This window comes from Rubrivirga sp. S365 (assembly GCF_032248475.1).
GTDB lineage: Bacteria > Bacteroidota > Rhodothermia > Rhodothermales > Rubricoccaceae > Rubrivirga > Rubrivirga litoralis.
The window spans coordinates 3,010,211-3,238,121 of record NZ_JAVTTN010000001.1 but is presented as its reverse complement, the minus strand read 5'-3'; the positions used below and the strand labels follow the sequence as shown (position 1 = coordinate 3,238,121).

At 74.5% G+C, this 227,911-nt stretch carries 192 protein-coding genes, 3 tRNA genes and 3 pseudogenes (2 of these 198 cut by a window edge); 81 read left to right on the top strand and 117 right to left on the bottom strand.

Annotation, left to right across the window (positions count from 1 at the left end):
- From RQM47_RS14125 to RQM47_RS14115, 3 genes are all read right to left on the bottom strand, one after another.
- A protein-coding gene (locus tag RQM47_RS14125; RefSeq protein ID WP_314009350.1) for a GNAT family N-acetyltransferase crosses the window boundary here: on the bottom strand, positions 1-203 show its 5' end (the start). Its footprint begins 982 nt before the window's first position; only the first 203 of its 1,185 coding nucleotides appear in the window; its start codon is at positions 201-203; its stop codon lies off the left edge, out of view.
- A 98-nt stretch (positions 204-301) separates the two neighbouring features.
- Entirely contained in the window at positions 302-1,618 is a 1,317-nt protein-coding gene (locus RQM47_RS14120; protein ID WP_311665209.1) for an aminotransferase class I/II-fold pyridoxal phosphate-dependent enzyme, read from the bottom strand.
- A gap of 221 nt (positions 1,619-1,839) precedes the next feature.
- A complete protein-coding gene (locus RQM47_RS14115) occupies positions 1,840-3,126 on the bottom strand; it encodes a glycosyltransferase family protein (RefSeq protein ID WP_314009349.1) in 1,287 nt (428 codons plus the stop codon).
- Here RQM47_RS14115 and RQM47_RS14110 point away from each other — a divergent pair.
- A complete protein-coding gene (locus RQM47_RS14110; RefSeq protein ID WP_311665207.1) occupies positions 3,107-4,219 on the top strand; it encodes an alkene reductase in 1,113 nt (370 codons plus the stop codon). The two genes, RQM47_RS14115 and RQM47_RS14110, sit on opposite strands and share 20 nt — an antisense overlap.
- Before the next feature lie 202 nt (positions 4,220-4,421).
- On the opposite strand, the gene RQM47_RS14105 is transcribed toward RQM47_RS14110, so the two are convergent.
- On the bottom strand, positions 4,422-4,916 hold the full coding sequence (locus RQM47_RS14105; protein ID WP_311665205.1) for a hypothetical protein: 495 nt from the start codon (positions 4,914-4,916) through the stop codon (positions 4,422-4,424).
- 370 nt (positions 4,917-5,286) lie between these two features.
- Here RQM47_RS14105 and hrcA point away from each other — a divergent pair, with 370 nt between their 5' ends.
- The 4 genes from hrcA (at position 5,287) to RQM47_RS14085 (ending at position 9,070) form a co-directional block, all read left to right on the top strand.
- Positions 5,287-6,363, top strand: a complete 1,077-nt coding sequence (gene hrcA, locus RQM47_RS14100) for a heat-inducible transcriptional repressor HrcA (RefSeq protein WP_311665203.1) — start codon at positions 5,287-5,289, stop codon at positions 6,361-6,363.
- Positions 6,364-6,603: 240 nt separating this feature from the next.
- Complete coding sequence (locus RQM47_RS14095) at positions 6,604-7,203, top strand: nucleotide exchange factor GrpE (protein ID WP_311665201.1); 600 nt, start codon at positions 6,604-6,606, stop codon at positions 7,201-7,203.
- 35 nt (positions 7,204-7,238) lie between these two features.
- On the top strand, positions 7,239-8,411 hold the full coding sequence (gene dnaJ, locus RQM47_RS14090; RefSeq protein ID WP_311665199.1) for a molecular chaperone DnaJ: 1,173 nt from the start codon (positions 7,239-7,241) through the stop codon (positions 8,409-8,411).
- A 113-nt stretch (positions 8,412-8,524) separates the two neighbouring features.
- The gene (locus tag RQM47_RS14085; RefSeq protein ID WP_314009348.1) at positions 8,525-9,070 is read left to right on the top strand and encodes a flavin reductase family protein; all 546 of its coding nucleotides are present in this window, start codon (positions 8,525-8,527) and stop codon (positions 9,068-9,070) included.
- A gap of 456 nt (positions 9,071-9,526) precedes the next feature.
- Here the strand turns inward: RQM47_RS14085 and RQM47_RS14080 are convergent, their stop codons facing one another.
- Both RQM47_RS14080 and RQM47_RS14075 read right to left on the bottom strand, forming a co-directional pair.
- On the bottom strand, positions 9,527-10,324 hold the full coding sequence (locus tag RQM47_RS14080) for a TIGR02757 family protein (RefSeq protein ID WP_311665800.1): 798 nt from the start codon (positions 10,322-10,324) through the stop codon (positions 9,527-9,529).
- Positions 10,325-10,409: 85 nt separating this feature from the next.
- Entirely contained in the window at positions 10,410-10,946 is a 537-nt protein-coding gene (locus RQM47_RS14075; RefSeq protein ID WP_311665798.1) for a DUF4342 domain-containing protein, read from the bottom strand.
- 434 nt (positions 10,947-11,380) lie between these two features.
- Between RQM47_RS14075 and RQM47_RS14070 the strand changes: the two genes are divergently transcribed.
- The 3 genes from RQM47_RS14070 (at position 11,381) to RQM47_RS14060 (ending at position 12,977) form a co-directional block, all read left to right on the top strand.
- Positions 11,381-11,842, top strand: a complete 462-nt coding sequence (locus tag RQM47_RS14070; RefSeq protein WP_311665796.1) for a hypothetical protein — start codon at positions 11,381-11,383, stop codon at positions 11,840-11,842.
- A 124-nt stretch (positions 11,843-11,966) separates the two neighbouring features.
- Positions 11,967-12,377: a hypothetical protein gene (locus RQM47_RS14065; RefSeq protein ID WP_311665794.1), complete on the top strand. Its 411-nt coding sequence runs from the start codon at positions 11,967-11,969 to the stop codon at positions 12,375-12,377.
- A 192-nt stretch (positions 12,378-12,569) separates the two neighbouring features.
- Positions 12,570-12,977 carry a hypothetical protein gene (locus tag RQM47_RS14060; RefSeq protein ID WP_311665792.1) on the top strand — a complete coding sequence of 136 codons (408 nt, stop codon included), beginning with the start codon at positions 12,570-12,572 and terminating at the stop codon, positions 12,975-12,977.
- An 85-nt stretch (positions 12,978-13,062) separates the two neighbouring features.
- Here RQM47_RS14060 and RQM47_RS14055 read toward each other — a convergent pair whose 3' ends face one another.
- On the bottom strand, positions 13,063-13,299 hold the full coding sequence (locus tag RQM47_RS14055) for a hypothetical protein (RefSeq protein WP_311665790.1): 237 nt from the start codon (positions 13,297-13,299) through the stop codon (positions 13,063-13,065).
- Positions 13,300-13,813: 514 nt separating this feature from the next.
- Between RQM47_RS14055 and RQM47_RS14050 the strand changes: the two genes are divergently transcribed.
- Positions 13,814-15,166 carry a type II secretion system F family protein gene (locus RQM47_RS14050; RefSeq protein WP_311665788.1) on the top strand — a complete coding sequence of 451 codons (1,353 nt, stop codon included), beginning with the start codon at positions 13,814-13,816 and terminating at the stop codon, positions 15,164-15,166.
- 13 nt (positions 15,167-15,179) lie between these two features.
- On the top strand, positions 15,180-17,102 hold the full coding sequence (locus RQM47_RS14045) for a GspE/PulE family protein (RefSeq protein WP_311665785.1): 1,923 nt from the start codon (positions 15,180-15,182) through the stop codon (positions 17,100-17,102).
- Positions 17,103-17,389: 287 nt separating this feature from the next.
- Here the strand turns inward: RQM47_RS14045 and RQM47_RS14040 are convergent, their stop codons facing one another.
- Positions 17,390-19,915, bottom strand: a complete 2,526-nt coding sequence (locus RQM47_RS14040; RefSeq protein WP_314009347.1) for a TonB-dependent receptor domain-containing protein — start codon at positions 19,913-19,915, stop codon at positions 17,390-17,392.
- A 266-nt stretch (positions 19,916-20,181) separates the two neighbouring features.
- On the opposite strand from RQM47_RS14040, the gene RQM47_RS14035 reads away from it, so the two are divergent.
- The 3 genes from RQM47_RS14035 to RQM47_RS14025 all read left to right on the top strand — a co-directional run bounded on the left by RQM47_RS14035 (position 20,182) and on the right by RQM47_RS14025 (position 22,964).
- Positions 20,182-20,466 carry a hypothetical protein gene (locus RQM47_RS14035; protein WP_311665781.1) on the top strand — a complete coding sequence of 95 codons (285 nt, stop codon included), beginning with the start codon at positions 20,182-20,184 and terminating at the stop codon, positions 20,464-20,466.
- Positions 20,463-20,795 carry a hypothetical protein gene (locus tag RQM47_RS14030; protein ID WP_311665779.1) on the top strand — a complete coding sequence of 111 codons (333 nt, stop codon included), beginning with the start codon at positions 20,463-20,465 and terminating at the stop codon, positions 20,793-20,795. Before RQM47_RS14035 ends, RQM47_RS14030 begins: the two co-directional genes overlap by 4 nt.
- Before the next feature lie 222 nt (positions 20,796-21,017).
- Complete coding sequence (locus tag RQM47_RS14025; protein ID WP_311665777.1) at positions 21,018-22,964, top strand: tetratricopeptide repeat protein; 1,947 nt, start codon at positions 21,018-21,020, stop codon at positions 22,962-22,964.
- A gap of 132 nt (positions 22,965-23,096) precedes the next feature.
- Here RQM47_RS14025 and RQM47_RS14020 read toward each other — a convergent pair whose 3' ends face one another.
- Positions 23,097-23,285: a CPXCG motif-containing cysteine-rich protein gene (locus RQM47_RS14020; protein WP_311665775.1), complete on the bottom strand. Its 189-nt coding sequence runs from the start codon at positions 23,283-23,285 to the stop codon at positions 23,097-23,099.
- A gap of 36 nt (positions 23,286-23,321) precedes the next feature.
- On the opposite strand from RQM47_RS14020, the gene RQM47_RS14015 reads away from it, so the two are divergent.
- Complete coding sequence (locus RQM47_RS14015) at positions 23,322-24,326, top strand: serine hydrolase (RefSeq protein ID WP_311665773.1); 1,005 nt, start codon at positions 23,322-23,324, stop codon at positions 24,324-24,326.
- 711 nt (positions 24,327-25,037) lie between these two features.
- Here RQM47_RS14015 and RQM47_RS14010 read toward each other — a convergent pair.
- From RQM47_RS14010 to RQM47_RS14005, 3 genes are read right to left on the bottom strand one after another with little or no spacing between them, the layout of a single operon-like run.
- Positions 25,038-26,420, bottom strand: a complete 1,383-nt coding sequence (locus tag RQM47_RS14010; RefSeq protein WP_311665836.1) for a PFL family protein — start codon at positions 26,418-26,420, stop codon at positions 25,038-25,040.
- A gap of 29 nt (positions 26,421-26,449) precedes the next feature.
- A complete protein-coding gene (locus RQM47_RS17485; RefSeq protein ID WP_349256338.1) occupies positions 26,450-26,860 on the bottom strand; it encodes a four helix bundle protein in 411 nt (136 codons plus the stop codon).
- 23 nt (positions 26,861-26,883) lie between these two features.
- A complete protein-coding gene (locus RQM47_RS14005) occupies positions 26,884-27,351 on the bottom strand; it encodes an ACT domain-containing protein (protein WP_311665834.1) in 468 nt (155 codons plus the stop codon).
- Positions 27,352-27,565: 214 nt separating this feature from the next.
- Between RQM47_RS14005 and RQM47_RS14000 the strand changes: the two genes are divergently transcribed.
- Positions 27,566-29,185 carry an FAD-dependent oxidoreductase gene (locus RQM47_RS14000; RefSeq protein ID WP_311665832.1) on the top strand — a complete coding sequence of 540 codons (1,620 nt, stop codon included), beginning with the start codon at positions 27,566-27,568 and terminating at the stop codon, positions 29,183-29,185.
- Between the two features lie 60 nt (positions 29,186-29,245).
- Here RQM47_RS14000 and RQM47_RS13995 read toward each other — a convergent pair whose 3' ends face one another.
- Positions 29,246-29,584 carry a hypothetical protein gene (locus tag RQM47_RS13995; RefSeq protein WP_311665831.1) on the bottom strand — a complete coding sequence of 113 codons (339 nt, stop codon included), beginning with the start codon at positions 29,582-29,584 and terminating at the stop codon, positions 29,246-29,248.
- A gap of 146 nt (positions 29,585-29,730) precedes the next feature.
- Positions 29,731-29,803: transfer RNA gene (locus tag RQM47_RS13990), tRNA-Ala, on the bottom strand.
- 187 nt (positions 29,804-29,990) lie between these two features.
- On the opposite strand from RQM47_RS13990, the gene RQM47_RS13985 reads away from it, so the two are divergent.
- From RQM47_RS13985 to RQM47_RS13970, 5 genes are all read left to right on the top strand, one after another.
- On the top strand, positions 29,991-32,537 hold the full coding sequence (locus tag RQM47_RS13985; protein ID WP_314009346.1) for an aspartate kinase: 2,547 nt from the start codon (positions 29,991-29,993) through the stop codon (positions 32,535-32,537).
- A 92-nt stretch (positions 32,538-32,629) separates the two neighbouring features.
- A complete protein-coding gene (locus tag RQM47_RS17480) occupies positions 32,630-33,007 on the top strand; it encodes a four helix bundle protein (RefSeq protein WP_409945899.1) in 378 nt (125 codons plus the stop codon).
- Positions 33,008-33,042: 35 nt separating this feature from the next.
- A complete protein-coding gene (dapB, locus tag RQM47_RS13980) occupies positions 33,043-33,792 on the top strand; it encodes a 4-hydroxy-tetrahydrodipicolinate reductase (protein WP_314009345.1) in 750 nt (249 codons plus the stop codon).
- 277 nt (positions 33,793-34,069) lie between these two features.
- Entirely contained in the window at positions 34,070-35,020 is a 951-nt protein-coding gene (gene dapA, locus RQM47_RS13975; protein WP_311665825.1) for a 4-hydroxy-tetrahydrodipicolinate synthase, read from the top strand.
- Between the two features lie 103 nt (positions 35,021-35,123).
- A complete protein-coding gene (locus RQM47_RS13970) occupies positions 35,124-35,966 on the top strand; it encodes a 2,3,4,5-tetrahydropyridine-2,6-dicarboxylate N-succinyltransferase (protein ID WP_314009344.1) in 843 nt (280 codons plus the stop codon).
- Between the two features lie 301 nt (positions 35,967-36,267).
- Here the strand turns inward: RQM47_RS13970 and RQM47_RS13965 are convergent, their stop codons facing one another.
- The 3 genes from RQM47_RS13965 to RQM47_RS13955 form a co-directional block, all read right to left on the bottom strand.
- Positions 36,268-37,191 (bottom strand): lipase, encoded by a 924-nt coding sequence (locus RQM47_RS13965; protein WP_314009343.1) that lies wholly within the window; start codon positions 37,189-37,191, stop codon positions 36,268-36,270.
- A gap of 15 nt (positions 37,192-37,206) precedes the next feature.
- Positions 37,207-39,543: a tetratricopeptide repeat protein gene (locus RQM47_RS13960; RefSeq protein WP_314009342.1), complete on the bottom strand. Its 2,337-nt coding sequence runs from the start codon at positions 39,541-39,543 to the stop codon at positions 37,207-37,209.
- Between the two features lie 103 nt (positions 39,544-39,646).
- Positions 39,647-40,276 (bottom strand): SEC59/DGK1/VTE5 family protein, encoded by a 630-nt coding sequence (locus RQM47_RS13955; RefSeq protein ID WP_311665672.1) that lies wholly within the window; start codon positions 40,274-40,276, stop codon positions 39,647-39,649.
- Between the two features lie 159 nt (positions 40,277-40,435).
- On the opposite strand from RQM47_RS13955, the gene RQM47_RS13950 reads away from it, so the two are divergent.
- Positions 40,436-41,296 carry a dienelactone hydrolase family protein gene (locus RQM47_RS13950; protein WP_311665674.1) on the top strand — a complete coding sequence of 287 codons (861 nt, stop codon included), beginning with the start codon at positions 40,436-40,438 and terminating at the stop codon, positions 41,294-41,296.
- A gap of 215 nt (positions 41,297-41,511) precedes the next feature.
- Here the strand turns inward: RQM47_RS13950 and RQM47_RS13945 are convergent, their stop codons facing one another.
- Entirely contained in the window at positions 41,512-43,443 is a 1,932-nt protein-coding gene (locus RQM47_RS13945; protein ID WP_314009341.1) for a DNA methyltransferase, read from the bottom strand.
- 61 nt (positions 43,444-43,504) lie between these two features.
- Positions 43,505-43,603 (bottom strand): annotated as a pseudogene (locus RQM47_RS17475) (DNA methyltransferase); the annotation flags it as partial.
- On the opposite strand from RQM47_RS17475, the gene RQM47_RS13940 reads away from it, so the two are divergent.
- Entirely contained in the window at positions 43,575-43,793 is a 219-nt protein-coding gene (locus RQM47_RS13940; RefSeq protein WP_314009340.1) for a hypothetical protein, read from the top strand. The pseudogene RQM47_RS17475 and the gene RQM47_RS13940 overlap by 29 nt on opposite strands.
- Positions 43,794-44,020: 227 nt before the next feature.
- Here RQM47_RS13940 and RQM47_RS17470 read toward each other — a convergent pair.
- Positions 44,021-44,887 (bottom strand): annotated as a pseudogene (locus RQM47_RS17470) (type IIL restriction-modification enzyme MmeI); the annotation flags it as partial.
- A gap of 205 nt (positions 44,888-45,092) precedes the next feature.
- On the opposite strand from RQM47_RS17470, the gene RQM47_RS13935 reads away from it, so the two are divergent.
- Positions 45,093-45,902: an SDR family NAD(P)-dependent oxidoreductase gene (locus RQM47_RS13935; RefSeq protein ID WP_311665678.1), complete on the top strand. Its 810-nt coding sequence runs from the start codon at positions 45,093-45,095 to the stop codon at positions 45,900-45,902.
- A gap of 152 nt (positions 45,903-46,054) precedes the next feature.
- A complete protein-coding gene (locus RQM47_RS13930) occupies positions 46,055-46,996 on the top strand; it encodes an alpha/beta hydrolase (protein ID WP_311665679.1) in 942 nt (313 codons plus the stop codon).
- Between the two features lie 61 nt (positions 46,997-47,057).
- On the opposite strand, the gene RQM47_RS13925 is transcribed toward RQM47_RS13930, so the two are convergent.
- The 6 genes and pseudogenes from RQM47_RS13925 to RQM47_RS13900 form a co-directional block, all read right to left on the bottom strand.
- Entirely contained in the window at positions 47,058-48,614 is a 1,557-nt protein-coding gene (locus RQM47_RS13925; protein ID WP_311665682.1) for a methylmalonyl-CoA mutase, read from the bottom strand.
- A 124-nt stretch (positions 48,615-48,738) separates the two neighbouring features.
- Positions 48,739-49,317 (bottom strand): annotated as a pseudogene (locus RQM47_RS13920) (IS630 family transposase); the annotation flags it as partial.
- Positions 49,318-49,331: 14 nt separating this feature from the next.
- The gene (locus tag RQM47_RS13915) at positions 49,332-49,718 is read right to left on the bottom strand and encodes a transposase (RefSeq protein WP_311665684.1); all 387 of its coding nucleotides are present in this window, start codon (positions 49,716-49,718) and stop codon (positions 49,332-49,334) included.
- 220 nt (positions 49,719-49,938) lie between these two features.
- Positions 49,939-50,259, bottom strand: a complete 321-nt coding sequence (locus RQM47_RS13910) for a DUF3240 family protein (protein WP_311665687.1) — start codon at positions 50,257-50,259, stop codon at positions 49,939-49,941.
- 87 nt (positions 50,260-50,346) lie between these two features.
- The gene (locus RQM47_RS13905) at positions 50,347-51,306 is read right to left on the bottom strand and encodes a sodium-dependent bicarbonate transport family permease (protein ID WP_311665691.1); all 960 of its coding nucleotides are present in this window, start codon (positions 51,304-51,306) and stop codon (positions 50,347-50,349) included.
- Positions 51,307-51,639: 333 nt separating this feature from the next.
- The gene (locus RQM47_RS13900) at positions 51,640-53,115 is read right to left on the bottom strand and encodes an NADP-dependent isocitrate dehydrogenase (protein ID WP_311665693.1); all 1,476 of its coding nucleotides are present in this window, start codon (positions 53,113-53,115) and stop codon (positions 51,640-51,642) included.
- A 185-nt stretch (positions 53,116-53,300) separates the two neighbouring features.
- On the opposite strand from RQM47_RS13900, the gene RQM47_RS13895 reads away from it, so the two are divergent.
- Positions 53,301-54,707 carry an IS30 family transposase gene (locus RQM47_RS13895; RefSeq protein ID WP_311666072.1) on the top strand — a complete coding sequence of 469 codons (1,407 nt, stop codon included), beginning with the start codon at positions 53,301-53,303 and terminating at the stop codon, positions 54,705-54,707.
- 359 nt (positions 54,708-55,066) lie between these two features.
- On the opposite strand, the gene RQM47_RS13890 is transcribed toward RQM47_RS13895, so the two are convergent.
- The gene (locus RQM47_RS13890; RefSeq protein WP_314009339.1) at positions 55,067-56,149 is read right to left on the bottom strand and encodes a hypothetical protein; all 1,083 of its coding nucleotides are present in this window, start codon (positions 56,147-56,149) and stop codon (positions 55,067-55,069) included.
- 68 nt (positions 56,150-56,217) lie between these two features.
- Positions 56,218-56,967: a carbonic anhydrase family protein gene (locus RQM47_RS13885; protein WP_314009338.1), complete on the bottom strand. Its 750-nt coding sequence runs from the start codon at positions 56,965-56,967 to the stop codon at positions 56,218-56,220.
- 462 nt (positions 56,968-57,429) lie between these two features.
- Here RQM47_RS13885 and RQM47_RS13880 point away from each other — a divergent pair, with 462 nt between their 5' ends.
- Positions 57,430-57,930, top strand: a complete 501-nt coding sequence (locus RQM47_RS13880) for a DinB family protein (protein WP_314009337.1) — start codon at positions 57,430-57,432, stop codon at positions 57,928-57,930.
- A 31-nt stretch (positions 57,931-57,961) separates the two neighbouring features.
- On the opposite strand, the gene RQM47_RS13875 is transcribed toward RQM47_RS13880, so the two are convergent.
- The 3 genes from RQM47_RS13875 to RQM47_RS13865 all read right to left on the bottom strand — a co-directional run bounded on the left by RQM47_RS13875 (position 57,962) and on the right by RQM47_RS13865 (position 60,640).
- The gene (locus RQM47_RS13875) at positions 57,962-58,789 is read right to left on the bottom strand and encodes a sugar phosphate isomerase/epimerase family protein (RefSeq protein WP_311661741.1); all 828 of its coding nucleotides are present in this window, start codon (positions 58,787-58,789) and stop codon (positions 57,962-57,964) included.
- Positions 58,786-59,454 carry a hypothetical protein gene (locus RQM47_RS13870; RefSeq protein WP_311661743.1) on the bottom strand — a complete coding sequence of 223 codons (669 nt, stop codon included), beginning with the start codon at positions 59,452-59,454 and terminating at the stop codon, positions 58,786-58,788. Before RQM47_RS13870 ends, RQM47_RS13875 begins: the two co-directional genes overlap by 4 nt.
- Before the next feature lie 76 nt (positions 59,455-59,530).
- Positions 59,531-60,640: a hypothetical protein gene (locus tag RQM47_RS13865; RefSeq protein ID WP_311661744.1), complete on the bottom strand. Its 1,110-nt coding sequence runs from the start codon at positions 60,638-60,640 to the stop codon at positions 59,531-59,533.
- Positions 60,641-60,857: 217 nt separating this feature from the next.
- Here RQM47_RS13865 and RQM47_RS13860 point away from each other — a divergent pair, with 217 nt between their 5' ends.
- Positions 60,858-62,780: a dynamin family protein gene (locus tag RQM47_RS13860; protein WP_314009336.1), complete on the top strand. Its 1,923-nt coding sequence runs from the start codon at positions 60,858-60,860 to the stop codon at positions 62,778-62,780.
- A 242-nt stretch (positions 62,781-63,022) separates the two neighbouring features.
- Here RQM47_RS13860 and RQM47_RS13855 read toward each other — a convergent pair whose 3' ends face one another.
- The 9 genes from RQM47_RS13855 to RQM47_RS13815 all read right to left on the bottom strand — a co-directional run bounded on the left by RQM47_RS13855 (position 63,023) and on the right by RQM47_RS13815 (position 75,492).
- On the bottom strand, positions 63,023-64,432 hold the full coding sequence (locus tag RQM47_RS13855; protein ID WP_311661747.1) for a type II and III secretion system protein: 1,410 nt from the start codon (positions 64,430-64,432) through the stop codon (positions 63,023-63,025).
- Between the two features lie 98 nt (positions 64,433-64,530).
- Positions 64,531-65,745 carry a hypothetical protein gene (locus RQM47_RS13850; protein ID WP_311661748.1) on the bottom strand — a complete coding sequence of 405 codons (1,215 nt, stop codon included), beginning with the start codon at positions 65,743-65,745 and terminating at the stop codon, positions 64,531-64,533.
- 81 nt (positions 65,746-65,826) lie between these two features.
- Positions 65,827-68,259 (bottom strand): hypothetical protein, encoded by a 2,433-nt coding sequence (locus RQM47_RS13845; protein WP_311661749.1) that lies wholly within the window; start codon positions 68,257-68,259, stop codon positions 65,827-65,829.
- Positions 68,260-68,284: 25 nt separating this feature from the next.
- On the bottom strand, positions 68,285-69,688 hold the full coding sequence (locus tag RQM47_RS13840; RefSeq protein ID WP_311661751.1) for a type IV pilus twitching motility protein PilT: 1,404 nt from the start codon (positions 69,686-69,688) through the stop codon (positions 68,285-68,287).
- A gap of 367 nt (positions 69,689-70,055) precedes the next feature.
- On the bottom strand, positions 70,056-71,351 hold the full coding sequence (locus tag RQM47_RS13835; protein ID WP_311661752.1) for a hypothetical protein: 1,296 nt from the start codon (positions 71,349-71,351) through the stop codon (positions 70,056-70,058).
- Between the two features lie 47 nt (positions 71,352-71,398).
- Entirely contained in the window at positions 71,399-72,121 is a 723-nt protein-coding gene (locus tag RQM47_RS13830; protein WP_311661754.1) for a hypothetical protein, read from the bottom strand.
- A gap of 12 nt (positions 72,122-72,133) precedes the next feature.
- Complete coding sequence (locus tag RQM47_RS13825) at positions 72,134-73,945, bottom strand: hypothetical protein (protein WP_311661755.1); 1,812 nt, start codon at positions 73,943-73,945, stop codon at positions 72,134-72,136.
- Positions 73,946-74,164: 219 nt separating this feature from the next.
- Positions 74,165-74,851: a peroxiredoxin-like family protein gene (locus RQM47_RS13820; RefSeq protein ID WP_311661757.1), complete on the bottom strand. Its 687-nt coding sequence runs from the start codon at positions 74,849-74,851 to the stop codon at positions 74,165-74,167.
- A 317-nt stretch (positions 74,852-75,168) separates the two neighbouring features.
- On the bottom strand, positions 75,169-75,492 hold the full coding sequence (locus RQM47_RS13815; RefSeq protein ID WP_314009335.1) for a hypothetical protein: 324 nt from the start codon (positions 75,490-75,492) through the stop codon (positions 75,169-75,171).
- A gap of 157 nt (positions 75,493-75,649) precedes the next feature.
- On the opposite strand from RQM47_RS13815, the gene RQM47_RS13810 reads away from it, so the two are divergent.
- Positions 75,650-79,165: a methylmalonyl-CoA mutase family protein gene (locus RQM47_RS13810; RefSeq protein ID WP_314009334.1), complete on the top strand. Its 3,516-nt coding sequence runs from the start codon at positions 75,650-75,652 to the stop codon at positions 79,163-79,165.
- 176 nt (positions 79,166-79,341) lie between these two features.
- Here RQM47_RS13810 and RQM47_RS13805 read toward each other — a convergent pair whose 3' ends face one another.
- Positions 79,342-81,657 (bottom strand): S8 family serine peptidase, encoded by a 2,316-nt coding sequence (locus RQM47_RS13805; RefSeq protein ID WP_314009333.1) that lies wholly within the window; start codon positions 81,655-81,657, stop codon positions 79,342-79,344.
- Positions 81,658-82,054: 397 nt separating this feature from the next.
- On the opposite strand from RQM47_RS13805, the gene RQM47_RS13800 reads away from it, so the two are divergent.
- The 5 genes from RQM47_RS13800 (at position 82,055) to RQM47_RS13780 (ending at position 86,353) form a co-directional block, all read left to right on the top strand.
- A complete protein-coding gene (locus RQM47_RS13800) occupies positions 82,055-82,564 on the top strand; it encodes a hypothetical protein (RefSeq protein ID WP_311661764.1) in 510 nt (169 codons plus the stop codon).
- A gap of 61 nt (positions 82,565-82,625) precedes the next feature.
- Positions 82,626-83,912, top strand: coding sequence for a chorismate-binding protein (locus RQM47_RS13795; RefSeq protein WP_314009332.1), 1,287 nt, complete (start codon positions 82,626-82,628; stop codon positions 83,910-83,912).
- Positions 83,909-84,580, top strand: coding sequence for an aminotransferase class IV (locus tag RQM47_RS13790; protein ID WP_314009331.1), 672 nt, complete (start codon positions 83,909-83,911; stop codon positions 84,578-84,580). Before RQM47_RS13795 ends, RQM47_RS13790 begins: the two co-directional genes overlap by 4 nt.
- A gap of 135 nt (positions 84,581-84,715) precedes the next feature.
- A complete protein-coding gene (locus RQM47_RS13785; RefSeq protein ID WP_311661768.1) occupies positions 84,716-85,327 on the top strand; it encodes a DUF937 domain-containing protein in 612 nt (203 codons plus the stop codon).
- Between the two features lie 216 nt (positions 85,328-85,543).
- Positions 85,544-86,353, top strand: a complete 810-nt coding sequence (locus tag RQM47_RS13780; protein WP_314009330.1) for a PPK2 family polyphosphate kinase — start codon at positions 85,544-85,546, stop codon at positions 86,351-86,353.
- Between the two features lie 101 nt (positions 86,354-86,454).
- Here the strand turns inward: RQM47_RS13780 and RQM47_RS13775 are convergent, their stop codons facing one another.
- Together RQM47_RS13775 and RQM47_RS13770 are read right to left on the bottom strand one after the other, a co-directional pair.
- Positions 86,455-86,937 carry a hypothetical protein gene (locus tag RQM47_RS13775; protein WP_311661771.1) on the bottom strand — a complete coding sequence of 161 codons (483 nt, stop codon included), beginning with the start codon at positions 86,935-86,937 and terminating at the stop codon, positions 86,455-86,457.
- A 126-nt stretch (positions 86,938-87,063) separates the two neighbouring features.
- Positions 87,064-87,498, bottom strand: coding sequence for a YkvA family protein (locus tag RQM47_RS13770; RefSeq protein WP_311661773.1), 435 nt, complete (start codon positions 87,496-87,498; stop codon positions 87,064-87,066).
- A 214-nt stretch (positions 87,499-87,712) separates the two neighbouring features.
- Here RQM47_RS13770 and RQM47_RS13765 point away from each other — a divergent pair, with 214 nt between their 5' ends.
- The gene (locus RQM47_RS13765) at positions 87,713-88,906 is read left to right on the top strand and encodes a PQQ-dependent sugar dehydrogenase (RefSeq protein ID WP_311661774.1); all 1,194 of its coding nucleotides are present in this window, start codon (positions 87,713-87,715) and stop codon (positions 88,904-88,906) included.
- A 581-nt stretch (positions 88,907-89,487) separates the two neighbouring features.
- Positions 89,488-89,706 carry a hypothetical protein gene (locus tag RQM47_RS13760; RefSeq protein WP_311661775.1) on the top strand — a complete coding sequence of 73 codons (219 nt, stop codon included), beginning with the start codon at positions 89,488-89,490 and terminating at the stop codon, positions 89,704-89,706.
- 17 nt (positions 89,707-89,723) lie between these two features.
- On the opposite strand, the gene RQM47_RS13755 is transcribed toward RQM47_RS13760, so the two are convergent.
- The 5 genes from RQM47_RS13755 to RQM47_RS13735 form a co-directional block, all read right to left on the bottom strand.
- The gene (locus tag RQM47_RS13755; protein ID WP_314009329.1) at positions 89,724-91,175 is read right to left on the bottom strand and encodes a pitrilysin family protein; all 1,452 of its coding nucleotides are present in this window, start codon (positions 91,173-91,175) and stop codon (positions 89,724-89,726) included.
- A gap of 154 nt (positions 91,176-91,329) precedes the next feature.
- A complete protein-coding gene (locus RQM47_RS13750; RefSeq protein ID WP_314009328.1) occupies positions 91,330-92,817 on the bottom strand; it encodes a pitrilysin family protein in 1,488 nt (495 codons plus the stop codon).
- Between the two features lie 62 nt (positions 92,818-92,879).
- Complete coding sequence (locus RQM47_RS13745; protein WP_311661780.1) at positions 92,880-93,599, bottom strand: DUF2993 domain-containing protein; 720 nt, start codon at positions 93,597-93,599, stop codon at positions 92,880-92,882.
- A gap of 103 nt (positions 93,600-93,702) precedes the next feature.
- Complete coding sequence (locus tag RQM47_RS13740; protein ID WP_311661782.1) at positions 93,703-95,730, bottom strand: AMP-binding protein; 2,028 nt, start codon at positions 95,728-95,730, stop codon at positions 93,703-93,705.
- Between the two features lie 137 nt (positions 95,731-95,867).
- Positions 95,868-96,845 (bottom strand): hypothetical protein, encoded by a 978-nt coding sequence (locus RQM47_RS13735; RefSeq protein WP_311661784.1) that lies wholly within the window; start codon positions 96,843-96,845, stop codon positions 95,868-95,870.
- Between the two features lie 316 nt (positions 96,846-97,161).
- On the opposite strand from RQM47_RS13735, the gene RQM47_RS13730 reads away from it, so the two are divergent.
- Genes RQM47_RS13730 through RQM47_RS13720 form a run of 3 tightly spaced genes read left to right on the top strand, consistent with a single transcriptional unit; the run spans position 97,162 to position 99,407 of the window.
- Positions 97,162-97,890, top strand: a complete 729-nt coding sequence (locus tag RQM47_RS13730) for a hypothetical protein (RefSeq protein WP_314009327.1) — start codon at positions 97,162-97,164, stop codon at positions 97,888-97,890.
- 3 nt (positions 97,891-97,893) lie between these two features.
- Positions 97,894-98,361, top strand: a complete 468-nt coding sequence (locus tag RQM47_RS13725) for a phage holin family protein (RefSeq protein ID WP_311661787.1) — start codon at positions 97,894-97,896, stop codon at positions 98,359-98,361.
- A gap of 23 nt (positions 98,362-98,384) precedes the next feature.
- Positions 98,385-99,407: a DUF3618 domain-containing protein gene (locus tag RQM47_RS13720; protein WP_314009326.1), complete on the top strand. Its 1,023-nt coding sequence runs from the start codon at positions 98,385-98,387 to the stop codon at positions 99,405-99,407.
- A 131-nt stretch (positions 99,408-99,538) separates the two neighbouring features.
- Here the strand turns inward: RQM47_RS13720 and RQM47_RS13715 are convergent, their stop codons facing one another.
- Complete coding sequence (locus RQM47_RS13715; RefSeq protein WP_314009325.1) at positions 99,539-101,092, bottom strand: PP2C family protein-serine/threonine phosphatase; 1,554 nt, start codon at positions 101,090-101,092, stop codon at positions 99,539-99,541.
- A gap of 345 nt (positions 101,093-101,437) precedes the next feature.
- Here RQM47_RS13715 and RQM47_RS13710 point away from each other — a divergent pair, with 345 nt between their 5' ends.
- On the top strand, positions 101,438-101,932 hold the full coding sequence (locus RQM47_RS13710) for a hypothetical protein (RefSeq protein ID WP_311661790.1): 495 nt from the start codon (positions 101,438-101,440) through the stop codon (positions 101,930-101,932).
- A gap of 83 nt (positions 101,933-102,015) precedes the next feature.
- Here the strand turns inward: RQM47_RS13710 and RQM47_RS13705 are convergent, their stop codons facing one another.
- Together RQM47_RS13705 and hppD are read right to left on the bottom strand one after the other, a co-directional pair.
- Complete coding sequence (locus RQM47_RS13705; protein WP_311661791.1) at positions 102,016-103,296, bottom strand: homogentisate 1,2-dioxygenase; 1,281 nt, start codon at positions 103,294-103,296, stop codon at positions 102,016-102,018.
- Positions 103,297-103,394: 98 nt separating this feature from the next.
- On the bottom strand, positions 103,395-104,654 hold the full coding sequence (gene hppD / locus RQM47_RS13700; RefSeq protein WP_314009324.1) for a 4-hydroxyphenylpyruvate dioxygenase: 1,260 nt from the start codon (positions 104,652-104,654) through the stop codon (positions 103,395-103,397).
- Positions 104,655-104,813: 159 nt separating this feature from the next.
- On the opposite strand from hppD, the gene RQM47_RS13695 reads away from it, so the two are divergent.
- The 3 genes from RQM47_RS13695 (at position 104,814) to RQM47_RS13685 (ending at position 106,508) form a co-directional block, all read left to right on the top strand.
- Positions 104,814-105,029, top strand: a complete 216-nt coding sequence (locus tag RQM47_RS13695) for a hypothetical protein (protein WP_311661794.1) — start codon at positions 104,814-104,816, stop codon at positions 105,027-105,029.
- 106 nt (positions 105,030-105,135) lie between these two features.
- Positions 105,136-105,684: a GNAT family N-acetyltransferase gene (locus RQM47_RS13690; protein ID WP_311661795.1), complete on the top strand. Its 549-nt coding sequence runs from the start codon at positions 105,136-105,138 to the stop codon at positions 105,682-105,684.
- 68 nt (positions 105,685-105,752) lie between these two features.
- Positions 105,753-106,508 (top strand): HAD family acid phosphatase, encoded by a 756-nt coding sequence (locus RQM47_RS13685; RefSeq protein ID WP_314009323.1) that lies wholly within the window; start codon positions 105,753-105,755, stop codon positions 106,506-106,508.
- A 51-nt stretch (positions 106,509-106,559) separates the two neighbouring features.
- Here the strand turns inward: RQM47_RS13685 and RQM47_RS13680 are convergent, their stop codons facing one another.
- Positions 106,560-107,912, bottom strand: coding sequence for an alpha/beta hydrolase family protein (locus tag RQM47_RS13680; protein WP_314009322.1), 1,353 nt, complete (start codon positions 107,910-107,912; stop codon positions 106,560-106,562).
- A 277-nt stretch (positions 107,913-108,189) separates the two neighbouring features.
- On the opposite strand from RQM47_RS13680, the gene RQM47_RS13675 reads away from it, so the two are divergent.
- The 3 genes from RQM47_RS13675 to RQM47_RS13665 all read left to right on the top strand — a co-directional run bounded on the left by RQM47_RS13675 (position 108,190) and on the right by RQM47_RS13665 (position 110,542).
- A complete protein-coding gene (locus tag RQM47_RS13675; protein WP_314009321.1) occupies positions 108,190-109,578 on the top strand; it encodes a hypothetical protein in 1,389 nt (462 codons plus the stop codon).
- A 127-nt stretch (positions 109,579-109,705) separates the two neighbouring features.
- The gene (locus tag RQM47_RS13670) at positions 109,706-110,152 is read left to right on the top strand and encodes a hypothetical protein (protein WP_314009320.1); all 447 of its coding nucleotides are present in this window, start codon (positions 109,706-109,708) and stop codon (positions 110,150-110,152) included.
- A gap of 24 nt (positions 110,153-110,176) precedes the next feature.
- Positions 110,177-110,542 (top strand): DUF3140 domain-containing protein, encoded by a 366-nt coding sequence (locus RQM47_RS13665; protein WP_314009319.1) that lies wholly within the window; start codon positions 110,177-110,179, stop codon positions 110,540-110,542.
- Positions 110,543-110,554: 12 nt separating this feature from the next.
- Here the strand turns inward: RQM47_RS13665 and RQM47_RS13660 are convergent, their stop codons facing one another.
- The 3 genes from RQM47_RS13660 to RQM47_RS13650 form a co-directional block, all read right to left on the bottom strand.
- Positions 110,555-111,427, bottom strand: coding sequence for an ion transporter (locus RQM47_RS13660; protein ID WP_314009318.1), 873 nt, complete (start codon positions 111,425-111,427; stop codon positions 110,555-110,557).
- A 59-nt stretch (positions 111,428-111,486) separates the two neighbouring features.
- On the bottom strand, positions 111,487-112,734 hold the full coding sequence (locus tag RQM47_RS13655; RefSeq protein ID WP_314009317.1) for a glycosyltransferase: 1,248 nt from the start codon (positions 112,732-112,734) through the stop codon (positions 111,487-111,489).
- Between the two features lie 124 nt (positions 112,735-112,858).
- Positions 112,859-112,932, bottom strand: a tRNA-Met gene (locus RQM47_RS13650).
- 279 nt (positions 112,933-113,211) lie between these two features.
- Between RQM47_RS13650 and RQM47_RS13645 the strand changes: the two genes are divergently transcribed.
- Complete coding sequence (locus RQM47_RS13645; protein ID WP_314009316.1) at positions 113,212-114,546, top strand: OpgC family protein; 1,335 nt, start codon at positions 113,212-113,214, stop codon at positions 114,544-114,546.
- A 145-nt stretch (positions 114,547-114,691) separates the two neighbouring features.
- Complete coding sequence (locus tag RQM47_RS13640; RefSeq protein ID WP_311661806.1) at positions 114,692-115,879, top strand: DNA polymerase III subunit delta'; 1,188 nt, start codon at positions 114,692-114,694, stop codon at positions 115,877-115,879.
- A gap of 152 nt (positions 115,880-116,031) precedes the next feature.
- Here RQM47_RS13640 and RQM47_RS13635 read toward each other — a convergent pair whose 3' ends face one another.
- Together RQM47_RS13635 and RQM47_RS13630 are read right to left on the bottom strand one after the other, a co-directional pair.
- Complete coding sequence (locus RQM47_RS13635) at positions 116,032-116,904, bottom strand: TraB/GumN family protein (protein WP_314009315.1); 873 nt, start codon at positions 116,902-116,904, stop codon at positions 116,032-116,034.
- Positions 116,905-117,170: 266 nt separating this feature from the next.
- Positions 117,171-117,590: a peptidylprolyl isomerase gene (locus RQM47_RS13630; RefSeq protein WP_314009314.1), complete on the bottom strand. Its 420-nt coding sequence runs from the start codon at positions 117,588-117,590 to the stop codon at positions 117,171-117,173.
- A gap of 128 nt (positions 117,591-117,718) precedes the next feature.
- Here RQM47_RS13630 and RQM47_RS13625 point away from each other — a divergent pair, with 128 nt between their 5' ends.
- Positions 117,719-119,548 carry a M43 family zinc metalloprotease gene (locus RQM47_RS13625; protein ID WP_314009313.1) on the top strand — a complete coding sequence of 610 codons (1,830 nt, stop codon included), beginning with the start codon at positions 117,719-117,721 and terminating at the stop codon, positions 119,546-119,548.
- 175 nt (positions 119,549-119,723) lie between these two features.
- Here the strand turns inward: RQM47_RS13625 and RQM47_RS13620 are convergent, their stop codons facing one another.
- Positions 119,724-121,541 (bottom strand): sodium:solute symporter family protein, encoded by a 1,818-nt coding sequence (locus tag RQM47_RS13620; RefSeq protein WP_311661813.1) that lies wholly within the window; start codon positions 121,539-121,541, stop codon positions 119,724-119,726.
- Between the two features lie 819 nt (positions 121,542-122,360).
- Here RQM47_RS13620 and RQM47_RS13615 point away from each other — a divergent pair.
- On the top strand, positions 122,361-125,501 hold the full coding sequence (locus tag RQM47_RS13615; protein ID WP_311661815.1) for a DNA polymerase I: 3,141 nt from the start codon (positions 122,361-122,363) through the stop codon (positions 125,499-125,501).
- Positions 125,502-125,566: 65 nt separating this feature from the next.
- On the opposite strand, the gene RQM47_RS13610 is transcribed toward RQM47_RS13615, so the two are convergent.
- A complete protein-coding gene (locus RQM47_RS13610) occupies positions 125,567-126,655 on the bottom strand; it encodes a type I restriction endonuclease (RefSeq protein WP_311661933.1) in 1,089 nt (362 codons plus the stop codon).
- 233 nt (positions 126,656-126,888) lie between these two features.
- On the opposite strand from RQM47_RS13610, the gene RQM47_RS13605 reads away from it, so the two are divergent.
- The 4 genes from RQM47_RS13605 (at position 126,889) to RQM47_RS13590 (ending at position 130,953) form a co-directional block, all read left to right on the top strand.
- Positions 126,889-128,259: a pitrilysin family protein gene (locus RQM47_RS13605; protein WP_311661817.1), complete on the top strand. Its 1,371-nt coding sequence runs from the start codon at positions 126,889-126,891 to the stop codon at positions 128,257-128,259.
- Positions 128,260-128,314: 55 nt separating this feature from the next.
- The gene (locus RQM47_RS13600) at positions 128,315-128,782 is read left to right on the top strand and encodes a hypothetical protein (RefSeq protein ID WP_311661819.1); all 468 of its coding nucleotides are present in this window, start codon (positions 128,315-128,317) and stop codon (positions 128,780-128,782) included.
- Positions 128,783-128,994: 212 nt separating this feature from the next.
- On the top strand, positions 128,995-130,293 hold the full coding sequence (locus RQM47_RS13595) for a pitrilysin family protein (RefSeq protein WP_311661821.1): 1,299 nt from the start codon (positions 128,995-128,997) through the stop codon (positions 130,291-130,293).
- A gap of 81 nt (positions 130,294-130,374) precedes the next feature.
- Positions 130,375-130,953 (top strand): hypothetical protein, encoded by a 579-nt coding sequence (locus tag RQM47_RS13590; RefSeq protein WP_311661824.1) that lies wholly within the window; start codon positions 130,375-130,377, stop codon positions 130,951-130,953.
- A gap of 163 nt (positions 130,954-131,116) precedes the next feature.
- Here RQM47_RS13590 and RQM47_RS13585 read toward each other — a convergent pair whose 3' ends face one another.
- The 4 genes from RQM47_RS13585 to RQM47_RS13570 all read right to left on the bottom strand — a co-directional run bounded on the left by RQM47_RS13585 (position 131,117) and on the right by RQM47_RS13570 (position 134,734).
- On the bottom strand, positions 131,117-131,476 hold the full coding sequence (locus tag RQM47_RS13585; protein WP_311661826.1) for a hypothetical protein: 360 nt from the start codon (positions 131,474-131,476) through the stop codon (positions 131,117-131,119).
- A gap of 85 nt (positions 131,477-131,561) precedes the next feature.
- The gene (locus RQM47_RS13580; protein ID WP_314009312.1) at positions 131,562-133,241 is read right to left on the bottom strand and encodes a hypothetical protein; all 1,680 of its coding nucleotides are present in this window, start codon (positions 133,239-133,241) and stop codon (positions 131,562-131,564) included.
- Positions 133,242-133,309: 68 nt separating this feature from the next.
- Entirely contained in the window at positions 133,310-134,092 is a 783-nt protein-coding gene (locus RQM47_RS13575; protein WP_314009311.1) for a PspC domain-containing protein, read from the bottom strand.
- A gap of 54 nt (positions 134,093-134,146) precedes the next feature.
- Entirely contained in the window at positions 134,147-134,734 is a 588-nt protein-coding gene (locus RQM47_RS13570; RefSeq protein WP_314009310.1) for a 5-formyltetrahydrofolate cyclo-ligase, read from the bottom strand.
- Positions 134,735-134,750: 16 nt separating this feature from the next.
- On the opposite strand from RQM47_RS13570, the gene RQM47_RS13565 reads away from it, so the two are divergent.
- A complete protein-coding gene (locus RQM47_RS13565; RefSeq protein WP_311661833.1) occupies positions 134,751-135,146 on the top strand; it encodes a carboxymuconolactone decarboxylase family protein in 396 nt (131 codons plus the stop codon).
- A gap of 94 nt (positions 135,147-135,240) precedes the next feature.
- Here RQM47_RS13565 and RQM47_RS13560 read toward each other — a convergent pair whose 3' ends face one another.
- Positions 135,241-136,485 (bottom strand): tryptophan 2,3-dioxygenase family protein, encoded by a 1,245-nt coding sequence (locus tag RQM47_RS13560; protein WP_314009309.1) that lies wholly within the window; start codon positions 136,483-136,485, stop codon positions 135,241-135,243.
- A 108-nt stretch (positions 136,486-136,593) separates the two neighbouring features.
- On the opposite strand from RQM47_RS13560, the gene RQM47_RS13555 reads away from it, so the two are divergent.
- From RQM47_RS13555 to RQM47_RS13515, 9 genes are all read left to right on the top strand, one after another.
- Positions 136,594-137,649, top strand: a complete 1,056-nt coding sequence (locus RQM47_RS13555; protein WP_311661837.1) for a beta-galactosidase — start codon at positions 136,594-136,596, stop codon at positions 137,647-137,649.
- 613 nt (positions 137,650-138,262) lie between these two features.
- A complete protein-coding gene (gene ffh / locus RQM47_RS13550; RefSeq protein WP_311661839.1) occupies positions 138,263-139,615 on the top strand; it encodes a signal recognition particle protein in 1,353 nt (450 codons plus the stop codon).
- 88 nt (positions 139,616-139,703) lie between these two features.
- Positions 139,704-140,663 (top strand): 30S ribosomal protein S16, encoded by a 960-nt coding sequence (gene rpsP, locus RQM47_RS13545; protein WP_311661841.1) that lies wholly within the window; start codon positions 139,704-139,706, stop codon positions 140,661-140,663.
- 145 nt (positions 140,664-140,808) lie between these two features.
- On the top strand, positions 140,809-141,357 hold the full coding sequence (rimM, locus tag RQM47_RS13540) for a ribosome maturation factor RimM (RefSeq protein ID WP_311661843.1): 549 nt from the start codon (positions 140,809-140,811) through the stop codon (positions 141,355-141,357).
- A gap of 79 nt (positions 141,358-141,436) precedes the next feature.
- The gene (trmD, locus tag RQM47_RS13535; protein WP_311661845.1) at positions 141,437-142,165 is read left to right on the top strand and encodes a tRNA (guanosine(37)-N1)-methyltransferase TrmD; all 729 of its coding nucleotides are present in this window, start codon (positions 141,437-141,439) and stop codon (positions 142,163-142,165) included.
- 105 nt (positions 142,166-142,270) lie between these two features.
- Complete coding sequence (gene rplS, locus RQM47_RS13530) at positions 142,271-142,627, top strand: 50S ribosomal protein L19 (RefSeq protein ID WP_311661847.1); 357 nt, start codon at positions 142,271-142,273, stop codon at positions 142,625-142,627.
- A 76-nt stretch (positions 142,628-142,703) separates the two neighbouring features.
- Positions 142,704-143,480: an MqnA/MqnD/SBP family protein gene (locus tag RQM47_RS13525; protein ID WP_314009308.1), complete on the top strand. Its 777-nt coding sequence runs from the start codon at positions 142,704-142,706 to the stop codon at positions 143,478-143,480.
- Between the two features lie 75 nt (positions 143,481-143,555).
- Positions 143,556-144,011 (top strand): SsrA-binding protein SmpB, encoded by a 456-nt coding sequence (smpB, locus tag RQM47_RS13520; protein ID WP_311661851.1) that lies wholly within the window; start codon positions 143,556-143,558, stop codon positions 144,009-144,011.
- 93 nt (positions 144,012-144,104) lie between these two features.
- Entirely contained in the window at positions 144,105-146,057 is a 1,953-nt protein-coding gene (locus RQM47_RS13515) for a PDZ domain-containing protein (RefSeq protein ID WP_314009307.1), read from the top strand.
- A gap of 19 nt (positions 146,058-146,076) precedes the next feature.
- Here the strand turns inward: RQM47_RS13515 and purE are convergent, their stop codons facing one another.
- The 10 genes from purE to rpiB form a co-directional block, all read right to left on the bottom strand.
- Positions 146,077-146,598 (bottom strand): 5-(carboxyamino)imidazole ribonucleotide mutase, encoded by a 522-nt coding sequence (gene purE, locus RQM47_RS13510; RefSeq protein WP_311661855.1) that lies wholly within the window; start codon positions 146,596-146,598, stop codon positions 146,077-146,079.
- A gap of 96 nt (positions 146,599-146,694) precedes the next feature.
- On the bottom strand, positions 146,695-147,813 hold the full coding sequence (locus tag RQM47_RS13505; protein ID WP_314009306.1) for a 5-(carboxyamino)imidazole ribonucleotide synthase: 1,119 nt from the start codon (positions 147,811-147,813) through the stop codon (positions 146,695-146,697).
- A gap of 160 nt (positions 147,814-147,973) precedes the next feature.
- Positions 147,974-148,804: a pyrroline-5-carboxylate reductase gene (proC, locus tag RQM47_RS13500; protein ID WP_314009305.1), complete on the bottom strand. Its 831-nt coding sequence runs from the start codon at positions 148,802-148,804 to the stop codon at positions 147,974-147,976.
- A 186-nt stretch (positions 148,805-148,990) separates the two neighbouring features.
- On the bottom strand, positions 148,991-150,079 hold the full coding sequence (locus tag RQM47_RS13495) for a beta-ketoacyl-ACP synthase III (protein WP_311661859.1): 1,089 nt from the start codon (positions 150,077-150,079) through the stop codon (positions 148,991-148,993).
- 79 nt (positions 150,080-150,158) lie between these two features.
- Positions 150,159-150,839, bottom strand: a complete 681-nt coding sequence (locus tag RQM47_RS13490) for an alpha/beta fold hydrolase (RefSeq protein WP_314009304.1) — start codon at positions 150,837-150,839, stop codon at positions 150,159-150,161.
- Positions 150,840-151,098: 259 nt separating this feature from the next.
- A complete protein-coding gene (locus RQM47_RS13485; RefSeq protein ID WP_314009303.1) occupies positions 151,099-152,427 on the bottom strand; it encodes an amidohydrolase family protein in 1,329 nt (442 codons plus the stop codon).
- A gap of 135 nt (positions 152,428-152,562) precedes the next feature.
- Positions 152,563-153,921, bottom strand: coding sequence for an amidohydrolase family protein (locus RQM47_RS13480; RefSeq protein WP_314009302.1), 1,359 nt, complete (start codon positions 153,919-153,921; stop codon positions 152,563-152,565).
- Positions 153,922-154,040: 119 nt separating this feature from the next.
- Positions 154,041-155,789, bottom strand: a complete 1,749-nt coding sequence (locus RQM47_RS13475) for an amidohydrolase family protein (protein ID WP_314009301.1) — start codon at positions 155,787-155,789, stop codon at positions 154,041-154,043.
- Positions 155,790-156,199: 410 nt separating this feature from the next.
- Positions 156,200-156,868 (bottom strand): hypothetical protein, encoded by a 669-nt coding sequence (locus RQM47_RS13470; protein WP_314009300.1) that lies wholly within the window; start codon positions 156,866-156,868, stop codon positions 156,200-156,202.
- Positions 156,865-157,551, bottom strand: a complete 687-nt coding sequence (gene rpiB, locus RQM47_RS13465) for a ribose 5-phosphate isomerase B (protein WP_314009299.1) — start codon at positions 157,549-157,551, stop codon at positions 156,865-156,867. The genes RQM47_RS13470 and rpiB overlap by 4 nt, the downstream gene beginning before the upstream one ends.
- A gap of 184 nt (positions 157,552-157,735) precedes the next feature.
- Here rpiB and RQM47_RS13460 point away from each other — a divergent pair, with 184 nt between their 5' ends.
- Entirely contained in the window at positions 157,736-158,137 is a 402-nt protein-coding gene (locus tag RQM47_RS13460; protein ID WP_314009298.1) for a hypothetical protein, read from the top strand.
- 24 nt (positions 158,138-158,161) lie between these two features.
- On the opposite strand, the gene RQM47_RS13455 is transcribed toward RQM47_RS13460, so the two are convergent.
- From RQM47_RS13455 to RQM47_RS13440, 4 genes are all read right to left on the bottom strand, one after another.
- Positions 158,162-159,181 carry a histone deacetylase gene (locus RQM47_RS13455; protein WP_314009297.1) on the bottom strand — a complete coding sequence of 340 codons (1,020 nt, stop codon included), beginning with the start codon at positions 159,179-159,181 and terminating at the stop codon, positions 158,162-158,164.
- Positions 159,182-159,435: 254 nt separating this feature from the next.
- Positions 159,436-160,797: an HD domain-containing protein gene (locus RQM47_RS13450; protein ID WP_314009296.1), complete on the bottom strand. Its 1,362-nt coding sequence runs from the start codon at positions 160,795-160,797 to the stop codon at positions 159,436-159,438.
- 535 nt (positions 160,798-161,332) lie between these two features.
- A complete protein-coding gene (locus RQM47_RS13445) occupies positions 161,333-163,528 on the bottom strand; it encodes a helix-hairpin-helix domain-containing protein (RefSeq protein WP_314009295.1) in 2,196 nt (731 codons plus the stop codon).
- Positions 163,525-164,367, bottom strand: a complete 843-nt coding sequence (locus tag RQM47_RS13440; protein WP_314009294.1) for a hypothetical protein — start codon at positions 164,365-164,367, stop codon at positions 163,525-163,527. Before RQM47_RS13440 ends, RQM47_RS13445 begins: the two co-directional genes overlap by 4 nt.
- A gap of 95 nt (positions 164,368-164,462) precedes the next feature.
- Between RQM47_RS13440 and RQM47_RS13435 the strand changes: the two genes are divergently transcribed.
- A complete protein-coding gene (locus tag RQM47_RS13435; RefSeq protein ID WP_314009293.1) occupies positions 164,463-165,380 on the top strand; it encodes a DUF4835 family protein in 918 nt (305 codons plus the stop codon).
- 59 nt (positions 165,381-165,439) lie between these two features.
- Here RQM47_RS13435 and RQM47_RS13430 read toward each other — a convergent pair whose 3' ends face one another.
- From RQM47_RS13430 to RQM47_RS13415, 4 genes are all read right to left on the bottom strand, one after another.
- Complete coding sequence (locus RQM47_RS13430; protein WP_314009292.1) at positions 165,440-167,512, bottom strand: peptidylprolyl isomerase; 2,073 nt, start codon at positions 167,510-167,512, stop codon at positions 165,440-165,442.
- A gap of 123 nt (positions 167,513-167,635) precedes the next feature.
- A tRNA-Leu gene (locus RQM47_RS13425) sits at positions 167,636-167,719 on the bottom strand.
- A 19-nt stretch (positions 167,720-167,738) separates the two neighbouring features.
- Positions 167,739-168,659 (bottom strand): peptidase, encoded by a 921-nt coding sequence (locus RQM47_RS13420; protein WP_314009291.1) that lies wholly within the window; start codon positions 168,657-168,659, stop codon positions 167,739-167,741.
- Complete coding sequence (locus RQM47_RS13415; RefSeq protein WP_314009438.1) at positions 168,656-169,324, bottom strand: DNA-processing protein DprA; 669 nt, start codon at positions 169,322-169,324, stop codon at positions 168,656-168,658. Before RQM47_RS13415 ends, RQM47_RS13420 begins: the two co-directional genes overlap by 4 nt.
- Before the next feature lie 687 nt (positions 169,325-170,011).
- On the opposite strand from RQM47_RS13415, the gene RQM47_RS13410 reads away from it, so the two are divergent.
- A complete protein-coding gene (locus RQM47_RS13410) occupies positions 170,012-170,608 on the top strand; it encodes a response regulator (protein WP_314009290.1) in 597 nt (198 codons plus the stop codon).
- A 49-nt stretch (positions 170,609-170,657) separates the two neighbouring features.
- Here RQM47_RS13410 and RQM47_RS13405 read toward each other — a convergent pair whose 3' ends face one another.
- The 5 genes from RQM47_RS13405 to RQM47_RS13385 form a co-directional block, all read right to left on the bottom strand.
- Positions 170,658-171,209 (bottom strand): hypothetical protein, encoded by a 552-nt coding sequence (locus RQM47_RS13405; protein ID WP_314009289.1) that lies wholly within the window; start codon positions 171,207-171,209, stop codon positions 170,658-170,660.
- A gap of 112 nt (positions 171,210-171,321) precedes the next feature.
- On the bottom strand, positions 171,322-172,290 hold the full coding sequence (locus RQM47_RS13400) for a threonine aldolase family protein (RefSeq protein ID WP_409945981.1): 969 nt from the start codon (positions 172,288-172,290) through the stop codon (positions 171,322-171,324).
- Positions 172,291-172,447: 157 nt separating this feature from the next.
- A complete protein-coding gene (gene mtgA, locus RQM47_RS13395; RefSeq protein WP_314009287.1) occupies positions 172,448-173,095 on the bottom strand; it encodes a monofunctional biosynthetic peptidoglycan transglycosylase in 648 nt (215 codons plus the stop codon).
- 47 nt (positions 173,096-173,142) lie between these two features.
- Positions 173,143-173,616, bottom strand: coding sequence for a transcription elongation factor GreA (gene greA, locus RQM47_RS13390; protein ID WP_311661895.1), 474 nt, complete (start codon positions 173,614-173,616; stop codon positions 173,143-173,145).
- A 203-nt stretch (positions 173,617-173,819) separates the two neighbouring features.
- The gene (locus RQM47_RS13385) at positions 173,820-174,590 is read right to left on the bottom strand and encodes a C40 family peptidase (RefSeq protein WP_314009286.1); all 771 of its coding nucleotides are present in this window, start codon (positions 174,588-174,590) and stop codon (positions 173,820-173,822) included.
- Positions 174,591-174,927: 337 nt separating this feature from the next.
- Here RQM47_RS13385 and RQM47_RS13380 point away from each other — a divergent pair, with 337 nt between their 5' ends.
- Positions 174,928-175,440 carry a BrxA/BrxB family bacilliredoxin gene (locus RQM47_RS13380; RefSeq protein WP_314009285.1) on the top strand — a complete coding sequence of 171 codons (513 nt, stop codon included), beginning with the start codon at positions 174,928-174,930 and terminating at the stop codon, positions 175,438-175,440.
- Between the two features lie 133 nt (positions 175,441-175,573).
- Here the strand turns inward: RQM47_RS13380 and RQM47_RS13375 are convergent, their stop codons facing one another.
- The 4 genes from RQM47_RS13375 to RQM47_RS13360 form a co-directional block, all read right to left on the bottom strand.
- On the bottom strand, positions 175,574-177,055 hold the full coding sequence (locus RQM47_RS13375; protein WP_314009284.1) for a lipopolysaccharide biosynthesis protein: 1,482 nt from the start codon (positions 177,053-177,055) through the stop codon (positions 175,574-175,576).
- 91 nt (positions 177,056-177,146) lie between these two features.
- On the bottom strand, positions 177,147-178,115 hold the full coding sequence (locus RQM47_RS13370) for a GNAT family N-acetyltransferase (protein ID WP_314009283.1): 969 nt from the start codon (positions 178,113-178,115) through the stop codon (positions 177,147-177,149).
- A 248-nt stretch (positions 178,116-178,363) separates the two neighbouring features.
- Positions 178,364-179,839, bottom strand: coding sequence for an ATP-dependent protease ATPase subunit HslU (gene hslU / locus RQM47_RS13365; protein WP_311661903.1), 1,476 nt, complete (start codon positions 179,837-179,839; stop codon positions 178,364-178,366).
- 273 nt (positions 179,840-180,112) lie between these two features.
- Positions 180,113-181,105, bottom strand: a complete 993-nt coding sequence (locus RQM47_RS13360; protein ID WP_311661905.1) for an NYN domain-containing protein — start codon at positions 181,103-181,105, stop codon at positions 180,113-180,115.
- Between the two features lie 357 nt (positions 181,106-181,462).
- Here RQM47_RS13360 and RQM47_RS13355 point away from each other — a divergent pair, with 357 nt between their 5' ends.
- A complete protein-coding gene (locus RQM47_RS13355) occupies positions 181,463-181,924 on the top strand; it encodes a hypothetical protein (RefSeq protein ID WP_311661907.1) in 462 nt (153 codons plus the stop codon).
- A gap of 70 nt (positions 181,925-181,994) precedes the next feature.
- On the opposite strand, the gene hslV is transcribed toward RQM47_RS13355, so the two are convergent.
- Positions 181,995-182,543 (bottom strand): ATP-dependent protease subunit HslV, encoded by a 549-nt coding sequence (gene hslV / locus RQM47_RS13350; RefSeq protein ID WP_311661909.1) that lies wholly within the window; start codon positions 182,541-182,543, stop codon positions 181,995-181,997.
- Between the two features lie 224 nt (positions 182,544-182,767).
- Here hslV and RQM47_RS13345 point away from each other — a divergent pair, with 224 nt between their 5' ends.
- On the top strand, positions 182,768-184,183 hold the full coding sequence (locus RQM47_RS13345) for an Ig-like domain-containing protein (protein WP_311661911.1): 1,416 nt from the start codon (positions 182,768-182,770) through the stop codon (positions 184,181-184,183).
- Positions 184,184-184,388: 205 nt separating this feature from the next.
- On the opposite strand, the gene RQM47_RS13340 is transcribed toward RQM47_RS13345, so the two are convergent.
- The 8 genes from RQM47_RS13340 to RQM47_RS13305 all read right to left on the bottom strand — a co-directional run bounded on the left by RQM47_RS13340 (position 184,389) and on the right by RQM47_RS13305 (position 192,587).
- Complete coding sequence (locus RQM47_RS13340) at positions 184,389-184,589, bottom strand: hypothetical protein (RefSeq protein WP_311661913.1); 201 nt, start codon at positions 184,587-184,589, stop codon at positions 184,389-184,391.
- A 136-nt stretch (positions 184,590-184,725) separates the two neighbouring features.
- The gene (gene dacB / locus RQM47_RS13335) at positions 184,726-186,219 is read right to left on the bottom strand and encodes a D-alanyl-D-alanine carboxypeptidase/D-alanyl-D-alanine-endopeptidase (RefSeq protein ID WP_314009282.1); all 1,494 of its coding nucleotides are present in this window, start codon (positions 186,217-186,219) and stop codon (positions 184,726-184,728) included.
- Positions 186,220-186,652: 433 nt separating this feature from the next.
- The gene (gene mreC, locus RQM47_RS13330) at positions 186,653-187,555 is read right to left on the bottom strand and encodes a rod shape-determining protein MreC (protein WP_314009281.1); all 903 of its coding nucleotides are present in this window, start codon (positions 187,553-187,555) and stop codon (positions 186,653-186,655) included.
- Positions 187,556-187,679: 124 nt separating this feature from the next.
- The gene (locus tag RQM47_RS13325; protein WP_311661917.1) at positions 187,680-188,693 is read right to left on the bottom strand and encodes a rod shape-determining protein; all 1,014 of its coding nucleotides are present in this window, start codon (positions 188,691-188,693) and stop codon (positions 187,680-187,682) included.
- Between the two features lie 257 nt (positions 188,694-188,950).
- Positions 188,951-190,585 (bottom strand): bifunctional phosphoribosylaminoimidazolecarboxamide formyltransferase/IMP cyclohydrolase, encoded by a 1,635-nt coding sequence (gene purH, locus RQM47_RS13320; protein ID WP_314009280.1) that lies wholly within the window; start codon positions 190,583-190,585, stop codon positions 188,951-188,953.
- 23 nt (positions 190,586-190,608) lie between these two features.
- Entirely contained in the window at positions 190,609-191,292 is a 684-nt protein-coding gene (gene purN / locus RQM47_RS13315; RefSeq protein ID WP_314009279.1) for a phosphoribosylglycinamide formyltransferase, read from the bottom strand.
- Positions 191,293-191,373: 81 nt separating this feature from the next.
- Positions 191,374-191,658 carry a SemiSWEET transporter gene (locus tag RQM47_RS13310; RefSeq protein ID WP_314009278.1) on the bottom strand — a complete coding sequence of 95 codons (285 nt, stop codon included), beginning with the start codon at positions 191,656-191,658 and terminating at the stop codon, positions 191,374-191,376.
- Positions 191,655-192,587 carry an LD-carboxypeptidase gene (locus RQM47_RS13305; protein WP_314009277.1) on the bottom strand — a complete coding sequence of 311 codons (933 nt, stop codon included), beginning with the start codon at positions 192,585-192,587 and terminating at the stop codon, positions 191,655-191,657. The genes RQM47_RS13310 and RQM47_RS13305 overlap by 4 nt, the downstream gene beginning before the upstream one ends.
- A gap of 280 nt (positions 192,588-192,867) precedes the next feature.
- Here RQM47_RS13305 and RQM47_RS13300 point away from each other — a divergent pair, with 280 nt between their 5' ends.
- Both RQM47_RS13300 and RQM47_RS13295 read left to right on the top strand, forming a co-directional pair.
- Positions 192,868-194,487: a hypothetical protein gene (locus tag RQM47_RS13300; protein ID WP_314009276.1), complete on the top strand. Its 1,620-nt coding sequence runs from the start codon at positions 192,868-192,870 to the stop codon at positions 194,485-194,487.
- A 298-nt stretch (positions 194,488-194,785) separates the two neighbouring features.
- Positions 194,786-196,795 carry an FG-GAP-like repeat-containing protein gene (locus RQM47_RS13295; RefSeq protein ID WP_314009275.1) on the top strand — a complete coding sequence of 670 codons (2,010 nt, stop codon included), beginning with the start codon at positions 194,786-194,788 and terminating at the stop codon, positions 196,793-196,795.
- A gap of 18 nt (positions 196,796-196,813) precedes the next feature.
- Here RQM47_RS13295 and RQM47_RS13290 read toward each other — a convergent pair whose 3' ends face one another.
- The 10 genes from RQM47_RS13290 to RQM47_RS13245 all read right to left on the bottom strand — a co-directional run bounded on the left by RQM47_RS13290 (position 196,814) and on the right by RQM47_RS13245 (position 205,347).
- Positions 196,814-197,263: a carboxypeptidase regulatory-like domain-containing protein gene (locus tag RQM47_RS13290; protein ID WP_314009274.1), complete on the bottom strand. Its 450-nt coding sequence runs from the start codon at positions 197,261-197,263 to the stop codon at positions 196,814-196,816.
- 221 nt (positions 197,264-197,484) lie between these two features.
- Positions 197,485-198,708: a magnesium/cobalt transporter CorA gene (corA, locus tag RQM47_RS13285; protein WP_314009273.1), complete on the bottom strand. Its 1,224-nt coding sequence runs from the start codon at positions 198,706-198,708 to the stop codon at positions 197,485-197,487.
- On the bottom strand, positions 198,709-199,113 hold the full coding sequence (locus RQM47_RS13280) for a LapA family protein (RefSeq protein ID WP_314009272.1): 405 nt from the start codon (positions 199,111-199,113) through the stop codon (positions 198,709-198,711). It abuts the gene before it with no gap.
- A 267-nt stretch (positions 199,114-199,380) separates the two neighbouring features.
- Positions 199,381-200,550: a glycosyltransferase gene (locus RQM47_RS13275; RefSeq protein WP_314009271.1), complete on the bottom strand. Its 1,170-nt coding sequence runs from the start codon at positions 200,548-200,550 to the stop codon at positions 199,381-199,383.
- On the bottom strand, positions 200,547-201,221 hold the full coding sequence (locus tag RQM47_RS13270; protein WP_311666048.1) for a hypothetical protein: 675 nt from the start codon (positions 201,219-201,221) through the stop codon (positions 200,547-200,549). The genes RQM47_RS13275 and RQM47_RS13270 overlap by 4 nt, the downstream gene beginning before the upstream one ends.
- Positions 201,222-201,636: 415 nt before the next feature.
- Positions 201,637-202,395 carry a 1-acyl-sn-glycerol-3-phosphate acyltransferase gene (locus RQM47_RS13265; RefSeq protein ID WP_311666039.1) on the bottom strand — a complete coding sequence of 253 codons (759 nt, stop codon included), beginning with the start codon at positions 202,393-202,395 and terminating at the stop codon, positions 201,637-201,639.
- Positions 202,392-203,393 (bottom strand): phytoene/squalene synthase family protein, encoded by a 1,002-nt coding sequence (locus RQM47_RS13260; RefSeq protein WP_311666037.1) that lies wholly within the window; start codon positions 203,391-203,393, stop codon positions 202,392-202,394. Before RQM47_RS13260 ends, RQM47_RS13265 begins: the two co-directional genes overlap by 4 nt.
- Entirely contained in the window at positions 203,390-204,259 is an 870-nt protein-coding gene (gene cruF, locus RQM47_RS13255; RefSeq protein ID WP_311666035.1) for a bisanhydrobacterioruberin hydratase CruF, read from the bottom strand. Before cruF ends, RQM47_RS13260 begins: the two co-directional genes overlap by 4 nt.
- Entirely contained in the window at positions 204,256-204,525 is a 270-nt protein-coding gene (locus RQM47_RS13250) for a hypothetical protein (protein WP_314009270.1), read from the bottom strand. The genes cruF and RQM47_RS13250 overlap by 4 nt, the downstream gene beginning before the upstream one ends.
- A gap of 87 nt (positions 204,526-204,612) precedes the next feature.
- Complete coding sequence (locus tag RQM47_RS13245; RefSeq protein WP_314009269.1) at positions 204,613-205,347, bottom strand: RDD family protein; 735 nt, start codon at positions 205,345-205,347, stop codon at positions 204,613-204,615.
- Positions 205,348-205,487: 140 nt separating this feature from the next.
- On the opposite strand from RQM47_RS13245, the gene RQM47_RS13240 reads away from it, so the two are divergent.
- The 10 genes from RQM47_RS13240 (at position 205,488) to rimK (ending at position 217,822) form a co-directional block, all read left to right on the top strand.
- Positions 205,488-205,766 (top strand): hypothetical protein, encoded by a 279-nt coding sequence (locus RQM47_RS13240; RefSeq protein ID WP_311661494.1) that lies wholly within the window; start codon positions 205,488-205,490, stop codon positions 205,764-205,766.
- Between the two features lie 165 nt (positions 205,767-205,931).
- Positions 205,932-206,963 (top strand): stage II sporulation protein M, encoded by a 1,032-nt coding sequence (locus tag RQM47_RS13235; RefSeq protein WP_311661495.1) that lies wholly within the window; start codon positions 205,932-205,934, stop codon positions 206,961-206,963.
- A complete protein-coding gene (locus tag RQM47_RS13230; RefSeq protein WP_314009268.1) occupies positions 206,960-207,988 on the top strand; it encodes a hypothetical protein in 1,029 nt (342 codons plus the stop codon). Before RQM47_RS13235 ends, RQM47_RS13230 begins: the two co-directional genes overlap by 4 nt.
- Positions 207,985-208,818 carry a DUF4129 domain-containing protein gene (locus RQM47_RS13225; RefSeq protein WP_314009267.1) on the top strand — a complete coding sequence of 278 codons (834 nt, stop codon included), beginning with the start codon at positions 207,985-207,987 and terminating at the stop codon, positions 208,816-208,818. The genes RQM47_RS13230 and RQM47_RS13225 overlap by 4 nt, the downstream gene beginning before the upstream one ends.
- On the top strand, positions 208,815-210,068 hold the full coding sequence (locus RQM47_RS13220) for a DUF4350 domain-containing protein (protein ID WP_314009266.1): 1,254 nt from the start codon (positions 208,815-208,817) through the stop codon (positions 210,066-210,068). The genes RQM47_RS13225 and RQM47_RS13220 overlap by 4 nt, the downstream gene beginning before the upstream one ends.
- 73 nt (positions 210,069-210,141) lie before the next feature.
- A complete protein-coding gene (locus RQM47_RS13215) occupies positions 210,142-211,242 on the top strand; it encodes a MoxR family ATPase (protein ID WP_311661503.1) in 1,101 nt (366 codons plus the stop codon).
- A gap of 251 nt (positions 211,243-211,493) precedes the next feature.
- Positions 211,494-212,774 (top strand): DUF58 domain-containing protein, encoded by a 1,281-nt coding sequence (locus tag RQM47_RS13210; protein ID WP_311661505.1) that lies wholly within the window; start codon positions 211,494-211,496, stop codon positions 212,772-212,774.
- Between the two features lie 610 nt (positions 212,775-213,384).
- Positions 213,385-215,895 (top strand): M4 family metallopeptidase, encoded by a 2,511-nt coding sequence (locus tag RQM47_RS13205; RefSeq protein WP_314009265.1) that lies wholly within the window; start codon positions 213,385-213,387, stop codon positions 215,893-215,895.
- Between the two features lie 450 nt (positions 215,896-216,345).
- Complete coding sequence (locus RQM47_RS13200; RefSeq protein ID WP_311661508.1) at positions 216,346-216,816, top strand: ATP-dependent zinc protease; 471 nt, start codon at positions 216,346-216,348, stop codon at positions 216,814-216,816.
- Positions 216,817-216,925: 109 nt separating this feature from the next.
- Positions 216,926-217,822, top strand: coding sequence for a 30S ribosomal protein S6--L-glutamate ligase (gene rimK / locus RQM47_RS13195; RefSeq protein WP_311661510.1), 897 nt, complete (start codon positions 216,926-216,928; stop codon positions 217,820-217,822).
- A 16-nt stretch (positions 217,823-217,838) separates the two neighbouring features.
- On the opposite strand, the gene RQM47_RS13190 is transcribed toward rimK, so the two are convergent.
- The 7 genes from RQM47_RS13190 to RQM47_RS13160 form a co-directional block, all read right to left on the bottom strand.
- Entirely contained in the window at positions 217,839-218,681 is an 843-nt protein-coding gene (locus tag RQM47_RS13190; protein WP_311661511.1) for a GNAT family N-acetyltransferase, read from the bottom strand.
- Positions 218,682-218,795: 114 nt separating this feature from the next.
- Positions 218,796-219,608 (bottom strand): hypothetical protein, encoded by an 813-nt coding sequence (locus RQM47_RS13185; protein WP_311661513.1) that lies wholly within the window; start codon positions 219,606-219,608, stop codon positions 218,796-218,798.
- A gap of 144 nt (positions 219,609-219,752) precedes the next feature.
- Complete coding sequence (locus RQM47_RS13180) at positions 219,753-222,230, bottom strand: M14 family metallopeptidase (RefSeq protein ID WP_314009264.1); 2,478 nt, start codon at positions 222,228-222,230, stop codon at positions 219,753-219,755.
- Positions 222,231-222,429: 199 nt separating this feature from the next.
- Entirely contained in the window at positions 222,430-223,011 is a 582-nt protein-coding gene (locus RQM47_RS13175; RefSeq protein WP_314009263.1) for a hypothetical protein, read from the bottom strand.
- A 71-nt stretch (positions 223,012-223,082) separates the two neighbouring features.
- A complete protein-coding gene (locus tag RQM47_RS13170) occupies positions 223,083-223,964 on the bottom strand; it encodes a DUF2911 domain-containing protein (protein WP_314009262.1) in 882 nt (293 codons plus the stop codon).
- A gap of 140 nt (positions 223,965-224,104) precedes the next feature.
- On the bottom strand, positions 224,105-224,302 hold the full coding sequence (locus tag RQM47_RS13165) for a hypothetical protein (RefSeq protein ID WP_314009261.1): 198 nt from the start codon (positions 224,300-224,302) through the stop codon (positions 224,105-224,107).
- A 73-nt stretch (positions 224,303-224,375) separates the two neighbouring features.
- Positions 224,376-227,911, bottom strand: the 3' portion of a protein-coding gene (locus RQM47_RS13160) for a choice-of-anchor Q domain-containing protein (protein ID WP_314009260.1). The gene runs 310 nt beyond the window's last position; only the last 3,536 of its 3,846 coding nucleotides appear in the window; its start codon lies beyond the right edge, outside the window; the stop codon is at positions 224,376-224,378.

Genomic DNA, 227,911 nt, shown 5'->3' with positions numbered 1-227,911 from the left:
GGGTTCTTCTTCGGGTCCAGGATCTGCTTCTGGTCGAAGCGCAGCGGCGGGACGAAGTACGGGTCGCCGGCGTAGAGGTCGTACGGGACGTCCAGGAACGCCGCCCGGTCGGCCGGCGAGCGGACGGGCCGGACCGTGACCGGGAGCCCACGCCCGGGCGGGGTGGCGCCAGTCGGGGCGGGGCGTGCGGCGGTCTCGGGCATGGGCGGGGCGGTCTGGGAGCGGACAAGCTAGCGGCGCCGCCCCGCCCTCTGGCCGCCCCGCCCGTGGGGCGCAGGCTGAGCGAGAGGGCTCCCGGCCCCTACGCCCCGCTCGGCGTCATCGCAGGCCCCGGCTTCCCGCCCGGCGCGATGATCCCGTGCTGGAGCCCGACGGTCTCGAAGGCGCTGAGCACGCGGTCGAGCTCCTCGTCGGTGTGCGTGGCCATGTAGCTCGTCCGCATGAGCGACTGGCCCTGCGGGACGGCCGGGGGGACGACGGCGTTGGCGAACACGCCCGCCTCCAGGAGGTCCTTCCAGAACGCGAAGCAGCGGTACATCTCGCCGATCACGACCGGGATGATCGGCGTCTGCGAGGCCCACACGTCGAACCCAAGCGAGCGGAACCCGTCGCGCATGGTGTCCGAGATCTCGGCGAGCCGTTCGAGCCGCTCCGGCTCGGTCTCCAGGATGTCGAGGCACGCGAGGACCGTCGCGACGGCCGACGGCGGCATCGACGCCGAGAACATGTGGGTCGACGCCGTGTGGCGGACGTACTCGATCACGGTCTCGTCGCCGACGGCGAACCCGCCGAGCGACGAGAAGCTTTTCGAGAACGTCCCCGTCGTGAGCGCCACCTCGTCTTCGAGCCCGAACACGGACGCCGAGCCCCGGCCGCCGTCGCCGATCACGCCGACCGCGTGGGCGTCGTCCAGGAACAGGGCGGCCCCGAACTCCTGGGCGAGCCCGACGAGCTCGGGCACGCGGGCGATGGTCCCCGACATCGAGAACACGCCGTCCGTCGCGATCAGCTTGCCGGCGTCCGGGCGCTCGTTCGAGATCCGCTCGAGGAACGTCCGCAGGTGCTCCACGTCGTTGTGCCGGTAGCGGACGGTCTCGGCCGCCGACACCTGCTGCCCGGCCAGGATGCACGCGTGGTTGTCCTTGTCCGAGAAGATGACGTCGCCGCGCCCGGCGAGGGACTGGAGCAGGCCCTGGTTGGTCATGTACCCCGTCGAGAACAGGACGCACGCCTCCTTGCGCATAAACCGGGCGAGCCGCTCCTCAAGCTCCAGGTGAAGGTCGAGCGTTCCGTTGAGGAAGCGGCTCCCGGTGCACCCCGTCCCGTACTTGTCGACGGCCGCCTTGGCCGCCTCGCGCACGCGCGGGTCGTTCGTGAGCCCGAGGTAGTTGTTCGACCCGGCCATGATGACCTCCCGGCCGTTCATGACGGCCCGGCTCCCTTCGGACACCTCGATGGCCCGGAAGTACGGGTAGAGGTCGGCCTCGTTGACCTTCTGGTAATCCCCGCCCGGCTCGAAAAAGCGCTCGACCTTGTCGAAGATCGACGCGGCCGGTCGGTCGGTGGGGTCCGAAGGGGAGCCCGTCGGCTGCTGGCCGAGGAGGTCGGGAACGGTCATGGCACAGCCGGGGGGCGGAGAACCGCAGAAGATACCCGCCGCCCTGCCCGAGCAAGGGTACAGAACGGGTGAAGGGGCGTCCGTCCTACACGGCCAGACCTCCTCCGCCCCGCCCGCCCCGCGCGCGAGGCGCCGTCTGGTGCCGCCGCTGCGGCGCTCCCGCTACGGCCCCCGCCCGCCCACGCTGCCCACGCCAAGGGCGGGGCGGTCGCCCAGCGCTGCTAGGCCACTTCCGGCCGGACCGGCGCCCGCGTCGGGGCAGGGCGGCCCACCCCGCTCACCACGGCCTCGATGGCGTCGGCCGCCCGCTCCCGCCCCGCCCGGCCCTCGGCGGCGGTCTGGGCGGGGCGGCGGAGGCCGGCGGCGCGGTCGAGAAAGACGGCCACGTCCGACGGGCGCGGCGGGCGGCCCACGACGGCCCCGCCCCGCCCCGCGTCGCGGAGCGCGAGCGCGTTGACGACCTGCTCGAAAAAGCCCCGGTTGGGGAGCGCGAGGACGGGCACGCCGAGGTGGAGCGCCTCGCTGAGCAGCGTGAACCCGGCCGTCGCCACGACGGCGCGGGCGGCGCCCAGGTCGGCGAGGAAGCCGGCCCGCGACGGCGGCCGCAGGCGGACGTTGGGCGGGGCGGCCTGCCCTGGGTCCAGCCCGTACACGTCGAACGCGGCGTCGACGGCACCGAGCGTCCGCACGAGCGGCTCCAGCCCGGCCCCCTCGTTGACGTAGACGAGCACGCGGTCGCCGGGCTCGGGCCGGACCGCGAGCACGTCGTCGCGCAGGATGGGCGGCACGAACACGGCCCGCGAGCCCGCGCGGGGCGGGGGGAAAAAGAACGACGGCACGACCACGCCGTCGGGGCGGGGCGGGGCGAGCACGCCGATGCCCAGCCGCGTGCCGACGGCCGAGAGCGCGTGGCGGAGCGGGACGCGCGGCCGGGCCTCGGTCAGCACGAGCTGGTGGCTGAGCGCGACGACCGGGACGCCCAGGCGGCGCGCGGCGCGGGCTACGAACGGCTCGTGGTCCGACACGACGACGTCGGCCTCGACGGACGCCAGCCACGCCTCGGCCTCGGCGATGATCTCGGGGCTCCGCCACGTGAGGTCGAGGTTGGCGCGGGCCGTCGCGAGGTAGCGCACGCGGTTGCCGCGGAGCACCTGGCGGAGCGCAGGGACCCGGTGCACCGGCCCGCCGCCCTCTTGCGCGAGGCGGTCGGCGGCCGGGGCGTCGGCCGCGAACCGGACCCGGTGCCCACGCGCGCGGAGCGCCTCGGCGACGGCGGCGGCGCGCGACGAGTGGCCACGGCCGTGGCCGCAGAGGGCGTAGACGACGAGGGCCAGGGCGGGCGGGGCGGGTGACGCCTCGCCTACCGGGGCGCTCCCCCCGCGTTCCCCGCCTCGCCCCTGGGTGCTCGCCGGAGAGGGCTCATGGGCGGGGCGGCGGCGGAACAGGGACTCGGGCGAATGGTTGTGACGACAAACACCCACCCCGCCCATGCTGCTCTCGCCGTTCACGCTCGGCCCGCTCGAGCTCCCCAATCGGATCGTCTTCGCCCCGCTCACGCGCAGCCGCCACGGCCGCCAAGTCCCGACGGACCTCGCGCCGACGTACTACGCGCAGCGGGCCTCGGCCGGCCTCCTCATCGCCGAGGCCACACAGGTGACGCCGCGCGGCCAGGGCTACCCCGACACGCCCGGCATCTACACCGAGGAGCAAGCCGAGGCGTGGAGCGGCGTGACCGACCTCGTCCACGCCGTCGGCGGGCGGATCGTGCTCCAGCTGTGGCACGTCGGCCGCGTGTCGCACTCGGCGTACCACGACGGCGCGCTGCCTGTGGCGCCGTCGGCGATCCCCGCGAAGGGGAAGGCCATGACGCCGGACTTCCAGATGGTCCCGTTCGAGACGCCCCACGCGCTGACCGAGGACGAGATCGCTGATACGGTCGAGCAGTACCGGCACGGCGCCCGGCTCGCGCGCAGCGCCGGCTTCGACGGGGTCGAGATCCACGCGGCGAACGGCTACCTCATCGAGCAGTTTTTGGGCTCGGACTCGAACCACCGGACCGACGCCTACGGCGGCTCCGTCGAGAATCGGCTCCGGTTCCTCCGCGAGGTGACGGACGTCGTCCTCGCCGAGTGGCCCGCCGACCGCGTCGGCGCGCGGCTGTCGTTCGCGGCCGGCACGAACGGCGTGACCGACGCCGACCCCGAGGAGACGTTCGGGGCCGCGTCGGAGGCGCTCTCCGAGGCCGGCCTCGCCTACCTCCACGGCATCCGCCCGAACGCGGGCATGGGGTCCAAGGGCGGGCTGGGCGACCTCGATGCCATCGCCCTGATGCGCCAGCACTTTAGCGGCGCCGTCATCGCGAACGCCGACTACGACCGCGAGGAGGGTGAGGCGATCCTCCAGGCGGGCACCGCCGACCTCGTCGCCTACGGCCGCCCGTTCCTCGCCAACCCCGACCTCGCCATCCGGTACGCCGCGCAGGAGGCTGGGCTCGACGCGCCCCTCAACGAGCCCAACCCCAGCACGTTCTATGGCGGCGGCGCCGAAGGCTACACGGACTACCCGATCTGGGACGGCCAGCCGGCCGCCGTCGAGGCCTGACCGCCCCGCCCCGCCCGTCAGGGCGGGCGCACGCTAACGAGTCAGCGTCTCGGACGGGTCGGGGTACTCGGTACGGGGTACGCGCGCGTCGAGGTCGGATCGAACCGTACCTCGTACCCGGTACCCCGTACCAGCCCGAAGGGTGCTCTAGCATATGCTCACCCCGCCCCGCCCGCCGAATTGCGCGGGCGGGGCGGCGCCTTTATAGTAACCGCTCGCGCGTGGCCCGCTCGCGAACCGTCCCCCCGACGACGAGCCCGGCGGCGATGAGCACGAGGTTTTTGACGATGTACTGGCCTTCGAGCGTCAGCGCGAACAGGTCGAGCGGCGACGCGAGCGGCCAGATCGAAAAACACACCTCGGGGAGCACGACGAACGGGAGGAACGTGCCCGGCATCTGGAGCGCGAGCAGGAACAGCGCCCCGCGGACGGTCGGCCGGAACAGGAGGAGCACGCCGATCAGCACCTCCCACGCGGCGAGGACCGGGTAGAAGACGTCCGGGTTGACGAAGTAGACCGTGTTGCGGACGAGATCCTCGGCCGGGCTCAGGCCGGGGATCAGCTTGAGCCCGCCGAACCAGATAAACACGACGCCGATGGCGTAGCGGAGCAGGCGGACCCCGTGGCGGCTCATCCAGGCGGCAATGCGCGCGTCGAGGCGGTCGAGGGTCGAGTGCGGGAGGCGGGTGACGTCCACGGCAGTACAGGAGGGTGTGGCGTGTGAACGGGGCGGGGCGGGGCGCTCCGTGACCGGCCGGTCAAGACGGGGCGGGGAGGGGGTGAACTCGGACCGCCCCGCCCTCACACGACGGGGGGGGCACGTCATGCGACCGACGTGCGGCGGAGGCAGGCAGCGGGTGGGGCGGTTCGGGCGAGCCGTGGCGCCACCCCGCTCGCGGCAGCTGCCGCGGCGGAACGGGCGGGGTGGCGTCCGTACTGGCGTCCGTACGCGGCCGCCCCCACAGGGCGGGGCGGCTGAAATCGGTGCGAAGGCTCGCCCCGCCCCGCCCGCGCGCAGACGGGCGCCGCCGCTACCTTCGTTTGTTCCGTCGCCTGCCACCCACGCCGTGCCCCGCCCGAGCGACCCCGCCCGCCCCGCCGGCCCGCTTTCTGAGCGGGAGCAGGACGTGCTGCGCCGCGTCGTCCAGCACTTTATCGGGACCGCCGCGCCGGTCGGCTCGAAGGCGCTCGCCGGCGACGTCGAGCTGTCCAGCGCGTCGATCCGGACGACCATGCGCGACCTGGAGGACGCCGGCTACCTCGGCCACCCCCACACGTCGGCCGGGCGCGTCCCGACCGAGCAGGGCTACCGGCTCTACGTCGACGACCTCCTCGACGTGACGGGCCTGTCGGCGCGCGAGGCCACGCTCCTCCGCGACGGCGTCCGCCGCCGGCTGGGCGACCTCGACGCCATCGCCCGCGACACGTCGCGCCTGCTCGGGCGGCTCAGCCAGCTTTTGGGCGTCGTCCTCACGCCCCAGCTCTCGACCGGCGTCCTCGACCGGCTCGAGGTCGTCCGGCTGTCGTCGTCGCGCGTCCTGTTCGTGCTCGCGCTGCGGGGCGGGCTGGCGCGGACGGTCACGGCCGAGCTCGACGTCGAGGCCGACCCCGCCGCGCTCGACGCCGTGGTGCAGCGCCTGAACGAGCGGCTGGCCGGCTTGACGCTCGCCGAGATCCGCCGGACCGGGGCCGACCGCGTGGGCGACCTCGCGGAGCACGACCGGACGGGCGTGGTCCGCGTCGTGCTCCGCGAGGGGCCGGCCCTGTTCCGCGACGAGACGCCGGGCCAGCGCGCGGCGATCGGCGGCGCGCAGCACCTGGTCTCGCAGCCCGAGTTCAACCGGCCCGAGCTCGTCCGCGACGTGGTCGAGCTGGCCGAGAGCGAGGACGTCGTGGTCCACCTCCTGGAGCGGCCGGCGGCCGTCGACCCGGCCGAGCCCGACGGCGCCGTCGTCCTCATCGGCCGCGAGGTCGAGCGCGGCCGCCCCGGCGGCCCGTCCTACTCCGTCGTGACGGCGCCGTACCGCGTGGGCGGGGCGGTCGGGGCCGTGGCCGTGATCGGCCCGACGCGGATGGACTACGGCCGGGCCATCGTGCTCGTCGAGCACGTGGCCGGCCTGCTCGCCGCCCCGCCCGACGACTGACGCGCGAGGTGGTCGACGCGGTGCCCCCTGAGAATCCCCCAGCCCGGGCTCCGGCGTGGGCGGGGCGGCCGACCGGAGCCTGCCGCACGCGCCCCGAAACCGCCCCGCTTGGCGGCCTGACACGGGGGCGGGGTGGATCTGGAGCCGCCCGCCCGTGGTGAGACCGCCCCGCCCTTTCTCCCCCGTTTCGCCCGTCCTCCTCCGGCCCGGCGCGATCTTTCCCGCCCGGCCGCTCACGCCATGACCGACCGCCCCGCCTCTCCCGACGCCGCGCCCGACGGCGCCGCCCCGCCCCCCGACGCCCCGCCCGCCATGACGGACGACGCCCTGCCCGCCGACGAGGTCGACGAGACCGCCCCCTCCGACGCCGCGACCGACGACGTCGAGGCGCTCCGCGCCGAGGTCTCTGGCCTCCAGGAGAAGCTGCTCCGCCAGACCGCCGAGTACCAGAACTACCGCCGCCGCTCCGAAGGCGACCGCGCCGAGTCCGTCCGCGTGGGCCGGCAGGGCGTGCTGCTCCCCATGCTCGACGTCTACGACGACCTCCGCCGCTCGCTCGACGCCGCCCGGACCGCGGCCGAGTCGGGCGGGGCGGGGGAGACCGGCGCGCTGCTCCAGGGCATCGAGCTGGTCACGAAAAAGTTTACAGACGCCCTCGCCGGTGTCGGCGTTGAGCCCATTGAGGCCGTCGGCCGCCCGTTCTCCGAGGAGGAGCACGAGGCCGTCATGCAGCAGCCGGCGCCCGACGCCGAGTCCGGCACCGTCCTTGCCGAGGTCCAGCCGGGGTACCGCCTCGGGGACCGTGTCCTCCGTCACGCCCGCGTCGTCGTCGCCGAATAGGCGCCGCCCCACCGCCCCCAGATCCCACCCCGCCCGTGCCCGCCGACGCCACCCAACGCGATTTCTACGACGTCCTCGGCGTCGCCCGTACGGCGACGCCGGACGAGATCAAAAAGGCCTATCGGAAGAAGGCCCTCCAGTTCCACCCCGACCGCAACCCCGGCGACGCCGAGGCCGAGTCCTCGTTTAAGGAGGCGGCCGAGGCCTACGAGGTGCTCTCCGACGAGGGCAAGCGCGCCCGCTACGACCGCTTTGGCCGGGCCGGGCTGGGGAACGGCGCCGCGGGCGCGCCGGGCGGGTTCTCCGACATCTCCGACATTTTCTCGGCGTTCTCGGACATCTTCGGGGGCGGCTCCCAGTTCGAGGACGTGTTCGGCCGGAGCGCCGGGCGCCGCCGCAGCCACGGCCGCCCCGGGACCGACCTCCGCGTCCGCCTTGCGCTCACGCTCGAGGAGATCTCCGAGGGCGTCGACCGCCAGCTCACGCTCCGCAAGTTCGTCGCGTGCGACCACTGCGACGGGACGGGCGCCGAGGACAAAGAGGCCGGGTTCCGCACGTGCTCGACGTGCGACGGGGTCGGCGAGGTGCGGCAGGTGTCGACCTCGTTTTTCGGCCAGTTCGTGAACGTCCAGCCGTGCCCGACGTGCCAGGGCGAGGGCCGCGTGATCGTCGACGCGTGCCACGTGTGTGACGGCGAGGGCCGGATCAAGGGCGAGGAGACGGTCGACGTCGAGGTGCCGGCCGGCGTTGCGAGCGGCCACTACCTCCAGATCCGCGGGGCCGGCAACGCCGGCATCCGGGGCGGCGCGCCCGGCGCGCTCCGCGTCGAGATCGACGAGCGTCCGCACGAGCACTTTACGCGCGAGGGGCTGGACGTCCGCTACGACCTCCACCTCTCGTTCCCCGACGCCGCGCTTGGCACCGAGGCGACGGTCCCCACGCTGAAGGGCCGGGCCACGCTCCAGATCGACGCCGGCGTCCAGTCCGGCCGCGTGCTCCGCATGCGCGGGCGCGGCCTCCCCGAAGTCGGCGGCGGCCGCCGCGGCGACCAGATGGTCCGCGTCCTCGTGTGGACGCCGCAGGAGGTGTCGGGCGCTCTTCGCCAGACGCTCGAGCAGCTCCGCAGCGACCCCGACCTCACGCCGAAGCCCGAGGGTTCGGGCCGGCGCGGCTTCTTCGGCCGGGTCAAGGACGCTTTCGTCGGGTAGCGGCGGGCGGGGCGGCCGCCCCGCCCCCACCGGAACGCTCTCGCCCGCGGGCGGGGTGGCCGGGGACCGCCCCGCTCCGCAGAACCGCGCGCGGGGACTCCCGTCAGACGAAGGTGACCACGCCGCCCCCCGCCCCCGCCGACCAGGCCCCCGAGCACCCCGAGGCCGTCGAGGCCACGGGCGAGGCGCTCCGGTCCGTGCTCCGCGACCTCCCCGCCCCCGTCGTCGTCGTCACCGCGCGGACGGCGGACGGGCCGCGCGGGGCGACGATTGGGTCGTTCGTGAGCGTCTCGCTGGACCCGCCGCTCGTCTCGTTCAACGTGACGCACGGGACGCGCCTCCACGACGCGCTCGGCGAAATCGACGTGTGGGCGGTCCACCTGCTGTCGGCGGAGCAGGCCGAGCTCGCGGCCCACTTTGCCGTGCCCGACCTCGACGGCCTCAAGCAGCTCGCGCCGTTCCCGCACTTGAACGTAGCGCCGGGGCCGCCGCTCCTCCGCGGCACGCTCGGCGTCCTCCGGTGCCGCCCCCGCGCCCACGTCGAGGCCGGCGACCACACGGTCTGGATCGCCGAGGTGACGGGCATCGTCGAGGGCGCCGGCTCCGCCCCGCTCCTCTACTACCGCCAGTCCTACCGCGGCGTGGGGGGGGAGGTGTAGGGAAAAGGGAAAAGGGAAAAGGGAAAAGGGAAAAGGGAAAAGGGAAAAGGGAAAAGGCGCGCGTGGGCGGGGTGGCGCGGTTTTGTTCCGCCCCGCCCATTCACACCTGGGCGGGGCGGTGAGGGTTGAGGCCGCCGTCAACTGGAGGCGACGGCAGTCCGCCTCCTGGCCACCCCGAAGAGACGGCGCAGCCAAGAGGGGGTAGGGGTGGTTGTTGGGTGGGCGCGGCGGTCGGAGAAAAGCGCCGCCCCGCCCAACGACAAGCACCCGTAGGGGCGCGGCTCGTCGCGTCCGACGTGGGCGGGGCGGTTGGGTACGCCGCCGCCCCGCCCCGTTCCGATCGGCACCGCCCCGCCCGGACGCCGTCGCCCGACGCCGTTGCATGCACCTCCCGGACAACCACCCCGCCCTCGCGTCCGCGGGCGGGGCGGTCATCTTGCCCGAACCCCGAATCCCCTACCCGATCTCCCCGCCCTCGTAGACGCCCACGCCGAACAAGGCGAAGTCGTAGCGGGCGGGGTCGTCGGCGTCGAACGCGCGGCACGCGGCCGTCAGCTCCTGGACGGCGCGCCAGTCGTCGGCGCGGCGCGTGAGGAGGCCGAGGCGCCGGGCCTGCCGGCCTGTGTGGACATCGAGCGGAATGACGAGCTGGTCCGCCCGCACGCCCGCCCACAGGCCCAGGTCGACCGGGCCGGGCCGCGTCATCCAGCGGGCGTACATGGCCAGCCGCTTGCACGCGCTCCCCGTCGACGGCCGCGCCAGGTGCTTCCGCCGGAGGCCGGCCTCCGGCACGATCGTCAGGAGGGTGTCCGAAAACCGCTGGATGCCCGGGCCGACGTCGGCCGCCCCGCCCATGCCCGACGCGAACAGGGCGCCGAGCGACCCGTACGCCTCCAGGACCGCCCGGAGCGACGTGGTCAGCGCGACGGCGTCGGCCGACGAGAACGTCCGGTGCTTGAACCCGTCGAGCCGCCACGCGTCCCGCCCCGCCCGGAAGTCGCGGACGAAGCGGTGGGGGCGGCCGTCGACTCGCTCGACCCACTCGGCCAGCTTGGACAGGATCGTCGAGCGCCGGCCCCACGCGAGGAGCGCGGCCACGAGCCCGGCGATCTCCTGGTCCGCCGGGTCGTCGAACGCGTGGGGGACCGAGACGGGGTCGTCGGCGATGAACGCGGGCCGCTCGTACCGGAGCACGAGGGCGTCCAGCGTCTCGCGGAGATCGTCGGGGCGGGGCGGGGCGGCAGGCGAGGCCACGGGCAAATCAGAAAGGGCGGGGCGGCTAGAAACGAGCGAGGGCCGCCCCGGAGAGCGGCCCTCGACACACGACGGACGAGACGGCTTACGCGTCGTCGGACGAGCGGCCGACCGTCTTCGAGCCGCCGGAGGCGGACGGCTTGCCGGAGGCGCCGGGCTTACCAGGCGAAGCGGTCTTGTCGGAGGAGGACGTTGTGCCGGACGAAGCTGCCGACGTGCCCGAGGCCGCGGAGCCCGTGGCGGAGCCCGACGGGTGGTTCACGTTCTCGACGGCCTCGCCCGACGCGCCGCCAGCGTCCGTCGTCCGCTCGACGACGATGGTGACGTCGGAGACGAGCGCGGCGAGCGCGCCCACGGCCGAGAGCACGGGGTTGAACAGGAGCGCGGCGGCCCCGGCCCCGACGCCGACCGTCATGGGGATCTCGAGGAGCGTCCGCCCCTCCTTCTGGATCTTGACGTGCTTGACGTTGGCGTCCTCGATGTAGGAGCGGACGGTGTCGACGAGCTCGTTGGAGGCCAGCTTCACCTCCTCGAACGCCTCCTCGGCCTTGTCGCGGGCGGTGTCGGCGAGGCGCGTAGCCTCGGTCTCAAGGGTCTTGTCGTCGTTGGGCGGGGCGGGCATTGGCGGGAGGGGAGAATGGGGGGAGCCCACGGCTGAGGGCGCGCGGGGGTTCCTTCGGGCGCCGCCGAGCGCGGCCGCCCCGCCCACCTCCAGCGCGCGCCGCCCGGCGTCGACCGCCGCCCCGCCCCGGGCGATTCTGCCCGAGTTGTTCCGAAAGGGAACGGCGCCCGCCGCCGCCCCGCCCGGCCCGGCGGTGGGGCGGGGTGGGGCCAACGTGCGGTTAGGGCGCGGAAACCGCATGCGAGGGCGACACCGCCCGCGCTTGAAGGTCGAACCGAGGGCGGGGCGGGGTGGCCGGCCGATCCGGCACGGGGCTCGCAGGGGGGATCGGCCATCAGCGGCGGTCCTGTACGACCGCTCCCCCCGAGGGCTCTCCGCGGGGGCACTCGACTCCCTGGGCGCCCCGCCCTCGCACACAACCCCCCCCCACACTCATGGGACAGCAGCAACTCCTCCTCCTCGTCCTCGGCATCGTCATCGTCGGCCTCGCCGTCGTCGTCGGCATCCAGGCCTTCGGCGAGAACCAGAAGAAGGCCAACTCCGACGCGCTCGTCAACGACGGTGTCCGCATCGCCTCCGATGTTCAGGCGTGGATCCTCAAGCCCGCTGCCTTCGGTGGTGGCGACGGGAATTTTGAGAACCTCGACTTTGGTGACCTCGGCTACACGATGAACACGAACGGCGCGGGGGCGAATGCCTACGGCAACTTGAATGGCGTCTTCAACATGACGGTGGCTCCCGGCGAGCCCGGGACGGGTTCGGCTGTGATCACTGGTTGCAACGCGGACAGCGACAACCTTATCACGATCACCGTCGACGGCACGACCCCTAACAACATCACGACGGTAGTCGCCACCAGCACGGAAGCTTGCCCGGGTGCCGGTGCCGGTGCTTAAGGCGGCATGATTCCACCAGCTGAGCCGCCGCATCTATATGAGGCGGTAAGCCTCGGAGCCCCCCCCGGATCTAGGTCCGGGAGGGGCTCCGCGTTCATGTTTAGATCCTCAGACGCACACTCACTTGGGACAGCAGCAACTCCTCCTCCTCGTCCTCGGCATCGTCATCGTCGGACTGGCCGTCGTCGTCGGCGTTGAGGCGTTCTCCGAGAACCAGAAGAAGGCGAACCTCGACGCGCTCGTAAACGGCGGCGTGCGCATCGCGTCCGACGTCCAGATCTGGAGCCTCAAGCCGTCCGTCTTCGGCGGCCCCGGCGAGGGCGAGGACTGGACCGACGCCACGTTCACGAGGATCGGCTACACCGTCCAGGACGACGGCACCTACGCCACCTCCAGCGGCACGTTCACGCTCGCCGGTGGCGTCCTCACGGCCGAGGGCACGTACCCCGGTAACGCCGTCACGGTCGAAATCACCGGCACGGAGCCCGGTCACGTCGCGACGACGGCCAACTCGGCCGGGGCGCTCGGGAACTAGGGCATCACCCCGCCCGCAGCGGGGGCGGGGCGGACAAACGGCGGGACCATATGCGTGGGCAGCGGCGGGGGCGGGTAGGGTTCGGGATTTGACGCGAGACGTGGGTGCGAGTCCACCCCGCCCCGCCCGCACGGGCTGGCGCGTTTTCCGTCCTCCCGCCGGCTCTCCGGCGCCCCGCCTAGCGTTTCCGTCATGGGACAGCAGCAGCTCCTCCTCCTCGTCATCAGCGTCGTCCTGGTCGGCATCGCCACCGTCGGCGCGTTCACCGTCCTCGAGCGGGGCTACCAGCAGGACGAGGCCGATGGCCTCCTCGACCGCGGCCTCACGATCGCCACGAGCGCAGTCCAGTGGAAGGCGACGATGGACCCGTACAGCGGGGGCAACCAGTCGTACGAGGGGCTGGCCGAGAACGGCCTCGAAACGCTCGCGCTCGGCCCCGAAACCGTGCGCGGCCGGTTTGCCGTCACGGCCGCGTCGGAGCGCACGCTCGAGGTGACGGGCGTGAGCGACCGGCGCCCCGGGATCGGGATCCGCGTCTACGTCCGCGACTACTCTGTGGACTCGAGCCACGTCTCGTTCGACGGCGACATCGTGCTGTAACCCGGGCGGGGCGGCAGATACGGGGTGCCGTCTGTGGGCGGGGCGGTCGTGGGGTGTGGGTGAGACGGGGGACCGCCGGTCGCCCCTACGGGCGGGGCGGATGCGCGGGGTGGAGACGGTCGTCGTGCCACCGCTCGGGGTTCTCGTGGATGTACCGGCGTACGGCCTCCACCTCCCGCTCGGTTCGGACGACGCGGTCCCAATAGCTCCGCTGCCAGACGGCGAGGTTGGGCGCACCGCACTCGCGGCGGACGCGCCGCGTAACGGACGCCTTGAACCCGCCGACGAACGCGCCGAGCGAGCGGGGCCGCGGTCCGACCACCCCGCCCGCGCCCGACAGGGCGCCGTCTCGGCCGTTCCCACTCGTTCTGGACGATCCGCCCCGCCGCACTCAGCCAGGCTTTCCCGCCGTTGATTTCCCCGAAGAGGCGGGCTCGCCTGGCGGTACAGAGGGTCACGAAGTAAGCACCGGGTCCAACGTAGTCGTGAGTGGGCAGGCGGACGGAGCGGCGGGAGCGCATGGGGTCGGGGATTTACGGATAAACCCCGCCCCATCCACAACCTGCCCCCTCGTAGGGGCGACCGGCGGTCGCCCTCCTCGGCGGTCGCCCATGCCGCCGCCCTCGCCACCCCGCCCGACCCGCCGAGACGGACGATGACCGCCCCGCCCACGTGCCCGCCTTTGTGTGTCCGGCGGGCGGGGTGGTGGTGCGCCGCCGGTGGTCCCGCCCGTCGTCGGGGGCGGGGTGGTCGTCGGCGCCCGCGCGCCGCTTAACCCGCCCGCTTGGCCGCCCGATACCTCCGCCGCCCCGCCCCCTTGGGTCCGCCCCACACCTATGGCAGAGTTCCGATTCACCGGCACGTCCGGCAGCGGCCAGACCGTCCAGGGGACGGTCTACGCGCCGAACAAGAAGGCGGCGTCGCAGAAGGTCGAGTCGCTCTCCGAGAAGCACGCGTTCGCCCTCCGCGACCTGGAAGAGCGCATGCTCTTCCGGTACAAGGTCAAACACCCCTCGGGGAAGGAGGTCAAGGGCGAGCAGAAGGCGTACGCCGAGGACGAGATCCGCTCGGCGCTCGAGCGGATGGGGCTCGAAGTCGTGGCCGTGCGCAAGGCGCTCTTCAACTACCAGTCGAAGCCGGCCACCGGCGACGTCATCATGTTCGTGCGGCTGGCCGCCAACCTCCTCATGGAGAAGATGGCGTTCACCGAGGTCATGAACCTGCTCATGGCCGACATCTCGTCGAACTCGCTGAAGGCCGTGCTCCGCGACATCAACTCCGACCTCAAGGGCGGGATGGAGGCGAAGCAGGCGTTCATGAAGCACCAGGACAAGCTGGGCACGTTCACGGCCTACATGCTCGGCGTGGCGTCGACGTCGGGCAACATGGCCGAGATCTACGAGTCGACGGCCCGGTTCCTCGAGCGCAAGGACGAGTTCCGCAAGTCGGTCCGCAGCGCGCTCATCTCGCCGGCCATGACGATCGTCGCCACGATCGGCGTGTTCATCTGGTACGTGTGGTCGATCGTGCCCCAGACGGCCGGGCTCTTCGCCTCCTTCGAGGGCATCGAGCTCCCGCCGCTGACCACGTTCTCGCTCGCCTTCTCCGCGTTCCTCGACGAGTGGATCGGCGTGCTCGCCGTGGTCCTGCTGGCCGTCGTGGTCGGGCTCGTGGCCTACTTCCGATCGCCGAAGGGCCAGTTCATGGCGGCCAAGTACATGATCCGGATCCCGGTCGTGGGGCCGCTCCTGCACAAGCTGAACATCGAGGTCTTTGCCCGCGTGTTCGCCATCCTCTACAGCGGGTCGGGCGAGAACCTCGACGTGATCAAGGTGGCCGCCGAGGCGTGCGGCAACCGCTACATGGAGCACCAGATCAAGACGATCACGATCCCCATGATGATGGGGCAGGGCACCGACCTCGTCAAGGCGATGGACGCGGCCCAGGTGTTCACGCCGATGACGCTCTCGCGCTTCAAGACCGGCGCCGAGACCGGCGCCGTGCGCAAGAGCGCGCAGCAGATGGCCGACTACTACGAGCGCGAGACGACGCTCAAGCTGAAGGCGGCCGTCGAGACCATCCAGACCTTCGTCGGGCTCTTTATCGGCCTCATGGTCGGGTTCCTGACGGTGCTCTCGGCCGAGACCGCCATGATCCGCCCGTCCTCGTCCGACCTCATGGGGATGTAAGCCCCGCGCCCTCATGCCCACGCTCACCTCCCCGTTTTCCCGGCCGTCGGCGCCGGGTTCTGCCGCCCCGCCCCCGCCGAAGGGCACGCCCCCCGGCGCGGGCGGGGCGGTGCCGGCCGTGCAGGGCGCGCAGTACGCCCAGGTCCAGGACCGCGTCGTGCAGGCGCTGCTCCGGCGCGGCGCAGTGTCGGCCGAGGAGGTGACGGCGGCCGAGGCCGCGCGCAAGGCGATCGGTGGGCGGCAGCCGCTCTGGCGCGCGCTCGTCGACGTCGACAGCGTCGACCGCGACCGCGTGTTCGAGCAGGCCGCGGCGACCTACGCCTTCCGTCTGGCGCCGGTGGGGGACCGGCCGCCGGAGGCCGGGTTCGCCAAGACGGTCATCGAGTCGTTCGAGAGCGCGGTCGGCGACAAGCTGGTCGGGCTGGGGTGCGTCCCCTACGCCTACGCCCAGGACCAGCCCTCGGGCGTGCTCAAGCTCGTCTTCGTCACCGAAGACCCGATGCGGCCCGAGCTGCAGCGGGTGATCGACGGGCTCGGGCTCGAAAAGTTCGAGGTGTGCTACGCGCCGGGCGCGGTCGTCGAGGCCGTCATCGCCGAGGCATTCCCGCGCAAGAACGAGTACCTCGAACGGCTCGCCGAGAGCACCGGCCCCGACGTGGACTACGGGGTCTCGTTCGAGAGCGGCGAAAAGACGCTGGTCGACGAGGAGGCGCTGGAGGCCGAGATCTCGCAGTCGGCGCTCCTCAACCTGACCGAGGCCATCCTCATCGAGGGCGTCCGCCTGGGCGCCTCCGACATCCACATCTGGCCCAACGCCCAGCGCAAGACCGAGGTCCACTTTCGCACCGACGGCCGGCTCCAGCACTGGCACACCGAGGACCGCGGCCACCCCGAGGCGCTCCTGGCCGTGTTCAAGGACGCGGCCCTCAACGTCGACCGCTTCGAGCGCGACATGGCCCAGGACGGCTTCATCCAGCGGAAGGTCGACGGCACGCTCATCCGCTACCGCGTCTCGATCCTGCCGATCGCGAACGCCAACCCCGAAGTCCGCGCCGAGAGCATCGTCATCCGAATCCTGGACGACCGGAAGGTGATCACGGACCTGGGCAAGCTGGGGCTCCTGGAGGGTGCGCTGAAGCAGTTCAACAAGGCCATCCGCCAGCCGCACGGGATGGTCATCCTGACCGGCCCGACGGGCTCGGGCAAGTCGACCACGCTGGTCGCGGCGCTCTCGAACGTGGTCACGCCCGAGGTCAACGTGCTGACGGTCGAGGACCCGGTCGAGTACATCATCCCGGGCGTCCGCCAGATCAAGCTCTCGCACAAACTCTCGCTTGAGCAGGCGCTCCGGGCCATCCTCCGCCACGACCCTGACGTGGTCATGGTGGGCGAGATGCGCGACAAGGACACGGCCGAGCTCGCGATCAAGCTGGCCAACACGGGCCACCTCACCTTCAGCACGCTCCACACGAACGACGCGCCGAGCGCGGTCAGCCGGCTCTACAAGATGGGGCTCGAGCCGTTCCTCATCGCCTACGCCATCAACCTCGTCGTGGCCCAGCGCCTCATCCGTACGCTGTGCCCGGCGTGCAAGGAGGTCGAGACGGAGCCCGACGCGCTGCTCCTGGGCGAGCTCGGGTTCACGCCCGAGCAGATCGAGGGCACGACGTTCTACCAGGCGCGCACGAGCGGGGCGTGCCCGACGTGCAAGGGGAAGGGCTACAAGGGCCGCCGGGCCTGCGCCGAGGCCCTCTACTTTACGCCGGCCATCCAGGCGGCGATCGTCGGGGCCGGCGAGGAAGTCAACGAGAACGAGATCCGCGAGATCGCGGAGTCCGAAGGCATGCTCACGCTGGGCGCCTCGGCCCGCGTGCTCGTCGAGCGCGGCGAGGTGTCGGTCGAGGAGATGCTCCGCGTGGCGGGCGGGGAGCACTAGCGGGCAACGGGTGACGGGTGAAGAGTGACGGACGGGGTGGCAAACCAACCGCCCCGCCCGCGCGAGCGTCGGCGCGGCTCCGAACCACAGGGCGGTCTGTATCCGGGCCGGGGCGGAGTCCGCGACCGCCCCGCCCGCACCGCACGGTGGGCGGGGTGGTGCCTGGGGCGGGGTGGTGTCGGTGGCCGCCCCGCCCGTGGCCGCCGCCCCGCCCGTGCGAAGCGAGCGGCGGGCGGGGCGGGGCGCTCCTCTTGCCCGTCACCCGTTGCCCGTCACTCGTCACCCGCTCAGATCCCGAACCCGTCGTCGAGGCCGCCGCCCTGGGGCTGCTGCTGCTGGGGCCGCTGCTGGTTCGAGCCGAACGTGTAGGTGAGCGTGAACGAGGCCTGGCGGATGGACGGGTCGAACGACGAGTCGCGGATGACGGCGCCGTCGTCGGTCACGAACTCGAACTTCGCCAGCCCGAACGGGTCGTTGACGCGGGCGGCCAGCGAGAGCTGCTCCGTGATCCGCTGGTTGAGCCCGAGCGTCGAGAACGCGAACCCCTTGCGCTCGCCGTCGACCGACTGCTGGGGGCCGTTGTAGAACACGAACGCCTGGAGGTCGGTCCCCTCGCGGACCTTGACCTGGAGGCTCGTCCGCGCGTTGTAGGCGAGGGCGTCGACGTTGCGGGTCGACGTGGGGTCCGTCAGGACAGCCTGGTAGAGGCTGCCCGAGACGAACCCGCGGACCGGGCCGAGCTGGCCGAACAGCGTGAGGTCAGCGCCGTAGTTCGTCTGCGAGTCCAGGTTGGAGACCGTGAACACGCTCCTGCCCGTCTCGGGGTCCACGCGGGCGCGCCGCGTGATGGCGTCGGTGGTGTGGCGGAGGAACGGGGTGAGCGTGGCGAAAAACTTGTACTGGAGCGTGAGCTCGTACGAGTCGGTGTATTCGGGCCGGAGCGTCGGGTTGCCGACGCGGACGGACGTGGTGTCGGAGAGGTCCGGGAACGGGTTGAGGAAGAACGTCCGCGGGCGCTCGACGCGGCGCGAGTACGCGCCCTTGACGAGCGTGCCGGGGGCGAGCGCGTACGTCACGAAGGCGCTCGGGAACAGGCTCGTGTAGGTCTGGTCGGTCGGGGCGTCGGGGTCGAAGAAGGTGCTGGCCCCGGGCGGTAGCGGCGTCCTCAGGTCGAAGTTTCGGCGGGCCACCTCGGCGCGGAGCCCGACCTGGACCTGGACCGGCCCGAGCGGGTGGGCGCCCTGGACGTAGCCGGCCAGGATCTGGCGGTCGTAGTCGAACGCGTTCGTCTGGTCGAGGTCCGGGACGAGGCTGCCCATGTCGTCGCCGGACTGCACGTCGCTGTCGCTGGCCACCCACTCCGCGTTGGCCTTCGCGCCGACCTCGAGCTTGAGCGCCCCGACCGGCCGCGTGTAGTCGGCCTGGAACGAGGCCTCGTCGGTCGTCTCGTCGGCCGTCTGGCTCTGGACGCCCGTGAGCACGTCGCCCGTCACGAGGTCGGTGAACAGGCCGAGGTCCTCGTTGTCGAACCGGGTGTAGCGGGTTTCGAGGGCCAGCTCGTGACCGCTCTGCGTGCCGCCGCCGCCGCGCGGTCCGCCCCGCCCGCCCCAGCCGCCGCGGCGCCCGCCGCCGCCCTCGGCCGCCCCGCCCCCGGCGGCGTCGGCGAACTGGCGCCGGAAGACGAGCGCGAGGTCGCCGTTGAGGCCGTCGGTGTCGTTGTCGGTCTCGCGCGTGGTGAGGGCGGGGGCGCCCCCGTTCGTCGTCCGCTCGAACAGCGTGCGCCCGTCCTGGCCGCCCGAGCGGAGCCCGAACGAGCCCTCGGCCGACAGCGTCGTCTTGTCCGCGAGCTCGTACGTGGCCGAGCCGTTGAAAAAGTGGGACGACTCGTCCCGCTCGTTGGCCCCGTCCGAGAGGAGCGCGAAGGAGCCGTCGAGGGCGCGGACGCTCCCGAGGAAGGACGTGGGCCGCTCGTTGTAGCGGTACCCGTACTGGCCGCTGAGGTCCCACTTCCCCTTTTGGTAGGCGAGGTTGGCGCCGGCCTGGCCCGACAACTCGGTCCCGCCGCCCAGCGTGAGCCCGCCCGAGAGCCCGCGGTCCGTCCCCTCGACGAGCACGATGTTGACGATCCCGCCCATGCCGTCGGGCTCATACTTCGCCGACGGGTTCGGGATGACCTCGACGCGCTCGACCTTGTCGGCCGGGATCTGGCGGAGGAGCGCGGCCAGGAACGCGCCGCGCACCGGGACGGGCCGGCCGTCGATCTGGATGACCACGTTCTGGTTGCCGCGGAGCGAGACGTTGCCGTCCGTGTCGACCTCGAGCGAGGGGAGCGTCTGGAGCGTCTCGATGGCGCTCCCGCCGGCCGTCACCGCCTGCTCCTGGACGTTGTAGACGGTCCGGTCCGCCTGCTGCTCGACGAAGTCGCGGCGGGCCGTGACCTCGGCCTCGCCGAGCACCTCGACGCCCGACGCCAGGCGGACCTCGCCCAAGTCCGTCGGCGCGCCGGCCGCCACCTCGACGCCGTCGACGCGCTGCGTCGTGTACCCGATAAAGCTGACGCGGGCTTGGTACCGCCCCGCCCCGACGCCGTCGATGGTCACGCGGCCGTCGGCGTCGGCCGCCCCGCCCGTGACGAACGACGAGTCGGCGGCGCCGTACAGGGCGACGGTCGCCTGCGGCAGCGGCGCGCCCGTCTCGGCGTCGACGACCGTCGCGACGACGGACCCCGCCGGCCGCTCGCCCGGCTGGGCGAGGGCGGGGAGGGCGAGGAGCAGGAGGACCGCGGCGAGGGCGGGGCGTACCGAAGGGGGCATCGGGCGGGGCGGAAAGGGGAGGCCGGCCCAACGGGAGAAGCGGCGGCGAGTTGCGCGGGGCCGGTGCGGATTCGCCGACGGGCGGCCCCTGCCGACCAGCCGCACGCTCGGGTGACGAGCCGCGGGCGGGGCGGTCCGTGCGGGCGGGGCGGCGGGCGGTTTCAGGCGACGTCGCGCCCCGCCCGTGCGGGAAGGGCTAGTGCGTTTGCACCAAGGCGTTCCGGGGGGGGCTCAGCCTACTCTTGAGACGCCCTCCCGACCCGCCCATGCGCGCCCTCGCCCTCGCCCTCCCCCTGGCCCTCGCCGGGTGCCTCCCTTACAGCGTCGGCCAGACGGCCGAGACGGCGCCGGAGGGGACGCTCGTCGTCTCGCAGTCGGCCCAGTTCGTCCCCATCGACAGCCCGTTCGGTGTGAGCGGCGGGTGCGAGGGGGACTGCCCCAGCGACGAGTCCGGCGCGGGCTACATGTCGCTCGACGCCGAGGTCCGGGTCGGTGTCACCGAGCGGTCCGACGTGGGCGTCCGCCTCGTCGGGGGACCGGGATCGGCGTGACCTACAAGAACCGGCTGACGGCCGACGCGGGGCCGGTCGCGGTCGCGGTGTCGGGCGGGGGCGGCGTGCTCAACGCCGGGGGGCACGCCTACGGCGAGGCGACGGTCCTGGTCTCAGGGCGGGGCGGCGGCCTGATCGCCCCGTACGGCGGCCTCCGCGGGTTCGCGACGGTTCCCCTCGGTCCGGACGCCGCGCGCGACGGGCCAACCGTGGGCGGGTTCGGAGGGCTCCGCGTGGGGACGGCCCGGGCCGGCGTGAGCGCCGAGGTGGGCGTGTTCCGGGACCCCTCGGCCTCCGCGACCGCAACGTGGTCGTGGTCCCCTCGGTGACGTTCCACGGGCGGGGCCTGTTCGGGCGGGGGCCGCTCTGGACGCGGCGGTAAGGCGGCTCGTCCCCACCCGCCCCGCCCTCGCAACCACCGACGTCGCACGGGCGACCGCCGGTCGCCCCTACGGCGTCCCGCCCCGCCCTCGCGTTCTGGGGGCGGGGCGGTCGTCTTCCGCTCGCCGTTTGCCGGGACACCGCCACCCCGCCCGCGCGTAGGACCGGCCGTGTCCGCCGCCCCCGACCCCGCCCCGCCCGCCGACGCCGCCCCTAGCGGGCGGGGCGAGACGCTCCTGGAGGCGGCGGCGGCCCACGTCCCCGATCGCCCCGATCTCCTGATCCGCCTGGCCCGCGAGGCCCGCGCGGCGGCCGAGGCCGAGGGCGACGAGCGGACGGCGGCGCAGGCGGAGGGGTACGAGGGGTTCGGGCTCTACCTCACGTCGGACCACGAGGCGGCGCTCGACCACCTGACGCGTGCGCTCGCCGCGCTCGAGCCGCTGGGCGACCTGGCGGGGCGGTCGCTCGTGCTCGGCGCGCTCGCCTCGGTCCACGTCAGCCTCGGCCACTACGACGAGGCCGCCGCGATCGCCCTCGAAAACCTCCGCACGGCCCGCGCGCTGGGCGACCGGGAGCGCGAGGCGTGGGTGCTGACGATCATGGGGAACACCTACGTCGAGCTGGGCCAGCCGGCCGAGGCGACCGAGCGGGGCGAGGCCGCTCTCCGCCTCTTCGCCGACCTCGGCAACGCCGGCGGCCAGGCCCGCGCCCACACCGTCCTGGGCGGGGCGCTCCGCGACCTCGGCCGGTACGACGAGGCCAAGGCCCACCTCGAGGCGGCCCTCCGGCTGGCGACCGAGGAGGGCGCCACGCTGACGGAGGCCCGCGCGCTCGACGACCTGGGCTGGCTCGCGCAGTCGCGCGGCGACCCCGCCGGCTCGCTCGACTTCCACCGCCGCGCGCTCGCGCTCCGCGAGGCCATTGGGAACCGGCAGGCCCAGGCGACGAGCCTCATCCACCTGGGGCGCGCGTACACGGCGCTCGGGCAGGCGGACGAGGCGGTCGGAGTGCTCGAACAGGCCCTTGCCATCGCCGCCGAGACCGGCGCTGAACCCCGAGCGGCGCAGGCCCACGAGGCCCTCGCCGACGCGTACGAGCGGTCGGGCCGCCCCGCCCAGGCCCTCCGCCACCTCCGCGCGTACAGCCGGCTCCGTGAGGCGCTGCTCTCGGCCCAGGCTCGGAGCCGCATCCAGACGCTGGAGGTCCGCGCCGAGGCCGAGCGGGCGCACCAGGACGCCGAGATCGCGCGGCTGCGGACCGAGGAGCTGGGGGCGGCCAACGCCGAGCTGGAGCGGACGCTCGTCGACCTCCGGGCGGCCCAGCGCGGGCTCGTCCAGGCCGAGAAGCTGGCCTCGCTCGGGCGCCTCTCGGCCGGGCTCGCCCACGAGATCCAGAACCCGCTCAACTTCGTCGCCAACTTCGCCGAGCTCAACGCCGAGCTCGCGTCCGAGCTCCGCGCCCGCGTCGACGCCGGCGACCTCGACGGCCTGGGCGACGACCTCGACACGGTCGCCGACAACGCGGCCCGCGTCCGCGACCACGCCCGGCGGGCCGACGGGATCGTCCGGAGCCTCATGGGCCACGTCCGCGACGTGGGCGGCAAGCGCCGGCCGGCCGACCTCCACGAGCTCCTCGAGCAGGCCGTCTCGTCGGTGTTCCGCGACGCCGAGGCCGCGCCGTCGGGCGGGGCGGTCCGCGTCGAGCGCCACTACGCCGACGGGCTCGGCCCGGTCGAGGTGGCGCCGGGCTCGCTCCAGCGCGTGTTCGTGAACCTCCTCGACAACGCCCGCTACGCGCTCGCCCACCGCCCCGCCCCGCCCGACGGAGAGGCCGAGCCGCCCACCGTCACGATCTCGACCGAGCGGTACCCGGGCGGGGTGGAGATCCGCGTGGCCGACAACGGCGTCGGCATCCCGCTCGCCCACTGCGCCCGCGTGTTCGAGCCGTTCTTCACCACGAAGCCGACGGGCCAGGGGACCGGCCTGGGCCTCTCACTCGCCTACGACATCGTGACCGGGGGCCACGGCGGCACGCTCGGCGTCGTCAGCCGCGAGGGCGAGGGGGCCACGTTCACGGTCACGCTGCCGACGGGGGAGGGGGAGGGATGTAGGGAATAGGGACTGGGGAAGAGGGAAAGACAGGGCCGCCCCGCCCCAGCCGCGTTCGGTGGCGACGGGCGGGGCGGCCGTCCTCTTCCTCGTTCCTGTCTCCCCGTTCCCACGTCCCCGCGAGCGCAGCGAACATCCCCCTCACTGCTCGATGCTCCGCGCGTCCAGGCTCGTGACCGACTCGTCGTTGGCCGTGTAGGCGACCTCGATGGGGTTGCAGCACACCTCGCAGTCCTCGACGTAGCGCTGGGCCGGCACCGTGGGGTCGAGGAGCATGGTGATCGGCGCGGCGCAGTACGGGCAGGACAGCTCGACTTCGACCTCGAACATGGGCGGCGTAGGTTGTGGACCCCCGCCTACGCGCCCGTGCCGACCGCCGCTCCGCTCCTCCTGACCGCGTCGTCCCTCGTCGGCGGCGCCCTCGTCCTCGCCGGCTGCGCGGCCGCCCCGCCCCGCCCCGCGCTGGAGTCCGCCCCGGCCCGCTCTGCGCCCGCCCCGCCCTGGCCCGAGGCCCAGCCCGACGCTGGCCTCCAGGCCGCCGTCGAGGTCCTGGTCGACGGGTTCGACGGCGCCGTCGGCGTCTACGTCCGCCACCTCCCGACCGGCCGCGAGGCCGCGCTCCGCACCGACGAACGGTTCCCGACGGCGAGCCTGATCAAGGTGCCCATCCTGGCCACGCTGTTCGACCAGGTCGAGGCCGGCCGGTGGGCGTACGACCAGACGTTCCGCGTCGGGGATGCTCCGCCTTACCCGCACCCCGACGTGGGCCTCGTCGGGCAGCTCCGGCCGGACGCGACGGTCGCGCTCCACCAGCTCATCGAGATGATGCTCTCGGCGTCGGACAACTCGGCGAGCTTCTGGCTCCAGGACCTCGTCGGCGGGGGCGGGGCGGTCAACGACTGGCTCGCCGACCACGGGTTCGAGGCCACGCGCCTCAACAGCCGCACGCCGGGCCGCGAGGACGCCTACGCCGCCTACGGGTGGGGCCAGACGACGCCGCGCGAGATCGCCGCGCTCGTCCAGCGCGTCGTCGAGGGCGGGGCGGTCTCGCCGGCGGCCGACCTCGAGATGCACCGGCTCCTCACGCGGACGTTCTACGACGACGGGGCCGTCGGGGCCGTGCCGCCGGGCGTCCAGGTGGCGAGCAAGCAGGGGTGGGTCGCGGCGTCGCGGGCCGAGGTGGTCTACGTCCACGCGCCGTCCGGCCCGTACGTGGCCGCCGTCCTCACGCGCGACCAGGGCGACACGCGGGACGGGCCGGACAACGCGGGCGCCGTGCTGGTCCGCTCCGTCGCGTGCCTCCTCTGGGACACGTTCGAGCCCGGGCGCCCGTGGGCCGCCCCGCCCGGGTCCGAGCGGTACCGGTTCTGAGGGTACGGGGTACGGGGTACGGGCGCGCCGGTCCGTGGTGCCAGATTCGTTCCGCCCCGCCCCGCCCGGTCCAGGTCTGGGCGGGGTGGCGACAGGCGAGGCCGCCGCCAACTGGAGGGCGGTCCCCCTCCTGGCCACCGCGCAGCGTCGGCGCAGCCAAGAGGGGTAGGACCCAAAGGGCGGACCCAAAGGGCGGACCCAAAGGGCGGACCCAAAGGGCGGACCCAAAGGGCGGACCCAAAGGGCGGACCCAAAGGGCGGACCCAAAGGGCGGACCCAAAGGGCGGACCCAAAGGGCGGACCCAAAGGGCGGACCCAAAGGGCGGACCCAAAGGGCGGACCCAAAGGGCGGGGTGGTGGACGACGCGGGCGGGGCGGTCTGAGAAAGATGCCGCCCCGCCCCCTACCGCCCCGCCCAACGACGGGCAGCCGTAGGGACACGACTCGTCGTGTCCAGGGCGGGCAGACCCAAAGGGCGGGGCGGTTCTGGACGCCGCCGCCCGTAGCCGCCCCGCCCGTGGCGCGGTGAGTTCGTCGGGCGATTGCGGACACCACGCGTGGTGCCCTACGAATCCGCTCTGCCCAGAGGCTGGTGCCCGGCGGCGTTGCACGCAACGCCGCTACGTCGGCCGCCCCGGCGCGGGCGGGGTGGAGCACCTCCGCTGCCCGCTGCCCGCTGCCCGCTGCCCGCTCACGTCTGGGCGGGGCGGCTCAGTTGGTCAGGCTGCGGATGGGCGCCGGGATGCGGCCGCCGCGCCGGGCGAACACGGCGTTCGAGACGTCGGAGACGGGCATGATCGGCGCCCGGCCGAGGAGCCCGCCGTAGTCGGCCCACTCGCCGACGCCCTTGCCGGCGACCGGCAGCAGCCGCACGGCCGTCGTCTTGTCGTTGACCATGCCGATCGCGAACTCGTCGAACAGGATGCCCGCGATGGTCTCGGCCGACGTGTCGCCGGGGACGGCGACCATGTCGAGGCCGACCGAGCAGATCGCGCTCATGGCCTCGAGCTTGGCGAGCGAGAGGGCGCCCGAGGCTGCGGCCTCGATCATGGCCTGGTCCTCCGACACCGGCATGAACGCCCCGCTCAGGCCGCCCACGTGGCGGGCCGCCATGAGCCCGCCGCGCTTGACGGCCTCGTTGAGCATGGCGAGCGCCGCCGTCGTCCCGGGCGCGCCGACCTCGCCGAGCCCCATCGCGCGGAGCACGTCGCCGACCGAGTCGCGGTCGGCCGGCGTCGGCGCGAGCGAGATGTCGACGACGCCGAACGGGACGGGCGTGCCCACGCGGTCCTCCAGGCGCTCGGCCACGCGGCGGCCGATGAGCTCGCCGGCGCGCGTGATCTTGAACGCCATCGTCTTGATCGCGTCCGTGACGGCGCCGAAGTCGGCGTCCGGCCCCAGCGCCTCGACGGCGCGGAGCACGACGCCCGGGCCGGAGATGCCGACGTTGAGCGCGCTCCCGGGCTCGCTCGGCCCGTGGAAGGCGCCGGCCACGAAGGGGTTGTCGCCGACTGCGTTGCAGAAGGCGACGAACTTGGCGCAGCCGATCGAGTCGCGGTCGGCCGTCCGCGCGGCCATGCCCTTGATGGCGCGGGCGACGGCGAGCACGGCGTCGGCGTTGATGCCGGCCTTCGTGCTCCCGCAGGCGACCGACCCGCACACGCGGTCCGTGGTCGCGAGCGCTTCGGGGAGCGCCTCGATAAGCGCCGCGTCGCCGGGCGTCGTGCCCTTCTCGACGAGCGCGCTGAAGCCGGCCAGGTAGTCGACGCCGACCTCGGCCGCGGCCCGGTCCAGCGTGTGCGCGAGCTCCACGAACTCCTCGGGCGAGAACCCGTCGGCGACGAGCGCGGCCGGCGTGATCGAGACGCGCTTGTTGGCGATACGGACGCCGTACGTCCGCTCGACCTCCTCGGCCGCGGCCACGTGGTGCTCGGCCGTCTGCGTGACGCGGTCGTAGACGTTCTGCCGCGTCGAGGCGGCGTCCCGGCTCTGGCACCCCCGGAGGCTGATGCCCAGCGTGACGGTGCGGATGTCGAACGCGTCCGCCTCCGTCATGCGGACGGTTTCGAGAACTTCGGGGAGGGATACAGGCATGGAGGGATAGAGGGATGGGGGGAGGCGGCTCAGGCACCGAGCGACCGGATCAGGCCGTGGAGCATCCTCCGAACGTGGTCGATGTGCTGGAGGAGCGGGGCGGCTCCTTCTGCCGTGAGGAGGCCGACCCGCTCCGCGACAATGAGTTGGGTGCGGACTTCGTAGAGCGACCCCCGAGCGATTCGGAGGAATCGGGCGTAGTCCTGTGTCGACCCGCGTCCCCACCCCTCTGCAATGTTCGATGGAATCGAAACGGCAGCGCGGCAGAGTTGAGAGGTCAGCCCAAACCGCTCGTCTTTCGGGAACGCGCGAGTCGCGCCGTAGACGAGCTCGCAGAGCGAGATCCCCTCTTGCCACACTCGGAGGTCTTCGTAGCTCCTGACGCCAGATTCCGCGACACGCCCGACTCCAGGCTCGGCCCATCCCTCTTCATCCCGCATCCCCCATCCCTCGTGCCCCCCGCTCACGGCCGGTGCATGGCCTGGAAGAGGTCCTCGTGCTGGAGGAGGACGCGGGCGCCGAAGGCGTCGCCGCGCGCCTGGAGGCGGTCGCGGGCGGCGCCGAGGTCGGCGTCGGCGTCGAGGTCGGCCACGAGGACGACGGTGAAGTAGCCCTGGAGGATCTTCTGCGACACGTCGAGGAGGTTGGCGCCCGAGGCCGCGAGCTCGGCCGTGATGGCGGCGAGGATGCCCGGCGTGTCGCGCCCGTAGGCCGTCACCACGACGCGCGTCCGCCCCGCCCCGCCGGCCGCCGCGCTTTCGGAGCCGCCCCGCCCGGCGCTCGGGGCGGGGCGGGGCGGGGCCGCGGCCGTCTCCGGCGCCTCCAGGACCGCCCGCGCCACGCGCTCGACGCGCTCGGGCGTGGCCTCGCCGCCGAGGGCGTCGGCGATCCGGTCGATGAGGGCGCGGACGTCGGGGGCGGGGCGGGGCACGGCGGGCGGGGCGGAGGGGGAGGGCGGGCGCGTCCCCCGGGTTCGGGTGCCGCGGGACCGCGCAAACCTACCGCCGCCCCGCCCGTCGGCCACCCCGCCCGACGAGTCCGCCCGTCCACGCCGCCCGGCGCTCGGTGGGGGCGGGGCGGCGAGGAACCGCGCGCGGCGGCGCTCGTGACGCCCTGCCACCCCGCCCCGCCCTCTGGGTCCGCCCATGCCCGACTTTGTCCGCGTCGCCTCCGTCTCCGACCTCGCCGACGGCGAGATGCGCCAGGTGTCGGCCGACGGCACGGACGTGCTCCTCTCGCGCGTCGACGGCCGGTTCCACGCCTGCACCGCGTTCTGCACGCACTACGGCGCCCCGCTCGCGACGGGCGCCCTGTCCGGGACGACCGTCGTGTGCCCGTGGCACCACGCCGCGTTCGACGTGGCCTCGGGCGCGCTCTGCGAGCCGCCGGCGCTCGACGCGCTCCGCACGTTCGAGGTCAAGATCGAGGGCGACGACGTGCTCGTCCGCGTGCCCGCCGACGCCGACGAGCACGGGAAGGGCGTGGCCTACCGCGAGAGCGACGGCGAGACGCCGGGCATGGCCGCGCGTACCGAGGACGACCGCCTGTTCCTCGTCCTCGGCGCCGGGGCCGCCGCTGGGGCCGCCGCCGAGGCGCTCCGCACCGAGGGCTACCGCGGCCGGCTCGCGCTCGTGACGATGGAGACGCGGGCGCCGTACGACCGGACCAAGCTGTCGAAGGCCTACCTCGCCGGCGACGCTCCCGAGAGCGCGCTCCCGCTCCGCGACGGGGCGTTCTACGAAAAGCACGGGATCGAGGTGTGGACCGATCGGACCGTCACCGGCCTCGACGCCGACGCCCGCGAGGTCTCGTTCGAGGGGGGCGAGCCGGTCACGTACGACGCCTGCCTCGTCGCAACGGGCGGCACGCCGCGCCGGCTCCCCATCGACGGCGCCGACCTGGACGGCGTCCTCCTGCTCCGCTCCTGGGCCGACGCGCAGGACGTGGTCGAGCAGGCGGGCGGGGCGGAGCGCGTCGTCGTCATCGGCGCGTCGTTTATCGGCATGGAGGCGGCCTCCAGCCTGAACGCGCGCGGCGTGGACGTGACGGTCGTGGGCAAGAGCGACGCCCCGTTCGCGTCGGCGATGGGCGCGGACGTCGGGCGCGTGTTCCAGCGGGCGGCTGAGTCCAAGGGCGTGGCCTTCCGGCTCGGCGCCGGAGTGGACCGCATCGAAGCGGCCGACTCCGGCGGCCTCCGCGTGGTCGTGGGCGGGGAGGCGCTCCCGGCCGACGCGGTCGTGATGGGCGTCGGCGTCTCGCCGGCGACGGGCTTCCTCGACGGCGCCCCGTTCCGCCGCGACGACGGCGGCCTCGTCACCGACGCCGCGCTCCGCCTCGCGCCCGGCCTCTTCGCGGCCGGCGACGTGGCCGCGTTCCCCGACGCGCGGCTGGGTAAAACGGTCCGCATCGAGCACTGGCGGCTGGCCCAGCAGCACGGGCGCGCGGCGGCGCGGAACATGCTGGCCGAGGGCGACCCGACGGTCGCGGACACGCCGTTCGACGGCGTCCCCTACTTCTGGACCGGCCAGTTCGGGCTCAGCCTCCGCTACGTCGGCCACGCCGAGGACTGGGACGAAGTCGTCGTGGACGGCTCGCTCGACGACGCCGAGTTCCTCGCGGCCTACGTCGAGGGCGGGGCGGTCCGCGCGGTCGCCGCGGTCGGCCGCGACCAGGACGCGGCGGCGTTCCACCTGCTCATGGCCCAGGGCCGCACGCCGACGCCGGCCGACATCCGCCAGGGCGTGGACCTCCAGGCCCGGCTCTAGCGCCACCCTGCCCCGCCCGCGCAGCGCGTTGTCCTGCGGCGTCGCCGGTGGGCGGGGCGGCTAGTCGTCGACGAGGTCGTCCGCCTCGCCGAACGTGACGTCCCACGCCTCGTCGTCGGCCTCTCGGTGCGGGTGTCCGTCCTCGATCCACTCGTGCGTGCCCGGGGCGTCGTAGACAACGGGCGCGTGGTGCCCGGGCGTCTCCCCGTAGATCAAGGCCGCCGCCCCGCCCGCGCCGGCCAGCAGGGCGATGAGGGCGCCGCCGACGAGGAGCCGCCGGCGTCGAGCGGGCGGGGCGGACGCGCGGCGGGCGCCGGAGGAGGCCGCGGAGCGACCGCCGCTCGGGGCCGAAGGCGCGCGCCTCGAGCTGGGCGGAGGTGAGGCCGTCGAGGCCGTCACGCCGCTCGAAGTCGGTGGTGGACATGGGCGGGCGGGGTGGAGCCGCAGGGTAGCCGGCGCCCGCGCGCCCGTCAAGCCACCGCCCGCCGCCCCGCCCGCGCACGAAAAAACCGACCCTGGCGCGAGGCCGGGGCCGGTTCGGGACGTGGAGCATAACGGATTCGAACCGTTGACCTCTTCACTGCCAGCGAAGCGCTCTACCAACTGAGCTAATGCCCCGGAGGGTCGCCGGCGGACCAGCGAGCGCCCAAGATAGGGAGCCGCCGCCGCCGCGGTCAATGGAGCACGGGCGAAGACGCCCCGCCCCGCCCGCCCGCCCCGAGCGGGGCGGCCTAGCTTTGGGCCGCCCCGCCCGCTGGCCCCTCGGGGTCGTCCTTTGGGTCCGCCCCGCCCTCCAGGTTCGCCCGTGCCCGACCGCCCCGTCCACGTCGACAAGTTTGGCGGCACGTCCGTCGCCACGCCCGAGCGCGTCCGCCGCGTGGTCGAGATCGTCGCGGGCGGGGTGGGGGAAGGGCCGCGTGGGGAGGGCGCGGGCCGGCGCGTCGTGGTCACGTCGGCGTTCGGGGGCGTGACCGACCGGCTCCTCGACGCCGTCGAGGCGGCCGTCGGGCGGACCGGCGCGCACCGCGAGATCCTGGCCGCCCTCCGCGCGCGGCACGCCGACGCGCTCGCCGCGCTCGCGCCCGAGTCCGAGCGGGACGCGCTGGGGCGCGCGCTCGATACGCTGTTCGTCGAGCTCGGCGAGCTCCTCTACGGCATGTACCTGCTCCGCGAGTGCACGCCCCGGTTCCGCGACGCCATCGTGTCGGCCGGCGAGCGGGCCGCCGTCCCGCTCGTCGCCGCCGCGTTCCGGGCGGCCGGGCACGCGGCGGTCGCCCTCGACGCGACCGCGTTCGTCCGCACCGACGACGCGTTCGGCGAGGCGGCGCCGGACCTCCCCGAGACGCGGCGGCTCGCACGCGCCGCTCTCGCCGCCGTGCCCGCCGACGCCGTCGCCGTCGTGACCGGGTTCGTCGGGTCGACCGCCGACGGCGTCACGACGACGCTGGGGCGCTCGGGCAGCGACTACACGGCGACGCTCCTCGCCGGCGCCCTCGACGCCGCGGCCTGCGTGATCTGGACCGACGTCGACGGCGTCCTCTCGGCCGACCCCCGCGTGGTGCCCGAGGCGTTCCCGCTGGAGCACCTGAGCTACGCCGAGGCCGCCGAGCTGGCCCACTTCGGCGCCAAGGTGCTCCACCCACGGACGATGCGGCCGCTCGTGCGGGCCGGCATCCCGCTCCAGATCAAGAACACGCTGCGGCCCGAGGCGCCGGGCACGCGCGTCGGCCCCGCCCCGCCCGGTGCGGAGCCTTCGATCCGCGCCGTGACGGCGATCCGCGGCGCCGCGCTCGTTCGCGTCGAGGGCGCCGCCGTGCTCGACGTGGCCGACCTGGGCCGGCGCGTGCTCGCCCCGCTCGCGGACGGCGGCGTGCCGGTCTCGCTCGTGGCCCAGGCCTCGGCCGAGGGCAGCTTCGGGCTGGCCGTCCGCGAGGCCGACGCCGACGCGGCGGTCCGCCTGCTCTCGCGCGCGCTCGCCCGCGAGGTCGAGCGGGGCGACGTCTTCGGCGTCCGCGCCGAAGGGGGCGGGGCGGTCGTCGCGGCGGTCGGGTCGGGGATGCACGGGGCGACGGGCTTGGCCGGGCGCTTTTTCCACACGCTCGCGCGGGCGCACGTGCCCGTCCGCGCCGTGGCCCAGGGCGGGGGCGACCACACGATCTCGGCCGTCGTCGCCGACGCCGACGCGGCCCGCGCGGTCGGCGCGCTCCACGAGGCGTTCGCGCTCCGCCGCCTCCGCGCCCACGTTGTCGTGGTCGGGGCGGGCGCGCTGGGCCGGCGCGTTCTCGCGCTTCTCGGCGCCGAGTCCGAGCGGCTCCGCGCGGGCGGCCTCCACCTCGTCCTCGCCGGCGTCGCCGACAGCCGGCGGCTCGCGTGGGAGCCCGACGGCCTCCACCCCGCCCAGGCGCTCGACGCGCTCGACGCGCTCGCCGCCGCCCCGCCCGCTCCGGGCGTGCTCGACGCGCTGACGGACCGGCTCGCGGCGGCCCGCCTGGAGCGGCTCGTGGTCGTCGACGCGACGCCGAGCGCCGACGTCGCCGCCCGCCACGCGGCGTGGCTCGCGGGCGGGGCGGCCGTCGTCACGCCGAACAAGGAGGCGGCGGGCCGCTCGGCGGCGGCATGGGGCGAGGTCCAGCGCGCGGCGCGGGACGCCGAGGCCCCGTACCTCTACGAGGCGGCGGTCGGGGCCGGCTTGGGCGTCGTCGCCCGCCTCCGCGACCTCGTGCGCACGGGCGACCGCGTGCTCCGCGTCGAGGGCGTGCTCTCGGGGACGCTCGCGTTCGTGATGAACCGGATGCGCGACGGGGCCGCGTTCTCGGCCGCCGTCGCCGCCGCCCGCGACGCCGGGCTGACCGAGCCCGACGTCCGCGACGACCTCTCGGGCCGCGACGCGGCGCGCAAGCTGGCGCTGCTCGCCCGCGAGGTGGGCCTGGACGTGGCCGCCGCCGACGTGGCCGTCGAGGGCCTCGCGCCCCCGGCCCTCGCCGACGTGCCGCTGGCCGCGTTCTGGGACCGGCTCCCCGAGGCCGACGCCGACTGGCAGGACCGCCCCGCCCCGCCCCGCCCACCCGCGAGCGGGGCGGAAATCAGCGCACCGGACGACGCGCCCGGGCGGGGCGGCGAGCTCCAGTACGTCGCGCGCCTCGACGCCGACGGCTCGATCCGCGCCGGCGTCGAGGCGGTCGCCCCGGGCTCGCCGTTCGCCGGCCTCCAGGGCGCCGAGATCGCCGTCGCCGTCTGGACCGAGCGGGGTGGCCCGCGCCCGCTTGTCCTCCGCGGCCCCGGCGCGAGCGCCGACGTCACGGCGGCCGTCGTCCTGGCGGACGTGGTGCGCGCGGCGGAGGCGATGCGGTAGGGCGGCGTTCGGCGAGCAGCGTTCGGCGAGCAGCGGGCGGGTTGTGTCGGGGCTCGCTTGGCGTCTAGCGGTGGCACCACCGGACCGACACGATGGCCTCCGTTCCGCTGACGGACCTCAACGCGTACCGGACGGCGTTCCGACTGCAGCAACACGTTTTCCAGGTGACGCGCAGCTTTCCGAAGGAGGAGCGGTACTCGCTTACGGACCAAGTCCGCCGCTCGTCACGCTCCGTAGGGGCCAACATTGCGGAGGCGTGGCGAAAGCGGTCGTACCCCGCCCACTCCGTAAGCAAACTATCGGACGCCGACGCAGAGTTGGAAGAGACGCGGCACTGGCTGAGAACGGCGCACGCGTGTGGGTACCTTTCGGACGAAGACCGAGACCGGCTTCTCGCTGGGGCGGACGAGGCCGGGCGCCTGGTCGGCTCTATCATGCGGCGCCCCGGTGCATGGTGCCGAGGTCCGTAACCGCACGCTGCACGCCGCACGCTGCTCGCTCTACCGTGACGATCGCCCTTGTAGGAACCGGCCGGATGGGCCAGGCTGTCGAGGCCGTCGCCGCCGAGCGCGGCCACGAGATCGCCGCCCGGTTCGACGCGGCCGCCCCGCTCCTCGACGCCCGCGACGCCGACGCCCTCAACGGCGCCGACGTCGTCGTCGACTTTTCCCTCCCCGCCCTCGCCCCCGACCACATCCACCGCTACGCGGCGTGGGGCGCCGACGCCGTCGTCGGCACGACGGGGTGGACGGAGCACCTCGACCGCGTGCGAGCCTGGGTCGAGGAGGGCGGGGCGGGGCTGATCTGGGCGCCCAACTTCTCGCTCGGCCTCGCCCTCGTCGAGCGCGCGCTGCGCGGCCTGCTCCCGCTCCTCGACCGGCTCGACGAGTACGACGCGGCCGTCCACGAGGTCCACCACACGGGCAAGGTCGACAGCCCGAGCGGGACGGCGCTCCGCCTGGCCGACGTGCTCCTGGAGGGCCTCGCGCGCAAGACGCACGTCGAGCCCGAGGCGCAGCACGGGGCCATCGACGCCACGGCGCTCCACGTGACGAGCCAGCGGCTGGGGGCGGTCTTGGGCGAACACGTCGTCACGCTGGACAGCCCGGTCGACCAGATCGAGGTGGTGCACCGGGCCAAGAGCCGGCGGGCGTTCGCCGTCGGCGCCGTCCGCGCGGCGGAGTGGGTGCGCGGGCGCCGCGGCCTGTTCACGCTGGACGACATGATCGGGGAGGGATTGAGGGACGTGGGATGAGGGATGAGCGGAGCCGCCCCGCCCTCAGCGCCCGCCCCGCTCGTGTCCGCCCCGCCCGCACCCCCCGTTCGCGCTCTGGTCGCAGCGGCCCCGCCGCCGCTCCCCCGGTCGCGCGAATTGTCCCCCTTGAATAAGGGGGACAGCCTTTCGCCCCTGAGCGCAGCGATGGGTGAAAGGCGGGGGGTGCCCGCCCCGCCCTCCGGTTCGCCTGGAGCCTCGGCGGCCCGCTCCGCGTTCGGCCCATCCCTCCGATCCCTCCATCCCGCATCCCTCCACCATGGGTCCCACCCGCCAGCCCGTCTTTCGCGGCACCGCCCCCGCCCTCGTCACGCCGTTCGCGCCGGACGGCGAGATCGACGAGGACGCGTTCCGGCGCCTTATCGACGTCCAGATCCAGGGGAGCGCGGACGCGGGCGGGGAGGTGTACGGCGGCGTCGAGGCGCTCGTCGTGCTGGGGACGACGGGCGAGAACCCGACGGTCACCGACGACGAGCGGCGGCGGCTGGTCGAGATCGCCCTGGAGCACACGGCCGGCCGCGTCCCGGTCGTCGTCGGCACGGGGACGAACAGCACGGCCCAGAGCGCCCGCTACTCGCGCGAGGCCGCCGACGCCGGCGCCGACGGGCTCCTCGTCGTCGGCCCGTACTACAGCAAGCCGACGCCGGACGGCGTGCTCGGCCACGTCGCGGCCGTGGCCGACGCGACCGACTGCCCGATCGTCCTGTATAACGTGCCCGGGCGGACCGGCTCGAACTTGACGGCCGAGACCCAGCTCCGTGTGACCGAGGCGGTCCCCAGCGTGGTCGGGCTCAAGGAGGCGTCGGGCGACCTGGGCCAGATCGCCGACGTGATCGCGGGCGTGCCCGACGGCGTCGCCGTCTACTCGGGCGACGACGACCTCGCGTTCCCGACCGTCTGCCTGGGCGGGGCGGGGCTGATCTCGGTGATCGCGAACGCGGCGCCGGGGCCGATCTCGGAGATGGTCCGCCGCGCGCTCGCCGATGACGTCGCCGGCGCGCGCGCGCTCCACTACGCGCTCTTGGACGCGATGCGGGCGAGCTTTTTCGAGTCCAACCCCGCGCCCGTCAAGGCCGTCCTGGCGGAGATGGGGCGGATGTCCGAGACGCTCCGGCTCCCGCTCGCCCCGCTCACCGACGCCGCGCGCCGCCGCGTGCTCGCCGCCTACGCGCCGCTCGTCGCCGCCGGCCGCGAGGCGCAGGCGGCCTGACTCGCCGCCCCGCCCCGCCCGTGCGGCTCCGCCCTGGATCCACCCCGCCCGCACCGAGGGCGGGGCGGCCCGCCCACCGACTCACCGACCTACGGACCCCCCGATGACCGTGACCGACCTCCAACTCGACATCACCCACCACGCCGACCAGCCGACCGACGCGCTCGACCGGCCCGCCGCGCGCGAGGCGTTCGACGCGCTCCTGGACGCCCTCGAAGCCGGCGAGGTCCGGTCCGCCGAGCGGGGCGGCGACGGCGTGTGGCGCGCGAACGGGTGGGTCAAGCGCGGCATCTTGCTCGGCTTCCGCCTGGGCGAGATCGTGGACCAGTCCGAGGGGCCGTTCGCCTTTTTCGACAAGGACACCTACCCCACGCGCCCGTTCGGCCCCGACGCCGGCGTGCGGATCGTGCCCGGCGGCTCGACCGTCCGCCGCGGGGCGTACCTCGCGCCGGGGACCGTCTGCATGCCGCCCATGTACGTCAACGTGGGCGCCTACGTCGGGGCGGGGACGATGGTCGACAGCCACGCGCTCGTGGGGAGCTGCGCCCAGGTGGGCGAGCGGGTCCACCTGAGCGCCGCGGCCCAGCTGGGCGGGGTGCTCGAACCCATCGGCGCGGCGCCGGTCGTGGTCGAGGACGACGTGTTCGTCGGCGGCGGCTGCGGCGTCTACGAGGGGACCGTCGTTCGCGAGCGGGCCGTGCTCGCGGCCGGCGTGATCCTGACGCGGGCCACGCGGCTCTACGACTTGGTCCACGAGACGGTCCTCCGCGCCGAGGGCGGGCTGGGGCTGGAGGTCCCGGCCGGCGCCGTCGTCGTGCCGGGCACGCGGGCGGTCGACTCCGACTTTGGCCGGGCGCACGGGCTGGGGCTCTCGGCCCCGTGCGTGGTCAAGTACCGCGATGCCTCGACCGACGCCTCGACCTCGCTCGAAGAGGCGCTGCGGTAGAGCAGGTAGAGCAGGTAGAGCAGGTAGAGCAGGTAGAGCAGGTAGAGCAGGTAGAGCAGGTAGAGCAGGTAGAGCAGGGGGCGGGGCGGCCGCCGGAAAGTTCCCCGCCCCGCCCGGCGCTCTCGGCGTGGGGCCGGGGTGGCGCGGAGGCCCGTGAGCACGAACACTTTGGGCACCGCCCTGTCCCGCCCGCGGCGCCTGGGGCGGGGTGGCGCGAGCGGGGCGGAGGAGGTGGGCACCCGCTCTCGCGCTCTCCCCGCTCTCGCGCTCTCCCCGCTCTCGCGCTCTCCCCGCTCTCGCGCTACAGCCCCCGCTCGCGGAGCCGGTCGCAGAGGCGGTCGAAAAAGGCGCACGCGTCGTGCCCCGCCGCCCCGATGCCGAGCCCGATCTGCCGGGCGTGGTCGGCCTCGACCGTCCCCAGCCGCTCGCCCCACGCGGCCGACGCCTCGGGCACGATCCCGTCGTTGACGCCGGCGAGCCCGTAGAGAATCCGGTTGGGGACCACGAGCGGCGGCGAGACCGGGACCGCCGTCCCCCGCCCCGCCCGGCCGGCGAACGAGGCGCACCAGGCGCCGTCGACCGTCTCGTCCGGGTCGAACTGCGCGGCGACGGCGTCGGGCGTGAGCTCGGCGAGGGCGGCCTCGGTGTGGGGCGGGGCGGCGTCGTAGGCCGCGCGGCCCACGAAGTCCATGAACCCGACGGCCCACGCGCGGAGCCGGTCCGGCCGGTCGAGCACGTACTGCGCCAGCGCCGTCCCCCGGTGCGGCGTCGACAGCGTGACGAGGCTCGCGAACCGCCCCGCCCACGCCGGGTCGCGGGCGAGCCAGCGAGCGTCGAGGCCGCCCGACGAGAAGGCGACGAGGTTGAGGCGCTCGGCGCCCGTCTCGGCGCGTACGCGGGACAGCCGGTCGGCCCAGGCCGCCGCGCGCACGGCGACCGTGTCGTACGGGTTGACGTGGGGGGCGTAGGCGGCCACGCCCCGCCCGCGCAGGTGCATGGCCTCGGCGTGGAGGACGCCGCCCTGGACCAGGTTCGCGAGCGCCCCGAACCCGTGCATCAGGACGACGGGGTACCGCGTCGGGGCCAACGGCGGCTGCGGCATCGGCTCCAACTCGACGGCCCGCCGGGCGACGGCCTCGGCGCGGCGGCCGAGGCGTGAGAGGAGCGGGGCGGGGTGGGACGTGTCCAGGGGGAGCGGGGCGGCTACGGGCTGTGTACGCGCCACCCCGCCCGCGGTCTCCTAGGCCGCGATGCGGGTGCCGCCGAGCTGGCGGAGCAGGGCGCGGGCCTCCTGGGCGGGGCGGAAGCCGGCGTCGGCCTCGGACCACGCGGCGAGCGCGGCGCCAAGGTGGCGGCGGGCGTCGGCGGGGCGGTCGCGGAGGAGGCGCGCGAGGGCGAGGTGGGCCTTCGGGTTGGCGGGCATCAGGCGGAGGGCACGGTCGAGGCTCTTCTGGGCGCCGGCCTGGTCACCGGCCGCCGCCTGCGCCTCGCCCAGCCGGCGCCACGTCCCGCTGCCGCTGGGCTTCTCTTCGACGAGCGCCTCGTAGACGGCGACGGCCTCGGCGGCCCGGCCGGCGGCGACGAGGGCGTCCGCGCGGAGGACGGGGCCGGCCCCCAGCTTCTCGAGGTCGAGCCCCTGGGCGGCGCCCTCGGTAGCCGCCCGCTCGATCGCAGCGAGGGCGCGCGGTCCGTCGCCCTCGGCCGTCGCGACCGACGCCTCGTGGATGAGGGCGACCGCGGTAAAGATCGGGATCTGCTGGACCGCTGGGTGACCCTGAGCCGCCGCGACGGCGGCGTCGGCCTGGGCCTCCAGACCGTGCTCGACAAGGTGGCTGGCGACGTCGGCCTTTGCCAGCGCGAGCGAGGCCGCGTCGGTGGTCGTCGCCTGCTCCGCCCAGTGGGCGTCGAGGTCGGCGAGGGCGGCGGCCGTCCGGCCCAGGCTGAGGACCTCCTCGGCCCGCGCCCGGAGCGCGGCCGCGCGCTCAGACGGCGTCTTCGCCATCGACACCGCGCGGTCGTACGCCCCCAGCCCGTCCTCCAGCCGGCCCACGCCGACGAGCGCCCCGCCCAAGGCGGAGACGACGGCCGGGTTGTCGGGCTCGGCCAGCGTCGCCTGGCGGAGCGCCTCGATGGCCGCTTCGGGCTCGCCCTGGAGCCGCTTGACGTGGGCCAGCCCGCGGAGCCCGTCGGCGCGCCCCGGCTCGGCGTCGGCGAACGCCTGGTAGTGCGCCTCGGCGGCGGCGAGGCGGTTCTGCATCAAGCGCGCAGACGCGGCCTGGAGATGGGCCTCGGTCTCGCCCGGGTCGAGCGCGATGATCTCCTCGTAGGCGGTCACGGCCACCCCGTAGTCGCCGCGGTTGAGGGCGATCATGGCCAGGATGGTGCGGGGGTCCGTCCGCTCGGGGAACAGCTCGGCCCACCGCTTGAGCGCGGCGTAGGCCTCGTCCGGCCGCTGCGACATGAACAGCTCGTTGAACACGAGCGCGTGCCGGTTGCTCTCCGACAGGCGGTAGTCGTGCTGGCGGGCGGCGGCCAGGCTCGCCTGCGCGCCAGCCATGTCGCCCGCCTGCATCTGGGGCATCGAGAGGAGGATGTGGGCGAGCGCGAACGAGGGGTTGGCCTCGGCCGCCTGGGCAAAGTGGGGGGCGGCCGCGGCCACGTCCTGGTCGTAGCTGAGGAGGTGGAACCCGGTGGTCCACGCCTCCAGCGCGCCGTCGTCGCTCGTCAGGAGCTCGGGGGCGGGGAGGTCGGCGGCGTCGGCCCGGCGGTCCGCCGGGAGGTCGAGCTCGTCCCGGATCCAGGTCGCCGCGTGGTCGGCGACGTCGAGGACGCTCCGGCCGGTCTCGTCGAACGTGTCGACCTCGCGGCCCGTCTCGCCGTCGGTGAGCCGGAGCGCCAGGCGGACGCCCTCCTCGACCCGCGACACGGTCCCCGTCACGAACACGTCGAGCCGCGCGCGGGCGGCCTCCTTGTGCGCGAGCGCGAGCGGGACGCCCGCGCCGTCGGGGTAGCCGGCCCGGCGGAGCCGCTCGGCAAAGTCGTCCGGCGTCTCGACCGTCAGGAACGGGCTCTGGTCGAGGTCGAACCCGATCCCGTAGGCCGCCGCCCGCCCCAGCCACGGCTCGTCGTCGGGGCCGTCGAGGTAGAACGCGCCGACCCGCTTGCGGAACGCCTCGGTGGCCACGACGCGCTCGACGCGCTCGCCGTCGGCGCCCTCCGCCACGACGGTCCGCGAGACCGGCCCCATCGGCTTGTCCGCGAACCCGACGCCCAGAACGGCGGCGGCGAGGATGCCGTTGGTGCCCAGGGCCATCTTGTGCGGCTTCCGCATCTGGACACGCGGGGCCGCCCCGCCCCGGCAGTACGCCGTCAGGAGCACCGACGGGAGCGCGAGCAGGGCCAGCCACATCGCCGCGTCGACGAGGTGGGGCGAGAGCCCGTAGTGCTGCGTCAGGAAGTTGACGAAGAGCACGGCCGACGTCGCGCTGCCGACGTAGACGCCGGCCGTCTTGAGAAGGCCCCGCTGGGAGAGCCGGTCGAGAAGGTCCCCTGACGAGGGGGCGTGAAGGTCGGACATCCGGGTTCAGGTCGCTGACCGGAAGGGTACACAGTCCTTGCACCTAGGGTCAACACGAACTTCGAAATAGATGAGGCGCGACCACCCCGCCCGGCAGGCGCGTCTAGGCGCCCACCGCCACCATCGCCAGCCCCACGACGAGCGGCACGCGGACGTTGTCGTTGACCGGGATCGGGAGCGCCTCGACGGCCGCCCCGACGACGGCCCCGACCGCGCACGCCACGAGCCCCAGCTCGGCCGGCGGCCACGCCGCGATCGCCGCCCCGACCGCGAACGCCGTGAGCGCGTAGGCCGCGCTGCCCTCGACCGACTTCGGCGAGCCCGGCCACCGCGTCCGCCCGAACCGGCGGCCGACCACGGCGGCGGCCCCGTCGCCCACCATGAGCATGGCGAGCGACGCCGCGGCCACGCCCGGCGGGAACAGCCACGCGCAGGCGGCCGCGGCCAGGAACATCCAGACGGCCCCGTTGAACACGATCCGCCCGCCCGTGCCCAGCTCCTCGGGCCGCATCATCCACCCGAACGCGCGGTCGATGAGGACGCGGCGGACGGCCGGGACCTTCTGCTGCGCCACGTCGAGCGCGACGGCGAGCACGGCCAGCGCCGTCAGCGCCCCGAGCACGAGGGGCCGGGGCAGGACCAGGATCGAGGCCGGCAGCACGAGGGCGCCCAGGTGGATCGCCTTCCGCTTGAGCTCGGTGGCGTACGGGATCTGGGGGACGTGGTCGCTCACGGGCCGAAGGTACCCTGCCGCCGCCCCGCCCACGGCGCCAGACCGGGCGGGGCGGCCGGAGCCCGTGCGGGGCGGGCATGGCGGGGCGGGGTGGCCGGAGCGCGGGCGGGGACTCCGAGCAGCCCGGCGCGTACCTCACCCGCACCACCCCGCCCCGCCATGCCCGCCCCGCCCGTTTTCCTCGTCGCCCTCGGCCTCGCGGCCTCCGTCCTCCTCGCCGCGTGCGGGCCGTCCGACTACGCCGGCGAGATGCGCGCGCAGCACGACGGCGACACGCCGGCGGCCTCGGGCGCGACGGCCGGCGCCGACACGGCCGACGTGACCGTCGAGCGCGTCGTCTACGGGACCGTCGACGGCCAGACGCTGACGGGCACGATCGCCCGCCCCGCCGGCGCCGGCCCGACGGCGGGGCTCCCCGGCGTCGTGGTCATCCACGAGTGGTGGGGGCTGAACGAGAACGTCGAGGACATGGCGCGGCGGCTCGCCGACGAGGGCTACGCCGCGCTCGCGGTCGACCTCTACGGCGGCGAAACGGCGGCGACGCCGGACGAGGCCATGTCGCTCGTGCGATCCGCGATGGCCGACGAGGAGGCGCTGACGGAGAACCTCCAGGCGGCCTACCGCTTTCTCGCCTCCCGCGAGGAGGCCCCGCGCGTGGGCGTCATCGGGTGGTGCTTCGGGGGCATGTGGTCGCTCCGCGCCGCGCTCGCCCTCCCCGACGAGCTGGACGCCGCCGTCGTGTACTACGGCGGCCCCGTGACCGACGCCGACCGGCTCGCGCCGCTCGACATGCCCGTCCTCGCGTTCTTCGGCGAGGACGACTCGTCGATCCCCCAGGACACCGTCCGCGCCTTCGAGACGGCGCTCGCCGAGGCCGACGTCGAGCACGAGGTGGAGGTGTACCCCGGCGCCGGCCACGCCTTTGCCAACCCGTCGGGCGAGAACTACGTCCCCGCCGCCGCCGAAGACGCCTGGCGCCGCACGACGGCGTTCCTCGCCGACAACCTGAAGGACCAGTAGGCCGGTGTAGCCGGTGAGTCGTACGGCCTCTGATACCAATTCTGGAGGTTTGTGCCTCACCCGAGCCGCCCCGCCCCGCCCATCCACCACCCCTAGCCCCTCCTGGCTGCGCCGTCCCTTCGGGGTGTCCGGGAGGGGAACGCCTCTGGAGGCGTCGGAGCATGAGCCCTCAGCCCGCGTAGCGGGAGGGGGACCCAGGGTGGCCGCCCCGCCCGCTACGCCGAGAACGCGCCGCCGGCGGAGCGGACGAGCCCGAGCTCGGCGAGCGCGTCGAGGACCTCGGCGACGTCGGCCCGGCGGGCGCCGTCGAACCGGCCGGCCACGGCGTCGGCCGTCCGCGCGCCGCCGGCCACGGCCTGGCGGACGGCGACGGTCCGCGCGGCGAGGGCGGCCGGCCACGGGCGCGCGGCCGGCGCCGCGTCGGCGGCCTCGGGCGGGGCGGCGGCAAGGTCGAGCCCGCCCTGCGGGGCGGCGTCGGGGGCCTGGAACGCGGGGCGGAGGTACCGGACGCGCCCGGCCTCCTCCTCGGCCCGCCGCTCGGCGTTGAGCGCGACGAGCCGGTCCAGCACGGCGGCCCGGAACGTCGGGGCCTCGGCGTCGAGGTCGCCCCAGCCGTAGGCGTCGAGCACGGCCCGGTCGAGCCGGCGGTGGAGGTCGAGGAGCGTGTGCGCGAGCCCGTCGCGGGAGGCCCGCTCCTCGCGCGCCGAGAGCGCCCGCCCCGCCCGGAGCGCCTCGACGGCGTTGTAGAGGTCGGTCAGCCCGACGCTCTTTTCTGTTTGCTGCCGCTTCCGGTGGGCGTCGATGGCCTCGCCAAGGTCTCGGATTTCCTGCTCCTGGTCCGCGGGCGGGGTGGGGAAGGGGAAGGGCTCGAAGGTGGCGGAGTTGTTGTAACGCGGATCATTACCGATGCCGAGCCGACCGCCGGCAGCGAGCGCCCACTCTACATGAACCTGACTGGAGAGAATGCCGAGGTAGAAGGCGTCTTCGAGAGCGACGCAGACGAGCGCTTCGTCGGGGAGCACTTCGCCGTCGAGGAACACGAAAATGCGGTGCTTGGACACGTACGGTGTGACGATGAATCGGCGCAGGCCGTCGAGGGCGGGGCGGAAGCTGGCCCGGGGCTCGCCCAGGACCCACCACTTCTCGCGGTAGCTGGCGCGGCGGACCTCCATCCGCCCCGGCTTCACGTCCCGGACCAGCTTCTCGTAAGCCTGGGGGAAGCGGTCTCTGACCTCGTCTTCGTTCAGCCCCAGGAAGTCGAGGATGTAGAGCCCGCGCGGCGAGCGGACCACGTCGCTCCCGTTGAGGTACGGCCGGAGGTGCCGGTCGATGTCTCCGCCCCGCCCGCGCCCCATCACCTCGGCCTCGTCGGGCGAGAGACGGAACCCCGTTCCGACAGGCGTAACGCCCCGGTTGCTGATCCCCTCGTTCGCGCTGAGCGGTTCCGCCCCGCTCACGTCGGCCCCGACTGTGAGGTCCACGTTGACCCGCCCGACGTACTCCGTGAGGTCTACGTCGGCCGCGCCCGCCCCGCCCCGCTCGTCGGTCACGACGGCGAGCCGCCCCGCCCCCGCGTCGAAAGCGTCGGCGCTCGCTCCGACCGTCATCGACACGCGGACGGCCGCGCCGTCGGCCGCGTCGACCCACGGGTGGTCTGGGACCGCGAATGCGAGCGCTAGGGGCGGGGTGGGGTTCGTTCCAGGTCTGACCTGGAACGAAGACAGGTGGGCTTCTACCACGCGCCGGTTGAACGTCTGCGGCAGCGAGTTTGTCGTGATGAGCCCGAACCGCTCGGCCTCCCCGCGCCGGACCGCCTCGGCCGCCCGGTGCCACCAGTACATCACGAGGTCCGCCGACTCGGGCACGTCGGGGTACGCCGCCCGCAGCCCCTCCGTGTAGTCGTCGCCGAGCGCGTCCCGCATCCGCTTGTTGCCCACGAACGGCGGGTTGCCGACGACAAAATCTGCCTCGGGCCACGGGGCGGGGTGGCCGTCGTCGTCGAGCACGGCGTCGCGGTGCTCGACCTGCCCGTACCCCTCCAGCACCGGCTCCGGGAGCGGCTGGCTGGCCCCGTAGCGCGCCCGGTGCCACTGGAGGTACCCGATCCACAGCACGAGGTCCGCAATCGCCGCCGCGCGCGCGTTCACCCTCGATCCCGCGCATCTGGCGCGGCGTGACCCCGAACCCCTCGCCGACCGCCTCGCCCACGAGCCGCCCGGCGGCGGCGCGGGCCTCGTCCTCCAGCGCCTTCAGGCCCGCGAGCGTGACGTAGAGGAAGTTGCCCGACCCGCACGCCGGGTCTAGCACGCGGACCGACGCGAGCCGCGAGAGGAACCCGGCGAGCGTGGCCCGGGCCTCGTTCCGCTTCCGCGTCGCCACCGCCTTCGTCGTCGCCTCCTCGGCCTCGTTCACGAGCCGGTTCGCCGTCGCCCGCGCCCCGTCCCACTCCGCCCGGAGCGGCTCCAGGACCGCCGGCCCCACGAGCCGCTCGACGTAGGCGCGCGGCGTGAAGTGCGCGCCCAGCCGGTGCCGCTCGGTCGGGTCGAGCGCCCGCTCCAGGAGCGTCCCGAAGATCGACGGCTCGACGTCGGACCAGTCGGCCCGGGCCGCGTCGCGGAGCCGGTCGTACTGGTCGCGGTCGAGGCGCGGCGCCCGGTGCTCGGCGAACAGCCCGCCGTTGAACCGGCGAACGGTCTCGCGCGCGTCGGAGACGTAGCCGCCCCGGTCCATCGTCCCGAAAAAGGCGCCGAGCGCGTGCGGGAGGTGGTCGAGGTCGTCGGCGTAGGCGTCGAGGAGGGCGCTGAACGCGCGGCCCGGAACGAGCCCGGCGTCCTCGGCGAACATCGAGAACAGGGCGCGCGTGAGGAAGCCGGCCACGGCCTCGGCGTCCATCGGCGCCCCGTCGGCGTCGACGGCCCCGGCGAGCGACGCGGCGAGCTCGGCGAGCCGGCCGGCGAGGTCGACCGTCACGCGGGCCTGCCGGCGCGCGGGGTCGAGCGCGAGCGGGTCCTCGAACACCGCCCGCAGCCGCGCCCGCACGTCGGCGTCGCGGAGCTCGGCGAGCCGGACGCGGTGCGTGGCGGCGTCGGGGAACGGGCGGTAGAGCCGGCCGGTGCCGGAAAAGTCGGCGTAGAGGTCGAGGCAGAACCCCACGTCGCACACGACGACGAACGGGGGCGGGGGCTCGGCGGCCTCCAGGTTCCGGGCGTAGCCCTCGGCCTGGTTCCGGGCCGCGTCCATCGTGGCCTCCCACGCCCGCGTCCCCCGTTTGCCGTGGCCTTGCCGGAGCTTGCGGCCGCCGGCCGTCCGCTTCTCGTCGGCCCCCTGCTTCGTCTCCAGCACGAACGCCCCGCGCTTGTAGAGGTCGATGAACCCCTTGCTCTGGGTCCCGTCCTGGAAGCTCAGCGGCCGCTCGAACACGTAGCCGTCGGCCCGGTCGTCGCCCGTCGTGAGGGCGGGGCGGTCGACGTCGAGGGCGTCGGCGAGGTCGCGGAGGAACGTCTGGGCGTTGGCCCGCTCCGCCCCGCCCGAGGCGGCGGCGTCTTCGATAAACGTGTCGAGGTCGAGGCGCGGCGCGCGGTCGTCGGTCACGGGCGGGGCGGACGGGTGGGAACGTCCGGGATGTTACCGAGCGGACGCGCGGGCGGGGCGGGCGCTCAGGGCGGGGCGGGCCGCCCGCACCGGGCGGAGTCTGAGCCCAGCGTCCGGCGCCCCCGCAGCCGCGCATCGGGCCGACGCCGCGCAGGAACCGCGGGGTGGGGCGGCGAGACCAACCCGCCCCCACCTACTGCACACCATGGACCTCGGAATCAGCGAACGGGCCGCCGTCGTCACCGGCGCCGCCGGCGGCATGGGCCTCGAAACGGCCCGCATCCTCCGCCAGGAGGGCACGCGCGTACTCATGACGGACCTGGACGAGAGCGAGCTCGCCCTCTCCGTTCAGATCCTCGAGTCCGACGGGCTCGGCGGCGACGGCCTCCGCTCGGTCGTCGCCGACCTCGGCAGCCAGGACGGCGCCGACGCCGTGGCCGCCGCCGTCGACTGGGACCTCGACATCCTCGTCCACACGGCCGGCATCACCGGCGCCAAGGGCGACCCGCTGAGCGACATCACCGAGGACGATTGGATGGAGGCGTGGCAGACCGATATGATGTCGGCGGTCCGCATGGCGAAGGCGACGATGCCGGGGATGCTCGACCGCGGCTGGGGCCGCGTGGTCTTCGTGACGTCGGAGAACGTGGCGCAGCCGTACAGCGACGAGGTCGTCTACAACGGCGCCAAGGCCGCGCTGCTCACGTTCGCCAAGGCGCTCGGCCAGCGCTACGCGCCGAAGGGCGTGCTCGTCAACTCCGTCGCGCCGGCCTTTATCGCGACCGACATGACGGACGGGATGATGGAGAAGACGGCCGAGGAGGAGGGTGAGACGATGGACGAGGCCATCGACGAGTTCCTCGAAGAGGACCGGCCGCACCTCGTCCTCGACCGGCGCGGGCGGCCCGAGGAGGTCGCCGCTGTCATCGCGTTCCTGTGTTCGGAGCGCGCGAGCTTCGTCGTCGGCTCGAACTACCGCGTCGACGGCGGCTCCGTCGCCTCCATCGACATCTGAGGTTTCGTGGGGCGGGTACTGGGTACGGGTCCAGACGCTGCCGCCCTGCCCCCGACGGCCCGCATGGGCGGGGTGGGGGAGGCCGCCCCGCCCGCTCGCTTTGCCTGTCTGACCACCCCGCTCTCGCGCTCAGTCCGCCCCACCCCGCCCTTATGAAGACGTTTGACAACCCGGTTCGCGATCCCGACGGCCCGTTCGACGGCCCCGTCACGTTCGACGACGTGGCCGAGCGGATCGCGTCGATCCCGCTCGACGGCCAGCCGCCGGAGCTCCGCGACCTGTACGCCCGGCTCATGCGCGGCGACGCGGCCGGCGCGCCGGCCGGGATGGGCGAGGAGGCCGAGGTCGGCGGCGTGTCCGGTTTGCTGTTCCGTCCCGAGGGCGGGGCGGGCGAGGCGCCGCGCGTGGTGTGGCTCCACGGCGGCGGCTACGTGTTCGGCTCGCCCGAGACGCACTGGCGACCGGCGGCGGCGTTCGCGGCGGCCGTGGGCGAGGCCGTGTTCATGCCGCGCTACCCGCTCGCGCCTGAGGCGCTGTGGCCCGCCCCGCTCCAACAGTCGGCGCTGCCCGTGGCGCGGGCGGTGCTGGAGGGCGGCCGTGGCCTCGCCGTCGTCGGCGACAGCGCGGGCGGGCACCTCACGCTCACGACCGTCCTGGCGCTCGCGCGCGAGGACCGGCCGGCGACCGTCGCCGCCGTGTTCTCGCCCAACGCCGACCGCACGGGGCTCAGCGACACGCGCGAGGCGAACTCGCCGCGCGACGCGATGAACAACGACGAGGACGACCGCCGCTGCGCCTCGATCGCGACCGGCCCCGTCGACCTCCCGGACGACGACCCGACCATCTCGCCGCTCGTCGACGACCTGTCGCTCCTTCCGCCGCTCTGGGTCGAGGTCGGCGAAACCGAGGTGCTGCTCGGCGAGGCGCGGCTCCTCGCGGAGCGCGGCCAGGCCGCCGGCGCCGACGTCCGCCTCCACGTCGAGCCCGACGCGTTCCACATGTGGCAGCTCTGGACCCCGTGGCTGAAGGAGGCCGACGCCTCGCTCGCGCGCGCGTCGGCGTTCGTCCGCGAGCACCTGGGCGGGGCGGCGTAGGCCGGGCGCGCACCGCGCCGTTGTGGAAAGGGCGGGGCAGTTTACGCCTCGGGCGGGGCGGTCAACCCTGGTACTCGCCCCAGACCTCGCGGAGCCGGCCTGCGACCTCGCCGACCGTCGCCTCGGCCTCGACGGCGTCGAGCACGTGCGGCACCACGTTCTCGTCGCCCCGCGCCGCCGTTTCGAGGGCGTCGAGCGCCGCGCCCCACGCGGCCTCGTCCCGCCCCGCCCGGAGCGCCCGGAGCCGCTCGATCTGGCCCTCGCGGACGGCGTCCGACACGCGGAGGAGCTCGACGTCGGCCTCGTCGCCGTCGGTCTGGAAGCGGTTGACGCCGACGACCACCTGGTCGCCCGACTCGACCGCGAGCTGGGCGGCGTAGGCCGACTGCGCGATGCGGTCCTGGTAGAACCCGGCCTCGATGGCGGCCACCGCCCCGCCCATGTCGTCGATCTCCTCGATGAGCCGCGTCGCCTCGGCCTCGATGTCGGCCGTCAGGCGCTCGACGTAGAAGGAGCCCGCGAGCGGGTCGACGGCGTCGGCGACGCCGCTCTCGTAGCCGATCACCTGCTGCGTGCGGAGCGCGAGCGTGGCGGCCTGCTCCGTCGGCAGCGCGAGGGCCTCGTCGAACCCGTTCGTGTGGAGCGACTGCGTGCCGCCGAGGACGGCGGCGAGGGCCTGGAGCGTGGTCCGCGCCACGTTGTTCATCGGCTGCTGCGCGGTCAGCGTCGAGCCCGCCGTCTGCGTGTGGAACCGGAGCATCTGCGCCTTCGTGTCCGTTGCTCCGAAGCGGTCGCGCATGACGTGCGCCCACATCCGCCGCGCGGCCCGGAACTTGGCGATCTCCTCGAAGAAGTCGTTGTGCGCGTTGAAGAAGAAGCTCAGCCGCTTCCCGAACGTGTCCACGTCGAGCCCGGCGTCGAGGGCGGCCTCGACGTAGGCGATCCCGTCGGCGAGCGTGAACGCGAGCTCCTCGGCGGCCGTCGACCCGGCCTCGCGGATGTGGTAGCCCGAGATCGAGATCGTGTTCCACCGCGGCACCGTCTCGGCGCACCACGCGAACGTGTCGGTGATAAAGCGCATCGACGGGCGGGGCGGGTAGATGTAGGTCCCGCGCGCGGCGTACTCCTTGAGGATGTCGTTCTGGATCGTCCCGCCGAGCTTCGTCAAGTCCGCCCCCTGCTCCTTGGCGACGGCCACGTAGAGCGCGAGCAGGACGGGCGCCGTCGCGTTGATGGTCATCGACGTCGTGACGTCTTCCAACTCGATCCCGTCGAACAGCCGGCGCATGTCGTCGATGGAGCAGATCGAGACGCCCACCTTGCCCACCTCGCCCTCGGCGATCGGGTCGTCGGCGTCGTAGCCGATCTGCGTCGGCAGGTCGAACGCGACGGAGAGCCCGCGCGCGCCAGCAGCGAGGAGGGCGTGGTAGCGCTCGTTGGAGGCCTCGGCCGTCGAGAAGCCGGCGTACTGGCGCATCGTCCACAGCCGCTCACGGTACATCGCGGGGTAGACGCCGCGCGTGAACGGGAACCGGCCGGGCTCGCCGAGCCGCGCGTCGAGGTCGGCGGGCAGGTCGGCGTCGGTGGCGACGGCGGGCGGGGCGGCGTGGGCGGGCATCGACGTGTGCGGGCGGGGTGGGGGAGACGTGGTACCGCCACGCCCTCGGGCGGGTTCAGGGTCCGGGGGGTTCGGGGTTGTTTGGTTCGGGGTCGGCTGGTTCGGGCGGGGCGGTGGGCGACCCCTAGTGTCGCGACAGATTGTTCGTGAGCCGGTAGCCGCAGTGGCGTATCCACCGCTCGACCTGCTCGGCATGGACCGCCGCCAGCGCGTCGGCCACGGCTGCACGAAGCGCCTCCCGCGTCCGCGCGGCCACGCCCCGCAGCCGCGCCTTGACGACCGACCAGCACAGTTCGATCGGGTTGAACTCCGGCGAGTACCGCGGCAGGTAGAGCACGCCGACCCCGGCCTCGGCCAAGGCCGCTCGCACCACCTTCGTCTTGTGAGCCGAGAGGTTGTCCATGACCACCACGTCGCCGGCCGAGAGCGCAGGGATCAGCGCCTCGACTACGAAGGCGAGAAACCGCTCGCCCGTCATCGCCCCGTCCATCGCGCGCCAGGCGACCACCCCGCCGCGCCCGCCGTCGGCGCGGATGGCGCCGACGACCGTGAGGTTCTTGCCGCGGTTGAGCGGGACGGCGTCGTAGACGGGCTGGCCCCGCCGAGACCGGCCGTAGCGCCGCGTCACGGTGACGTTCGAGCCGGTCTCGTCGAGGAACACGAGCCGCCGTGCGTCGAGCGCCGGCTGCGCCTCGGCGAAGGCGGCTCGCTCGGCGGCTACGTCCGGGCGGTCGCGCTCGTCGGCTCGGAGCGTCTTTTTTTGAGCGTCAGCCCGGCCGCGACGAGCACGCCGTTGACGGTCGAGCGGGCGACCCCGACGCCGCGCTCGGCGGCGAGCCGGTCGCGGAGCTCGGCGCAGGTCGCGTCGGAGCCGTCGGCCCACGCCACGAGCGCGGCGCGGTCGTCGTCGGAGAGCTTGCGCGGGGCGCCGCCACGGTGGCCGACCGGCTCGGCGGTGCCGTCGGTGCGCCAGCGGCGCTTGAGCTTCTGGACGAAGCCGCGGCTGACGCCGAAGCGCTCGGCGAGCGCGTGCTCGGTGGGCGCGCCGTCGGCGAGGGCGGCGCCGAGGACGCGGCGGCGGAGGTCGAGCGAGAAGGCGGCCATGAGGTTGGCGTTTGACCGAGCAGAGACTACGAACAATCTGTCACGACACTAGGCAACCGCCCCGCCCTGGCCTTCGCGGGCGGGGTGGGCATGGCCGGGCTCCGTCTCACCGCCCCGCCTGGGCGCAGGGCGGGCGGGAACCTGCTCGGCGCCGCCCCGGCGTTGCATGCAACGCCGCTACCCGGGGCGGGGCGGACGTCCCCGGGGCAACCCCGAGCCCCTACGCCCGCTCGTTGTGCGGCGCGTACTTGCTCCCGCGCAGGACCTCGACGTCCTGGAGGTAGACGATGACCGAGTGGTGCGCGAAGTAGCGCTCGGCCACGTGCTCCGCGATCCGCTCGGCGACCTCCGGCGGGACGACCGTCTCGACCTTCACGCTGGGCACGCCCGGCACGCCCGTCCTCGCCCCCCTGGACCCTTCGCCCTTGACGTCAGCGATCGTGTGGCCGGTCGCCCCGAGCGTGTGGAGCGCGTCGAGGAGCCGGTCGCGAACGCTTCGCTCGGCGACGATCGTGACGAGCCGGTAGGTGACGGTCTGCATGCTCGGGGGTACGGGGTACGAGGTACAGGGTACGGACGCCGAACGAGCGCCAGAAGCCGTACTCCGTACCGAGTACCCGGTACCGACCTACCCGCCCCACCACTGGGCCAGCGTGAGGTAGAGCGGGATGCCGACCGTGAGGTTGAACGGGAAGGTGATCCCGAGCGAGGCCGTGAGGTAGTACGCGGGGTTGGCCTCGGGGAGCCCGACGCGAATCGCCGCCGGCGCCGCGATGTACGACGCGCTCGACACCATCGCCCCCAGCACGGCCGCCCCGCCCACCGAGAGCCCGACGGCGAGCCCGACCCAGACGCCGAGCGCCCCGTGGACGACCGGCATCAGCACGCCGAAGGCGACCAGGAACGGGCCGACGCTCTTGAGGTCGCGGAGCCGCCGCGCCGCCGTCATGCCCATGTCGAGGAGGAAGAGCGTGAGCGCGCCCTGGAAGCCGGCCACGAAAAACGGCGCCACCTTCTCGGTCCCCTCCACGCCCGCGATCCACCCGATGACGGTCCCGCCGACGAGGAGCACGATGCTCCGGCCGGTCACGACCTCGCGGAGCGCCTCCTGCCACGACCCCGCCCGGTCGCCGCGCGCGTACGCGATGAGCAAGCCCACGATGATGGCCGGCACCTCGAGCACGGCCACGAGCGCCGGCATGAACCCCTCCGACGGCACGCCGGCATAGGCCGCGACCGCCTGCGCGGCGATGAACGTGACGGCTGAGACCGAGCCGTAGTGAGCCGCGAGTGCCGCCGCGTTCGTCCGGTCGAACCGGCCCAGCCGGCGGAGCACGTTGTAGGCGATGACCGGCGTGAGCACGCCGAGCGCGAGCGTGCCCAGCACCGGCCCAGCCACGTCGCCGAGCGGCGTCTCGCTGAGCGCCACCCCGCCCTTGAGCCCGATCGCGAGCAGGAGGTAGATCGAGAGCGCCTGGTAGAGCGGCTCCGGGATCTCCAGGTCGCTCTTGACGGCGACGGCGACGGCGCCCAGCACGAACGCCAGGACAACGGGCGAGAGCAGGCTGGCGAGAAGGACGTCGAGCACGGGCGGGCAGAAGGGCGCCCGAAGCTACCCCGCCCCGCCCGCGCCCGTCTCGACGTGACGGCGAATGGCAACCGTCGTGGCCCCGCGACCAGCGGCACCCGTAGGGACACGGCTCGCCGTGCCCGGGTCAGACAGGACGCCGGCCACCCCGCCCGAGGTGCCGGCGGGGCGGGGCGGTGGACCCTGCCGACCATCGCTTGCGAGCGGGCGGGGCGGGGTGGCGCGGTGCCCTGCTGCGACTCGTAGGGACACGGCGCGCCGTGTCCGAACCGAGCGGGGCGGCGCCCAGGAACCACCCCGCCCCGCCCACACTCGGTCACGGGCGGGGCGGCCCTACTCGCCCTGCGCGAGCGAGTACGCACGCTCGCCGTCGAACGTGTACAGGTTCTCCGTCTTGATCACGTCGAACCCGGCCTCGACGAGCCGGCCCTGGAGCGCGACCACCTGGGCCGGCGTGGCCGCCTCGTCCGTCGCCACGAACCGGCAGCGCCAGTGGTCGGTCCAGAACGTCTCGGGGAGGCCGTCGGGGTAGACCTTCACGCCGCGGTTCGTGATCAGCTTCAGGCGGAGGCCGTCGCCGTCCTGCTCGCTCAGGCGGCCGCCGAGCACGTCGGGCACGCGGCCGTCCTCGTCCCAGTCCAGGAACACGTCGACGCCGACCAGCGCCTTCTCGACGCGCGCCGTCGGGTGGACGTCGACGTGGACGCCGGCCTCGCGGTACTCGACCGGCTTGAGGTGCTTCGGGCGCTCGCCCAGCCGCTCGATCACGGCGTCGGTGAACTGCTCCGTCGAGACCTGGCGCTCGCTGGCCTTCGGGCGGTAGATGTCCGGCGTGTGGATGCCGGCCTCGAGCGTCGCCAGCCACGCGTTCTTGATCGTCTCGGCGTGGCGCGGCATCCCTAGGTGGACCAGCATCATGACCGCTCCGTTGAGGAGCCCCGACGGGTTCGCCACGCCCCGCCCGGCGATGTCCGGCGCCGAGCCGTGGATGGCCTCGAACATGGCGAACGAGCTGCCCACGTTCGCCGAGCCCGCCACGCCGACCGAGCCCGAGACCTCGGCGGCGATGTCGGAGATGATGTCGCCGTAGAGGTTGGGGGCCACGACCACGTCGAGCACCTCGGGCCGCGCCGCCACAATGGCCGCGCCGATGTCGATGATCCGGTGCTCGGCCTCGATCTCGGGGTACTCCGGCGCGATCTCGTCGAACACGCGGTGGAACAGCCCGTCCGTCAGCTTCATGATGTTGTCCTTCGACATGCACGTCACCTTGCGGCGGCCATGCGCGCGGGCGTACTCGAAGGCGTAGCGGACAATCGCCTCCGACCCGGGCCGCGTAATCAGCTTGAGCGTCTGGTAGACCTCGGTCGTCTGGCGGTGCTCGATGCCGGCGTAGGTGTCCTCCTCGTTCTCGCGGATGATGACGAGGTTCATGCCCGGCTGGGCCGCGGCCACGAACGGCGCATAGCTCTTGTTCGGCCGCACGTTCGCGAACATGCCGAGCGACTTGCGGAGCGTCACGTTGAGGCTCTTGTAGCCGCCGCCCTGGGGCGTCGTGATCGGCCCCTTGAGGAGCACGCGGTGCCGGCGGATGGCGTCCCACGTCTCGGGCGCGATGCCCGACGTGTGGCCGTTGAGGTAGGCCGCCTCGCCGACCTCGATGGTGTCGTAGCGGAGCGGCGCCTCGGCCGCCTCCAGGATGCGGAGCGTGGCCTCCACGATCTCCGGCCCGATCCCGTCGCCGTACGCCACGGCAATCGGAACGGGCTCGGTGGCGGTCGTCGGGGGCGGGGTGGCGGCGTCGGGCATGCAGATGCGGGGTGGTGCGGTCCGCATCCTACGCAGAACCGGGCCTGCCGGAGCCGCCCCGCCCCGCGAGCGTCCGGTGAATCGTCGCCCGCCCCGCCCGAGCGCCCGCCGCCGGCCTCTCAGAGACTGTTTGGTAGCCCCCAGATTCAACCGGTCGTCGCAACACCCTTGAGGAGGGATCTGCGATGAGCACTCGGACGCGACACCCTGACAACACCGGACGTCCTCCACTCCATTCACCCGGGCGGCCGCCGGTCGGGCGCCGCTCGCACCGATTACGGTTCTGGATTGCCATCGCGGACGGGCAGTCCAGCGTCGACGCCGCCCGTAGCGTGGGCGTCTCCCCGGCCGTCGGGGTCCGATGGTTCCGACACGCTGGTGGCATGCCCCCGACACACCTCGCACCCTCTGCCCCAGCACTCTCGGGGCGCTACCTCTCGTTCGCCGAGCGAGAGGAGATCGCGCTGCTGCGCGCGCAAGGCCACGGCGTCCGCGAGACCGCGCGCCGGATCGGCCGGGCAGCGTCGACGGTCTCGCGAGAGCTCCGTCGCAACGCAGCCACGCGCAGCCGGTCGCTCGCCTACCGTGCGACCACAGCCCAGTGGCACGCCGACCGATCGGCCGCGCGCCCCAGGCCAACGAAGCTGACCACCAACGCCAGGCTGCGCGCCTACGGGCTGGACCACCTCAGCGGAGCTGTCGCCTCGCCGAGCGGGGCCGAAGTCCCGGGACCGGCGGTGGAGTGGAAGGGACGGCGACACGGACGCCGCAAGCCTCGGCGCTGGGCGCAGTCGTGGAGCCCTGAGCAGATCGCCGCGCGTCTGCGGGTCGACTTCCCCGACGACCCGTCGATGCGCATTAGCCACGAAGCCATTTACCAGGCGCTCTACGCCGATGACAGCCGACCGAGTGGGCTGGCGCGCGAACTGACGGCATGCTTGCGAACCGGGCGGACCCTGCGCGCGCCGCGAGCCCGGACGCGGGGGCGTGGCAAATCGTTTGTCTCACCCGAGTTGCTCGTCCGCAACCGCCCACCGGAAGCGGCCGACCGATCGGTGCCGGGTCACTGGGAGGGCGACCTCATCCTCGGACTCGGTAGCTCAGCCATCGGCACGCTGGTCGAGCGCACGACGCGGTACACGCTCCTGCTCCCGCTTCCTCGAATGGACAACCACGGGTCCGCGCCGCGCCAAAAGAACGGTCCGGCCCTGGCTGGACACGGCGCCGAGGCCGTCCGCAAGGCAGTCGCGCAGGCGATGGATCCACTGCCAGACCGGGTCTGCCGCTCGCTGACGTGGGATCAGGGCGCCGAGATGGCGCAGCACGCCGAGCTTCGGGAGCAGACCGGCTTGCCCGTGTACTTCTGCGATCCTCGCAGTCCGTGGCAGCGTGGGACGAACGAGAACACGAACGGTCTACTGCGTCAGTACTTCCCGAAGGGGACCGACCTGAGCACGCACAGCGCGGCGGAGCTGGCGGCGGTAGCCTTAGCGCTCAACACTCGTCCCCGCAAGACGCTAGGCTGGCGTACACCAGCCGAAGCGATGGACGAGGCCTTACGACCACCACCGACCGTTGCGACGACCGGTTGAATCTGGGGCCAACTCTGAGCCTCCACCCAACGGGGGGAGGTTGGGAGGGGGGACTAGGGCGGCCACCCCGCCCGAGACGCCCGCTCGGCGTCCGTCCCCCACCCCGCCCTTCGGGTCCGGTCCTTCCTCGGCGGGGGAGGGAGACCCTCTACTACGCGCTCTGAAGGTTCGCTGTGCACCCGCCCCGCCCCAGCGCCCACTACAAAGTCCCCTCCCCCGCTGGGAGAGGGACAGGGCGGGGACACGGGCGGGGTGGCGAGCGCCTCGCGAACTCAGCGATCTCGTGTACCAAACAGGTTCTGGGGGCGGGGCGGTCCGTGCGCCACCCCGCCCGGGCGGGGCGGTCTGGCCCCGGCCGCTCAGAACGCGAGCTGGCCCTGCAGGATGACGAGGTGGGCGTCCGGGAGCGCGGCGCCGTCGCGGTACTGGTAGGCCAGCGTGAGGCGGGCGCGGTGGTACGGGCCGCGGAGCGCGCCGCTCGGGCTGTAGCTGAGCCCGGCCGTGAGGTAGTCGTCGGCGTCGGCGTCCGTGTCGGCCCAGAACCTCTCGGCGCGGGCGAACGCCTCGCCGTGGTCGAGCACGCGGACGGCCCCGAGCGCCGAGAGGCCGACGGCGCTCTGGCCGCCCCGCCCGTCGTCGGCGTACCGGAGCGCGAGGGCGTCGAGCTTGAGGCGGACCGGCTGGTTGCCCGGCACGGCCCCCCAGTACAGGTGGGCGCCGCCCGTCGTGTAGCTCCGGCCGCCGGCGCCGCGGTCCGTCCGCTCCGGGCCGGCCGCGTTGAGCCCGGCGAACGCGCCGACCTCGACGCCGCCGCCGACCTGGTGCGACGCCGCGGCCGACACGGCGAGCCCTGACGTCTCGGGGCCGCCCGCGACGTCGGGGTTCGAGATCCCCTCGCGGACGTTGCCCGCCGCCGGGTTGAGCGTGCCGGCCCCGTTGTGGACCGTGAGCGTCGCGAGCGTCCGCCCGCGGGCGACCGTCACGTCGACGCCCAGGTCGCGTCCGTCGCCGCCGACCGTCCCGGCCAGCCACCGCTCGGCGACGACCGCCCGGTCGACGGCGTCGATGAGGAAGTACGGCGTGAGGATGCCGCCGCGCGGCTGCGCGACGGGGAAGTAGCCGGCCCGGGCCTGCACGCCCTCGGCGAGGGCCACGAACGCGAACAGGTCGACGCTCTGGACCCGCCCCGCCCCGCCGTCGACGTCGTACTCGACGCCGGCGAGGTCGCGGTACAGCACGCGGACCTGGAGGCGGGCGCGGCGGAGGCCCGCCCCGTACCGGACCTCGTCGTCGCCCTCGGCGTCCTCGACGCCCACGCTGGCGCGGGGCTGAATGCCGCCGGAGACGACGAGGTCGAAGTCGGGCGCGAGCGGCGCGCGCTGGGCGCTCGCGGGCGGGGCGGCGAGCAGAACGACGAGGGCGGCGGCGGCGGAAAAGCGCACGGGCTGTGATGCAGAGCGGCCCGGAGCACGAACGTGCGCTCCGGGCCGCAGGAGGAAGGGCGGGGCGGTTAGCGGCCGATGGTCTCGGACGTGAGCATCGAGTCTTCGAAAAACTCGACCTCGCCCGTCGCCACGTCGTGCATCGCGCCGATCACGATGAGGTCGCCCGCCTCGACGAGCCCGTGGAGGACCGGACTCCGCTGGACCACGTTCTGGACCTGAATATCGACGTTCTCACGGGCGACGGCGTGGACGAAGTCCTTGTTGGCCGCCGTCCGCGGCCCCTCGATGTCGTTTACCGAGTAGATGGCCGGGGCGATGTGGGCGAGCGTCGCCGTCAGGTTTCCCAGTTGGACGTTGTCGCAGGCGCCCTTGACGGCCCCGCAGTCGGTATGGCCGAGGACGACGAGCAGCTTCGCGCCGGCCACGGCCGAGGCGAACTCGAGCGAGCCCAGCATGTCCGTGTTGACAAAGTTGCCGGCGATCCGGGCCGAGAAGATGTCGCCGACGCCCTTGTCAAAGACGATCTCGTGCGGGACTCGGCTGTCGATGCACCCGAGGATCGTGGCCATCGGGTACTGGCCGCCTGCCGTCTGGCGGACCTGGTCGAGAAAGTCGCGCGATACGGCCTGTCCGTCGACGAACCGTTCGTTGCCGTCTTTGAGGCGCTGGAGCACCTCCATCGGCGTGAGCGCATCCTGGCTCTCCGCCGTCAGGGCGATGGCTGGGTCGTAGTCGTAGGTCGCGACTTGGGCCTCGGTCGAGGCGCAGCCAAGGAGAAAGAGGGCGGAGGCGAGGGGAAGGAGTCGGGAAGTCATGGGTCGGGGAGGGCGGCGCCCGCGTACAGCGGACGCGTAGATCGAAGGCCGGGGGGAGCGAGTCGCTCACCCGGCACGGGAGCGGGGTGGGGGGAGGCCGGCACGCAGCGCCGGCCGGCCGACCTACTCCGGGGGCGGGACGGCGGGCGCGGCCATCCACACAGGCGCCGCTCGGCGCGCACTGGGCGGGGCGGGGTGGGCAGCAGGACCCACCGCCACGGCCGGGGCGCCGTGGAAGGCCTCCTCCTCCGCCCCGCTCTCGGCCGGGGTTTCGGAGGCGTGCGCGGTCCCGTGGACCTCGACCGCGGGTGGAGCGTCGGGCCACACCGTCGCCGCTCCGCCCGCGAGGGCCAAGGTGGCGAGAGCGAGCAAAGACGTCCACCATGACATGCGTGTGAAAGTCTGCCCGCTCTTGGCCCGTTCCCCCGGCGGTCCGCCTTCTTCCCTCCTTTGCATACGCTCGTGCCCGCCCCGCCCCGCTCCCTCGCCTCCGATGACCGCCTCCGTCACGAGGTGGCGGCCCTGCTCCAAGGCCGCCAGGCCCACGTCGACGCACGCACCGCGCTGGGCGGCGTGCCTGCCGACCGCGTCGGCGACCGCGCGGGCGGCGAATACTCCTTGTGGGAGCTGCTCTGGCACCTCCGGTTTACCCAGGCTGACATCCTGGAGTTCGTTCGGTCCCCCGGCTACCGCACCAAGGACTGGCCCGCAGACTACTGGCCCGACCGCCCCGCCCCGCCCCACGGCTCGGAGTGGGAGGCGACTCGGCAGGCGTTCCTGGCCGACCTCGACGCGCTCGTCGCTCTCGCCGAAACGGGCGACCTGTTCGCCGAATTGGACCACGCGCCGGGCTACACGCTGCTCCGCGAGCTGCTCCTGGCCGCCGACCACGCCGCGTACCACCTGGGGCAGGTCGTCGCGCTCCGCCGGCGGCTCGGGCTGTGGCCGCCGGACGAGCCGTGAGGCGGTGGGCGGGGCGGCTCCGTCCGCGTCGCTACGACCGCCCCGCCCCCGCGGCGGCCCGCGTCGCCGTCCGCGCGAGGCGCACGAGCGCCGTCGCCGCGGCCAGCCCGTGCTGGGCGGGCGGGGCGGGGAGGGCGTCGAGCACGAGGGGGCCGTCGAACCCGGCCGCCGCGAGCGCCGCCAGCTGGTCCGCCCACTCTGCGGCGCCCTCGCCAGGCGCCGCCTCGGCCCACCCCGCCCCGCCGGGCGGGACGGCCCCGTCGCGGACGCCGACACAGACGACATCGACGCCCGCTCCGAGGAGCGCGTCGAGTCCGGCACCCGGCGCCTCGCCGGCGGCGAGCGCGTCGGACGGGCGCCAGTCGGCGCCGACGGCCTCGTGGCCGGTGGCGCTCAAGAGGGCGGCGAGCGCGGCGCCCGTCTCCAGCCCCGTCCCCGCCCCGTTGCGGACGGCGAGGCGGACGCCGCGCGCGCCGGCCACGTCGCCCGCGCGGCGGAGGGCGCCGGCGGCTACGTCGGCGTCGTACGGCCCGCCCTCGCCGCCCAGCGCGCCCGTGCGGACGACGCCGCACCCCAGCCGGACCGCGAATGCGGCTGCCTCGTCGAGCAGGGCGAGGTCGTTTAGCCACCCCGCCCGCGCCGACCACGGCCCCTCCAGCACGCCGGGGTCGACGGCCACCACCGGGAGGTCGGCCTCGTCCAGGCGCCGCCGGGCCGCGGCCTCGTTTACGAACGGCACGCGGTCGCCCACGCCGCCCACCGTCCGCAGCGAGACGCCCTCCAGGCCCCACAGGAGCGTGTAGTGAACGGCCCGCTCCAGGTTGGGCGTAACGACGTCGGGGGTCCAGGCGGGTGTCATGGGGCGGGCGGGGTGGGTACGATGGGCGGGGCGGCGGCTCGCTCCAGGACCGCCCGAACTACGCGAGCGGCGAGGTCGGGGGCGTCGGCCGGAACGCGGGTGACGGGGACGCCGCCGACGACGTCGGGGACCGCCCCGCCACCCACGACGACGACGGCCGCGACGGCCGGGCGCGGCCACAGGGGCGAGCGGAGCGTGAGCGACACGCCTTCGCGGGCGCTGTACGTCCCGGGCCACAGCGCCACACGGACGGTCCGCTCGGGGACGACCTCGACCAGGGACAGGGCGACAAGGACGCGGGCCGCCTCCAGAACGTCGGCCGCCGCCGCCTCGCTCAGATTGGCCGCGACCACGACGAGTTCGGACGCTCGGCTGGGCACGCGGCCCGGCACGAATCCGCCGACGAGTGGGGCGCCCACGCCGGTCTCGAACAGGTCGCCGGCGAGCGGCGTCACGCCCGCGGCGCGGAGCGCGCGCACGGCGACGGCGCGGCGCGCGGCGGGTGACGGGGCCGCCGCGATCGAGTCGCGAAGCGCGGCGACCGCGGCGGAGTCGGGGGCGACTGTGCTCGGAGGGCGCACGGCGCTCTCCGACCCCGCGCACCCGGCGGCCACGAGGCATGCCGCCAGTGCGAGGGCGAGCGGGGCGGGGCGGGGTGAGGGCATGGGCAGGGGGTATAAAAAGAGGCCGCCCCGCCCAAGCGGGACGACCTCTCAAGGTCGGTCAGAGACCCTTAGTCGATCATTCGAAGCCGACCGTGAGGCCCGCCGTGAAGCCGACCGACGGCTTGATCGAGTTGGCGCCACCGATCGGGTACCCGAACTCGGTGTACTCGTCCAGCACCGCGCCCTTCACGAAGAAGGCGGCCGGGAAGCTCGGCGGGGTGATCCGGAGGTACGGGGAGACCGTGCCGGCGTGGCTCCCGATCCCCCTCGTGTTACCCACGTCGAGGACGGTCGGGTTGTTGAGCCGCGTCTGGATCTGGAGCGCCGCGCCCAACTCGAAGACGCTGATCTTGACGCCGGCGCCGAGCAGCATGTTCAGGATGTCGTCGTCCTGGTACGTGGACTCGTCGAAAGCCGTGTTCTCGTCGTTGTCGGCGTCCTGGAGCATGTAGTAGTCGATCCCACCGAACACGCGGAAGTGGTCGCTCGGAACGTCGAAGTCGGCGCCGAAGAAGATGGCGTCGCGGCCGCCCGACGTGGCCAGCTCCGTGGGCGGGACAACGGGACCAAAGGGCGTGTCCACCGCGGCCCCGAACTCGCGCGCGTCGCCGAGATCGAAGATGTACCCGCCGTGGAGGCCGACGACGCGGCCGCGAGCCGATCCGAAGACCTTGAGGCTCTGGAGCCCGAAGCTGCTCTCGATGTCGTCCGCGAGGAGGCCGCCAGCGGCGTCGTCGCGCTCGAACTTGTTCTTCGCGAGGTTCAGCTGGGCGCCGCCGCCGAGCTGGAAGACCGGGAAGCTCACGAAGTTGATCTGACCGCCTACGGTCAGCCGCTGCGTGACGATGTCGCCGTTCGTGCCGGCGACCTGGAGCTCAGCGTCCTCGCCCCGGGTGTCCCAGACGTCGTCGACCTGACCGTACCCGTATGTCACCCACAGCTTGATGGGCGCCACAGCGGACGGCGTGCCGAACGCGTACGTGTCCTGCGTGATCGAGCGGGGCGTCTCGGCCTCCTCGTCCTGAGCGAACACGCCGTCGGAGACGTCGGCTGGTGCAGGCGTAAAGGCGGCGGTGTAGACGGAGTCGGAGGGGACGTCCAGAACCGGCGACACTGAAGCGTCGTCGGCTGGGGCGCCGAGGGCGAAGGTTCCGGCGAGAAGGCCAGAAAGTAGCACGTTCGTCATGAGGGGGCCTCGGAGTCGAGGGAAGTCGGGGGGGACAGGAACAGGAACGGCGTGGAGCGGCCGGTGTCCTGTGGGGGGCTCCTAAGCGGCCCGAGCAAGGCGGTTCCGCCGGTGACCCCCGGGGGACAGAGTTTCGCCCTCTCAGGCGCTCTTATAAAGCCAGGGGCGGGCTCCGCGTACCTTCTTCGTGCACGCTCCCCACTCATTTCCCACTCGTATGGACTCCCCGGCCCGGTCCGCCCACGCCTTCCTCGACCGCGAACGGGGCCTTCTCGCCGCGCTCGGCGCGCTCCTCGACCGCGCGGCGGCCCCCGAGCCCACGCGCCGCCGCACCCACGACCTCGCGCAGTCGCTCGACGAGCTGTTCCTGCTCGTCGTGGCCGGCGAGTTCAACGCCGGCAAGTCGACGCTCGTCAACGCCTTGTTCGGGCGGCGCGTGATGGAGGAGGGGCCGGTCCCGACGACCGACAAGATCACGGTCCTCCGCTACGGCGAGGCCGACGAGACCCACCGCCGCGGCGACTTCGTGACCGAGCGGACGGTGACCGCCCCGCTCCTCGAAGGCCTCGCCCTCGTCGACACGCCGGGCACCAACTCGATCGTCCTCGAACACCAGGCGCTGACCGAGGACTTTATCCCGCGCGCCGACCTCGTCCTGTTCGTGACGAGCTACGACCGGCCGCTCTCGGAGTCCGAGCGCCAGTTCCTGACGTACGTCCGCGGCGACTGGGGCAAGCAGCTCGTCGTCGCCCTCAACAAGGCTGACCTCGCCGACACCGAGGCGGCGCTCGCCCAGGTCGTGGCCCACGTGCAGGACGGGCTCCGCGGCCTGCTCCGCGAGACCGACGACGGTGAGGCCCGCCGCCCCGCCCCGCAGGCGAGTCCGGGCGCAACCGCCCCGCCCGAGCGGAGGTCCGGGAGCGGCGCCGGGCGGGGTGGGGGAGAGGGCGGGGCGGTCCCGCTCGTGTTCCCGGTCGCCGCTCGGCTCGCGCTGGCCGCCAAGCTCGACGCCGCCCCGCCCACCGCGTCCGACGCGGGCGGGGCGGGCGACGTGCGGACGGACCCGCGGTGGGAGGCCAGCCGCTTCGGCCCGCTCGAGCGGTTCCTCACCGAGACGCTGACCGACGACGCCCGGCTCGCGCTCAAGCTGGCCGCCCCGCTCGACGCCACGCGCGCGCTCGTGGCCGACGCCCGCGCGCGCCTGGAGGCCCAGCGCGGCGTGCTCGCGGACGACGAGGCCGGGCTGGCCGCGCTCGACGGCCGCTTTGCCGAAGTCCGCGACGCGCTCTCCGAGACCGTCGGGCGGGCCGTGGCCGACGTCGACCGCGAGCTGCTGGAGCTCGAAACGCGCGGCGTCCGGTTCCTCGACGACGCCATCCGCGTGTCGCGCCTCAACCTGCTCCGCGACCGGAACGCGTTCCGCGAAGAGTTCGCCCGCCAGGTCACGCGCGACGCCGACCGCCGCGTCGAGGCGCGGCTGGGCGAGGCCGCCGACGCCGTGCTCCGCCGCGTGTTCGAGCTGTGGAACGAGACCTACGCCCGCCTCGCCGACCTCCGCCGCGACCGGACGACGGACGGCGGCGGGTTCCTCTACGACCGCGACGAGGTGCTCCGCGACGTGCTCCGCGAGGCGCGCCGGACGGTCGACCAGTACGACATGCACGAGGAGGCCCGGCGCCTGCTCGAAAACGCCCGCGCCGCGATCACCGTGGGCGGGGTGACGGCGGCCGGCATCGGCACGCTGGCCGTCGTCCTCATCGCGGCCACGGCGTTCGACGTGACGGGCGGGGTGGTCCTGGCCGGCGCGCTCGCCACGCTCGGGTTCGTCGTGCTCCCGGTCCAGCGGCGCCGGGCCGTCCGCGACTTTACCGACCGCGTCCGCGCCCTCCGCGCGGACCTGGAGGCCGGGCTCCGCCGCGAGCTCGACGCCGAGGCCGACGAGGCCGTCGGGCGCGTCCGCCGCCTCGTCGAGCCGGTCGCCGAGGTCGTCGCCGCCTCGCGGACTTCGCTCGACGCGGCGCTCGACGAGGCCGACCGCATCACGGCCGAGGCCGCCGCCCTCCGCGCCGACGTCGAGGCCGCCTTCGGGGCGCCGCTGGAGTCGGTGGGGCAGCTGGCCAGTGGGTCGGGGAGTCGGTGAATCAGTGGGGCGGTGGGCCGCCCCGTCCGTGGTGCCGCCCCGCCCGTAGTGCCATCCTGTAGCGTCGTTGCATGCAACGACGCGACGCCGACGCCGGCCGTTCGCAGGCGGGGCGGGGTGGTCGAGCGCCGACCACGTCGCCACCCCGCCCGGACACGCCGCCGCCCCGCCCGCGACAGAGTGGGGCGGGGCGGGGCGGGGCGACGGACCTACTGACTCACTGGCCTGACTGACCCACCGGCTTACTGGTCCACGCGGACGGGGTCGGCGGGCTCCGGCAGCTCCAGCCGCTGGCCGGAGCCGGCGTTAAAGCGGTCCATCCGCTCGCGGACGTCCTCGCGCTCCTGGCGGAGCAGCGAGCGCGGGAGCTCGCCGGCCTGGCGCGTGCGGAGGTCGTCGACGACGCGGGCCTGGAGGACCACGATGAGCTCCTTTTTCGTCACCTGCTTCTGCTTGTACGAGAACAGGTACTTCAGGATCGGGATGTCCTTGAGGATGGGCACGCCGCTCCGCGTGAAGCTCTCCTCCTGCGAGGTCAGCCCGCCGATCGCGCGCATCTCGCCGGAGAGCAGCGGGATCTGGGTCGTCGTCGAGTTCTTGTTGATCGCGATCCCGAACGCCGACGGCGTCCCCGACGACTTCTCGACGTTGACGTCGAGGTGGATAAACTCGACCGGCGCGCCCTCGCGCTCGTCGACGATGAGCGTGGGGAGCGCGTTGATGATGACGCCGGTCGAGACGAACGACGAGACCGTGTTGCCCGAGAAGTCGCGGAGGTTGATCGGGATGTCCTGGCCGCTCTGGATCTTGGCCGTCTCGCCGCTCTGGACGGTGGTGAACGGAGCCGCGATCGTCTGGCCGAACCCCTCCTGCTCGAGGTAGCGGAACAGGTTGAGCAGGAACGAGAGCTCGATCCGGTCGGACGAGACCTCGAGGAACCCGTCGAGCGCGTCGAAAAAGGTCCCGCCGTCGACGTAGAACGTGGGCCGAGCGCCCGCGTTGCCGGCCTGCTCGCCGCCGCCGCCCCCGACGCCGCCGCCCTGCCCGCCGCCCGCCCCGCCCTGCCCGGCCGCCTGGCCGAAGAGGGCGGCCCAGTTGGTCCCGACCTCGCGCGAGCGGCTCGTGTTGAGCTCGAAGATGATGGCGTCGATGCGGATCTCGCGCGTGTCGGCCGTCGCCGGGAGCGTGGAGGCCGCCGCCGCGACCGGCCCGGCCGCCCCGATCGGCGTGGCCACCTGTCCGTCCGATGTCGTCGCCACGACGGCCGGGTCGGTCACGATGAAGTAGCCGTCGGACTCGGCAAAGTCCAGCCCGCCGCGGTCGAGCACGAGCTCGAAGGCGTCCACAAAGTGGACGCCGCTGAGCGAGACGCCGATGGCGTCCTGGCGGTCGAGCGGGTCGACCACGCGCTTGCCGGTCACGCGGAAAAACGTCGGGTTGACGAGCCGGAGGAACTGGTCCATCGGCGTCGACGCCGGGAACGAGACGAGCTCGGCCGGGGGCACGTATCCGCGGACGAGCTCGCTGGCCTGGGCATGGGCCGCGGGCGCCCCGAGGGTCGGGAGCGCGAGGGCCGCCAGGAGCGCGGCCCCGAGCAGGGACGGCGAGGCCAGCGCCAGGAGGCGTCGGGGGCGGGGGGCGGGGTGGGTCATGGTCGGGGAGGTGGGCCGGCAGACGTACGTATCGGCGGGCCGGGGGGCGGGTAAAGCGCCGTCGCGTCGGGCGGGGCGGGGGCGGGGCGGTCGGCCTCTCAGCGGCGGGCGCCCCCGGACTGACGGATCATCTCGTTCAGCTCGTCGACCGTCCGGCCCCGCGAGCTCTGGCTGGGCGCTGGGGCCGCCCCGCCCCGGAGGCGCCGGAGCATCTCGGCCTCGCCGGTCGAGACGCCGACGCGCTCCTGGCTGGGCGAGGAGCGCGCGGGCGAGGAGGCCGGGTAGAGGCCGGCGGCGTCGGCCTCGGGCGTGCCCGGCGCCGGCGGCGCCTCGTCGAGCGTCGGACCGGGCACGACCTCGCCGAGCCGGGGCGGGGCACGGTCGAAAAACTGGCGGTAGCGCGGCTCGGTCTCGAGCTCGAGCGTGACCCGGTCGCGGACGCCGCCGCGGTTGAGGTCGACCGTCACGCGGGCCTCCTGCGGGTCCACGTTGGCGATCCGCCCGAGGTAGACGCGGTCGCCGGCCCGGAGCTGGCGGAGCTCGCCGCCCCGCTCGAACACGGCCGCCCCGCCCACGACGCTCACGAGGGCGTCGGCGCCGACCTCGACGAGGTCGTCGACGTTGGCCGGCAGCGCGTCGAGGACGAACGGGAAGAACGGGTTGACGGCCACGCGGCGGGCCGGGAACGCCTCGGGCGGCGGCTCGACGGCGCCCTCCGGTGCGCTCACGTCGCGGTCCGACGAGAAGAAGGCGTCGACGGTCATTGAGAACGAGGCCAGAACCGTCTCGCGGCCCGGCGACGCCTCCCGCCCGTACGACTCCTCGGTCGCCCCGACCGTCACCACAGACTTGTCGATCGAGAGGTCGCGCACCTTGTAGAGCGCCCGGCTGTTCTCGAGGTGCCACAGGAAACCGAACAGGCTCTCGAAGTACGCCTCGCCCGTCACCTGGTAGGTGTACGACGAGGCCGCCGCGCCCGGCGTCACGCCGACGAGCGAGAGGTCGAAGCGGTGGAAGCCGCGCGCCGAGAGCGCGTTGAGGTAGGCCACGACGTCGGCCGACGAGAGGGACGACGGGAGCACCTTGTAGCGGGCGTTCCACCGGGCGAGCGTGGCCGCGGCCTCCTCGCTCGCGGCCGTCTCCTGGAGCAGGAGCGACTCGACCTCGGCGTCGCGGTTCTCGATGGCCTCGATGTCGGCCTCGATGGCGTCGATCTCGGCGGGCTGCACCCGCTTCGTCACGTAGTACCCCCCGCCGACGGCGACGGCCAGAAAGGCGGAGAGGATGAGCGTGTTGAGGACCTGGTTCGACATGTCGGGCGGGGTGGTCGGTCGCCGGGGGCGGGGTCGGGCGGGGCGGAGGAGTCTCTTGCTCGGCTCGGGCGGGGCGGGGCGCTACGGGCTGGGCGGCGCGGCGTCGGGGGCCGGCGCGTCCAGGCCGCGGAGCGGCTCGGGCGCCGCCCGTTCGAGGTCGGCCTCGGCCCGTGCGCGGAGCACGCGCGAGACCTGCGGGAGCTCGGGCGGCTGCGTAAACCGGAGCCGGTAGGCGTAGACCGGGAAGCCGCGGATGTCCTGGTAGGTGACCTCCTCGATCGTCGCGCCCAGCCGCTGGGCCAGCCCGACGACCCGGCCGCGCTCGGTCGCGAAGCCGGCGAGCGAGACGTCCGCCCCGCCCGGCTCCCACTGCTCGATCCACGCCCCGCCCGTGGCCGCGGCCGCGCGCGTGGTGCGGAGCAGGGTCTGCGTCCAGCGGTCGGTGTCGAGAAGCAGCGAGTCGAGGGCGACGAGCGAGGCCGTGAGGCTCGCTTGGCGGAGGCGGAGGCTGTCGATTCGGGCCTGGAGCGCCGGGGCCGAGAGCCGGGCCTCGGGCGGGAACTCGGCCAGCCGCTGCTCGGCGTCGGCGATGTGCCCCTCCTGCGAGACATAGAGGTAGCTGAAGTAGAGCACGCTCATAAACAGGACGGCGGCGACCACGAGCGTGTGCCAGCCGACCGAGAACTCGACGCGGCGGGACCGCTTGCGGAGCGCGTCGGGGAGCAGGCTCGCGTCGTCGAACGGGCTCCGCTTCGCCGTGCTCAGGTGGCCGGCGAGCGCGGCCCCGGCGGCGCCGACGAGGACGGGCGCGAGCGGCCCGTAGGGGCCGACGAGCCCGAACCGGGCCAGCCCCTCGCGGAGCGTCTCGATGCGGGCGTCGGGGTAGAAGGCGGCGAACCCCTGGACGAGCTCCTTTTCGCGCTCCTCCGACGCCACGACCACGTTGTGGACCACGCCGACGCCCTGGACGTCCTGCTGGAGGAGCACGCGCGAGCACACCGTGTCCGGCCCGTCGAGGGCGGTCACCGACTGCATCTTCTCGTAGTGCCGGACCCGGTCGCCCGAGAGCAGGAGGACGACCGTGTCCTCGGCGCCCACGCGCACGAGCGCCGTGTTCTCGCCGGGCTCCGGGGCCAGCGTCATCCGCACGAGCCCGACGAGCAGCGGGACCTCGGCCTCGATCGTGCGGAACGACGTCTTGCGGTGCGCGCTCTGCTCGCGGAGCATGGCGAGCGACTCGGCGACCGGCTCGGTCGGCTCGGGCACGACGGCGAGGTAGCGGCGCGTCCGGTCGCGGGGCGTCATGGGCACGAACGCGACCCGGTCGCGGTCGACGCCGGCGCTGAGCTCGGGGAGCCGTTCGAGGAGCCGCTCGCGCTTGACCGGCGCCGAGCCGGCCGCCTCGGGCGGGGCGGGCGCGTCGGCCGCCTCCCCCTTTTTCTTTTTGTCCCGGTCCTTCCGCTTGTCCTTCTGCTCCGGCGGCACCTCGACCTCGACGTACTCGACGTCCGGGGCGCCGACGGCGAAGGCGAGGGCGGGGCGGCCGAACCCGGCCGAGGCGCACTCTTCGAGGATGTCGCGGACCTCGAACACGATGGGCTGAACCGACGGCCCGACCCCGCCGACGGCGTCGGGCTCGAAGCCGCCGCCCAGGCCGCCGTCGAGCCCGTCGTCGAGGCCGGCGAACTCGGCCGAAAAGTCGATCTCCGCGGCCGCCTCGAACTGGACCGACACGTCGCCGTCGGCGACGTCGTCGAACAGGAGCTCGTCGGAGCCCGGGACGTCGTCGGGCGAGAGGGCGAGGCCGCCCGCGAGGTCGCCGCCCTCGCTCCGGTGGCGGACGAACTGGCGGAGCGGCTCGTAGCCTCCGTCCGCCGGGCGGACGAGGAGGCCGTAGACCTTGGCCGGCGTGACGTGGAGGCCGAGGACGAGGTCGTCCTTGGCGCGCCTCTTCGGGGCCGGCCGCGCCCCGCCCCGCTCGGGCGCGCGCTCGGCCGGCGGCCCGGCCACGGGGCCGGCGCTGATGGTGGCGGCCTCGGCGAACGAGACGTCGTAGGCGTCCGGGGCCTCCGCCCCGCCCTCGTCGGGCGCGTCGAACGGGGACCCGAACGTCGGCGCGCCGGCGGCCGGAGCGTTGCCCGCCCCGCCCGGAGCCGCGGGCGGGGCGGAGCCGCCCTCGGGGAGCGCGGCTCCAAACGAGGGGGCGTCAAACTCTGCGGTCTCGAAGGCCGTCGCCCCGAAGGCGGCAGCGCCGAACCCGGCGTCCTCGAAGCCCTCTACGTCGAGCACCTCGCCCCCGGAGCCCGCCCCGCCAAAGTCGCCGAGGTCGCCGAACGCCGGGACGTCGGCGGCCGACGCGTCGAGCGCGGGCACGTCGTCGGGGAGCGGCTCGAACGCCCACCCCTCGGGAGCGGCGCCCTCGGGGGCGCCCGCGGAGGCCGCCCCGCCCAGGCCGTCGTCGGGGGCGGGGCCGTCGTCGGCGCCGTCGTCGGGGAAGATCATGGAGTCGCTCATCGGCGTGGGGCGGGGCGGGGCGGCGCTAGCGGCCCTGCATGAGTTGCTGGAAGCGACGCTTGTTGTTGCTGTACTGGAGCCCGGTCTCGGGCGTGATCTTGCGCTCGCGCGCGAGCCGGTAGAGGTCCTGCTCGAGCGTGGTCATCCCCTGCCGGCCGCCCTCCCACATCATCTGGTAGATCTCGCCCGTGTTGTTGTTGTGGATGGCCGCCTTGACCGACGCCGTCACCCACAGGACCTCCTTGGCGAGCACGCGGCCGCCGCCGATCTTCGGCGGCAGCTTCTGCGAGACCACGCAGTTCAGGACGTCGCCCAGCCGCGAGCGCACGCGCTCCTGCTCGAAGGGTGGGTACTCGGCCACGATGCGGTCGATGGACTCGACGGCGCTCGCGGTGTGGAGCGTCGAGAACACCTTGTGCCCGGTGTCGGCCGCCTCGATGGCCGAGTCGATGGTCTCGGGGTCGCGCATCTCCCCGATCATGATGATGTCGGGGTCCTGGCGGAGCGCCTGGCTCACGCCCACCTTGAACGACGGCACGTCGGGGCCGACCTCGCGGTGCCGCACGATGCACCGGGCGGGGTGGTGGACGTACTCGAGCGGCTTGGCGATGATGACGATGTGGCCGTCGAAGTCCTGGTTGTTCGCGTCGATGACGGCGTCGAGCGTCGTCGACTTGCCCGAGCCCGTGACGCCGGTCACGAGGGCCAGCCCGGACCGGACGTTCGAGAACAGGAGGCCGCGCTGGATGACGGGGTGGAACCCCAGCGACTCCAGCCCGCGCACCGTCTCGTTCACGGCGCGCAGACACACGCCGAGGTGCTGGTTGTCGAAGTAGGCCGTCGAGCGGAACCGCTTGCGGGCGCCGTCCTCGCCCTCGACCTGGTACGAGAAGTCGGCCGACTGGGCGGCCCACAAGTCGCCCAGCTGGCGGTCGGAGAGGAGGTTGAGGATGAGGAGGTCGACCTCGTCGTTGGAGGCGATGCCGAGCTCGAAGTGCGGCGTCTTCTCGCCATCGACCCGGTACCACACGCGGCCCGACGTGGCCGGCCCGCCCATGTCGAGGTCCGACGCCTCCATGCCGTGCATCCGCGCCGCGTACTGGTCCACGACGTCGCGCATGGCCCCGCGGTGCTCGGTCGGCAGGCGCCCCACGGCCTCGGCGTAGAACTTGAGCCGGTCCTCGCCGGCCAGCAGCCGCGGGGCCGACCGCGCGACCTGGCGGACGAAGGGCGGGATCCGCTGGAACCCGTCGGCGTCGACGCCGGCCGAGGGAGCGGCGCCCAGGCCGGCGGCGCCCGGGCCGGCCGCCGGCGCCGTCCAAACGGGGGTCGTGCCGGGCAGGGCTCCGGGCACGGCGCCGGCCGCAGCGTGGGGCGGGGCGGGGGGCGCGTCGGCGAGCTCGCGGGGGGAGAACGGGGAGGGCGTCACGGGGGCGGGGCGGGGTGGCGGCCGGGGGCGCAAGGACTGCGCCGCGCCGGCGGCGGGCGCGGAGGTGGCCCGTGGGGTATCGCCGCCCCGCCCGGCGGCCCGCGCCGCGCCCCTCTGGCGGGTCGATCGGTAACGCGGGCCTTCCGAAACCACCCCCTGGGCGGGGCGGCGCTCGCGGGGCACCGCCCCGCCCGGGCTCGCCCCGCTCCCGGCACCGCCCCGCTCAGGCCACCAGCGCGGCGCTGCGCGTCCGGCCGGCGACCGACGCCGCCCCGCCCGAGCGTGCGGGCGGGGCGGTCCGTACGGCGCGGGGGGCGGCCGGACGCGAGTCCAGCCGCCCCCCGTGGGCGTCGGCGGCGGGGCAGGGTCAGCTCCCGCCGAGCCTCCCGCTGCCCGGGGTCGTGGCGACGACGTCGCACGGCTTGGACGCCGGGGTGACTTCGACGAAGATGACCTGGTCGCTAAAGTCGGCGGGGCGGCCCGTGTCGCGGAGGTCGTGGAAGCCGTCCGGCCCGTTGACATCGCTCACAACGTAGCCCCTCGGCCCGTTCTCGACGATCCGGATCTTCCGGTTGTCGTTCCAGCCGTCGCCCTTGCCGTCGCCGTCGGTGTCGTACCCGAACCGCTTGGTGGCCCAGAGGCTCCTGTTCGGGTCGTCGTAGCCGGCGTCGTCGGGGCCGAGGTTCCAGTCGGGGATGTCCTCGAACGAGATCCGCCAGCGCTGGCGGTTGTTGGGGTCCGTCTCGACCATGCCCCACGGGGCCTCCTGCGGGTCGCCGTCGCGGAGGGCCGTCCCGTCGAGCGCCCAATGCGTCCACGCCCAGTCGTCGGGGCGGTACGTGTACCGGGCCATCTCGGCGGCGAGGCGCTCAGCGCCGTAATCGGGGTTCTCGCCGGTCGGGTCCTTCTTCGCGAGCAGGGCCGAGGCCGACGCCATGCGGAGCCTGGGGTGGTGGGTCGGCCGCGTCCCGCCGCGGCCGCATCGGTCGTCGACGCCGATCGCGAAGTTCATCTGGGTCCCGGGCTGGAGCAGGACCTCGTAGCCCGTGTTCCGCTCGCCGTTCCGGTCATTGCCCGGGGCGTAGACCATCTCGGGGGGCAGCGCCGCGCCCGCCACGGTCCGCTGGAGGAAGATGGCGGAGCAGTACCCGGCTCGCGAGTCGACAAACTGGATCTTGAGCTCGCTGCACTGCGTGCTGCTCGGGTCCACCTGGAGGACGTTGACGGAGTGCGACTCGTTGATCTTGTGCGTCTTCGAGACGGGGCGGTCGCCGGCCTGGTAGCCGAACGTGCCCGCCGCGTAGATGTCGATCCCGTTGCCGCCGTCCACGCTGGCCTCGACCACGTAGGTGCCGTCGAGCATCTCGCCGGTCCGGCGCGCGCAGATGGGCTTGCCGTTGGCGCACTGCTCGTCCTCCGGCACCCTCGCGCTCTCGATCCGGGTGCCGAAGTCGAGGAGCGCCTGGTCGATGTCGGTCCCGTGGCGGTTGACGTCGGCGACGCCGGCGTTGTACGCCGAGCGAGCGATCTCGCGGGCGATCACGTCGGCTTCGTACACGCCCTGTGTAGCGGACGCCCTGACGTCGGCTTCTTTGGCGGTGAAAAAGATCGTGGCGCCGGCGATGCCGAAGGCGGACACGAGGAGGAGGGACACTTTACCCATGGAAATAGGAGGTTCGTGAAATGGAGCGGGGCTGGGCGGGGTGGGCGCTAGAAGGGGCGCAGCTCGATGGTCGTCGCCCAGTGCAGCCCCTCCTTGGGGACCAGCCGGGCGCGGTGGAGCGGGAAGAGCGTGGGCACGACCGTGAACTGGAGGCGGGCGTAGTCAGCCTTGTGCGCGTAGTCGTCGGCGTGGCCAGGCGTCAGGTCGTCGAACTCGCGGCCCTGGCTGTCGAGGGGCTGAACCTGAAAGTGGCGGAGGCCAACGGGCGCCTGGTAGCTGGGCGTCGGGACCGGGGCGGGGCGGGAGCCGGCCAGCCACGTTTTGGACTCGGGGTTGTACAGGCCGCTCAGCGAGTCGCGCCGGAGCCGGTACACCGGGATGCGGACGTCGTCCGCGGGCGTATCGCCCTTCTCGACGACGGCCCGGGTCTCGGTGTCCGGCACGAGCCGGTACGAGATCTCGACGCGGCGGACGGCGCCGTCGGACTGGACCTCGCTGTTGTAGTGGAACGTGAAGGCCTCGGTGAACTTGACGCCGCCCTCGGGGCGGGTCTTCATCGAGAACCGCCCGCGCTCCTGGCCGAACCGGGACCCCAGCTTGACCACGTCGTCTTCGAGCCACTCGCCGAAGGCGAGCGCCTGGGCCTTTGCCGAGTAGACGGAGATCCGCTCGATCGACGCCTGCCGGTTGTTGATCTGCTGCGCCATCATCGCCACCGTGAGGATGGCGGCGACGACCGAGGCGATCATGTGGTCGAGGATGAACTGCATGGGCGGGGCGGTCTAGCCGCAGTCGGGACGTGTGCCGTCGTGGTCTCCGAGCGCGGCCCGGGCGTCGGCGGCCCGCTGGTCGGCGGCGGCCTTGACGGCTTGGGCGGTGCCAAACGCGGTCTGGGCGGCGGTGTGGACGGTCCGGGCCTCCTGGACGACGGCCTCCTTGGCGGCGACGACGGCGGCGGCGGCGGCGCGGACGGCGGTGGCCGCATCGTAGGCCGCCTGGGCCTGCGCTTCTGCGCGGGCGGCCGGCCCGACGGCGGCGGAGGCCTCGTTATGGGCGGCCTCGGCTCTTGGGACGGCGGCCCGAGCGCGCTCCAGGGCGGCGGCGGTCACACCTACGTGGGCTTCGGCCTCCTCGGCGGCGACCCCGGCGTTCTGGACCTCAGTCTGGGCGTTGGTCTCCGCCGTGCGGGCGTCGTCTCTCGCTGTCTTGGCGTCTTTGGCGGCCTTGTCGGCGGCGTCTTTGGTCTCCTCGGCGTCGTCGGCGGCGTCGTCGGCGGCCTCCGAGGCTGCCTCCGCCTCCAGGTAGCGGGCGTAGGCTCTTTGGAATGCGGTCCGAGCAGCTTCCGATCGCCATACCCATCGGCCGTTCCTGTAGTAGCCCGCGGCGCGGTACGCGTCGAGCGCGGTTCGGCCCGCGGCCTCCTCGGCGTCTTGCGCGGCCTCAGCACGGGCCTGGGCGGCGGCGAGCGCGGTCTGGGCGGCCTCAGCGCGGGTCCGGGCGTCGGCGAGCGTGGTTTGGGCAGCGGTGGCGGCGGCTTTGGCGGTGTCGAGCGCCGTCACGGCGTCGCTGGCTCGGGTCCGAGCGGCGGCGAGCGCGGTCTGGGCGGCAGTGGCCGCGGTCTCGGCGTTGTCGAGTGCGGTCCGGGCTGCGCTTAGAGCACGGTTCGCCGATTCCTCGGCGCGACGAGCCCGTTCGTGCGCGTCTTTTGCTGCGTTCAGCGTCCGCAAGGCCGCACGGGCCGCGTCGTCTGTAGGTCTCCACGCGGCCTTTGCGTCATCGAGTTGGGCCTGGGCGATGCCGAGGGCTTCCTCGGCCGCCTCGAAGTCCGCTTTGGGGCCTTCGAGCGCCGCGGCCGCCTCCGCCTGGGCGATCTCGGACTGCCTGAGCTCTTTCTGGAGCTGGCCTCGGGTGGCGGACCACGCCTCGTAGGCGGTGCAGGAGCCGACGACATCGGCCGAGCGGCGGAGGTACTCGGCCGCGACCGCCGGGTCGAAGCTGATCACGCGCCGGAGCTGGACCACGTGCGGGTTGTCCTGGCCGCTCGCGGTCTTGAACGCCGTCGACCGGGCGTACACCTCGACCCGCTTGTGGAACGTCTTGTAGCCAACGGCGACATCCGGAGCCTCGGCCTCGACGTAATCCACCGTGGCGCGGACCTCGACGGGGAGCGGGTGGCCGTCCATCGTCTTGAACGTGACCTCCTGCCACTCCCCCCCGTGGAGGTCATGGAGGACGCTGCACCCCGGGCTCTCCCACGGCTCCAAGACGTTGCACACGACGCCTCCAAACGCGGTCGGGTCCGAAAAGTCCGCCGGCGTGATATCGCTGAAGTCGTCGGACGAGATCGTGTCGCGCTCGGCCTCCGACATGGACGAGAGGAGGTGGTACCGCGTGCGGAGGGCCTCGGGCGTCGTGGCCTCGTCGAAGGCGCGGGCGTCGGCGAACTCGAGCGTGTGGAGGAGCGCCCCGGCCGCGGCCAGCTCGAACTGGTCGCGCATGACGGACTCGGTCGTGCTGTGGACCGCCCGGCTCTGCGAGAGCGTGAGGAAGCCGGCAGCGACAATCGCCGCGATCGCGAGGAGGGTCTGGGGCATCGGGGCGGGGTGGTCCGGCCTGAAGGACGTGCACGGACCCGTCCCCGTCGTCTCACCTTGATATCCTCGCCCCGATTGACACGCCAGCGCCCCGCGCGCCGGCGCCAACGCGTTTCCGCCCCGTTTGGCCGCCCCGCCCGCCGCCCCGCCCGGGGTAGAACCGCCCGGGGCGTGGGGCGAAACGACCCGGGCGGGGTGGAGCCGGCCGCCCCGCCCCGCCTACGCCGCGCGGCGGAGGGCGTCGAGCACTTGGCGAGCCGACGCCCGCTGCGTGTAGTCGGCCTCGACGAAGGCGGCGCGGATCGTCCCGTCCGGCTCGACCACGTAGGTGGCGGGGACCGGGAGCTCCCAGGCGTCCGTTCCGTTGACGGCCGCGAGGTCGACGCCGACGGCTCGGTACCGCTCGCGCGTCGCGTCGTCGACCGTGAACACGAGCCCGTACTGCCGGGAGACCTCGTTGCCGACGTCCGAGAGGACGGGGAAGGCGAGCCCGTTTCGCTCGGCCATCGTCATCGAGCCGTCGGGCGCCTGCGGCGAGACGGCCACGAGCGTGGCGCCGGCCGCCTCGATCTCGCCGAGCACGTCCTGGTAGTCCCGGAGCTGGTTGTTGCAGTACGGGCACCACGCCCCGCGGTAGAACGTGAGCACGACCGGCCCGCGGTCCAGGAGCTCGGACAGCCGGACGTCCTGGCCCATCGCGTTGGGGAGGACGAAGTCGGGGGCCTGGTCGCCCACGCCCAAGGCGCGGCCGGCGGCGGTCTCGGGCGTGTCGGCCGACTGGGCGGTCGGGACGACGGGCGTCGGGCTCTCTTGCACAGCCTGCTCCTCGGCGGGCGGGGCGGAGGGCCGGGAGCACCCGGCGACGACGAGGCCGGCGACGAGCAGGACGAGGACGGGGCGGGGCACGGCGGGCGGGGTGGGGACGAGCGGGACGGGGCAGGACCCGCGAACCTTTCGCCACCCCGCCCCAGCGAGGCGCGTGATCCGAGGGCGAGGCGGTCTCGTGCCGCTTCAAAGCCATCTTGTCGGGCTGGCGACGTGTTGTGTATCGCGTGTTGCGTGTCCTGAACTCCAATACGCAACACGGAATACGCGACCAATCGAGGCGAACCTGTCGGAGACCGCTTGAAGCGGCACTAGAAGGCGGGCGTTCCGAGGAACCGCGAGAGCGAGGCCCCGAGCGCCGGGTCGGACCCGTAGTAGGCGACGACGAGTGGGCCGCTCTAGTACACGCGCAGCGCGCCGGCGACGCTCTGCGCGGCCACGTTCTGCACGTCGCGCTCGGCCTCCTCGGCGGACGAGAACGTGTAGACCTGGAGGTACCCGCGCCCCGTCCCGCCCACGACGTACTCGTTGGCCGTCGCGCTCACGAGCGGGTCGGTCGAGAACCCGCGCGGCGAGAGGAGGAAGCCAGACTGGCCGAGGGCGGCCTCCAGGCCCGCCTCGGTCGTGACGCGGTCGCCGTCCTCGATCGCGAGGTCATCGGCGGGGCGGGGGGCGCAGGCGGCGAGCGCGAGCACGAGGGCGAAGAGGGCGGGGCGGCGCATGGCGGGGTGAGGGAGAGGGGCGAAGGCCAACCGCCCCGCCCCGCCCGGAGATCCGCGGCGCGGGCGGGGCGGCCGCCGTCTGGGCCGCAACCTCACCGGCACCGGGCGGGTTGGAGGACTACGTTTTCATGCGAACCCGGAAGCCCTCCCACCTCCGATGGCCTACACCCCGACCCACCCCGTCCGATTCGTCACCGCCGCCGCGCTCTTCGACGGCCACGACGCGGCCATCAACATCATGCGGCGGATCCTGCAGGCGCAGGGCGCCGAGGTCGTCCACCTCGGCCACGACCGCTCGGTGGACGACGTGGTCACGACGGCCATCGAGGAGGACGCCCAGGGCATCGCGGTCTCGTCGTACCAGGGCGGCCACATGGAGTACTTCACCTACATGGTCGACCTCCTCCGCGAGCGGGGCGCGGGCCACGTCAAGGTCTTCGGCGGCGGGGGCGGGGTGATCGTGCCCGAGGAGATCGCCGAACTCGAGGCCTACGGCGTCGCCAAGATCTTCTCGCCCGAGGACGGCATGCGGATGGGGCTCGAGGGCATGATCGAGTCCATGATCCGGGCGTGCGACGTTGACCCGCTCCGCGTGTCGGGGACTGGGGACTGGGGACCGGGGACTGGGGAAGACGAGGGCACCGCCCCGCCCGTCGAGGCCGCCGTCGCCACGGACAAGCAGGCCGTCGCCCGCGCGCTGACCGCCGTCGAGCAGCGCGCGGCCGAGCCGTCCGGCGACGGCGCCCCGGGCTACCAGCCCCCGTCCCCCGTCCCGAGTTCCTCTGTCCCCGTGGTTGGCATCACGGGCACGGGCGGGGCGGGCAAGTCGACGCTCACCGACGAGCTGGTCCGCCGCTTCCTCAACGACTTCGACGACCTCCAGGTCGCCGTGCTCTCCGTCGACCCCACGCGGCGGCGGACGGGCGGGGCGCTCTTGGGCGACCGCATCCGCATGAACTCGCTCACCGGCGAGCACGCGGGCCGCGTCTACATGCGGTCGTTCGCCACGCGCCAGGCGCACCGGGCGACATCGCAGGCGCTCCGCGAGGCCGTCGACGTGTGCCGCGCGGCGGGCTTCGACCTCGTGGTCGTCGAGACGGCCGGGATCGGGCAGTCGGACACCGAGGTGGCCGAACTCGTCGACGTCAGTCTTTACGTCATGACGTCCGACTTCGGCGCGCCGACGCAGCTCGAGAAGATCGGGATGCTCGACGCGGCCGACCTCGTGGCCCTCAACAAGTTCGAGAAGCGCGGGGCCGAGGACGCCCTGCGCGACGTCAAAAAGCAGGTCCAGCGCAACCGCGGCGACTTCGCCACCCCGCCCGCCGACATGCCGGTCTACCCGACGATGGCGGCCCAGTTCAACGACCCCGGCGTGAGCCGGCTCTACCTCGCGCTCCTGGACGCGCTCGACGAGCACGGGTTCGGCCGCACGTCGTCGCTGTTCGACGCCGACGCCCTCCCCGCCCTCGACCCGAGCGAGCTCGCCGTCGTGCCGCCGGCCCGGCAGCGCTACCTCGCCGAGATCGCCGACGCCGCCCGCGGCTACCGCGCGTGGGCCGAGGCCGAGGTCGAGACGGCCCGGAAGTGGGGCCAGGCCGTCGGTGCCCGCGCCCAGGTCGAGGACTGGGACCCCGACGACCGCGACGCCCTGGCGGGGCGGCTCGACGAGATGGCCGGCCACTGGTGGGACAAGCTCGACTCCCGCTCGCGCTCGATCCTGGAGAACTGGGACGCGCTCGCCGAGCAGTACCGCAGCGACGAGCTGGTCTACACGGTCCGCGGCAAGGACATCCGGCAGCCGCTCACACGCGAGACGCTGAGCGGGACGAAGGTGCCGCGCGTGGCCGTCCCGCGGACCGGAGCTCCCGGCGAGCGGCTGCGCTACGCGCTCCTCGAAAACCTCCCCGGCCGCTTCCCCTTCACCGCCGGCGTGTTCCCCCTGAAGCGCGAGGGCGAGGACCCGACACGGATGTTCGCCGGCGAGGGCACGCCCGAGCGGACGAACAAGCGGTTCCACCTCGTCAGCCTCGGGATGCCGGCCAAGCGGCTCTCGACGGCCTTCGACAGCGTCACGCTCTACGGCCGCGATCCTGACCGGCGTCCTGACATCTGGGGCAAGGTGGGCACGAGCGGGGTGTCCATCGCCACGCTCGACGACATGAAAAAGCTGTACTCGGGCTTCGACCTGTGCAGCCCCAAGACGTCGGTGTCGATGACCATCAACGGCCCGGCGCCGACCATCCTGGCCATGTTCATGAACACGGCCGTCGACCAGCAGGTCGAGCAGTTCCTGAAGGACGAGGGCCGCTGGGAGGCCGCCGAGGCGCGGATCGCGGACGAGCTCGGTGATGACCGCCCACGCTACGTTCCCTTCGAGCCGGGGGGCGGGGCGGACGCGGGCGGGGCGGAACCCGCCGAGGCGCCTGTCGACCCGGACCACCCCGCCCTCCCCGACGGCCACGACGGGGGCGGCCTCGGGCTGCTCGGCACGAGCGGGGCGGAGCTGGTCGAGTGGGGCCTCCTCACCGAAGACGAGTACGAGGCGATCCGCACGCGCGCGCTCCAGTCGGTCCGGGGGACGGTTCAGGCCGACATCCTCAAGGAGGACCAGGCGCAGAACACCTGCATCTTCTCGACCGAGTTCTCGCTGCGGTGCATGGCCGACGTGCAGGAGGCGTTTATCGACGAGGGCGTCCGCAACTTCTACTCGGTCTCGATCTCGGGCTACCACATCGCCGAGGCCGGGGCCAACCCGATCTCGCAGCTCGCCTTCACGCTCTCCAACGGGTTCACCTACGTCGAGGCCTACCTCGCGCGCGGGATGGACGTCGACGACTTCGCCCCGAACCTCTCGTTCTTCTTCTCGAACGGGATGGACGCCGAGTACGCCGTGATCGGCCGCGTGGCGCGCCGCATCTGGTCGGTCGCCATGCGCGAGCGGTACGGGGCGTCGGAGCGGGCGCAGAAGCTGAAGTACCACGTCCAGACGTCGGGCCGGTCGCTCCACGCGCAGGAGATCCAGTTCAACGACATCCGCACGACGCTCCAGGCGCTCCTGGCCATCTACGACAACGCCAACTCGCTCCACACGAACGCCTACGACGAGGCCATCACGACGCCGACCGAGGAGAGCGTGCGCCGCGCGATGGCCATCCAGCTCATCATCAACCGCGAGCTGGGGCTGGCCCAGAACGAGAACCCGATCCAGGGCGCCTACATCATCGACGAGTTGACGGACCTCGTCGAGGAGGCCGTGCTGCAGGAGTTCGAGCGGATCTCGGACCGCGGCGGCGTGCTCGGCGCGATGGAGTCGATGTACCAGCGCGGCAAGATCCAGGAGGAGTCCATGCTCTACGAGCACCGGAAGCACTCGGGCGAGCTGCCGGTCGTCGGCGTGAACACGTTCGTCGCCGAGGGCGGGGCGGAGCCGCAGGACGTCGAGCTCATGCGCGGGACGGACGCCGAGAAGGAGCGGCAGCTGGAGGGGATCAACCGGTTCCACCGCCGCCACGCCGACGACGCGCCGGACGCGCTCGCGCGGCTCCAGCGCGTGGCCCGCGAGGGCGGCAACACGTTCGAGGAGCTGCTCGACACGGTCCGCCACGCGTCGCTGGGGCAGATCACGGGGGCGCTCTTCGAGGTCGGCGGCCAGTACCGGCGGAACATGTAGGGCGGGACCGCCCCGCCCGTGTCACCCCGCTTCAGTCGCCCACCGCCCCGCCCGCGTGGCGAGGGCGGGGTGGTCGCACGTTCCGATGCCCCACCCCCCCCGCCGGGTGCACGCGATCATGTGCCCTCCCACCTGACCGCCCTCCCGTCGCCGCCGCCCACCGCCCCGTCCGTGAGCTACAGGACCGTGATCACGCGGGTCAGAGCCGCCTCGTCGCCCGCGAGGTGCAGGAGGTACGGCGCCGCCGCCAAGCCCGTCACGTCGAGCTCGACGCTGCGGGTCTGGCCGGCCCCAACTCGGCCCTCGAACGCCGTCGCCACGCGGCGGCCCCGCATGTCGTAGAGGGCGACGGACACGTCTTGATCCACGTCCACGAGGAACACGAGGCGCAGGCGGTCGCGGACGGGGTTCGGGAACGGACCCCGCAGCCGGAACGGGCCGTCCTCGACCAGTTCGCCCACGCCGAGTTCGGCCGCCGCAGCGAGCGCCCGGTCGCCGCGGACGAAGCCGACCCCGGAGCGCGGGTCGTAGCCCGGCCCCGTCCCCACGTTGAGGGTCCCTGACGACGCGGCGGACGGCGTGACGTCGGCGGCCGTCTCCTCGAGGAGGCGGTACACGTCGGCCGGGGCGAGCGAGCGCGGCCCGCCGGCGGCCGCGAGCATGAGCGCTGCGACCGCGGCGACGTTGGGGGCGGCGGCGCTCGTCCCGAAAAAGTTCGGGGCCGTGTCGGCGTCGAGCGATTCGGGGAGGTCGAACCCGAAGAACGTGTTGTTGTCGCCGTCCGAGCCCGTGACGTCCGGCTTCATCCGGTTCTGGGGCGTGGCCAGGCGGGTGCCGTCGTCGTCGAAGAGGATGAGGCTCCCGCCGAACGACGTGAACGGGTTGAGGACGGCCGGGACGCCCGCCGTTCGGAGGCTCTCGTTGAAGGCGGACGTGTTGAACCACGCCGCCGCGGCGACACTCAGGGCCGCGGCGGCGTTGTTGTGGGCGACCGACGTAGCGTTCCCGGACTGGCGGTACTCGAACTCGGCTTGGCCGTCGAACTCGATGTACTTGAAGAAGCGGTCGGCGCCGCTGAACTTCACGACGGCGAGGTAGAGCGTCTGGGGGCCGTCGGTCTCGTTCGCGTACTCGACGATCTCGACCGGCTCGCCGCTCCCCGTCACTGTCGTGCCGTCGTCGAGCACGACGGGCTCGATGCTGTTGTTGCTCGCGCTCGCGGCGACGATCTCGGCGTCGGGGCGGGCGGCGTCGACGAGGTAGACGTCGTAGTCGCTCGTCGCGCCGGCCCGGCCGTCGCTGGCCGAGAACGAGGGCTCGGCGTACTGGAACACGAGCGTGAGGCTCTCGCCTGGCTCGAGCGTCACGTCCTGGAAGGCGTCGACGCCGGGGCCGGGGTCGAAGTCGTGGAGCGCGCCGTCGAACGGGCCGACCGTCTGGCCGTCGGGGCCGGTGGACGTGAAGGCGGCCTCGGCCCCCGTGTCGTCGAAGTCGTCGAGGTAGGCGTCGTCGGCCTGGTTGCCGGCCGACGAGACGTACGCCACCCCGCCCGCGACGACCTCGGTCACGGCCCGGGCCACGAGGCCGTCCTGAAAGAACGGCTCGGCGAACAGGAGGACGTCGTCGACGACGACGTCGGCGCCGGCGGCGGCGAGGTCGAGGATGCCGCGGGCGAACGCGGCCTGCCCGAGGAAGGCCGTGTGGAACGAGAACGAGAGGCCCGGGGCCACGTCGCGCGCGAGCTGCATCATGGCCCGGCCCTCGTCGCTCCCGCCTGGGGGACCTTCCCGGAGCACGCACGCCCCGACGGGGCTGCGCGAGCCGGCCCCGGCCGGGCACGCGGCGACGGTGGGGAGGTCGTTCGTGGCCACGTCGTCGGCCGCCGTCGTCCGGCAGGCGTCAGCGTCCTCGGGCCGGCCGGGCTCGGCGCAGGCGTTGTACGAGTCGGACATCACGCCCACACGGATCCCGCTCCCGTCGACGCCCAGCGCCTGCCGGGCCGCGAGGACCCGGAGCGCGCGGGCGGCCTCGCCGTCGACGGCCCCGACGAACACCGGCGAGGCCGCCGGGCGGGCCGCCCCGCCCCGCCCCGTCCGCCGCCCGTGCGTCACGCCCCGGACGGCCCGCGCCGAGCGGACGCCGTCGAGCACGGCGAGCTCGTCCAGGGCCGCCACCGGGATCTTCCCGCTGACGACGGCGCCGTAGGCCGCCCCGCCCTCGAGACCGAGCGCCTCGAGCCGCGTGCGGAGCGCAGCCCCATCGCCATCGGCCGCCGCCACGTCGACGACGACGAGGCCGCCCGCGACGATCCCGCCGGGGACCCGAGCCGCTTCGCCCCGGGCGTGGGCAGCGGCCGCGGCCTGGAGCCCGCCGTCGAGCCGCGCGAGCGGGCCGTACTTGGACGCCGGGGCTTGGGCGGCTGCCGCCCCGCCTAGGCAGGCGAGGCCCACGCAGGCGAGGAGGGCGGGGAGGAGCCGGGGGGCGCGGCGCATAGCGGGCGGGGCGGGGTGGGGCCGCCAACATAGTCCCGCCGGCGCGACACGCTCGGGCAGCGGCGGGCGCCCCGGAACGCCCGCAGGAGGGGAGGGAGAACGGCCTCGGGCGGGCCGAGCCGGCCAGGCACCCCGCACTCCGCACCCTGCTAAAACGTGCTCTGGCGCCCTGCCGGTCGGACCGACGCCCCACCCACACGCGGCCAGGCCGGCGGGGGCGGGGCGGCCCTCGGCGGGCCGGGTCTGAGACGCGGCCCGTCTCGGACCCGGCCCGCTCTGGAACAGCAGTCGCCGCCGTCACGCTCGCGCTACAACGGGGCCGCTCAAACGGGCCGCAGAGCCAGTGGCGGATTGGCTTGCAACGCCCTGACGTGCCGCCGCTCCCCACCCCGCCCCCATGCCCACGCCCAACGTCCCCAAGTCCCCCGCCTACGTCGAGGCCATGATCCGCGAGGCCGTCACGCACGTCGAGGCGTGCGTCAAGGCGCCGCTGGCCGACCTCGGCTTTACCGGCCCCGAGGCCGGCCTCGACCTCACCGACGGCCAGCACGACTTCCTGGCCGGGTACGTCTGGGGCGGGCTCCAGCGCCTGCTCGAGATGGGCGAGCTGTCGTCGGAGGACGACGTCGAGCGGGCGGCGAACCGGCTCTACGCCCGGCTGCTCGGGCCGTTCGACCGCGAGGCCCGGCCGTGGCACATGTGGATCGTCCGCGAGGCGCTCCACAACCTCCACCGGCCCCACGCCGTGTTAGGCTACTGCGCCGGGCGGGGCGACGTTCTGGAGCGGATGCGGTCGACCGAGTTCCGGGCCGCGCTCGGCCCGGCGCTCGCCAACCTCACCGGCGGCGAGCCCGGCCTGGGCGAGACCGACGTCCAGATGGGCGGCCCCAAAGACGGCGGGCGGTAGCGGATCGGCCGGCGCGGGCGCGGGTAGGACCCGCCCTCTCTCTCCCGGAGCCACCCCGCCCGTGCTCGCCGACGCCCTCCGCCAGCCCGGCGCCGTCCTCCTCGACGCCCCGCGCCCCGACGCCGACACCGGCCGCCGGGGCGCGCTCTTGTTTTCGGCCCCGCGGCGGACGCTCGTCGCCTGGGCGCCGGAGGAGGTCGGCCCGCTCCTCGACGCCCTCGACCGCGCCCTCGCGGACGGCCACCACGTGGCCGGGACGCTGGCCTACGAGGCCGGCTACGCGCTGCACCCGAGCGTCGGCGCCGCCCCGCACGGCGGCGAGCCCGCCACCCCGCTCGGGTGGTTCGGCGTGTACGACGCGCCCGAGGCCGTGAGCGGCCCGGCCCTCGACGCGGCGCTCCCCGCGGGCGGGGCGGCGGTCCGCGACCTGGCGTTCGCGTGGAGCCCGGCGGCGTACGCCGAGCGCCTGGCGGCCGTCCGCGAGCACATCCGCCGGGGCGACGTGTACCAGGCGAACCTGACGGCCCCGTTCCGCTTTCGCCTGGACGGGGACGCGGGGGGCGACGCGCTGGGCCTGTTCGCCGCGCTCCGCGCGCGGCAGCCGGTGTCCTACGGCGCGTTCCTCCGCCTGCCCGCCCCGCCCGGCTCCGCCGCCGCGGGCGGACCGCAAACCGGCGGACCGCAAACCGGCGGGGCGGCCGTCGCGTCGGTCTCGCCCGAGCTCTTTTTCCGGGTCGACCCGCCCCGCCCACAGACGTCGGGCGGGGCGGGGCGGACGATCACAGCGCGGCCCATGAAGGGGACGGCCCCGCGTGCGGCGTCGGCGGCCGAGGACCGGGCGCTGGCCGAGGCCCTCCGCGCGAGCCCGAAGGACCGGGCCGAGAACCTCATGATCGTCGACCTCCTGCGGAACGACCTCGCCCGCGTGTCCGAGCTGGGGAGCGTCCGCGTGCCGGCCCTGTTCGAGCCCGAGCGCTACGAGACGGTCACGCAGCTGACGTCGACCGTCCGCGCCGCGCTCCGCCCGGACGCTGGGCTGGCCGACGTGCTCCGCGCGCTGTTCCCCTGCGGGTCGATCACCGGCGCGCCTAAGCTCCGCGCCATGCAGCTCCTCCGCGACCTGGAGGACGGCCCGCGCGGCGTCTACTGTGGGGCCATCGGCTACGCGGCGCCGGCGGCCGGGGGCGGGCTGGGCAGGGCCGCGTTCAGCGTCCCCATTCGCACGGCCGTCGTGGGCGCCGCTGGAGCGGGCCGCTACGACGTGGGCAGCGGCGTCGTGTGGGACAGCCGCGCGGACGCCGAGTACGCCGAGTGCCTGCTCAAGGCGCGCGTCCTGACCGACCTGTGACCGCCCCGCCCCGCCTGACCGAGACGATGCGGGCCGAGGGCGGGGCGGTCGCCCTCCTCGACCTCCACCTCGCGCGCCTCGCGCGGAGCGCCGACGCGCTGGGCTACGCGCTCGACGCCGACGCCGTGCGCCGAGCCGTCGAACACGCCGCCGTGTGGGCAGGGCGGGGCGGGGGAGAGGCGGCCCAGATCGTCCGCCTGACGCTCGGGCGGGGCGGCGACGCCGAGGTCGAGACGCGCCCGCTGGACGGCCGCCCGCTCCGCCTCGCCTGGATCGACCCGGAGCCGCTCGCCGAGGCCGGGACCGCGCTCTGCCAGCACAAGACGACGGCGCGCGCGCACTACCGCGCCCGCTTCGACCGGGCGCTCGCGCGGGGCGCCGACGAGGCCGTCTTGGTCAACGCCGCCGGGCTCGTGACGGAGGGCACGCGCACGACCGTCTGGGCCGAGCGGGGCGGCCGGCTCCTCACCCCGCCCCTCGCGGCGGGCGGGCTGGCCGGCGTGTTCCGCGCGCACGTCCTCGCGACGGACCCGCGCGCCGCCGAGGCGGACCTGACGCCGGACGACCTCCGCAACGCCGACCGTGTCCTCCTCACGAACGCCGCCCGTGGCTGGATGCCGGTCCGCCTGCTGCCCGCCCCGCCCGGAGACGGCCGCGGGACGGGGTGAGGAGGAGAGGAACGGAGGAGGCGCGCACCCGCCTCTCCTCTTCTCCTCGTCCCGCTTCTTCTCTACGTCGGGCGGGGTGGCGGACCCTGGGCGGGGCGGTCGGGGTACGCCCGGCCCCTCCCGACCCCCCGCCTTATGAACGGCCTCCTCGACCTCCTCGCCCAGAACATCGGCGGCCCGCAGATCGACCAGATCGCGCAGCGCATCGGCGCCGACCGCCAGCAGACGCAGACGGCGATCGGCGCGGCCCTCCCCGCCCTCCTCACCGGCCTCAACCGGAACACGAACGCGGCGGGCGGGGCGCAGAACCTGGCCCACGCGCTCGAGAACGACCACGACGGCTCGCTGCTCGACAACCTCGGCGGGTTCCTCTCGGGCCAGATGTCGGGCCGCCAGGCGAACGGCGGCGGCATCCTCGGCCACGTCCTCGGCGGCGAGCGGCCGCAGGTCGAGCAGGGCGTGGCGCAGGCGTCGGGGCTCGACATGGGCCAGATCTCGAAGCTCCTCCCGCTGCTCGCCCCGATCGTGATGGCCGCGCTCGGGCGCCAGAAGCGGCAAGGCGGCCTCGACGGCGGCGCGCTCTCCAGCATGCTCGGGCACGAGGCCACGCGGGCGCGGCAGGCGGCCCCGTCGGGCGTGCTCGGCGCGCTCTCCGGCTTCCTCGACCGCGACGGCGACGGGAGCATCCAGGACGACATCGCCGGGCAGGTCGGCCAGGCCGCCCTCGGCAAGCTGTTCGGCCGGTAAGGAGCGACCGGCAAAAGAGTGGCGAGCGACGGGCGGGGCGGCCGTCCTCACCACCCCGCCCGCGTCGTCCACGTCAGCCGGGGCGGGGTGGTCCGCCGTTGCGCCACCCCGCCCGCGCGCGTTCTACCGCCCCGCCCGTGCGTGTCGGACCCTGGGCGGGGCGGGGCGGACGCGTACAACCTCGCCCGGCCGCTTCCTACTCGTCACCCGTCACCCATGACCGACCGCTACCGCATCCGCCCTGGCGAGCCCCTCCGCCTCGCCGACCGCCCCACCGACGACGACGGCGGGCTGACGAAGGACGAGGGCGAGGAGCGCCTGGAGGCCAACACCGAGCGGGCGCGGGACCTCCAGGAGCGGCTCTACGCCGAGAACCAGCAGGCGCTCCTGTTCGTGTTCCAGGCGATGGACGCCGGCGGCAAGGACTCGACCACGGAGCACGTGTTCGGCCCGCTCAACCCGCAGGGCGTGAACGTGGCCTCGTTCAAGACGCCGACCGAGCTGGAGCAGCGCCACGACTTCCTGTGGCGCGTCCACGCGCAGGCGCCGCCGCACGGGCTCATCAAGGTGTTCAACCGCTCGCACTACGAGGACGTCTTGATCGTCCGCGTCCACGGGTGGGCCGCGCCCGACGTGATCGAGCGCCGCTACGACCACATCCGCCACTTCGAGTCGCTCCTCGCGGACGCCCGGACGCGCGTGGTCAAGGTCATGCTCCACATCTCCAAAGACTACCAGCTCGAGCGCTTCCGCCGCCGCCTCGAACGGCCCGACAAGCACTGGAAGTTCAACCCCGGCGACCTCGACGAGCGGAAGCTCTGGGACGACTACCGCCGCGCCTTCGAGGTCGCCATCGAGCGGACGACGACCGAGGCGGCGCCGTGGTACGTGGTCCCGGCCGAGACGCGGTGGTACCGGAACCTCGTGGTCAGCCAGATCCTCGTGGACACGCTGGAGGCCATGGACCCGCAGTACCCCGAGCCCACGTTCGACCCGGCCGACTACCCGCCGGGCTCGATCGCCTGACCGCCCCGCCCAAGGCTCCGGCCTCGGCATCGAGATCCCTCGTCGCTCCGCGCAGCCAGGGCGGGGCGGCTCAGGTGGCACACCCACCGTGAGGTCCGGTGTCAGCCGAGCACCGTCACGCGGACCGCGTTGGACCCTGCGTTCCCGTACCCCCCGCCACCGCACGCCGTGTAAGTAGGGACGTTGCCCGTCCCCACGACGTAGACCTCCGAGAGGTCGGCTCCGGCCCGGACCGAGTCGAGGAGGACTTCGGTGTCGATCACGAACGTTCCGGCCTCCCCGTCGAGGGGCTGCTCAAACAGCGTGGTCCCCGGGAAAAGACCGAGCCGCTCGTCTACGAGCGCCACCCCGACCCCCGACACGTTGCCGACGGCTTCCACGTCGGCTCGGAACCGGAACGGCTCTCCAATCCGGAGGGTGTCCCCTGGAGACGGCGACGTGATCCGGTAGTGGATCTGGGAAGGGGAGGTGATCCGGTCGTCGACTCCAAGCTCGGTTTCTGGTCCGGAGCGGCATCCTGCGGGCTCGGACGAGTCACAAGCCGTCAGCGAGAGCGTGAGAGCGACGAGGACGAGCGGGCGCATGGCTGCTGCGGAGAAGTGCGCGGAGAGAGCCGGTCCGCGGGCGCTCAGAGTAACACGCACGCCGCCGACCAACGAGCCGCCGCTTCTACACCACCGCTCTGCCCGGGCGGGGCGGCCGCCCCGCCCTCAGTACGGCGGGTTGAGCGTGTCCGGGTCGGCCGGCTCGTTCGACAGCTCCCAGTCCTCAAACCGCGCGAGGTCGTCGCGGATCGCCTTCATCACATAGGCCACGACGACGGCGTCGTCGAGGAAGCCCGTGCCGACGATAAAGTCGGGGATCAGGTCGAACGGGGTCACGAAGTAGAGGAGTCCCGCGGCGACGAAGGCGATCGACCGCCACGGGAGCCGCCGGTACTCGCCCCGCGTGATGGCCGAGCCCAGCCGAATAAGCCGGGGGATGTCGGCGCGGAGCGACCCGATCCGGCTCCGGTTGTCGCGGAGCTGGGCCTGCGACCGGCGGATGAGGGCGCGGAGGCGGCTGGGGCTGTCGGCGTACTCCTCGGCGTCGGCCTGGACGAGGTGGAGGCCGCGGCGGGCGAGCTGGCGGTCGGACTTGGACACGGCGGGCGGGGCGGGGCGGGGGGGCTGAGCGGGGCGGGGGGGAACCTACGCGGTCCGCCCCGCCCGGTTGCCGAGGCAGTCGGGGGGGAACGGACCACCCCGCCCGGCCGTGCCTCAGGCTGGCGCTCGATTCGCCCCGTCCGCTCCTGGGGCGGGGCGCCCTCGGCCGACCCCGGTGCAGCCGCCTCTACGTTTTCATCCCACTCCGATCCCGATGCCCACTTTGCTCTCCTCTGGGCGCCCGCTGGCGCTCGCTCTCGCAGCCCTCGCCGCCTCCGCCCCGCCCGCGGCCCAGACGTCGTACGGGTACGACGGCGGCTCGGCGGGCTCCGTGATGACCCAGGCCGGCCCCGTCGTCGTGCAGGCCCTCGTCGACGGCGACCTCGACCACCCGTGGGGCATGGCGTTCCTCCCCGACGGCCGGCTCCTCGTGACCGAGCGGCCAGGGCGGCTCCGCATCCTGGGCACCGACGGCGAGTTGTCGGGCGCCGTCGAGGGCACGCCGACCGTGTTCGCGCAGGGGCAGGGCGGTCTCCTCGACGTGGCGCTCGACCCGGACTTCGCCGAGAACGACCTCGTCTACCTCTCCTACGCCCGCCCCGGCCCCGAGGGAAGCGCGGCGACGGCGCTCGGCCGCGGACGCCTGGTGACGGGCGGGGCGGACGGCGAGGCCCGCCTGGACGGCTTCGAGGTCCTGTTCACGCAGGAGCCCTACGTCACCGGCCCGAACCACTTTGGCAGCCGGATCGCGTTCTCTCCCGACGGCCACGTGTTCTTGACGACGGGGGAGCGGTTCCAGTTCGACCCGGCCCAGGACCTCTCGAACCACCTCGGCACCGTCGTCCGCCTGAACCGCGACGGCTCGGTCCCCGACGACAACCCGTTCGTGGGCGACCCGGACGCTGAGCCCGAGGTGTGGTCGTACGGCCACCGCAACGTCGAGAGCGCGGCGATCGACCCCGAGACCGGCGACCTCTGGATCGCCGAGATGGGGCCGCTCGGCGGCGACGAGCTCAACCGCCCCGAGCCCGGCCGCAACTACGGCTGGCCGGTCGTGAGCTGGGGCATCAACTACGACGGCACCGCGATCCCCGACCCGCCCACGCGGCCTGACTTCGCCGACGCCGCCACGCACTGGTCGCCGGTCATCTCGCCGTCGGGCATGGCGTTCTACACCGGCCGCGTGTTCCCCGAGTGGACGGGCAGCGCGTTCATCGGGAGCCTCTCGCGCGAGGGCGTCGTCCGCGTGCGCCTCGACGGCGGGGCGGTGGCCGAGGAAGAAGTCGTCCCGCTCGGCGCCCGCGTCCGCGACGTGGAGCAGGGGCCGGACGGCTACCTCTACCTCCTGACCGACCAGGACGACGGCGACCTGTGGCGGCTGGCGCCGCTGGAGGCGGAGGACGAGTAGGCCACCCCGCCCGAGTGGAAGGCGGCCGGGCGGGGCGGGCGCTACCTCACGTCCCGCCGGTCCTCGACCTTGCCCAGCCGAACGAGCCGAGACCGGACTGCGCCGGTGGACCGCTGGTGCGAGGCCGCCAAGTCAGCCGCGGAAGCGCCTGCCTCAAACTGTGCCACGAGGTCTTTGTCCTCGCGCGTATCCCACGACCTCCCAGACCGCCCGGGCCGCGACACGGGCCGCACCGTTTCCTCCCCAGCGCGTCCGAGCGCTTCGACTCCGGTGTACAGCGCCCGCACCACGTCGGGGTGCTGGAGCGGACTCGCCGGATCGAATACGTCGCCGGTGATCGGGTCCACCCCGTTAGCGAGTACGCGCAGTAGCTGAGCGGCTCGGTTAGCGTCCACAAGCGGGCGGGGCGGGGTGACTGCGCAGAAACTACACAAGCCGCCCCGCCCAGGCATGGGGGAGCGTGCCGGTCGCCCTGAGCTTCGGCTCGTCACGGCAGACGACCGGGGCGGGGTGGCGCGCATCCCGGGAGCCGCCGCCCCGCCCCAGCGTACCTGCCCATCCCTTCTGCCTCTTCCTCCTCCATGAACAACTTCTTCCGCGCGATCATCGCCGGCTACGGCGCCAAAAAGCTCGGCGGCGGCTGCTTCTCGACCGTCCTCGTGTTCGTCCTGCTCTGGGTCCTCCTGGGCCAGTGCGGCGCCGCGCTCCCGCCCCCCGACGCCGACGCCGCCCCGCCCGCGGCCGTCGAGGCGCCCGCCCCGCCCGCGGAGCCCGCCGTCGCGCTCGTCCCCGCCGGCTGACGACTCGGGCGGGGTGGCTACTCCTGCGGGCCGAGCACGTCGTCGATCGTCAGCGTCTGGAGCGGCCCGAGGTCGAGCGCGCGGACCTCGTCCTCGATCGTCGCCCGGTCGCCCACGAGGACCACGGCCACGGCGGCGGGGTCGACGTACTCCGCCGCTACGCGCTCCAGGTCGTCCGCGGTGACGGCCAGCACGTCGCGGGTGTAGGTGTCGTAGGCGTCGAGCGGGAGGCCGTCGAGGTAGAGGGCGCCCACGAGCGCCGCCGTCCCGCGGACGGACCCGAACGGCTCGGGGAACGACAGCGCGAGGTAGTTCCGGGCCTTGGCGAGCTCCTCGTCCGGGACGCGCGTGCGGATGCCGTCGAGCTCGCGGAAAAACTCGGCGAGCGCCGGCCCCGTGACGTCCGTCTGCACGTCGGCCGAGGCCACGAACGGGCCGGCCACCGGCCGGAACGAGAACGACGACCCGGCCCCGTAGGTGTAGCCGTTCGTCTCGCGGAGATTCTGGTTGAGCCGGCTCGTGAAGCTCCCCCCGAGGATCGTGTTGAGCACCTGGAGCGCCGCGTAGTCCGGCGTCGACCGGGCCGCCCCGACGCGGCCGATGCGGACGACCGTCTGGGCCGCGCCGGGCTTGTCGACGAGGTAGACCTCGCGGCCGGTCACCTGCGTCGGCTCGGGCACCGCCCCGCCCGCGAGCGCGCCGCCCGCCCCGCCCTCGGGCCACGCGGCGGCGCCGAACAGGGCTTCGAGGCGCGGGGCGATGGCCGCGCGGTCGACCGCACCCACGACCACGAGCGCCGCGTTGCCGGGACGGACGGCCGCGTCGTGGAAGGCCTCGACGTCGGCGCGCGTGAGGGCGCCGACGGACGCCGGCGAGCCCGACGTCGGCCGGCCGTACGGGCTCGCGTCGCCGTAGAGCGTCTGGTCGACGAGGACGGATGCGATCGCGCGGGACTCGTCGCGGCGCTGGGCCAGCGACGTGAGCCGGCTCGCGCGGAGCCGCTCCAGCTCCGCCTCGGCAAAGGTCGGGCGGAGGGCCACGTCGGCAAAGAGCGCGAGGGCCGAGTCCAGCTTGGAGACCGGCGTGTGGAGCCGGACCTGGAGGCTCTGGAGGTCCGCCCGGCTCGTGAGGTCGATGCCCAGGTAGTCGACGGCGTCGGCCAGTTCGAGGGCCGTCCGGCCGCCGGCGCCCTCGTCCATCAGGTCGGCCGTGAGCGAGGCCAGCCCGCCCCGCCCCTCGGGGTCGGCCACGGCCCCCGCCTTCACCAGCAGGTCGACCTGGACGAGCGGCACGCCGGGCTTTGGGACGAACAGGACGGGCAGCCCGTTCGAGAGCTCGAACCGCTCGACGGCCGGCGGCTGGAACGCGGGCGCCGGCCCGAGCGCCGGCCGGTCGACGGTCTGCGCGCCGGCGGACTCGGCGAGCGCGAGGAGGACGAGGCAGGCCGCGAGGCGGGCGGGGCGGGGCATGGCGGACGGGTGACGAGCGATGAGTGACGAGTAACGGGCGGGGTGGCGGCTCGGGGCAGTGCGCCCGGACGTGCTGCCCCGCCCGGCGCTTGACGAGTGCGGGGCGCGAGCCGACGGGGCGTTTGCTCTTTACCCGTCGCTCATCACCCCTCTCTCAGTAGTCGCTCACGGCCGTCTCGCTGCCGGGGAGCGCGAGCGCCGGCTGGCCGGCGGGGACGACCGAGAGCGCCACGCGGCGGCCGAGCGGGAGGTACGACTGCGCCGCGTCCGTGAGGTCGCGCGGGCTGAGGGCCTGGAACCGGGCGAGGTCCTCCTCGAAAAAGTCCGGCGTGCCGGTAAACGTGAGGTACCCGTTGAGCTGGTCGGCCTTGCCGCCGACGCTCTCGAGCCCGTCGAGGAACGACGACTCGACCCCATTCACGACGCGCTCCAACTCGCGAGCCGAGGGCGGGGCGGTCTGGAGCCGGACGATCTCCTCGTCGACCACGGCCCGGAGGTCGTCGGCCGAGGTCCCGGGCCGGGCCGTCGCGATCACGTAGAACGCCCCGCCCAGCTGCGACCCGCTCTGGAACGCGTACACGTCCTGCGCGATCTGGAGGTCGTACACGAGCCGCTTGTAGAGCCGGCTGTTTTTGCCGCCCGCGAGCACCTGCGAGAGCGCGGTCAGCGCCGCGTCGCCGGCGGCGTACTGGGGCACGGACGGCCACGCGAGGTAGAGCCGCGGGAGCTGGACCTGATCCTCCAGCACGAGCCGCGTCTCGTCGCCCCGGGGCGTCGTCACGACCGTTTGCGGCGGGGGCTCGGGGCCGCGCGGGATCGGCCCGTACCACTGGGTCACGAGCCGCCGGGCCTCGGCGACGTCGATGTCGCCGGCCACGACGAGGCTCGCGTTGTTCGGCGTGTAGTAGGTCTCGAAAAACTGCGTGACGTCGTCGTAGCTCGCCGCCGAGAGGTCGGCCATGGACCCGATGACGGGCCAGCGGTACGGGTGGCCCTCGGGGTAGAGCGCCTGGCCCAGGATCGGGAGGGCGAGCCCGTAGGGCCGGTTCTCGTACGACTGCCGCCGCTCGTTCTTGACCACGTCGCGCTGGCCGTCGACGCTCTCGGGCGTCATGGCGTCGAGGAGTCCGGCCATGCGGTCGGCGTCGAGGAAGAGCGCGAGCTCGAGCGCGTTCGAGGCCGCGTCGATGGTGTAGTTGGTCCGGTCCGTGGTGGTGGAGCCGTTGGCGCCGCCGCCGGCCTCTTCGAGCCACGCGTCGATGGCGCCCTCGGGCACGTTCGCCGAGCCCTCGAACATGAGGTGCTCGAACAGGTGCGCGAAGCCGGTCCGGCCGGGCGCCTCCTGCGCCGAGCCCACGTGGTACCACGTGTTCACGCTGACGACGGGGATCGTCGCGTCGCGGTGCAGGACCACGTCGAGCCCGTTCGGGAGCTGGAACCGCTCGAAGTCGACGGACAGCTCGGGGCCGCTCGCAGCGAGCGGGGCGGCCACGTCCACGCCGTCCGCCGGGGGCGGGGCGGGCGCCGTCACCACCCCGCCCCGCCCGGGCGCGCCCGGTTCCACCCCGCCCGGCGAGGTCGTCGCGCAGCCGGCGGCCGTGACGAGGAGGGCGAGGGCTCCGAGGCGGGCGGGGCGGCGCATGGCGGGGTGGTGAGGGCGGGGCGGCGAACATACGCGCGCGCCGCGCCTTACTCCGAAGCGCCTTACTCGAACGAGACGCCCGCGAGCGAGCCCTCGGCCGTGACGACGAGCACGCCGTCTTCGACGCGGACGTCCGACACCTCCACCCCGCCCAGGTCGATGCCGCCCACGTCGGACAGGTCGAAGAGCGGGTTGACCTCGGCGCCGACGAGGTCGGCCACGCGGCCGCCCAGCCCGAGCCCGGCCGCGCGGACCTCGGCCACGTCGAAGCGGAGGCGCGGGCCGTCGCCGCGGACCGTGCCGGTCACCTCGATGTCCGCCCCGCTCGGGAGCGGGAGCCCGGCGATGTCGGGCTGGAGGCGGAGGACGAGCACGTCAGGCGCGCGGACCTCGGCCGTCGCCTCGCGGACGCGGCCGCTGGCCTCGACGTACGCCGCCAGGTCGGACGGGCGCACGCGGACGTCGGCGCGGACGCGCTCGGCCCGTTCGAGGCGGCTCTCGCCCCGGTCGAACCGGACGCCTTCGAGCACGGCGTCGAGCCGGTCGAGCGCGGGCGCCTGGGCGGGGCGGACGCGCTCGCCGACGATCGTGACGCGGTCGGCCGTCCCGTCGCCGGCGTCGAGCCCCTCGAACGAGACCTCGTAGCGGTCGGCGGGGCCGATGGCGCCCTGGAGCGCCTCCTCGACGCGCTCCTCCGCGATCGAGGTCGGGCTGCACCCCGCCCCGCCCAGGGCGGCGAGGGCGAGGAGGAGCAGGGCGGGGCGGAACGGGAGGGTCGGCACGGTCGATGCGGGCGGGGTGGGGGAGAGGAACGGGCGGGGCGGCCGCAAACGTTCCGCCCCGCCCGGACCGCGGCGCGTCCTCACGGCGGGGCGGGCGGGGCGGCTACCGCGACGCGCGGATCGCGTCGACGGCCGCCGGGTCTTCGAGCGCCGTCACGTTGCCCAGGTCGCCGTCGAGGTGGGCCGCGCGGACCACGCGGCGCATGACCTTGGCGTTGCGCGTCTTCGGGAGCGCGTCGGCAAAGCGGACGTCCCGGGGCTTGAGCGCCTTCCCCAGCGCGTCCGTCACGCGGCCGACGAGCTCGGTGCGGAGCGCCTCGGACGCTTCGGCCCCGCTCGCCAGCACCACGAACGCGACCACGGCCTGCCCCTTGACGTCGTCGGGGACGCCGACCGCCGCGCTCTCGAGCACGCGCGGGTCCGCGTTGAGGGCCGCCTCGACCTCGGCCGGGCCGAGCCGCTTGCCGGCCACCTTCATGGTGTCGTCGCTGCGCCCGAGCAGGAACCACTGGCCGTCGGCGTCGACCGCCGCGAAGTCGCCGTGGACCCAGACGCCGGGGAGCCGGCTCCAGTACGCCTCGTGGTAGCGGTCGACCGCCCCGCCCTCGGCGCCCGCGCCCGCCCCGCTCGCCGCCCCGCTCGCGGGGGCGGGGCGGTCCCAGAACCCGCGCGTCATGCCGATCCACGGCTGGCGCACGACGAGCTCGCCGACCTCGCCGCGCACCGGGCGGCCCGCCTCGTCGACCACGTCGGCGTCCATGCCGACGACCGGGCCGGAGAACCCGCACGGCTTGAGCGGCTCGACGTGGTTGCCGCACACGATGCCGCCCGAGATCTCGGTGCCCCCGGAGTAGTTGAGGATGGGCTTCGAGGCGTCCAGGACGGTCTCGAACAGCCACCGCCAGCTTTCGGGGTCCCACGGGCTCCCCGTCGAGCCGACGGCGCGGAGCGCGCTCAGGTCGTGGCGTTCGACCGGCTCGGCCCCGTGCGGCATGAGCGCGCGCACGAGCGTCGGCGAGAGCCCGAGGAGTGTGACCCCGTGGCGTTCGCACAGCGCCCACGTGCGGTCGGGCGCGGAGCCGCCGTCGGGCGCGGCGTCGGGCGCCCCGTCGAACAGGACCATCGTGGCCCCGTTGAGGAGCGCGCCGAACACGAGCCACGGCCCCATCATCCAGCCCATGTCGCTCATCCACCACACGACGTCGCCGGCGCCGACGTCCATCGGGTGCCGCATGTCCTGGGCCGCCTTGATGGGGAACCCGCCGTGCGTATGGACGGCGCCCTTGGGCGTGCCCGTGGTCCCGCTCGTGTACAGGAGGAGGGCCATGTCCTCGGCCGCCGTGTCCTCGGCCGCCCCGCCCCCCGCCTGGCCCGACGCCATGAGGACGTCCCACGGCACGTCGCGGCCGTCCGTGAGCGGGGCGCCGGTCCCCAGCCGGTCGACCACGAACACGGTCTGGACGCTGGGGACGTCGGCGAGCGCCTCGTCGGCCACCTCCTTCATGGGCACGGCGCGGCCCCGGCGCGGGGCGGCGTCGGCGACGACGAGCGCGCGGGCGGCCCCGTCGCGGAGCCGCGTCGCCACGGCCTCGGCGCCGTAGCCTGAGAACAGCGGCAGCACAACCCCGCCCACGCGGGCGATGGCCAGGAAGGCGACGACGATCTCGGGCGTCATCGGGAGGTAGAGCCCGACGGCGTCGCCCCGCCCGATGCCGTGCGCGCGGAGCCCGGCCGCGCACGCCTCGACGGCCTGGTGGAGCTCGGCGTAGGTCATCGTCCGCACATCGCCCTCCTCGCTCTCGTAGCGGACCGCGTCGCGGTCCCACGTCTCGGTCCCCGCCCAACGGTCGAGCGCGTTGTGCGTGACGTTCATCCGCCCGCCGGCGTACCACTGCGGCCGCTCCACCCCGCCCGACGTGTCGAGAATCTGGGTGTAGGGCGTCGAAAACTCAACGCCGAGGTCGTCCAGCACGGCGTCCCAGAACCGGCCCACGTCGTCGAGCGCCCACGCCTGGAGCGCGGCGTACGAGTCGAGCCCCTGGCGCCGCCAGAACCGCGCGAGGTTCGTGCCGGCCACGTGCTCGGGAGTCGGGGACCAGGCGACGGCTTGGCCAAACGGGAAGTCGGACACGGGCAGACCCAAGGGGCGGGGTGGAGCGGGGCGGGGGCGGCCGCCGGGCGGGGCGGCACAAAAAAAGCGGGGCGCGCCCAGAGGCGCGCCCCGCCAAACCTACCGCCCCGCCCGAGCCGCGGGCGGGGCGGTGCCGACTAGACGGCGTCGCGGCGGGTGGCCGCCACAGCCGGGAGGTCGTGCGGCGACCCGACCACGCCGCCCGCGATCGCGGCGACGGCGCCGAGCAGGAGGGCGATCGCCGACCACAGGGCCGCCGTGCCGAGCGCGTCGGTCGCATCCTCGGCCACGCGCGGGGCCTCCTCGCGGACCGTCTGCGCGGCGGACTCGACGTTGGCGCGGAGCGAGGCCGCCTGGTCCTCCCACTGGCTCACCGTCTGGCGCGCTTCGGCCTCGGACAGGTCCGTGTTGGCGGCCAGCGTCTGGATCAGGTCCTCGCGGTTCGCCTCCGAGACCGGCGCCGTGGTGCCGAGCGTCCGGTCGATCGCATCGCGGACGTCCTGACCGGCGGACTCCGGCGTCGTCACCACGTCGCGGGCGAGCTGGGCCGCCTCGTCCTGGATCTGCGAGAGGTCGATGTTCTGGAGCTGGTTCTGGATCGCCTGGCCCGCTTCCGGCGCTACGGCCGCGGCCGCCCCGCCCACGGCGGTGCCAACGGCCCCGAGGCCGCCGCTCACGACCGACTGGACCCCGTTAAGGACCGAGCCAACGCCCGACGCGAGAAAGTACATGCCGACGATCGTCGCGACGCCCCACGTCACCAGACCGTGGATGCCGCCGTCGACCTTGCGCGGCATCCCGGCCAGCCGCCCGGCCACCCAGCCGCCGGCGAACAAGGCGATCAGGCCGCTGATGATGAGCCAGATGCCCTGGCCCGTCCCGAACCCGCCCAGCGTGTCGTCGCTGGTCGCCGGGTCGAACGTGCCGAGCCCGATGCCCAGCCCGAACAGGTAGAGGAGAAAGTGGACGACGGCGGCCACGACGGCGCCGGCGAGAATGGCCCCCCACGAGACTCGCTTGATGGCGGCGCTCAGGCGGCCATAGTCGGTCGGTCCGTATTCGTAGGCGTGGTGGGGGTGGTCTTCCGTGACGTGTGTAGCAGGAATGTGGGCCATGTGGAGGGGGGTGATGAAGAGGGGAGCCGGCCGGTGCGGTGCACGAGCCGGATCGTGCTCTTACCGCTTTAGTGCCCGGACGATCCGCCGCCCCGCCTCAGGCCAGCCTCGGGGCGGGGTGGAGGCTCCGCTCGCAGGGGCGGCAGGGCGGCGCAACGGCCTGGAGGAGCGCCAGGAGGGGGGCGACGCGGGATCCTTAGGCGCTTGCGAGGGCAAACCCCTACGCAAAGCTAGGGGCACTCGGCGGAACGCCGTAGGGCGGGGAGGAGATACAACACGCCACTCCTTCACACGACCCGCCGTCCCCTCTCCCAGTATGGCCTCTCCCAACACTCCGAAATCCACGTCGGGCTCGACCGCCGGTAAGGCGAAAGCCGCCGCCTCGAGCACGGCCGACGACGCCAAGAAAGCGGCGTCCGACGTCGCAGACACGGCCAAAGATGCCGCCTCGGACCTCGCGCAGCAGGCGAAGTCGGAGGCCAAAGACCTCGCGCAGCAGGCCAAGTCGAAGGCGGCCGACCGGGCCTCCGAGCAGAAAGAGAAGGCCACGGGCGTCCTCTCGGACGTCGCCACGGCCCTCCACGACACCAGCGACTCGCTCCGCGACCAGGACCAGGACGCGTTTGCCCGCTACGCCGACCAGGCGGCCGACCAGGTCGAGCAGTTCACGTCGGCGGTCCGCGACCGGAGCGTCGGTGAGATCCTCGACGAGGCGGAGCGGTTCGCTCGCCGCGACCCCGGCCTGTTCGTTGGCGGCGCGTTCCTGCTCGGCATCTTCGGCGCCCGCTTCCTCAAGGCCTCGGACGACGGCCCGTCGGGCTCCACGTCCCGGTCGTCGTCGTCGCGCATGAGCGGGGCGGGGCGGTCGATGCCGTCCCGGACGACGGGTACGACGGGCCGGACCACCGGCGACCCGTTCCCGACCGGCTCGGGCCGCCCGATGGACCGCGCGCTCTCGACGCCGCTCGTCCCCGGGTCGACCGGCACCGCCGGCGCCTCGTCGGCCGGCACGTCGACGACGGGCACTGGACGGACGACCTCCTAAGACATGGCTGATTCCCGAACCACCCCGCCCCCGCCCGACACGGTCGCCCTCGTTGAGGGCGACCCGGCTCCGGCCGCGCCGCGCGACGACCGCTCGATCGGCGACCTCCTCTCGGAGCTGACGTCGGAGACGACGACGCTCGTCAAGCAGGAGATCCGCCTCGTTAAGGCTGAGGCCACGCAAGAGGCCCGCGAGGCCGGCCGCGCCATCGGCGCCGCCGCCGCCGGCGGAGCCGTTGCCTACGCCGGCCTCATCCCGATCCTTATCGGCATCGGATGGGGACTGGGCCAGCTTTTCGGCGAGGACCTCATCTGGCTCGGCATCCTCATCGTCGGCATCATCGCGGCCATCATCGGCTACGTGATGCTGAAGAAGGGCCTCGACCAGATCAAGCAACTCTCCCCGCCCCTCGACACGACTGCTCAAACCCTCAAAGAGGACAAACAATGGATCAAGGAAGAGACCCGGTAACGGGCACACCCGCCGCCCCGCCCGTGGACACCACGCGCACGTCGAGCAACCCCGACGCCATCGCCCACGACATCCGCGAGACGCGGGCCGAAATGGACGAGACGATCGACGCGCTCGGCGCCAAGCTGGACCCGTCGAACCTCGCCGATCAGGCAAAGGAGGCGATCAGCGACTCGGCTAAGGACTACGGCTCGCAGCTTATGGATACGGTCAAGGACAGCTCAGCCCTCGACACGATCAAAGAGAACCCCATCCCGGCCGCCGCCGTCGGCCTGTCGGTCGCGTGGCTGCTCTCGAAGATGGGAGAGTCCGAGGCCGACCGCCACCGCCACGAGCGCTACATCGCCACTGGCGACCCGTACTACGCGCCCCGCCGTCGCGGCTACGCCCGCTACGAGGAGGTCGAGACGCGTGGGTACACCTACAACCCGTACACCGGCGCCCCCTACGCCCGCTCGGGCTCAGGCAACGGCGACGAATCGATCATCGACAAGGCCAAGGACGCGGCGTCGGACGCCGTCGACACCGTCAAGGACAAGGCCTCGGACCTGACCGACTCGGCCAAGGACCGGGCCTCCGACCTCGCGAGCGGGGCGGGCGACCGGACGCACCGGGCCGGCGGCCAGCTCCAGCGCTACGAGCGTCGGGCGGAGTCGTGGCTCGACCGCCAGATGAGCCAGAACCCGCTGGCCGTCGGCGCCGTCGCGCTCGCCGCTGGCGCGCTCGTCGGCCTCTCGATCCCCGAGACCGACTTCGAGGACGACCTGATGGGCGAGCAGGCGGACTCAGTCAAGGACCGGGCCGGTGATGCGGCGTCGGGCACGATCGAGAAGGCGCGGAACGTGGCCACGGACGTCGCCGAAAAGGCCGGCGCCGAGGCCCGTAAGGTGGCCGACGACGCCAAGTCCAAGGCGAAGGACGTCGCTGACGACGCGAAGGGCAAAGCAAAGGACGTCGCCGACGATGCCACCTCGAAGGCGAAGAGCTCCGCGAGCAGCGCCACGAGCAAGAGCAAAAGCACGTCGTCCAAGACGAAAAAGTCGTAAGGCGACCACCCCGCCCCGACGACAATGCGGGCCGCTCCTCCGGGGGCGGCTCGCTTTCGTTTGGACACTTGGGCGGGGTGGAGCCTTGGGGCGGGGCGGGCGCACGACCACCCCGCCCTAAGGCTCCGCCCTCAGCCGTGGCGGACGACGTACGACGAGCGGGGGGCCGGGGCGGGGTGGGCAACCTGAGCCACGAGCAGGCACGTGTCGTCGTGGCGGACCCCGTCGGTCCACGCCCGGATGCGGTCGACGAGCGCGGCGCCGACGGCGTCGGGGGGCAGGCGGCACGCTCCGCCGAGGGCGGACCGCATGCGACCGACCCCGAACAGGTCGCCCGCCGCGTTGCGGGCCTCGGTGATCCCGTCGGTGTAGAGGGCGACAAGGTCGCCGGGGCCGAGCGCTACGACGTCCGGCCCGTCCTGCTCCCAGTCGGGGAGGACTCCGAGCGGGAGGCCGCCGCAGGCGACGGGCTCGACCGCCCCGCCCGATCCGTCCAAGCGAGCGACGAGCGGGGGCTCGGCCCCGGCGACGGCGAACTGCACGGCGCCGGCCTCGACGTCGACGACAGCCACGGCAGCGGCCACAAACGGTGGCGTTTCCGGCTCGCTGGCGACGCCCGGCCCCGAAGCGTAGAGGTACCCGTTGAGGTGGGCGAGAGCGGCGGGCGGGGCGTGTCCTTCGAGAAGGAGCGTGCGGAGCATGAACTTAGCCTGCGCCGTGTGCGCGGCCGCCTGGAGCCCTTTCCCCATCACGTCACCGACGACGAGCGCGGTCCGCCCCGCCCCCAGATCCACGACGTCGAAAAAGTCGCCGCCGACGAGCGCCTCGTCCGAAGCCGGTCGGTAGACCGTGTGGACGCGGAGGCCGGTCTCGTTCGATGCCAGCGCCTGGAGGAGCGGGCGTTGAAGGGCTTCGGCGATGCGCCCCTGGTGCTCGGCCCGCTCGGCCAGCGTCCGCTCAGCCTCTTTCTGGGCCGTCACGTCCTGGGCGACTCCAAACGCCTGCGTCGGCCGCCCGTCAGCGTCGCGGGCAAAGACGGTCTCGCGCGCGCTCAGCCACCTCCAGCGGCCGTCGCGGTGGCGGACCCGGTACTCGAAGGCGGCGAACGCGCCGTCGGGGAGCGCGTCGCGCTCGGCCACGAACGCCGGCCACCGCGCGAGGTCATCGGGGTGGACGAGCCCATTGACGCCGCGGCCCATCGCCCGCATCTCGGAGGCCGTGTACCCCGTCACCTCGGCGACCTCGCGGTTGAACCACATGTTCCGGCCCGCCGCGATGTCGAACAGGTAAACGATGTCGGGGATCGTGACGAGGAGCGCCCGTGCGAGCCGCTCGCTCGCGTCCCGAGCCGTCTCGGCCTCCTGGAGCGCGGTCCCATCGCGGAGCAGGACCAGCCGCCCGCCGTCGGCCGTGTCCAGGCTGTCGGCCCCACGCCACAGATGGTCGCCCAAGACGCGCTCGGCGTCGCGCCCGACGACGGCCGCTGCGTCGCCGACCAGAATCGCGGCCGGCCCGTTGAGGTCTACCACCCGCCCCGCCCCGTCGACCCGGAGCACGGCCGATCCGAGCAGCCCGGCCGCCCGAGACACGGCGTCGCCGTCGGCCGCCGTGAGCAGGGCGGGGCGGGACGGCGCGGTGATCGCTACCGGGCGGTCAGGACCGGACGAGGTGGGGCGGGCGGGCATGCGGTGGAAGATGGGGCCACCCCGCCCGTGCCGGTCCGGCACCTGGGGCGGGGTGGGAAAGAGTACCCACGACCACCCCGCCCGCGCCCGCGGAACAGGGCGGACCCGTGCTCCTTTCTCGCACACGATTTGATCAGGGCGGCCGTCCTGATCCCCGTGGCGCCACCCCGCCCTCCTGAGGACGGAGCGTCGGGCGGGGTGGTCGCACGCGGCGTCGGTGGGGGACGAGTCCGGCGCACCGCCGGCGCCGACTGACGACTGGGGGCGCCGTTTCGCGTGGTAAGAGAGAGAAGGGGCGGAGCCCGGCCGCCCTTGTTCCTCGACCTCACCAGCCTTCCCCGACCCATGCCCCAGTTCGACATCGAGACCTACGAGGTCCACAGCACCGCCTTCCCCAAATGGCACCGACGCTACCTGATGCTCGTCAGTCCAGACCTCTCCCACGGGATCCGGCACCGAGTCCACATGCACTTTAGCTCCTCGCCAATGACTTTCAACAACGGGCGCATGATCGGTGTCGCAGGGAACGTCGGGGGACTCAACTTCGACGGAGTGAACTTCGCGGTATACTTCCGAGACAGCGCGTTCGACGAGATCTACGAGATCCTGCGGAGTGAAAACCCGGTCTCGTTCAAGTACTTCCTCCGCGACATCGCAACGGCTCCAGAGGCCACGGCCAAGTGGGTCTCTTCAGCGGGGATCGTGACGGGGCCGGAGCGTCTCGGCGAGGGGCCGGCCGACGCCGACGCCGGGCTCCTCCAGGCCCGGATGCTGCTCGGCGACCTCGCGCCCTCCGGCGACGGCCTGGAGCACGCCGTGCAGGAGCCGGAGGCGGCGTAACCCTCCACCCCGCCCGCGGCCTCAGCACATGACCGCCCCGCCCTCGACGTGAGGGCGGGGCGGTACCGTTGGGGCGGGGTGGCCTAGCCGCGCGCGGCGTCGATAGGCGGCGAGTCCGGTACCGCGCCCGCGGCGCCGTCGCCCGACACCGTCGCGCCGGGCGGGATGGGGGCGGCGTCGGGGAGCGGGTGCCCGTGCTTCTCGGGCTGCCACGAGAGGACGTAGTCCGGCGACTCGATCTCGAGCGCCGTCTTCGTCAGCTTGAGCGGCCGGAACGTGTCGACCATGACGGCCAACTCGTGCGTCTCTTTCGCCCCGATCGACGCCTCCGTCGTGCCCGGGTGCGGGCCGTGCGGGATGCCTCCGGGATGGAGCGTAAAGCTGCCCCGCCCGATCCCCTTGCGCGACATGAAGTCGCCCTCGGCGTAGTACAGGACCTCGTCGGAGTCGATGTTCGAGTGGTTGTACGGGGCCGGGATCGAGTCCGGGTGGTAGTCGAACAGGCGCGGGACGAACGAGCACACGACGAACCCATTCGCCTCGAACGTCTGGTGCACCGGCGGCGGCTGGTGGATGCGGCCCGTGATTGGCTCGAAGTCGTGAATCGAGAACGTGCTCGGGTACATGTAGCCGTCCCACCCGACGACGTCGAACGGATGGTAGCGGTACACGAACGGGAACAGCTTTCCGTGCTTCTTGATGAGGACTGTAAACCGCCCTTCCTGGTCCACCGTGTTGAGCTCAGTCGGCGGGTGGAAGTCGCGTTCGCAGTACGGGCTGTGCTCCAGGAGCTGGCCCACGTCGTTCCGGTACCGCTTGGGCGGCCGGAAGTCGGTTGGCGCCTCCATCACGAGCAGCCGCGGCTGCGTGCCGCCGTCGAAGGCCCAGCGGTGCGTGATCGTCCGCGGGACGTGGACGTAGTCGCCGGCCTCGAACTCAACCGTCCCCAGCACCGTCTCGAGCCGCCCCGCCCCGTCGTGGACGTAGACGAGCTCGTCGTGCGTGGCGTTTTTGTAGAACGTGTCCTCGGGCATCGACTCCGTCGGCGCGCAGAGCGCCATGTCGATGTCCTGGTTGCCCATGATGTAGCGGCGGCCGCTCAGCCAGTCGCCGCCGGGCTCGACCTTCGGTCCCAGAAAGTGCCGGTGCTTGAGGAAGGCATCCTCGACGTACTCCGCTCCGAAGTCTCGGGGCTCCTCCACCGCCTCCACGAGCGTCGGCGGGTGGATGTGGTAAGCGATCGAGCCGATTCCCGAGAACCCCTCCTCGCCCAGCACCTCTTCAGTGTAAAGCGCCCCGTCGGGCCGCGCGAACTGCGTGTGCCGCTTGGGGGGGACGTTGCCGAGGCGGTGGTAGAAAGACATGGCGGGGAGGGATGGAGGGATAGGGGATGGGGGGACGGGCGGGGCGGGGTGGGGCCGGGACTCTGCTCGTCCCTCGGTGCCTCCATCCCGCATCCCTCTTACAGATTCCCGCGCCGCTCCTGCTCGCGCTCGATGGCCTCGAAGAGGGCCTTGAAGTTGCCCTCGCCGAACGTCCGGGCGCCCTTGCGCTGGATGATCTCATAAAACACCGTCGGGCGGTCCTCGACGGGCTTGGTAAAGATCTGGAGCAGGTAGCCGTCCGGGTCGCGGTCGACCAGGATGCCGAGCTCAGCCAGCTGGTCCACGGGCTCGTCGATCTGGCCCACGCGGCCCTGGAGCTGCTCGTAGTAGGTCGTCGGGACGGTCAGGAACTCGACGCCGCGGGCGCGGAGCTTCGAGACCGTGTCGAGGATGTCGTCCGTCGCGAGCGCAATGTGCTGGACGCCAGCACCGTCGTAGAAGTCGAGGTACTCGTCGATCTGGCTGCGCTTTTTGCCCTGGGCCGGCTCGTTGATCGGGAATTTGATCCGCTCGTTCCCGTTCGACATCACCTTCGACATCAGCGACGAGTACTCGGTCTGGATATCGGAGTCGGTAAAGGTGAGCAGGTTGCGGAAGCCCATCGTGTCCGAGTAGTACTGGACGTACTTGTTCATGTCGCCCAGGTGCACGTTCCCGACGCAGTGGTCGACGTACTTCAGGCCGACGCCCTCGGGCTTCCAGTACGGATTGTCGTACGCCTCGAAGCCCGGCATGAACAGGCCGTCGTAGTCCTTGCGCTCGACGAACGTGTGGATGGTGTCGCCGTAGGTGCCCATCGCCGAGACCACGACCTCGCCGTCGTCGTCGCTGAGGACCTGGGGCTCCCGGACGGCCGTGGCGCCGCGCTTGGTCACCTCCTCGAACGACTTCCGGGCGTCGTCGACCCAGAGCGCGATGTCCTTGACGCCGTCGCCGTGCTTCGCCACGTGCTGGGCGATGGGGTGGTCGGAGCGGATGGCGGTCGTGAGCACGAACCGGACTTTGTCCTGGACCAGCAGGTAGCTCGCCGAGTCGCGATGGCCGGTCTCCGGCCCGCGGTAGGCCTTGATCTCGAAGCCGAAGCACGAGGCGTAGTAGCGCGCGGCCTGCTTGGCGTTGCCCACGTAGAACTCGATGTGGTCGGTCCCGTTGATGGGCAGGAAGTCGTCCTCGACGTGGTCGGGGGCGCCCTTCAAGCTCAGGCCCGCCTTTTCGGCCGTGTCCGCGTTCGTCTGCTGCGCGGCTGGCTCCGTGGCGACGGCGCCGAGGGCCGAACCGTCGCCGCTCTCGGTGGCGGGGTCGGACGTGAGATCGGCGGGATTGGGTTGCGTGCTCATGGGATGTAGAAAAGCGCTTTCGGAGAGGGACGTGTGCGTTGGACGGCTGCCGGCTCAGGCCGTTCCGGCGACCGCTGGGCGGGGCGGCGACCGAAGGTACGGGACCCGCTGCCCCGCCCGCGGGTTCGAGCCCGCGCCCCAGGACCGCCCCGCCCCGTCATGCCGCAGTTCGAGACCGCCCCGCTTAACGGCCCCTCCGCGTTCGTCCGTGCCCGGAGCGCCGAGGGCGCCGTCGCCGACGCGGCGGGGCGGGACGTCGAGGCCGTCGAGGTTGGCGACGCCGAGGCGGGGAGCGGGTGGCGCGAGGCGACCGTCGACGGCGCGCCGTGGGGGCGCGTCCGCCCGCGCGACCGGATGCGGTTCCGGCGCGATTGAGCGGCCGGGGTGGGGCGCGAGCGGGTCAGCGGGGGCAGCTGTTTCGCGGGATCCGGCCGGTGGCCCCGAAGGTGCACGCGACAGGACCGAACCACCCCGCCCCGACGTGTCCGTCCGCCTCGAACCGCTCGCGCTGCGCCACGCCGCTGCCTACCAGGCGCTCGCCGCCGACGCCCGCGTCGCCGCGACCACGCTCGTTCCGCACCCCTACCCGCCCGATGGCGCCGTCCGCCACGTGCGATGCGCCGTGGGCGCCCGCGACCGCGACGAGGCCTACTCGTTTGCCGTGATCGAGGGCGGAAACGGGCAGGCGGGCGGGGTGGAGACCGTCGTCGGCTCGTGCAGCCTCAAGCACGTCGACCGCGAGGCGGGGCAGGCCGAGGTCGGTTATTGGATCGGCGTCCCGTTCTGGGGGCGAGGCTACGCGACCGAGGCGGTCCGGCTGGCCGCTCGCGTCGCGTTCGACGAGCTGGGCCTCGACCGCGTCGTCGCTGAGGTGCTGGAGACGAACCCGGCCTCGGCGCGCGTGCTGGAGAAGGCGGGGTTCGACGTTGTCGGTCGGTTTGCCAACCCGCACGCGCGGTACCTCGGGGCGCCGACCGTGCTCTACGACCTCGCCCGCCCCGCCCACGTCCGCCTTGCGCGGACGGACTGAGCCGGACCGCCTGCGCCCGAACGCGGGGCGGGGTGGTGCGTAGGCCCGGCCCCCTCCTGCTGCTGCCGATGCCGACCGCCCGCCCCGCCCGCTCTGCCTTTCTCCCAGTGCTCGGCCTCACCCTGGCCGCCGCGCTCGCCGGGTGCGCCACGACCGCCCCGCCCGAGGCGCCCGCCTCCGCGGCGGTGGCCGAGGCGGAGGCCCCGCTCGCGGTCCGGTGGGCGCGGCGCTCGGCCGAACACGACGCGCTCTTCCTCCAGACGTACCGTGCGGCGGCCGAGCACCTCCGCGCCGCCGCCGACACGGTCGCGGGCGATTGGGGCGTGATCCTCGACGCCGACGAGACGATCCTCGACAACTCGCTCTACCAGCAGGAGCGGGCCGCGGCCGGGCTGGACTACACGCCCGAGAGCTGGAACGCCTGGGTCCGCCGCGAGGCGGCGCCGGCGCTGCTGGGCGCCGTCGCGTTCACGGACGAGGTGCGGGCGCTGGGCGGCCGCGTGGTCGTGGTCACCAACCGGGACGAGGCCGTGTGCCCCGAGACGCGGGCCAACTTGGCGGCCGTCGGCGTCGTCGCGGCGGCCGTCCTGTGCCGGACGGACGAGGGCGACAAGACCGCACGCTTCGAGGCCGTCGAGCGGGGCGGGGCGGACGGCCTCCCCGCCCTCCGCGTCGTGATGTGGATCGGCGACAACATCCAGGACTTTCCCGGGCTGGGCCAGGACGCCCGGCTCGCGGGCGGGGCGGGACTCGGCGCGGTCGGCGGGCGCTACTGGGTGCTCCCGAACCCCATGTATGGCTCGTGGACTGGGAACGCGGAGTAAGGCGGGCGGGGTGGTGAGCCCGGGCGGCCGCCCCGCCCTACGCCGCCCCGCTCACTCCGCCGTGGCCTGCGCGGTGATCCACTCCGTGAGCAGGTCGAGCACGGCCGGCGCGACGGTCGTCTCGGTGCGCCCGATCTCGTCGGGGAGCCCGGTCGTCGCCGGCTGGAGCCAGTGGTTCACGCCGTCCACGACGACGACGGTGCCGCGGCTCCCAAGGGCGTCGCGGAGCGCGGGCTCGTTCGCGTCCGGCGGCGTGAACAGGTCGGCCGAGCCGACGACGGCGAGCGTGGGCACGCGGACGGCCCGGAGCGCGGGCGCGGGGTCGTAGCGGACAAAGTCGCGGTACGGGCGCGACGTGTGCGCGCGGACGGCCCCGTCGAGCGCCTCGCCGGACCACCCCGCCCCGGCAAAGGCGGCGCGGACGCGCCGGGCGGCGTCGGCGGAATCGGCGTCGGAGCGGGCGGCCGCGACGACCTCGGCCATGACAGACCGGGCCGCGTCGACTTCGGAGGCCGGGGCGCCGGTGGCGGCCACGAGCCGCGGCGTCTGCTCCGCGAGCGCGTTCCCGATGGGCGTGGCCGGGGCGGCGAGGAGGACGAGGAACGACGCGCCCGCCGCTCGCGGCGCGACGAGCCCGCCCTCGCTGTGCCCGACGACGCCAACGCGCGCCGGGTCGACCGTCGGCTGGGAGCGCAGGGCGCGGAGGGCGGCCTCGGCGTCCCGCGTCAGGTCGTCGAGGCGGGCGCCTCCGGCCGGCCCGTCCCCGTCCCGCTTGTCGTAGCGGAGCGCGGCGACGCCGTGGCGCGCGAGGTGGTCGGCGAGGACGAGGAACGGCCGGTGCCCCTCGATCTCGGCGTCCCGGTCGGTAGCTCCCGAGCCCTGGAGGAGCACGACGCCGGGGAACGGGCCGGCGCCCTCGGGGACCGTGAGTGTCCCGGACAACTCGACGCCCGCGTCGGACGCAAAGGTCACGTCCGTAGACGCGTAGGGGAGCGGCGGGAGCGGGGTCTGCGGGCGCCAGAGCCGGGTCGGGTCGTCCGCGGCGGCGGGCACAAGTGTCAGCGGGACCGAGCGGTCGCCCTGCGTGAACGTCCCCTCGATCTGCTCGCCGTCGGGGGAGATGCGGCCTCGGAACGTCATGGACAGCCGGTCGAGCGCGAGGAGCAGCGAGTCGCCGCGGACGGCGGCCTCGGAGAACGGATTGTCTCGGGCCTGGCTCGCGTCGGTCAGGTACACCACGAGGTCTCCGTCTGCGCCGCGCTCGACGAGGAGTGTCGGGGGGAAGTAGGGCTCCACCGCGCGCCACGCGCCCACGATGTCGGCGCCCTCCGTCTGGGCGGAGACGCCCGGGACCGCCAGGCAAGCTCCGGCGAGGATCAGGCCGACGGCGAGAACGGTGCGCATGAGGACGGCTCCGGGAGCGGAAGGGGCGGGGCGGCAACCTACGCCGCCCCGCCCTCGGCGCCCGCCCCGCCCTCGGCGCCCGCCCCGCCCTCGGCGCCCGCCTCGCCCTCGGCGCCCGCCTCGCCCTCGGCGCCCGCCCCGCCCGCTACCTTCGCTGTGCCCCCGCCCCGCCCGACGTGCCCGAGCCTCCCCGCCCGGCGTCCGCGCCGCCCCCCGCCGCGCCCCGAGACTCTCCCCGTGAGGGCGGGGCGGGGCCGTGACCGACCCGACGCCCGCCGTGCTCCCGCCGCTCGCGGGCATCGCCGCCGTGCTGGCGACGCTGGCGCTCGCGCTGGTCGCAGTCCGCCGCGTGCAGGTCCGGCGCGGGCTCCCAGCGGAGGCGGCGCGGAGGGCGCTGCACGTGGCGGTGAGCGTCGTCGCGCTGGCGCTGCCGTGGCTGTTCGACGCCGACTGGCCCGTCGTCGTGCTGACGGCCCTGGCGCTCGTCGCCGTGCTCGCCGTCCGCGCTGTGCCCGCGCTCCGGGGCGGGGTGGGCGGCGTGCTCCACGAGGCCGGGCGGCCGTCGCTGGGCGACCTGTGCTTCCCCGTCGCCGTGGGCGCGCTGTACCTCGTGGCCGGCGACTCGCCGGTCCTCTACGCGGTCCCGCTCCTGCTCCTCGGCTTCGCGGACCCCGCCGCCGCGCTCGTGGGGCGCCGGCACGGGCTGGCCCCGTACGCGACCGACGAGGGGACGAAGAGCCGCGAGGGCTCAGTCGCCTTCGCGTTCGTGGCCTTCCTGTGCGTCCACGTCCCGCTCCTCCTGTTCACGCCCGTCGGGCGGCCGGAGTCGCTGTGGATCGCGGCCGTCGTGGCCGTGCTCGCGACGATCGTCGAGGCCGTCTCGTGGCGCGGGCTGGACAACCTGTTCGTCCCCTTGGGGACGTACGCCGTCGTGCTCCGCCTGCTCACGTTCGACGCCACGCTCCTGGCCGCCCACTTCGTCGTGCTGGCGGCCCTCGTCGGGGCCGCCGCCGCGCTGCGCAGCGAGACGACCGTGGGCGGGGCGGGCGTGTTCGGGGCCGCGCTCGTAGCCTACCTCGCGTGGTCGCTGGGGGGAACGGCGTGGCTGCTCCCGCCGGCCCTCGTCTACCTCCTCTACGCCCGGATCTGGCCGGCCGCCCGCGAGGCCGACGGGCTCCCGCACGATCCGGCGCGGCGGCCGCACACGGCGCACAACGTGTTTAGCGTGGCGTCGGTCGGCGTGCTGTGGCTCCTGGCCGCGCGGGCGCTCGACCTCGACCTGCTCTACCCGTACGCGCTGGCGTGGGGCGCCCCGCTCGCGTTCCTCGGCGTGGACCGGATGCGCGAGGCGCGCCCGGCGTGGGGGCCGGCGGCGCTCGCGTGGCGGGCCGCGTGGCGGAGCACGCTGGTCGCCGTCGTGCCCGTGCTCGCGGTGGTGTGGCTCCGCGTGCTGGCCGGCGTGCCCACCGCCCCGCCCGCCCCGCTCGCGGCGACGGCGGCGTTCCTCGCGGTGGGGCTGGTGGCGACGGGCGGGGCGGCGCTCGTGCTCGCCGTCTACAAGGTGCCCATCGACGTGCGGACGTCGGCGTTCGAGGGGCGGCTGTGGCGGGCGGCGATCGTGGCGGCGCTCTCGGCGTTGGGGCTCGCGGCGCTGGCTGTGGCGTGAGCGGGGCGGGCTGTGGCGTGAGCGGGGCGGGGCGGGCGCGGAAACGCCGTGGTCGTGCGTATACATGCGCCGCCCCGCCCTCGCGCCCTGCGAGCGCCCCCACCTTCCGCACGCCGCCCCGCCCTCCATGCCGCTCCTCCGCTTTCTCGCCGCCCGCCGCCGCGCCCGCCGCGTGGCCGCCCTCACGCTCGACGGCGCCCGCGGGCGGGCGTGGCGGGGCGCCGCGCTCCTCGACGAGCAGGACCCCGGCTGGGCCGGCCGCGTCGACCCGGGCGCCCTCGCGCTCGGCGACGGGCAGGCGTGTGTGCTCGGGCAGCTCCACGGCGACTACCGGCGCGGGCTGGGGCGCGCCCGCGTCATCGACCTGTCGAGCGCGCCGGGCCGGTTCGTCTCGCCGGTCGACCTCGGGTTCCAGGCCGTCGGCGGGCTGGGCGGGGCGGCCGAGGCCCTCGACTACGCGCTCCTCACGCGGGCCTGGCGCGAGGCCGTCGCCGAGCGGCGCCCCACCGAGGCCGCCCTCAGGAAGCCCCCGACGGCGCGGGCGGGGCGGAACGCGGCGGCGGCGGCCCGGTAGCGGCCGGGCACCCACCCCGCCCCGATGCCCCTCGACTGGACCGACGACCAACAGGAGACCTACGACGCCTTCCACGACGCCGTGAACATGGCGCCCAAGGAGCTCGGGGAGTGGCTCGGGACCGACGACTCGCAGTCGGTCGGCGTCACGCGCGAGGGGGAGTCCGAGGCCGTTGGCCACCAGTCGGGCGACCGGATCGTGGAGGTCAAGCGGACGAAGAAGGACGACCTCACGGAGGACGACCTCGACCACATGCAGACCGTCGTCGGCTACGTCCACCGCCACCTCGCGCAGGGGCCGGACGGGAGCGCCCGCGACACGCCGTGGCGCTACTCGCTGATGAACTGGGGCCACGACCCCTGCAAAGACGACGACGTCGACTGCTCCTAGCCGCCCCGCCCGCTACGTCACGCGCGGCGGCTCGGGCGGGGCGGCGGCCCGGACGAGGTCCGTCCCGCACCGCCGGCAGAACCGGGCGTCGGGGGCGTGGTCGTCGAGCCCGCACGTCGGGCACGTCTCGGCGCGCCGCGCGGCGAGCGCCGCCTGGTGGCCCCGGGTCATCTCGGCGGTCACGATGCCCGTGGGCACGGCGATGATCCCGTAGCCCATCACCATGAGCACGAGCGCGAGCCCCTGCCCCAGCGGCGTGGCCGGCGAGATGTCGCCGTAGCCGACCGTCGTGAGCGTGACGACGGCCCAGTAGACGCTCCGCGGGATCGAGTCGAATCCGTTTTCGCCGCCCTCGATGAGGTACATCATCGAGCCCATGACGGTCACGAGCGTCAGGATGACGAAGATGAACACGGAGATCTTCCGCCGGCTGCCCCGGAGCGCTCGGCTCAGCTGGTCGGCTTCGTCGAGGTAGTTGGCCAACTTGAGGACGCGGAACACCCGGAGCACGCGGAGGATGCGGACCGAGAGGAGCACGATCGCGCCCGGCGCGATGAGGCTGATGTACGTCGGCAGGATCGAGAGCAGGTCGACGACCCCGTAGAAGCTCCGCGCGTAGTGGAGCGGCCGGCGGACGACGGCGAGCCGGACGGCGTACTCGATCGTGAAGAGGACCGTGAAGAACCACTCGGCGGCCAGGAACGTGCGCCGGTAGTGCTCGTGGACCGACTCGACGCTGTCGAGCATGACCACGCCCACGCTGGCCAAGATGGCCACGATGAGGACGAGGTCGAACGTCCGCCCCGCCTTCGTGTCGGCGAGGAAGACGACCCGGTGGATCCGCTTGCGGAGCGGCCCGGCGTGGGGGGTGATCTCGTCGGCCATGCTGGAAGCTAGCGGCGGCCGCTCCGCTCGGCGGGGGCGGGGCGGGGTGGTGGGCGTCCTTACCGGCGCCGGGCGACGGCGTCGGCGAGGACGGCCTCGAAGCGGTCGGCGACGGCGTCGAGGTCGAAGGCGGCCTCGGCGTAGGCCCGGGCGCGGGCGCCCATCGCAGCGCGGCGGCCGTCGTCGGCGAGGAGGGCCAGGACGCGGTCGGCGAACGCGCCTGCGTCGCCGGGCGGGGCGGTCTCGCCGGCCCCGGCGTTCACGACCGTCCGCGCGGCGAGGTTGTCGGCTGGGACGGAGAGGACCGTCGGGCGCCCGGCGCACAGGTAGGCCAGCACCTTCGACGGCACCGACACGGCGCTCGCGCCGGGCTCGAGCACGGCCGCCATCACGTCGCCCGTGCCGAGCACGTCGGGGAAGGCCTCGAATGGCTGGAACGGGAGCAGCGTGAGCGCGCCCGCCCCGCCCTCGGCCTGGCGCGCGGCGAGCCAGTCGGCGCCGTCGCCCTCGCTCACGACCACGAGCCGCCCCGCCGGTTTGCGGTCCGCCGGTTTGCGGTCCGCCCCCGTTTGTTCGAGCCGGCGCGCGAGCGCGAGGAGGAGGGCCGGGTCGTGCTTCATCCCGAGCGTCCCCGAGTAGAGGACGACCGGGGTCTCGGCCAGCCCGTGCGCCCGCGCCCACGCGTTGTCCTTGGGCCGGGCGGGGAGGTCGGCGAGCGGCGCCCAGTTCTCGACGACCGCCACGCGCCGGGCCTCGACGCCCCAGCGGTCGAGGAGCGGGCGGAAGTCGTCGGTGATGGCGACGACGGCGTCGGCGGCCCGCAGGAGCCGGCCCTCGCGCCACTCGAACGCCCGGCCGGCGAGGTCGCCGCCCCGCCCGAACCGCTCGGCGAGGACAGCGCGGGCGCCGGTCGAGAGCACGTCCATGAGCCAGTTCACGAACGCCGCCCCGCTCCCGCGCGCCGCGCCCATGACGGCGCCGAGCGCGTCGAGCGGCGTGTTCGCGCACAGGACCACGTCGGCCCCGAACGCGGCGACGTGCTCGGCCGCCGCGCGCCCATAGGCCGCCTCGCTCCGCCTGCGCGCCACGAGCCCGCCGACCGACCGCGCCCGCTTGTCCACGGGCGGGGCGGCGATCGGGTCGACCGAGAACGTCGCGGGGTCGCCCGGCCGGCGCTCCAGGAGGTCCTGCGGGACCAAGTTCGTCGCCGAGTACCCCAGCCGGACCGTGTGCCCGCGCGCGGCGAGCGCACGCCCGAGGTCGGTGATGAACGCGTACCGGCCGTAGTCGTGGAGGTAGATCCGCATCGGGCGGTCCCAGGGGACGGGGCGGGGGCTTGGCGGCCGCCGCCGGCGGGCGGGGCGGACACGACGGCGCCCGGCCGCAGAACGGCCGGGCGCTGCGCTCGGGGCTCCGAGCCGTGGGAGGCGGTAGCGCGGGGGAGACTTGAACTCCCGACCTCAGGGTTATGAATCCTGCGCTCTTACCAACTGAGCTACCGCGCCAGATCCGCACGGGGCGGGGCGGCCTCCCGTCGGGACAGGATACGGCGCCGCCCCGCCCGCGCTCAATCCAAGGTTTCGGGAACGGGTGGGGTGGCCGCTCAACTCGGACGCCAGCAAGCTCCTCTACGGCTCAGCGTGTTCAGGCAAGGTGGCGGCTTCGGTTGAGGCGCCCGGCCTGGAAGGGCACGAGGTGGCGCGGGCGCGGGGAGCCGGGACGCGAGAGGGGCAGGGAATACGCCATGGTCTTGTAGGGTCGCCCGCAGCTCTCCACGTGCCAAGATGGCTCTTGGGCGGCGGGGTGGCCGGCTGGTGAACCATCTCGGCTCTGTAATCGGAGCCGCAGCCGTGCTGGCGCGGCCCGGTCACTTTCTGGCCTTCGTCCCGCTCCGCCTGCCGTTCCTGCCCGTGCGCTTTTATCCCACCCCCGCTTTTACTCTGCGCCGTAGCGAAGGGGACTTCGCTCTCGCGGCTCCCGGTGTCCGTGACCACCGGATCGACGTGGTCCGCGGGGCCGCCCTCCTCGTCATTCTGTGGAACCACCTTGCCCGCTCGCTCCCGGGAGCCTACGCCCTCACCGAACTCACGCCGACCGCATGGGGACTCTCCGACGCCGCCGACGTGTTCGTCTTCCTCTCAGGGTACGTCTACGGCCTCGCGTACGCTCGGGTGTGGGAGGGGGGAGGGCTCCGGGCGGTGTACAAGAAGTCGGCCGTTCGGGCGTGGGAGCTCTACGTGGTCAACGCCGTCGCCTTTGTCCTCGCTGCCGGCCTTGTCGCCGCCTTCTCGCTCCACGTCGCCCCCGAGCAGACGGCGGCCATCGAGAAATTCGCCCCGCTGCTTAACAGGCCCCTCGACGTTCTCGCGTCGTTCCCTGCCCTCCGCGCGGACGTCCCGTACTTCGATGTCCTTGTCCTTTACATCGAGATCCTCCTCGTCGTGCCCATCCTGTACGCGCTCCTCCAGTTCCGGTGGTGGGTCGGCCTTGGAGCGAGCACGGGGCTCTACCTCGTGGCCCAGACGGAGGGAGGCGAGTGGCCGCTCTTCTTCAACCCGCTCGCGTGGCAGCTCCTGTTTGTCGCCGCCGTCGCGCTTGGGGCGTACCGGCCCCCGATCCCTCGGGCGAAGGCGCTGGCACTCGCGGCCGTCGTCATCGTCGTCGGCTCAGCGCTGTCGTTCCGGGTCCTCCATCCCCTCGCGCTCCGGGGGTTCGTGCCCGACCTCGGCTGGATTGCCGTCGTGGAGTGGTCCGCGAAGGGGACGCTCGGGGTGGGGCGGCTCGTCTACTTCGCCGCGCTCGCCTACCTTTTCCGCTACGCTACCCGGCGCGACAGCCCGGTGTGGGCGGGGCGGTGGACCGCTCCCCTCCGAACCGCCGGACGCCACTCCCTCGGCGTGTTTGCGTTCGGGATCGTCCTGACCTACGCGGGCACGCTCGTCGGGCACACGGCGGAGACAGGTCTCGTGGGAGGCGCGCTCGTCGCTGGCGCCGCCTGCGTGGCCTCCCTGGTATTCGCCTACGTTCTCGAGTGGCGAAACGCCCGCCCCGCCCGGGCTTCCGCCGCCCCGCTCCCGCCTAGACGGGTCGGACTCGCCGCACTCGATGAGACGCGCTAGAGCCACCATGTTCGCCCTTGAGACGACGCGTCGCGTGCTTGCAGGTGGCCCACGCCGAGACACCACCGCCCCGCCCGGCCCTAGCTTCCACCGCCCCGCCCCCGTCACGAGCGGGGCGGTCGGATTCCACCCCGCCCCCACAAACATGCCCTGGAGCCGCGTCGTCGGACAGGAACGGTCCACCGACGTCTTGGCCCGCGCCCTCTCGTCGGGCCGCGTGGCCGGGACGTACCTCTTCCACGGGCCGGCCGGCACCGGCCCGCGCGCCGCCGCGCTCGCGTTCGCCCAGGCCCTCCAGTGCGAGCGGCGCGGACGGGGCGGACCCGACGACGACGCCTGCGGCGTGTGCCTCGCCTGCACCAAGACCGCGCGCCTCATCCACCCCGACGTCCACGTCTACCTCCCGTTCCCGCGGACCTCGACGCGGGCGGGGCAGGACGAACGGCCCAAGGACTACGCCGAGCGTCTGGCGCGGCTCGCGCTCGACCCGTACGCGCCCGTCGACTACCGGCAGCGGGCGACGCTCGACGCCGAGGGCGCGCAGAACAAGCAGGTCCAGCACCGGAAGGTGCCCGTCGACCAGTTTCTCCGCCACGACATGACGTTCGTGCCCGCCGAGGGCCGCCACGTCGTCGGCGTGCTGACGGACGCGGACCACTTGCGGACGGAGGCGGCCAACTCGCTCCTCAAGCTCCTCGAAGAGCCGGCGCCCGACGTGGTCCTGATCCTGACGGCCGAGCGCGTCGAGAACGTGCTCCCGACGATCCTCTCGCGGTGCCAGCGCGTCCGGTTCGACCCGCTCCCGGCCGCGGCCATCGAGGGCGCGCTCGTCGCCCGCGACGTGGCGGCCGACCGCGCCGCGTTCGTCGCGCGCATGGCCGACGGCTCGCTCACGCGCGCCCTCGAGCTCGTGGGCAGCGAGGCGCTCCACGCCCACCGCGCGCTCGCGCTCGACTTCCTGCGGACGGCCTACACGGGCCGCCCCGACCTCCTGGCGCCCGTCGTGTCGAAGGCGGCGGGGCTCGGGCGCGAGACGCTCAAGTCGTGGTTCGACCTGGTCACGCTGTGGGTGCGCGACCTCGTGCTCCAGTCGGCCGGCGCCGAGGGCCGGCTCGTGAACGTGGACCAGGCCGAGGCCGTGGGCAAGTTCGTCGCCCACCTCCCCGACGCCGACCTCCCCGCCATGACGGCGCTCGTGGCGCAGGCCGCCGACGCCGTCGCGGCCAACGGCAACGCCACGCTCGTGCTGACGGCGCTCTCGTACGGGCTCCGCGACGCCATGCTCGGCCGCCCGGCGGAGCGCCTGTTCACCCCGCTCGACGTGGCCGCGTAGGGGAGGAATGGAGGGATTGGGGATGAGAGAGGGATGAGCGGGCGGGGCGGCTCGGTACGTGACCCGCGACGCGTGGTGGGGGGAGGCGTCGCGGACCACCCCGCCCGCGTCCCTCTGCTCATCCCTCTGTCCCTCGATCCCCCATCCCTCCTCTACATCCGCTCGACCGTGTAGCCGTCCTCGCGGAGCATCTCGACCACGCTCTGCGGGCCGACGAGGTGGCCGGCGCCGACGACGACGAGCGCGTCGTGGTCGCGGGCGAGGAGCGAAAGAACCTGCGGCACCCACGCCCGGTTGCGCGTGACGAGCAGGGCCTCGAACACCTCGGGCTGCGTCATGCCCTCGTTGATGAGCGCCACGAGGGCCTCGTCGTCGCCGGTCGACCACGCGTCGACCATGTCGTCGAACATCTCGCTGGGGTCCGTGTCGGCGTCCTCGATGCTGTCCATGAGGAACGCGACCTGGATGTCGGTCGGGAGGTCATCGAAGGCGGCCGTCTGGAGCGCGATGGTCTCGAACGGGACGCGCTCCTTGCCGTCAGCCTTGGCGCGGCCGAACAGGTGGGCGTCGACGCCGCCGCCGGGCGTGGCCCCGGCGCGCTGGGCCATGAGCGCGCTGTAGGTGAGCCCTGCGAGCCACGGCTCGAACGCGTCGAAGGCCCCGGCCGGCACGCCGAGCGGGGCGACGGCGTCGTCGAACGCCGCCTTCTGCTCGGCGGTCAGCGCCTCGGCGACGGTCTCCTCGTCCATCCCGGCCACCATCATGCCCTGGGCGCCGGCCTGCGCCAGGTTCAGGTCGAGCTCGAAGGCGACAACGTCGGCGGCGTCGTAGGCGGCCTCGACGTGGGCGGGGAGGGGGAGCGCGTCGGCGGGCAGGAAGTGGACGGAGCCGAGCAAGACCACGCGGCTGTCGCCGTCCTCCAGGACGAACATCGGCGGGCGCCGGTCATCGGGCTCCTCGTCGCTCTGGGCGAGGGCGGGGAGGGCGAGCGTGAGCGCGAGGAGGGCGGCGAGGGCGAGGCGCATGCGGGGGCGGGGCGGGTGACGGGTGAAGAGTAACGGGTGACGGGCGAGGAGAAAGGGGATTCCGCCGCCCCGCTCGGCGCAGGCCGTGTAGGGGTGGACCGCGCGCCGGCTCTGGCCTCCCCGCACGGCCCGGGACCGCCCCGCCCGCGCTGGTCGCTCCGCCCGACCGGACACCATGCACCGTGTCTCTACGTCTGTCAACACGTCTTTCGACGGCCCACCCCGCCGCCGGGCGGGGCGGCTCGTCACCCGTCGCTCGTCGCCCGCTACTCCACGCGCGTCAGGTCGAACGTGAGCGCCTGGCCGGCGAGCGGGTGGTTGGCGTCGAGCGTCACGCCGTCCTCGCCCACCTCCGTCACCGTGGCCTCGATCGCGCCGCCGCCCTGGACGCCGAGCTGGAGGCGCTGGCCGGGCGCGGGCTGGACGCCGTCGGGGAACGCGTCGGTGGGGACGACGAGGAGGCGCTCGGGGTCGCGCGCGCCGTACGCCTCGTCCGCCGGCAGGCGGACCGTCTTGCGGTCGCCGACCTCCATCGTGGCCACGGCCGCGTCGAACCCGGCGACGACCTCGCCGACGCCGAGCGTGAACGCGAGCGGCTCGCGGCCCTCGGACGAGTCGAACACGGTCTCGTCGTCGAGGCGGCCGGTGTAGTGAACGCGAACGGTGTCGCCGGTCTGGGCAGGCATGGAGTGTGGGGGTGGGGGCGGGGAGGGATGGCCGCCGGCGGTGTCCGGTTCCGCGTGCCCGGCCGCCCCGCCCACACGAAGCCCGCGCCCTCCACCGTATGTTCGACCGCCCCGCCCGCCGCCGTCCCTTGGTCCTCCGCCCCGCGCTCCTCGCCGTCGTCGCCCTGGGGGCCGTGGCCGTTGGGCCGGGCGGGGCGGCGCAGACGGCCGAGGGCAACGGGCGCCGGTGCGGCGTCGAGAACCCGCCGCCGGCTCAGGTCGAGCGCACGACGCAGATCGTCCAGCGGCGGCGGGCGCTGGGTGCGCTCCGCCCCGCCCTCCGCGCGGTCGAGGGGCCGGTCGTGGTGCCGCTCGCCGTCCACGTCGTCTCGGACGGGGGCGGGGCGGTCGTGACCGACGCGCAGGTGGCGGCGCAAGTCGACGTGCTCAACGCGGCGTTCGGCGGCCTGGGCTTCCAGTTCGTGCTGGCCACCCTCGACTGGACCGAGAACGAGGACTGGGGGCGGGGCCTCCGGCTGCGCTCTAGCGCCGAGCGCGAGATGAAGCGGGCGCTCGCGCTCGACCCGACCGTCTACCTCAACCTCTACGTCCCGGCCACGCTCGCCGAGGACTATTTGGGCTGGGCCACGCTCCCCGACGAGCGCGACGCCGGGACCCCGCTCGACGGCGTCGTCGTCGGCGGGCGAGCGTTCCCGGGCGGGGCGGCCGTCCCGTTCAACGAGGGCGACACGGCCGTGCACGAGGTGGGCCACTGGGCCGGCCTGCTCCACACGTTCGACGGGGCATGCTCGGCCCCCAACGACGGCGTGGTCGACACGCCGTGGGAGCGGTTCGGGGCCACGGGCTGCCCCGTCGGCCGCGACACGTGCCGGCCGGAGGACGAGGGACCCGACGGCCAGCCGCTGGGCGCCGCGGCCGAGGGCCTCGACCCGATCCAGAACTACATGGACTACTCGGACGACGCCTGCATGACCGAGTTCACGCCCGGCCAGCGCGACCGCGCGCGGGCGCTCACGGCCGAGTTCCGCCCCGCCGTCGCCGCCGGCGGCCGCGTGGTGGCCACCGTCGCGCGGTCGGCGTTCCGCGGCGCGTTCGTGGGCGTGCCGCAGACCGCCCCGCTCCGCGTCGTCAACACGGCGTCGGAGCCCGTCACGATCACGGCCGTCCGCTCGTCGGACCCGGCATTCGCGGTGGGCGGGGTGGGGACCGTCGTGCCGGCCGCCGGCGTGGCCGTCCTCGACCTTGTGTTCACGCCGGCCGCGGCCGGGGCCGCCGGAGCCACGATCACGGTCGAGACCGACCGCCCCGCCCTCGCCGTCGTGCCGGCCACGGTCACGGCGGCGGCCTCGCTCCCGCCCATCGCCCGCGTCGGGACCGAGCCCGTCCGCGTTGTGGCCCTGGAGGGCGAGCGCGTCGAGGTCGCGGTCGAGCTGGTCAACGAGGGCGGGGCGGCGCTCACGTATTCGGTCGGCGCCGCCCCGCCCTGGGTCGCCGCCGTCGAGCCGGCCGAGGGCACGCTCGCGCCGGGCGGGGCGGCCGGGCTCGTCGTCACGGTCTCGACCGAAGGGCTCGACGTGCCGGCCGGGCAGCGCGAGCGCGAGGTCGCGGGCGCGCTCTCGATCGCGACCAACGACCCGCTCCGCCCGGCCGTCGAGGTCCCGCTCGTGGCCGTCGTGTCCGAGCGACCCGACGCGTTCGCCGTCGGCAACCCGTACCCGAACCCCGGGCGCGGGCGGATCACGGTCCCCCTCGCGTTCCCCGACGACGCGGACGGCGTGACGGTCGAGGTCTACGACGCGCTCGGCCGGCGCGTGGCCGTGCTGGCGGAGGGCGCCGCGTTCGCGGCCGGCTTCCGCGACCTCGTCTGGGACGCCGCCGGCGCCCCGTCGGGCGTCTACCTCGTCCAGGCCCGCTCGGCGGGCGGGGCGGACGTGGGGCGCGTGGTGGTGGCGCGGTAGCCGCGTTCCTGCGCCACCCCGCCCCGCCGTCTCCGCGAGCTGTTTCGGGGCGTCCTCCGGGCGGGTACGGGTACCCGGTACGGGGTACGGCTCCAGGTGAGCTCCCAAGCCGCCCACCCTGTACCTCGTACCCCGTACCCTCTCGTAGTCTGGAGCGAGGGCGGGGCGGTGCCCGTCATGCCGAGACGGCCGCCTCGTCCTCCCGGTACGTCCACACGAGAACCCCGAGCGCGGCGGCCCCGAACGCGAGCAGCGCCGCCCCGCGCAGCGGCGTCCCGAGGAGCAGCCCGCCGACGCCGAACAGCGCCGCGTAGACGGCCGCCACGCCCAGCGCCCAGCGCAGCGCGAGCCGGCCCAGCCCGCTGTCCGCCACCACGTCCGCGTTTCGGGCCGCGACGGGCCGCCACCCCGCCCCGCCCGGGCGGATGCGCCGGTAGAACGCGTCGAGCGCCTCGGGCGGGGTGGGCCGCGTGAGGAACGTGGCGCCCAGCCAGCAGACGGTCGTGATGCCGACGATGCCGTAGAGGTTGACCGGGAAATCGGCCGTCAGGAACGGGACGTCCGCCCCGCCCAGCTGGAGCGCGACGAGCACGACCGGGACGACCGTCGCCGTCAGCTCGCTCCACGCGTTCACGCGCCACCAGTACCACCGCAGGATGAGGACCAGGCCCAGCCCGGCCGACGCGCTCAGCACCAGCCCCCACGCGTCGGCGATCGTGTCCAGCTGCGTCGTGACCAGGAACCCGACGATGGCGAGCGCGAACGTGAGCACGCGCGACACGAGCACGAGCCGGCGCTGGTCGGCCGCCGGGTCCAGGAACCGGGCGTAGAGGTCGTTCACGAGGTAGCTCGTGCCCCAGTTGAGCTGCGTCGAGATCGTCGACATGAACGCGGCCAGGAACGCGGCAAACAGGAGGCCGAGGAGCCCCGGCGGGAGCGTCTCGCGCATGACGAGCACGTAGCCCTCGCGCGCGTTTTCGAGGTCGGGGTAGAGCACGAGCGCGCACAGCGCCACCAGGATCCACGGCCACGGCCGCACGCAGTAGTGGGCGACCGTGAACCACAGCGTCGCGAGCGCCGAGTCCCGCTCCGACCGCGTAGCCAGCATCCGCTGGGCGATGTAGCCGCCGCCGCCCGGCTCGGCGCCGGGGTACCAGCTCGACCACCACTGGACCCCGAAGTAGGCCACGAACGCGAGGACCGAGATCGCGAAGAGGGCCGCCGAGTCCGCCCCGCCGGTCTGCGGTCCGCCCGCGCCCACGGCGGGGAGGAACCGGACCGTCTCGGCCGGGAGCTGCGCGACGAGCCCCGAGAGCCCGCCGATCTGGGGGAGGTCGAGCGCAAACCACGCGAGCGCGAACGACCCGATCATGGCCAAGCAGAACTGGAACGCGTCCGTCACCACGATCCCCCACAGGCCCGAGACGAGCGAGTACGCGCCGATAAGGAGCATGAGGAGCCCGACGACCGCGAGCGGCGCGCTCACCTCCGCCCCGCCCAGCGTGAACGACGTGCGCCCGAACAAGGTGAGGTCCGGGAAGAGGACCGAGAGGACCGTCTCCATCGCGAGCGCCACCCACCCAATCACGACGCAGTTCATGAACAGCCCGAAGTAAACGGCCTTGATCCCTCGGAGCCAACGGGCCGGCGCCCCCCGGTAGCGGACCTCGACGAACTCGACGTCGGTGAGGACCCCGCTCCGCCGCCACAGGCGGGCGAAAAAGAACACGGTGAGCATCCCGCCGAGTGCTCCGTTCCACCAGATCCAGTTGCCCGAGATGCCCGTCTCGGCCACGACTTCGGTGACGAGGAGCGGGGTGTCGGCGGCGAACGTGGTCGCCACCATGCTCGTCCCGGCCAGCCACCACGGCATGGCCCGTCCGCCGGCAAAAAACTCGTCCGTCCCGCCGGACGCCCGCCGCGCAAACAGGGCCGCCAGCCCGATCGTGGACGCGAGGACGACGGCGACGATGGTCCAATCGAGACCTGTCATAAATCGAGTCTGGGGCGGGGTGGAGGACGGTTCCAGGGTACCGCCGCCCACCCCGCCCGGCAACTGCCGCCGCCCCGCCCCACACGCAGCGCGCCGCCCGGGCGAACCCAGGCGGCGCGTCAGAGGGGGCCAGCGTGCGGTGCTAGAACTGGAAGACGACCAGCACGCCCAGGCCGACGAGGGCGGCCGCGGCCGTCATCGTGGGGATCAAGCGGTTCATGGGGTTGGGGGTTGGGCGGGGGGGACCCACGGTATCGTCCCGCGCGCTAAAAACTTATCCACACGCGGGAACAATCGCCGAGTGGAACATAGCCGTTCCCGATCCCTGCCTGCAACCCCCGCCCGCCTTTTTGTTTGCCGCCTGACAGCGGGCGCCCGCAGAACGCGACGCGTCATGCCCGGTGACAACCGCTGGACCGCCCCGCCCGACGCCGCCCGGCTCAACGACCGGCACTCGTAGGGACACGACTCGTCGTGTCCGGGGCAGGCGGGGCGGTCTGGCTCAGCGCCGCCCTGCCCGGTGCCACCCCGCCCACGGCGCGGGCGGGGCGGTACGTCCCACGCGGACACCACGCGTGGTGTCCCTACGAACCCGAACCTTCGCGTTCCTGCGGGCGGGGCGGTTCCGGGCGACGCCGCCTCACCCCGCCCACGGGCGACCGCCGGTCGCCCCTGCGGCGGCCGCCCCGCCCCTGGCGCGGGCGGGGTGGCGCATCTGCTGCCCGCTGCCCGCGAAGCCGGACACCGCAGGTAACCCGTCGGCACCGGGCGGCGTTAGCGTGCGCCCACCCGCCCCGCCCGCGCCCGCCGCCCCGCCCGATGGCCGACCCCACGCTCTTCGACGACGCCTCCGAGACCACCCCGCCCGACGCCGCCGCCGCCCCGCCCGACGCCGACCTCACCGTCACGCTGCCGGAGGCTCCCGGAGGAGACGGCGACGCCCTCTACGACGACGAGGCCTTCGACGCCATCGAGGGCGGGGCGGCCCGCGAGACCCTGTTCCTCGCCGACGCGATGGCCCTCGCCTACCGGGCCTTCTTCTCGATGAAGAACGCCACGCTCACGGCCCCCGACGGCCGCGACACGCGGACGCTCTACGGCTTCGCGACGGCCCTCCTCAAGCTCCTTGAAGACGAGCAGCCCGAGCACATCGCCGTCGTGTTCGACAAGCTCGGCGGCACGCCCACGTTCCGCGACCAGCTCTACGACGACTACAAGGCCCACCGGCCGCCCATGCCGCCGGAGATCAAGGACAACGTGCCGCTCATCAAGCGGCTCGTCGAGGCCTTTGACATCCCGGTCTTGGAGGTCGAGGGTGTCGAGGCCGACGACGTCATCGGGACGCTCGCCAGGCGCGCCGAGGACGAGGGCGTCGACGCCGTCATCTTCTCGGCCGACAAGGATTTCCGGCAGCTCCTGTCCGACCGCGTCTCCATGCTCCGGCCGCCCTACATGGGCGAGGCGTTCGACCGCGAGACGCCCGAGACCTTCCGCGAGAAGTACGGCGGCCTGGAGCCGACCAAGTTCATCGACCTCCTGGCACTCATGGGCGACTCGTCGGACAACGTGCCCGGCGTGCCCGGGATCGGCGAGAAAACGGCCGTCAAGCTCATCGACCAGTACGGGTCGGTCGAGGCCCTCATCGAACACGCCGCCGACCTCAAGGGCAAGCGCGCCCGCGAGGGCATGACCGACCACGCCGACGACGCCCGGCTGTCGAAGGAGCTCGTCACGATCCGCACCGACGTCCCGCTCGAAACCGCCGAGGGCGCCCCGCTCGACTGGCACACGCTCCGCCGCACGGACCCCGACCTGGGCGCCGTCGACTCGCTCTTCGACGAGGTCGGCTTCGGGAGCCGGCTCCGCGACCGCGTCCGCGACTACGCCGCTGGGCGAGCGCGCACGAAGGGGGCGGGCGGGGCGGGGCGGCGGTCCCACACGGCGCTCCCGGCCGACGACCCCTCGCTCTCGTTCGACTTCGGCCCCTACGAGCCCGTCACCGCCCTCGACTCGGACGCCGTGAGCTACACGACGGTCTGGGAGCGCGACGAGCTCGACGCCGCCGAGGCCGTCACGCAGGGCGCCGAGCGCCTCAGCTTCGACACCGAGACCACGTCGACCAACTCGATGGAGGCCGAGCTCGTCGGCGTGTCGCTCTCCAAGGAGGCCAGGCGCGCCGTCTACGTCCCCACCCCGCTCCCGGACGGGACGCCGACGGACCCGGCCATCGAGCCGCTCCGCCCCGCCCTCGAAGACGAGTCGTTGTTGAAGGTGGGCCACAACGTCAAGTACGACCTCGTGGTGATGAAGCGGCACGGCGTGACCGTGCGCGGCCCGATCTTCGACACGATGGTGGCCCACTACCTCCTCAACCCCGAGGCCGTCCACAAGCTGGACGACGTCGCCAGCTTCTACCTCAACTACCGCCCGCAGCCGATCACCGACCTCATCGGGACGGGCAAGAACGCGCTCTCCATGCGCGACGTGCCGGTCGAGGACGTCGGCCCCTACGCCTGCGAGGACGCCGACGTCGCCCTCCGCCTCGTCGACAAGCTGACCGAAGAGCTGCTGAAGATGGACGATGAGGGGCGCCTGCTCCAGATCGCCGAGACCATCGAGTTCCCGCTCGTGCCCGTCCTGGCCGACATGGAGATGGCCGGCGTCAAGGTGTCCGATAAGGTGCTCGCCGACATCTCGGACCAACTCGAAGCCACGCTCGCCGAGCAGGAGCAGAAGATCTATGAGCTGGCGGGGCGGGAGTTCACGATCGGCTCGACGAAGCAGCTCGGCGAGGTCCTCTTCAACCCGCCCCCGACTGAGGAGCAGGTGGCGGCCTACCAGCAGTGGGTCCAGGACACCAAGGACAACGAGGCCGGCGAGGTCGAGGGCGACACGGACGCCAAGCCCAAGACCAAAAAGCAGCTCAAGGAGGAGGCGCCGACGTACGGGATCGGCCTCGACGCGATCGGCAAGACCAAGACCGGCCGGCCGAAGACGGACGAGAACGTGCTGTCAGAGCTCGCCCAGACCCACGACCTCCCCGCCCTCGTGCTGGATTGGCGGAAGGTGTCGAAGCTGAAGTCGACCTACGTCGACCGGCTGCCCGAGCTCGTCCACCCCGACACGGGCCGCATCCACACGGACTTTAACCAGACGGTCACGGCGACGGGCCGGCTGTCGTCGTCGAACCCGAACCTCCAGAACATCCCGATTCGGACCGACCTAGGGAAAGAAATCCGGCGGGCGTTCGTGGCCGAGCCGGGGCACCAGCTGATGGCGGCCGACTACGCCCAGATCGAGCTCCGCATCATCGCCCACATGTCCGGCGACCCCGGCCTCGTCGAGGCGTTCCAGTCGGACCAGGACATCCACACGGCGACGGCCGCCCGCGTGTTCTCGGTCGACTACGAGGACGTCGACCGCGACCAGCGGAACAAGGTGAAGCAGGTGAACTACGGCATCCCGTACGGGATCTCGGCGTTCGGGCTCGCCAACCGGCTGCGGATCAAGAACGCCGAGGCGCAGGAGCTGATCGACCAGTACCGGGCGTCCTACCCCGGCGTCATCGAGTTTTTGGACGGCCTGCTGGAGGAGGGCCGGCGGCGGGGCTACGTCGAGACGCTCCTGGGCCGGCGCCGCTACGTCCCCCAGATCACGAGCCGGAACCCGAACGACCGCGCCTACGCCGAGCGGATCGCCGTCAACATGCCCATCCAGGGCACGCAGGCGGACATGATCAAGCTCGCCATGATCGCCATCCACCGCCGCCTGGGCGGGGAGGGGCTTGCAACCCGGATGATCCTGCAGGTCCACGACGAGCTCGTGTTCGAGGCGCCCGACGCCGAGGTCGAGGCCGTGACGGCGCTCGTCCGCGAGGAGATGCAGGCGGCGCTCCCGCTCGGCGACGTGCCCATCGTGGTCGACGTGGGCGTGGCCGGCAACTGGCTCGACGCCCACTGACACCGCCCCGCCCGAGCGGGGCGGTGCTTTGGGGCGGGGCGGTCGAGGCCGCCCCGCCCGCCCGGCTATGGCATCTGGACCTCGACGTCTTTGCCGAACTCCAGGCTGGCAAGGCGGCACGCCTTCTCGATGAGGCGCTTCTTTGCCTCCGAGCTGTTCTGTGTGCTGAGGAACCATCCTGGCGCGATTTCGGCGGACTGCCCTTCAAGCTCGGGGTGCCCGGGGAAAAGGTCGGCCTTTGATCGGGCCAGGTAGGCCCTCTTCTTGCCACGGACCTGCTCCGCAAAGCGCTCCGGAAAGCCTGAGTCTCGCGAGGCTAGCGTCTTGAACACGCCCTCGATTACCTCGTGGCCTCGCCGGCATCCGACGAACTCTCCGTCGATAGCGTAGCCCGTACCGGGGAGCGGGGTGGACGTGGCCGATCCGCTCGCCGAGCGTGAACGGGTTCGGCGTTTGGTGACGGCCGTCTTGGGCTTCGGGAGGGAGCCGGAACGGGGCCGGAGCGCTGCGAGGAAGGAGTGGAGGTCTTTCGGTTCAGCCTCAAATCCGCTGACGCGCTCGACTTCCGTCGTCAAAAGCGACACGACAGGCGTTTCGGGATCTGCGAGGAGATTGGCCCACGCTTGAGGGATGGCCTCGGCCGCCCCCTTCCGCTGCTTTGCCCGCTGATAGTCCTTCCTTGCGCGCTCGAACGCCTCACCGGACTCGACGGCCTCGCGCGAGAGGTACCGCTCGAGCCGCTCGACACTCTCGTCGGGGTCGCGCTCCAGCAGGTCGAGGAGGTACACGCGGCGCTCGTCGTAGCTCCCTTGCATGGCGGGGAGGTAGACGTGCCACGTAACTCCATCGGTGAGGATGGCGATGGGGACGCCCTCATGGAACGCGTACTCAAACAACTGGCGGTCAGCGCCATTGGCCAAGCCAGGCTGCTTTACCTCGACGAAAACGGCGGGCGTCCCATTGGTGATGAGGGCGTAGTCGACGCGCCGCTTCTCGACGCTGTACTCTGGAGCGACGACGGACGGATCGAACACTGGCCATCCGAGTCCGTCCAGGATTGGGAGAACCACACCTCCGCTGACCGACGCCTCGTTTGCTAGGCGGCCAGACTGGAGGAGGTCGCGCGCGTTGTCGAGCCTTTCGCGTAGGGACATCTCCAAAGCTAAGGCCCTTATCAGGTAGAGCAGTTGCCGTGACAGACGTAGGCGCGGCCGGCAGCGGATTCCGTTCCCACGGCCGCCGCCCCGCCCGCGCGGGGCGGGCGCCTCGTTTGCTACGAGCGGGGCGGGGTGGCTACGACATCCAGACCAGATCCTCCGCCGGACCCCCGCCCCGCCCGCGGTCGTAGGGCGCGCCCACCCCGCCCCTTGGGTCCGCCCCGCCCGCTATGACCGAGACCGCCGCCGCGCCCCTTACCGACCACCCCGAGTTCGTGTTCGAGACCGCCTCGGGCGGGGTGGAGGCCTACCGCCACCGGCGGAACGGGATGCTCGCGCTGCTTCTCGACGAGGCCGCCGCGCCCGTCGTCGCCTTCCAGGTCACGTACCGCGTGGGCAGCCGGAACGAGGGGGCCGGACTGACCGGCGCGACGCACCTCCTGGAGCACCTCATGTTCAAGGGGACCGAGCGGTTCAACCGCGACCTCGGGACGAGCGTGTTCCAGACGCTCCAGGCCGTCGGCGGGCAGATCAACGCGACGACGTGGTACGACCGGACGAACTACTACGCGCTGCTCCCGAGCGAGCACCTGGAGCTGGCCGTCGAGGTCGAGGCCGACCGGATGCGCGGCGCCCGCGTCCGCGACGAGGATCTGTCGAGCGAGCGGACCGTCGTCCTGAACGAGCTGGACCGGGGCGAGAACGAGGCGCTGCGCAAGCTGCTCCACACCGTCTACGCGACGGCCTTTCAGGCGCACCCCTACGGGCACCCTGTCATTGGGTGGCGGAGCGACGTCGAGACGGTCACGGCCGCCGGGCTCCGCCACTTCTACGACACCTACTACTGGCCGCAGAACGCGGTCGCCTCGGTCGTCGGCCAGTTCGACCGGGCCGAGGCGCTGGACCTCCTCGACCGCCACTTTGGCGACATCCCCGCCGGCCCGAACGAGTCGGACGCGGCGCCCGAGCCGCTCGTCCACCGCGCCGCCGACGAGGCCGTCACGCGCGAGCCCGAGCAGCGCGGCGAGCGCCGCGTGATCGTGCGCCAGGCCGGCGAGCTGGGCGCCGTGATCCTGGCCTACAAGGCGCCCGCCGGGCTCGACGCCGACGCCGACGCGCTCGACGTGCTCGTCCAGGCGCTCTCGGCCGGCAAGAGCAGCCGGCTCTACCGCCGCCTCACCGACCGGAGCCTGACGACGGCGTCCTCGGCCTTTTTCCCGCGCCTCCGCGACCCCGGCCTGTTCGCCGTCTACGGCACGCTGGCGCCCGACGTGACGCACGAGGCGGTCGAGGCCGAGATCCGCGCCGTCCTCCACGAAGTCGCCGCCGACGGCCTGACGGTCGAGGAGATCGAGCGGGGCCGCCGCCAGGTCGTGGCCGACGAGGCGTTCGGGCGCGACGGGCCGTACGCCGTCGTCTCGCAGCTCAACGAGGCCATCGCCGTCGGCGACTGGACGCTGTTCTCGGAGTTCCAGGGCCGGATCGAGGCCGTCACCGCCGAGGCCGTCCAGGCCGCCGCCGCGCGGCTCGTCGACGACGACCGCCTGACGGTCGGGTGGTACGTCCCCGACGCGCCGGGCGCCGGCGGCGACCCCGCGTAGGACCGCCCCGCCCCCGCGGGGCGGGGTGGCGTTCGGGACCTTCTCGCGGCCACACATGGACACGCACGGCACGCACCCGCCGGCCGGCGGCGCTCCCGGGGCGGGGCGGTCGTCGTTCGACCTCCCGCTCTTCGTCGCGGCGTTGGGCAGCCTCCTCCTGGCCGTTCCTGGAGCCGTGGGCTTCGCCTTCATCGTGTCGGTCCTGTGGGACTCTTCGTGGCAGGCCAACGACGAGGCCGTTGCGAGTGCCGCTGCGATCGCGCTCCCCCTCGTCGGGTTCTACCTCCTCGTGGGGTACTGGCGGTCGGGGTTCGTGGGCGCGCGGCCTCCGCGGCCCGCCTGGTTCTGGTGGCTGTCGGCGGCGTACAACGGGCTTGGGCTGGCCATAGTCGTAGCCGAGACGTGGGGGCCGAACGCGGGCGTCCCGTTGCTGTACGTAGCGCTCGCGGTGGCGTGGACCGGGTTCATGGTGGCGCTCGGCGTCTCGCGCGCCACGGGCCTCGGCCGCAGGGCGCGCTCGTAGCGGGGCGGGGCGGCCTCTGAGCCACCCGCTACCGCCCCGCCTGCGTCGTCGCATGGCACGGCGCCCGCCCCGCCCGACGACACCCCGCGTGGAGTTCCGGTCGCCCGCCCCGCCCGTGCGCCGCGTGGGCGGGGTGGGCATCTGCCGCTCGCCGCTCGGACCCTGGGGGCGGGGCGCGACGTGTGACCGCCCCGCCCACACCCGCCACCCCGTTGCCCGACCCCACCCTCGCCTCGCGCGTCCACGACACGGCCGCCGGCCCCGCCCGGCTCCTCCTGCTCCCCACCGGCGTCCGCGACGTCGTCAGCTTCCGGGGCTCGTTCGAGTCCGGCCCCGACCTCGGCGCGGCCGACGACCTCGTGCAGTCGCTCATGACCCAGGCCCTCGACAAGGGGACGCGCCGGCGCGGCCGCTTCGAGATCGCCGAGGACCTCGAGGGGCGGGGCGCCCAGGTCGCGTTCTACTCCGACGGCCTCCGCGTCGGGTTCTCGGGACGGGCGCTCCGGGACGACCTCGCGCACGTGCTCGGCGTCGTCGCCGAGGAGCTCCGCGAGCCGGCCCTGAGCGACGACGAGGTCGAAAAGGCCGTGCGCCGGGCCACCGCCAGCGTCCGCCGCTCGCGCGAGTCGACGGGCACGCAGGCGTCGGGGACGCTCGCGCGGCGCCTGTTCGGGCCGGCCCACCCGGACTACGTGCTCGACCCCGACGACGAGATGGCCCGGCTCGAAGCGCTCCGCCCCGACGACGTCCGGGCGTACCACGCGGCCCACGTGGGCTCGACCGGGCTGACGCTGGCCGTCGTGGGCGACCTCGACGTGGCCGCGGCCGAGGCCGCCGCGGGCGCGGCCTTCGACGACTGGGCGCGGACGGCGTCGGCGCCGACCTTCGAGGACACGGCCCGCCCCGCCCAGCCCGGGCGGACGGACGTCGAGATGGCCGACCGCCGGAACCTGGACGTCCGGCTGGGCCACGCCGTCGCGCTCCGCCGCGACGACCCCGACTTTCTGGCGACCTACGCCGGCGTGTTCGCGCTCGGCGGCAACTTCTCGGGCCGCCTCATGCAGACCGTCCGCGACGAGCAGGGGCTGACGTACGGGGTGAGCGCCTCGCTCGGGTCCGTCTCGACGCGCCACGACGGGCGCGTCTACGTGGCCGTCACGCTGAGCCAGGAGAACCTCGATCGCGGCATCGCGGCCACGCGCGCCGAGGTCGAGGGGTTCGTCGCCGACGGGCTCACCGAGGAGGCCCTCGCCCAGACGCGGACGACGCTGGCCGGCCAGCACGTGGTCTCGCTCGCGACGACGGGCGGGGTGGCGGCCCGGCTGCTCGTCAACGCCGAGCGCGGGTTCGACGTGGACTACCTCGACCGCTACCCGACCCTCGTCTCGGCCCTCACCGTGGGCGAGGTCGACGCCGCCGTCCGACGCCACCTCCGGCCGTCCGACCTCCACGTCGTCGTCGCCGGGACGCTCCCCGACGGGACCCTCGGGAAGACCCCGGCCGGCGTGTGAAGTCCCCCCAGGGAGAGGAACGGGCGGGGTGGCCTCGCCGTCCACAACGGACCCATTTCCCCTCTATACCCACCCCTCCCCATGAAGGACCGCAACGACGTCATCAACAACTATGTCACCGATATGCACGGTGTCGAGAAGCACATTCTCGAGGCCGTCGAGCGCCAGCTCGGTGAGGACACCACGTCGAAGTACCCCGAGGCCGTCCGCGTCATCACGTCGCTCAAGACGACGCTCCAGAACCACGTCCGCTCGCTCGAGCAGTACAACGAGAAGACGAACGACGGGGGCGTCAAGGAGGCCGTGAAGGAGGCCGTGACGAGCGCGCTCGGCGTGGCCGCGGGGCTCTACGACCAGATCCGCGACACGGACCAGGTCTCGCGGATGCTCCGCGACGACTACACGGCGACGAGCTTGGCGGCCATCAGCTACCACATGCTGTACACGTCGGCCCTCGCGCTCAAGGCCGACGAGCTCGCGCAGCTCGCGCTCCGCAACCTCAAGGACCTCACGCCGATCCTCGTCGACATCTCGAAGGCCATCTGCGTCGTCGTCGCCGCCGAGATGGCAGACCAGGACAAGGCCATCGACGCGTCCGTCGGCGCCCAGGCCGTCCGCGCGACGCAGGAGGCGTGGAGCCACGAGCAGGTCGAGGGCTAACCGCCCCGCCCTCGCAGGCCTCGCGGGCCGCTCTCACGTCGGGGGCGGCCCGTTTTTTTTGCCGCCCCGCCCCGCCCCGCCCCGCCCCGCCCCGCCCCGCCCCGCCCCGCCCCGCCCCGCCCCGCCCCGCCCCGCCCCGCCCCGCTCGCCGCGGGCGGGGCGGTCAGCGGTCGAGGAGCCGGACGGCCGTGCCCGTGGCCTTCGTGCCGTTCTCGCCGAGGTTGTGGTAGGCCACGCGGACGACGGCCTGCGCGCCGAGCCGGCGGGCCTCCCTGCGGAGCCGCGCGTGCATGACGGCCATCTCCTCGGCGTCGGACAGGCTGCGCCCGGGGCCGACGACGAGGACGGCGAGCTCCTCGTAGGGGCCCGGGGCGTCGCCGGTCGTGACGGTGACGGGCGCGTCGGCGGCGAGGGCGGGGTACGCCGTGTCCGAGAGCGGGGCGGCGTTGCCAACGACGGTCCGGGCGGCCTCGGGCGTGGCGCAGCCGGTAAAGAGGAGGAGGGCGAACGGAGCGGCGCGCATGGGAGTCGGGGCGGGACGCCCAGGCCGCCGCCCCGCCCGCCGGGGTAACGCGACCGCCCCGCCCACCGTGGGCGGGGCGGGGCGGTCAGAACCGCTCGCTGCGGAACGGGAGCCCCCACCGGAGCTGGAGGAGCCCCGTCAGCGCCCGGTCGCGGCCGCGCTCGGCGTCGTCGAGCGACTGGTACACGGCGGCGCCCTCGACCACGAGCCGCGGGAGCACCTCGTAGCCCAGGCGCGCCTCGACGAGCCACTCGGTCTGGGCGACGCCGTCGAGCGTCGGCGCCACGTCTGAGACGCGGTTCGTGTAAGGGACGCGCGGGTCGGCCCCGACGTAGACCGAGTCGGGGTCGCGGCCGCGCCGCGTGCGCGCCACGTTGAGCGCGGCCGTGACGGCGGCGGACGGCCGGTAGCGGAGAAAAACGGCGGCGTCCGAAGCGTTCGGTCCGGCGGGGTGGCCCAGCACGTCGTTGTAGTGGACGTAGGCGCTGGCCTCGGTCCGGTGGCCGTAGAGGTACGGCCGGAGCCGCGCGTACTCGGCCCGCGCTTCGAGTCCGGGCACGAGGTCGACGGCGTGGACGCCGGCCAGGAGGCCCCACTTGTTCGTCCACGCGTCCTCGAAGAACGTCCGCGCGACGAACTCGTCGATGAGCACCTGGCCGTATGCCTGGACCCCGTCGACGGGCCGGACCGCCCCGCCCAGGCCGATGAGCGCGTTGTCGCCGCTCCCCAATTCGCTCTCGACCGAGCGGTAGAAGATGACCGGGTTGAGGTAGCCGATCTCGAAGCCCGAGCGGTTCCCGTTGAGCGTATCGTCGTGGAAGACGACGGCCTCGAACGCTTCGAGCTCCACGCGCCCGACCGTCAGCGTCAACTGGTGGAACGCGCCGTACTTCGACGGCAGCACGCCGTCGCCCCCGATCGCGCTGCGGTCGGGCGTGGTAAACCGGGCGAACGTGGACGCGTAGCGGACCGGGCCGGCGCTCGCGCGGAGCTGGAGGTGGTCGTACGGGGCCGCGTAGTCGGAGAGGAAGAGCGTGCCCTGGCCCGGCCCCCAGCGGTTCCGCGTCCGCCCGAACCGGGCCTCGACGAAGCGGTCGCGGTACCCGACCACGCCCTCGGCCGAGAAGTAGTCGTAGGTGTCGCCGCCGGACAGCTTGACGAACCCGAGCCGCGGCGTGGTCCGCCGGGGCACGCTGTAGTCGAGGAGGGCGGGGCGGCGCTGGTTTTCGAGCGCGCGGCTCTCGAAAAAGAGCCGGCCCAGGTGTCCGGCCACGCGGAGGCCCCGCGAGTTCTGGTAGACGAGGCCGCTCCCGTCGCGTCCGGCGACCGCCGTGCGCCGCGTCGGCCCGGCGGCGAGGTAGAGGAGCGGGCTCGCCTCGAAGGCGTAGCCGTCGCCTTGGTACGAGACCGGCGAGACGCCGTCGGCGTAGAGCCCGAGCGGGGCGCGCCGGCCGAACGCGGTCGCCGGGCTCCGCCTCTGGTAGCGGGCCAGGAGCTCGGCGTCGGCCCGCGACAGCGCCACCTCGCCCCGGAGCGCCCTCGCCGCGAGCGTGTCGAGCAGGACGGCGCCCTCGGCCGCCGAGATCGGGAGGAGGCCGACCGACGTGCCCAGGTGGCCGGCGGCGGCCTGTCGTTCGAGGAGGTCGGAGAGCGGGCTCCCGACGTCGAGGAGCCCCTCGCGCTGCGCCCGCACCGGGCCGGCGGCGAGCAGGGCGAGGACGAGAGCGAGGGCGGGGCGGAGCCGCGCGAGCGGGATCGGGAGCATGGGCGGCCGGGGGGACCGCCGAAGCTACGGGCGGGGCGGGGGCGGGCCGGCCGCCGCAGCGCGCGCCGTCAGTCGCCCGTCACGCGGACGACCGGGTCGTCGTCGCCGCCCCGCCCGAGCGACTCCTCGTCGGGGAGGATCATCGAGAGCAGGATGTAGGGGAGGATCGCGGCGCCCTGCGAGAAGATGGCCGCGACGACCCACCCGATGCGGACGACCGTCGGGTCGAGGCCGAAGTAGTTGGCCATGCCCGCGGCCACGCCCGACACCTTCCGGTTGCGGCGGTCCTTGGCCAGCCGCTCGTGGCCGGCGCGGCGGGCGCCCGCGCGGCGCTCGCGGGCCTCGGCCGTGGCCCGGCTGGCCGTCCGCCCCGCCCCGCGGAGCGCGCTCTCGGCCTGCGCGAACGCCTCCGACGCGCGGCGGCCCGCGGCGTCGGGGCGCGGCTCGCGGCCGAGCGTCTTGCGCTGGGCCTTCCGCCGCTGGGCCTTCCGCTTCTGGGCCGCCCGCCGCGCCTTCTTGCGCCGCCGCGCGGCCGGGCTCCACGAGAGCACGCCGAACCCGGTGAGCATGATGAGGACGGCCGCGAAGACCGGGAGCACCTGGACCAGCTGGACCAGCACGTCGCTCCCCACCTCGAGAATCCCGATCTGCTGGAGGCTGTAGAGCGCCCCGAGCCCGATGAGCCCCATCCCCGACGCCGTCTGGAGGTTCCAGAAGCCCGACTCCGTCTCGGCCTCCTCCTCCAGGTCCTGCTCGGCCATGTACGCCTCGATGTCCTCGTCGGTGATGGACGAGAACTCGTCGTCGAGGGCGTCGTCCTGGCGCGGCCGGCGGCGCTGACGGGTGGGCATGAGGGGGCGGGGCGGGGTGGGGGCCTCCCAACCTACGGCCCGCCCCGCCCGGGGTTACGGGCCGGCCGCCTCGCCCCGTCTCGGGGCGCGCACCACCTCGGCGTCGGTGACGACCGCGTCGAGGCGCGCGTCGTGGGGCTCCGTGGGGAGGGACGCGACCAGCGACGCCGCCCCGCCCACGCCCACGCGCAGGGCCGGCGTCTGGGCGAGGAACGCGTCGTAGAACCCGCCGCCGTACCCCAGCCGGCTCCCGTCGCGCCCGAATGCGAGGCCCGGCACGAGGACCACGTCGATCTGATGGGGGCGGACGTCGGGCGCTGAGGGCGCCGGCTCGCGCGTCCCCCACCGCCCCGCCCGCAGCGCGCCCTCGCCCTCGAACGCCCGGTGCACCAGCCGCCGCGGCCCGGCGACGACCGGCAGCGCCACGACCACGCCCCGCTCGCGGAGCGCGTGGAGGGCGGGGCGGAGGTCGACCTCGTTCGCGAGCGGCCAGAAGGCGTGGACGGTGCGCGCGGTCCGGACCTCGGGGAGCGCGAGCACGCGCGCGCAGACGGCCGCCGACGCCGCGGCGCGGGCCTCGGCCGGGAGCGCGCGCCGCGCGGCGCGGAACCGCTCGCGCCACGCCGCTTTCTCGGCGGCCACATTTCCGCTACCCGACATGTCCGACGCCACCCCGCCCGCCGAGTCCCGCCTCGACCGCTTCGACGCCTACCGCGCCCGGATGAACGCGCGCATCCTCGACGAGGGCTCGCACCTGGGCATCAAGCGCTTTTTCAACCTCGACTCGGCCGCCTACCGCGACGGGGCGCTGGACGGCAAGACCAAAGAGCTCCTCGGGCTCGTGGCGAGCGCCGTCCTCCGCTGCAACGACTGCATCGACTACCACTTGGAGCAGTGCGCCGAGGCCGGCTGGTCCGAGGCCGAGGTCGAGGACGCCCTCAACGTGGCCCTCGTCGTCGGCGGCAGCATCGTGATCCCGCACCTCCGCCACGCCGTCGAGACGATGGACCTGATTCGGGAGAGGGATGGGGGATGGAGGGATGGCGAGGGATGAGGGGGCGGGGTGGAAGGCCCCCACCGAGGGCGGGGCGGAAGACGCTCACTGGGGCGGGGCGGTGGAGGTCTGTCTGCCCATCCCTCCATACCTCTCATCCCTCTATCCCTCTGAAGCCCACGAGCGCCGGGAACAGCGGGAGCAGGTAGCGCTGGCTCGTCACGAGGTACGGCATGCCGCCGCCGCCCGTGCCGCTGCCGTCCTCGACGTGGCGGCGGACGGTCCGGCGGTGGACCGTCAGGAACGAGTCGGCCGGGGCGTGGAGCGCGTCGTCGAGAGCGACCACGCGCGCTAAGACGTGGGCGAGCGCGCTGCGCGGCGCCGTCTCCACGAGCGCGCGGGCGCCGGCACGGGCCGGGCCGAGGCCGGCGCGGCGCTCGTTCTCGGCGGCCGCCGCCCGCTCCAGGTCGTCGCGGAAGTCGGCCACCGCCCCGCCCTCGGCGTCGGGGCCGAGCGTGGCGCGGAAGCGGTCGACGGCCCGGTCCACGTCGGCCGCGTCGATGGGGCGGGGCGGACCGCCAGCGGGCGGGGCGGACTCGGGTGCGAGGTCGGCGAGCCGAGCGAGGAGCGCGTGGGCCGCGCCGTCGAGGCGCGTGGCGAGCGTGGCGGGGTGGCTAGAGGGCGGCGTCGCGGTCTCCGCCCCGCCCCGGAGCACCGTAGGGTCGGCCAGGGCGACGTGGCCGCACGGGCTCTGGGCCGCCCCGCCCGACCCGCCGGCTCCGCTCTGGTAGGCGGCGCCGGGGAACACGCGGAGGTCGAGGAGCGGCCCCTTCGCGAGCGCCCGCTGGATGAGGCGGAGTTGGGCCGTCTGGAACCCGCTCGACGGCGTGAGGTGGGCGCGGAACAGGCCGAACTCGACGCGCGAGAAGAGGACGTCGTCCTCGTCGTTCGCGCTCATCAGCTCCATCACCGGCGGCAGGATGCGGAGCGCGGCGTGGCGGAGCCTGTTCGACGCCGTGATCGCGGGGCGCCAGAAGGCGGCCGTCGGGGAGTCGGGGTCGTCCACGCGCCCCTCGGCGAGCGCGAGCGCCTGGGCGTCGTCCGCGGCGGCGGCCCGCTCCAGCGTCCCGGCGACGACGGCGAGGTCGAACACCATCTGCTTGAACACGAGCTCACACAGCTGGTGCACGACGACGAACACGCGCTCGTCCGGCACCGACGACGCCGGCCGCTGGGCGCCGAGCAACAGGTCGAGCCGGAGGTAGCCGGCGTAGTCCAGGTCCGGTCGGCCGTCGGCGTCCACCCCGCCCACGAGCGGGGCGCCGTCGGCGTGGAGCCGGTTGTCGGCGGCGCGGTCGTCGGGGTCGAGGGCGATGTCCCACCAGGGGTCGGTCGGCATGGGCGGGGTGGAGTGGGGGAGGGGCAAATAACGCACGGGGCGGGGCGGTTGCGCCGCCCCGCCCGCGCGCCGTACTTGTCGGGTCCCCGCCGGGTCCGCCCCGCCCCCATGCGACTCGTGCTCGCCGCCCTCCTCGCGCTCGGCGCGTGCTCGACGCACGCTCCCGAAACCGCCGGTGCCGAAGACCTGGCGCTCGGCGTCGCGTTCCCCCCGGTCGCCGACGCGGAGGAGCGGGCGTTCACGCTCGCGCAGCTCGACGCGCTGGGCGTCCGGCACGTCCGGCTGGGGCAGCGGTGGGCGTTCCGCGAGCCCGAGCGGGACCGCTTCGTGTGGGGGCCGCTGGAGGCCCGCGTCTCAGCTTTGGCAGACGCCGGCGTCGAGGTGTTCCTCACGCTGGACCTGAAGGGGATGCCGGACTGGCTCGGCGCGCTGCCGCCCGACGAGCAGGAGGCCGAGTTCCGGGCCTACGTCCGCGAGCTGCTGGCGCGCGTCGGGGGCGGGGTGGCGGCGGTCCAGTTCGGGAACGAGTGGACCGTCGAGGTCGATCGCTACGCCGGCGGCGACGTCGCGGCGTTCGTCCGCTGGTCGAACGTGCTCTACGACGAGGTCCAGCGGCTCCCGCCGGACGGGCGGCCCGAGGTGGTGTTGGGCTCGGTCCCGATCGGCGGGCTCCACACCCTCGCCCTCCTCCAGGGGCGGATCGAGAACGTGGTGTTCGAGGGCGGCCCGCAGTACACGCCCGAGGAGGTCGCCGCCGCGCGCCGCGACGGGCCGGCCACGCTCGCCGCGTTCGGCGCCGTCTTCGGCGGCGTGCGCTACGACGCCGTCGACCTGCACCTCTACGACGACGTGTGGAACTGGCCCGCCTACCGCGAGGCCGTCGAGCAGGTGCTCCGCGAGGCCGGCCGCGACCCGGGCGGGGTGGCGTTCGTCGCGAGCGAGTTCGGTGGGCCGCACCCCACGCTCGAGCCCGGCGGCGAGGCCTTCCGGGCCGACCGCGTGCGCGAGTACGTCCGCACGCTGGACCGGATGGGGATCGAGCGGGCGTACTTCTTCAAGCTCGTCGAGGAGCGGGGCGCGGACATCGCCCACCCCAACTCGTTCCTCCTCGACGCCGACCTCCGGCGCACGGCCGCGTTCGACGCGCTCGCGGCGGGCCGTTAGCCGTCCGCCTCCGGTGGGTCGCCCCGCCCCCGCCGCGGGCGGGGTGGCGGACGATGCGAGCGGGGCGGTCTGGACGTGTCCCACCCCGCCCACAACAGACACCCGTCGGACACGGCTCGTCGTGTCCGCCGAGGGCGGGGCGGTCCTGAACGGCGGCGCCGTGCCCGTAGCCGCCCCGCCCGCCGACGACCGCCTGGGCGGGGCGGTGCGTCGTGCCCCAGGCGGACACCACGCGTGGTGTCCCTACGGATCCGCCCCGCCCGTTACGCCCGGGCGCCCCGGCCGGACGGCGTTGCCCGACGGCGTTGCATACAACGCCGCTACGACGGCCTCCCCGCCACGCCGGGGGCGGGGTGGCGCACCTTCTGCCCGCTGCCCGCTGCCCGCTGCCCGCTGCCCGCTGCCCGCCACTCTCCCCGTTCGCTTCACCGCCCCGCCCCGCCCGCTTTTCTACCTTGGCGGTCTGCCTCGTCCCGGACACCCGGACGCGGGCCACAGCTGAAACGGTGGAGCCCCTGGGTTAGCGACCTGTGGCGCCCCGCAGCTCCGCCCCGTCCCCGCCCGCGCCCTCCGGCGCCCGCGGCCCCCACCCGTCCCACCCGGCACACACCGAATGTTCGATACGCTGTCCGACAAGCTCGACGCCGCCCTCAAGAACGTGAAGGGCGAGGGCCGCATCAACGAGCTCAACATCGCCGAGACGATGCGCGAGGTCCGCCGCGCGCTCCTCGACGCCGACGTCAACTACCAGGTCGCCAAGGACTTCACCAACAAGGTGAAGGAGACGGTCACGGACGAGAAGGTGCTCCAGGCCGTCAACCCGGGGCAGCAGTTCGTGAAGGCCATCCACGACGAGCTCGTCTACCTCCTGGGCGACGTCCACGTCGACCTCAACAAGGCCAAGAAGCCGCCGACCGTCATCCTGGTCGCCGGGCTCCAGGGCGCCGGCAAGACCACGTTCGTCGGCAAGCTCGCGCTGTTCCTCAAGGCGAAGGGGCGTTCGCCCCTCGTGGCCGCGGCCGACGTGTACCGGCCGGCGGCCGTCGACCAGCTCGAGACGCTGGCGGCCCAGGTCAAGGTGCCCGTCTTCTCGATCCGCGACGCCGCGGGCGTGCCGGAGAAAGACGCCGTCCGCGTGGCGCGCGAGGCCGTCGCGGAGGCGAAGCGGACCGGGCGCGACACGGTCCTCATCGACACCGCCGGCCGGCTCCACGTCGACGAGGCGATGATGGAGGAGGTCGTCGCCATCAAGCGCGAGACGGACCCCGACGAGATCCTGTTCGTCGTCGACGCGATGACGGGCCAGGACGCCGTCAACACGGCCAAGGCGTTCAACGACCAGCTCGACGTCGACGGCGTGGTCCTCACCAAGCTCGACGGCGACACGCGGGGCGGGGCGGCGCTCTCCATCCGCTCGGTCGTCGAGAAGCCGATCAAGTTCGCGTCGATGGGCGAGAAGCTCGACGCGCTCACCGAGTTCTACCCGGACCGGATGGCCCAGCGCATCCTGGGCATGGGCGACGTGGTCTCGTTCGTCGAGAAGGCCCAGGAGCAGTTCGACGAGGAGGAGGCCGAAAAGCTGCAGCGGAAGTTCCGCACGCAGGACTTCGACCTCCAGGACTTCTACGACCAGCTCCAGAAGATCAAGAACATGGGGTCCTTGAAGGACCTCTTGGGGATGATCCCCGGCGTCGGCCGGGCCGTCAAGGAGCTCGACGTCGACGACGACGCCTTCCGCCACATCGAGGCGCTCATCCAGTCGATGACGCCGTTCGAGCGGGCCAACCCCGACAAGCTCAACGGCTCGCGCCGCCGCCGCGTGGCGCAGGGCGCCGGCCTCGAAGTCCAGGACGTGAACGCGCTCCTGAAGCAGTTCCGCGAGATGAAGAAGATGATGAAGACGATGTCGAAGCTCCAAGGCAAGGGCCGAGCCGTCGACCCCACCCAACTGTTGACCGGCCGCTAGCGCCGGTCGGTACGGGGTACGGGGTACGAGGTACACCCCGGCGGCCCCTCACTCACCCGTACCTCGTACCTAGTACCCGTACCCGAGAATGTCCGTCAAGCTCCGTTTCCGCCGCATGGGCCGCCGCAAGCTGCCCGTCTACGGCCTCGTCGCCACCGACAGCCGCTCGCCCCGCGACGGCCGCTTTATCGAAGACCTCGGCCGCTACGAGCCCGTCGCCGAGCCGGCCGTCGTCAAGCTCGACGCCGAGCGCGTGGTGTACTGGCTCGGCCAGGGCGCCCAGCCGTCGCACACGGTCCGCAACCTGCTCCAGAAGGAGGGCGTCCTGCTCCGGTGGGCGCTGACGCGGCGGGGCGAGGAGCCCGAGGCCATTGAGCAGCAGGTGGCCGAGTTCCGCGAGCGCCGCGACGGGGCGCAGCCGACGACGAAGACGCGGGCCGAGCGCCGCGCCGAGGCCCTGGAGGCCGAGCGGACGCAGGCCAAGGAGCGGGCGGCCGAGATCGCCAAGGAGCGCGCCGAGCGCGAGGCCGAGCTCCAGCGGGAGCGCGAGGAGGCCGAGGCCGCCGAGCGTGCCGCCGCCGAGGAGGCCCGCGCCGCCGCGACCGCCGACGCCGCCGACTCGGAAGCGCTGACGACGGCCGCCGACCAGCCCGCCGCCGAGGGCGGGGCGAGCGAGACGCCTGACGCCGTCGTCGAGGGCGAGCCCGTGCCGCAGACGTCGAGCCAGGCCGACGGCGACAACGACACGGCCGACCGCCTCGCGGACGCCGAGGCCGAGGGCGGCGACGCCGCCGCGGCCGCCGCCACGGCCGCCGAGGTCGCCCCCGAGGCGCCCGACGCCGCCGAGGAGCAGCCGGCCGTCGCCGAGACCGAGTCCGAGGACGTCGCCGCCGACACGGGCGCGGACGTGGCCGACCAGGCCTCGGCCGGCGCCGCAGAGGGCGCGCCTGCCAAGCAGGCCGAGGGCCTCGCGACGGCGCCCGAAGGCACGTCCGGCGCCGAGCCCTCGGGCGACGCGCCGCCGGAGGAGGACGCCAAGAGCGCCTAAGCCCTCTCCCGAATAGGACCGCCGCGGGCGGGGTGGGCACGGCGTCCGCCCCGCCCGCGCGTTCCGGCCACCCACGCCGGCCGCCCCGCCCCGCCCGCCGGGGGCGGGGTGGCGCCTTCTCGACCTCGCCCGACGTTTCTCCGCCATGCCCGTCGACCCCGACCGTCTCCTCCTCATGGGCCGCATCGGCCGCCCGCACGGCGTGCGCGGCGAGATGAAGGTGTTCCCCGAGACCGACGACCCGAACCGGCTGGCGCTGCTCGACCGGCTGTTCGTCGGTGAGAGCCCCGAGGCCGCGCGCGAGGTCACGGTCGAGGGCGTCCGGTTCCAGTACCCGAAGGGGCGGACCGTCGTGCTCCTCACGCTCGACGGCGTCGACACGCGCGAGGGGGCCGAGGACCTCGTCGGCCGCGAGCTCTACGCCGACGCCGACGACCTTCCCGCCCTCGAAGAGGGCGAGGCGTTCCTCCATGACCTCGTCGGCCTGGAGGTGGTCGTCGTGGACGGCGAGGGCGGGGTGGTGGGCGAGCCCGTGGGCACGGTCCGCGACCTCTACGAGGGCGCCCAGCTCCTCTTCGCCATCCAGCGCCCGGACGGGACGGAAGTCCTGCTCCCCGACGTCGACGAGTTCGTCGACCGCCTGGACCTCGACGCCCGCCGCCTCTACGTCCGCCCGCCCGAAGGGCTCTTTTGAACGCTGAACGACGAACGCTGAATGCTGAAGGAAAGAGGCATTCCCTTCGTCGCTCGCCGTTCAGCATTTAGCGTTCCCCATGCGTTTCGACCTCGTCACGGCCCTCCCCGACCTCGTGCGGAGCCCGCTGGAGCACTCGATCCTGAAGCGGGCGCAGGACAAAGGGCTCGTGACCGTCGAGGTCCACGACCTCCGCGACTACGCCGAGGGCCGGCACCGGCAGATCGACGACATCCCGTACGGCGGGATGGGCGGGATGGTGCTCAAGCCCGAGCCGCTGTTCGCATGCGTCGAGGCGCTCCAGGCCCAGCACGGCCCCTACGACGAGGTCGTGTTCCTGACGCCGGACGGCGAGACGTTCGACCAGCCGACGGCGAACGCGTTCTCACTGTGCGAGCGGCTCCTGCTCATCGCCGGCCACTACAAGAACGTCGACCAGCGGGTCCGCGACGCGCTCGTCACGCGCGAGGTGTCGGTCGGCGACTACGTGCTCTCGGGCGGCGAGCTGCCGGCGCTCGTCCTTATCGACGCCGTCGCGCGCCTCGTGCCGGGTGTCTTGGGCGATGCCGGCTCAGCCCTGAGCGACTCGTTCCAGGACGGGCTGCTCGACGCGCCGAGCTACACCCGCCCCGCCCAGTTCCGCGACATGGAGGTCCCGGCCGTCCTGCGCTCCGGCGACCACGGGGCCGTCGAGGCGTGGCGCGAGGCGCAGCGCCTGGAGCGGACGCGCGCGCGCCGGCCCGACCTCCTCGACGCCACCCCGCCTGGGGCGGGGCGGGGCGGGGCGGCCAGCGAAGAACGTCGGTAGACGCGTGGAGAGGCCGCTTTGGGCCGCTCCGCTCGGTAGTTTCCTCCTTCGTGCTTTTGTGACCGCGCCTCTGCTGCGCGCCCTCCCACCCCGCCCGCACCCATCATGGCGACCGACCTCATGAGCCTCGTGGAGGCCACGCAGCTCCGCGACGACCACCCCGACTTCGCCGCCGGCGACACCGTCCGCGTCCACGTCCGCGTGATCGAGGGGGACAAGGAGCGCGTCCAGCTGTTCGAGGGCGTCGTGATCGCGATCCAGCACGGGGGCGTCGCGCAGACGTTCACGGTGCGGAAGATCTCGAACGGCGTCGGTGTCGAGCGCGTGTTCCCGTTCGCGTCGCCGCGGATCGCCCAGATCGAGGTCGTCCGCTACGGCCGCGTCCGCCGCGCCAAGCTGTACTACCTCCGCGGCCTCCGCGGCAAGGCCGCCCGCATCACCGAGCGCCGCCGGACGGTCTAGAGAGCGATGGGTAAAGAGTGACGGGTGAAGGGCAGGAAGACTCGTCACTCGTCACCCCTCGCTCGTCACCCGACCCATGCGCCTCGCCGTCTGGCCCGTCCTCCCCGCCCGCGCGCTCGTCCGCGCCCTGGGCTCGGCGGCGGAGGCCGTCGTGAGCGGGGTGGTCGAGGTGGAGCCGTACGAGGCGCGCGCCGCGCTCGACGACGGCCGCGCCGACCTCGCGCTCGTGCCCACGCTCGACGTGCTGCGGGCGTACGAGGGGCTGGAAGTCGTGCCCGGCGTGGCGCTGGCTGGCGAGCGGAGCCCGCGCCGCCGGCTCGTGGTCGGCGTCCCGCTCGACCAGATCGAGACGGTCGCGTTCGACCCGCGCGACGCGCAGGAGGCGATCCTCGCCCAGCTCGTGCTCCGCGAGCACTACGGCGTCCTGCCCACGTTCGCGCTGGCCGACCCGGCGACGCCGCTCGCGGACGTCCTGGAGACGGCGTCGGCCGCGCTCGTCGACGCCCGCGACCCGGTCCCGGACGGCGCCGTCGTGCTCGACATCGGCCAGGAGTGGACCGACCTCACGCTCCGCCCCTACCCGTGGGGCCTCCTCTGCGCCCGCGCCGGCACGCTCGACGAAAAGGCGGTCGCTCGCCTCCAGGCCGCCGTCCGCGCCGCCCCGCCCTCGGACGACCTCCTCGTCGACGGCGTGGCCGTGTACCAGCTCACGCTCGACGGCTACGCGGCCGACGGGCTCGACCAGCTCGGGGAACTCCTGTTCGCGACGGGCACGCTGAGCGAGGTCCCGGCCCTCCCCTTCGTCGCGGCGGGCGGGGCGGAGGACGAAACGGGCGGGGCGGAGGCGGAGTAAGCCTCGGCGGCGGGCCAGGCGCCGAGCGGCGGAGCCGACCGCCCCGCCCTTTACTCGTCACCCATCACTCGCACCATGGCCGACGGCACCAAGACGATCGTCACGAACCGGCGCGCGCGCTACGACTTCGAGCTGACGGACCGTTTCGAGGCGGGCCTCGTGCTCAAGGGGTCCGAGGTGAAGGCGCTGCGGACGGCGCAGGCCAACCTCCAGGACGCCTTCGTCATCCTGCGCAAGGACGGCGTCGACCTCGTCAACGCCTACATCGCGCCGTACGAGATGGCGGGGCGGCAGAACCACGAGCCCAGCCAGCCGCGGCGGCTCCTCCTGCACAAGGCGGAGATCGAGAAGCTGCGGAAGGGGACCGAGCAGAAGGGGTTCACGATCGTCCCCACGCGGCTCTACTTCAAGGGCGGCCGGGCCAAGGTCGAGATCGCGCTCGGGCGCGGCAAGAAGACCGTCGACAAGCGGCAGACGATCGCGGACCGCGAGTCGAAGCGGAAGCTGGACCGGATCATGAAGGGGCGGTAGACCACCCCGCCCCCGCGCGGGCGGGGCGGTGGGTCCTTGCGGGCGGGGCGGGGCGGGGCGGCGCTACCCTCCGGCGTCACAACCCGCTGCGCCGTGTCCCGCCCCGCCCGCCGCCTCCGCCGAAAGACCTGGAGGGCTCGCCGACGGTGGCACCGGATGGTGCGGCCGCTGCGCCGGCCAGCGCGCGTGCTGACGGTGGCCCTCATGCTGGCGGTGATCGGCGTCGGGTTCTACGCCCTGTACCAGAGCGAGTCGACGGAGCGCGGGGGAGCCTTGGCCCACGCCGAGGGCGGGGTGGCGGTCCTTGACGTGGAGCCTCGCAGCGACGCAGAGATGGCGGGGCTTCAAAGCGGAGACCGCCTCGCCTCGTTCCGAGGCCGACCTGTGACGCCGGCCCTCGCGGACTCGCTCGACGACAGGTTCCTGTTCGCCGGCGCCGAAGGCGATTCGGTCGCCGTCGAGGTCCGTGGGGAAGAGGGCAGGCGGGCGGCCGTCGTTGTCCTGGGGGCTCGCCAAGCTGAGGACGCTGAGCGCTTCGGGCTCAACCCACAGTGGGCAGATCGGATAGTGGGCGCAGTGTGGTTCCTCGGCGCCCTCGCGTTCGCTCTCTGTGGACTCGCCTTGTTCGTCCGAGCGCGGGCGCGGGGCTACCTCGCCTCGCTCGGCACCGCGCTCCTCTCCGTCGCGGGCGGGGCGGCGTTCGTTGGGCTCGTTGATTGGGACGGGGCGGGGTTAGGCGGTCCCCTCTTGATTGCTCTTGGTTTCGTCTCCGTCGCGGCCTTCTTTTCTGCGCTTCCGGCGATCACGTCGGCCCTCGTCCGGTTCCCGGACGGCCTGTACACGCCTGCTTGGACTCGCCACACGCGGCGCCTAGCCATCGGTGGGATCGTGTCGATGATCGGGCTCTTTATCGCCGGCACCGAGGCCGCTGGCGCGGAGTGGCTCCGGTACGCCGCCCTCGGCGTGGGCGTGGTGATCGTCGCGGTCCCAGCGATCGGGCTGTTCCAGAAGTACCGGCGGACGGCGAACCCGGAGGTCCGTCAGCAGATGAAGTGGGTGCTCCTCCCGCTCGGAGCCTTCCTCGCCATCATCGTCGTGGCAAGCGTGGGGAGCCAGTCGGTCGCGGCGTTCGACTCGGAACGGACCGCGTCGGGGTACCTCTTCAACTGGGGGACCTACGCCGCGGCGGGGCTCGCGTTCGCGGCCATCCCGCTCGGCGTCCTCGCCGGCGTCCTCCACTTCCGCCCGTGGGACGCTGACCTGTGGATCGCCCGGTCGGCCGCCGTCGGCGCGGCGACGCTCGTGCTCACGGCCGTGTTCGCGGGCGGGGTGGAGGCGCTGCGCGTCGGCCTCCAGTCGTCGTTTGGGGCCGGCGCCGAGCCCGTGGCCGGGGCGCTCGCCGCCGTCGTCTCGCTCGCCGCCTTCAACCCCGTCCGCGAGTGGTTCCTGCGCCGCGCGGACGCCGACCTCCACCGGACGCGCGAGGTGCTGTGCGACCGGCTCCCGCTGGTCCTCACCGGCCGGCAAGTCGTCGCCCCGCCCGCCGAGGTGGGCCGCGTGGCGATGGGGATCGTCCGCAGCGCGTTCCGCACCGAGCGGGCGGCCGTCTTCACGGTCGGCGCGGGCGGGGCGTGGTCGGCCGTCGCGTGCGCCGGCGTCGCGGGCGGGGCGGCGTCGGACTGGGCCGCGTGCGCGCTGCTGCCCCCTGACGCCCTCCCCGCCCACTCCGTCCAGGTGTGGGAGGACGGCCTGTTCGTGCTCCGCGTCCCGCTCCGGTCCGTCGAGGGCGAGGCCGTGGGCGTGCTCGCGCTGGGCACGCACGGGCGCGGGCGGGGCTACAGCACCGAAGAGCGGAAGGCGCTCGACGGCGCCTCGTTCGCGCTCGCCGAGGCCCTCCTCGTCTCCGCCCGCCGCGAGGCCGCGCGCGCGACGGACTACGACCGCCTGGCCGGCCTCGTCGCCCGGTTCGCGGACGCTGAGGCGTCAGGCGACGGCCAGGCGACGGAGCCGGGTGCCGCCCCGCCCCGGCCCTATCCGTCGGCGTAGAGCGGGCCGCCCCGCTCTGTCACGCGCCCTCGGGCGGGGCGGGGCGGCGGGCCTTGTCGGCGACGTTCGCGTCCATCTCGGCCACGCGGTCCCGGAGGTCCTGCCGGTGCGCCTCCAGTTTGGCGCGGAGGCCGTCGTCCGACGTGGCCAGGATCTGGACGGCGAGGAGCGCCGCGTTTTGCGCCTGCCCGATCGCGACGGTCGCGACCGGCACCCCGCCCGGCATCTGGACGATGGAGAGCAGCGAGTCCATCCCCTTCAGGTTCCGCGTGGCGACGGGCACGCCGACGACGGGCAGCACCGTCGACGCCGCGATCATGCCGGGCAGGTGCGCCGCCCCGCCCGCGCCGGCCACGATCACTCGAAGCCCTCGCTCGGCGGCCGTCCGGGCGTAGTCCGTCATGGCGTCGGGCGTCCGGTGGGCCGAGAGGACGCGGGCCTCGAAGGGGACGCCGAAGTCGGCGAGCACGTCGGCCGCGGCGTCCATCGTGGGCCAGTCGGACTCGGAGCCCATTGCGAGACCGACGAGGGGGGTGGGCATGAGGGATAGAGGGATAGAGGGATAGAGGGATGATACCGGGCGGGGTGGGTGGGTCGCCTTCCTCATGCCTCTTCCATCCCGTATCCCTCCATCCCTCTACAGCCGCACCGCCTCGGCCGCCGCTTCGGCCCGCTCACGCGCCGCCTCCACGGTCGGCGCCGTCGCGGTCACGTGGCCCATCTTGCGGGCGGGGCGGACCTCCGTCTTGCCGTAGAGGTGGACGCTCGCGCCGTCGACGGCGAGCGCGTCCGAAAGGCCGGGCGCCACCCCGCCCTCGCGCTCGCCCAGCACGTTGACGACGCACGCGGCCGGCACGCGCAGGCCGGGGTCGCCGAGCGGCCAGTCGAGGACGGCGCGGACGTGGTTCTCGAACTGCGACGTGTGGCTCGCGTCGATCGTGAGGTGCGCCGTGTTGTGCGGGCGGGGCGCCACCTCGTTCACGAGCACCGCCCCGCCCTCGGCCACGAACACCTCGACCGTCGCCACGCCGACCACGTCCAGCGCCTCGACGGTCGCGAGCGCCACGCGGCGGGCCTCGGCCTCGACGGACTCGGGGAAGCCGGCCGGCGCCCAGGCCGCCCACAGACGGTGGTCGCGGTGCTCGCTCCGCACGACCGGGTAGACCACGGTCGCCCCGCCCCGCCCGTCCACCGCAGGCCGCCGCGCGGCGGTGACGGCGGCCTCGGCCTCGAACGGGACGAACGCCTCGACGAGCAAGCCGTCCTCGGCCGATAAATCGTCCCACGCCGCCTGGACGTCGGCCTCGGTCCGGCACGTCGCGTTGCCGTAGCCGTCGTACGAGCCCTCGAACCGCTTGCACACGACGGCCCCGAACCGCTCCAGCGCGGCCAGCGCCTCGCCGCGCGTGGCAGCCCAGACGTGGGCGGGTTGGGGCAGCCCGTGCTCCGCGAGCCGCGCCCGCTGCCGCCCCTTATGGCGGATGGCGACGAGCGCCTCGACGCCGGGCCGCACGGGCACGCCCGCCGGCACGCGGTCGGCCGGCGCCCACTCGCTCTCGACCGTCACCACGTCGCACGCCTCGGCCCACGGATCGAGGACGGACGCGTCTTCCCAGTCGCCGACCGTCACATCCGCGAGCGGGGCGGTGGGGCCGGAGACGGACGGCGTGAGCACGCGGACGTCGACGCCCAGCCGCGCGGCGGCGAACGCCGTCATGCGGCCGAGCTGGCCGCCTCCAAGGATGCCGAGGACCATGCGGGTGACGAGTAAAGGGTGACGGGCAGGGAGCGGGGCGGTCGAGCGAGCGCCCCGGGCCGCCACCCCGCCCCCGCGGGCAGGGTACCCCGGAACCGGGCGGGGCGGCGGTGCCGGCGCCTCCTGCCCGTCACTCGTCACCCTTTACTCATCGCCCGCCCTACTCGTCACGCGCGACCGCGCTCAGCTCCCGGCTCCGCTCCGTCGCGATGCCGACGGCGTCGATGAGCATGGTCCTAAGCCCGTGCTTTTCCAGCTCGGCGACGGCCGAGATCGTCGTGCCGCCGGGCGTCGTCACCTCGTCGCGCAGGATGGCGGGGTGGCGGCCGGTCTCGATGGCGAGGCGCGCGGCGCCGAGCACGGTCTGCGCCGAGAGCCGCGCGGCGACCGTCCGCGGCAGCCCCTGCTTGACGCCGGCGTCGGTGAGCGCCTCGATGACCATGAACACGTAGGCCGGGCCGCTCCCCGAGAGGCCGGTCACGGCGTCCATAAGGTGCTCCGGCACCACCTCGACGATGCCGACGGCCGCGAACACCTCGCGGGCCAGCGCCACGTGCTGCGCCGAGGCGCCCGCCCCGCCCGCGATCGCCGTGGCCGCCTCGTCGACGAGCGCCGGCGTGTTGGGCATCGCGCGGACGACGGCCAGCGGTTGCCCGAGCGCCTCGGCGATGGCCCGCGTGGTCACGCCGGCCAGCGTCGAGAGCACGAGGGCGCCGGGCGCGACGTGGTCGCGGACCTCGTCGAAGAGCGCGCCCGCGTTCTGCGGCTTGACCGACACCAGCACGACGGTCGCCCCGCGGACGGCCCCGACGTTGTCGGTCGTGGCCGTGACGCCGGGGAGCCGCTCGCGCAGCTCGTCGAGCCCGCTCGCGTCGCGGCGCGTGACGCGGATCTGCCCCGCGGCGAGGTCGTCGCCGCGGAGGAGGCCGCCGACGAGCGCTCGGCCGATGTGGCCGGCGCCGAGCACGGCGAGGGTCTGGTCGCGGAGCACGGGCGGGGTGGGGTGGTGAGTGACGGGTAACGAGTAAAGAGCGGGGTGATCGGTGAACGCCGACGCTCGGCCGTCACCGCCCCGCCTCCGGCTGATTTGCCTTCGCCGCCCCGCCCACACAGTACGGCGGGGCGGGGTGGTCCGGCGGCCCCTCCGGCTCGTCACTCCTCGCTCGTCACCCGCCCCTCACGCGATGAGCCCCTCGACCACGCCGCGGTCGTCGATGACGGTCTCCGGCGTGGCGCCGCGCCCGGCCTCCCGCCCCGCCCCCGGCTCGATGGCGAGCGGGCCGAGGTCGAACAGGCACGTCGCCCACGTCAGCCCGGCCCCGAAGCTCACGAGCGCGAGCGTGTCGCCGGCGCGCGCGCGGCCGCTCTCCAGGACTTCCGAGAGCGCGATGGGGATCGTCCCGGCGGACGTGTTGCCGTAGTCCGCCACGTTCATGACCACCTTCTCGGGCGGCAGCCCGAACTGATCGGCCGCGTACTCGATGATCCGCGCGTTCGCCTGGTGGGGGATGAACAGGTCGATGTCCTCGACGCCCGCGCCGGCCTTCGTCATCACCCGTTCGAGCGACTCGCACATCGTCTGCGTCGCGAACCGGAACACGGCGCGGCCCTCCATGCGCAGAAAGTGCGTGCGGTTGTCGATGGCCTCCTGGCTGACCGGGTTGCGCGTGCCGGGGCACGGCGAGATGAGGACGTCGGCCTGGGACCCGTCGCTCCCCAGCTCGAACGACCGGAGCCCGCACGGCCGGTCCGTGGCCCGGAGCACGACGGCGCCGGCGCCGTCGCCGAACAGGACGCACGTCGTGCGGTCCTGGAAGTCGATGTTTTTCGAGAGCACCTCGGCGCCGACGAGGAGGATGGTCTCGTACGCCCCGGTCTGGATAAACTGGTCGGCCGTGACGAGGCCGTACACGAACCCGGTGCACCCGACCATGAGCGTCATGGCGCCGGCGCGCGTGCAGCCCAGGCGGTCCTGGACCTGGCTCGACGTGGGCGGGGTGAGGTAGTCCGGCGTCGACGTGGCGACGAGCACGAGGTCCACGTCGGCGCCCGTGATCCCGGCCCGGTCGAGCGCCATCCGCCCGGCCTCGACGCACAGGTCGCTCGTCGCCTGCTCCTCGCTCACAAAGTGCCGCCGCTCGATGCCCGACCGCGAGCGGATCCACTCGTCGGTGGTGTCGACGTACTGGGCGAGGTCGTCGTTCGTGACGGGCGGGCCGGGGGCGTAGTGGCCCCAGCCGACGAGGGAGGCGTACGGGCGGGTCATGGCGGTGCGTGTGAGCGCGGAAGCGGTTTCGGTTCAGGATACGGTGCCTGGGCGGGGTGGGGCGTCTCCCCACGCCGGCTCAGGCGGAGTCGAACCGCCCCGCCCGCAGAAACCGGACCGTTTGCCGGATGACCTCGGGCGACCACATGATGGTCGAGTGCGAGGGCGGGAGCACGATGGCGTCGGCGAGGCCGCCCGGGGCGTGGGCGCTCGCGACCGACACGAGCCCGTCGTGCGGGCCGGCGAACAAGCGCCCGAACGGGAGCCGCGTGCCGGTCCCCGCGATCACGCCGGCCTCGATGCCGCGCACGTCGCCGAGCGCGTTGGGGACGCTCGCGGCGTCGGTCCCGAGCTGCCCCAGCGTCGGGCCGAGGACGGACGGGAACGGCCGGCGCGCGCGGAGCGCGTCGGCCACCTCGGAGCCGCCGTGGGGCGGGGCGAGCATGACGGCCCGCGAGCCCTCGGGCAGCGGCCGCCCCCGGTCGTGCCGCCCCGCCGCGAACGCGCGCACAACGACGCCGCCCAGCGAGTGCGTCACGAAGTGGACCCGCGCCGCCGGCTCGCGCCCCGCCCCGCCCGCGAGGAGCGCGTTCACGCGCGGCGCGAGCACGATCTCGACGAGCGCCTGGACCGTCCGCCGCCGCGACGGATAATCCACCACGTGCGGGCTGAACCCGGCCCGCCGGAGCGCTCGCGCGAGCGGCACCATCGAGAGCCCCGTCCGCCCGAGGCCGTGGAGCAGGAGGACGGGGTCGGGCATGTCCGGCGAGCGGCGAGCAGAGGGCAGCGAGCGGGGCGGGGCGGTCGTAGGCGGCCGGTTGCGCCCTCGCTCCGCGTCGAATGTTTCTACCCGGCCTGCCGCTCTAGAACAACGTGCAGGTAGGTACAGAGGGACTCGGTACGAGGTACACGAGCGCCGAGGCTAGATCGAGCCGTACCTCGTACCCGGTACCCCGTACTCACCCGGAGGGTGCTCTAGGGGCGGGGGCATCTTCTGCACGCTGCACGTTGCACGCTTTCTACTCGCCCCCGGGCGGGGTGGTCAGGCCGGGCTGGCGGTTCAGGTACTCCTGGTAGAGCTCCGTCTGGCGGCTCACGAGCGGGACCTGGTAGCCGTCGATAAAGACGGCCGTGACGTCGGTCGCCGGCTGGAACGGGTCGCCGTCGGCGATAAAGAGCGTGGCCTGCTTGCCGACCTCGACCGAGCCCATCCGGTCGTCGACCCCGAACATCCGGGCCGGCGCGATCGTGACGGCTTCGAGCGCGGCCTGGCGGTCGAACCCGTAGTCCTGGCCGAAGGCGACGGCGAAGCCGGCGTGGAACGGGAGGTTCCGGTAGTTCTGCATCCGGTCCTGCGTCTGGAGCGCGACCGGCACGCCCGCCTGGGCCAGCAGGGCCGCGTTCTCGTAGGCCCGGCTGTAGCGGTCCGACGCCCGCGTCGGGAGCCCGAGCACCGGGCCGGCGATGACCGGAAGCCCGGCCGCCGCGATCTGGTCGGCCACGCGCCACCCCTCGGCCACGCCCGTCAGGACGGCCGAGACGTCCTTGCCGTCCAGCCACTCCAGCGCCTTCACGATGTCGGCCGCCGCGTTCGCCTCGACCAGCAGCACGCGCTCGCCGCGGACGGCCGGCAGGAGCGCCGCGAACTCGGGCTGGTACGGCATCTCGCCCGCCCCGCCCCCGGCCGCGCGCGCCGAGTCGATCCGGGCGTAGAGCACGGCCTGCTCCCACGTCTCGTTGAGCGTCTCGAGCGCCTCCTCGGCCGCCTTGTCGATGGCCTCCTGCTCGCGCCGGTCGAACGGCCCGCGCCGCCCGGTCGTGGGGAAGTTGAGGACGACGGCCTCGAAGCCCGTCGCCATCTGGGCCGGCGTGTAGCCGTGGAGGTTCACGAGCGCCGCCGTCCCCGGCATGAGCCCGCCCTGCGGCACGGCGAGCGCCGTCGTCACGCCTGAGAGCCGCGTGATCGGCACGTGGATCGTCGACGGATTGACGGCGGTGATCGCCTCCATCTGCGGCGTCACGTCGCCGATCTCGTCGAAGTCCTGCGTCTCGTCGACCGAGCCGACCTCGTCGAGCCCGATCCGCGTCCCGGCGTCGATAAAGCCCGGGTAGACCGTGCCCCCGGCGCACGGGACCACGACCGCCCCGCCCGGCACGGCGGCCTCGCCGACGGCCGCGATCCGCCCGTCCTCGATGACGACCGTCCCGCGCTCGATCGCGCCGCGCGTGACGGTCTCGATGCGGCAGTCGGTGAGCGCGAACGTCCCCGTCCGCGCGCGGTACTGCGGGCCTTGCGCGAGCGCGGGCGCGGCGACGAGGAGGGCGAGGGCGGGGAGGAGGAAACGCATAGGAAAGCTCCGGGGTCGGAATCGGAGTCCCCCTCCTGGACAGGAGGGGCTAGGGGTGGTGGACCGGGCGGGCGGGGCGGTCGGGTTTCGTCCGCCACCCCGCCCCGCCCACGCTCGGGAGTGGGGCGGGGCGGTCTACGGCGCGAGGTCTTCGAGCGCGACGCCGCGCATGCAGGACTCGGTGTGGCCGCCGAGCAGGACCTCGGCGATCTCGTCGCCCGGGTCCACGAACACGCGCTGGTCGTCGCCGTCGCGCGCGCGGTCGAACCGCGGCACGCCGTCCACGAACGTCATGTCGACGCGGGTGTAGACCGAGAGCGGGTGCTCGGCGAACACGGCGAGGTCGGCGTCCTTGCCCACCTCGATCGAGCCCACGCGGTCGTCGATCCCGAGCTGCCACGCCGGGTTGATGGTCACGAGCGCGAGGGCCTCGTCGTCCGAGAGGTCGCCGTAGCGCTGCGTCTTGGCCGCCTCGTGGTAGAGGTAGCGGATGAGGCCGGCGTCGTCCGAGTTCACCGACGTCCGCACACCGTTGCGCACCAGGACGGCCGCGTTGTAGGCCGTCGAGTAGTAGACCTCGAACTTGTACGAGCCCCAGTCCGAGAACACGCTCGCGCCGGCCCCGAAGGCGGCCAACTCGGGGGCCACCTTGAACGCCTCGTTCCCGTGCTGGAACGTGAGCCGGTCGATCCCGAAGTCGCGGAACACCTCCATCAGCATGAGGATCTCGTCGGCCCGGTAGCTGTGGCTGTGGACGAGCACGTCGCCGGCGAGGATGGCGGCGAGCGTTTCGAGGCGCCGGTTGTACGGGGGGAGTGCCCGCCCCGCCTGCTCGGCCTCGGCCTGCGCCGCGGCGTAGGCGCGGGCGTCGGTGAACGCCTCGCGGTAGACCTGCTCGACGCCCATCCGCGTGGCCGGCCGCACGCCGCGGCCCCGCCCGTGGACGCGCGTCGGGTTCTCGCCGAGCGCGAACTTGATCGTCCGCGGCGCGCCGTCGAAGAGCATCCCGTCCGGGTCGAGCGTGCCCCAGCGGAGCTTGATCGTCTCGTTCTCGCCGCCGACCGGGTTGGCCGAGCCGTGCATGGTGTGGATCGTCGTCACCCCGCCCGCGAGCGCGCGGTAGATGCCGACGTCGGCCGGGTCGAGCGCGTCGCGCATCTGGACTTCGGCGACGACGGCGTTCGTGGCCTCGTTGACCGACGAGAGCGCGATGTGGCTGTGGGCGTCGATGATGCCCGGCGTCACGTGCCGCCCCGCCACGTCGACCACGCGGACCCCGCGCGGCGCGTCGAGCCCTTGCCCGACGGCGGCGATCGTCCCGTCGCGCACGAGCACGTCGGCGTTCTCGATCGTCCCGTTCGTGACCGTGTGGACGGTCCCGCCGCGGAGCAGGACGTCGCCGCGGGCGTCCGCCGGCGGCAGGTCGAGCGGCGTCTGGGCGGCCGCCCCGCCCCAGGCGGTCGCGGCGAGGAGGAGGGCGAGGAGCGTGCGCATCGGGCGGGGTGGGGTGGAGGGACGAGAAGAGGGGGGAGGAGAAGAGGAGGGGGGAAATGTCTCTTCCTCCACCCCCTCTGCGCCTCTTCTCTTCTTCTCTCTGAGCAGGGCGGGGCGGCCTATTCGGGCCGCCGCGTGGCGGTGATCGGGAACGAGCCGAAGGACGCGATCTCGGCGGTCCCCGAGAACGCGTCGTCCGCGATCGTCCCGGCGATCGTGACCGTGCCGACGTCGTCGCTCTGGAACGTCATCGTGAGCACGTTGCCCTCGACGGTCACGCTCGTGAGCGGGTCGGTCTCGCCGTCGCCGGTGATGGTGCCGGTGAAGGAGCCGGCCGAGCCCTCGACCGTGAACCGCCCCTCCTGCGTGCCGGCCGGCGTCGAGACCTCGTAGTCCCACGTCCCGACGGCCTGGACGACGGCGTCGGGGTCGGCGCCCGCCACCCCGCCCCCGCCCTCGACCTCGTAGGCGACGCCCTCGACGATCACGTGGCGGACCTCGGTCGAGTCGGTAAACAAGTCGCCGACGGTGACGACCAGGTTGGCCAGCTTGCCCTCCTCGACCGTGCCCAGGTCGCGGTCGACGCCGAGCAGCCGCGCCGGCCCGATCGTCAGGGCTTCGAGCGCGTCGTCGGGGCTGAGCCCCGCCTCGACCATGCGGTGGAGGTTCGCGTGGATGTCACCGGGCTTCACGTCGAGCGTCGCGAAGGCGAACGGGACCTCGGCGGCGGCGAGCGCGGCCGGGCTCCGCTCGAACCGGGCGACGGCCTCGCGCCGCTGGCCCGTCAGCGCCGCGCGCTCGCCGTCGGTGTCGCGGTACGACAGGATGCGGCGGTTCGAGATGAACGAGGCCTCGCCGGGCGAGATCGTCGGGCGGTCGACGGCGGGCGCCGCGCCGCCGGCCGCGGAGGTGTCGGCGGCGACCGTGTCGGGCAGTGCGAGCGGGGCGAACACGGCCGTCCGCCCCGCCCGGAGCTTCTCCACGAGCGGGGCGGCGTCGGGGACGCCAGCGAGGATCGGGGTCAGCCCCATCTCGCCGGAGGCGCGGAGCGCGCGGAACCCGTCGAGCCAGCCGTCGACGGCGAACACGAACGGGCCGTCGCCGTCGATGAGCGGCCGGAGCCCATCGAGCACGGGGTCGAACCGGGGCCGCGCCGTCCCGCCCCGCTCCTCGTCGAAGGCGAGCCGCGAGGCGTCGCGGCGGCGCGCGTTCTCGACCGTCTCGCGCAGGACGGCGAGCACGCCCATAACCGTGGCCGGATAGACGCCGGATGCCGGGTCGAGCCGCGCGACCGTCGACGCCGGGCCGTCGAGGACGAGGGCCGGCGCGCTCTCCTGCCGCCCCGTCTCGCGGAGCAGGACGACGGCGCCGCGCCCGGAGAACAGGCCCTCCTGCGGGGCCACGTGCGCGGCGCCGAACCCGGCCTCGCGGAGCTGCTTGACGCGGGCGTCGGTCGGGTCGTAGAGGTCGCGGGCCTGGCGGTCGGGCGTGATGCCGGCGAGCTCGCGGGGCGGGGCGCCGCGGTCGCCTTCGTACCGCTCGTCTGGGCTCTCCGCCTTCTTGATCCCGGCCGTCCCAAAGGCGTCGACGAAGGCGGCGTAGACCGTGAACGAGTCGGCCTCGACCACGCGGGCGTCGAACGGGACGGCCACGTCGCGGCCGACGGCCTCAATCCGCCCGTCGCGGACGACGACGGTAGCGCGCTCCAGGACCTCCCCCGGCGCCGTCACCACGCGCGCGTTCGTCAGCGCCAGCGTCTGCGTCACGGGGCGGAGCGGCGTCTCGGCGGAGATCCCCTGGGCGCGGGCGGGGAGGGCGAGGCAGCAGGCGAGGGCCGCGACGGCGGCGAGACGGTGTCGAAGAGCCATCGGGGCGGGGTGGTGACGCGCGAAGATAGCGTGAGCGGAATGGGAAATGGGGCGGGGTGGCGCCCGTCTTGTTCCGCCCCGCCCGTGGACACCGCGCCTCCCCTGTGGCACCCGTAGGGACACGGCGTGCCGTGTCCGATGCGGGCGGGGCGGTCCAGAACGGCGGTGCCTCGGAGGCCGCCCCGCCCGAGGCCGTCGCCCGACGCCGTTGCATGCAACGGCGCTACGGTGCCCGCCCCGCTCCCGCGTTCTGCGGGCGGGGTGGCGTGCCGCGGCCCAATGCAGACACCACGCGTGGTGTCCCTACGTCCCTGCCCCGCCCACGGGCGACCGCCGGTCGCCCCTACGACGCCACCCCGCCCCTGCGCCTTGCGGGCGGGGTGGGGCACCGTCGCTGCCCGCTGTTCGCCTCAGCCCGCGAACACGCCCCACTCGTGGCCCAGGCTCCGCGCCGCCGGCGTCACGATCTGCCCCGGGCGCAGGCGGATCGTCTGCCGCCGCAGCCGGGCCTGCCGCACGTCCGTCTCCGTTACCACGCCGCGCTCGACCGTGCGCACGTGGTCGTCGGCCGCGGGCGGGGCGGGCGGGGCGAGGTCGACGGCCGGGAGCCACCGGGCCGCCTCGGGCCGCCCCGCCCCCAGCCACAGCGCGCGGTCGAGGGCGACGTGCGGGTCCGCCCCGCTCGCGACGTCGAGGGTGAGAGCGACCGGACCGAGCGCGACCGTCGCGCGCTCGGGCACGCCCCACGCGCGGCGCGTGCCGTTGGGGAGCACGAGCCGCGAGCGGACGGGCTCGGGCGCCGGCGCGTCCACCACCCCGCCCGGCCCCTGGAGCCGGAGGCCCGGACCGGGCGGGGCGGCGTCCAGGTCGAGGGCGTCGAGCGCGAGGCGGAGGTCAGCGCCGGGCGCGGCGGGGACGTACGCGAGCACGCGGCCCCGGCGCACGACGGCGACGCGCTCAGTCCCCCGGAGAACGCTCTTCTTTCCGAACAGCCGGGCCACGGCGCCCGGCGGGAGCACGGCCCGCGAGGCGAGCGCGCGGACGGCGAGCGCGTCCGGGCGGGGCGGGGCGGGCGTCACGCGGCGCCCGGGGCGCCGGGCAGGAAGCGGGCCTCGACGTCGGCGATCTTCTGCACGCGCCGGGCGTGGCGGCCGCCCTCGAAGTCGGTGCCGAGAAACTCGGCGAGCACGCGCTTACACGTCTCGACGCCCATCGTCCGGCTCCCCAGCGTGAGCACGTTGGCGTCGTTGTGCGCCCGCGCGTTGAACGCGCTGAACACGTCGGGGCAGAGCGCCGCGCGGACGCCCGGCAGCTTGTTGGCCACGATCGCCGAGCCCACGCCGACCCCGTCGATCATGAGCCCGAGCTGCGTCTGGCCCAGGTGGACGAGGCGGCCCACGGCGTAGGCGAAGTCCGGGTAGTCGACGCTCTCGGCCGAGCCCGTGCCGACGTCGGTGACGGTCCAGCCCAGCGCCCGGGCGTGGGCGGCCAGGGCGTCCTTGATCTCGAACCCGGCGTGGTCGCACCCCAGCGCGAGCGTCCGCGCGGGCGCGCCGGCCACGGGGCGGGGCGGCGTCGGGGCGGGGAGGGCCGCCCCGCCCGGGCGCCCGTCGGCGGGCTCGGCGAGGCGGAGCGTCAGGCCGTGGTCGCGGGCCGTGTCGCGGGCGAGCGCCGTCACGAGCGCGCCGTCGGGGACGGCGAGGTCGGTGCGGCCGGCGGCGAGGGCGTCGAGGACGGTCCGTTCGGAGACGAGGGCAGGCATGGCCCTAAGCTAGAGCCGCGAGCGGGGCGAGGTCACGACGCCGCCCCGCCCGCTCGCGGCGTCCGCCCCAGGTATCCGCCGCGCGTCTGGTGAGTGCTCTTCGGGCGCCAGTAAGCGTCGGGTCGTTCCCTAGGGAATTACCTTTGGGCTCGGTCCTCTCCCTGCGTCGGCTTTCCCGCCTCCCATGCCCGCTCCCTCGTTCCGCTACCGTATCGACACCGATCACGGGCTGGCCCTGGCCCAGATCGCTGGCGACGCCACCGGGGAGTACATCGCCTCGTGCGTCCGCGCCCTCCAGGCCGACCCCGCGTGGTCCGACGCCTACGACGTGATCTGGGACGACCGCGGCGTGACGGTCCTCGACGTCACGCCGCGCGGGCTCGACGAGATGGTGGCGGCGCAGACGAACGGGCAGTTCGGCATGGACGTGATCGTGTCCGACCGCGGGTCGCGCGAGGCCGTCTTCCTCCTCTACGCCCGGCGCACGCGGGCGGCGGGGCGGCCGGCGCGCGTGTGCCAGACGCTCGACGAGGCCCTCGATGCCGTCGGGCGGACGGCGCTCCCGGCGGCCCTCGACGCGGCCTGACCGCCCCGCCCCGCCAGGTCGCCCCTACAGGCCGTGCAGGTCGCGGACGTGCTGAGCGATCGGGGCGAGGTCGGGGGCGGGGCAGCGCGACGGCCCAAACGGGTCGTCCACGGGCGCCGTCGGATCGAGGAGCCGGCGGAGCGTGCCCGCCACGCATGCCGCGAGGACGCCCGTGTTGTAGCCGCCTTCGAGCGACAGCGCGAGCCCCGCGCCCTGGGCGTCGGCCACCTCCTGCACGACGCCCACGAGGTCGACGAGCCCGGTCACGCTCAGCGACAGCCCCCCCAGCGGGTCCAGGCGGTGCGCGTCGAACCCGGCCGAGATGACCACGAGGTCGGGCCGGAACCGGGCGGCCAGCGGCGGGAGGACGGCGCGGTAGAGGTCCACGAGCGCGTCGCCCGTCCGGGCGGGGAGGGGAAGGTTGACCGTGGCGCCCGCGCCCGCCCCGCCCCCGGCCTCGGCGAGCGTGCCCGTGCTCGGGTAGAGGCCGGCCTGGTGCGACGAGACGACGAGGACCGAGGGGTCGTCGTAGAACGCGTCCTGCGTCCCGTTGCCGTGGTGGGCGTCGAGGTCGACGACGAGCACGCGCTCGGCGCCGTGCGCGGCCTGGGCGTGGCGGGCCGCGACGGCGACGTGGTTGACGAGGCAGAACCCCATCGACTGGTCGGGCGCGGCGTGGTGGCCCGGCGGGCGTCCCACGGCGAACCCGGCGCCCGCCCCGCCGGCGAGGACGGCGTCGACCACGGCGAGGAGTCCGCCGCACGCCCGCCGCGCGACGTCCCAGGACGACGGCGTCACGTAGGTGTCGGCGTCGAGCACGCCGCCGCCGCCCTCGGCCAGCGCCTCGACCCGGTCCAGGAGCGCCGCCGTGTGGACCCGCTCCAGCGCCTCGCGGGCCGCCGCCCCGCCCTCGACGCGTGCGAGGCCGGTCAGCCGCTCGTCCCCCTCGATGGCCGCGCGGACGGCGCCGAGCCGGGCGGGGCGCTCCGGGTGACCCGGCTCGGCGTGCCCGGCGTCGTGGTCGAGAAAAGCGAGGACGGCCATGATGGAGCGCAGAAATGAAGCGTGAATGTAGCGTTAAGGAGGCCAGGCGCTGCTGGGTACCAGGTCGCTGAATCCCCGCCGCCCCTCCCGTCGGTGGCACCCGTAGGGACACGACTCGTCGTGTCTGACGCGGGCGGACCCCGGGGCGGGGCGGTCCTGAACGGCAGACTCGGGCGGGGTGGCGGAGCTGTCCAGAACGCGCCCGCGGGCGCCCAGCCACCCCGCCCGCGAGCGGGGCGGGGGCCGTCGCCGTCCTACCGGGCGAGGTCGAGCGCCTTGGGGAGGCACACGTAGTCCCGCTCGCGGGCGCCGCCGAGCGCGCCCGGCGCGAGCACGCCCGTGCTCTCGGTCAGCTCGCGGACGCGGCCGTCGCGCTCCAGGATGCAGACCGGGTCGCGGTCGGCGTCGTAGGCCGCCAGCCGCTCGCGGCCGACCGCGACGTAGTAGCGCGCGTCGTCGCGGGCGGTCGCGGGCGTCGAGATCTCCTCGGCCACGAGCCACGCCGCCGCGCGGTCACGCCACGCCTCCACGTCGGCGTCCGGGGGCGGGGCGTCGAGCGGCGTCGTGCGGAACAGGTCGCGGTCGACGAACCGGCGCGCGAGGTCGGCGAGGACGCGGTCGGCCGAGCCCGCCCACCGCTTGAGGCTGTACAGGACGTCGGTGTCGTCGAGCGCCGCGAACGCGTCGAGCAGCGGCCCGTGGAGGTCCGAGGCCGGGTCGAGGTCGTCGGCCGTGGCCCGCCCCGCCAGGAAAAAGGCGAAGGGCGGGGCGGTCTCGGCGAGGGCCGGGTCGGTCCCCCACCGCTCGCGCGCGCGGCCGACGGCGGCGCGGAGCACGTGGTCGGCCGCGATGACCGTCTTGTGGAGGTACACCTGGCCGTACATGAGCCGCCGGCTGAGGAGCACGTTCTCGACCGCGTACGCGCCCTTGGCCTCGATCACGATCCGCCCCGCCCCGGCGGGTTGCGCCCCGGCGGGTTGCGCCCCGGCCGCCCCGCCCCGCCCGCCGCCGGGGGCGGGGTGGACGCGCATCGTCTTGATCACGCGGTCGACGCCGACGACGCCCTCGGCCACGCCCGTATAAAAAGAATCGCGGCGGAGGTAGTCCAGCCGGTCCATGTCGAGCTGGCTCGCGAGCAGGCTGTGGAAGAACGGGCGCGGGTAGGCCCCGTCGAAGATGGCGAGCGCCGTGCGGAGCGCCCCGCCCAGGCGGGCGTCGAGCCGCGCCATGAGCGCCCGGCTCATCCGCTCGTGGTGGTGCCGCCGGCCGGACGGGCCGGGCGGGAGCAGCTCGTGCTCGAGCGTGTGCGAGAACGGCCCGTGGCCGACGTCGTGGAGCAGCGCCGCCGCGAGCGCCCCGCCGACCTCGTCGGTGTCCATCACCGTCCCCTTTTCGCGGAGCGTGTCGAGCGCATCCTGCATCAGCGCCATCGCCCCGATCCCGTGCTCGAACCGCGTGTGCACGGCGCCGGGGAAGACCAGGAACCCGAGCCCGAGCTGCCGGATCCGCCGCAGCCGCTGGACCTCGGGCTGCTCGACGAGCGACAGCACGAGCCCCTTGGGCACCGCGATGAACCCGTGGACGGGGTCGTTGAACAGCGTAAACCGGCTCGGCACGGACAGGCCCAAAGGGCGGGCGGGGGCGGGGTGGCGCTGGAGTCTACCGCCCCGCCCCCGCCCGTGTGCGGCGAGCAGAGAGCGGCGAGCGGCGTGCGGTGGGCGGGGCGGTCGCGGTTGGCACGTCGCTGTCCCGAGGCGGCGGCAGTCCCCCTCCAGGTCAGGAGGGGCTAGGGGTGGTTGTCGGGCGGGCGGGGCGGCAGGGAAAAGCGCCGTCTTGCCCCCTTTGGGCACCCGTAGGGACACGGCTTGCCATGTCCGGCGCGGGCGGCCCCAAAGGGCGGGGTGGTCCTGAACGACGTCGCCCCGCCCTCGCGTTCTGCGGGCGGGGTGGGGTGCCGCGGCCCAACGCGGACACCACGCGTGGTGTCCCTACGTCCCTGCCTCGCCCGGACGTCGCGGCCCGACGGCGTTGCATGCAACGCCGCTACGGCGGCCGCCCCGCCCACGTCGGGGGCGGGGTGGCGCATGTTGCCCCCGCTGCCCGCTGCCCGCTGCCCGCTGCCCGCTGCCCGCTGCCCGCTGCCCGCTGCCCTCAGAACCGGACCCGCACCTGCACGCCCAGGTCTCGCACCCGATTCCCCTCGACGGCGTCCGCCCCCGACCCGATGCGGCGGACGTCGCGGAGCCACGTGGCCGCCAGCTTCGCCTGGACCGTCACCGCCGGGACGGGCTGCGCCGAGAGCAGGACGTAGGCCCGCGCGCCCCGCCCCGCCAGCGCGGGGACGGAAAAGACGCCCGTGAGGTCGTTCTCGAACACGAAGACCCGCGAGGCGAACCCGTCCGTCTCGAACAGCGCGAGCCGGGCGCTCGCGCGGAGCCACCCCAGCGCCTGCCAGCGGACGTCCTGGTAGACGAGCGAGCCCGTCTCGACCGCCCCGCCCGGCGCGACGGCCCGCGAGCCCTCGACGCGCGCGCGCAGGCGGAGCGCCCGCGACGCGTCCCACTCGCCCTGGAGGCGGATCGACTGCCGCGTCCGCTCGCCCAGCCCGCCGACGGCCGAGCCCGGCACCACGTTCGGCACGTCGAGGCCGACCTCGCGCGTCTCGGTCCGCGCCTGGAGCGAGGCGCGGAGGTAGCGCCGCGGCCGGTGCTCGACGCGCACAAGCGCCTCCCAGCCCTGGCTCGGCCGGGGCACGGTAAAGCGGAGGAACGGGAAGCGGTACTGGTCGAGGTACGCGTCGACCGTCCACGCCTGGGCGGGGCGGAGGCGGAGCCCGGCGTAGAGCCCGGTCTCGTTCTGGCCGACCCCGTTCCGCTCGCCGAACGGGTAGCCGTGGAGGGACGTGAAGCCGGGGGCGTAGTGGCGGCCGACGACCAGGATCTCGGCCGCGCCCAGCGATGCCAGGAGCCCGCCCACACCGCCGAGCGCCCCGCCCGGCCCGCGCGCGACCTCCCCGAACGCCCGCCCCGCCCGAACCGAGGCGTCGGCGTAGGCGCTGACGGTCGTGGCGTCCGTCCCCTCGAACGCGAACCGCTGGTCGGGGCGCGGGCCGCGTGCGAGCGGGGTGGAAAACGTCGAGCGCGTGCCCACGACGCCCGCGCGGCCGACGACGCGTGCCGACGCGAGGCGCAGCTCCGCCCCGCCCCCGACGAGCGTCTCGCCGAGCGCCCCGCGCCGCGCCCGCTCGCGGTCGGTCCGGTGGAGGCCGGTCGACGTCCGGCTCGTGACGATGCCGAGGCCATCCGTGGTGTCGGGAGCGAGGACGCTCGCGTCGAGGCGCCGGCGGCTCGCGAACGCCGAGACGTAGACATGGGGCGTGGCCGCGACCGTCAGCCCGGCGCCGCGGAGAAAGTGGGTCTCGTCGACTGAGCCGTACGGGCGGAGCCCGCGCCCGCTGCGGAGCGGCCCGCCGACGGCGTCCGGCCCTTTCCCGAACCCGGACGCCCGCCACAGCGCCACGCCCTGCCCGAACTCCGCCACGAAGTCGCCGACGACGAGCGCGTCGATGCGGCCGGCGTCGAGGAGCGCGGCGTGCCCGCTCACGTGGTCGTACCCCACCCCGCCCGCGAACGGCTCGCCGGGGTCCTTCTCCAGCGTGAGGTTGACGCTGAGCTGCCGCCGGTACGTCGCCTGGAGGCGCGTGTAGACGCGGGCCGGGCCGCCGGCGTAGGCCCGCGACGAGTCGGGGCCGAGAAAGCCGGCGCCCAGGTCGAGCCGCCGCTGCACGCGCTGCGTACCCGCGTACCGGAGCCCCGAGGCCACGTCGGCGAGCGTGGGCGGGGCGGGAAACCGGGCGGGGCGGCCGGCGACGGCCGTGAGGTAGGGGCCGGCGTCGAGCACGTCGGCGCCGGAGAGGCCGTCGACGCGGCGCAGGGCGTTGACCGACGGGAACGGCCCGTTCGCCTCGCGGTCGCGGACGACGGCCGCGGCCCCGACCGGCCCCAGCGCGGGCACCTGCGCCAGCTCCTCGGCCGTCGCCGCGTTCACGTCGAGCGGGTCGGCGCGGATCGCCGCGAGCCGCTCCAGGAGCGCCGTTGGGTCGCCCTCGACGCCGTCCTCGACGAGCGCCTCGAACCGAGCGTCGAGCGCGTCCGGCAGGTCGAGCGTGTCGGGCGGGGCGGGGCGGACCTGCGCGGCGACGGGGGAGAGGGCGAGGACCGCGAGGCCGAGCGCGAGGCGCCGCGCCCAAGCCGACCGGCCGCCGCCCCGCCCGAGCGTTTCGCCGCGCCCACCCCGCCCTCGGCGAGCGGGGCGGGGGAGAGGGCAATTCGGGCGGGGCGGCCTCACCACGCGACCTCGACGCCGACGGCCGGCGTGAACCCCAGCGACTCGTGCCGCTCGACGGCCACGTCCGCCCGGAGCGCGCCGATCGACAGGCCGACGCCGCCCGCGAGGCGGACCGGCCCGGTCGAGACGCCCAGCCGGGCGACGAGGACGTCGGCGAGCGCGGCCTCGGCGCCGGCCCGCACCGACAGCCCAAGATCCCGGTCCTGGTCGGCGTCGAGCACGAGGAGCGCCCGCGGCGACGGCCGGTACGCGACGCCCACGGTCACGCCGGGGACCGTCGACGCCGACGCGCCCAGGTCGTCGCCCCGGAGCCCGAGCAGGTTGCGGGCCGCCAGCCCGGCCCGGAGGCCGGGCGCGAGGTCGGCCTGGAGGCCGGCGCCGACCAGGACCGTCGTCGCCGACTCGAACCCCTCGGTCACGGCCGACTCGACGCCCGCCGACACGCCCACGTCGAGCCGCCGGCCGACCCCGAGGCGGACGCCCCGCGCGAGGCCCGCGACGACGCGCGTCTCGCGCCGTTCCGAGAACCCGTACGTCCGCCCGCTCGCGCCGACGACGCCGAGCGGGGTGGGGAGCGCGGCCACGGCCGAGGCTAAGCCCAGCTCGCCCAGCCCGAACGCCTGGCTCGCCTGGAGCCCCACGCGCGGCCCGCCCAGGCCAGCGAGCGCCGCCGGGTTCGTGTGGCCCCACGGCTCGGCGCCGATCGCCACGCCGGCCCGGCCCAGCGCGAGCACGCGCGCCCCGCCCTCGGCGAGCTGGGCCTCGGCCCGCCCCGCCCCGCCCAGCACGGCCGCCACGAGCAGGAGGGCGGCGCGGGCGAGCGGGGTGGGGGCACGCATAATGGCCTGGCGGTCTCGTTGGGGGCGGGGCGGACGGGGTCCGTAGCTTCCTCTCCGTGCGGAACGTACCCGGCCGCCTCTGCCCACCAGACTCGATGAGACTCATGCCCTGGTATCGCTTTGGCGCACTCCTCGTCCTGGCGGTCGCCCTCGCCGCGCCGGCAGCGGCCCAGGAGCTGAACTGCGTGGTCTCGATCAACCGGCAGGCCGTCCCGGGGAGCGAGTACGAGTTCCTCGACGAGCTCCGCACGGAAGTCGCGCGCTACCTCAACGACCGGGCGTGGACCGAGGACCGCTACCAGGCCGACGAGCAGATCGACTGCGACGTCCAGATCACGATCCGCCAGGCCGTTACGCTCTCGACGTTCAGCGCCCAGATCGTGGTCCAGTCCAGCCGGCCGGTCTACGGGACCGCTCAGCGGACGACGCTGCTCGCCGTGCCCGACGCCAAGTGGACCTTCGGCTACACGCGCGGGCAGGCGCTCGTGTACGACCCGAACCGCTACAACTCGCTCACGTCGGTCCTCGACTTCTACGCCAACCTCATGCTGGGCTACGACTACGACTCGTTCGCCCCGCTGGGCGGGACGGTCTACTTCGAGCGGGCGCGGCAGACGGCGGAGCTGGCCCGGGGGGCGATCGGGGCCACGGACTGGCAGAGCGACCGGGCCGATGAGCAGACGCGGTCCCTCCTGATCCAGGAGGTGCTCAACCCGGCCTTCGAGCCGCTCCGCCGGGCCATGTTCACGTACCACTACACGGTCCTCGACCACTTTCTCGTCGAGCCCGAGGTGGCGTGGGTGGAGGCGACGGCTATGCTCGGGCGGCTCCACGAGCTGTTCCTCCTCTCCAGCCGCCGTCGGTACGTGACCGACCTGTTCTACGCGGCCAAGTACCAGGAGCTCACCGACCTCCTGATCGACGCGCCGCAGCGGAACGAGGCCTACGCGCTCCTCTCGGAGATGGACCCGTCGCACCTCGCGACGTACGACGCGCTCGTCTCGGGCCGGTAGCGGGCGGGGCACCACCACCCCGCCCCCGGGTCCTGCGGCGGGGGCGGGGCGGTTCCGGCTCAGTCCCGGGCGATCCGGGCGCTGCGGATCAGGTCGCCCTGGAGGATGCGGTCGACGACATCCTGGCCCGCGACGACGCGGCCGAACGCCGTATAGCGGCCGTCGAGGTGCGGCTGCGGGCCGTGCGTGACGAAGAACTGGGCGCCCTCGGTGTCCTTGCCCGCGCTCGCCATGCCGGCCGTGCCCGTCGTGAACCGGAGCCGCGTGAACTCGCTTCGGATCGGCGTGGCCGGCCCGCCGTAGCCGTCGCGGCGCGTGTAGTCGCCGCCCTGGACCACGAACGCCGGAACCACGCGGTGGAACGGCACGCCGTCGTAGAGGTCGCGGGCGGCCGTCGCCGCGATGCGCTGGGCCGTCTGCGGCGCCGACTCCACGTCGAGCTCGATCTCGACCCGGCCCCGGTCGGTGTCGAGCACGAGGCGCGGGGCCGAGCCGAGGCGGGCGAGAAAGTCCCAGTCGACCGACGTCGTCTCCACCCCGCCCTCGCCGGCCAGGTCCACCTCGACGCCCTCGGTGAGCCGGTCGTTGAGCGCGTCGCGGGCCGCGCGGCGGAGCACGGGGTGGCCGCCCTGGAGCGCGACCCCGACCAGGAAGTCGACCTCGGACCCGTCGCGGATCTGGCCGGCCGCGCGGAGGATCTCGACCATCGGCTCGACGTCGGCCGGCGCGTCGAGGTCGGCGTAGACGTCGCGGAGGAGGGCGCCGGCGCCGAGCGGCCAGAACGCCGAGTCGGCCAGGGCGCGGGCCGACTCGGTCGCCGTGGCGAGGTCGGCCCGGCGGAGGCCCTGCGAGAAGGCGTCGTAGAACGGCCGCGCGCCCGAGGTCCCGGCCTCCCACCGCTGGCGGAGGGCGCCGAGCGCGGCGGCCGCGCTGCGCACGTCGGCGCCGCCGGCCTCGGCGAACAGGCGCGCGCGCGAGGCCGCGTCGTCGGCCACGCCGAGCGCGCGGAGCGCGGCGGCGCGTGCGAACGGGTCCTGCTGGCGGTCGGCCCACGCGGCGACGGCCTCGCCCCGCCCCGCCCGCGCGAGGAGCGGGAGCGCGGCGGCCTGGACCGGCCACGGGCGGCGGCCGCCGACGGCGTCGAGCGCGAGCGCCACCTCGCTCGGCGAGGGCGGGGCGGCGTCGGTGGCCAACTGCTCGAAGGCCACCTGCGCCACGTGCGGGTTCGGGTCGTCGGTGGCGCGGGCGAGGGCGGGGCGGCCGGCCGCGCCCAGGGCGCCGAGCGCGCGCGCGGCGTCCACGCGCGCGCGCCAGTCGGGGGCGTCGGCGAGCGCGGCGGCGAGGCGGCCGGCGTCCTGCGGGTCTTCGAGGCGGCCCAGTGCGCGAGCGAGCGCGCCCCGCCCCGCCCCGCTCACCTGCGGCCCGATCCCGTCGAACGCCGTGCGGAGTGCCGCGGCCTGGTCGCGCCACGCCGAGACCGGCGCGCGCGAGAACGCGTACGCCGCCGCCTCGCGGACCTGGGCGTCGGGGGCGCCCAGGCGGACGGCCAGGGCCTGCGCCCAGGCGTTGCTGGTCACGCCGCGCAGGCCCATCCGTGCCAGCGCCAGCGTCCGCCGCGCTTCGAGGCCGTCGGGGAGCGGGACCTGGAGGAGCGGAGCGATGTCGGCCCGCCCGCCCGTCTTGCCCACGGCGTCGAGAAGCTCGGCGAGCACAGCCGGCGCGGCCTCGGTGCGCAGCGAGACGAGCAGCGCCACGCCGGCCGTCGAGTCGGCCGACTGGCCGAGCGCGAACGCGGCGTCGGCGCGGACGGACGGGGCCTCGTCGGAGAGCGCCGCGCGGAGCGCGGGGACGGCCTCGGGCGCCTGCACCGAGCCCAGCGCAAACGCCGCGCGGGCTCGCACCACGCTGTCGGGGCTCGCGAGCGCGGCGATCAGCCCATCGGCGTCGCGGCGGACCTGGAGGTCGACGAGTGCCTGGAGGTCGGGCCGCGCGAGCAGGCCGTCGGGTGCCCGGCCGTCCAGGACGACGGCGGGCGGGGCGGACGGCGCCGCCCCGCCCGAGGTGACCGCGCATCCGGCGGCGAGGAACGCGAGGGCCGCAACGGCGGCGAGAGGGGCGGGGTGGAGGCGCACGGAGTCCGGGGGGAGGAGCGGCAGGCGGGCCGGCGACTAACGGGCGCCGGCGTGGCCTGGTGCATCAGGCCGCAGGCGGATCGGCGATCGCCCGCCGTGGCCCCGCCCGCCGGGAGCAACGGGTGCGAAAGAGGGGACTCGAACCCCTACGGCCTCTCGGCCACCAGATCCTAAGTCTGGCGCGTCTACCAATTCCGCCACTCTCGCAGGCGACCAAGATAACCGCCTACGCCGCCCCGCCCGCGAGGAGCGCCACGACGCGCGGCGTCACGTCGAGGAGCGAGCGGGCGTCGGCGAACGCGCTCGCGCCGTCGCCCCAGGCCACGAGCGGGACCGGGTGGCGCGTGTGGGTCTTGGTGCCCAGGTCCTCCAGGTTGCCGTGGTCGCTGGTCACCACGAGAAGATCAGCCGGGCCGAGAGCGCCGAGGAGGGCGTCGAAAAAGCGATCGAGCGACCGAAGGACGGCCGCCGCGCGGTCCGGGTCGCGGCTGTGCCCGGCCTTGTCGGTCAGGAAGTACTCGGACAGCGTGAACGCGTGGCGCCGTGCGAGGCGCGCGAGGCGCCGCGCCGCCTCGGCCTCCGTCGTCGGCTCGTGGTCGGGGTCGAGCAGGCGCGCCCACGTCTCGCCCGTGAGGTCGGCCGGGAGCGCCTCGCCGCGCGCGAGGTCGTCCGCCCGGCGCAGGCGGACGCCCGCCGAGTGCGCCGCGAGCGTCGTCGTGGTCCACCGGCCCCGGGCTTCGACGGCCTCGAAAAAGCGGTCGGGATAGGCGTTCGCGAACGCCAGCCGGTCCGGCGCCACCCCGCCCGCGACGAGCCGCGCGAACACGCTCCGCGCGGCGACGGTGGGGCGGACGGCCGTGGGCGGGTACGGCCCAAAGTGGCGCCCGTGGAGGCGGACAGCGTCCTCGCCCGTGAACAGCGCCGACTGCCCGGTCCCGCTCTGCGGCAGCCCGTCCACGCCCAGCGTGGCGTCGATCGGCACGAACACGTGGCGGGCCTCGCGGACCGGCGCGGCCTCGGCCGTCCACCGCTGGCCGCCCGCGAGCTGCTCGAAGGCGGGGAGGTCGAGGGCGCTGAACGGGTTGTCCGCCCCGCCCGGCCCCAGCCCGACGCCGTCGAGGAAGACGAAGACGACGCGCTCGGTCACGCGAGGAGCCCGGCCACGGCGTCGAACGACGCCGGCCCGTCCACGCGGAGCGCGTTCTCGGCCCACGCCGCCTCGGGCGGGGCGGCGCCGACGAGCGCGAGCGGCCGCCCTGCCTCGGCGGCCCACGCGGCGGCCCGATCCTCGGGCGAGTCCGGGGGCGGGGCGACGGTGCAGACGGCGGCCCCGAGCGCGGCCTGCACGAGCGCCCGCTCGCGGTCGTCGTGCTCGAACGGCCCGTGCGTCATGGGGAACGGCGAGACGAGGACGCCGCCGGCGCGGACGGCGGCCGTGGCCCCGGGCCGCATGGCCGGCCGGAGCCGCGCGAGCCCAGCCTCGACCACGACGGCCACGCGGGCGCCGGCCCCGAGCGCCACCTTCTGGAGCGCGAGATCGACCCCGCCCTGGGCGCCGACGATGAGCGCCGCCCCGCCCGACGCCGCCCCGCCCGACTCCGCCGCGAGCGGGGCGGTCAGCACACGTCGGGCGAGCGCCTGGACCGTCTCAAACGGCTCGCCGTCGAGGGGCGCCCGCGCGAGGACCGCGAGCGACGGCCCGGCGAGGGCGCCGGCGTCGCCGTAGGCGTAGAGCACGAGGGGCCGGTCGGCGCGGGGGAGCGCGTCGAGGCCCGCCGGCCACCCCGCCCCGCCCGGAGCGAGCACGCGGATCGCCTTGTCACGGAGCGCCGCAACCTCGGCCTCGGCCCGGTCGAGGGCGGGGCGGAAGACGTCGTCGTCGAACAGCGCGACGACGGTCTGCTCGACGTTCGGGGCGCCCTTCAGGCGGAGCCCGACCTGCTCACGCGGCGTCGCGCGGAGGGCGTCGAGCGTGGGGAACCGCTCGATCAGCCGGTGCGCCGTGACGCGGCCGACGCCGTCGAGCGAGGCGTACGCGAGCGCGAGCGGGGCGGGGTCGGGGGAGATCGGAGCGGGGGTCTGGAGACGGAACGTTACGAATCCGGCTTCTGCCGCGGCGCCCGCCCCGCCCGACGACGACGCGCGCCTGGCGGGGCGGGGTGGGACGAGGCTCGGGCGCGGCCCTAGGGGTCCCTCGGCTGCTCCCGGAGACGCTTTTTCTGTCGGCTGGCGGGTGAAGGTGGCGCACCGATCGACCGATACCCCTGCGGCAACGGGCGGCGGAGCCCCTGTCCGGCCCGCTGCCTGCGCGATGCCCCCCGCCCCGCAGGCCTCCGACTCCCACCCCCGGCCCCTGCCACGCCCTCCATGTTCAACTTCCGCCGCCGCTCACCGGCCCCCGACGCTCCTGACGGTCCGGAGCCCCAGCCTGAGCCCACGCCGGAGCTCCCTCCCGTTCCCCCCGACGAGCGACCGCCGCCGGGCCGCGGCCCCGCCCCGATGTCGCCGGTCTCGCCGCTCGTCGCCGAGGCCACGGCGCGGGTGACCGCCCCGCCCGCTCCAGGCCCCGCCCCGCCCGGGGCGCCGGCGTTCGCGCCCCCGTTCGCCCCGCCCGCGGCGGGTCCCCTGGCGGACGACGCCTCGATGATCGTCCGCGCCGGGCCGGCCCCCGACGAGTCCGGTCCCGCGGCGACGGGGCGGCACGTCGAGAAGACCGCCGACCCCGCGAGCGGGCCGGCGATCCTCGTCGTCGAGGACAACAACGACACCCGGATGCTCCTCGAACGCATCCTCCGCTCGACGTACGACGTGACGGCGGTCGGCGACGCGCGGTCGGCGCTCACGGCCATGAACGAGCGCCCGTTCTCCGGGCTCGTGCTCGACATCAACCTGGGCGGGCGCGAGACGGGCGCCGACGTGCTCCGCATCGCCCGGTCGCTCCCCAACCACGACGGCGTGTTCGCCATCGCGCTGACGGCCTACGCCCTCCCGGGCGACCGCGAGCGGCTCCTCGAAGCCGGGTTCAACGAGTACGTCTCGAAGCCGTTTACGCGCCAGTCGCTCATGGACACGCTCAAGGCCGGGGTCGCCGCGTAGCCGCCCCGCCCGCGGGAGGGCGGGGCGGGCACCTTCCGCTCTCCCGCTCCTACGCCACGGCCGAGCCCGTGCGGAGGCCCGGATGGATCGACGTGACGTCGATGGCCTCCCACGGCTGGCCCTCGACCCACACCGGGCGGCCGAACGCCTCGGCGTACTCGACGGCTCGGTGGGCGAAGCGGGCGAACTGGGGCATCGACGCCGCGACGTGGAGCCGGACGCGCCGGCCCAACGTCGTCCGCCCGCTGAGGACGAGGCCGTCCGTGCGGACGTCGATCTGGTCCAGGGCCTGCCACGCCAGCGCCACGCGGCGGCCACCGGCGTCGTGGGCGACGGCCCGCCGGAACGAGAGCTCGATCCGCCACAGGCGCCGGTGGAGGCGGCCCAGCCGCCGGAGGAGCCACGCGGCGTAGGCCGTCAGCACCACCCCGCACGCGAGCGCGGCGAGCCCCGCGTGCGCGGGCGCGACGAGCGTCGAGAGCGGGGCGAGCGCCACGAGGCCGCCGCTGACGAGCGCGAACGCGACCACCAGCCGGCGCGCCCGCGTCCGCACGGAGACGAGCACGCGCTCGTCGTCGAATACTTGGAACCACTCGGCCATCGAGGGAAGAAGAGCGTCAGACGTAATTGTCGAAGTATACGTGAAGGGCGGGGCGGTTGAAAGCGCCCGCCGAGTTCCGGGGAAGACCCGACGGTCGTCTCGTTTCTAACCCTTAGGAGAACAGACGGCGCAGCACGGCGACGGCCCGGTCGAGCGCGGCGTCGTCCACGTCGCGGTGGAGGGTCGCCCGGACCGTCCGCGGACCGAACGCGACCACGCGCACGCCCTCGGCCTCCAGCCGCGCCACGACGTCGGGGGCGGGGTGGCGGAGCGTGTCGAACAGGACGATGTTGCTCTGAGGCCGGGTCACGAGCCGGAACGCGGGTAGCGCCGCCACGGCGTCGGCCAGCCGCCCCGCCCGCGCGTGGTCGTCAGCGAGGCGGTCGCGGTCGTCCAGCGCCACGAGCCCGGCGGCCGCGAGGACGCCGACCTGCCGCATCCCGCCGCCCAAGAGCTTCCGCGTCCGGCGCGCCTCGCGGACGTGCGCCGCCCCGCCCGCGAGGACCGACCCGACCGGCGCGCCCAGCCCCTTCGACAGGCACACGGTGACGGTGTCGAACGGGGCGGCGAGGACGTGGGCGGGGAGGTCCAGGGCGGCGGCCGCGTTCCACAGCCGGGCGCCGTCGAGGTGGAGCGCCAGCCCGTGCCGCCGGGCCACGTCGGCGACCGGGGCGATCGCCTCGGGCGGCACGACCACCCCGCCCGCCTTGTTGACCGTGTTCTCGAGGCACACGAGCGTCGTCCGCGGCTCCCAGTCGACATCGCCGCGGACCACGGCCTCGACGTCGTCGGGGCTGAGCACACCCGACGGTCCGCCGATCGGGCGGAGCTGGACGCCCCACAGCGCGGCCGGCGCCCCGCCCTCGTAGTGGTACAGGTGGCTCCGCTCGGCGACCACGACCTCATCGCCCGGCCGCGTGTGCAGGCGGAGCGCGATCTGGTTGCCCATCACGCCCGACGGCACGAACAGGGCCGCCTCCTTCCCCAGCACCTCGGCCACGACCTTTTCGAGCCGGCGGACCGTCGGGTCCTCGCCGAACACGTCGTCGCCGACCTCGGCCTCGGCCATCGCCCGCCGCATGGCGGCCGTCGGCTGCGTCACGGTGTCAGAGCGCAAGTCAACCACAGTCAAATTCGGAATGTGGAATGCTAAATGCGGAAAGGGGCGTTCCCAAAGCGGGGTAGGTATGGGCGGGGTGGGTGCATGAATTCAACATTCATCATTCCGCATTCCGCGTTTACCACCCCATCTGGCGCATCCGCGTGAGGATGCGGCTCGACGTGCGGCCCATGTCCTGCGGGCGGCGCGCGAGCGGGGCGGGGAGGACGGCGGCGAGCCGGGCCGACTGCTCGCGCGTGAGGGCGTCGGCCGAGGTGCCGTAGTGGTGCCGCGCGGCGGCCTCGGCGCCGAACACGCCCGGCCCCCACTCGGCCACGTCGAGGTAGAGCGTGAGGATGCGGTCCTTGGGCAGGATCAGCTCGGCGAGCAACGTGAGCGGGACCTCGAACGCCTTCCGCACGACCGAGCGGTGCGTCGTCAGGAACAGGTTCTTGACCAGCTGCTGCGTGAGCGTCGACGCCCCGCGCATGGGGCGGCCCGTCCGCTCGGCGGCCTCGCGGGCGGCGCGGAGCTCGTCCCAGTCGAACCCGCCGTGCGTGTAGAACCGGGCGTCCTCGCTGGCGACGACCGCGTGGCGGAGGTCGTCATCTTGTCCGCTCTGCGGGACCGGGTGGTAGCGGAGCTCGTAGGGCTCGCTGGCGACGGCGGCCTCGACGAGGCGCTGGACCTGGACCGTCGTGGCCGGCGGCTCGACCCAGCGGTAGGCGACGAGCAGCAGCGTGCAGGCGACGAGGTAGCCGCCGACGACGGCGACGACGGCGCGCACGACGGCCCCCACGCAGCCCCGCCCGCCCCGCCCCGCCCGCCGGGCCACTATCGTGTGATCTCGAGGATCTCCATCTGGACCGTCCCCGCCGGCACCTTCACGTCGACGACGTCGCCGACCTCGCGGGCGAGGAGGGCCTTGCCGATGGGGCTCTCGACCGAGATCCGGTTCTGCTTGAGGTCCGCCTCCTGGGCCGAGACGAGCGTGTAGGTCGCCTCCTTTTTGGCCTTCTTGTTCATCACGCGGACGTTGGACAAGATGCGGGCCTTCGAGGCGTCGACCTCGTCCTCGTTGACGACGCGGGCGTTGGCGACCGTCGTCTCCATCTTGGCGATGCGGGCCTCCAGCAGACCTTGGGCCTCCTTCGCCGCGTCGTACTCGGCGTTTTCCGAGAGGTCGCCTTGGGCGCGCGCCTCGGCGATCTCCTCCGAGATCCGCTGGCGCTCGGTGGTCCGGGCGTGGTGGAGGTCGTCCTTGAGCTTCTGGAGCCCTTCGGGTGTGAGGTAGACGGTGGAGCTCATAGCGGGGGCCGTCCGCGGCCTGGAAAAAAAGCGCATCCCGACGGCGAGGCCGGGATGCGGGAGGGGGGAAGGCGAAGATACGACGGACGGGGCGCGGTCTCAAACCAGCGGCCGGGGCCGTCCGCACGCCGCCCCGCCCGGATGTCGGGGCGGGGCGGCAGTCGTTGCGGGCGGGGCGGCCGTCGTGGCCTGCGGACGGGCGCCTAGCCGCGGGCGCGGCGGGCCTCGCTGCGCGGCGTCGGCCGGCGGCCCGAGGGCTCCTCGATGATCCGGCGCGACATCCAGTAGTACTTCGACCAGTAGCTGGAGGCCAGCTCCGAGATCGTCACGCCGCGGCTGGACGAGGCGTGGATAAACTCGCCGCCCGAGAGGTAGACGCCGACGTGGCGGACGCCGCGGCGGCGGAAGAACACGAGGTCGCCGGGGACGAGCTCCTCCTTGGAGATCGGGACGCCCTCGTACCGCTGCCCGGCCGTCGTGCGCGGCAGCTCGATGCCCAGGTTCGCACGGACGTACTGCTGCACGAACGCCGAGCAGTCGATCCCGCGCCGCGTCGTGCCGCCCCAGCGGTAGGGGATGCCGATCCAGTTCGGGCCGTCCGCGCGGAGCGTCGACTCAACCACGGCGAGCCGGGCCGACGTGCTGCGGCCCGCGCTCCGGGCGGCGATGTTGGCGGCCAACTCCTCGACCGTGACTTCCCGCTCGGACGACACGCGGCGCACGACCGAATCCTGGACCGCCTGGTGCCGGGCGGGGCGGTAGTCGAGGGACCGGCGGGCGGAGCGGGGAACGGGCCGGCGCCGCGGCGCGGCCGTCGCGGCGGCGCCCTGGGGGGACGCTGCCGGGGCGGTCGGGGCAGGGACGATCCGGGACGACGCAGGGCGAGCCTGGGCGTGGGCCGGCGGGGCGGCTACGGCGGTGCAGACCACGAGAGCGGCGAGAAGGGCCGCCGCTCGGACGTAGGGCTTGTGCATCAGGGATAGGGGCCGGGGGGGGCAAAAGGACGTCACCAAACTAGCGGCTGAAGTGGGCATCGGGCGGTCCCCTACGTTGAGGTCGAGCAAAAGGCGAGTAACCCCATGTTCTGTGGTGCGTTTTCCGGGTATCGGGTGGCGCCTCGTCGTCTTAACCCGCTTCAGGAAAAACCTGGGCCGCCCCGCCCGCCAGAGCCCCGGCGCGCGTCGGGGCGAGAGCCGAAAACCGGCCGCCGCGGGCGGGGAGGACCGGTGGGGGAGGAAGCCGTGAAGCCGCGGCCCCGCGGAACGGCCGCTTTCGCCCGCCGGTCCAACGGGCTCACCACCTCTCCTCCCCATGCCGTACCCAGAGCCCCTCGTCGCCCCCATGCGCGACGAACTGACCCGCCTCGGCGTCCGCGAGCTCAAGACCGCCGCCGACGTCGACGCCCTCGCCGACGAGGCCCAGACGGGAACCACGCTGGCCATCGTCAACTCGGTCTGCGGGTGCGCCGCGGCCAATGCCCGCCCCGCCGTCGCCCACGTGCAAGGGCTCGACGTGAAGCCCGACCGCCAGGTGACCGTCTTTGCCGGCCAGGACCTCGAGGCGACCGCCGCGCTCCGCGACCTCCTCGCGGGCCTCCCGCCGTCGAGCCCATCCATGTTCCTCCTGAAGGACGGCGACCCCGTGTTCGCCTTGGAGCGCCGCCACATCGAGGGCCGGAGCGCGAGCGCGATCGCGACCGACCTCAAGGACGCGTTCGAGCGGTTCTGCGGCCCCGACGCCGAGGACGCCCCCGACGAGCCGCTCCGCCCCGAGGCCGCCGCCCCGCCCGCCGGTCGGCCGTCGACGTTCAAGTCGATCCTGTAGGGACGATCAGAGAGGGACGGGGAGGGAGGAGCAGAGCGGGCGGGGTGATCCTCTGGACGCTCCGCCGCTTCCTCCGTCTCCTCACCTGGGGCGGGGCGGTCTGGCCGCCCCGCCCTTTTTGCTTGCCCTCGGGTTACAGCGGGTCGGGCGCGTTTGCTCGGTCCGCCGTTCCGCCCCGCCTCGCCTCCCACGCCAGCGCGCCGACGCCGGCGGCGGCCGCGACGGCGAACACGACCGCCCCGCCCGCGCCGAGCGCGTCGGCCAGGGCGACGGCGGCGGCGAAGGGGAGCGCCCGGCCGAGCGCCCGCGCCGCGTCGGCGGCCGCCCCGCCCAAGGGCACGCCGGCGGCGCGGAAGATCCACCCGAGGTGGAGCGCCCGGAGCGCGGCCCCGGCGACGCCCGCGGCGAGGACGGCGTCGAGCGGGGCCAGCGTCCGCCCCGCCCACACGAGCACGGTCGCCTGGACGGCGAACATGACGGCGCTGATCGCGAGCTCGTCCCGCTGCCGCTCCAGCACGTCGAACACGGACGTGAGGGGCGGGGCGACCGACGCCAGGAGCACCCACGGCGCGATCCGCTGCGCGTAGCGGCCCGCCTCGGCCCACTCGGCCCCGAACACGAACGCGAACAGCGTCGGCCCGGCGACGAGCGCGGCGAGGGCGGGGTAGGCGCAGACGCCCCACAGCCCGCGCGCCGCCGCGCGCGTGAGGGCGGGGAGGCCGCCGGTCCACCGCGCGTCGGCGGCGCGCGGGAAAAACGCCTGGCCGACCGACCCGGCCACGAGCCCGAGCGGCAGCACGAGCGTCCCAAACGCGACCCCGAACTGGCCCACGACGGCCTCGCCGTAGAAAGCGACGAGCGCGAACACGGGCACGCGCGTGGCGAGCACGTTGAGGAGCGCGGCCGGCGCCGAGAAGGCGGGGAACCGCGCGTAGCGGCGGGCGAGCGCCACGACGCGCGCCCGCGTCACGCCCTCCCACAGCCGGCCGTCCGCGAGCGCGAGCCACGACCACGAGACGACCGCCCCGGCGGCGAACCCGGCTGCCACCCCGCCCACGAGCCCGACCGCCGCGCCGTCCGTCGTCCGCGCCACCGTCAGCCCGACGGCGAGCTGCACGCCGACCGTGACGGCGCTCTGCGCGAACCGCGCCGCCGAAACGGCTCGGAACTGGCCGCGCCCCGTGAGCCACGTTTCGGCCGCCCCGCCCGCCTCGACAGACAAGAGGGCGGGGGGGAGCCACGCGAGCGCGAGCGCCGTCGCCCCGCTCGCGAGGCCGAGCCACGGCGCCGCCCACACGCCGAACGCCGCCGCGCCCGTCGCCCCGAGCGCGCACGCGAGCGCCAGCGCGACCACGCTCGCGCGGTCCGCCCCGCCCCGCGGGAGCAGGATGGCCGCGCGGTATCCGCCCGAGGCGACCGTCGACGCGACGGCCAGGACCGTCGTCACGACCGTCAGCACGCCGAACGCCTCGGGCGTGAACAGGCGCGTGAGGGCGGGGCGGGCCGCGAACGCGAGCGCCTGCGCCGCCGCCGCGCCGCCGGCGAGCGTGAGGGCGGGGCCGAGGAGCGGCCGCCCGGCGACCTGCGCGCGGAGCCGGCGGAGGCGCGGCGTCACGGGGCGGCGGGGCGGGGCGGAGCGGCACGTCCGGTCGCCACCCCGCCTGCGAAACGGCCAGCCTGGGCGGGGCGGGGTGGGCGCGCGCCCACTACACGACCGGCCGGACGAGCGCCAGCGCGCGCAGCTCCGGCCGCGCCACGCGCGTGACCCGGAACTGCTGGACGAGCGGGAGCCCGAACGAGCGCTTGAACTCGGCGCCCGAGGGCCGGTTGGCGCCCACGAGGTCGAGGCTGCGCACGCCGTCGGCGTAGAGCCGGTCGCAGACGAGGTGCGTCATAATGGTCATGGCCGAGCCCGGCCGGCTCGCGCCGCACACGAACGCGGCCGCGCGTCCATCGGTCGCGACGGCTTGCGCGCCGGCCGCCCCGCCCTCGGGGTCGCGGAGCACGAACAGGCGCGCGGCGCCCGACGCCACGAGCGCGCCCAGCCACGCCGCCTGCCGCTCGGGGTCCACGGGCGGGGCGGCGCCTTGCCGCGCATACGCCTCGGCTTCGAGCCGCTGGAGCGCGGCCACCCCGCCCGCGTCCTCGTGCAGCGTAAAGTCGCCGGCGCCGCGGCGCACCCGCTTGCGGACGCCGCTGCCGGCCTGCGCCAGCCGCTCCGCGGCGGGGTGGAGCGGTCCAGCGTAAGTGTAGAGGGGCTCGGCCCGCCACCCCGCCCAGGCAAACGGGCGCGCGTCGGAGAGGGCGGGGGGGAGGCGGAACGCGGCGGCGTGGAACCGCTCGCCCACGGCGGCGACGAGCGCGTCGAGCGGGGAGGCGCGGGCGTGGACCTCGTGCGCGGCCGGCGCCTCGGCCAGCACGAACGGCGTGACGGGCGTGAACGGGGGGACGACCGCCAACCGGTACGGCCCCCGGCGCTTCTCGTACGCCACCACGCCGCCCACGAGCGCTCCATCTTGCTCGACGCCGAACGCCCGGGCGCGGAGCCCGAACGCGCCCGCGGTGGCCTCGGCGTACGCGAGCGGGGCGAACGGCGACGGGTCGGCCGCCTCCGCCACCCCGCCCCACGCGCGGCGCACGCTGGCGTCGCCCAGGTCAAGCTCGCGCGCCTCCACCTAGAGCCCCTGTCGATCAGGCGTGGAGTACTGAGAGGCTGTTTGGGGCTGCACAGTATTCTCCTCCCCCCAGCGGGGGGAGGCCGGGAGGGGGGTGACGGACCGACCGCCCCGCCCCAGATCGACGTCTGTCCCCGACCCCGGCCCTCCCCCGGTGGGGGAGGGGGAGATCCCAAACAGCCTCTGAATACCGAGTACGTGTCCGGCCCAAGCCGTACCGCGTACCGAGTACCCTGTACCTCCTCGCATTACAAGATGTACTGGCTGAGGTCGCGGTTTTTGACCACGCCGGCCAGCTTGTCCGTCACGTCTTTTTTCGTGATCGTGACGCGGTCGCCGTGCGGGCCGTCTGGGACCTCGAACAGGAGGTCTTCGAGGAGCGTGGTCAGGATCGTGTGGAGGCGGCGGGCGCCGATGTTCTCGACCTCGTCGTTGACCCCGGCCGCCGTCCGCGCGATCTCGCGGACCGCGTCGTCCTCGAACGTGAGGTGGACGCCCTCCGACGCGAACAGGGCCGCGTACTGCTTGAGGAGCGCGTTCTCGGGCTCCGTCAGGATCTGCACGAAGTCGTCTTCGCTGAGCGAGCCCAGCTCGACGCGGATCGGGAACCGGCCCTGGAGTTCGGGGATGAGGTCGGACGGCTTCGAGACGTGGAACGCGCCCGACGCGATAAACAGGATGTGGTCGGTCTTGACCGAGCCGTGCTTGGTCATCACCGTCGAGCCCTCGACGATCGGGAGCAGGTCGCGCTGGACGCCCTCGCGGCTGACGTCCGGCCCCGACCCGCCCTGGCCCGCGGCACCCTGGCGCCCGGCCACCTTGTCGATCTCGTCGATAAAGACGATCCCCGCCTCCTCGACTTGGCGCAGCGCCTCCTCCTTGGCCGCCTCCTGGTCGACGAGCTTGCCGGCCTCCTCCTGCGTCAGCAGTTCGAGCGCCTCGGGCACCTTCACGCGCCGCTTCTGGCGCTTTTTGCCCATCCCGCCCAGCATCTCCTGGAGGTTGATCCCCATCTCTTCGAGGCCGGCCGGCCCGAACATCTGGAGGTTCGTCGTGCGGTCGAGCGAGACGTCGACCTCGACCTCGCGGTCGTCGAGCTGGCCGTCGCGGAGGCGCGTCCTGAACTTTTCGCGCGTGCGGTGGAGGAGGTCCTCCTCCTCGGGCGTCGTCGTGTCCGTGGCGTTGGGGAACCCCATGCCGGGGACGACCGGCTTCGGCTTCGACGACGGGACGAGCAGGTCGAGCACGCGGTCCTCGGCGTTCGCCGCCGCCTGGTCGCCCACGCGCGCGGCCTGGAGCTCGCGGGCCTGCGCGATGGCGAGGTCGACGAGGTCGCGGATCATCGACTCGACGTCGCGGCCGACGTAGCCGACCTCGGTGAACTTCGTGGCCTCGACCTTCACGAACGGGGCGCCGGTGAGCCGCGCGAGGCGGCGGGCGATCTCGGTTTTGCCCACGCCGGTCGGCCCGATGAGGATGATGTTGGCCGGCGTGATCTCGTCGCGCATGGCCTCGTCGGCGTGGAGCCGGCGCCAGCGGTTGCGGAGGGCGATGGCGACGGAGCGCTTGGCCTCGTCCTGCCCGATCACGTACTTGTCGAGCTCGGCGACGATCTGGTGCGGCGTGAGCCGGGCGAGGTCGTCGGGCGGGGCGGCGTCGGTGCCGTTGGCTGCGCCGCCCGGGCGGGCGGCGTCGGGGGGCGTCAGGGTCTGCGTGTCGTCCATCGGGGGGCGGGCGTGGCTCCCGCGTCAGTTTCCGTAGCTACGCCCCTCCCCGCGCAGGGATGCGGGCGGGGCGGCGCCGGCCGACGAGGGACGGGTGAAGAGTGGGCCGCCGCCCCGCTCCAGTAGGAGCGACCGGCGGTCGTCCGGGCCACCCCGCCCGGCGCCTCCATGCGGATGGCCGCCCCGCCCCGCCCACCGGCGGGGGCGGGGTGGACCGTGGGGACCTCCCCCTGTCGTGCGGGCGACCACCAGGGTCCGGCCGCCGCCCCGCCCTTACAGTTCGGGCTCGTCGTCGAACGGGAGGCCGTCGTCGGCGGCCACGACCGGGGCGCCGTGGACCTCCTCGCGGACCTCCACGACGGCGGGGTGGTCGCCGTTGAGGAGCAGGACCGTGTAGTCGTAGGGCATCCCGCGCCGGCGTTCGAGCCGGGCGGCGCCGCACTCCTCCAGGTCGGCCACGAGCGACTTCGGGTCGTGGCCGTCGACCTCGCCGATCTCGTCGGAGAGGCGGCGGAGCAGCGGCGTGAGGTAGATCTCCTCGTACTGGCCGAAAAACTTCTCGATCGTCTCGATGGCGTCGTAGTCGATCTCGTAGGCCGGGTCCTGGACGGCAACGAACTCGGTCGTCTGGATCGGGGCGCCGACCTCGACCTCGGGCGCGAGCGCGTCCGACGGCAGGAGGTCCGCGGCGTCGAGGAACGCCCCGCCCTCGGTGTGCTCCAGCAGGTACGGCGAGAGGTGCTCCTGAAAGCCGATGACGACGACGCGCCGCCCGGCGGCCACGAGTGCCGAGACGACCGGCGCGTAGTCGCGGTCGCCGGAGAGGAGCACGACGGTCTCGACCTCGGGGTGCCGGTCGCGCATCTCGACGGCGTCGACGGCGAGCTGGAGGTCGGTCGTGTTCCGGTGCATCGTCGCCGGCACGTAGACCGGCTCGACGCCGTGGAGGTAGAGGCTCCGCTGGACGTGGCGCGAGTGGTCGTCGAGCCCGCCGAAGTCGGCGTAGGCCCGGCCGCGCGCGAGACGGAGGCCCTCGCCGGCCAGCCGCTCGCGGAGCGCCTTCAGGAGCGCGCTCGCGAGGTCGGCCGTCGAGCCCGTGCGCCGGTCGTCGAGGCGGCCCTTGAGGTAGTGGTGGAGGTTCTGGTAGTCGATGAGGATCGCCGCCTGCCGCGTGGCCTCCTCGCTCTCGGGCGGGGCGGTCCCTTCGGGCGGGGCGGACGCCGCTGGGGCGGGGCGGTCGGCGGGGTCTCGGGACGTCTCGGGCATGGATCGGACGGGTCAGCGGGGTTCGGAGGGGCGGCCAAAGACAGGCCGCACGATGCCGGCAAACTACGCGCGGGTGGGGCGGTCTCGTGGAACGGCCGGCGCCTCCGACGGGGCACGCCCTATGGACCGGCGGGACGGTGCCAGGAGCGCCCACCGTGATCCGGTAGTCCTGGAGGGCTATGCAGCAGCGGTCGGGAGGCGTAGCGTTCTCTCTCAGCCCCCGCCGGGCCGGCGCCCCGTTGCGCGCTGCATGCTTGGAGCAGAGGGCACGCAGCACGGAACACGCGACCGTCCAGAGCCGACGGAGATCCCGTGACGCTGCGGCAGGCTCCGTTCGCTGTCCGCTCCACCCCGCCCATGCGCCTCCTCCTCCTCCTCCTCGCCGCCGCCGTGGCCGCCGCCGGGTGCGACGCGGTCCCGTCCCCCGGCGACCTCGCCCCCGGCACGTTCGAGCTCTCCGTCGGGGGCAGGACCTCGCAGGGGGAGGCCCGGTTCTACCCCAGCCTCGAGTTCCAGTTCAACCAGGCCGCCGTGTACCTCCGTCCCTGCGCCGAGAACCGATTCGTGATCGAGTCCGACGAGTTTCTCGCGGCCGAACCCGGTGACCGATTCGAGCCGAGGGTGGACTACCGACCACCGGGCCGGAGCTACCAGCGCGTCGGCGGAACGGTCGAGGTCACCGAGCAGACGGCGGAGGGCGTCCGGGGCCGGTTCTCGGTCCGGCTCCGCGACTTCTCGACCGGGCCGGGGACCGGGGGAGACGTGACGGCGCGGGGGGCGTTCTACGCCGTCACGTCGGAGGTCGGCGAGGGGTGCTGAGCGGGGCCGCCGGTCGCGGGTCTCCCAGCTACGGGGCCGCCCCGCCTTCGCGGCGGGCGGGGCAGTCGCCCTACTCCTCCGCGTCGAGCTCCAGGACCGTCGTGTTGAGGTTCGTGTAGATGCAGATCTCGCCCGCGATGCGGAGCCCCTCCTCGACCACCTCGCGCGCCGAGAGCCCCGGGCTGTGCTTCATCATGGCGCGCGCCGCGGCGAGCGCGTAGCTCCCGCCCGAGCCGATCGCGAGGATGGGGTCGTCGGGCTCGATCACGTCGCCGGTCCCCGAGATGAGGAGGAGCCGCTCGGGCGAGGCCACGGCGAGGAGCGCTTCGAGGCGGCGGAGGTAGCGGTCGGTCCGCCAGTCCTTGGCGAGCTCGACGGCGGCCCGCGTCGTGTTGCCGCCGTACTGCTCGAGCTTGGCCTCGAACCGCTCGAAGAGCGTGAACGCGTCGGCCGTCGAGCCGGCGAACCCGGCCAAGAGCTTCCCGCCGTAGAGCGGGCGGACCTTCTGGGCCTTGTGCTTCATGACCGTGTCGCCCATCGTGGCCTGGCCGTCGGAGCCGAGGGCGACCTTGCCGTCGTGGAGGACGCCGAGGACAGTCGTGGCGTGGATCGGGGTCATGCGGGCGGGGCGGCTGGTGGGGCGCGGCTTGACTGAACGCGCCTTGCCAAGGTTGCGAACGCGCGGAGAATCCGGGCGGGGCGGGGAGGAGGAGAAGGAAGAGAAGAGAAGGGCGGGACGAAAGCGCCTCGTCTCCTCCCCGCCGTCCTCGGGCGGGGCGGGCGCTTTAGGGCGGGGCGGGCGCGGCCGATACCGCCGGCCCGTGCCCACCCGCCGCCCCGCCCATGACCCGTCCCCACCGTCTGCTCGCCCTCGCCGCCGTCCTCGCCCTGGCGGGCTGCGACGCGCTCGCCGGCGACGACCTCGCCGCCGTCTCCGGCACCGTCGTCAACGCCGAGACGAGCCGGCCGATCACCGGGGCCACGGTCCAGATCCGGTCGATGGGCCTCGAGATGCGGTCGGACTCCGTCGGCGCGTTCGTGGCCTCGCTCGACATCGACTCGACGGCCGTCCTCGAGGTGACCGCCTTCAAGACCGGGTTCCGCGACACCACCGTCACGACGACCGTCGAGCCGGGGCGGACGCTGTCCCTCCCCGCCCTCGCGCTCACCCCGACGACGGGCGACGACGGGACGTCGGGGCCGGCGGCCAGCATCACGCTCGCGCCCCGCTCGTCGCAGTCGATCGGCGTTTCGGAGACGGGCGGGACCGAGACGGCCTCGCTCGTGTTCGTGGCCCGCGACGCCGACGACCGGCCGGTCGACGGGGCCAACGCCGTCGACATCACCGTCTCGATTCTCCGGGGGCCGGGCGGCGGCGAGTTCCTGAGCCCGGCGGCCCCGGCCACGGTCCGCACCGACGAGAACGGCGAGGCGTCGGTCACGCTCACGAGCGGCACGAAGGCCGGCGTCGTTCAGATCGAGACGCGGGCGGCCGTCGGCGGCCGCGAGATCCGCTCGCAGCCGATCACGCTCGTCGTCCACGGCGGCTTCCCCAGCCCGGACCACCTCTCGGTGGGGGCCGACCAGCTCAACTACCCGCTCCTGGGCACGTTCGGGTTCGAGATCCCGATCAGCGCGCTCGTCGGCGACCGCTACGCGAACCCGGTGCAGCCGGGGACCCAGGTCTACTTTACGTCGACGTCGGGCGTCATCGGCGGCTCGTCCGAGACCGACGCGTCCGGCCGCGCCTCGGTCACGCTGCTCACCGGCAACCCGTCCCCGCCAGGCGGCTGGATCACGGTCTCCGCCCGCACCTCGGGCGCCGACGGCGCGCCCGTCGAGGCCGACGCCCGCGTGCTCCTCACGGGCCGCCCGCAGGTGTCGCTCGAGACGGCCGGGCTGGAGCTCGGGACGTACCGCTACGTCGTCTCCGACGGGTCGGGGCACCCGCTCGCGGCGGGCACCCAGATCTCGGTCGCCGTCGAGGGCCAGAACGTCGTCCCGCGCGGCGACCTCGACGTCTCGCTCGTCGACGAGGTCCGCTCCGGGCCGGGCCGGACCGAGTTCCAGTTCGCCGTCCGCGAGGACGACCCGGCCGGGGACCCTGCCCGTGTCGACGAGATCCTCATCGACGTCACGGGGCCGAACGGGTCCGTCCGCGCCCACCGCGTCCGCGGCGAGGCCGGCGCCCGGCGCCCCGGCGTGGGCGTGCTCACTCCGGGCCGGCCAGTCGTCGGCACGATGCCGCACGAGCGGTAGGGCAGTGGGTCAGTAGATCAGTGGATCCGTAGGAGAACGCCCGCCCCGCCCAAGGTCTTCCGCCCCGCCCCGCTCCTGCCGGGCGGGGCGGTCTTCGCTCGGGCGGGACGGGTGCACGCCGCCCCGCCCGCGTCTACGGACGGCAACGCCCGCCGTGGCTACAGGGTGGCTGTCCGCGGGCGGGGTGGTCCGTACGCCGGCGGCCCTACACCGCCTGCCACGCGAGGACGGCGAGCATCGCCAGCCCGACGATCAGCCACTCGACGGGCACCGCCAGCAGCACGCCCACGGCGACGGCGGAGGCCCCGCGCCCGCCACCCCGCCCCGCCCGCCGGACCTCGGAGCGGACGCTCACAATCAGGCCGACAACGAGCCAGACACCAAAGACGACGAGGAGGACGGTCATGGCCGGAGACGCGGGGGCGGGGCGGTCTCAACGTCCCGGTCCGCCAGAGGGTCCGGCTCCAACGTAGGCCACCCCGCCCGCTCGGCGAGGGCGGGGCGGGCACGCCTTCAGCGTTCGCCGTTCAGCATTCAGCGTTCTACTGCCCCTCGTAGTCGGCCAGGAGCTCGACGATCTGGTCCTGCGCCCGGTTCACGCGGCTCGTGCGGACCGTGTAGTTGTTGCACAGGAGCGAGAACGCGAGGAGGTGCCCGTTGGCGGCCCGCACGTAGCCCGAGAGCGTCCGCGCGCCGGAGATGTAGCCGGTCTTGGCGTGGACGTTGCCGCGGGCGTCGCCCGAGCTGTAGCGGTTCTTGATGGTCCCGGTGAGGCCGCCCACGGCGAGCGAGCGGTAGAACGCGTCGCGCGTGGCCTCGTCGGCGTGCTGGTGCATCCCGCGGAGGACGGCCACGATGCCGACCGGCGTGAGCCGGTTGAGCGCCGACAGGCCGGACCCGTCGGCGATGCGGAACGAGGCGGGGTCGACCCCGATCCGGCGGAGGAACGGCTCGGCCGCCGCGGCGCCGGCCCGGGCCGAGCCCAGCTGGTGGTTCGCGCCGCGGTAGGTGTAGGCGCCGAGCGTGCGGAGGAGGTGCTCGGCGTAGAGGTTGTTGGAGTCCGTGTTCGTCTCGGCCACGATCGCGCCCAGCCGCGGCGACTGGTGCGACGCGATCCGGCGTAGGGACTCGTACTGCGGGCGCCGCCCCCACTCGTCCACGTCGACGGCCTCGCCGCGGACGTCGATGCCGCGCTGGCGGAACACGCCGATCATCGTCGTCACGAAGTAGTCGGTCGGGTTGACGACCGAGAGCGCCTCGCGCTCGACGCGCCCGGCCGGCACCGACGACGTGAGCGTGAACACGTTGTCGCCCAGGTCCCGGCGGTACCCCTCGCGGACGCCGCCGCCCGACGTCGTCGTGGTCTGGTTGACGAGGCGGACGTAGCCGAAGTCGGGCTCGACCTCGATGCGGGCGGGGCGGCCCGGCGACGTCCCGTGGAGGGCCACGTCGACGGTGCCCTCGGCAAACTGGAGGCCCGAGACCTCGGCCCCGTAGTACCACACGAGGTCGTCCCAGCTCCACCCCTCGCCGAGCGAGACGTCGTCGAACACGTCGTCGTCGCCGACGACCGGGCCGGTCACGCGGCGGATGCCGGCGGCCTTGAGCGAGTCGGCCCACTGGCGGAACACGAGCGTGAGGTCTCCGCCGGTGTAGCGGCCGCCGAACGTGGGGTCGCCCGAGCCGCGGACGACGAGCGAGCCCCGGAGCGTCCCGTTCTGGACGTCGCCCTCGGCGTAGAGCCGGGTCGTGTAGCGGAAGTCCGGCCCGAGCGCGTCGAGGGCCGTCGCGGTCGTGAGCAGCTTCATGTTCGAGGCCGGCACGAACCGCTTGGACGCGTTGCGCTCGTAGAGCACCGCGCCCGTTTCGAGGTCGACGACGAGGCCGCCCCAGTAGGCGTCGTCGAACGAGCGCGTGTCGAGGACCGCGTCGACGCGTCCGGCGAGCGCGTCAGGCGAGCGCGTCGGCTGTGCGGCGGGCGCGGCCGCCCACCCCAGGAGCACGAGGAGGGCGGCGAGCGAGAAGCGGTGGGGCATGGGGCGGGGCGGTCGGAAGGGAACGTGTGGCCGCGGGAGCCGGCGGCCGGAGGGCTCCACCGGCGGCCTCGTGCCGGGGTGAAGATCGAACGGGTGCTGCGCAACAATCGTGCGCGCGCCGGCGGGTTCCGCCCCGCCCGGCGGGCAGCGGGCAGCGGGCAGCGGGCGCAAGATGCACCGCCCCGCCCGGGCTCCGGCCTCCACCCCGCCCAGAGCGGTTGTGTCGTCTGAACTCTCCGACTGTCTGGGGAGGGGCGGGGCTCAATGCGTGATCCGTAAGCGCTCCCAGGGAGAGCCGCGCAGCACGAGTCACGCATCCGCTTCGGGCACGACGGACGCCCGACCTCTGATCCCGCCGCGGCCGCCGCCGCGGGCGGGGCGGCCGAACCTGAAACGGCGCCGCCCCGCCCCGGCGCACGGGCGGGGCGGCGGCCTACTCCTCCTCCGGCGTCGTCGCGTCGAGGCGCGCCTCCAGGGCCGCCTCGCGGCGCTCGAGCCCGAGCGAGTCGCGGGCCTGCGCCTCCAGGATCGCCCGCTCCGGGTCGGGCTCGACGAGGAGCACGTAGACGAAGCCGACCTCGGAGATCGGCGCGGCCGGCGTGACGTGGATGATGTAGTCGTTGCGGCCGGCCGCCGCGTACGCCGTGTCCACGCGGCCGATCGGCGTGCCGGCCGGGAAGACGCCCGAGAACGGGCTCGTCGTGACCAGCATCCCGCGCTCGACCGGCTCCGTCTTGACCACGTACTCCATCGTCAGCCGGTCGAACGCCGCCCCGTCCCACCGGACGATCCCCTCGCGGCCCAGCTCCTCGATGACGGCGGGGACCCGGAACTGCGTGTTCTGGTGCGGCATGACGACCGCGTAGCCCGGGCTCGAGAGGACCACGCGCCCCACGATCCCCCGCTCGTTGATGACCGGCATCCCCGGCCGGACGCCGTCGCGGCTCCCGACGTCGATCGTCAGCAGGTTGGTCTGCTCCGTGATGTCCTTCGAGACCACGCGGCCCACGACCCGGGGGGCGTCGAGCGAGTCCTGGAACCCGAGCAGGCTGCGCAGCTGGGCGTTCTCGGCGCGGGCCTCGCGGAGCCTCGCGACCTCGGCCGAGAGCCCGGCCGTCTCGGTCCGCAGCCGCTCGTTCTCGCCGAGCGCCGTGCGGAACTGGGCAGTCCGCTCGAACAGGCCCTCGACGGGCGCGGTCACGGCCAGGCTCGCCGCCCGCGCCGCCCGGAGCGCCGGGCCGTTCCGGCTCACGAAGATGGTGAGCGCGACGAGCAGCAGCGCGCCGAAGATGACGTAGTCGCGCGAGCGCTCCCAGGCCTGCTGTGCAAGAGCCATTCCGGTGAGTCGGTGGGGATCAGTAGGTCCGTGGGGATCAGCGGCTCAGACGGGGCGGGGCGGTCCGTGCGTGCCCACTGACCCAGCGCCTTCCTGAGCCGCGGACTCACCGGCCCGCGGGGTCCTAGTTCGGCGAGAGGACGGGCATGAAGCCGTCGAGGTCTTCGAGGACCGAGCCCGTCCCGCGGACGACGGCCGTGAGCGGGTCGTCGGCCGAGAACACGGGGAGCTCGGTCCGCTCGCGGAGGTAGTCGTCGAGGCCCTTGAGGAGCGCCCCGCCCCCGGTCAGCATGATGCCGCGCTCCAAGACGTCGCCGCCGAGCTCCGGCGGGGTCCGCTCGAGCGCGCGCACGACGGCCGCGGCGATCTGGTTGACCGACGGGCGGAGCGCCTCGCGGACGTCCTCCGACGAGACGACGCGGACCTTGGGCACGCCGGTCACGAGGTCGCGGCCCTTGACCGAGAGCTCGAGCTCGGGCTCGAGCTTCTGCGCGCTCCCGATCTCGCACTTGATCCGCTCGGCCGTGCGGCTCCCGATGAGCAGGTTGTGGTGCTTCTTGAAGTACTGCATGACGGCCTCGTCGAGCTCGTTGCCGCCGACGCGGATCGACTCGTCGACGACGATGCCGTTGAGGGCGATGACGGCGATCTCGGTCGTCCCGCCCCCGATGTCGACGATCATGTTGCCGACCGGCTCCTGGACGTGGAGGCCGATCCCGATGGCGGCCGCCATGGGCTCGTCGATGAGCATGACCTGGCGGGCGCCCGCGTTCTGGGCCGCGTCCTTGACCGCCCGGCGCTCGACCTCGGTGATCCCCGAGGGGACGCAGATGACCATCCGCCCGATCGACGTCATGAACCCGGGCTTGACGCGCTTGATGAACCCGCGGATGAGGGCGTCGGCGACCGAGAAGTCGGCGATGACGCCGTCGTTGAGCGGCCGGATCGTCTCGATGTCCTTGTGGGTCCGCTCGTGCATCATGAGCGCCTCCTGGCCGATCGCGACCGGCTTCCCCGAGCGCCGGTCCATGGCGACGATGGACGGCTCGTTGAGCACGATCCCCTTGTCGCGGACGTGGATGAGGGTGTTGGCGGTGCCGAGATCGATGGCGATGTCGACGGAGAACGGGTTGAGCACGGGCGGGGCGGGCAGGCGGGCGCCGGTCGGGGGCGGGGGACGAGCCGGCGGTCCACGCCACCCGTGGAGCGAAGGGTCGGGAGTGCCGCGGCGCGCGGCGCCCCCAAGCTAACGACAGGGCGCCCGGGGCAGTCCGGGGCGGCGCGGATGGATTTTCCGCCCCGCCGGCGGGGGCCGGCGGCGGGCGGGCTCCACTCGCGGGTTCGGGCGGGGTGGTGCACTCGGCGCCGCCCCGCCCCGGGCGGGGCGGGCGCCCGTCAGTGGCGGAAGTGGCGGCGCCCGGTGAACGCCATGGCCAGGCCGCGGGCGTCGGCCGCCGCGACCACCTCGTCGTCGCGGACCGACCCGCCCGGCTGCACGGCGGCCACGGCGCCGGCTTCGGCGGCGGCCTCCAGGCCGTCGGCGAACGGGAAGAAGGCGTCCGAGGCGACGACGCACCCGGCAAAGTCGAGCCCGCTCTTGGCGCCCTTGGCGACGGCGACCTCGCTCGCGTCGATCCGGCTCATCTGCCCGGCCCCGACGCCCAGCGTGGCCCCGTCGCGGGCGTAGACGATGGCGTTCGACTTGACGTGCTTGCACACGCGCCACGCGAAGTCGAGGTCGGCCCACTCCCGCTCGGTCGGCGCGCGCTCCGTCGGGACGGACCACGCGTCCCGCAGCTCGGCGGCCGGTGCGAGCGGCCCGTCGGGCGCTTGGGCGAGGACGCCGCCGGCCACGCTCCGCAGCACGGGCGCGGGGCGGGCGGGGCGTGGCAGCGCGCGGACGAGCCGGCGGTTCTTCTTCTGCTCCAGGAACGCCAGCACGCCGTCCTCGAACGCGGGCGCGATGACGATCTCCGTGAACACGGCGTCGATGGCCTCGGCCGTCGCCCGGTCGAGCGGCCGGTTGACGACGACGATGCCGCCGAACGGGCTCTGGCGGTCGGTCGCGAACGCCTTGTGGTAGGCGGCCTCCAGCCCGCCCGCGGCCTGCCCGACGCCGCACGGGTTCGTGTGCTTGAGGATGGCGACCGTGGGCGGGGCGGCGTCGAACTCGGCGATGAGGTCGAGCGCGGCGGTGAGGTCGAGGAGGTTGTTGTACGACAGCGCCTTGCCGTGGAGCGCCTCGTAGCGGGCGGCGGGGTCGCCGTAGAGCGCGGCCGCCTGGTGCGGGTTCTCGCCGTAGCGGAGCGCCTCGGCGCGCGGGAGGTCGAGGAACAGGGCGTCGGGGAGCGGGGCGGCCGCGTCGTCCTCCGCCCCGCCCGTGGCCGCCCCGCCCTCAGAGTCCGCCCCGCCCGCGAAGTAGGCGGCGATGGCGGCGTCGTAGTCGGCGGTGTGCGCGAAGGCCGCGTGGGCGAGGCGGCGGCGCGTGGCCAGGCCGAGCGTGCCGCCGTGGTCTTCGAGCTCCTGGGCGACCGCGTCGTAATCGCCCGGGTCAACGACGGCGCCGACGAAGGCGAAGTTTTTGGCCGCCGCGCGGAGCATGCCCGGCCCGCCGATGTCGACGTTCTCGGCCGCGAGCGCGTCCGTCACGTCGGCGCTCGCGACCGCCTCGCGGAACGGGTACAGGTTGACGACCACGAGGTCGATCGCGCCGATCCCGTGCTCGTCCAACTCGGCGAGGTCGGCCGCGCTCGTGCGCCGTGCGAGGATGCCGCCGTGGACGCGCGGGTGGAGGCTCTTGACGCGCCCGCCGAGGATCTCGGGGAAGCCGGTCACGTCGGCCACGTCGGTCACGTCGAGGCCGGCGTCGCGGAGCGCCCGCGCCGTCCCCCCGGTCGAGAGCAGCTCGACGCCGAGCGCGGCGAGGCGCCGCCCGAGCTCGGCCAGCCCGCTCTTGTCGCTCACGGAGAGGAGCGCGCGGCGGACCGGGGCGCGGTCGTCGGGGGCGGGGAGGTCGGCGGTTTCGATCATCGGGTGGTTCGGGGTTCGGGAGTTCAGGGTCCGTTGGGTTGTTGACCAGGGCGGGGCGGTTCGTCCATCGAACCCTGAACCCTGAACCCTGGACCCGTAATCGTGACGCGGCCGTCTTCTACGCGGAGCCGGTCCTGCGCCAGGAGCTGGAGGGCGGCGGGGAAAATCCGGTGCTCGACGGCCAGCACGCGCGCGGCGAGCGCCTCGGCCGTGTCGCCGGACTCGACGCGGACGGCCTCTTGCAGCACGATCGGGCCGGTGTCGTAGTCGCCGTCGACGAGGTGGACGGTCGCCCCGGACACGCGGCAGCCGGCGTCGAGCACGCCCTGGTGCACGCGCCGCCCGTACCACCCCGCCCCGCCGAACGCGGGCAAGAGCGACGGGTGGACGTTGAGGACGCGGTGCCGGAACGCCTTCAACACAGCGTCGGGAACTCTCTTGAGGTAGCCCGCGAGGGCGATCGCGTCCGCATCGTGCTCCCGCAGGGCGCCGAGGAGGGCGTCGGCGAACGCGGCCTCGCCGTCGAAACGGGCGGGGGGGAGGACCGCCACCGGCAGCCCACGTGCCTCCGCTCGGTCCAGGACGCCGGCGCCCGGCCGGTCCGTCACCACGAGGGCCGGATCGGCGTCGAGGCGGCCCGCGTCGACGGCGTCCAGGATGGCGCCGACGTTGGAGCCGCCGCCGGAGGCGAAAAAGGCGAGGCGCACGGGCGAACCGGGCAAGGGGCGGGGTGGCGAGCCGCGGTCCGCCCCGCCCGCACGGCGCGGGTCGGGGCGCGGGCGGGGCGGTCAGGGCGCGCGGCGGCGGGCGGCGGCGCGCCGCCGGCTGAGGAGGACGTGGGCCAGGACGGCGCCGACGAGCACGATCGTGACCGCGTTGGCCAGGATGATGGGGAGGTCGTCCACGGCGATCCCGTACGCCAGCCACGCGACGAGGCCGGCCAGCAAGATCGCGTACGTCCCCATCGAGAGGTCGGCCGACGACCCCGACCGCCACGTCTTGACGACCTGGGGGATGTAGGCGCCCGTCGTGAGCGCGGCCGCGACGAGTCCTAGGACAGTTACTGCACTCATGCCGTCACCGGGTCCAGGACCGTCAACGCCGCCGCCCCGCCCCCGACCGCGAGGTGGGCTCGAACGCCGACGGGCACGGTCACCTTGCGCGGGACGTGGCCGTAGACGAGCCCGGTCGCGACGGGGCCGTCGACGAACCGGGCGTAGTGCGCGAGCACCTCGTCGACCGACAGGCTGGGGCGGTCGGCGGGCGGGGCGGCGTCCGTGAACTGGCCGAACACGAGGCCGCCCAGGCGGCCCAGCACGCCGGCCAGGCGGAGCCGCGCGAGCAGCCCGTCGATCCGGTACGGCGGCTCGCCGACGTCCTCCAGGAACAGGATCGCGCCGTCGAGGGCGGGGAGGTAGGGCGTGCCCACGAGCGCGGCCGTGAGCGCGAGGTTGCCGCCCAGGAGCACGCCCTCGGCCTCGCCGTCCTGGAGCGGGGCGAGCCGCTCGTCGCCCGGCCCGGCCAGGTCGTACCCGGCCGCCCCGCCCACGACGCGCCAGAAGGCCGCCTCGGATTGGGCGTCGAGGCCTGGCCAGTCCGGCGCCACCATCGGGCCGGAGACGCCGGGCAGCCCGGCGCGGGCGTAGAGCGCGAGGTGGAGCGCCGTCACGTCCGAGTACCCGACGACGAGCGGGCGGTGGGCGCGGGCGGCGTCGTAGTCGATCCGGTCGAGGATGCGGAGCAGCCCGTAGCCGCCGCGGAGGCACACAACGGCGTCGAGGTCGTCGCGGCGGAGGAGCGCGTTGAGGGCGTCGGCGCGGGCGTCGTCGGCCCCGGCGAGGTAGCCGACCGCCCCGCCCGCGACGGGCGCGGCCTCGACGGCGAGACCGCGCGCGCGGAGCGCGGCGAGCCCGGCCTCGGCGTCGGCCGGGTCGAGCGCGGCCGACGACGGCGCGGCCACGGCGACGCGGCCGAACGGCAGGAGCGGGGCGGGGCGGGGCACGGCGCGGTGGCAGGCGGGGCTGGAAGCTACCGGGCCGCCCCGCGGCCGTCGGCGGATTCTCGTCGCGCCACGATCCGTCCGTATCGCCCCCGCGCCGCGTCGCCGCCGAAGTCGCCGCCGGGCGGGGCGGTGGTCGCTCTCTGCCCATCCCTCCATCCCGCATCTCTCCCCATCCCCCTCCCGCCCGCGCACCGATCCGCCCCGCGCGTGCGTTGGGGCGGGGCGGCCGGCCGAACGGCCCCGCCCCGCCCGCGTTCGACGCGCCCCCAGCGATCTGCCCATGCACCGACTTGCCCTCGCCGTCGCCGCGCTCGGCGCGTTCGCCCTCGCCGGCTGCGGCGCGCCAGCCCTCACCGCCGCCCCGCCCGCGGCGGCGGCGTTCGACCCCGCGGCCGTCGACTACGACGCCGTCGCCTCGCTGGACTACGACGAAACTGTCCGCCCGCTGCTCGCGGCGCGGAACGTGCTTTCTGCGACCGGGGGCGGGGTGGGGGACCCGGCCGCCTACGACCTCGACGACGTGGTGATGGCGGGGCCGAGCGGGTTCGTGGTCCCGTTCGACTCGGAGGGCAGCCTGATGCTCCGGTTCGTCCGCGACCTCCCGGCGACGGCGGCCATCCCGTTCCCCAACCTCCGCGACCTGGAGCCCGACGAGCTGCGTTTTCTCGCTCGGTGGATCGAGGACGGCGCGCGCGGGGCCGACGGCCGCGTCCCGTTCGCCGACGCCACGGACCTCCTGCTGGCCGGCGTCCAGGGCGAGAACCACGTGGCCGTGGTCGACGCCGAGACGCTCCGCCTGATCCGCCGCGTCGACTTCGGCGCGCTGGGCATCCCGTCGGCGCCGTACGGGCCGCACCACTTCGCGTTCGAGCCGGACGGAAGCGCGGCCTACGTGTCGCTCGTCTCGGCCGGCGTGGTCGCCAAGATCGACCTCGACCTCTCGCTCGACCCGTCGAGCCCGGCCGTCCTCCTCGCGCAGTCCGAGCGGGGCGCGTTCGCCACGCCCGGCATGATGTCGCTCGACCCGTCGTCGCAGCGCCTCTTCGTCGGCCGCTCGACGCTCTCGGACCCGCTGGCGAACGGGTTCGGCGTCCTCGACCGCGAGACGATGGAGGTCGAGCTCGTCGCCACGCCGTTCAACGTGCCCCACGCGCTGGCCGCGACGCCCGACGGCCGCTACGCGATCACGGCCGAGCTGACCGGCACGCAGGCGCTCAGCCGCGCGCTCGTCTACGACGTCCAGACCGGCGACGCGTCGATCGTGCCGATCCCCTCGGACGGCGAGCCCCGCGAGCTCATCCACTTCAGCATCCTCGGCGCGCACCACATGGGCGGCATGGCGGGCCACGCGATGGGCGACCACGCGATGGGCGAGGGCGGGGCGGGCTACCCGTACACGGTCACGCTCACGTCGCGCTCGACGGACGAGGTCCTTTTCTTCACGCTCAGCGAGGACGGCGAGCTGGTGAGGACCGGCTCGGCGCCGGCCGGCGACGGCCCCTACCACGCCCACGCCAACCACGACGGCTCGGACCTCCTCATTCCCGACCAGCGCGGCGACACCGTCACGATTCTCGACGCCGCCACGCGCGCGCCGGCCCGCCTCGTCGAGGCCACGCCGCTCTCGCAGCCGCACAGCCCGGCGCCGTCCGTCGACGGCTCGCGCTTTTTCGTGACCTCGTCGAACCTCGACGGCGCCTGGACGCCGGAGTTCGTGTTCAACGGGCCGGACGGCCAGCCGCAGGAGGCCCGCGCCTTCGGCAACCTGGCCGCGTTCTCGCCCTCGGGCGAGGTGCTCGGCGTGGTCCAGCTCGGGGCCTACCCGTCAGGCCTGGAGCCGGTCCGCCTCCCGAGCGGGGCGGGCGCGGGCCACGGCCCGATGGACCACGGAGACCACTAAAGTCCGCGGGTCACTAAGTCAGAGACCGTTTAGTAGCCGACCTCAATTCTCCTCCCCCCAGCGGGGGGAGGCCGGGAGGGGGGACCCGGGGCGGCCGCCCCGCCCTCGGCGGCCGCTCCGACGTCTATCCCCCACCCCAGCCCTCCCCCGATGGGGGAGGGGGAATCCTGCCAAACAGTTTCGCAGCGGGCCGCCGCTCGGAGCCCCAGACGCGCGCGGTCCTCTACGGACTTGCCGATGAGCCGAACGCCTGCGCAACTCGCCGTAGCCGCCCCGCCCCTTCACCACCACCCAGCCCGTGCGCCCCGTCCTGCTGATCCTGGCCGCCGCCCTGGCCGCCCCGCCCGCCGCGTTCGCGCAGTCGTTCGAGCGCGAGGCCGCGCCGTTTCCCGTTGCCGTGGGCGGGGTGGACGTCTCGTTCCCGTTCGCCGGCGGCTTTTTCGAGCCGCGCCCCGCCCTCGTCGACCTCGATGACGACGGCGACGCCGACCTCGTGGTCAACGTGGGCGGGGCGGGCCTCCAGCTCTACGAGCGGACCGACGACGGCTGGGTCTGGCGGACCGACCGCCTGGGCGGCGTCGAGCCCGGCAACTGGTCCACGTTCGGGGACCTCGACGGCGACGGCGACCTCGACCTGCTCACGCGCGGAAACCCCGGGCGCGTCCGGTTCTGGCGCAACGTGGGCGAGGGCGAGGTACCCGGCTTCCCCCGCTTCGAGCTGGCCGCCGACGGGCTGACCACGACGGGCGGCCCGCCGGTCGCCGTCGAGGACTCGTCGATCCCCGCCCTCGGCGACGTCGACGGCGACGGCGACCCCGACCTCCTCGCCGGCAAGGCCGACATCGGGACCATCACCTACCATCGCCACGACGGCGTCGGGCCGGACGGGCTGCCGCGGTTCACGTTCGTGACCGACACGTTCGAGGACATCCAGGTCTACGAGGAGGACCCGTCGTGCGGCGGGCCGAGCCCCAACATCCCCGGCACGATCGTCCCCGGCACAATGGGCGCGCGCTCCACCCCGCCCGCGCCGGGCGGGGCGGGGCGGGGCGGGGCGGACCGAGCGGGCGGGGCGGGGCGGCCGACGGTCCGCCACGGCGCCAACGCCATCGCCCTCGTGTCGTTCGCCGGCGGGCCGACGCTGGACCTGTTCTGGGGCGACTTTTTCGCGCCCAGCCTCTTCTACTTCGTCAACACCGGGACCGTCACCGAGCCCGACTACCGCCTGGAGGCCGACCGCTTTCCCGTGGGCCAGCCGCTCACGTCGGGCGGCTACAACGCGCCCACGTTCGGGGACGCCGACGGCGACGGCGACGCCGACCTCGTGGTCGGCGTCCAGCGCGGGCTGTGCTTCCAAGGCCAGACGGCGGTCGCCAACCTGTTCTACTTCGAGAACACGGGGAGCCCCGACCGCCCCGCCCTCGAACTGCGGACGGACCGCCTGCTCGGCGCCGTCGACGTCGGCACGCGCTCGGCGCCGGCGCTCGCGGACCTCGACGGCGACGGCGACCTCGACCTCGTCGTTGGCAACGAGGCTGACCCCGACGACCCCAGCCGGGCTCGGCTCGCCCGGTTCGAGAACGTGGGCACCGACGCCGCGCCGGCCTTCGAGCTGGCCGACGACGACTGGCTCGCGCTGACCTACGACTACGGCGCCTACGGCCCGACCTTCGGGGACCTCGACGCGGACGGCGACCTCGACCTCCTCGTCGGCGGCTTCAACGGCCGCTTCGCCTTTCTCCGCAACACGGGCTCGGCCTCGGCGCCGGCCTACGAGGTGGAGGACGAGCGCTTCCAGAACGTCGACGCCGGCCAGTACGGGCGGGGCGCGCTGGGTGACCTCGATGGCGACGGTCGCCTCGACCTCGTGACGGGCGCCTCGAACGGGCGCCTCCGCCTCTACCGGAACACGGGCACCGCCGAGGCCCCCGCCTTCCGCACCGACCGGCGCGGGGCGCCTGACTCGACGGACCTCGCCTACGCCCTCTCGATCGGCCTCCCCGAAGACGTGGGACAGGACAGCGCGCCGGCGCTCGCGGACCTCGACGCAGACGGCGACCTCGACCTCGTCGTCGGCACCGCCGGGGGCGACCTCCTCACGTTCCAGAACGTGGGCTCGCCCACGGCGCCCCGGTTCGAGGAGGTCGGGGCGGTCCCGGGCGGGCGCCGCCGGACGGCCCCCACGCTGGGCGACCTCGACGGCGACGGGCACCCCGACGTCGTCGCCGGCGCCGACGCGGGCGGCCTCTTGTACTGGCGCGGCACGGACGCCGCGTGGACCGCCCCGCCCGCAGAGCCGGAGGAGTAGCGCGCGGGCGGGGCGGCCTCAGCCGTCGGAGCCGGCCGGCGGCACGAGCGCTCCGCGCGGCGAGAGGAGGATGAGCACGCCTGCCCGCGTGTCGGGCGCGACCTGGAGCGCGGCCTCGGCCGGCGCGTACCCGGCGCGCTCGGCGACGAGCGCCACGCCGCCCGCGTCGACGTCGAGCGTGAACCGGCCGTCGGCGTCCGTGACGGCCGCCCCGCCCCGTCCGCCCGCGATGGCGACGCCGGCGACGGGCCGCCCGGTCGTCTCGTCCAGGACGCGCCCGTCGAGCGCGGTCCGCCCCGAGAGCGCCGCGGCCTCGTCGCCCGTCACGACCACGGACGACGCCTCAGTGGGCGGCACGAGGTCAGGCGCGAGCCACTCCGGCGCGAGCGAGTACGGGACGACGGTGCCGCACGCGGCGAGCGCGAGCGCGGCGCCGACGAGGAGCGGGGCGGGGAGGAGGCGTCGCATGGCAGGCTCGGTGGGCGGACCCGAGGGGGAGACCCGGGGGGCGGGGCGGTGTCGCTTCGGAACGCCCCACCCCGCCCGCGGTGCCCACCCCGCCCCGTACGGCGCGGGCGGGGCGGCTCGGGGTGTGGCAGCTGGCACCACCCCGCCCCGCGCGGCGAGGGCGGGGCGGCAACGACCGGCCGGCCATCCCTCCATCCCGCATCCCCCATCCCTCTTCCCCCTCAGATCCAGTCGTTCTTGCGGAAGTACGCGAGCGCGCCGACCGTGACGAGCGCCATCACCCCGAGGAGCGCGAAGTAGCCGTAGCGCCAGTGGAGCTCGGGGATGTCGTCGAAGTTCATCCCGTAGAGCCCGGTGAGGAAGCCGAGCGGGAGGAAGATGGTGCCGACGACGGTGAGCACCTTCATCACCTCGTTCTGGCGCGTGCCCAGCGCCGAGAGGTAGAGGTCGTTGGTGGAGGCGAGCACCTCGCGGAGCGACTCGATGATCTCGATGGCCTGGACGAGGTGGTCGGCCGCGTCGCGGAGGTACGGCCGCGTGCGGTCCTCGACGAACAGAGCGTCCTCGTCCTGGAGCCGGGCGAGCACCTCGCGGAGCGGCCACACCGCCCGCCGCAGCACGACGACCTCGCGGCGGAGCGCCGAGATCGCCGCCTGGACTGCCGGGGCCGGGTCGTCCAGCGCCTGCGCTTCGAGCCGCTCCGTCGCGTCGCCCATCCGCTCCAGCGTCACGAACACGTGGTCGACGACGAGGTCGAGGAGCGCGTAGAGCAGGTAGTCCGCCCCGCTCGCGCGGATGCGGCCGACGCCGCGGCGGAGCCGGTCGCGGACGGCGCCGAACACGTCGCCCTCGGCCTCCTGGAACGAGAGGACCCAGCCCGGCCCGAGCACGAGCGAGACCTGCTCGATCAGGTGGCCCGGGGCGTCCTCACCGGCCGTCGCGTAGGCCGCCTCGGGGTCGGCGTCCGTGGCCTGGACCATCCGCGCGACGACGAAGAGGGTCTCGTCGTAGGTCTCGATCTTCGGCCGCTGCGTCGTGTGCACGAGGTCCTCGACGACGAGCGGGTGGAGCCCGAACGCGCGCCCGACGGCGTCGACCGTCGCCACGTCGGCCACGCCGACGACGTCGACCCAGGTCACGCCGGTCCGGTCGGCGAGCGCGCGGGCGGCCTCGGCCGAGAGCCCGTCGTGCTCCTCGACGCCGCCCTCGGTGTAGTGGAACGCCGTGACCCGGGCGGGGCGGACCGGCGCCTCGGGCACGACCAGGACACCGGGCGCCCGCCCGAGCGCGTGCGACCGTCGCTCGACGAGCCGGGGCACGCGGGGCGTGAGCGGGGCCAGGAGCTGCCCGGCCTCGCGGCCGGCCTCCCGGAGCCGCCCGGCGATCTGCTCGCCGACGTCCCAGTCGCGGCGCCCATCGGGCGGGCGGGGTGGTCGGCGGGCCACCTACGCCCGCGGCGGGTCGCGCTTGACGGTCTCCGTCCGCCGCGCCACCTCGTCCGCCAGCCGCTGCATCTCGTCGGCCTCGGTCGGGGCGCCCGGGCGGGGCGCCGGCTCGGGCGTGTTGAGGTGGCCCACGGCCTTTTCCTTGACCACCTGCGTCTGCCCCAGCTCTTTCTCGACGCGGCGCGCGCGGCGCGAGGCCCCGATGCGGCCGGGCAGCGCGATCAGGTAGCCGACCAGGATCCCGGCCCCGAACCACCCCGCCAGCATCCACAGCACCGGCCCGACCCAGGTGATGCTCGTGAACGGGAGGGCGAGGGCCACGTCGTTCTGGAGGTTCTCCGGCCGGGTCGCCAGCAGGATCCCGAGGACGGCGAACACGAGGAGGAGGGCGAGGGCGAAGCGCATGGCGGCTCGGGGGGTGGGGCGGGAGTTTACGGCGGCGCGCCGCTGGGGTGACGGGGGGCAGGTAGAGCAGGTAGAGCAGGTAGAGCAGGTAGAGCAGGTAGAGCAGGTAGAGCAGGTAGAGCAGGTAGAGCAGGTAGAGCAGGGGGCGGGGCGGCCGCCGAAAAGTTCCGCGGCATTCCCACCCCGCCCCTCGCGCTGCGCGGGCGGGGTGGGCACCTTGCTCTCTCCGCTCTCTCCGCTCTCTCCGCTCTCTCCGCTCTCTCCGCTCTACCTGCCCTCCTCCGCCCCGCCCACGGCTCGGCCCTTCCACGCCACGCGGCCGCGGGCGTGCGCCCACGCCGAGTCCAGCTGGAGCGCGGCGCCGAGCGCGAGCGTGACCGGCGCGAGCGCGCTCACCCACAGCGGGAACCGTCCCCAGCGGTCGACGCCCAGCTTGACGGCGACGAGCGTGACGAGCGGGGCGGCCGCCCACGGCGGCGCCAGCCCGGCCGCCCCGCCCAGCGCGAGCGCGCTCGGGACCACCCACACGAGCGTGTAGAGCGCGAAGAACGCCGCGAACGGGGCGGGGCGGCCGCCGGCCAGCAGGTAGGCGTTCTTGCGGAACCCGGCCCACGCCTCGCCGAACGAGCGGTACATCCGCACGGCCAGCTCACCGCTCAGGTCCTCGACCCAGAGACGGACGCCCGACCGCTTGAGGTACCGGCCGATCATGACGTCTTCGAGCACCTCGTCGCGGACCGCCTCGTGCGGGCGGAGCCGGCGGTAGTCGTCGGCGCCGAGCACCCAGACCTGCCCGTTGACGGCGCTCAGGCCGGGGCTCTTCGTCCGCGGCACGAGCGGGGTGGGGAGCGCGGCGAGGATCGCGAACGGGACCAGGCTCGTGAGCAGCGCCGCCGGCCCGCGGTCGAGGTAGCGCGGGAGGCCCGAGAGCGCCGTGCCCGCCCCGCCGTGGCGCGCCCACCGCCCGACGAGCCGGGCCAGCGCGCGCTCGTCGCGGAGCTCGGCGTCGGCGTCGAGGAACACGAGCACGCGGCCGGTCGCGCGCCGCGCGGCCTGGTACAGCGCGTGCGGCTTGCCGACCCACCCCGCCGGCGGCCCGCTCCCGCGGACCGGCACGAGGCGCGGGTCCGCGTGCGCCTGGAGCACGGCCCACGTCCCGTCCTCGCTCGCGTCGTCCACGACGACGGCCTCGAAGGCGACGCCCGTCTGCGCCAGGAGCGTCGGGAGCAGGCGCCGGAGGTTGTCCTCCTCGTTCCGCGCCGGGACCAGCACCGAGACCGCCACCCCCGCAGGAGACGGCGCAGCCGCCCCGCCCTCCGGCTCGGGCGGGGCGGGGAGGGCGCGCGACCGGCCGCGCGCGAACGCGACGAGGTTCACGCCGAGGACCAGGAAGACGCCGGCGTGGAGCGCGAGGACGACGGCCGCGAGCGCCGTCACGGAGGGTCGACGAGGAACTGGCGGAACATGCGCGGCGGGTCCCCCGCGAGCAGCCGCCGCCCGAGCGCGGCGCCCTGTGCCGCGTCCTGCTTGCGGACGGCCATCCAGATCCACACCTCGGCCTCGAACGGGTGGATGCCCGGCGTGGGCCGCCGCGCGAGCACCTGGCGGAGCCGCTCGAACGTCCGCTGCGCCTCGGCCACGTTGCCGCCGAAGATCCGCGGCTTGTAGTAGAGCCCCTGGCCCTTGACGAGCAGCGCGTACGGCTCGTCGGAGTCGAGGCGGAGGGCCTCGTTCAGGATCCGCTCGGACCGCCGGCCCCGCGCCGGGAGCGCCCACTTGGGTCCGCTCGCCGCCTTGTACGCCCACAGCGCCGAAATCAGCGCCAGCTCGCGGGCCGACCGGACGCCCTCGCTGGCTGGGATCTCGTCGAGGTAGCCCTCGTCCAGCGTCATCGGGAACAGGCGGTACAGGCAGAGCAGCCGGTCGAGCTGCGTCCGCGCCCCCCGCCGGTACAGCCGGTCGACGCCCGACGTGTCCTGGCGCGCGTAGTAGTACGTCAGCGAGTCCTGGACGGATACTGTCGCCGACGTCTCCGCCCCGCCCCACGCCGCGGGCGGGGCGGGCGGCGGCGCGGCACCGAGGAGGAACGCGGCGAGGAGGGCGAGCATCGGGTGGGGCGAACCCCGAGAGAGGAGGCCGGCGAACCTACCAGGACCGGGCGGGGCGGCGGCAGCGGAACGGGACCTTCACCAACAGATTGCGGGGGACGGAGCGGGCAGCGAGCAGCGTGCGGCGAGCAGCGGGCGGGGCGGTCGTGTCAGGCACGCCGCCATCCCGAAGCGGCGGCAGTCCCCCTCCTGGCCAGGAGGGGCTAGGGGTGGTTGTGACGCGGGCGGGGCGGTTCGGGAAAGGCACCGCCCCGCCCGATGCCGCCCTGCCCACAGCGCGGGCGGGGTGGTCGAACCTTCCGCTGCCCGCTGCCCGCTGCCCGCTGCCCGCTGCCCGCTGCCCGCTGCCCGCTGCCCGCTGCCCGCTGCCCGCTGCCCGCTGCCCGCTGCCCGCTGCCCGCTGCCCGCTGCCCGCTCACCCGAACGTGAGCCGGCGGAACAGCGGCGCCACGCGCGAGAGGTCCCACCGTTCGTCCGCGCCGCGCGCGCCGTCCAGGATCACGTGCGCCCGCCCCGCCCCCACGTCGTCGGGCCGGGCATCGTGGAGCCGGTCGAGGACGGCCTGGAGCCGGCCGCGCTCGCCGCCGTCGGGGGTGTCGTGGGCCGCCCCGCCCGCGAGGAGCGCCGTCGGCCGGCTCTCGCCCCACCACGACGTCGAGAGACCGACGGGCCACCACGCGGCGTCGTCCGGGAGCACGCGGGCCAGGCGCGGGAGGTCGGCCTTGAAGGGGCGGAGGCCGGCCTCGGGGACGCCCATCGAGCCCTCGGGGTAGACGTAGAGCGCCGTCCGCGGGTCGCGCTCCATGCGGCGGACCGTCTCGCGCATCGTCCGCGCCCGCGCGCGGCCGTCGTCGGCGGGGAAGGGGAGGGCGCCGACCGGGCCGAACAGGGGCGCCCGCTCCCACGCCTCCATCCACACCACCATCGGGCGGCCGAGCACGCGCGTCAGCAGGAACCACAGGAGGAAACTGTCGGGGTAGACGTGGTGGTTGGCGTAGACCACGAGCGGCCGCCCCGGCGCCGGGTCTACGGGCGGACCCGACGCGGGCGGGGAGGCGCCCACCCAGACCGCGCGGCGGAGGCCGCCGCGGAGGTCCGCGAGCATCGTCCGCTCGGCGTAGCGGCGGGCCAGCCCCTGGGCCAGCGTCTCGCCGCGGTAGACCGGCTCCGTCACCGCCCCGCCCGTGTTGGGGCCGCCCGCGCCGCGAGCCGGGCGCGGCGGCGCGCGTAGTCGTCGTGGACGGCCAGCCGGAGCTTGCGGCGGAGCGGGACGACGGCCCGCCGGCCCAGGTTGTCGTGGCCGTTCTGGCGCACGCCGTTGAGGATCTCGCGGTACATCCGCCCCGCCCCCCGGATGCCGGCCTGCGCGGCGGGGCGGAGGCCGTCGACTTCGGCGAGGCCGCGGTCGTAGAGCGCCTCGGCCTCGGCCATCAGCGACTCGATGAGCGCCACGTACGGGCGGGGCGGGGCGGCGGCCGTGACCACGGCGCCCAGGTCGAGCCCGCGCGCGTCGAGGTCGTCCTGCGGGAGGTACGTCCGCCCCAGCTCGCGCCAGTCCTCGCCCACGTCGCGGAGGATGTTCGTGATCTGCATGGCGTTCCCCAGCGCCCGCGCCGGCGCGTCGAGCCGGCCGAGGTCGGCGGGGCTCCGCGCCAGGAACGGGAGCATGGCCGCCCCCACGCTCCCCGCCACGAGGTCCGAGTACGCCAGCAGGTCGGCCCGCGTGCGGACGGCCCGGCCCTCGATGTCCCACCGGGCGCCGTCGAGGAGCTGGCGGAGCGGGCGCGCCCGGAGCCCGTACGCCGCGTGGACCTCGGCGAGCCGCCGCCAGAGGAGCGCGTGCGGTCCGCCCGGCGGGCGGCCGTCGAGCGTCGCGCGGAGCGCCCGCTCCAGGCCGTCGACCTCCTCCAAGGCCCGCCCCGCCCCGATCGCGAGCGCCCGCTCGTCGGCCAGCGTGTCGACCGTCCGGCAGTAGAGGTAGAGCACGGCGACCGGCACGCGCTCGGCGCGCGGGAGCAGGCGCGTGGCCAGCGAGAACGTCCGGCTGTGGTGGCGGAACGCCCGGCGCAGGTAGCGGTCCTCGGCGGCCCGCCCCGCACCGGGCGGCGGCGGCGCGGGCGGCTCGCGGAACGGGGCGGCCGGCGCGGGCGGGGCGGAGGCCGGGGGCGTCACGCGACGGCGGGCCGCGCCGCGCGGGACCCGGCCGGACCCGACACGGGCGGGGCGGCGTCGCGGCGCAGCCACAGGACGCCCAGCGCGATGGCCAGCCCGACCAGCCCGGCCAGCCCGGCGGCCGGCGCCTTGTACGCGAAGCACACGCCGACCGAGAACAGCGAGTTAACGGCGTAGAACCGCGGCGCCCACACGGCCTCGAACGGCCCGGGCGCGGCCCGCAGCCCGCCCAGCGCCTCGTACCCGACGGCGATGACCGCCGACGTGAGCGCCCACCCCGCCCAGTTCACGAGCGGCATCCCGAAGAACACGCCGCCCACGTCGTACTTCCAGAACGGGAACGCGTGGTTCATGGCTGGGTCCAGCGCCACGTCCCACAGCACCATGAACAGAGCCACGGCCCCGACCCGCCCCGCCCGTCCCAACCCGAGCCGCCGGCCGAGGTCGAGCGACACGATCGAGATGGCGTACCACGACGGCGGGATCAGCCACGGCACGTGTCCGGCGATCTTGGCGCCCAGAAAGTCGCCGTAGCTGTACGGCCCGAACGGGAAGCCCGTCTGCGTGCCGATCAGTTCGGCCGCGGCGCCCACCACGCACCCGACGGCCAGGAACGCGAGCGACCGCCCCCAGCCCAGCTCGGGCAGGTACAGGGCGAAGGCGAGCACGGGCAGCATCGCCATGTTCACCCAGGTCGGGATCTTGATGAGGTCCTGGAGGGTGAGCCCCGTCACGTCCGCGATCACGCCGAGCGCCGACGCGGCCGGGCCGGGGAAAAAGTTGAGGAGCGTAGCCCCGGCGAGGCTGAACACCACCGACCCCGCGAACAGGGCCAGGGCGATAAGGAAGACGCGGTGGGAGGTCATGCGGGAGCGGCGCCAGGGGACGGGGCCAGGGCGAACGAGCAACCCGCGCCTGGGTTCGGGCGCAGGTAGAGCAGGTAGAGCAGGTAGAGCAGGTAGAGCAGGTAGAGCAGGTAGAGCAGGTAGAGCAGGTAGAGCAGGTAGAGCAGGTAGAGCAGGTAGAGCAGGTAGAGCAGGTAGAGCAGGTAGAGCAGGGGGCGGGGCGGCGGCCGAAAAGTTCCGCGGCGTTCCCGCCCCGCCCGGTGGCGCGAGCGGGGCGGGGCGGGCACCTTGCTCTCTCCGCTCTCTCCGCTCTCTCCGCTCTCTCCGCTCTCTCCGCTCTCTCCGCTCTCTCCGCTCTCTCCGCTCTCTCCGCTCTACCCCCCGTAGCGGTCCACGAGCGCCGTGTGGTCGCGGACGACCGTCTCGAGGAACTCGGGCGCCGGCAGCGGCGACGGGCCGAGCGAGAGCTTGGCCTCGATCGCCTGCTTGGCCCGGTCCGCCAGCGCCGACGAGCGCCGGTCGCGCCGCGAGAGCCGGAGCCGGACGAGCACCGCGCGGAGCGTCTGCACGTCGGCGTCGGAGAGCGCCTCGGCCTCGGGCACGGCGGGGACGTACTCGGGCGGGGTGGGCGGGTAGAGGACCTCGGCGAGCCGGACGCGCCGCCGCTGGCGGATCACGGTCGTCCCCGCCGCGAGGTCGCCCAGCCGCTGCGCCCGCCGCGTGACGCCGACGGCCACGACGGCGACCGTCCCCGACGTCATCGTGACGTCGACGAACCGGAGCAGCCACCGCACGAGGTACTGGCCCAGCGTGGGCTGCGCGCCGTCGAGCCGGGCCACGCGGACCTTGAGCAGCCGCTTCCCCGGCGTCTGCCCGTCGAAGAACACCTCGAACAGGAGGTGGTAGAGGAGGACGGGGACGGCCACGAGGAGCACGACCAGCCACTCGGCATCGGCCCCGGCCCGGCCGAGCAGCCAGAAGAGGAGGAGGGCGTAGCCGACCCAGAGCGCCGTGTCGGCGGCCCACGCGAGGATCCGCTCGCCGAGCCCGGCCGGGGCCACGGCGAGCGCGACGTTCTGCGCGGTCTGGATCTGGAGCCGGTCGTCCACGCGGGGAAGCTACGCGGGCGGGGCGGGGTGGCGCCCGCCGCTCCGCCCGAGCGACCTCGTACGCGTGGGGCGGTAGCTTGGCCCCCTGACCTCGGTCTGGCACGACGCCGGACCGTCTTCATCACCCACCCCCCAGTCCCATGAAAACCACCCTTCTTGCCCTGGCCGTCGCGGTCTCGTTCGGGCTCACCGGCTGCGAGTCCGAGCAGGCCGAGGCCATCGACGAGCGCGGCGAGGCCATCGAAGAGGCCTACGAGGAGCGCGGCGACGCGATCGAGGAGCAGTACGACGACGCCGCCGACCGAGTCGACGAGCGGATCGAGGACGGTGCGCCTCCCGGAGACCGCGCCGACGTGATCGGCGACGGCGAGATCATCGACGAGCCGGGCGAGCCGGACGCCGACGCGCTCGGCCAGTAGACGCCCCGCGTCCGCTGAGCGGGGGCGCCCTGTCATGGGGCGCCCCCGCCTCTGTATTGGCGCCCCGCCCCGCCCGCGCGCCTTGGGCGGGGCGGCCGTCCTACGTCGTCGGTAGGTTCCAGGCCGCCCCGCCCCTCGGTTTTACCCTCCGGGTCCGCCCCGCCCATGCGCGAAGCCGTGTTCGTCCGCCGCCACGCCCCGGACTGGGAGGCGTTCGAGGACCGCTTGAAGGACGGCGGCGACCCCGACGCGCTCGCCGACGGCTACGTCCGCCTGGGCGACGACCTGGCCTACGCGCAGACGTTCTACCCGGGCTCGGCGACGGCCGCCTACCTCAACGACCTCTCGGCGCAGGTCCACGGGCGCATCTACCGGAACCGGCGCGAGGAGCGCGGGCGGCTCGGGCGGTTTTTCGCCGAGGAGGTCCCGCTCGCCGTGTGGGCGGGGCGGCGGGCGCTGCTGCTCTCGCTCGGGCTGTTCCTGGCCGCCGTCGCCGTCGGCGCGTGGTCGTCGGCGACCGACGCCGACTTCGTGCGCCTCATCCTGGGCGACGGCTACGTCAACATGACGCGGGCGAACATCGAGGCCGGCGACCCGCTCGCGGTCTACAAGAGCGCCCAGCCGCTCGACATGACGGTCGGGATCGCGCTCAACAACGTGATCGTGTCGTTCCTGGCCTTCGCCGGCTTTTTCCCCGTGGGCGGGGTGGTCCTGCCCGGGTTCTCGCTGGGGACCGCGACGGTCCTGGTCCAGAACGGGGTGATGGTCGGGGCGTTCGCGCACCTCTTCGTCGGCGAGGGGCTGGCAGGCGAGTGGTTCCGCGTCGTGTTCATCCACGGCGCCCTCGAACTCTCGGCGATCGTGGTCGCGGGCGGCGCGGGGTTCGTGATGGGCAACGCGCTCCTGTTCCCCGACACCTACCCGCGCCTGGCGAGCTTCCGGCGCGGCGCGAGGCAGGGCGCGAAGATCGTCGTCGGGCTGGTGCCCGTGTTCCTGGCCGCGGCGGCGCTCGAAGGGTTCATGACGCGGCGCACCGAGATGCCGCTGGCCCTGGCCGCGCTCGTCATCGGCGGCTCGTTCGCGTTCGTCCTGTTCTACTACGTGTGGCTCCCCCGGCGCGTCGCCCGCCGCGTGGCCGCCCGCCCCGCCGGCCCGCGGGCGCCCGCCCCGCCCGCCGCCCCGCCCGCCGCGCGATGATCTCCCCGTACCGCTTCCCCGACGACGGCCCCATCCGCTTCCGCCGCGAGCGCGACCTGGGCGACGTGATCAACGCGTCCGTCCGGTTCTGCCGCGAGACGTGGCGCGAGTGGCTCCCGGCGCTGGCCCTCATCGCCGGCCCGCTCTACGTGATCGGCGGGGCGCTGGAGTCGTTCGCGCCCGGTTGGGGGAGCGTGGTGAGCGCGTCCGCGGGCCTCCTCGTCGCCGCCGGCGCGTTCGGCTACGTCCGCCTCTACCGCGAGGGCGCCGAGGCGGTCGAGACGGCCGACGTGTGGGACGAGGCGAAGGGGCTATTCTGGCCGACGTTCACGTTTACGCTGTGCTGCGTCGGCGTCCTCGTCCTGCTCGCGCTGCCCGTCCTAATCCTCGCTGGGCTGGCCGGCGCCGGGGTCGGGGTAGGCGCGGCGGCCGCGGTCGGCGTCGTGGGCATGCTGGTCCTGCTCGCCGCCCTCCTCGTCCTCTACCCGTACTACCTCGCCGGGCAGGCGGCGCGGCTGCTCGACGAGGATGCCTTCTCCGACGCCGTCCGCCGCGTGCACGGGCTGATCCGCGAGGAGCGGGGGTTCGCGCTGGGGACGTCCATCGTGCTCCTGTTTATCGTCGGGTTCGGGAGCATCGTGATCGCGGGGACGGTCGCCGGGCTCACGTTCCCGTACACCCTCGAAGGTTCGGTCCCGCTCTGGGCCGGCGTGCTGACGGGGTTGGCCTCGCTCGTCGTGCTCCCGTTCAGCGTGTTCTACTACGTGGCCTCGGCGTTCCTCTACGAGAGCCTGAGCGCGCGCGTCGAGGGCACCGAGCTCGGCGAGGGCATCGAGGCGATCGCCGCCGCGACCGGCCTGGGCGGGGCGGGCGGGGCGGCCCGCTCCGAGCCGCCCCGCCCCGACCTCGCGCACCCCGAGCCGCCCCGCCCCGACGACGCGCCCGCCGACGACGCGTCCCTCGACGACGGGCCGTCGGGCGGGGCGGGCGGGTTCCGCGGCGGCGGGTTCCGGGCGGGCTCGTGAGGGCAGCCGTCGTCTTGGTCGCGCTACTCCTCGCGGGCGGGGCGGGGCGGGCGCAGGAGGCGGGGCCGCCGCCGCCGCCGGCCGAGGCCGCCCCGCTGCCGGCCGAGACCGCCCCGCCCGAGCTCCGCACGGCGCGCGTCCGGCCGCGGCCGGTGCCCGACTCGCTGCTCGGCGCGCTCGCGGCCGACCCCGCGTTCCAGTACGACCGCCCGGTCGCTGAGCAGCCGTCGCTGTGGGACCGCTTTTGGCGGTGGTTTGCCGAGACGTTCCTGAACCCGGCCCTCGACGGCCTCGTCTCGCGGCCCGTGGCGGCCCTCCTCATGGCGCTCGCGGCGCTCGCCGCCGTGTGGGTGGTGCTCCGGCTCGTGCGCGGCGAGGGCTCCCGCGTCTTCGGCCGCCGCGACCTCGCGCCCGGCGCGTCCGACCCGCTCCTCGACGTCGACGACCTGCAAGGCGTGGACCTGGCGGGGCGGCTCCGGCAGGCGCTCGCCGGCGGCGACCACCGGGCGGCCGTGCGGCTCCGGTACCTGCTGGCGCTGCAGGAGATGGAGGACGCGGGCCTCGTGGTGTGGTCGAGGGAAAAGACGAACCGGACCTACGTGGCCGAGGCCCGCCGCGCCGACGCCGCCGTGGGCGGGGCGTTCGCCGAGGCCACGCGCGTGTTCGACTGGGTGTGGTACGGCGGCCTCGCCGTCGACGCCGACCGCTACGGCCGGTTCGAGGCCCGGTTCGACCGGCTCGACGCCGCGCTCGGCCGCCCCGCCCGGCCCGCCGGCCGGACCGCCGCCCCGCCCCCGGCGGAGGCGCCGCCAGCGGAGGCCGCGTCGTGAGGCGCGCGCTCCCCTGGCTCGTCATCGGCGGCGTGGTCCTGGCCCTCGTCCTGATCGAGGCGTTCCGGGCGCGGCCCTACGACAGTCGGCTCCGCGCCGAGCGGAGCGGGGTGGAGCCGTTCGACGCCGAGGTGTTCTACCGGCTGCTCCCCGCGTGGCTGGGCGCGCCGGTCGAGCCCGTCGACCGCCCGCCGTTCGAGCGGCTGGCGGACACGACGCTGACCGGCACGCTCTACCTGTTCCTCACCGACTCGTTCGAGCCCGACGAGGCCGAGTCCGACCGGCTCCTCGCGTTCGCCCGGCGTGGCAACACGGTCCTCGCCGTGGCCCAGGACTTTGGCGGCCCGTTCTCGTTCGCCCTCAGCGGCGAGGACTCGACGGCGGTCGACGGCCTGGACACGGCCTACGCCGACTTGTTCGGATTCGGCGACCTGGCGGCGACCGACATGCTCTACCTCCCGTCCGTCGCCCGCGGCCGCGCCTACGCGTTCCCGACGGCCATCGCGGCCGCCCCGCTCGTTGGCATCGACTCGTCGACGACGTCGCTCGTGGCGACGAACGAGCTCGGCGAGCCCGTCGCCGTGGTCGTCCGCGTCGGGGCGGGGCGGGTGATCCTGTCGTCGGCCCCGCTCGCGTTCACGAACGCGGCGCTGGCCGGCGAGGGAGACGCGGCGGCCTGGGTTGGCGGCGTGCTGGGGGCCGCGCCGGCGCCGGAGCGCGTGCTGTGGGACGGGTTCTACAAGCCGCTCCGCAGCCGGGCTGGCTCGCGGCTGGGCGTGGCCACGCGCGTGCCCGGGCTCCGCTGGGCGCTCGCGCTCGCGCTCCTCGGCGCCTTTTTGCTCGTCGCCTTCCGCGGGCGCCGCTGGCAGCGGGCGATCCCGGTCGTGGCGCCGCCGCCGAACGCGCAGCGCGAGTTTGCCCGCGTGCTCGGGCGGCTCCACTTCGAGGACGGCGACACGCAGTGGCTGGCGCGGCGCAAGGCGCTGGCCTTCGAGGACGCGCTCCGCACGCGGCTCGGGATCGCCGACGCCGACCTCTCGGACGGCTCGGCCCGCCGCGCCGCCGCCCGCGCGGGCGTGGACGAGGCCGACGCGCTCGCCCTGTTCGCCCGCCTCCGCACCCTCCGCGCCGACCCGTCGCCGGAGCCCGCCCGCCTCCTCCGCGCCGACCGCGACGTCCAAGACTTCCTGGCCCGCGCCGACCTGGGCGCGGCCCGAAGCGGGGCGGCACGGGCGGGGCGGGGCCGGTAGCTTCGAGCCGCCCCGCCCACGTCGACCGCGCCGCCCCGCTCATCCGACCCGCTCGCGCACCCGCCGCGCCCGTATGACGCCTACCGATCCGGACGCCCGCCCCGCCCCGCTCGACACACCGCCCGACGCGCCGCCCGCCGAGGGCGGGGCGGCGCCCGCCACCCCGCCCCGCGTCGCCCCGCCGAACGGGACGGGCGGGGTGGTCGACGACCTGACGCCGCAGACCGACCTCGGCCCGCTCGCCGACGCCGTCGACCGCCTCCGCGCCGAAGTCGGCAAGCTGATCGTCGGGCAGGGCGCATTCGTGGACGAGGTCGTCGCGGCCATCCTCGCCGGCGGCCACGTGCTGATCGAGGGCGTCCCCGGCGTGGCCAAGACGCTCACGGCCAAGCTCGTCGCGCGCGCCAGCGGTCTCGACTACAGCCGCATCCAGTTCACGCCCGACCTCATGCCGGCCGACGTGCTGGGGACGTCCGTGTTCAGCCCCAAGTCGGGCGAGTTCTCGTTCCACCGCGGGCCGATCTTCGCCCAGGTGGTCCTGATCGACGAGATCAACCGGGCGCCGGCCAAGACGCAGGCGGCCCTGTTCGAGACCATGGAGGAGCGGCAGGCGACGGTCGACGGGACGACCTACCCGATGCCGTCGCCGTTCGTGGTGCTCGCGACGCAGAACCCGATCGAGCACGAGGGGACGTACCGGTTGCCCGAGGCCCAGCTCGACCGCTTCCTGTTCAAGGTCCTCGTGGGCTACCCGTCGCTGGACGAGGAGGCCGAGATCCTGCGCCAGTTCCAGGACCACGGCGGCCGCGTCGACCTGGAGCGCGTCCGCCCGGTCCTGACGGCCGACGAGGTCGAGGCCGCGCGCGCGGCCGTCCGCGCCGTCCGCGTGGCGCCGCCCGTGCTCCGCTACGCGGCCGAGATCGTGGCGGCCACGCGGAGCCACCCCGCCCTGTCGCTGGGCGCCAGCCCGCGCGCCTCGCTCGCGCTCGTGACGGGCGCCAAGGCCGTCGCCGCCATGTCGGGCCGCGACTTCGCCACGCCCGACGACGTCGCCGCGGTCGCCGCCCCGGCCCTGCGCCACCGCGTGCTGCTCACGCCCGAGCGCGAGATCGAGGGCGTCCGCCCCGAGACGGTCCTCCAGCGGATCGTGGCCGAGGTCGAGGTGCCGCGGTGAGCGGGACGGGGGACCGGGGACTAGGGACGGGGGGGGAGGAGGGCTCAACCGCCCCGCCCCGACCACGCCGCGCGTCGGGGCGGGGCGGCCCACGCCGACGGGCGGGGCGGCCGGGGGCGAAGCGCGCCCCGACGGGTTCCGCGTCTGCCCGTCCCCCGTCTCGAGTCCCCAATCCCTTCCGCGACCTTTTCCTCCCCCGGCGCTTTTTCGCCGTCCTGTGGTCGCTGGTCGCCCTGTTCGTGGCGGCGGCCGTGTGGGCGCCGCTGCTGCCCGTCGCGGTCGTCGCCGTGTCGGCGTTCGGCGTCCTGGTCCTCGCCGACGCGCTCCTCCTGTGGCGGACGCCCGGGGGCGGGCTGGACGGCGCGCGGGCGCTCGACGACAAGCTGTCGCTGGGCGACCAGAACGAGGTGCGCCTCGTGGTGCGGAGCGGGTACCCGTTCGCCGCGCGCGTCCGCGTGCTCGACGAGGTCCCCGTCCAGTTCCAGAAGCGCGACGCCGGCGCCGTGGTCCCGGTCGAGGCGCGCGGCGAGGCGCGGCTGACGTACACGCTGCGCCCGACGGCGCGCGGCGAGTACGCGTTCGGGACGCTCAACCTGTTCGCGGCGACGCCGCTGGGCCTCGTGCTCCGCCGGTTCCGCACGGCCGCGGCCGAGACGGTCGCCGTCTACCCGTCGATCCTCCAGATGCAGCGGTACGCGTTCCTCGCGGCGTCGGACCGGCTCGAAGAGGTCGGCGTGAAGCGGGTCCGCCGGCTGGGCCAGACGCTCGAGTTCGACCAGGTCCGCGAGTACGTGGCCGGCGACGACCGCCGCCTCGTGAACTGGAAGGCCACGGCGCGGCGGAGCACGGGCGGGGCGGGCACGGGCGGGGTGGCGCGGCTCATGGTGAACCAGTACCAGGAGGAGCGGGCGCAGCCGGTCGTGGCCGCGCTCGACATGGGCCGCGCCATGCGGTCGCCGTTCGACGGCCTCACGCTCCTCGACCACTCGGTGAACGCGGCGCTCGTGCTCCTGAACACAGCGCTGGGCAAGGACGACCAGGCGGGACTGGTCGCGTTCGACCGCGAGGTCCGCGTGGTCGTGCCGGCGGGGCGGCGGCGGGGGCAGCTCCCGGCGCTCCTCGACGCGCTCTACCGGCTGGACCCGGGCTTTACCGACCCCAGCTTCGAGGCGCTCTACGCGGCGCTGCGGGGCCGGCTCCGTCAGCGGTCGCTGGTCCTCCTGTTCACGAACGTCGACACGCGGGCCGGCCTGGAGCGGCGGCTCCCGGTCCTCCGGCGGATCGCGCGGCTCCACCGGCTGGTCGTGGTCCTGTTCGAGAACACGGGCATCCGCGGCCTCCTCGACGACCGGGCGGAGCGGCTGGAGGACGTCTACACGAAGGCGGTCGCCGAGGGGCTGGCCCTGGAAAAGCGCGAGGTCGCGCGGACGCTCGAACGCCACGGCATCGGCGCGCTCCTGACCTCGCCGGAGTCGCTGACGGTCGACGCCGTCAACCGCTACATCCAGATCAAGGCGCGCGGGGCGTTCTAGGCTCCTTCCGGGTTGGTACGGGGTACGGTTTCTATCGCTGTGTTCAGCTCTTGCTGACAGGGTTCGTCCTGGCCTCGTCCATCATCCTAAGCTCCTCCGAGGAGACGGACTCCCTAACCAGCTACAGCGACCACCCCGCCCCGCAGTAGCCGCTTGACGCAGCACGGAGAGACGGTGCGGTTGCCGGCCTCGTGCCTCCTCCCCACCGGGGAGGGCCAGGGGAGACGCGCAGCGGCCACCCCGCCCTTCGGGGCGCAGGCCTCTCAGGACGTGGCTCCAGGCGCCGATCGCCGACGGGGCGGGGCGGGACGAGCGGCATCGGGGCGGCGGCCACCCCGCCCCATCGTTCGCGGCCGGGGCGGGGCGAACGGCGGCGCGCTCTGTGCTCGTCGGCATGGGAACGTGAGAGAGACGTGCAGGCGTCGGGGCGGGGTGGGGGACGGCTTGCGGAAAGGTTCGGATTACTTGAGGAATGCCCTGAGGCGGCCGATACGCGGTTGCAGCCCTGGCACGTACGGGGCGGTAGGGGATACCCTGGTGCAAAGCGCTGTGCCCTGGCGCACCTCCGGGCCGGACGTCTCCTGCCCGCCTCCCACCACACCCTCTCTCTGTGACCCTCGGTTTTTTGTCCCCCCGCCCCGCCCTCCGTCGGGCGTTACTCACTCTCTCCGTCGCCGCCCTCGGCTCCACCGCCTCGGCCCAGCCCTCTCCTTCGCCTCCCGCGGTCACGTTCGACGCGGACGCCCTCACGCGCGCCGCGTGGGACGAGGACCGCGGCTCGCCCCAGTTTCTCGCCGGTGACCTCGGCGTGTTCACCGCGGCGCCCGAGACCGCGGCCCGCGAGTTCCTGACGGCCAACGCGGCCACGTTCGGGTTCGAGGCCGCCCCCGACGTCCGCCTCGTGCGCGCCGAGCGCGACGACCTGGGCCTGGAGCACGTCGTCGTCCAGCAGGAGGTCGGCGGCGTTCCGGTGTGGGGGGCCGAGAGCTCGCTCCACATCGACGCCGACGGCCGGGCCTACGCCTGGGGCGGCGCGCTCCACCCCGGCGCCGAAGACGTCCAGATCCGCCCGGCCTTCCGCGGCGACCGCGCGCTGGCCGAGGCCCGCGCGGCGCTCGGGCCGATCGAGGAGCGGGCGTCGGTCCCGGCCGAGGACGACGCCGACGCCATCGACTGGACGCCGACGGCGTCGCTCGTGGTCTACCCCCACGATGGCGCCTACGTGCTCGCGTACCACGTCCGCCTGTTCGTGGACCGGCCGTGGCCGGCCAACTGGGAGGTGTTCGTCGACGCCCAGACGGGGGCCGTCCTCCACCGCTTCAACTCCATCCACACGATCGACCCGCGGGCGGGGCGGCCCGCGCCGGTCGGCGTGCCCTCGGCGGGCCGTGCACCGTCGTCCTCGCCCGTGTTCGTGGGCGCCCCGGCGTCTGGGTCGGGGCGGTCGCTCTACGACGGGACCGTCCCGCTCGCGACCGAGCGGAAGGGCGGCACGTACCGGCTCCGCGACAAGACGCGCGGGCCGAAGTACATCCGCACGTTCTCGGCCCAGGGCCTGAACTGGGCGCCGGGCGGGGAGGTGACCGACCGCGACAACCAGTTCACGCGCGCCGCGCACCGCGCGGCGGTCAGCGTCCACGCCGCGGCCGCGCGCACCATCGACTACTACCAGGACACGCACGGCCGGAGCAGCTACGACGGCAAGGACGGCTCGATCACGTCGACGGTCAACTTCGACTTTTTCCCGGGCGGCGTCGGCTTTAACGGCGCGTTCTGGAGCGGCGAGCAGATGATCTACGGCGACGGCGACGGCGAGACGTTCTCGCCGCTCGTGGACCTCGACATCGTGGCCCACGAGCTCACGCACGCCGTGACGCGCTCGACGGCCGGGCTCATCTACGAGAACGAGTCGGGCGCGCTGAACGAGGCGGTCTCCGACATCTTCGCCGTCATGGTCGACCGCGAGGACTACCGCGTCGGCGAGGACTCGTACACGCCGGGCCGCTCGGGCGACGCGCTCCGCTACCTCGATAACCCGGAGCGCGGCGACCAGCCCGCCCACTACGACGACCGCTACACGGGGTCCGAGGACAACGGCGGCGTCCACCGGAACTCGGGCATCGCCAACAAGCAGGCGTACCTCACGATGGCCGGGGGCTCGTTCCGCGGGCAGTCGGTGGAGTCCATCGGGCGCAAGGCGACCGAGCGGATCTGGTACCGGGCGCTCACGCGCTACTTCACGGCGTCGACCGACTTTGCCGGCGCCCGCGAGGGGACGCTCCAGGCCACGGCCGACCTGTACGGCTCGGGCTCGAAGCAGTACCGCGCGGTCGCCGACGCGTGGGCGGCCGTCGGCGTGGGCGAGGCCTCGGAGGCCGCCCCGCCCACCGCCCCGCCCACGGCGCCCTCGTTCCCCCGCACGACCGTGTGGTACTACCTCGAGAACCTGGCCACGGCGGAGCGGCTCGACACCGACGGCGACCGCCGGGTCGACGTCGACCGCGGCACGGCGACTGACAAGCAGTGGCGGTTCGAGAGCGCCGGCGGCTCGTACTGGTTTATCGAGAACCGGCGGACCGGCAAGCGCCTCAGCACCAACGGGTGCAAGAGCGACGTGCTCACGACCGGCGGGACGTCCGACGCCCAGCGGTGGAAGCTGGTCGACGCCGGCGGCGACCACTACTACCTCGAGAGCAAGGCGTGCAAGCGGTACCGGCTCGACACGGACGGGAACCGCAGCCCGGTCGACGTGAACCGCGGCAAGGCCCGCGACAAGCGGTGGGCGTTCGTCGAGGGGCGCTCGTTCAACGGCGTCCTCGCCGCCGAGCCCGCGGCGCTCGTCGCGGCCGAGGCCGCGGTCGACGTGCTCGCCCTGCGGGTGTACCCGAACCCGGCCCACGCGCAGGCGACGCTCGCGCTCGACGTGCCCGAGGCCGGCTCGGCGCGCGTCGTCGTGGTCGACCTGCTGGGCCGCGAGGTGGCCTCGGTCCTCGACGGCGCGGTCGAGGCTGGTCGTCGGCAGATCGCGCTGGACACGGCTGGGCTCCCGGCCGGCGTCTACGTGGTCGTCGCCGACGTCGCGGGCCAGCGCCTGACGGAGCGGGTCACGGTCGTGCGCTAGCCGCCCCGCCCCGTTCACCCGGTGCGACGAGCGCCCCCGCCCCGCCCGGGCGGGGGCGCTTTTTGTTGCAGAGGGATGGGGGATGCGCGCTCCGCGCGCTCGGGATGGGGGATGGGCAGAGGCGCGGCCCGGACCGCCCCGCCCTCGGCACGGGTCGAGGTGCGGTCTGGAGCCACCCCGCCCTGGGCGGGGCGAACTCCGAGGGCGGGGCGGTCGAGGGGCGGGGCGGGCACCTTCCGCTCGCCGCTCGCCGCTCGCCGCTCGCCGCTCGCCGCTCGCCGCTCGCCGCTCGCCGCTCGCCGCTCGCCGCTCGCCGCTCGCCGCTCGCCGCTCGCCGCTCGCCGCTCGCCGCTCGCCGACCTTCCGCCCGTTTTTCGCCGCGGCCCATTGCGCGGGCGGGGCGGGGTGGGGACCTTCCGCCCCCCCTCGCCCACGCTGCCCGCCCCGCCCATGACCGAGTCCCCCGTCGTCGTCGGCTGGCGCGAGTGGGTAGCGTTCCCCGACGTGGGCCTGCTCGCGGTGCGCGCGAAGGTCGACACCGGCGCGGCCACGTCGGCGCTCCACGCCCACAACCGCGAGACGTTCGTCCGCGACGGCGAGCCGTGGGCGCGGTTCGTGGTCCACCCGTTCTTCCGCACCGAGCGGCTGTCGGTCGCCTGCGAGGCGCCGGTCATCGACGAGCGGTCGGTGACGTCGTCGAGCGGGCACACCGAGACGCGCGTGGTGGTCGGCGTCACGCTCCGGCTCGGGACCACGTCCGACGCGCCCGAGTGGCCCGTCGAGGTCACGCTCACCGACCGCCGGCGGATGCGCTTCCCCATGCTCCTCGGCCGCGAGGCCATGGCGGGGCGGGTGCTCGTCGACTCCGGCGCCTCGTTCCTCCTCGGCCGCCCCGACCACCCCGCCTCGCTGTACGAGTGAGCCGGCGGGTCGATGGGCGAGGGTTCGCTTCCGGCCGTTCGCCGGGCCGCCCCGCCCGCTGACCCCGAACCGACTCACTGACCCCACCGACCGACTGACCCACCGACCTATGCGCATCGCCGTCCTCTCCCGGAACCCCGACCTGTACTCGACGCGTCGCCTCGTCGAGGCCGCCGAGGCGCGGGGCCACGAGGTCCAGATCCTCGACACGCTCCGGTGCACGGCGCACCTCACAGCGCGCGGCCCCGAGGTCCACTACGAGGGCGCGCGGCTCGACCCGCCCGACGCCATCATCCCGCGTGTGGGCGCCTCGATCACGTTCTACGGGCTGTCCATCGTGCGCCAGTTCGAGGCCATGGGCGTGTGGACGCTGAACGGGGCTGTCGGCATCACGCGCTCGCGCGACAAGCTCCGTGCCCACCAGTTCCTCGCCCGCAAGGGCATCGCGCTCCCGCGCACGGCGTTCGCCCACAAGGCCGACGACGCGGCCGACCTCATCACGTCGGTCGGCGGGCCGCCGGTCATCGTCAAGCTCCTCGAAGGGACGCAGGGCGTGGGCGTGGTGCTGTGCGAGACCAAGAAGGCGGCCGAGAGCGTGATCCAGGCGTTCCGCGGCATGAAGGCCTACCTCCTCGTCCAGGAGTTCATCAAAGAGGCGGGCGGGGCGGACGTCCGCCTGTTCGTGGTCGGCGACCGCGTGATCGCGGGCATGAAGCGGCAGGGGGCCGAGGGCGAGTTCCGCTCGAACCTCCACCGCGGCGGGAGCGCGTCGCAGATCAAGATCAGCCCGGAGGAGCGCAAGACGGCCGTGGCCGCGTGCAAGGCGCTGGGGCTCAAGGTGGCCGGCGTCGACGTGCTCCAGTCCGAGCGCGGGCCGCTGGTGCTGGAGGTCAACTCGTCGCCGGGCCTGGAGGGGATCGAGACGTCGACGGGCAAGGACGTGGCCGGCGCGGTGGTCTCGTTCGTGGAGAAGAGCCTCGCCGGCCGCGCGGCGTCCGCGTCGTAGCGCGCCCGCCCCGCCCTCACGGCCCGAACTCGACGTCGAGCGCGTCCGCGACGGGCGCGTAGCCCAGGCGGCGGTAGATGGCGTTCGAGGTCGGGTTCGCGAGGTCGGTGTAGAGCGAGCAGAACCGGGCGCCGCCGCCGAGCAGGTGCCGGCTGAGCGCGGCGACGACGCCCGTCGCGTACCCGCGCCCGCGGAGCGGGGCGGGCGTGTAGACGGCGCCGACGCGGGCGCCGTGGGGCGACCGCGCGACGACGGCCGCCATCGCCGCCGCCCCGCCCTCGTCCCACAGCCAGACGTCGCCGGCGGCCACCCACCGCTCGGCCAGGGCGCGGGCGTCGGACGGCGCCGCCCCCGTTTCGGCGTCGAACGCGCCGAGCCACGCGGCCACCGTGCCCACGTCGTCGGGTTGGGCGGGGCGGGCGCGCCCTGCGGCGGGGCGGTTCGGCGGCACGAGGCGCGTCAGCTCGAACACGCGCTGGCGCATGCCAGGGCGGGCGTGGACGCCGTGCCGCCCCGCCCACACGCGCCCGAACGCTTCGGCGAGGTCGGGCGGACCGAGCACGGCGGGGAGATCGCCGAACGGCTCGGCGGCGTCGGCCACGAGCGGGAGCGCGGCGGGCGGCATCCGCGTGAGCACCAGCTTGTGCGGCGGCGTCCGCAGCGCGGCGCCGACCACCCCGCTCTCGTCTTCGACCGTGGCGAGGAGGGCGGGGGCGGGGCGGTCGCTCGCGGCGAGGCCGGCGGCGATCCCCAGCATGAGCGAGTACTCGGCCTCGGCGCGGAGGAGCCACGGCCTGGCGCGGTCGAGGAACGCGCGGGGCGCTCCGTGAACGACGACGCGGGGCGGGGCGGCGGGCATGGCGCGGGCGGGGCGGCCTGTGGTCTCGGCACAGGGTACGGCTCCTCGGTAGGCCTTCCACGTATTCGGTCCCTTCCTGAAATCGGTCCCGAGGTCGCCCGCCCCGCCCGCGGATCAGTGGGCGTCGTGCGCGCCCGAGCCGTGGTCCATCCCGTCGTGGCTGTCGTGGCCGTACATCGCGTTCCAGACGTCGGCGGGGTCGTCGGCGTAGACGTTGAGGTGGGCCATCCACCCGAAGGCGGTCGGGAGGAACCGGCCGCCGAGTTGGTCGCAGGCGGACGGGGTCGCCGTCGGGCTCTCCGGCCCGAACGCGGCCTCGCCGCCGGCGAGCGTGCGCGCCCACGCCGCCTCGTCCCAGATCGGGCGGGGCACGCACACGTTCTGGTGGAGGTGCCACTGCGTGACCGAGAGCGGCACGCGGGCGTCGAGCTCGGCGAGCGGGGCGTCGGCGGGCGCCGTGTACATGGCCCCGAGCAGGCGGAGGCCGCCCCGCCCGTCGCGCTCGTAGAGGAGCGCGCCCGGCGCGTCGGGGTTGATGACGTCCTGCTCGGCGGCCGACCGCTGCTGGTGGATGTAGTGGATGATCTGGAGGCCCGGCGTGGGCTCGGGCGGGAACGGCCGGTAGCCGTCGGCCACGGCGTCCTCGACGTCGCGGTAGCGGGCGATCGACCGGCGCGTCTCGGCGAGGAGCCGGTCGGCGCGCGCGCGGTCGCCCGGCTGGGTCCGCGTGAGCCGCGTCATCGACGCGTGCGGGTCGCCCGGCATCGGGTCCGCCCCGCCCAGAGCGCGGACGTCGGCGGTCGGGGCCGAGATGGCGTCGGCGACCGCGTCGTCTACCATCGTCGCGCACCCGGGCAGCGCGGCGAGGGCGAGGGCGGCGGCCCAGACGGTGGACGCGCGGGCGGGGCGGGGCGGGGAAAACGGCATGGCGGGGCGGGCGAGCGGTCTCGGCGCCTCACCCGCAAAGTCCCTGCCACGGACATTCCGCCCCGCCCCCGACCAAGCAGCCTCTTCGCGGTCGAAGCGGCCTCCCACCACCCCGCTCCGGGTCGGGCGGGGCGGCGGTCTGTTCTACTCCGCCCCCAGCCCGAAGACGGCGTTCGCGAACAAGAGCTGGCCGTCGGCCCAGAAGCCGCGGAAGATCGGGGTGTCGAGGAGGTAGACCACCTCGCCGTCGCCCAGGTCTTCGACGCCGAACACGAGCGAGTCCGTGAGCCGGTCCTGCGCGCGGCGCCCGGCGAACCCGGCCGCCGGCGTGCCGCTGCGGAGCACGCCCACGTTCCACCCGTCGGCCAGGAAGTCGACCGGGCTCGTGCCCTGCTTGACGACGTAGGTGTGGTCGGGGTAGCCGTAGGCGAGCGGGTGCGTCTCGTCGAGCGCCACGCGGTAGACGGCGCCGGGGACGCCGCCCGATACGCCCTCGCGCTCGCGGTCGCCGTAGCGGCGGAGGCGGCCGTCGGCCGTCGAGTCGGGCGCCGGCGCCTCGCGCGTGGCGATCCCGAACCCGTCCTTGCCCGCGAACGCCCGCGCCGCGCCCTCCATCGCCACCAGCCGGCCGCCGGCGCGGACCCAGCCGCGGAGCGCCTCGGCCCGGTCGTCGGTCAGCCACGCGCCGTAGCGGCCGTCCGGGAGCACGAGCACGTCGGCGTCGTCGAGGTCGGCGCGCGAGAAGCCGTCGGCGCGGAGGAGCGTGGCCGGGTAGTCGACCACGCGGTCGAACCAGTGCCACACCTCGCCGAGCGCCGTCGGCGCGACGGGCTCGTCGGTGAGGACCGCCACGCGCGGGCCGCGCGCGAAGCCGACGCGGTTCGAGCCCAGGTCCGCCCCGCTCGTGGCGAACCCGGTCCCCAGCGCCACGGCCGGCCGCCCCGCCCGCGCCGCCGCCTCGCGGACGACGGCGTCGAACCGCTCGCCCAGGCGCCCGTTGCCCGCGCGCGTGGCGACGACCGAGCCGCGCCGGAAGCGGCGGCCCTCGGCCTCGAACGGCTCCGGCACCACGCGCACGCCCACCTCCTCGCGGAGCAGCTCGGCCAGCACGCGGGCGTCCTGCGGGCTCTCCCACGGCAGGACGTAGGCGTAGGGCCGCGCCGCCGCGGGCGCGAGCGGGGCCGACGGCGCCGCCCCGCCCGCGTCGACGGCCGACTCCAGCGCCAGCCCCTCGACGCCGTACACGTAGGGCAGCGCCCACGCCGTCACGTCGTAGGTGACGGAGTCGACGAGCGCCGGCTCGGGCTCGAACAGGACGGCCGCGAGCCGCCCCTTCGGCTGGTCGAGGGAAACGACGAGGTCGCCCGGCTGCACCGTCAGGCGCTCGGGCGGGGCGGGGCGGTCGAGGCCGCCGGCGTAGCGGACGCCGCGCGCCGTCTGCTCCCGCCCCGCCCACCCGTACCGGATGCCCTGCAGGTCGAGGAGCGCGGCCAGCGCCTCCAGCCGCCCGGCGTCGCCGCGCGCGGCGAACGCGACGGCCGGGCCGGCGGGCGGGGTGGCGAACCCGGCGGCGAACGCGCGGCCCACGCGGTCGGCGTCGCCGGCGACGGTGGCGACCGTTTCGAGCCCGGTCGCGACGTGGTTTCGAATGCGGTCGGCCAGCGTCAGCGTGTCGCCCTCTGTTGTGCGGATCGCGAGCCCGGCCCGGCCGCTCCCGCCCTGCTCGTACGTCATGCCCACGGCGCCGTTGAACGTGGGCCAGGTGTCGCCGTAGCCCGGGTAGAGCAAGTCGAACACCTCGCGCGTGAAGTAGAGCCAGCCCTCGCGGTCGAACACGCGGGCGTTCGCGCGGCCGATCTCGGTCTGGACCGCGCGCTGCCACGGCAGCACGCGCGGGTGGAACGGCTCGGCGGCCGGGGCGAAGTAGTACGGGCTGTCGACGCCCTGCTCGTGGAAGTCGACGTGGACGGCCGGCATCCAGGCGTTGTAGACGGCGAGCCGCGCGCGCGTCTCGGGCTGCGTGCCCCACGCCCAGTCGCGGTTGAGGTCGAAGAGGTAGTGGTTGAACCGGCCGCCGGGCCACGGCTCGTCGTGCTCCCACGCCTCGGGGCTGGGGTCGGGCGCGTCGCCGCGGCGCTGGCGGTAGCCGCTCACGTAGCGCTCGCGGCCGTCGGGGTTGAGGCACGGGTCGAGGACCACGACCACGTCGCGGAGCCAGGCGTCGGCGCGCGGCGTGGTCAGCTCGTAGAGCGTCCGCAGGGCGGCCTCGGTGCTCACGGCCTCGTTGCCGTGGACGTTGTAGCTCAGCCAGACCACGGGCTTCTCAGGCGCCGCCCCGCCCTCGGTCGCGCGGAGCGAGCTCCGGCGGACGGCCTCGACGTCGGTCCCCTCGGCGGCGACGACGAGCGTGACGAGCGGGCGGCCCTCGGGCGTCTCGCCGTACGGCGAGAGCGCCACGCGCGGCGACGCCGCGGCCACGGCCTCGACGTAGTCGACGACCCGGTGGTGCGGCGTGAACCGCTCGCCCAGGTCATACCCCAGGAACGCCTCGGGCGTGGGCACCTGGGCCAGCGCGGGGCCGGCGACGAGGAGGACGGCGAGCGGGGCGAGGCGGAGGCGCACGGGCGGGGCGGGGTGGGAGCGCGGAAGGTACCCGCCCTTTGGATCCGCCCCGCCCCGGCAGGCGCCGCGGGCGACGACTCTGCCGCTCCGCCCCGCCCGGTGTAGAAGCGGACCAATCAAAAGGCCGCTCGATCTCGCACGAAGAGTGGCGGGCGGGGCGGGGCGGCCGGTGCCGTGCGCGGAGCCTCCCGCGCGTCCGCTAGGCGGCCCGCGCCCTCCGCCACACCGTCGGGGCCGGCACGTCGAGGACGGCGTGGGCCGCGAACAGGTCGGCCAGGTCGCGGCGGAGCCCGGCGGCGGTGGGGGCCTCGGGGCCGGCGGCGATCTGGTCGGCGACGGAGATCATGAACTGGCTCCAGTCGGTCACCGAAACACCGGGCCGCAGGGCGGCCGGGTGGGGCAGGGGCGGGGCGGAGCGGAGCCACGTCCACCGGAGCCATGTCTCGTCGTCCCACCCGCGCGCGGGCGCCCCGACCCCCAGCCGGAGCCAGAGCCGGACGGCCCGCTGGTGCTCGCTGACGGCGGCGGCGAGGGCGGGCAGGCGGTGCGCGTGGCGGACGCGGAGGCCACCGACGGCCTCGACGACGTCGATCGACCGCAGGCGCACCTCCTGGAGCGTCTGGGCCAGCGTCCACCGCTCGCCCTCGGCCGGGCGCCGGACGGGGTGGGGCGGGCGGGCCGCCTCGACGTCGAACTGGAACGAGTACTCGGCAAGGTGCTCGGCGTGCCGGGACGTCGGCGCGGCCTCGACGGGCGGGGCGGGGCGGTCGCGTACGGTCATCGGGGTGGGGGAGGGACCTGCCTCCAACCTCGCACACTTGAGTGACAGCCGCGTGTCACACGACTTCGGCTCTATGGGCGTCCGCCCAACCGTCCGAGCGCCGCGTCTGCTCCAGCGGCGTCGCCGGCCCGTCGGCGTGCTCGCGCGTAGGTCCGCACGTCCTCCTCGGAGGCGTCGGCGTAGGCGGCGTCGCGGGCCTCGGCCGCCTCGTCCGAGCGCCCCAGCGCGTCGAGCAGTCCGGCCCGCGTCATCCGGTTGCCGAACCCCGGCCGGAGCTCGACCGAGCGGTCGGCCCAGGCGAGGGCGTCGTCCAGGCGGCGGCCGGCGTCGAGCGCGTAGGCGGCGATCTGGTCCCAGCCCTCGGGGAAGAACCCGCCCACGCCCCGCAGCTCGCGCTCCATCGAGGCGAGGACGACGGCCGGCGTGTCGGCCCCGATGCGGACCGGAACCTCCCGCCCCGCCCAGTGGAGGACGAGGGTGGCGGAGTCGTCGTCGGGCGCGTCGAAGCGGTACGCCAGCCGCTCCTTGGGCGGGGCGGCCCGGGGCGTGACGACGACGCGGAGGGCGTCCTCGCTCGGGTCGTAGGAGTACGAGCCCCACGCCTCGGAGACCGTCGAGAAGATGACGGTCCAGTCCCCGTCGGTCGGGATCACGTGGAGGCCGTAGGTGCCGGCTGGCAGCGTCGCTCCCTCGACCTGGATGTCGGTCGAGGTCGTGAAGACGGTGTTCTCGTTGGCGCCGGCCCGCCACACCTCGCCGTAGGGGACGAGCTCGCCCCAGACGGTGCGCCCGCCGACGGCCGGGCGGTGGTAGTCGACGGCGAGGTCGGTGAGCCCGACGGTCTGCGCGACGCGCGCGTGCGGGCTCGCGAGCGGGGCCGCAAGCTGGCGCTGCGCGCTCGCGGCGGACGCGGAGAGGACGAGGAGGACGGCGGCGAGGGCGGGGAGGCGCATGGGGCGGGGCGGGGTGGCGGGGGAGTGTACCGACGCCAGCCGCTCGCACGCTGCCCGTCCTGGTCGTGGCGCGCGGGACGAGACGGCGACGGCCGGCCCCCGCTACGAGGCCGGCCGTCACGGTGCGCGCGGGGCGGCCCCTACGACGTGGGCTCGTCGTCGCGGAGGAACCCGCCGTCGCTGCCGACGAGCGCGTCGAGCGTCTTCTCTCCGTCCGGCCCCGCTGTCCGAGCCGCAACTGTCCCCAGCGGTGTGAGCGTGGGCGGGGCGTAGGGCGGGCGGGACCGGGGGGCGCCGTGGGCGGGCGGGGCGGGGCGGTCGGTCGGGGGCGTGGTCATGGTGCGTACTGGTGGGGTAAAGGGAGTGGAACCCCGCCCCGCCCGAGACGCCGGGCGGGGCGGTCCGAGTGGGTCAGCGGGCGACGGTGAGCCGGGCCGTCTGGACCCCGCCCCCGGTCGCCACGCGGACGACGTAGACGCCGGCCGGGAGCGACCCCGCTCGCAGCGACACCTCGTGGCGGCCCCGGGCGAACGGGCCGTCGGCGGCCACCACGACCTCGCGGCCGAGTGCGTCGTAGACGGCCACGCGCGCCGCCCCGCCCTCGGCGAGCCCAAAGGCCACCGTCGCCTGGCTCGCCGTCGGGTTCGGCCACGCGGCCACCGTCAGGTCGATCTCTCCCGCCCCCTCGGCCGAGACCGCTTGGCCGAACACGCTGAGGAGCGCCTGGCGGAACGCCTGCATCTCGGCCTCCGTCGCCGCGCCCCCGACCGAGCCGAAGACCGCCCGGTCCCGGTCGTAGACCACGGCCGCGACGACGCGGCCGAGCACGGAGGCAACTGGGGCGCCGGCGGCCGCCGTCCCCTCGACGAGCGCGAACGCGCCCGGGTCGTCGAAGAACACGTCGTCCGGGAGCGCCTTGTCGCCGCCCGCCGAGGCGAGGACGTAGACGTCGCCCGGGGTGACGGTCCCGTCGGCGACGGCCGAGTAGCGGACGGTCTCGTCGAACGGGTCGAACGTCACGAACGAGCACGTCGAGAGGTCGACGGCCAGGTCTCCCTCGTTGCGGACGCCGGCAAACTCGCCGGTCGCGTTCATGAACGAGCCGCCGGGGACCGTCGAGAAGTCGTCGGCCATGACCGACGTCGGGGTGCCGTTGCCGTCGGCGTCGAACGAGACCCGCGAGTTCTGCGAGCAGGCCACGGCGCCGCCGCCGTCGCCGTCGCCGCGCTCGAACGCGCCCAGGTCGTCCTGGTCGTCGCCGCGGGGCTCCCCGCGCTGGTCGACCGCGAGCGCCGTCTGGCCGGCGTCGATGGCCGGGCTGTCGTTCAGGAGCGCGTGCGTGAGCGTCGGCCCGCCGTTGTCGGCGAGCGGGGCGAGCGCGGGGTCCTGGCCGAAAATGGTGTTTTCACCCGCGCCATTGAAGGCGCAGTCGTCGCCCCGGTCCTCGACGAGGAGGAACCCGCCGGTGGCGTACCGCCCGAAGCAGTCGTCCCCCGAGCCGGCGGCCGTGTTGTCCCCGACAATCGCGTTATCGACCGAGACCGTCGCCGACCCCACCAGCGAGCTGATAGCGAGGCCGCCGCCGTTCGCGCCGGCCACGTTCCGGACCACCGTCACGCTCTCGAGCGACGTGTCGCCGCCGGGGAGCGTGTAGACGCCGCCGCCGTCGCCGGACGCCGCGTTCCCGCTGACGGTCGAGTTCGAGACTGCGAGCGTGCCCGAGGCGCTGTTCCAGAGCCCGCCGCCCTGCGCGGACGAGTTGTTCGAGACCGTCGTCTGCGAGAGCGTCGCCGAGCCCGCCCCGCCCACGTGGACGCCGCCGCCGTTGCCGGGGTTGGCGCTGGCGATCCGGTTGCCGTCGACCGACACCTTCGAGAGCGAGAGGGTCCCGCCGTCGGCCACCTCGACGCCGCCGCCGGCGCGGTTGGCCCGGTTGCCCGAGACCTCGCCGAGCGTCATCGACACCGACGCGCCGCCGGCCACGAGCACCGCCCCGCCCGAGCCCGCCGCGCCCGTCGCGCCGTTGTCCGAGAACCTCGCCGAGGTGACCGTGACGTCGGCGCCGGTCTCGGCGTAGAGGCCGCCGCCGCCGTTCGCGGCGTCGTCGCCCGTCGCGGTGTTCCCCGCGATCAGGGTGGGGACGTCGCGGGCGGGCTGGACCACGAGCGCCGCGTTCGACCACAGGCCGCCGCCCTCGACGGCCGTGTTCCCGGTGAACGCCCCCCCGTTGACGGTCACGCTGCCGCCGCCGGAGTGGAGGCCGCCGCCGTTGCCCGGGTTCGCCCCGGCGATCGCGTTGCCGCGGACGGCAACGTCGTTGAGCGCGACGGTCCCGCCGGCGTCCTCGATCCCGGCTCCGGCGCGGGCGGCCCGGTTGCCCAGGATGTCGCCGCCGTCGATCAGGAGCGTACCCCCGTTGTTGAGGATGCCGCCGCCCGAGCCGGACGCGCCGCTCGCGACGTTCTCCGAGACCACGACGCCCCCGTCGGCGTCGTCGCCGAGGTCGTCGTTGGGGAGGCCCGCGATCTGCACGAACCCGCCCTGGTTGTAGAGGCCGCCGCCGCCCTGGTCGGCGTCGTCGCCCGTCGCCTCGTTCCGCGTGACGAGCGCGGCCTCAATGCTCACGTTCTGCGCCGCCATCATGTCCCACATCTGGGTCATCATGGCGCCGCCCACGCGGTCGGCCGCGCGGGCGGCCATGTCGTCCTCGTCGGCCGTCACGATGAGGAACCCGCTCGACCACAGGCCGCCGCCCTCGACGGCCGTGTTGTCCGCGAACGTCCCGCCGCCGACGACGACCGTCCCGCCGCCGCCGTGGACCGCCCCGCCGTTGCCGGGGTTCGCCCCGGCGTCGTTCCCCGTCACGTTGGTCATGACGAGGATGGTGGTCGAGCGCTCGCCGTCGGCCTCGACCCCGCCGCCGGCCCGGTTGGCCGTGTTGCCCGAGACGGTCGTGGTCATGACCATGAGGGTCCCCCCGCTGTTGAACACGCCGCCGCCGGAGCCGGCCGCGCCCGTCGCCCGGTTGCCCTCGACGGCGACGTTGCCCGAGATCGTGGTCGAGCCCGCGCCCCACACGCCGCCGCCGCCCATGCCGGCCTCGGCGCCTCGGGCCTCGTTCCCGCGGATCGTGGACGAGCCCCCGTTGGTCGTCGTGATGACGATGGACGTGCCGTCGGCGCCGTGGATGCCGCCGCCGTTGACCCCGGCTACGCTGTCCGTCACGTCGACGTCCGTGAACGTCGCCTCGCTCCCCGCCTTGAGGTCGACCGCCCCGCCCGCGTCCGGCGCCGAGGAGCCTGTGCGGGAGTCGCCGTTCTGGAGCCGGAGCGACGTAAAGGCCACGCGCTGCTCCGAGCCCGCCCCGCCCGCCGCGTCGACGTCGAAGACGCGGCTGGCGCCCTGGGCGTCGACCGTCACGGAGCCGACGGCCGAGGCGTCAATGGCCACGTCGTCGCTCACGAGGAGCTCGCCGAGCGTGAGGGCGACCGTGTAGCTCGCGGCGAACGTGATCGTGTCGCCGTCGGGGGCGCCGGCCGCGCAGCCGTCGACGGCCGCGTTCGTGTTCGCCGCCCGGATCGCCTCGCGGAGCGAGCAGTCGCCGTCGGCGTTGTCTTCGTCCGCGCCCGTGTCGACGACGATCCCGCCGCTCCCAGAGGCCATGCCGAACGTCTGCCCCGCGTTGACGTTGCCGGGCGAGTCCTCGCCGGGGCCGGTCCACGCAAAATCGCCGTAGGCGGTACCCGCGCCCGCGAGCTGGAGGGACTGGCCTGCCGGGGGCGGCGGCTCCTCGGACACGCCGATGTCCGTGCTGGTCATGCCCTCAGCCGCGCCGTCGGTCGCCTCGAACGTCCCTCTGTAGGAGAGGAACTGCACGTTCGTAGCCCCTGGCCCGACGAGCGCGAGGCCGTCGGTGTCTCCGTTCTGGATGCCTTCGCGAGCGAAGG

What these genes read in the sequence shown, in the direction of transcription:
- RQM47_RS14120 (WP_311665209.1), bottom strand. Translation starts at nt 1,618, where the DNA reads ATGACCGTTCCCGACCTCCTCGGCCAGCAGCCGACGGGCTCCCCTTCG.
- RQM47_RS14110 (WP_311665207.1), top strand. Translation starts at nt 3,107, where the DNA reads ATGCTGCTCTCGCCGTTCACGCTCGGCCCGCTCGAGCTCCCCAATCGG.
- RQM47_RS14095 (WP_311665201.1), top strand. Translation starts at nt 6,604, where the DNA reads ATGACCGACCGCCCCGCCTCTCCCGACGCCGCGCCCGACGGCGCCGCC.
- RQM47_RS14075 (WP_311665798.1), bottom strand. Translation starts at nt 10,946, where the DNA reads ATGCCCGCCCCGCCCAACGACGACAAGACCCTTGAGACCGAGGCTACG.
- RQM47_RS14070 (WP_311665796.1), top strand. Translation starts at nt 11,381, where the DNA reads ATGGGACAGCAGCAACTCCTCCTCCTCGTCCTCGGCATCGTCATCGTC.
- RQM47_RS14060 (WP_311665792.1), top strand. Translation starts at nt 12,570, where the DNA reads ATGGGACAGCAGCAGCTCCTCCTCCTCGTCATCAGCGTCGTCCTGGTC.
- RQM47_RS14050 (WP_311665788.1), top strand. Translation starts at nt 13,814, where the DNA reads ATGGCAGAGTTCCGATTCACCGGCACGTCCGGCAGCGGCCAGACCGTC.
- RQM47_RS14045 (WP_311665785.1), top strand. Translation starts at nt 15,180, where the DNA reads ATGCCCACGCTCACCTCCCCGTTTTCCCGGCCGTCGGCGCCGGGTTCT.
- RQM47_RS14040 (WP_314009347.1), bottom strand. Translation starts at nt 19,915, where the DNA reads ATGCCCCCTTCGGTACGCCCCGCCCTCGCCGCGGTCCTCCTGCTCCTC.
- RQM47_RS14035 (WP_311665781.1), top strand. Translation starts at nt 20,182, where the DNA reads ATGCGCGCCCTCGCCCTCGCCCTCCCCCTGGCCCTCGCCGGGTGCCTC.
- RQM47_RS14020 (WP_311665775.1), bottom strand. Translation starts at nt 23,285, where the DNA reads ATGTTCGAGGTCGAAGTCGAGCTGTCCTGCCCGTACTGCGCCGCGCCG.
- RQM47_RS14010 (WP_311665836.1), bottom strand. Translation starts at nt 26,420, where the DNA reads ATGCCTGTATCCCTCCCCGAAGTTCTCGAAACCGTCCGCATGACGGAG.
- RQM47_RS17485 (WP_349256338.1), bottom strand. Translation starts at nt 26,860, where the DNA reads ATGCGGGATGAAGAGGGATGGGCCGAGCCTGGAGTCGGGCGTGTCGCG.
- RQM47_RS14000 (WP_311665832.1), top strand. Translation starts at nt 27,566, where the DNA reads ATGCCCGACTTTGTCCGCGTCGCCTCCGTCTCCGACCTCGCCGACGGC.
- RQM47_RS17480 (WP_409945899.1), top strand. Translation starts at nt 32,630, where the DNA reads ATGGCCTCCGTTCCGCTGACGGACCTCAACGCGTACCGGACGGCGTTC.
- dapA (WP_311665825.1), top strand. Translation starts at nt 34,070, where the DNA reads ATGGGTCCCACCCGCCAGCCCGTCTTTCGCGGCACCGCCCCCGCCCTC.
- RQM47_RS13970 (WP_314009344.1), top strand. Translation starts at nt 35,124, where the DNA reads ATGACCGTGACCGACCTCCAACTCGACATCACCCACCACGCCGACCAG.
- RQM47_RS13960 (WP_314009342.1), bottom strand. Translation starts at nt 39,543, where the DNA reads ATGTCCGACCTTCACGCCCCCTCGTCAGGGGACCTTCTCGACCGGCTC.
- RQM47_RS13950 (WP_311665674.1), top strand. Translation starts at nt 40,436, where the DNA reads ATGCCCGCCCCGCCCGTTTTCCTCGTCGCCCTCGGCCTCGCGGCCTCC.
- RQM47_RS13935 (WP_311665678.1), top strand. Translation starts at nt 45,093, where the DNA reads ATGGACCTCGGAATCAGCGAACGGGCCGCCGTCGTCACCGGCGCCGCC.
- RQM47_RS13930 (WP_311665679.1), top strand. Translation starts at nt 46,055, where the DNA reads ATGAAGACGTTTGACAACCCGGTTCGCGATCCCGACGGCCCGTTCGAC.
- RQM47_RS13925 (WP_311665682.1), bottom strand. Translation starts at nt 48,614, where the DNA reads ATGCCCGCCCACGCCGCCCCGCCCGCCGTCGCCACCGACGCCGACCTG.
- RQM47_RS13915 (WP_311665684.1), bottom strand. Translation starts at nt 49,718, where the DNA reads ATGGCCGCCTTCTCGCTCGACCTCCGCCGCCGCGTCCTCGGCGCCGCC.
- RQM47_RS13910 (WP_311665687.1), bottom strand. Translation starts at nt 50,259, where the DNA reads ATGCAGACCGTCACCTACCGGCTCGTCACGATCGTCGCCGAGCGAAGC.
- RQM47_RS13900 (WP_311665693.1), bottom strand. Translation starts at nt 53,115, where the DNA reads ATGCCCGACGCCGCCACCCCGCCCCCGACGACCGCCACCGAGCCCGTT.
- RQM47_RS13895 (WP_311666072.1), top strand. Translation starts at nt 53,301, where the DNA reads ATGAGCACTCGGACGCGACACCCTGACAACACCGGACGTCCTCCACTC.
- RQM47_RS13885 (WP_314009338.1), bottom strand. Translation starts at nt 56,967, where the DNA reads ATGACTTCCCGACTCCTTCCCCTCGCCTCCGCCCTCTTTCTCCTTGGC.
- RQM47_RS13875 (WP_311661741.1), bottom strand. Translation starts at nt 58,789, where the DNA reads ATGACACCCGCCTGGACCCCCGACGTCGTTACGCCCAACCTGGAGCGG.
- RQM47_RS13870 (WP_311661743.1), bottom strand. Translation starts at nt 59,454, where the DNA reads ATGCCCTCACCCCGCCCCGCCCCGCTCGCCCTCGCACTGGCGGCATGC.
- RQM47_RS13865 (WP_311661744.1), bottom strand. Translation starts at nt 60,640, where the DNA reads ATGACGAACGTGCTACTTTCTGGCCTTCTCGCCGGAACCTTCGCCCTC.
- RQM47_RS13860 (WP_314009336.1), top strand. Translation starts at nt 60,858, where the DNA reads ATGGACTCCCCGGCCCGGTCCGCCCACGCCTTCCTCGACCGCGAACGG.
- RQM47_RS13855 (WP_311661747.1), bottom strand. Translation starts at nt 64,432, where the DNA reads ATGACCCACCCCGCCCCCCGCCCCCGACGCCTCCTGGCGCTGGCCTCG.
- RQM47_RS13850 (WP_311661748.1), bottom strand. Translation starts at nt 65,745, where the DNA reads ATGTCGAACCAGGTCCTCAACACGCTCATCCTCTCCGCCTTTCTGGCC.
- RQM47_RS13845 (WP_311661749.1), bottom strand. Translation starts at nt 68,259, where the DNA reads ATGAGCGACTCCATGATCTTCCCCGACGACGGCGCCGACGACGGCCCC.
- RQM47_RS13835 (WP_311661752.1), bottom strand. Translation starts at nt 71,351, where the DNA reads ATGGGTAAAGTGTCCCTCCTCCTCGTGTCCGCCTTCGGCATCGCCGGC.
- RQM47_RS13830 (WP_311661754.1), bottom strand. Translation starts at nt 72,121, where the DNA reads ATGCAGTTCATCCTCGACCACATGATCGCCTCGGTCGTCGCCGCCATC.
- RQM47_RS13825 (WP_311661755.1), bottom strand. Translation starts at nt 73,945, where the DNA reads ATGCCCCAGACCCTCCTCGCGATCGCGGCGATTGTCGCTGCCGGCTTC.
- RQM47_RS13815 (WP_314009335.1), bottom strand. Translation starts at nt 75,492, where the DNA reads ATGCGCCGCCCCGCCCTCTTCGCCCTCGTGCTCGCGCTCGCCGCCTGC.
- RQM47_RS13810 (WP_314009334.1), top strand. Translation starts at nt 75,650, where the DNA reads ATGGCCTACACCCCGACCCACCCCGTCCGATTCGTCACCGCCGCCGCG.
- RQM47_RS13805 (WP_314009333.1), bottom strand. Translation starts at nt 81,657, where the DNA reads ATGCGCCGCGCCCCCCGGCTCCTCCCCGCCCTCCTCGCCTGCGTGGGC.
- RQM47_RS13800 (WP_311661764.1), top strand. Translation starts at nt 82,055, where the DNA reads ATGCCCACGCCCAACGTCCCCAAGTCCCCCGCCTACGTCGAGGCCATG.
- RQM47_RS13785 (WP_311661768.1), top strand. Translation starts at nt 84,716, where the DNA reads ATGAACGGCCTCCTCGACCTCCTCGCCCAGAACATCGGCGGCCCGCAG.
- RQM47_RS13780 (WP_314009330.1), top strand. Translation starts at nt 85,544, where the DNA reads ATGACCGACCGCTACCGCATCCGCCCTGGCGAGCCCCTCCGCCTCGCC.
- RQM47_RS13775 (WP_311661771.1), bottom strand. Translation starts at nt 86,937, where the DNA reads ATGCGCCCGCTCGTCCTCGTCGCTCTCACGCTCTCGCTGACGGCTTGT.
- RQM47_RS13765 (WP_311661774.1), top strand. Translation starts at nt 87,713, where the DNA reads ATGCCCACTTTGCTCTCCTCTGGGCGCCCGCTGGCGCTCGCTCTCGCA.
- RQM47_RS13760 (WP_311661775.1), top strand. Translation starts at nt 89,488, where the DNA reads ATGAACAACTTCTTCCGCGCGATCATCGCCGGCTACGGCGCCAAAAAG.
- RQM47_RS13755 (WP_314009329.1), bottom strand. Translation starts at nt 91,175, where the DNA reads ATGCCCCGCCCCGCCCGCCTCGCGGCCTGCCTCGTCCTCCTCGCGCTC.
- RQM47_RS13750 (WP_314009328.1), bottom strand. Translation starts at nt 92,817, where the DNA reads ATGCGCCGCCCCGCCCGCCTCGGAGCCCTCGCCCTCCTCGTCACGGCC.
- RQM47_RS13735 (WP_311661784.1), bottom strand. Translation starts at nt 96,845, where the DNA reads ATGGCCCACATTCCTGCTACACACGTCACGGAAGACCACCCCCACCAC.
- RQM47_RS13730 (WP_314009327.1), top strand. Translation starts at nt 97,162, where the DNA reads ATGGCCTCTCCCAACACTCCGAAATCCACGTCGGGCTCGACCGCCGGT.
- RQM47_RS13725 (WP_311661787.1), top strand. Translation starts at nt 97,894, where the DNA reads ATGGCTGATTCCCGAACCACCCCGCCCCCGCCCGACACGGTCGCCCTC.
- RQM47_RS13715 (WP_314009325.1), bottom strand. Translation starts at nt 101,092, where the DNA reads ATGCCCGCCCGCCCCACCTCGTCCGGTCCTGACCGCCCGGTAGCGATC.
- RQM47_RS13710 (WP_311661790.1), top strand. Translation starts at nt 101,438, where the DNA reads ATGCCCCAGTTCGACATCGAGACCTACGAGGTCCACAGCACCGCCTTC.
- RQM47_RS13705 (WP_311661791.1), bottom strand. Translation starts at nt 103,296, where the DNA reads ATGTCTTTCTACCACCGCCTCGGCAACGTCCCCCCCAAGCGGCACACG.
- hppD (WP_314009324.1), bottom strand. Translation starts at nt 104,654, where the DNA reads ATGAGCACGCAACCCAATCCCGCCGATCTCACGTCCGACCCCGCCACC.
- RQM47_RS13695 (WP_311661794.1), top strand. Translation starts at nt 104,814, where the DNA reads ATGCCGCAGTTCGAGACCGCCCCGCTTAACGGCCCCTCCGCGTTCGTC.
- RQM47_RS13685 (WP_314009323.1), top strand. Translation starts at nt 105,753, where the DNA reads ATGCCGACCGCCCGCCCCGCCCGCTCTGCCTTTCTCCCAGTGCTCGGC.
- RQM47_RS13680 (WP_314009322.1), bottom strand. Translation starts at nt 107,912, where the DNA reads ATGCGCACCGTTCTCGCCGTCGGCCTGATCCTCGCCGGAGCTTGCCTG.
- RQM47_RS13670 (WP_314009320.1), top strand. Translation starts at nt 109,706, where the DNA reads ATGCCGCTCCTCCGCTTTCTCGCCGCCCGCCGCCGCGCCCGCCGCGTG.
- RQM47_RS13665 (WP_314009319.1), top strand. Translation starts at nt 110,177, where the DNA reads ATGCCCCTCGACTGGACCGACGACCAACAGGAGACCTACGACGCCTTC.
- RQM47_RS13660 (WP_314009318.1), bottom strand. Translation starts at nt 111,427, where the DNA reads ATGGCCGACGAGATCACCCCCCACGCCGGGCCGCTCCGCAAGCGGATC.
- RQM47_RS13655 (WP_314009317.1), bottom strand. Translation starts at nt 112,734, where the DNA reads ATGCGGATCTACCTCCACGACTACGGCCGGTACGCGTTCATCACCGAC.
- RQM47_RS13645 (WP_314009316.1), top strand. Translation starts at nt 113,212, where the DNA reads ATGGCTCTTGGGCGGCGGGGTGGCCGGCTGGTGAACCATCTCGGCTCT.
- RQM47_RS13640 (WP_311661806.1), top strand. Translation starts at nt 114,692, where the DNA reads ATGCCCTGGAGCCGCGTCGTCGGACAGGAACGGTCCACCGACGTCTTG.
- RQM47_RS13635 (WP_314009315.1), bottom strand. Translation starts at nt 116,904, where the DNA reads ATGCGCCTCGCCCTCGCCGCCCTCCTCGCGCTCACGCTCGCCCTCCCC.
- RQM47_RS13630 (WP_314009314.1), bottom strand. Translation starts at nt 117,590, where the DNA reads ATGCCTGCCCAGACCGGCGACACCGTTCGCGTTCACTACACCGGCCGC.
- RQM47_RS13620 (WP_311661813.1), bottom strand. Translation starts at nt 121,541, where the DNA reads ATGACAGGTCTCGATTGGACCATCGTCGCCGTCGTCCTCGCGTCCACG.
- RQM47_RS13615 (WP_311661815.1), top strand. Translation starts at nt 122,361, where the DNA reads ATGGCCGACCCCACGCTCTTCGACGACGCCTCCGAGACCACCCCGCCC.
- RQM47_RS13610 (WP_311661933.1), bottom strand. Translation starts at nt 126,655, where the DNA reads ATGTCCCTACGCGAAAGGCTCGACAACGCGCGCGACCTCCTCCAGTCT.
- RQM47_RS13605 (WP_311661817.1), top strand. Translation starts at nt 126,889, where the DNA reads ATGACCGAGACCGCCGCCGCGCCCCTTACCGACCACCCCGAGTTCGTG.
- RQM47_RS13600 (WP_311661819.1), top strand. Translation starts at nt 128,315, where the DNA reads ATGGACACGCACGGCACGCACCCGCCGGCCGGCGGCGCTCCCGGGGCG.
- RQM47_RS13590 (WP_311661824.1), top strand. Translation starts at nt 130,375, where the DNA reads ATGAAGGACCGCAACGACGTCATCAACAACTATGTCACCGATATGCAC.
- RQM47_RS13585 (WP_311661826.1), bottom strand. Translation starts at nt 131,476, where the DNA reads ATGCGCGCCGCTCCGTTCGCCCTCCTCCTCTTTACCGGCTGCGCCACG.
- RQM47_RS13580 (WP_314009312.1), bottom strand. Translation starts at nt 133,241, where the DNA reads ATGCTCCCGATCCCGCTCGCGCGGCTCCGCCCCGCCCTCGCTCTCGTC.
- RQM47_RS13575 (WP_314009311.1), bottom strand. Translation starts at nt 134,092, where the DNA reads ATGCCCACCCGTCAGCGCCGCCGGCCGCGCCAGGACGACGCCCTCGAC.
- RQM47_RS13565 (WP_311661833.1), top strand. Translation starts at nt 134,751, where the DNA reads ATGTCCGACGCCACCCCGCCCGCCGAGTCCCGCCTCGACCGCTTCGAC.
- RQM47_RS13560 (WP_314009309.1), bottom strand. Translation starts at nt 136,485, where the DNA reads ATGCCGACCGACCCCTGGTGGGACATCGCCCTCGACCCCGACGACCGC.
- RQM47_RS13555 (WP_311661837.1), top strand. Translation starts at nt 136,594, where the DNA reads ATGCGACTCGTGCTCGCCGCCCTCCTCGCGCTCGGCGCGTGCTCGACG.
- ffh (WP_311661839.1), top strand. Translation starts at nt 138,263, where the DNA reads ATGTTCGATACGCTGTCCGACAAGCTCGACGCCGCCCTCAAGAACGTG.
- rpsP (WP_311661841.1), top strand. Translation starts at nt 139,704, where the DNA reads ATGTCCGTCAAGCTCCGTTTCCGCCGCATGGGCCGCCGCAAGCTGCCC.
- rimM (WP_311661843.1), top strand. Translation starts at nt 140,809, where the DNA reads ATGCCCGTCGACCCCGACCGTCTCCTCCTCATGGGCCGCATCGGCCGC.
- trmD (WP_311661845.1), top strand. Translation starts at nt 141,437, where the DNA reads ATGCGTTTCGACCTCGTCACGGCCCTCCCCGACCTCGTGCGGAGCCCG.
- rplS (WP_311661847.1), top strand. Translation starts at nt 142,271, where the DNA reads ATGGCGACCGACCTCATGAGCCTCGTGGAGGCCACGCAGCTCCGCGAC.
- RQM47_RS13525 (WP_314009308.1), top strand. Translation starts at nt 142,704, where the DNA reads ATGCGCCTCGCCGTCTGGCCCGTCCTCCCCGCCCGCGCGCTCGTCCGC.
- smpB (WP_311661851.1), top strand. Translation starts at nt 143,556, where the DNA reads ATGGCCGACGGCACCAAGACGATCGTCACGAACCGGCGCGCGCGCTAC.
- purE (WP_311661855.1), bottom strand. Translation starts at nt 146,598, where the DNA reads ATGCCCACCCCCCTCGTCGGTCTCGCAATGGGCTCCGAGTCCGACTGG.
- RQM47_RS13505 (WP_314009306.1), bottom strand. Translation starts at nt 147,813, where the DNA reads ATGGTCCTCGGCATCCTTGGAGGCGGCCAGCTCGGCCGCATGACGGCG.
- RQM47_RS13495 (WP_311661859.1), bottom strand. Translation starts at nt 150,079, where the DNA reads ATGACCCGCCCGTACGCCTCCCTCGTCGGCTGGGGCCACTACGCCCCC.
- RQM47_RS13490 (WP_314009304.1), bottom strand. Translation starts at nt 150,839, where the DNA reads ATGCCCGACCCCGTCCTCCTGCTCCACGGCCTCGGGCGGACGGGGCTC.
- RQM47_RS13485 (WP_314009303.1), bottom strand. Translation starts at nt 152,427, where the DNA reads ATGCGTTTCCTCCTCCCCGCCCTCGCCCTCCTCGTCGCCGCGCCCGCG.
- RQM47_RS13480 (WP_314009302.1), bottom strand. Translation starts at nt 153,921, where the DNA reads ATGCGCACGCTCCTCGCCCTCCTCCTCGCCGCGACCGCCTGGGGCGGG.
- RQM47_RS13475 (WP_314009301.1), bottom strand. Translation starts at nt 155,789, where the DNA reads ATGGCTCTTCGACACCGTCTCGCCGCCGTCGCGGCCCTCGCCTGCTGC.
- rpiB (WP_314009299.1), bottom strand. Translation starts at nt 157,551, where the DNA reads ATGCCTGCCCTCGTCTCCGAACGGACCGTCCTCGACGCCCTCGCCGCC.
- RQM47_RS13460 (WP_314009298.1), top strand. Translation starts at nt 157,736, where the DNA reads ATGCCCGCTCCCTCGTTCCGCTACCGTATCGACACCGATCACGGGCTG.
- RQM47_RS13455 (WP_314009297.1), bottom strand. Translation starts at nt 159,181, where the DNA reads ATGGCCGTCCTCGCTTTTCTCGACCACGACGCCGGGCACGCCGAGCCG.
- RQM47_RS13440 (WP_314009294.1), bottom strand. Translation starts at nt 164,367, where the DNA reads ATGCGTGCCCCCACCCCGCTCGCCCGCGCCGCCCTCCTGCTCGTGGCG.
- RQM47_RS13435 (WP_314009293.1), top strand. Translation starts at nt 164,463, where the DNA reads ATGAGACTCATGCCCTGGTATCGCTTTGGCGCACTCCTCGTCCTGGCG.
- RQM47_RS13410 (WP_314009290.1), top strand. Translation starts at nt 170,012, where the DNA reads ATGTCGCCGGTCTCGCCGCTCGTCGCCGAGGCCACGGCGCGGGTGACC.
- RQM47_RS13405 (WP_314009289.1), bottom strand. Translation starts at nt 171,209, where the DNA reads ATGGCCGAGTGGTTCCAAGTATTCGACGACGAGCGCGTGCTCGTCTCC.
- RQM47_RS13400 (WP_409945981.1), bottom strand. Translation starts at nt 172,290, where the DNA reads ATGCGGCGGGCGATGGCCGAGGCCGAGGTCGGCGACGACGTGTTCGGC.
- greA (WP_311661895.1), bottom strand. Translation starts at nt 173,616, where the DNA reads ATGAGCTCCACCGTCTACCTCACACCCGAAGGGCTCCAGAAGCTCAAG.
- RQM47_RS13385 (WP_314009286.1), bottom strand. Translation starts at nt 174,590, where the DNA reads ATGCACAAGCCCTACGTCCGAGCGGCGGCCCTTCTCGCCGCTCTCGTG.
- RQM47_RS13380 (WP_314009285.1), top strand. Translation starts at nt 174,928, where the DNA reads ATGCCGTACCCAGAGCCCCTCGTCGCCCCCATGCGCGACGAACTGACC.
- hslU (WP_311661903.1), bottom strand. Translation starts at nt 179,839, where the DNA reads ATGGACGACACGCAGACCCTGACGCCCCCCGACGCCGCCCGCCCGGGC.
- RQM47_RS13360 (WP_311661905.1), bottom strand. Translation starts at nt 181,105, where the DNA reads ATGCCCGAGACGTCCCGAGACCCCGCCGACCGCCCCGCCCCAGCGGCG.
- RQM47_RS13355 (WP_311661907.1), top strand. Translation starts at nt 181,463, where the DNA reads ATGCGCCTCCTCCTCCTCCTCCTCGCCGCCGCCGTGGCCGCCGCCGGG.
- hslV (WP_311661909.1), bottom strand. Translation starts at nt 182,543, where the DNA reads ATGACCCCGATCCACGCCACGACTGTCCTCGGCGTCCTCCACGACGGC.
- RQM47_RS13345 (WP_311661911.1), top strand. Translation starts at nt 182,768, where the DNA reads ATGACCCGTCCCCACCGTCTGCTCGCCCTCGCCGCCGTCCTCGCCCTG.
- RQM47_RS13340 (WP_311661913.1), bottom strand. Translation starts at nt 184,589, where the DNA reads ATGACCGTCCTCCTCGTCGTCTTTGGTGTCTGGCTCGTTGTCGGCCTG.
- dacB (WP_314009282.1), bottom strand. Translation starts at nt 186,219, where the DNA reads ATGCCCCACCGCTTCTCGCTCGCCGCCCTCCTCGTGCTCCTGGGGTGG.
- mreC (WP_314009281.1), bottom strand. Translation starts at nt 187,555, where the DNA reads ATGGCTCTTGCACAGCAGGCCTGGGAGCGCTCGCGCGACTACGTCATC.
- purH (WP_314009280.1), bottom strand. Translation starts at nt 190,585, where the DNA reads ATGATCGAAACCGCCGACCTCCCCGCCCCCGACGACCGCGCCCCGGTC.
- RQM47_RS13310 (WP_314009278.1), bottom strand. Translation starts at nt 191,658, where the DNA reads ATGAGTGCAGTAACTGTCCTAGGACTCGTCGCGGCCGCGCTCACGACG.
- RQM47_RS13300 (WP_314009276.1), top strand. Translation starts at nt 192,868, where the DNA reads ATGCACCGACTTGCCCTCGCCGTCGCCGCGCTCGGCGCGTTCGCCCTC.
- RQM47_RS13290 (WP_314009274.1), bottom strand. Translation starts at nt 197,263, where the DNA reads ATGCGACGCCTCCTCCCCGCCCCGCTCCTCGTCGGCGCCGCGCTCGCG.
- RQM47_RS13280 (WP_314009272.1), bottom strand. Translation starts at nt 199,113, where the DNA reads ATGCGCTTCGCCCTCGCCCTCCTCCTCGTGTTCGCCGTCCTCGGGATC.
- RQM47_RS13270 (WP_311666048.1), bottom strand. Translation starts at nt 201,221, where the DNA reads ATGCTCGCCCTCCTCGCCGCGTTCCTCCTCGGTGCCGCGCCGCCGCCC.
- cruF (WP_311666035.1), bottom strand. Translation starts at nt 204,259, where the DNA reads ATGACCTCCCACCGCGTCTTCCTTATCGCCCTGGCCCTGTTCGCGGGG.
- RQM47_RS13240 (WP_311661494.1), top strand. Translation starts at nt 205,488, where the DNA reads ATGAAAACCACCCTTCTTGCCCTGGCCGTCGCGGTCTCGTTCGGGCTC.
- RQM47_RS13235 (WP_311661495.1), top strand. Translation starts at nt 205,932, where the DNA reads ATGCGCGAAGCCGTGTTCGTCCGCCGCCACGCCCCGGACTGGGAGGCG.
- RQM47_RS13230 (WP_314009268.1), top strand. Translation starts at nt 206,960, where the DNA reads ATGATCTCCCCGTACCGCTTCCCCGACGACGGCCCCATCCGCTTCCGC.
- RQM47_RS13215 (WP_311661503.1), top strand. Translation starts at nt 210,142, where the DNA reads ATGACGCCTACCGATCCGGACGCCCGCCCCGCCCCGCTCGACACACCG.
- RQM47_RS13200 (WP_311661508.1), top strand. Translation starts at nt 216,346, where the DNA reads ATGACCGAGTCCCCCGTCGTCGTCGGCTGGCGCGAGTGGGTAGCGTTC.
- rimK (WP_311661510.1), top strand. Translation starts at nt 216,926, where the DNA reads ATGCGCATCGCCGTCCTCTCCCGGAACCCCGACCTGTACTCGACGCGT.
- RQM47_RS13190 (WP_311661511.1), bottom strand. Translation starts at nt 218,681, where the DNA reads ATGCCCGCCGCCCCGCCCCGCGTCGTCGTTCACGGAGCGCCCCGCGCG.
- RQM47_RS13185 (WP_311661513.1), bottom strand. Translation starts at nt 219,608, where the DNA reads ATGCCGTTTTCCCCGCCCCGCCCCGCCCGCGCGTCCACCGTCTGGGCC.
- RQM47_RS13175 (WP_314009263.1), bottom strand. Translation starts at nt 223,011, where the DNA reads ATGACCGTACGCGACCGCCCCGCCCCGCCCGTCGAGGCCGCGCCGACG.
- RQM47_RS13170 (WP_314009262.1), bottom strand. Translation starts at nt 223,964, where the DNA reads ATGCGCCTCCCCGCCCTCGCCGCCGTCCTCCTCGTCCTCTCCGCGTCC.
- RQM47_RS13165 (WP_314009261.1), bottom strand. Translation starts at nt 224,302, where the DNA reads ATGACCACGCCCCCGACCGACCGCCCCGCCCCGCCCGCCCACGGCGCC.